The following is a 230,686-nucleotide window of genomic DNA, read 5'->3' on the forward strand; positions in this document are numbered from 1 at the left end:
TATGGTTTACTATAACAATTACCGTTATCAATGGAATTTAAAAAAGATGACCCCTAACCAATATAGGAATCATCTTCTAGTTGCGTGACTCTTTTTTTCTTGTGTCCTTGACACGGGTGCCAGTTTAAATATTCTATCCCTTTTTTATCTTGTTTTCTTTTCTAAGTAAAACTAAGAACATAATTTTATTCTACATAAAAGCTTTAACTTTATGATATGCAGTTAAAAAAGTAGCTTTTGTTTGAGATTTTTTAGTCATTAAATAGTTAACCGTATTGTCAAGATACGATTGAGGAGTGCTTTTACCCTTCTTTAATTTAACTGCTGGATATGAGTCTAAATCACCTTCATATATTAATTTGAGTTGCTTCGCTTCCCTTAAATCTTGTGGAGTAACAAGGGATAACGGCTTATCAACAAGTGAAATTCCATTATTACTTAATAGTGTCGCAACAAATTGAGAGCAAAAAAATGCATTTTTCCTTACTATTTCAATATTTAAGACGACACCTAATAATCCAATAAGGTTATATTTATAGTCCTGCTCACTAAGTTCAATTTTTTTTATATTTCTTTTTAGTTGGTAATATTCAAATTCCGATACACTACAACTATAGATTGCACATTTTGCCTCCTTAAATAACTCTGTATGAATATCTTCTCTCACAAATCCGCCAATAAATGGATTCTTTACATTCTTTCGACCAAAACTATACATCTCCTGAAGTTCCTCGTCAAAAGCAATCGATGCATGATTTAAGGTACTTTTTGTGAAAAGCTTGATCATCCTTGTAAATAACGTACCTGTATCTGTTAAAAATATATACACTTGTTTGTTAATCATAAAAAAACCCTCCAAAAAATTGATATGAAGGGATACGTTTAAAAACACTCGCCTTGATACAGTGTTGAACAAAGAGCTGGTTTGTTTGCTATTGTTCTAAATTCCCTTCTTTCTAAATGATAACGAGTTATTATTTAGTGAATAACAAGCTAGAGGTTTAATTGCTACTAAGACTTAAGCAGTATATTATTAATCAGATCTTTTTTGCTTTTTGCAACAAAAAAAGCCACCTTATCAAGGTAGCTTTTTTTTTCCACTTATCCATTTACATATTTATTTTCCCGATGTTTCAATCCATTATTATGATTCAACTTTTTCTCCATTTTATAAATAATGAAAAACAACACGCATAATTCTGTTAACATCCCAATTGATTGTGCCAAAGCACCGATCATTCCGTTCCAATATGGAAAAAGGCTAGAGGTTAAAACTAAAACTATAAATGTAAAGATTAAGTTGGTTGATTGTGATAGAACCATAACCTTTGTGCGTTTTCTTACCATTAATAAACCATTACAAAAGTCGATAAATGGAAAGACTAGTGTCATTAAGATAAAAACTTTTAAACTATCCAAACTTGCGTTAACTAAGCGTTCATTTGCACCTAAAAGATGCTCAATAAAAAATGCCCCTAATGGAGAGTAACAAAATAAAGCTAATATCCCAGTAGGAATGAACCCCATCATTAAAGTGAATTTTTGAACCTTTTGAGGGTGTTCCTTATAAAAAGTTAGAACAATTTGATGTGTATAAGTAAAAAAACTTAAGAATAATTGTGCAATACTTAGAGCAATTGCATAAGACGCAATTGCTAATTCAATTTCATTTGTTTTGCCTAAAAAAGCATTTATTATTGGTCCAACCATGACGATTATTAGAGATGAGAGAATCAAAGGATTGTAAAAACTAAATATTTGAGACTTTTTCGTAATTTTATGATTTACATCATCCTTAACCATCTTTTTGACTAATGTTCGTCCCTCTATAAAACTAACTAAACTTTCTATCACCATTCCCGCTAAAAAAATATATGCTCCGGTTTTTGCATTAATATTGCCAGTGTTAATAAAAACGATAGATAATATATACATGACAATTAACCTAATGACCATACCAATGGTTAGCCATTTCGTTTGCCTATTTAAAATAATAACCCCTTGGAATAGACACCGAATAGCTGAAAAAAAGGTTACAATGATTAGAATTTGATAGACATCAACAATTTGCGCAGTCATTTCCGAATCAGCACCAAAAAAAGTAGAAAAAATCCACTTACCAACCGGAGTATAAGCTAGGATACCTGCCACCATCATTAAACCTGTTAAAACATAAGCAGCTACCGTTGCCATCACCTTAAACGATACTTTATCACGAACTAACGCTGAGCATGCGTTCCGTAATAAAACACCAAGCCGTTCTGTTATACCAAATAGGCTCATCGCAATAACATAACTAGCAATAATAACCTCAGCATTTTCTCCTCTTGTTAAAGTCCCATTAATAATCATGTGAGAAAACGTAACTAAGCTAGCTGATAAGCCTAAGGGGATAAAGAACCAAAGGATCTTTTTCGTCGATAACCCCTGTTCATCATGATCAATAATATTTCCCATCTCCCTTGTTCAATTAAAAATGTCATGCTTTTTTTACTTTTTTAACTTTTATACTTCTAATATCTGATTTTACCAAAGTGTGAAAGCGCATTCTATAATAATATGATTATTTTTTATTTTTAGAATAAATAAAAAAACTCCTTTTCGGGGAGTAGTTTACTTTTTCTAATTTTAAACGATCCTTAAAAGCAAAAAATGCTATTGCTTAAATGTTCTCCGTCTTAAATCGTAATAACCATATTGAATTTTTGAGATAAATCATCTTTAAGCTTTGCGAAATATTGATCACTAACAAACCCTTTTGCTCCACGTAAAATCTCTCTTGCATAATGCTCTGGTGGAGCTGTTTCTTCACTTTTATCAATAACTAGAAAAGTTAAAACGTTAATGTAAGTCTTCCCATTCATCTCAATATCAATAAAAGCTGGGCGATATATGTTTGCTAATACTCCTTCACGGCGATACAAATAGCTCAAGCCCTCTTTTGTAATTTCATAAACCTTCCCTTCAACAGAATATTTCGCTTCTAGCATATCTGCTCTTCCACCATCTGATGATTTACGGGTATAAGCTAAAGAAAAGCCGTGCGCAATTCCACAGCCTTTTACATGTTTAAATAAATGATCAACTTGTGATTTTCGAAATCGTTCGTCATCCATACATGACCCGTATGCAAAATATAAGAGTTTATCATTATTTAAGTAGCTATGACACTTCCAATCTCCGAAAGGAATCTTGGTCATCTTCTCATGTGAGTGTTTAGATATATATACAAAAACATCGTCATAACGAATAAGATCAGTGAATACTGATTGAATAATTCTATCATAGAGATTGCTATTGTTTTCACCGTTATACCCATCTAACACATCTAGTTTTTGAAGTTGCTCATATGATATTTCGTATAGTTCACCATAAACCCGTTGCGTGGGATCACAGCTCATTGCAGGGTAGCCTTTTCCTGTATCGTAAAGTATTCCAGGTGTCCAGCAATGTCTAGCTAAGCATATTGCTCCACTCAATAAATGTTCATTTTTTTCATGCTGACGGAGTGTACCATAAACAAAGATGAGTATTTTTCGATTCATACGTTTTCCTCCAAACTATGTTCAGTTTCAGCATACTTCTACCTTCATACATGAAATTCATATTTCAGTAAGACTGCTTATATGAAAAAGCTGACTAGATAATCGTATGCCCTTGTACTCAAAAATATACGAAAAAGCTTTCTACTACATCTAGTCAGTTTATTTTCACACTATTAGTAAACGCTTTCTCTAAAAAACTAGATAACTTTGTCTTTTCACCCTTTATTATCATCTTAGACAAAGACGATTTGTATCCAATAGTAAAGAAGGAACAATGTTACGACTGTCGTAAGTGGGATGACTAGAAAAGACACATGTAAATAATCCTTCCATTTTACTTTAATTTTATTTTCTCTTAATATATGCATCCAAATTAGTGATGCGAGTGTTCCAATAGGTAATAGTAAGGAACCAATGTCACTTCCAATGATATTTGCCAGATAAATAGTCTTTAAAGTAATAGGGTCTAATCCCATTTCGGTTAAGGTTATGGTGCCAATCATTAAAGCAGGATGATTATTAAAGATATTAGATAATATGGAAACTAATCCACCCATAATAAAGCTTGCTTGGAACAGTCCCTGACTTATAATTGGTTCACATATTTCAACAAGCAATGCCGTTAATCCAACATTATGAAGTCCATATATAATGACATACATCGAAAAAGCAAAAAGGAAAATATGCCAAGGTGTCTTTTTTAAAATATCTACTGGATTTGTACGTAAGTGATACCATCTCCATATAAGTAAAACCACAGAACCTAATACTGCAACAATTTCAATAGGTATACCGAAATAAGAGGCAACAAAAAGGAGGCAACGAATCAATAGGACAAAAAATAAAATGCTCATCATTAATTTTGTCCGTTTATATTTTGTTTCGACAGAAATTGACCCTTTAAGTGGGTGAAAATTTTTTGTGAAAAATACATCCTCTAAATCATAAGACTCCTCAGATAATCGCTTCGGTAACTTTTTTCTTACTACTATGAACATTAACCACGACATAAATAGCAAACCTAGTATTGCTGGCACAAACATCATCGCTATTTGCGTATAAAGTGTCATATGAACAATCTCTAAACCTATTAGGTTGACAATATTACTTACTCCGATTGGCGCGCTAGATGCGGTCGCAATCAATGCACCACTTAAAAGGAATGGGATTTGCTCATGTGGATTTAAGCGAAGGTTTTTTAGGAGTAAAATCAAAATTGGAGTTGTAATTAATATGCTTCCATCATTATTAAATAAAAGCGTCATTAAAAAGCATAATAGTTGAATATACCAGTAAAGACGATAACCTGACCCTTTCGCCAATCGTACAAGTCGTGCTGCTGCCCAATGAAAAAAACCGAAGCTTTCTAAAATAACAGCCATCACGATTGTAGCCATAATTGTAATCGAAGCTCCACCTATTTTATTCAAAATATCTAAAATGTCTTCACGTGATACAATACCTATAAGTATAATAATCCCAGCACCGATAGTTGCAGGCCATGCTTCATTGAGCCCATTCGGCCTCCAAAATATGACTAGCATTGTAATCACAAAAACAAATACAGTCACTCCAATTTCAAAAGTCATTTCGACGCTCCTTTCTTTTTATATATAGGGAATATCACAATGCTTTCTTCATGTCTTAATCCCTATAATTATATTCAAACCTATGTCGAATGGATTAGATGTTATAGTAGTTTTCGATAAATGTACGATTGGCTTTACGGTAGAAACACCCTGTAGAGACACTAGCTTATTGTGTACATTCAACTAGTAAACAAAGTTTCAATAAACAGAAAAGAAAGAAATAACTCTAAAGACCTTTTTCATTATGAAAAACTAAGGATATGAAAGGTTACTTTCTACCATGCGGAATATACCCATGTACAAAATTAGTTTCAAAAGTTTACTTTTTACAAGGTGATTTGTTAAGGCATTTTCATATCAATTGCAATCGTTTACAAGAAGGTTAATAATATAATAGAAATGGAAAATAGTAAGTAAAGGAGAGAAGAGCATGGTATCAGGTAGAATTAGACATATTGCTATCTTCACATTAAAATATCCTGTTGATTCAACTGAGGCAGAGATTTTTTTGACTGATGGAGCGCATATTTTAAGTGCAATACCAGTAGTAGAAAATTTTGAGGTTTTACGTCAAGTGAGTTCAAAAACTGACTTTGATTTTGGCTTTTCAATGGAGTTTACTAACCAAGAAGCTTATGATACATACAATATCCATCCGAATCACAAAGCATTTGTTGAAGCAAGATGGAAAAAAGAAGTAGAGAGATTCCAAGAAATAGACTTTATTAAGCAAGATTTGTAGATCGTTCCTTATAGGATGAACGAAAGCTCAGTGGCCTTGATCAGTGCGGTAGAAAAAAGAGCACTCAGTATGAGATAAAGTTAGACTTCTATCATAAGGGATTCTCTTCATCCCCTATGATAGAGTGAGACTTATCGAATTTTACGGGCAGTGTTTATTTACTGCCTGTTAAGGTGTGGAAAACACGAAGAGCACCAGCGTTCGTTGGTGACTTAGCGAATAAGGTGTGTAAAGTTCACTAGGAGCTAGGCGCTTGGGCTAAGATGTCAAAGCGCTTATCCTCAGTACCAAAAATATTATCATTTCTTAAACGACAAAAAGGAGAGAATTGAACACTAACGAGTTCCATTACTTATTGCAAAATTTAAGTATGTTCCATAAGTTTCTCCCCTAATAATACTTACTCTTTCATATTAATTAAATAATGGTAGAAACCTTGTTCCATTAACCTAACCCGTTAGTGAAAAAGCGACTGTTCATACACAACAATCGCACCATTAGATGAAGATGGACTCATTATTTTTCACCTTGTTTATTAAGCTAATCTCAATCCTTTATTAATGACTAGAACACATCTAATATATTGACAATATGGATAGGCAAATACATATTACAGAACAAGCGAATAAGATTAAAGCTGTTCTAAAATTCCTCCTAAATTTAATACCGTAACTTGTTAATACTATTAGTTCATTTATTTAATTTCATTTTAGACTTTAAATTTAAGATAAGCTCGTACCCAAAAGCTCCTAACAATCCGGTCCAGAAAATTACCATGGAAGTAAAAGGCTCAATTCTATATATTTGAAAGTAAATATAGTTTATGAATAATAGCAGCATATAGGTGTAAAAACCAAGTATTGCTCCTTTTCTCCAATTCATTGACTCTATTTTTGACATATTTCTGAAGAATTTCATTTTAACCCTCCATAATAAGAATTTACCCTTGCTGTTCCATTAATGCCTTTTAGTCAGATCACTATCTCTGAACATAATATCAATATTTTTCAATGAGTATATTGATACCTTGTCCAGTTATCCTGTGCCGTTACATTAATAAGAGAAGCATTACTCCTAATTTTAATGCTTCCAGTTAGTTCAACAAGGTTATCATTTTATTTGGTGTTTCGGTATGGAAATAATACTTTATCAACCCAATTTTGAAACATTTTTATGGCTTCTTGGTCTGTTTTAACATTTACCTAAGACCGCATAAAATCATCATAGTAATGTTTCTTTTTTATAAAGTGCTACTACTAAAAAGGCAATACTCCCAAATAGCTGTATTTTTTGTATAAACTTCCACTTTAATAATAAATACGTTGGTTCGATTTAAAAGTTTCATTTTCGTTCCTAGTTATTGTGATAACCTGTATTTTTAGTTCGATAAGTAAGTCATTACCCATTCTTGAAGTAATGCACCTATTTGCCTAATATGTAACGCTTAACATTTACTTCGGCAAATCTACTTCAGAATATATTTAAAGTACTTTTCCAACTTTTATCCATTTTTATCATCTCAGTGATAATCATTTATAAACAATCCCAAGTGTCCCTTTTTGTTAAACATGGATTGAGTTAAATCCGTAAAAAAATAAAAAGCGCCTCTAACCTTAGTAGAAACGCATCCTTTGGATACAAAATAATTATAATAGGGATTGGATTAGAATAGGTAAATGTAAGCTGTTGATCTAGCAACTTGTATAAAGCTTGTGTCCTGCTGTTTTCTTCCCCTTGATTTGCAAGTTTATCATATAAGGATTTAGCTAATTCTAATCCAGGTGTTATCATATCCATTTCTTTAGCTGATTCAAGAGTAATGCTCATATCTATAATAATATGTTTGATATAGAAGCCAGGTTCAAAATCCCCGTTAATCATTCGAGGAGCCAGATTGCTAAGTGACCAACTTCCAGCTGCTCCTGTTTCAATGCTTTGAAGAACTTTTTTTGGATCCAGCCCAGATTTTTTGGCATAAACCATTGCTTCACAAACACCGATCATATTAGAGGCAAATACAATTTGATTGCACTTTTTGTGTACTGACCAGAACTAGCTTGTCCCTGAAAAACGATATTTTCCCAGTTAAATCAAAGATGGGCTTCATTACAACGAAATCATTATTGATTCTCTATTCTCTTAATTCTTATTTAACTAATTCCGTAAGTGGAAGAACCTTTCAAAAATAAAAAAAGATTACCCCATTAAGTGAAGTCCATTCTTATTGTATATATTTATGAAAAATAGGAATTAATTGTATCTTCAACTTTCATTAAAATATCTTTATATCCTTCATCATCAAGATAACCAATGCTTCCGAATAATAAATGTTCCACAGGTTCAATTCCTGTGAAATCAAATATCCCAATGTCAGAAGTTACTTTCAAACCTGCTGTCATACCCATCTCATCATAAACCTCATTTGGAGTACCATGTGTATTGATAATAAAACCCTTTTTTCCTTCTAATAACTTAATTACACCTTCTGCTCCAGCAGAATAAGCGAACCCAAATGCAAATACTCGGTCTACGTATCCTTTTAGAATTGCTGGAAGACCGGTCCACCAAACAGGGTAAATAAATATTATAACGTCTGCTTCAGCAACAAATTCTTGTTCCGTTTTAATATCATTAGGTGTATTTCCTGCTTTCATAGCTTCTGTATCTTCTGGTTTCAATACTGGTTGAAAATCAAGTTCATATAAATCACGAACAACAACTTCGTGACCGTTTTTCTTTAATGCATTGACTGTTTTATCTAGGATAGCGTGATTTAAGCTTTCAGGGTTTGGATGTGCATAAACAATTAGGTGTTTCATTTAAATTACCTCCAACATTTAATAATTTTTTATTTGCTTATAAAGCATAATCTAATATTATAGTATTAGACATTTTTTTATAAGTAGTCATTTTTTTATAACATAGTCACAAAAATAGTACCATTAAGAAAGAGAGGTATTGATTATGGCACGAAGTTGGTTTAGTGAGCCTCCAGAGGACCAAAAAGAGGTTTGCCCAGTTACAGAAACGCAAGACATAATTGCAGGTAAATGGAAAATCATTATTCTATGGCATTTAAGTATACAGACTAGAAGATTTAATGAACTTCATAGGTTGTTACCGGGTATTTCAAAAGGAATACTGACACGTCAGTTAAGAGAATTGGAAGAGGACCAAATGGTTCACAGAGAAGTATATAAAGAAGTACCTCCAAGGGTTGAATACTCGCTAACACCTATAGGTCAAAGCTTTATCCCAATACTGGATAGTATGGGAGAGTGGGGAATAAAATATAAAAAATCATGTAAAAAAGCTAAAGCCTATACTAATCTTTAGCTTTTTTTACATAATTTACCTTCAACTAATACTGCCCGATAGCCATCCATGAAGCGAAAAAATCACGCTTCACCTCAGAGAATGAAAATAAACTGAACTGTAAATACTTTGTCATTAGCTTTATCAATAATTAGCTTAATAACCTTATCCTACCCCCTACTATTTTCCAGCAACCCCAACTCTCTTTATTTAAAATTGCACCTACGTTTGAACCTAATAATTCAAGACTTTCAAAGCCCTGTGATTCCATGAAATGCTTGATTTCTTCGATATTAAAAATAATTTTCACATCACTTTTTATATCCTGAGAATTGGATGCCGAGTAATAGTATAGATGCTATAAACCTATTTTCCAAAATGAGAAAATTTAGCAAGCTATTTATAACATCAATGTAAAAACCTATCCTTTAGATGCAGAGGTTATCACAGAGCTTATCTTATCAGGGAAGGCTCATGAAATTGTTTCTATAAAGAAACAACATGCACAAACTGCAAATGATGTTTATATTGGACATCCTCTTAGTTTTTATCGCAGAAAAATGAATTTCTTTCGCTTTTTGTTGCATTTCACTTTTGGAAATATTGCAATGAGTTTTTAAAAACCGCAAGTTGATTACCTGTGTATTTACCATCCGAAAACACATCAACAATTGAATAATTTATTCTCCCCATAACTCTTCCCCTACTTTTTCTTTTCACTTATGATAATTTTTGTTCAACTAATCAGATACTTTGTAAAACTTGGATATTTCTGGGTTAGTATTTTTTATATTCTTTTATTATATTAATAGGGAGGATAGAACGTAACTGCGCGATGGGCTTGTCCCCGGCAATTAAACCGTATGCACCCTACTTGTATACAAATTCGAACTAAAATAAAGGATAAAACTGTCCACATTAAAAAACACTTATCAAATTACTAGACAATTTGATAAGTGTTTTAGCATACATTTTTATTGTTTTCGATAGTTATGTTACCAATTAATAGAACAATTCTCTCGGTTTCCCAATATTAAGAACTTATACTAAACTCAGGGATGTGTACTTTCACTTCACTGCCTTGTTCTGAAGAGCGTAAAATCCCATCAATTATCGCTTGATTAATCACGATTTGATCTCCAGGAATCGGTGCAGGTTTTCCTTCCTTAATTGAAAGAACGAAATCTCGTACCTTCTCATAAAAAATATTAACTTGATGTTCTTGGACTGGAATACTTGATTCCACATGGTGACCTTTTATGTCATGGAATAAGCTAATGGATCCAATTCCACCATCCCAAACTCCACTCCATGGCCCACTTCCAGCAGGTGTTAGCTTCAACCCAGCGTCAGAACCGAGGAACAAGGTAGGTCCTAGAGAATCCATATGCATTGCCCAGGATATTTTAAAGTTTAAAACTATTCCACCTTCCAAACGAATCATCGCCACACCAAAATCCTCGACTTCAAACTTTTCAGCTTCACGGTGATAGATTGGGTTTGTTCCAAAATGATTGGATGTATAAGCCGAAACTGTTAAAGGCTTCGGATAGCCAAGTGCATTTAGAGCCAAGTCTAACGAATAACAGCCGATATCCGCCATCGCTCCAGCACCAGCTAAACTTTTATTAATAAAAGTGCCTCCTGGCATCCCACGTCGTCTTCCTCCACCTGTTTGAACATAATAAACATTCCCTAATTGTCCAGACTGAACAATTTCTTTTACTGCTTGCATATTAGGATCATATCTTGGTTGGAAACCTACAGAAAGTATTTTACTAGTCTTGTGAGAGGCTTCTACCATATCAATTGCCTGCTCAAGTGTAACTGCCATAGGCTTTTCAACTAGTACATGTTTTCCTGCATATAGAGAATCAATACTAGTGTTATGGTGTGCGACATTTGGTGTACATACACTAACACCATCAATATCCATTTTAAGTAGCTCAAGATGATCATCGAACCCTTTGGCATCTTTTAAATCCAATTGTTCAATGAATTGATCTGCTTTACCTGGGATCACATCAGCAACAGCTACAATTTTGACATCATTCATTTCCTTATAGGCTCTAACATGTGCAGCTGCAATACCCCCGCTGCCAATAATTCCTATGTTAATTGTATTGGACATCTTGGTACCTCCAACTAATTTTTAACCACCCAACTTAAAATTAAAATAGTACGTTTGATTAAATTTTCTTTTATTTATAGAGAAGGAATTGGTTTATATCCTGCAACTTGATAAATTTTTTCCGTTAGCCTTACCACTTCTTTAGCGAAATCTCCCGGTACCATAACATCGTGAAGCCCTAGGATTGAATCGATAAAACTCTTATCTGAATTTGTCGTTTGTTGAGGTAGCTTAGGGTTTATCGGTTCTTTTCCTAACTGACGAAGAATTATTTTCCCATTGTCATAAAAAATCGCTCCATTTTCCCCACAAAAAACATATGTTTCATGCCAGCATGGGGCATTCCCCACAATATTTAGCCCTGCAACAACATTATTTTCAAAACGAATTGACGTAAAGGAATCCTGCTCTACTGGAGTATGATGCTGCTCCATTTTTGATTCAACCTCGATTGGTTTTAATCCAGTGGTCCATAAAAGCACGTCAATAATATGACTCCCAGAATCCATGAGCATACCGCCACCAGATAACGAAGGATTTTGCCGCCATGTTCCAGTGGTTAAATGTTTCCAATCCTGATATAAAGAAGCAGTTACAGATGTAAGATTTCCAATCTCACCGCTTGAAATTGCTTCACGAATGTAAAGAAATGCTGGTTCAAAATGTCTTTGGTAAGATACTTGCAGAACTTTGTTCGCTTTATTTGCCATGTCAATTAGTTGTTCCGCCTCTTCTAGCGAACAAGCCATTGGTTTTTCAATCAAAACATGACAATTATGGTTAATCGAATCTACCACTTGTTGAAAATGAAGGGTATGTGGTGAACAAATTAATACCGCATCCAATGGAATGTTTTCTAGCATGTCAAGATGATCATCAAAGCTAGAAATAGTTTCAAGGTTAAACCGATTAATTAATGTATCTCTGTTAATAGAATTTGGATCTGCAACAGCTACAATCGTAGCATTCTCTAATTCTGTCAATTGACTAACATGCAAATGTGATATCCCACCTGTGCCTATCAAACCAACTCTAACCTTTTCCATTTATATCCCTGCTTTCATAAATGGTTGCTTGAATTCTAATAATTGTTTCAAAATAGAGCGTTACTTATTTGAAACAAGACTAGATTGCTCTTCAAAATAGACAGCTTTCCCTGTTTTTGCAGATTCATAGATTGCTTCTAAGATTTGTGTAACGACAAATGCCTGCTCTGGTTTTACGACAGGTTCTGTATCGTTGATGATATTATCAATCCATAGACGGGCTTCTAAATCAGCATCAGATTCCGATTTCCCATCGTAAAATGCTACCCCGCCTGGTCCGAGTTCTACCTTGTTCGTATAAAGTTTTCCGAAGTCTTCACCGTTTATTCTTAATCCATCCTTCATATCTGCTCCGCCTTCTGTTCCACTCAGTGAACATTTTGCTTCATCAACATCTAATGAGTTCAACGCCCAGCTTGATTCTAATACGATTGTTGCACCATTTTCCATCGTAATAAAACCAAATGCAGAATCTTCTACTGTGAATTTTTCAGGATCCCATGGTCCCCATGCATTTGCAGCATCCTTCTTCTGGCTTAATTTATGGTAAGTTGTGCCCAAAACAGATTTCGGCTTATAGTTATTCATCATCCACAATGTTAAGTCAAGCGCATGTGTACCAATATCGATTAATGGACCTCCGCCTTGCTTTTCTTCATCAAGAAAAACTCCCCATGTTGGGACAGCACGACGACGAATCGCATGTGCTTTTGCATAATAAACCTCTCCAAGGTCACCACGTTCACATAGTTTATGTAAATGTTGGCTATCCGGACGGAAACGATTATTATAGCCAATCGTTAATTTCTTTCCAGATCTTTTCGCAGCCTCTAACATTTGACGGGCTTCCGCTGACGTCTTAGCCATAGGTTTTTCACACATAACATGCTTACTTGCATCAAGTGCTGCTATTGAAATTTCCGCGTGTGAATCGTTTGGTGTAAGCACATGCACAACTTCAATGTCTTCGTTCTGAAGTAACTCTCGATAATCTTCATAAACGTTAGCATTATCAACTCCGTACTCAGCTGCTGCTTTTTCAGCTCTTTCGATAAGCACATCACAAAATGCAACCAATTCTACGTTTTTTAGTTTTGATAAGCTTGGTAAATGTTTCCCATTTGCAATACCACCACAACCGATAATTGCTACTTTTACTTTACTAGACATAATTCTTCCTCCCATACCTTTTATATTATTTAAAATAAATTTCAAGATGTTCCTTTGCTTTTTGAATACCTTGTTGTTCCGCCTCTAAAGAGCCCCAATAACGATGATCTTCCAATTCAATACTGATTGGACCGGTGTATCCTATTTTTTCTAAACGCACGGCAACTTTCCCCCAGTTTACATCCCCTTGTCCTGGAATAGTGTAACGCCATGGACCTTCAGAAAAATCATATTTAGAGCCAAAAGTAGCTTGAATGACACCGCATTCATATTGCTCATCGTGTAAAATTTCAGTATCTTTCCCATGGCAATAATTAACTCTATCGCCAAATTCAGACAACATTCTTAAATGATCAATTCCTAGTCGAACTAAGTGGGATGGATCATAGTTAATCCCGAAATGTTTTGAAGGAATAACATGGAACATGGCTCTAAGCATTTCAGGTGTACAGCCTAATGTTGGATAATATGGTGCTGGTCCTGGCCAACCTTCTAATGCAATATAAATACCTTTTTCCTCGGCATGATTTACAATGCTAGGAAACGTATCCTTCCAAATTTCAAAAGCTTCTTTACGTGACATAGTGATATCTTCTGGGACAAGGCACATAAACATGACTTTGCCACCTAAACGAGAAATTTCTGTCATTTGATTTTTAAGCGCTTCTACAGCTTCTGCCCGAGTTTCCACATTTTTACTTAATAGTTTCGTTTGACCAACTGCTCCAACACCATCAATTGATCCAACTTCAAGTCCATTTGCTTCAAAAATAGCTTTAACTTCTTCGTTATAATATGGTACATCTATCACATTGATCCCAATACTAGATGCCCAATTTGCAACGGACTCCATTCCCCCTGCACCAATTTTTGGCGGGATTCTCATACCTATTTTCTTGTTCATATTAACAACCTCCAGATATAATATATTTCTATAAAACTATTTAATTCCACTAAATGTAATACCTTGAATAAATGTTTTTTGTAAAAAGAAGAACAATAAAATGATTGGTAATGTCATCATCGTTGATACCGCCATCATTAACCCCCACTCAGTACCCATTTGCGTTTGGAATTGCTGAAGTCCTAACGACAATGTATATTGAGTTTCGTCAGTTAAATAAAGTAATGGACCAATAAAATCTGTCCAGCTGCCCATGAACTGGAATAATCCAACAGCAAGTACTGCAGGTTTTGCTAACGGAAGCATGATTTGCCAATAAATCCGAAACTCGCTCGCTCCGTCTATTTTGGCCGCATCCCTTAACATATCTGGTAATCCTAAAAAGAACTGACGTAATAAGAAGATGTAAAATGGTACACCAAAAAATGCTGGTACAATTAAAGGTAAGTTTGTTCCAACCCAACCTATCTTGTTAAAGATTAAAAATAAGGGAATCATTGTTACCTGTCCTGGAATCATCATGACCGCAATGGTAATGAAAAACAAAACGTTACGACCCTTCCATTCCAATTTAGCAAAACTGTATGCTACTAGAGGACAAGTAAGGACAACTCCAAGTGTACTTAAAAGCGTAATAACAACTGTATTATTTAGATAGGTAAAGAACGGTATATACTCCATTGCATCTAGATAATTTGACCACTGAAATGGCTTAGGCATCCATTCAGGCGGATAAGAAAATACTTGTGTTATAGGTTTTAATGATGTTGATACCATCCATATAAATGGAATAATGAAGAAGAATGATGCAATTATTAAGCATATGTGAGATAAGGTTTTCTTAAATTTTAGTTTAGTTTTTGCATCCATTTCGTACGACTCCTTTCTACTTCCCTTGGTAGTGAACCCAACGATTTGAAGTAACAAAGATTACAGCAGTTAGGGCCATGACAATGACAAATAGAATCCAAGCCATCGCTGAAGCGTACCCCATTTGGAAAAACTTAAAAGCATTATCGTATAGGTGCATCACATAAAACGTTAAGGAGTTTGCTGGAGTTCCCTGACCTTGGGTCATAGTATACGGTAATGTAAACTGTTGAAAAGCTCCAATAGCTCCCATTACCAGGTTAAAGAAAATAACAGGAGTAAGTAACGGCAATGTGACATTGCGGGTCTTTTGCCACCAATTGGCGCCATCGACTTCCGCCGCTTCATAAAGTTCCTCTGGAATATCACCAAGTCCGGCAAGATAAATGATGACAGATTGACCAATTCCCCAAAGAGACATTAAAATAAGTGAAGGCTTAGACCATATTTCACTCCCAAGCCAATTTGGCCCCTGTATTCCAATCATATCTAGCATTCCATTTACGAGACCAAATCCAGGATTTAATAGCCACATCCATAGGACCGCTAAAGCAACATGTGGTACAAGCGTTGGTAAAAAGAAAATAGTCCTATATATCGCCATTCCTTTTATTTTCATATTCAACATCATTGCTAAAGCAACACCAAATATAATACTCAATGGAACAAATAAGACTGTAAAATAAATAGTATTGTAAATAGATTTCCAGAATAAGTCATCTTTAAAAAGTTCTTGGTAATTTTTTAGTCCAACGAATTCTCCTGGTTGTAAAATGCTATATGTTGTGAAACTAAAATAAATCGAAGCGATAAGCGGAAAAGCAAAAAACACTACCAAACCTATGATCCAAGGTGAAGCAAAAAGCCATCCGTGAAGATTTGAATTTGTAGAGTACTTCCTTTTCTTCTTTACAACTATTGGTTTTTGTACACCAGTACCTTTAGTTACTTCCGCCATATAGAAATCCCCCTTTCAATATTTAAAGTATTGAGGGTGACTCAATAGTGTATGTATCTCTAGTTTTGAGTCACCCTCTTAAAGATTTATTTATACTTCTCGAGGGCCTTGTTAATCGTTTCTGTAGCTTGATCTAAGTTTTCTTGCGCTGTACCATTTCCTCTGACTGTTTTTTCCCTCGCATCTACTAATTCATTCCACATCAATTGACCTTCAGGAATAACTGGTCTGCTATGAGAGTTTGGTAGGATATCGATAAATTGCTTTAACATTTCGTTATCTCCACGACCTAACTTCTCGTTAACAGCAGGGATTACAGAAAGATCGCCAGGAAGCTCAGCGAAGTATACCTCTTGTCCTTCTTCAGTACCGAAGTACTTTACGAATTCCCAAGCTGCTTCCACATTTTTTGATCCTTTTGGTATAACAATAGCGTGACCACCAGACCAAGTAGTGAAGTCAGTACCAGTTGGAGTAGGCATAGGTGTTACTCCATAATTCAAGTCTGGTTTATATTTCTCAATAGCAGAGATTGTCCAGTTTCCATCCACTTTCATACTGATTTGTCCTGAAATGAACGGGTCCATTGCCCCAGATCCAGCAGAACTTTCAAATCCGGCAATGTCCTCTACACCGAATTTTTGAGCAAGGCTAGCCATCCAAGTTAGCGCTTCTACGACTTTTGGGTTATTTGCAGTTACTTCACCAGTTTCTTCATTGTAGAATTCTCCACCAAAGCCCCATCCCCAGCCATAAAGCCAACCTTGGCCATACCATGGGATAAAACCAATTTGTTTAAAGCGATTTCCTTCTTTTTTCGTTAACTTTTCAGCAGCTGCTTCCAACTCTTGAGTTGTTTTAGGTGGATTTTCTGGATCTAATCCAGCTTCCTTAAAGTGATCTTTATTATAATAAAGCAAGCGTGAGTCCGTTGTATAAGGAAGTCCATATAATTTCTCTTTGTAGTTCGCTTCCTTCCAAGCATATGAATAATAAAGATCCTCAGATATGCCGTCAGCTTCAGCCATATCAGTAATATCTGTTAATGCTTCTTGAGCCGCCCATGAACCGATCTTAAATCGGTCAAATAGTGCAACGTCAGGTGGATTACCACCAGCTACAGCAGTTAAAAGTTTTTGGTCTGCTCCTTCACTAGCTTCGGTATAGACCATTTTCACTTTAATTTCTGGATGTTTTTCTTCGAAGGCTGCAACCATTTTTTTCAATGCCTGTAAACCAATATCAGTAGAACCATGCCAGAAAGTTATTTCAGTTTGTCCTTTTGTCTCTCCACCACCACCATCATTACTACCTGATTCCTTTGACGAACATGCAGCCAAAACTAAACTGAAAATTAGAACAATCGACATGCTGAAAATCCCAAATTTTTTACCCCGAATTTTCACAAAACATACCTCCCCTTAGTTTCTTAATTTTCTTTTTTGGTTTTCCTTAGATGGTAAAAGTTCACAATCCCCCTTATACAACAACTTATATATGATAAATCAAACTATAAAAAGTTTGACTTTATCCAGAAGCAGTGATTTTATCCGTATTATGAATACGCTTACAAACAGATGCAAAAAAAATTTTTAAAGAATTATGAATGAATCCTCAAGCTTGGAAATAATCGCACTCAATATGTCGTATTTCAATTAATAGAAACAAAGTTTAATTATGTAGTGATAAATCAATAAATGTAGTATGTATATATCAAATTAAACTATTAATATATTAATTGTTATAACAACTATACTTTATAAAGCTATTATAACAATCGAAAAATACACATGTCAACACTATTTTTACTATTTAGACAATTAACTTACGAAAGAAAATCCCACCCTCTGCGAAGCTGAATTATGATACTGATAATTGTAATGATGGCAAATAACATTCCATTCGCTCATTAACTTATAATTGCATCTTTATTCTAGGCTCTTTTCTAAAAGATTGTTGCTTTTAAAACAAAAACTAATTCAGGTTGATTGGAACGGATTGCGAGACTCCTGCGGGAGCAGCGGGACAGGTGAGACTCATGCAGGCGTTACGCCGAGGAGGCTCACCGCCCGCCCCGCGGAAAGCGAGCAACTGGAGCGGAAATTAACCACACCGCATTACTTGGTAAATAGCAACAAAGTTTGCGAAAAACAGCCTTATTCTAAGAATGATGGTAAAACAGCAAAAATAAGAAGCTATATTCAATTAATGAACATAACTTCTAGATTAGTTTTGCTTTTTTTGTTTTGGATTGAGTGGATCTACCGTTTATTATCTTAAATCCAACCTCAGAATGAATTGGAGTCATATCATTTTCTTGTATGTGCTTTATTAATATATCAACTGCATGACACCCCATTTTTTCTTCGTCTTGCATAACATGGGTAAAAAGTGGTTCATCTATTAAATCTGTTGGAGAATCGAAGCAAGCAATAGAATAATCTTCAGGAACCTTTTTACCTAATGATTCTAAAACTTCATAAAGTAAAACAGCTACCAAATACTCACTTGTTATGAAGGCTGTGATCTCTGGGTTATTCTCTATTAGCTTACATATATCATTTCGATCCTTATCATTAATTTTTAGCTTTTTTAAATTACTATTTGAACTATTTTTTAGTGTACTCTTTATATCCTGTAGGATCGTATCAGGTTTAATTCTTACACCTTTTTCTGCCATAGCAACATGAAACCCCATTAGTCTATCTTCAAGAGAAGAGGTCCCTCCTGTTGCAGGTGAAAGATAAGCAATATGCTCATGCCCAAGCTCTAACATATAGTTTGTTAATTCAACTGCTGCCTGTTTGTTATTGATACAAACTGAGCTTGAAGGTATTCCTGTTAAGTAGCGATCGACTAAAACAAGTGGGTAATTTTCTATTACTAACCTTAGTAATGCATTATTATAATGCTTTCCTGGTGAAGGACAAATGATTAATCCCTTTACGCCAACGTTTACTAATGAGCTAATTGCTTTTTCTTCTAATTCAGGTATACCTAAAGTTTGTTTCATCACCATAGAAAAATTAAGTTCTGAACACCTTTTTTCAATTGAATCAAGAAGCTTTGGGCCGTAATCATTACCAAACCCGGGAAGGATAAATCCAACTAATTCTTGTTTGGAATTTGAATCTACTAAAAAAGTATTATTTAAATTGTCTCCAGTTGAATTAATTGTAGCATTGTTAATATCAGAGACATAAGATCCTTTTCCCCGATAACGTTCGATGATATTTCTTTGAGCTAACATATCTAACGCTTTTTTTGTCGTGATACGACTTACATTGAACTTTTCAGCAAGCTCATTTTCCGATGGGATTTTATCTCCCGTTTTCAATGTTCCATTTTTTATATCTTCTAATAGATCAAGGTAAATTTTCTTATATAATTGGCTCATCGGAACTCCTTGTTTTACTTTTGGTTGACATGTTAAATATAACTACTAGTACGTTTTTTGACAACTATTCTATTTTCCTGTATAAATTATTTCATATTGAAAAGAAAAGGTATAGACGCCAGCCAAAAAGGGATTGAATCCCCCACTTTAAGCAGTTACATTTTGTTTTTCCATAGTAGATTTTCCTTTAATCAAGGTGAAATCTATAAAAGTATGCTTAGGGATATTCTCACCTTTTAAATGCTTCATTAATAAATCAACAGCCTTCTTGCCCATTTCTAGTTCGTTTTGACGAATATGTGTAAAGGATGCACGACCAAAAGAATTCTCTGGGCAGTCAAAACAAACAACCGAATAATCTTCAGGGACTTTTTTCCCTAAATCATTTAGTGCCTTATTAAGTGCTAAAGCTAAGTAATATTCACAAACTATAAATGCTGTAACATCAGGATTATCATCAATAAAACTTTTAATGCCTTGATAATCATAATCATATAAATCATTCTGCGGTAAGCTACTAATGAGATCATACAAAATGAAATTCGGATTTAATTTTATTCCTTGCTTTGAATAAGCAATATGAAACCCTTGTACTCTTTCTTCAATAGTTGATATTCCTTTTGGTGAAGGAGATAAGAATGCGACATCCTTATGACCTAAAGAGAACAAATAATTAGTTAACTCCTCACTTGCTGATTGATTATTTGTTGAAACTGCACTCGCAGGGATCCCCCGCAAATAACGATCAACTAAAACTAATGGAAAGTCCATTAATACCAATTTCAACAGTTCAGTGTTGTAGTGTTCACCTTGGATCGGAAAAATAATAAGACCTTCTACTCCAAAATTCACAAGATCTTTAATAGCATTCTCTTCTTCTATAATTTGTCCACCTGTTCGTCGAATAATCAAGTTACAATTATAATGTAAACATGTCTCTTCGATCGTTTTTACGAGTTTTAATCCAAAAGCATCATCAAAGTCCTGTATAATTAAGGCAATTAATTTACTATCCTTAGCATCTTGATGATGCAAGTCAGTCTGTCGCTCCTCCTTATTTACTGTTTGATTTTTCATCACAAAAGAACCCTTACCTCTTATCCGTTCAATCAATTTATTTTGTGAAAGTAAATCTAACGCTTTTTTTGACGTAATTCTACTTACATTAAATTCTTCAGCCAATTCTTTTTCTGAAGGAACTCGTTCACCATACTTTAAATGTCCTAGTTTAATTTGTTCACTTATAAAATCGTATATTTTTTCGTATAATGGAGTATTCATGGCTTTTTCACCTTTTTATAGTTGTTATATTTAGTATATACAATATACCATCTACAATCCGTTAATACAAGGAAATAGCCTATATTACTAGTTATATAGTGTTATTCTTACAAAAGCACAAGTGCTTATTAAACAACATATAAACTAAAACACTCCTAAACTAACTTCGGCTCCTATTTCTTCAATAAAACTTACCTAGCTACATGAAAATGAATACCACTTTCAATTATCTGCTCTTTTTATGTCGTTCACAGGGAAAGAACTTTTTAATTTCCTAGACAAGAACAAAAGCGCAAGCGCCTTGATCAGCCTCGGGCAAATAAGATGATTTAGAATAGAAGGCGTTCTTTGCCTTCAATTCTAAATTAGCTAGACCCTAGAGGGGCTAGGCGCTGGAGCTGGATGTCGTGCGCTTATCCACAGTTCAAGAATTTTATAATTTCCTAAGCAACGAAAAAAGCTCGTGATTCGCACTTACGAATCACGAGCTTACTAAAAATAGTATATAAATTGATGATTTTTATTTATAGACTCTATTAAAACTCATTGTTGATTGGAGCGGAATGCTCTATGACCGCCCGCGGAAGCGAACGCCTGCAGCTGAAATCAACAACCAAGTTTAACACAGAGCCTGTTTATAAAAAACCTTATCTACATTATACCTAGCACGTAAGTTGTTAATAATATAGGTTTCATAAATTTCTCTATCTACAGGTTCCTCAACAAAACAAACAGCAATACTATAAACTTCATCTCTATGCATTTTAATTGCTGATACTTGATCTTCAAAGTTTTTTCTAATTCTTTGTCTTAGCTTTCTTGCCTTACCAACGAATAATAATTCATCTCTATTATTAAAGAACATATAGATACCACTTTTATCTCTCGGTATCTTCATGTATTCTGTAAACCCATAAACACTACTTAATACAGGCTCACCTTTTTCTCCTAATTGTCGACTTTTCGTTATAACGATATCTGTTGTTGGCATATCAATTTTTATCAAACTGTTCACTTCCTAAGTTATCAAGACTCACGTAGAAAATTAGTTGTTAACCTCTACCTTGGCTACCGTATAATAACTGTTATAGGAAAAACAGTCAACCAAAATATGCATAATGATGATTTTCTTCATTCATCATAGTTTTACAAGAAGAAAAGAGGCCGGCTAAAACAAGATTGCCTCCTCAATTTATTAGTTAGTTGCTAATTTCAGCTATTTCTACCCTTCGACCTTTTTCATGCGAAAGGGTTGCGGCTTGATTGATTAACGTTAAATTTCGAAAGTCATTTTTACTAATTGTAGGCTCTCGATTTTCAATAATTGCTTCAACCCATTGGTCGAGAGGCATGAGGTGGGCGTCTGGTAATTGATTAGGGATCCTCCAGTTTTCATCTAATTGTTTACTTTTTAAGCGAACCTTCCCATCTTCAATCATCAATGTACCCTCAGTCCCATATAACTCGAGTTGGAAAGGTGAACCAGTAGATAAAAAGCTAGTTTCAAGAATCCCAAGAGCACCAGATTCATATTCAACAAGTACTACGGCATTATCGTCAACAGCATATCCCAACGTTTGTTGTAGTCTTGCTGTTACAGCCTTAACAGGTCCTGCCAAACGGTTTGTTAAATAAATTGGATGTGCCCCAAGATCGATTAACGCCCCTCCACCACACTCCTCTTTATTAAAGAAATGACTTGGCAACCATCCATTCAGATTTCCTTCATAAGAAACAGCTCCATTATGAGCACAGCGACATCTAATAGATGTAAGCTTGCCTAACAACCCTTTTTCCAGAACATCTTGTGCATAAAGATAATAACTTTCTGTTAAACGAGGTAATGAGACCATTAGCTTAACATGATTTTCTTTTATAATCGAAAAAATTTCCTCACAGTCGTGTACAGTAAAGGCTAATACCTTTTCGGAAAATACATGTTTTTTATGTTTAGCCGAAAGAGAAATGATTTCTTTATGTAGATTAGTGGGTGAGTCTACGATAACTGCATCGATTTCAGCATCCTCTAAAACCTTTAAAAGATCAAATTCAAATCGCACACCTAGTTCTTGAGCCCACTTTTTCCCCCGTTCTGGATTTTCGTCCCATACAGCTTTAATTGTAATGTTTTTATTTTGTTTTGCTTGTAAAGCATAGTCTACTGCATGCACATGCCATTTACTTAATAAAGCGACATTAATCATAATTATCCACCCCTTCATTTAAAACGCTTTCATTATATTCAACCTAACAATATGTAATGAACAAGTTTTTGAGAACTCTACCTTGAATTACAAATTATAGTTTGTTCATAATGCTATCATATTCTGTAACGTTTGTGACCTACTATTCTCTTCACTTCATCCTTATATCCAACTATAAATAAAAAAAGGCAAGTCATTTTTAACAAACAACTTGCCTTTGTATTTTAGTTCACTTTTTAGATAACCGCTCAATAATTGTTGCTAATAAAAGTGTCCGTTCAACCAGACTTGGAATTACTAAATATTCTTGATCACTATGAGCATTTCCACCAATAGGACCTAAACCATCAATTGTAGCTACCCCTAATGATGATGTAAACGAAGCATCAGATCCTCCACCTGTAGAGGTATCTTCAATTTCTACACCTATTTCATCACCTACGTCTTGAATAATACGTAGTAATGCACGTGTTTTTTTGTTTTTCTCCATTGGAGGGCGATTCATTTCACCTTCTAGTGATATCTTCGTGCCAACTACATCTGAAGAAGAGCAAATTTCATCAAGTCGTTCTTCTAGAAGTTCGACTTGTCCCATTTCTTTTATTCGAACATCGAATTGGGCTTCTGCATGATCTGAAACAGTATTAGCACTTGAACCACCTTCAATTAATCCAACATTTACGCTAATTCCATTTTCATGGTCGGATAGTTCATGTAATTGAATGATTTTATGGGCTAATTCTTCGATTGCACTTCGGCCTTTCTCAGGTTCAATACCAGAATGAGCTGCTTTACCTTCGACAATTAGTGTATAGTTTCCTTTTCCTCTTCTTGAAGAAACTAGTGAACCATCTTTTCTCGCTGGCTCCATCACAAGTGCATACTTTTTACCTTTTGCTTCTCTTTCAATAATCTGACGAGAGGATGGTGATCCAATTTCTTCGTCACTATTAAGGACAATCCGAATCCTTTTATAGCCTTCGTATCCTTCATTTACTAACGCTTTTATAGCATACAATACCAATACTTGGCTAGCTTTCATATCAATAACACCTGGTCCATATGCACGATTTCCTTCAATCCGAAATGGCCTTTCAGCTGCAGTCCCTCGAGGAAATACTGTGTCCATATGAGCAAGAATGATGATGTTTGGATCTATTGCATCTTTATGCTCGATAATTAGATGGTTTCCATATACCCCTTGTTCTTCAACAAAAACGTTGAATCCAAGCTCCTTGTAACTTTCTTTTAGTAATTGCCCTATCGTATCGACACCTTGTTTATCATATGATCCACTATCAATATTTACGAGCTGTTCGATATAATGAAGCATTTCTTCCTGATGCTGATGTAAAAATGAGTCCATGAAACCTTTGCGCCTACTTTCTTTTCCTACTGATGATATGTTATATCGATTTTACCAGAATGACGGGATTTAAGTAAGTGGTCCTATCCCGAATATTTTTTAATGTAGTATTTCTATCCTAAAAAACTGTAAAATTCGAACATATTTCCTTACTTTACATTAAAATATTCGCAATTCCCCACAATAGGACGAAACTAAGAACAATGGTTACATTCGATAATGTCCCTACAAATTTTTGATCATACTCAAACTCAACGGAGTAAGGTAAAACAGATACAGATGTTGGTAAAATTAGACCAATTAATATTGTGTATTTGAACATATCATTAAAAGGTAATAAGAAAAATAACAACACTCCAATTACTAAACCAACACCATAACGTAGTCCCAAAAATAGCATCATCAGTTTTATATAGCTTTTACTAAAGGAAAAACTCAAATAAATTCCTAGTAAAAGTAATGACAATGGCATATTTGCCGCTGAAATAATTCCAGAAACATTTAATACTACATCAGGAAGTTTTAAACCGAACAAATTGATCATGACGACGACTAAGTAGGTCATAAAAGGGATTGATTTTGACATTTTACAAACAATCGTTTTGAAATCAATGGTTAGCTCTTTTTTAGAATAGAAACTACCAATCAGGTAACTTAATCCAAATACAATAAAAGCATTTCCTACATCAAACATCCCAAAGTATGTAAGACCTTCTTTTCCAAAAATGACCTCAACAAGTGGATAGGCAAATAACCCAATATTAAAACCTGGAACCATCATCCCGATCATACCTTTGACAGTTCGGTTTTCTTTCCTTAACACAAATAGAGTAAGAAAGCCTGAGAAAATCCCATAAAAAAAAGAAATAAAAATAAGGAGAAATAGCGAGGATTCTACTTTTATCTCACTAAAGGTTACAATAATTAATGCCGGAAGAGTAAGATTGAAGATAATTCTTGATAAACCCTCTCCATCTCTCTCTTTCAAAATATTGGATCGTTTTAAAATATATCCCAAGCCAATGATTAGCACACAATACAGGAATTGTTGGTTAAAGCTGGCCAAAATAAATGTCTCCTTGTTGTCTTAAGTGGTAAATAAACGATAGAATTATATTTTTAAAATTAAGATTATGATAGCAATGAATTTATAAAAAGGATGACACAAATCCAAGGATCAGAACCCCAATCACAGTATATAGTCTCAAGTTAATAAAAAGATACTATATCCTACTTTAGTTTGGATGGGTCTGACCCTTTTTAAGTCATCCTCCTTACTTTAGCTATTATATTTCTATATCCACACCGATACTATCTACTCTACCAACTTCTCTTATGTACGCTGCTACAGCTTGGTGTTCAACATTAACAACATATGCTTCAAGAGCTGACTTATCTTCAAAACGAACAGAAAGAACAACTTGGAATTCCTTACTCTTTTCAGCGAAATTAAGACCTGCTTGTAAATCAACGATTCCAGTAAGATGATTTTTTAACGACTTAAATCGCTCACACACTTCTTTTAATTGATCATTTGTTGTTGATTCAGAAAATTTAATTAGTACTGTACGATCTATCATATAATGACCTCTTTTCCTTCATGTTTTTCAATCTCGTTAATTTTAACGAACATTGATTAGCCCTGCAATGTTTAGTTTTGGTATCATTCATATCTTTCTACTTCTTAATAAAATTCTAGTGGATATTTTATTATTCTTAATTTTATGATAAATTAAATTATACTACTTTGAGAGGATGCTGAAAAATGTCGAAATTTTCTAATATTACGATTGAGAAGAAAGCAAATATTTATTTTGAAGGTAAAGTTACAAGCAGAACCATTTTATTTGAGGATGGAACTAAAAAGACATTGGGTGTTATGCAGCCAGGTGAATATGAATTTGCAACAGCTGTAAAAGAAGAGATGGAAATCGTTGCAGGGCAATTAGAATATAAACTTAATGGCGAAGAATGGAAAGTGATTGAAGGAAATGGCGTTTTCTATGTACCTGCAAATGAAAAATTTCAAGTAAAAGCAGTTACAGTTGTTGATTATTGCTGTTCTTACATAAGTGAATAATTTAAAAAAAGCGGTGTCTTAAAAACAATAGCGAATATATATGACTATAAATAGTAAGAGCCATATATATTCGTGCTGTGATTGAGTTCTATTACATGCTCATCCTGTTACATTTGCTTATCGTTCACTTCTTCTACCGTTTCGACTAGTTTAAAGAGAACCTGATAAATAAGGCAATATGCTTCACCTAAGGTGATGTCCTGATTAAACTCACTGATATAGTCTAGCGTAAAATTTAAATCCCACATTCCATCATTTTGATTAAACATGAGATCAAATGATTCAGCCTTACCGTTTAATTCTTCACTAAGATATTCTCTTATAACTTTTTCATGTTTCTTTTGTAACTTCAAGCCCAGCATGACGTCATATGTACTAAATACATCATCAACTTCTAATGAAATTGCATCAACCCCAATTAACTCCAACCATTTCGACTCCAAGTAAATGAATTCTTCCATATGTTCTTTAAGATACTTAACAGAATGATCTAAAAAAGAAAAAGTTTCATTTGCAATTACTTCTTCTGTTTCTTTATGACCTCGTTCAATGTACGCTTCTTCAAAGCGTGTGATCGGATTACTTTCTACGAAGGTTAAAGTCCCTTTTAATTCATCAGAAAGTAAGTCATGTTTCTCAATGTAGTCTATTTCTTCCTTGTATATCGCAATCTCAGTTTTTGTTTGCTTCAATGCTTGCTGTTTTTCAATAATTGTTATGATAAATTGTTTCATTTGATTTTTTAACAACCCTTTATTTCCTCCATCCAAATATATTATTTAGTTTTCTGTTACTCTCTTTTCATTATGTCCAAACTACAGTCAGTGTACAATCTACAAAGAATTATACCCGTTTTAAAGTTGTTTATAAATTCATCTCAATACATACTGGACAATGATCACTACCCAATATGTCTGAATGGACCTGAGAATCTATTAAGAGTTCAGCAATTCTTTTTGAGACAATAAAATAATCAATTCTCCACCCTATATTGCGTTCACGTACTTTGCTCATATAAGACCACCAGGTATACACATCCTGCCTTTCTGGATAAATATATCGAAAGCTGTCGACAAAACCTTCAGCAAGTAAATTTGTCATTTTCCCGCGTTCTTCCTCAGTAAATCCAGAGTTCCCTTTATTTGACCTTGGATTTTTTAAGTCAATTTCTTCGTGGGCTACGTTTAGGTCACCACAAAGAATAACTGGTTTTATTTGATCCAATTCGATAAGATAATTACGTATCTCATCCTCCCATTGTAATCGATATCCAAGTCTTTCCAAATCTCTTTTTGAATTTGGTGTATATACATTGATTAAATAAAATTTTTCAAATTCTAATGTAATGATCCTACCTTCAGGTTCATCAACCGCTTGACCAACACCATAAGAAACAGAAATTGGTTTATGCTTTGTAAAAATCGCTGTACCTGAATACCCCTTTTTTTGCGCATAATTCCAATATTGGTGATACCCTTCTAGTTCTAATGAGATTTGACCTTCCTGTAATTTCGATTCCTGGATACAAAAGATATCAGCATCGATTTCTTTAAAATAATCTAAAAAGCCCTTTCGAACACACGCTCTAATTCCATTAACATTCCATGATACAAGTTTCATATAAATTAATTCTGCTCCCTGTTTAATTATTATTCTACTATTTATAAATTTACATAAGAAAATTCTATTATAATATACTTTACATATGTTTTAATACTCACATGAACTTTTTTGTTGTAGAATCCAAATAAATGTCTACTACAAAAAACTAGGTCAAATGCGAATAATATAAATATTAGTTTCATCTTATGGAAAAATAAAACTAGGTTATTACTGCCCAGCGTTAAAACTGGAATAAATATACATTAGGAGATATGTTATGATCATTCAGCCAAATACGTTTATTTTCAACTTAGGTGTTGCAACCATTTTATCAATTATTATTGGATTAGAGCGTCAATTGAAAAAGAAGCCTTTGGGTTTAAAAACTTGTTTAGTAATCGGAATTGTTAGCTGCTTATTAACAACTGTTTCGATTGAAGCATCTGAAAAATTTGCTGAACAGTATGTTAGACCAATGGATCCATTGAGATTGGCGGCACAGATTGTATCAGGAATTGGATTTTTAGGTGCTGGTGTCATATTAAGACGGAACAACGATATGATTTCTGGCCTAACCACAGCAGCAATGGTATGGGGTGCAGGTGGCATAGGAATTGCATGTGGAGCTGGATTTTGGTTCGAAGCAATCATTGCTACACTTCTATTAATTGTTAGTGTAGAGCTCATTCCCTTTATCTTTAAATTCATTGGTCCGAAATCTCTAAGAGAAAGAGAATTAAAAGTAAAGATTATTGTCGATGAAGAGGAGAAACTGACAGATATACTTAAAGAGCTAAAGTTTAAAAAGATGAAAGCAAGAAAAGTGAGGGTTAAGGATATACAAAATGGTGAACTCCAACAGTTGGAATTGATCCTATTAGTAAATGAAAATTTGTATGTAACAGATCTTTATTATACATTGAAACAAATAGATCACGTGATAAATGTTGAAATGGAATCTCTATAATGGAGATTCTTTTTAATTCCATCAATTTTTTCATTACATTTCTTTCATCGTTTTTTAACAGGAATATATTACATGACTTCCTTATACTATAAAAGGTACAATAAACTAAAGGAGTGTGTAAAATGGAACAATCATATACAAAGCATACAAAGATTGACCCGCTTTTTCATTATGTATTAGCACCTCTATCTCTTGTTACGGTTATTCTAGGAGTTATTCAATTTATTCAAGCACTTATTAATAATAGCTTTACATTAAATTCTTATATCCTTTTATTTTCAGGAATTGTGTTATTTTTTATCGTCGTAAAAGTGCGTCTATATGCTCTAAAACTTCAAGATCGCCTCATTCGCACCGAGGAAAGTTTTCGCTACTACATCCTAACAGGGAAACGATTAGATCCACGGCTTACACTTAAACAATTAATCGCTTTACGATTTGCTAGTGATGAGGAATATTCTTTATTAGTAGAAAAAACGGTAAGCAAAAATTTATCTGCTGAACAAATTAAGCTAGAAGTTCAAAATTGGAAAGCAGACTTTCATCGAGTTTAATACTATAATAATAGTTGACAGTAATTGTATCATCCTCTGCACATGTAGAGGGTTCTTTATTTGCAATCAATTATGGAAAGGAGTGAATGCAAATTATGATCGAAGTAGATGGGTTAGTTAAAAAATATGGTGATTTCACTGCAGTAAATGATGTTAAATTCACAGTAAACGCAGGAGAGGTTTTTGGTTTATTAGGACCAAATGGAGCTGGAAAAACGACAACAATTGAAATGCTCGTAGGTCTTAGAAAGCCTGATCAAGGAACTGCTAGGCTAGCAGGTTTTGATATTCGAAAAGAAATAGGAAAGGTGAAAGAAGTAATAGGTGTTCAGCTTCAATCTACTTCTTTATTTGAATTATTAACTGTTGAAGAGATTATGAAAATGTATGCAAGCTTTTACCCAAGCCATGTCAGTATACCTGACCTTATTAACGACATGTTACTTTCAGAAAAGAAAAAAGCCCGTATAAAAGGCTTATCTGGAGGACAAAAGCAAAGATTGGCAATTGCCTTAGCGATAATTCATAACCCTAAAATTGTTTTTCTTGATGAGCCAACTACAGGATTAGACCCTCAAGCACGTAGAACATTATGGAACATCATTGAAAATTTAAAGGAAGCGGGAAAAACAATTGTCCTCTCTACTCATTACATGGATGAAGCACATGTGCTTTGTGATCGTATCGGTATTATGGATAAAGGATCATTAATAGCTTTAGATACACCTACATCGTTAGTAAAACAGCTACAATCTGATAGTGCAGTCGAGTTTTCACTTCAGTCCCAACAAGATTCCTTGTTTCTCGAAGAAATCCAGGGCGTGAAGCAATTAACGAAAAGACATGATAAATATGTACTTTATACAGATTCCCTACAATCCACCCTAACAGATTTAATCCAACACACCTCAAGTAAAAACATAAACCTTCAAGATCTGCAAACAAGAACAGCTACTTTAGAAGATGTATTTATTCATATGACCGGAAGGAGTCTACGAGAATGAAAGCTTACCTACAGCTAACATTAGCTCAGCTCCGGATCTTTTCTAGAAATCGTCAAGTCTTGTTCTTTACACTTCTTTTCCCAATTATACTAATGCTCGCTCTTGGTACATTTGTTGGGAACGGTAATGGAATTTCTTTTTCAATTGCAATTGTAGACAATGACCAATCACAAGCCTCTAAGCAGCTTATTTCTCCTTTTAGAGAAAATGACGCGATTAAACTTGAACTAATTGACGATGTTGATGAAGCTTTAAAGCTTTTGAAAGATGGAGAGAATCAGCTTGTTATGGAGATACCTGATGGATATCATACATATTATAAGAACCTTGGCACAAATGACGATCGTTTTACCTTACCTGTATACTATAATGAAACAAATTTATCTGTGTCTCAGCTCGCACTTTCCATTGTGAATGCAACTGTTGATGAAATTAGCAAAGATATCGTTAACTATTCTCCAGTTGTTGAAATTGAATCAAAGGGTGTCCGTGCATTAGATATTCAGTACATTGATTTCCTTGTTCCTGGGATCGTTGCCATGATGATTATGAGTAACAATATGAATGGTGTCGCAGGGCAAATTTCAGCGTGGAGAGAACGTGGAATCTTACGGAGAATGCAAGGTACTCGCCTTAAGGCTTCAACCTTCATTTCGGCCCAAATTACTGCACGACTATTTTTAAATGGATTACAAGCATTATTTGTCCTGCTTGTTGGAGAGGTAGTATTTGACATTAATGTTAATGGATCCTGGCTAGCATTAATTGGATTTGTGATTTTAGGTACTTTAACATTTATGTCTCTTGGGTTTATTATCGCAGGTGTTGCAAAAAATCCAGAGAGCGCTGGGCCAATTGCAGCCTTTGTAACGTTTCCAATGTTATTTTTAGGTGGTGTCTTTTTCCCAATTAGTAATATGCCTGAATTTCTACAGCCATTTGTAAATATTTTACCAATAGCTCATTTAACAACAGCTTTACGTGAGACAATGAATGTAGGTACTCCTATTACAGAACTTTGGGTTGAGACTTTGACTTTAGGCGGATGGCTTGTTGTTTCATTCTTTGTTGCAAGTAAGGCGTTTAAATGGGAATAAGTTTGCCCAATGATCTGACGAAAGAACTTGCTTTTAAGAAATAATGTGTGCTACTTATCTTAGTAGCACACTGTTTTTTTATTTAGGTGGACTAGTTAAATAAGATGTTTCAAATGTACGCCTCCAACCCACCAATCAATCCCAATTAAATCAAGACGATTCTCTTTCCCCTCTAGAACGTTCTCGCCATTAGGGCTAATAGTCAGGTTAGGATCTAAATGATTATATTCAAAAGCTGGCAATGGTCCATCAATTTCAAGTAGAGCATTTTCACCTTTGATTAACTCTTTTAATAATGCAGCAATATGTAAATCACTTAAACCATCGTTTATTAATAACGGTGATATGCTTTTGTAAAGATCTCTAAAAGAACAAGTCTTTTTTGCAATTGTGTTGAGTACCAACGATTCAATTTCATTTAACCCTGTTAGAGCTGATGGAAAATACCTTTCATGTCGTATAAACGTCTCTAGTAAAAATGGTAATTCATGTTGTTCATCAGTTATCCATTTTTTAATTTCCTTCGGGTTAGATGAGGTATAAGCATTCCAGCCTGTTACCGCCTCTTTAACTTGTTTGCTAGTAATTTTTACTCGTTGATTAAAGAGATTTGTTAATTGCTCAAAATTCAATTGGCCTAACCCATAAAAAGGAAAAATGGTAGGATATGAGTTCACACTGACCATTGATAGATTTACGAAATTCTGAATCGATAATTGTGTTAGTATGTACATTAACATCGTTTGATCATAGCGATCATGTTCGAACCAAAGTACCACCTCTTCTTCCCGTGAAATTTTATTAAGTTGGTTTAATTGGTTATGACAATTCTGGATAAATAAAGATGAAGGGATATTATGTTTATCCTCAAAAAAAGTGGCCCTATTATTAATTAATTCCTCATTTGACCAATTGGAATTTAGTGGACCGAAATCATACATCTCTCTCCAAACAATTATATCCCCATTAATTCCCTTTACTTTTTTACCGAGAACATCACCGTTTACAATATGAATCATATTAGACTCCTCAGTTAATATTAGGATTGATAACTTTCTATTATTTAAAATATTGTTATAAGCACTTTTCTTCCTATTCGATTCTATTATCATAGTTTACAAGACTTTGTGCAAAATAAAACCTCTTTGCACTAACAAAGAGGTTTTTAAGTAACCTTTATTTTTTTATAAATCTTTTTTATATAATCGGCTGCTTGCTTTACTCCTTCTCCATTACCGCCGCAAGTGGCTTGCAGACCAGCTTAACCACTGTACCAATTGAAGATCGAAACATCCAGATAAGCATAGGCGTGAGCTTTATAACCAATCATTCCAATTTTACTTGTTTCTTAAGCCCACCACAATTCCTTCGCTCCTTGCTTAATTAATTTATTCTGCAAAAATTCAACTGCTTTTGTGAATCCTTCCTCTATGCTCATTAAACCGTCTTCATGTTCAATACTAATAGCCCCTTCGTAACCAATTGTTTGAAGGCTGCTTATAATCTCTCTCCAGGTATCTTCACCATGACCATACCCCACTGTACGGAAAACCCATGAACGGTTTGCGATATCCTTATAGCTCTTTGTATCTAACACACCATTTAATGGATTGTTTTGTTGATCGATTCTCGTATCTTTTGCATGAAAATGAAATAATGCATTTTCTTTTCCTAAAGCTTTTATACATGCTACTGGATCCATTCCTTGCCAAAAATAATGACTTGGATCAAAGTTAGCTCCAATTTGATCCCCGCACTCTTCTCTTAAACGCAGCAAGGTTTCGGTATTATATACAACAAATCCTGGGTGTGGTTCAACAGCAACACGTACATTATACTCTTTTAAAAATTGATTTTGTTCCTGCCAATATGGAATCACCTTTTCCCTCCACTGCCAATCTACAACCTCTGAAAAGTCATTTGGCCATGGACAAGTAATCCAAACTGGGTGTAAAGAATAATCAGATTCTCCAGGACAACCTGAGAATGTTACTACATTTTCAATTCCTAGCTTAGAAGCAAGTCGGACAGTATCTTGAAATACTTGATGATGCTCTGTAGCAATATCTTTATTTGGATGTAAAGGGTTACCATGACAGCTTAATGCGCTGATTTGGATACCTCTAGTTTGAAATGCCTCATAAAACGCATTAAATTTTGCTTGATCTGCCAATAATTCAGAAGGATTACAATGTGCATTCCCTACATATCCACCAGTACCAATTTCTACAGTATCAAGACCAGAATCCTTAATGTAATCCAATGCTTCATGTAAAGATTTCTCCGAGAATAGTACAGCAAAAACTCCTAGTTTCATCTAAATCTACCCCCTAAAAATTAGTTGAATATGTGTTTTTAAAATTCACTTCTAGTAAATTAGTATCCTTCCTTTATTTCTCAGATCCTGCAGTGATTCCGCTTACAATATACTTTTGTAATAAGATAAACATAATAATAATTGGTGCAGCAGCAATCGTAGAGACTGCCATTAGTCCATCCCACTGTGTTCCATATTGACCAATAAATTTTGTTAGTCCCATTGTTAATGGCCGAATTTTTTCATCTGTAGCAAGGGTTAAGGCAAATATTAAATCTCCCCAAGCGAATAAAAAACTGAACGTACCAACTGTTAATAATGTGGGTTTTGTCAATGGAAGAACAACTTTAACAAAAGCAGTGAAACGATTACAGCCATCGATAACTGCTGCATCCTCTAAACCTCTTGGGATTGAAAGAAAAAACGGACGCATTATTAATATAGCAAATGGTAAAGCGAGTGTTGTATTTCCGATTATTAAAGCTACATAACTATTTAGTAGGTTAAAATGACTAAATAAGATAAATAGTGGCATAGCGGTCATAATACCAGGTACCATTTGCGTGACAAGTAAGATTAGCAGGAAGATCCCACTACCCTTTAAGCGAAAACGAGCCATTGCATATGCTGCAGGCAAAGCTAATAAAAGTGTAAGTAGTGATGTTCCGATCGCGATGATTAACGAATTTTTTAGGTACAATAAAATACTCTGATCTTCTACTATATTTTTGATGTACGCATTAAACTGAATCGTTTCTGGAAAAATCATCGGAGGAGTTGCGAACACATCTTGGATTGGCTTAACAGACGTCGTGATCATCCAATAGATAGGAAATAGAAACACTGCTGTTATTAAGAGTGCAATGACAAACATTCCATATTGTCTAGTAGTATATTTCATCACATTGACTCCTCCTTCCTGATCAAATATAGGTAAATTAGTGAGATGACCGTTAAGATTACTAGAATAATTGTTGCTACAGCACCACTAAGACTAAATTTAAAGTTTACAAAAGCAAGCTCGTAACCGAAAAACGGAAGAACTTGTGTCGCATTAACTGGCCCTCCTCCCGTCATGATTAGAATAATATCAAATACTTTAAACGTGTAGATAATCCCGAGAACTAAGACGACCAAAGTTGCTGGCTTCATCAGTGGTAACGTAATTTTAAAAAATGACTGTATTCTTGAAGCGCCATCTATTTTTGCTGCTTCATAGACGTCATTTGGCAGTGCTTGTAAAGCTGATAATAAGAGAATCATATTGAACGGAATTCCAATCCAAATATTTGTCACGATTATGGCCATTAATGCAGTGCTTTGTTGGCCTAACCAGTTTATGGGTTCACTTATTAATCCAATTTGGATAAGGAGATAATTGAGTACACCATAGTCCACATCATATAGCCATTTAAATAGTGTTCCCGTTATAACAAGTGGTGTCATCCACGCTAAAAGCAAAATTGAGCGAAAGAAGTTGCGCATCGGAAATTTTTGATTAAAAAATAATGCTAACAAAAAACCAATTGAAAGCTGAAAAACAATACAGGAAACAGTGTAAATCACTGTATTCTTTAAGGATAGTAGAAATCTTTCATCTTGAAAAATTTGACGATAATTTTCAAGTCCGATAAATGACTTATCACCTTTTAAATTCATGATAGTAACGTCTTGAAAACTAATAAAAATATTATAAAAAATTGGATATAGCATAAACATTACAACAAAAAGAAAGGCAGGTATGATAAATAAATATTTTGGCAGAGTTTTCTTCAAAAATGGACCAAATTGCAATCCAACACTGACCTTCCTATTAGATTCAACTCTTGTATCCGCTTCCAAAGTTTAGCCCCCTTTTGAATCAGTTTGAGCCTATTTCAAACTCAGTCGTTTTTATTATGGTAATAAAGGTTTTATTTTTTCTGCAGATTCTTTCATTACTTTTTCAACATCTTCACCAGTAATGGTTCGTTGAAGGGCTTCTTGGACGATTGTTGATATTTCCGGATATTTTGTTCCGTAAGCACGAGGTTTAGATGTTTTTATCTGTTGAACAAACACTTGTAATTGTGGGTCTTTGTTCCATTCATAATTCTCATCGCTAGCAACATCTTCACGGTTAGGTAATCGACCTCCAAGTTCATGCATTGGTCCCAATACATCAGGCTGTTGAGTCCAGGTTATAAAATCAAATGCTTCCTGTTTATGTTCTGTTGTTGCTGTAATTGCCCAGTTTTCACCGCCAAGTATTGAAGCAGCTTGTTCATCTTCTGGCATAAGTACAACATCCCAATTCATATCCTTAGATTCTTCTCTGAGTGTAGGAAGCTGCCACGGTCCATTTACCATCATAGCTGCTTTACCAGTTTGGAATTGAACAAGAACATCTTGCTGATCCCAATTAATAATATTTTCTGACATCGAGCCTTCCTTCACCAAATCTTGGATAAATGTCATTGCAGAAATAGCTTTTGGACTACCAAAGGAGTCTAAATCAGCACCAGATTGCCATAAGTAAGGTAAAAATTGGAATGTACCCTCTTCACTTTTAGTTGCAGCAATTGCTAAACCTTTGCGATCATTTGTTGTTAATTTTTTTGCTGCTTCTTTTAAATCCTCCCAATTTTTAGGTGGTTCAGTAATACCGGCTTCTTCAAACATGTCTTTATTGTAATAAAGTGCAAGCGCATTACTATTATTTGGAATACCGTAGTACTTACCATCTAACATCGTTGAAGCTTTTGGACCTTCAAAATATTGATCTGCTTCTCCCCAAGCTTCTACTTCCTTTGTAATATCAGCAAAAACCCCGGCAGCTGCGAATGATTGATGATCAGGATTATCGATTATGACGATATCCGGCAATTCGTTCCCCGCAATTCCTTGAAGTAGTTTTGTTTTTAAATCAGCAAAAGGAAAATAGGTTCGCTCGAACTTAATATTTGGGTGACTTTCTTCATACTTACGAAGCAATTCTAATTGTTCTTTTTCTGGAGGTGAATCTGGATTTAAATAATCCCAAACCTTTAATGTTACGACTTCATCAGTTTTATTTTTGCCTTCATCTTGTTGATCATTACTAGCCCCATCACTACTACATCCAACAAGTCCGATTAGCATTAAAAATAAAAGACCACATATTAATTTCCAGTGCGATTTCATCATAAATTCCCCCTTTAATTAATTGCTTCTATACTTTTACTCCCTACAATGGTTACTTCTTCACCATGTTTAATAGATTGTAGGGCACCACCCACTATTGCAAAGCTTTTTAAATTATCCTCGAGATGAGTGATTGGCTTTCGATTTTCTTTTATGGCTTGAACCATTTCAAAAATTGAAAATTCACGATCAGTATAAGGCATTTTGGGAAGTTCTAACTCTTGTGTTTTTCCATCCTCATAAGTCAAAAGTGGAACATCATCAATTAATTCAATGATTCCTTTGCTTCCTACTAAACGAACCTCTCCATTCCAAGATGTTTCTTTCCCCCTTGTTACCCAACTCCCAAAATAGTTGATTAAGGTTTCATCAAATTTAATGATGGCGCTCGCAACTCCATTCCCACCAAACCAACTCCAAGATGGTTTCATACTTTTTGAATAAATGGATGTCGCATCTTTTCCTAAAATATGTCTTAATAAATCAAAGTGGTGTATGCTCATATCTTCTATTAAAATCTCACTATATTGATCTCGCCATCCACCAAATTTTGTTGCTCTTCTAAAATTCCATTCTCCATATTCAACAGTTCCAATAATACCTTGCTGAATACAATCCTTTATCGCTGAAATCTCTGGTCTCCATCGGTAATTTTGACTAATCATAATAAATTTCTCGTATTTCTTCGCTTCATTATATAATTCAGTAGCTTCTTCGAATGTATGAGTAATTGGTTTTTCCATGAAGACATATAATCCTGCTCGTAGTGCGTCAAGTGCTAGGCGTTTATGTGTTTGCGGTGGTGTAATGATGATCGCTATATCTGCTTCAACTTGTTCAAAGGCTTCTAAATGATTTTGAAAGAACTCAATTGACTCATCTTTCAATAATTTCTTTGCATCCAGGATATTATTTTCATCGACATCAACAACAGCAACTAGTTGAATTTCATTAAAGTCTCGTAAAATTGTTAGCCACGATTGTCCAAATCCTCCAACACCTATTTGGATTACTTTTAACCGACTCATAAAACAATCACTCTCCTACTTTACTTAATGGTTTTATAAAGAACAACTTTTACACTTTTACAAAAAATAATCGATGTACCACATCCTTTCGAGACTGAAGAAAAAATTATTTGATTATCGTACATCATTTTTAATAACAAGAATTTAAACGGGTAAATTACTAATGTACTGTACAATTTGTACTATTTACCCGTTTCAATTTAGGATTTATTTTTGACGTACGATAATCAATTATTCGTGTACATAATATTTCACATTTCCCTTTGTTACAATTTCAAGTTTTACAATGTCCTTTACTACCTGTATAGGCTCCTCTAACATAAGGTGATTAAAAACTTTTCTTACTGCAAGTGAACCTTGGTAAACTGGATCCTGACAGATCGTTGCAGTTATGACATTCTTTTTAAGAAAGTGATGTATTTCTTTATTCATATCGTGACCAATTAGGATTGGATTCTTATTTAACTTCATTTCTTCAATTCCTCTTGCTACTTCGGCAAGTGCTCCGGTGGCAACATAGATTCCATCAACTTGTTTTAACTCCTCTTCTAAATCCATAATAGAGTTTGAGAGATCTGTGTTACTTATTTTCAACGGGCGAATAAGCTCTATTTTATTGGACTGTGCAGTGTATTCTATAAAACCGAGAACTTTTTGCTGCATTTGAAACGTATTCATTTTATCTGTAATTAATGCGAATTTTTTAGATGTGTGTGTAAAATGATACAAAAGCTCTCCAGCTAATCGCCCAGAATCTTGATAATCTGCACCAACGTAGGATAATCTTTTGCTTGTAGGAGAGTCGCTGTTAAACGTATAAATCGGAAAGCCGCTTTCAATGCCAGTATTGATTACATGTATAAATGGGGTTGCATCATTGGCTGAAAGGACAAGTCCGTCATATTTTTCTGATTGAATAATGTCCTGAACGACTTGCACTTGCTCTTCGATTTCAAATTTCGACGTTCGAATGATGTCAATTTCAAATCCATAATCACATAAATCTTTATATGCCTTCATAATCCCCATTTCAATTTCCTTCCAGAAATATTCTGGATAAATAGGAAAAACAAACGCTACGAGAATTTGCTTTTTTCGAGAAAGTAAACTAGCTGACATATTTGGTTTGTAATTTAATTCTTTTGCTTTCTCTAAAACCTTTTTTAGTGTTTTAGGACTCACACCACTTCTGTTATTCAATGCTCGATCGACAGTGGCAATAGATAAGCCTAGCTGTTCAGCAATCGTTTTAGCTGTAATTTTCATGACATATCACCACTTATCCAAAAATCTTATGTAACGATTAACTTGCTAATTTGAGTTATATCATATCGGAAAAGTCTATGTCAACTTATTATTTGAATTTTTTGATTATTGATGTACGTAAATCTTTTTGGTTTTTTTATAAAATTGATAAATAGGTACAGGAGTATTTGTGCTGTTTCCATCTGAACAAAATGGCGATAATTTTTTTGGGGATTTTCGTAAAATAATTTAATGAATAAATTGATCCTCGATCACCAATTTCAATGCCAAGGAGAGTTCCCTTCTATTAGGATTTCTTACTTCTTCGCTGTTCATTTATAATCGGTTTTCATAAGGAATGTTTTTTGTTATAATGAATGAGTATTCATTCATTGAACATAATGAAGGTTGATCAATACTTAACGAGGTGATCCAGATGAAAAGGCTCGGCCCTATTCTAATTGTTGAAGGTCCAAATAATAGTAAGGTTCCTTATTCACGTAGTTTATACATAAATTGTTCTGAAAAGGTGTTAATTGATACTGGTGCAGATCCTCAAGAATTACTGAACATTAACGAACAATTTGGAGTGAATTTAATCATTAACACTCACTATCATCCAGATCATACTCAACATAATCATTTGTTTAAGCATGCTAAAAAATGGATAAATCCAATTGAATATCACACTTCACTTACAATAGATGGAATAGCAAAGAGTAATGGGATTTATCAGGAGTGGGGTTCTGAAGGTGTAAAGTTATGGCAAGAAAATATTCCAAAAGAGTGGATACAAAGTCTTTCAGAAATCAATGGAAAATATGCTTATGAAAAAGAGTATTTATTTGGTGGAGTAAACGTCATTTTTTTACATACACCAGGTCATACAAAAGGATTTTCGTGCCCTTACTTCCCAAACTTAGGTATTGTCTATACTGGAGATTATGATATGACTTCATTTGGGCCATGGTATAACGGCACAGATGGTAGTATAGATGACTTTATCAAATCAGGCCAGCGTCTGCTAAACATTGATGCAGACATATTTATAACCGGTCATCAAAAGGGTGTCTTTACAAGAGCAGAATTTAAGGATGCAATGATGAATTTTCTATCGATTATTGATATGCGAGATGAAATAATTGCAAAATATGTTCAACATGGTATGAATTTTGAAGAGCTTACGAATATTGGAATTTTTTATCCTCGAAAGGCTTTAGAACATAAGATTTTAAGGACATGGGAACGTGGTGGCATACGAAAACATCTCCATCGACTTGGCTACACTGTTGAGAATGCTGCAATCAAGCTGCTATGTGCAAAATAACCGTTACCTTTTAATAGTTTATTTAATGAAGGCTGTTTTCGCAAACTTTGTTTCTATTTAAAAAGTAGTGCGGTGTGGTTGATTGCAGCGAGAGATGCTCGCTTTCAGCAGGGCGTGCGGTGAGCCTCCTCGGCGTAAACGCCTGCATGAGTCTCACCTGTCCCGCTACTACCGCAGGAGTCTCGCAATCCGTTCCAATCAACCTGAAACAGTTTTTGGCAACAATCTCTTTGAAAAGAGCCATAATAAAAGAGAGGGTCCCCCCTCTCCTATTCTTCCTCGTCCATTAATTCTTCAAATGCAGATGATACTTTATCGAACTCCTCATCATTTTCAATGGCAGAGAAATCACCTTCATCATCTATCTTTAAAAAGAACACATCGATATCCTCTTCTGAATCATCCTGAATATCTTCAACAAACCCAACTGCTACATAATCTGTTCCTTCTAAAGTAATTGCAGCTAACACTTCAACTTCATTTTCCTGATCATTTTCATCGGTAATTGTAAATACTTCGCCTACTTCAATTTTATCCATTTTAAAAACTCCTTTTTGTCAACATACAAACGATTATTGGAAAATAACGCTACCCTTAAAAAAACTAGTACTCCAACTAGAGCCAATCAATAAGGACATGTCCACTTTCCCTTCCAACAAATAGTAACACTAATACTATTATATTTCCAAACAAATGAAAATTAATGCTTAACTATGTAAGGGATGTTAATAAATAATGCTTAAAATATGTATTCATTGAAAAAATTACATCATACCTTAAATGGAGAACATCACCATTTACTTATCCATGGTTAATATTTACAAGAAGAAAGGAGAAACATAAATGAGTTATTTTCAAACACCTTTTCCTTACAATAGTAATAGTTACTTAAGGACAGTTAGGCAGGTTCAAGGTAAGATGATAATTGAAGGTAATGGTCGTTTAACGGTTATGCCTGATCAAGCAATAATTAACATCGGTGTTATGACTGAAAATAACAATGTAGAAATCGCTCAAAATGAAAATTCCAAACAATCGAACCAGGTTATCGAAGCACTTCAACAATTAGGAATCTCATCTCATGATATCCAAACATTATCTTATACGATTCATCCCATTTATGACTTTGTTGAAGGTAAGTCTATTTTTAAGGGCTATCAAGTGCAACATGTTTTCGAAATCACAGTATTTGACCTTCAGAAAGTAGGAGAGGTTTATGAAGCGGCAGTATCTGCTGGAGCTAATATGGCAGGAAGTCTGCGTTTTGAAGTGTCCAATAAGGATGGATATTATCAAGAAGCTCTACAACTGGCAATGAAAAACGCAACTGAAAAAGCAATGAAACTAGGGCAACAAATAGGGGTAACAATCCATGTTCCACCTACAAAAATTACTGAAGAATCAGTTTCTATCGCACCGAAAGAATTATCAATCTCCTTCGCTACAGAAACAAGCTTACAAGCTTCTCCTCCAATCCAAAAGCGAGAAATAGAAATCGAAGCAAAAATTTCTGCTGTTTTTCAGTATTAATATTTGGCAAAGGACGGAACCTAATTCATTGGTCCGCCCTTATTTTTGATCATCTTAATGGAGCAAAGCCTTCCACTTTCTTTAATGTTTTCTCGATTTCTTCTAGTACATCAGCTTGAAGGTTGACTTGAACAGCCTTTACATTTTCTTCAATCTGTTCCGGTCTACTTGCCCCAATTAAAGCAGAACTGACTCCTTGTTTACGTAGTACCCAAGCTAATGATAGCTGAGCTAATGAAATACCAAGTTCCTGAGCTATTCCCTCTAGATCTTGAACACATTCCAACACATTTTCTTTCAGATAACTAGTAATAACACCATTAACGTTATCATTTGCTGCTCTGCTTTCTTGTGGAATTTGTGTTCTTGGCTTGTATTTTCCTGTTAAAATGCCTTGTGCAAGTGGAGAAAATACAATTTGCCCAATTCCCTCTTCTTCACTAACTTTTAGTACCTCGTCTTCTATATAACGCTCAAACATATTATATATTGGTTGATTTGAAACAAGTGGATGAAGATTCAATCTTTTACTAATTCCAGCAGCCTCCTTAATTTGTGCTGCACTCCATTCACTAACACCACCATAGACAATTTTCCCTTGGGTAATTAAGTCGTCAAGAGCCCTTAGTGTCTCATCTGTAGGTGTTTGATCATCATAACGATGGCAATAGTAGATATCGATATAATCCATACCAAGACGTTTTAAGCTCGATTCACATTGTTCCATTATATGTTTTCTAGATAATCCCCGATCATTTGGGCCTTCTCCCATTGGAAAGAATACCTTTGTTGAAAGCACGTAACTTGACCGACTGTAAGGCTTTAGTGCGGCACCAATTGCTTCTTCTCCAGCACCTCTGTTATAGGCATTAGCTGTATCAAAAAAATTAATGCCGCACTCAAATGCTTTACTGATACATGCATTAGCTGCTTCTTGTTCTGCTGCCGTTCCATATGTAAGCCAACTCCCCAGACCAATCTCACTCACCTTTAATCCGCTATTTCCTACACGTCTATATTTCATTTATCAGTCACCTAACCCTTATAAATTTTATTTCTATTAAAATAGCAAGTATTATTTTGACTGTTGCACTTTATAAAATTCGCGATATTTCGATTTATTCCTTTAATATTTGCATGTTATATTACAAATTTTCAATTATTAAAGTAGACTGTTTTCCTTAGCCAAATTATTAAATGTATTACCCATCCATTATGTTATCTGTCTATACTTGACTTTCACTTTTTATTATCTGGAATTCTATTGAAATTCGGTTTTTTACTTGCAAATTTCCTAAACTATTAAAGTTTAACAACAATCCCTCAATGTAAAAAGGACGAATTTTAAACATCCGTCCTTTTTCCTTATTAATATTTCTTTGCGATATATAACTCAACTTCATTTAATAGGCTTTGTTGAATCTCCTCTACCTTTGTAAAATCCATTGCATCAATATAATAACGCTCTAATTCATCTCTTAACTCTTTTGCCTCGGCTAGGTAAGAAATTGCTTCCTTCATTTTATCTTTGTATGCTTTTGTTGTTCTTGCTATGTCACTTGCAAATTCTTCATCCGTCCCTGGAGTTATGCATCTTTCATACATATCAATAATTTCATCTGAATCTCTATCAGGGAAGTACTCATGAGGTGCTGTACTATCGAATATAGCAATCCCCCTTTCTCGCAAAATAACCATATCAAGACTATTTGGATCAAAACCACAATGGTATACCTCTACATCAAAGCCCTTTTCCTCACCTGCTGAAACGATCTTCTTCAGCATGGTCGATTTGCCAGACCCAGCTCTTCCTTTTATAAAGTAACGTTTTTCAATATCTTCTGTTAAATTTTGAATAAAATCTACTGCTCCAAGAGGAGTTGCTGCACCTAAAAACCGATGCTTTATCTTTGGTGATTTCGCTAAAGCATTCTCACCATAAAAGAGATTGATCAATTCCTCTGTAAGTTTATTTGCTTCTGAAAAATCCATATTTGAAATATAAATATCTTCAATGTCATCATGAGCACTTAAAGCTTCAGCAAATGTTTCATAGGCAGTCTCAAACTTAATTGATATCATCTCATTAAGTCTAAGGATTGCTTCTTTATTTGCAGCTAGTTTTTCAGAATCCCAAGCCACTCCTAAATTCACATACTCTTCGATAACTCCAGGTGCTTTAGGTTCAATTATATGTGGTGCTGTTCCATCGACGATCCCTATCTTACAGGCAGGGAGAATAACTCCATCTATTGAATTGTTATCTGACGCACAATGCAAATAGTCAATATCAAATCCTTTGCCCTCATATAACTCGCCAATCTTTTTCATTAACGTGGATTTCCCAGTACCAGGACCACCTTTTAAAATAAACAATCGCTCTAAATCCTCTAATACTGAGTCATAAAGACTAAAAAAACCTTTAGCTGTGTTACCTCCAGCATAATAATGACGAATCTTTGCACTCATTGTATCACCCTTCCACTCCTTTTCTCCTAACATATGTAGATTATCTTACAAGGGTGAATGCCTATTTCTTATAAAATGTAAGATTTTGCAGCACTACCTGTGTTTATTGCGAAATAAGCTACACTTTCGATATAATGAACCATATATCAATTTAAAGGGGAAATCCGATTGAATTCAAAAGAAATGGAAAAACAAATCATCGCAAACTATCAACGAGATGAGCATATGATGATCCTAGTGTTTGCACAATGGTGTGTTAACAAAGATCTAGACCCAAAAGAAATTTATTTACGAGCATATCCAGAACAAGTTGATAATTCTGCGCTTCAACAAGCGATTGAGTTAACAGTACCTAAGGAAGAATCAAGCGATATTCCTGATACGACCTTACTTAATGTTTTATCCCTCTTTGGAAATGAAGATCTAGCGTTTATCGTATCAGAGGAAATAGATAAAATAAAAAAGAAGTGATAATGGGAGTAATTATGAAGAAAAAAATTGATCATATTGGGATTGCTGTTAGGGACTTAGACAATAGTATATCTATCTATGAAAATGTTCTAGGTGGAACATTAATCGATCGCTATCAAAGTGATGCAATTGGTGTTGAGAGTGAGATTGCTATAATGGAAGTGAATGGTGATCGAATTGAATTATTATCACCAACAAATAATTCAACATCCCCGATTGCGCGTTTTATTAAGCAAAAGGGCAAAGGTGTCCACCACATCGCCTATCAAGTCGAAAATTTAGATGAAGCGATCAAAGAACTTGAAGATAAAGGCATACGTATTTTAGAGGGTTCATTACGAATAAATAAACACGGTAGAAGATTAATTTACTTAAATCCCGCTGATACTGAAGGAACGATCATTGAGTATTGTGATTATCCACATAAAACACTTTGATTAAAAACAGCTTTAAAAAATGATCGCCCCACTACAACTCAATTTCTAAAAACAAAAAATGATCTGTTGTGACAGATCATTTTTTGTGGTTTACATACTTTAGTATCTTTTAAATACTAATGTTGCATTATGGCCACCAAACCCTAAAGAGTTAGATAAGACTACATTTACCTCTGCCTTTTGGGCAACATTCGGAACATAATCTAGATCAAGGTCTTCATCTGGTGTTGTGTAATTAATGGTTGGAGGTTTTATTCCATCTTTTATAGATAGTAAAGAGATAATCGCCTCAACTGCTCCGGCAGCTCCGAGCATATGCCCTGTCATGGATTTAGTTGAACTGATAGAGAGTTTATATGCATGTTCACCAAAAACTTCTTTAATAGCATTTGTTTCATATAGGTCATTATAATGTGTGCTAGTACCATGTGCATTGATATAATCAATATCTTCTGGGCTAAGATTTGCATCACTTAATGCTAATTTCATAGCACGTTGCCCACCTTCTCCTTCAGGTGCAGGTGTTGTAATATGATAAGCGTCACCTGTTGCTCCATATCCAACGATTTCTCCATATATCTTAGCATTTCGAGCTAACGCATGCTCAAGTTCTTCTAAAATTACAATACCTGAACCTTCCGCAATGACGAAGCCATCACGATTCTTATCGAACGGGCGACTTGCTGTTTTTGGATCTGGATTCGTCGATAGAGCAGTCATATTAGCAAATCCTGCAATCGTCATGTCTGTAATAGCAGCCTCAGCACCACCAGTAATCATCATATCAACATCTCCATTTTGGATGACGCGAAAGGCATCTCCAATTGAGTTTGCACCAGAAGCACATGCTGTAACTGAGCAATTGTTAATTCCTTTGGCACCAAGCTCAATCGAAACACGTCCTGAAGCCATATCTGGTATAAACATTGGTATAATAAATGGGCTAACACGTTTTGGTCCTTTCGCTAAAAATCGTTTATGTTGTTCTTCGAACTCGTCAAGTCCACCGATTCCAGAACCAATCCATACTCCTACTCGTTCAGGATCAACTTGTTCGCCGATTTGAATACCTGCATCCTTTACAGCCATCTTACTAGCCGCTATGGCTAAATGTGTAAATCTCGCCATTCTTCTTACTTCTTTAAAATCGATAAATTCTTCTGGTGAGAAGTTTTTTACTTCTCCAGCAACTTTCACATTAAATTGATCTGAATCAACTCTCGTTAAAGGCGCAATTCCTGAGACACCATTTTTAATATTTTCCCATGTTGTAAACGCATCATTTCCTAATGGAGTAACTGCTCCAATACCTGTAATGACAACTCGCTTTTTCATATTGTTTCTCCCCTTATGCATCTATCTAATCTTTGATTGTTTGTGAATACTAGCATTGTTTTTATAAAGATAAAAGCTGTTGATACCCATACTAACACAGTTTACGTATACTTAATAAATTATGACTAGGTCATAATAACACATATATATTCTATAATAACTTTTAATAAAAAAAAAGCCTCACATACTGTGAGAACTTTAAAGTTCTAACTTTTCGATAGACTCTAACAGTGATGTTACATCATTCACTGTATTTATGATTTCAGAATTCTCTAGTTTTTCAAGAGCTAGTTCTCCATTTTCCATAGCAGTATTTATCTCATCAATTAGGGCTTCATTTTTTGTTACTAAATCTTGATGAATGTCCTCTGCAATGGCAGGTGCTTCTATACTATTAAACTCATTAATCTCTTCAACCAGTGTATTCAATTGATTTTCAAGATCTTGCTTCACATCTGGATCAACTGCAGCATCTTGAATCATCTGTGGAGCTTCCTCTGCAAAATCACTTAATGAATTTATATAACTCTTAGCTTCATTTACATAATCCAAAGAATTATTAACTTCATCTAATAAAGAACAGGCACTCAGCATCATTGTTGCTAGAATAAGCATTACAGAAACTACTTTTTTCAATGTTATCTCCTCTCATCTTTCTTTTTAATTTTGTTCCTCTTTATTCATACGATTCACTTTGAAAAAAGTTTCAACTTTTATTATTTAGATTCAGTTATACTTGGTTGTTGCTTTCCGTTGCAGTAGTTCGCTTTCCGCGGGAGATCGGAGCCTCGCAAACTTTGTTGCTATTTACCAAGTAGTGCTCGCAATGATGATTTGTTGGAATAATCCATTTCCATTCCTATATTTATGATGTTAATGAAGGAGCACTAAAAAAGATTAACATTCCACCTATAATACCAAGTAACACTCCTATTGATGTGTGAGAAGCAAGATAAATACCAAGTGGGAAAATAAGTGCTCCCAAAATAAACAATCCTTTAGCCAGCCTCAATTTCTTCACCTCAGTGGCGTTTTAAAAGCAACAATCTCTTAGAAAAGAGCCTATATTTTTAATTCAATCTAAAAAACAACCAATGCCCTTCATATATATGAACAAGCAATGGAGCTTTTCTAACATAATATAAAGTATGATGCTTGCAATATTTACAAAGAAGGTGAGTTGATCGTGTTCTAAAAATAACAATTTCCTAGAATAGTAAAATGCAAGAACTTTCATGATGTAAAGGGGTGGTATACATGGTACCTTGTCAAGGTACAAATGAACATACGAAAGAATTTGAGTTTTCAATTAAGATTCCGGATGGATACGCACTTAGTGAATATGAGTTAAATGCTGATGTGACATTAAATACAGATCACTTAATATGTGTAGCCAAACCTTGTGAACTACAAGAACAAGATGAATCCTATCCAGTTTACGGTATTCAATTGCAAGGAAAACTTTCGATGCTAGCTAGCTTTTCTCCCGTTCATAACCAGTATGGGCAAGGAACAGCTGCTATATCAAAATTTCATACCATACCAATTAATCAAGTTATTTATTACACATCAACCCAAATAATCTACTATGATTTCAACCAGATTACTGTTGAAAGCATGACAGTAACCGAATCACTTATTGATAATACACTTATCATAAATGGTGTTCTCTCTCTTATGCAGGAACAACCAGATCTTCAGGTTTATGCTTTTACTGCAAATCATAATGACAACACATTATCAGTCATCGATACTTCAAGAATGACACTCCAACAGCCAATATCCCTTCCATATCCCCCAGATAAAATTGCAGTTACACCAGATAAAGCATACACGTTTGTTTTACATTCAAATGACAATGCTGTCACAATGATTAGCAATGAAACGCTCTCCGTTATCACTGTTTTCTCTATAGAAAGAGCAAATGATATTGGCTTCTCTCCTAGTGGTCAAACTGTTTATATCCTTAGCGGTGAGTTAGGTACAATTACTGTTGTTGACATAGAGACTCAAACGATTTCTAATACAATATCACTCACTGGATCAGGCTTTTCGAGTATTGCCATTGATCCAAACGGACAATACGCTTATATCGTAAATGCTTTAGCTTGGAGTATACTAATTGTTGATTTAAATTTAGAGGAAATTGTAGTGGTTCATCCTTCCTCATCCGATTATCCTTATTTAATAGAAATAGATCCATTTGGTGGTTTTGCTTATGTTTTTGGAGAAGTTCCTTCAGGTGGCTCCACGATCAAGATCTTTGATTTGTCATCATTCACCTTTATTAATGCTCCTTTAGTCAGCAATCAACTCGATTCGTTCCTTTCTTTTTCACCTAAGCAACCTATTGCTATATTAGGAGCTCAAAAAAGCGATGAAATCTATATTATTGATACAAGCCAGCATGAGGTAATAGGAAGCTTTTCAATTGATAATCCTGGCAGTGCTGCATTTACACCTGATGGAGATTTTATCTACATTTCACAAAAAGAACAAAATACAGTCACTGTCCTAAGTGCTGTTGATTTTACATTAATTGCAGTGATACCCGTTGGTGCATCACCTATCAGCATTGCCATATGAAACTCCTCCCACTTAGCACTTAAGGAGGGAGACTTCTGGCATAAAATCGTTAAAATAAAGGCTGTTTCCTCATTAATTGATGTAAAGCAGTACGATAATAATCCAGAAGCCGAATATTATAAACGACAAACGATTGAAAATATAAAATAAAAAAGCACACCACGAAAAAGTGATGTACTCTGTTTAGGATTGCAATATGTATGATTGCTTTATTCTTTTATTACTAACCATTTCAAAAAGTCCTGTTCAGATTTGGTTAAGAATCTGCCCAAGTCTTCTGAAAAATGAATATATAATTCAATATACCTTTTAGCCTTATCGTCCATTATGTACCCCCAATGATTTTGTAAGCCTTTTTAATTTTACCATGTTTTTAGTAATGTGGAATCATAAAATTAAAAATATTTGAAACTAGATACTTATCTCATTATTTTTCCACTTAAATACATCAACTTAAAAAATATTGTCACTTTAACCACATATATAAGTCAAAGAATAGGTAACCTAACACAGTGTATACTTTCTAAAAGGTGGTGACTATATTATGAAGAAGCTATTTGCTATATTATTAGCAGCACTTCTTGCTACATCTGTCGTTGCATGTGACGATGCACCAGGTGAGGATGAAATTGGTGATGGAGAAATAAATGATGAAGAATAAATAGCTAGAGGGGCTGACACTTACATCTATTTAAGTCAGCCCCAGATCTATTATTCAGGGGTATCGATTTCTAAATCTTCAATACGTTTCTCTAAATATTGAACGTCCTTTCTGGCATTATAGCGATCCGCTTTTTCAACAGTTACGGTTATATTATAATCTGGGATACCAGCATACTTTTCATATCTACCTCTTGGTAATAAGAAATTCCCTTCAGGAAAGTGAACTTCCAAGTTACCTCTTGCGATATTCACAAATTTCGCTTTACCTTGGAAAACGCCAAAGCCATTATAAACAACAATACCTTCACCTTCAGCAATACTTAAATGACTAGCATCTTTTGCATTCATAAGAACATCGTAACGACTTGCACCATTAAATGGGTCTGTTTCTTTATAAACCATTGAATTAAATTGTTTACCGCGACGTGAAGTGATAATAAATTGGCCTTCTTTTTTCCCTAAATCAGGTATATCTATTGAGATTAACTTTCCTCTTCCATCTGAAGTTGGACAAATTCCATCTTCACATAGCCACGCTCCACCCCATTGGAAAACATCTCCTTGTTTCTTTAGATGTTGAATTCCTTCATAATCCTTATTTGCTAGTGCAATTTCATCGCGAATTTCTTGACCTGATTTGAACTCAACAAGGTGGGCAGTCTTGGGTTTTACTCGTTTCGCTAAATCAATGTAAATCTTCCACTCTGCACGTGCCTCTGCAATGAGGTTTTTGTTGCCTTCAATCTCTGGAGAGAAGTAAACCATACGTTCTGTCGATGTTGATGTGCCGCCACCTTCTTGTTCATAGCGAGTTTTGGCAGGAAGGACAATGACGGCTTCCTTTGCATCAACTAATGTAGAAGTATTTAGTATAATGTCCTGGTGAACGCGTATATCTAACTCAGATAACGCCTTTTCAACAAAATCAGGGTCAGGCATTGTTTCTAAAAAGTTACCACCAGATAAATAATATAGCTTTATTTTTCGTTCGTGCATGTCTGGAAGTACGATATTTTCAAGTGTAACCCCAACAATATCACCTTGCCATTTAGGTATTTCAAATCCCCAAATTTGTTCCATTCTCTCAATGTTTTGAGCATCAAAACCACTACCAGGTAAAACAAAGGGATCTGCCCCCATTTCCCCTGAGCCCTGAACAGATGAATGACCACGAAATGGCATTAAACCGTTATTTTTACGTCCTAAGAAACCACGCAAAAGCGCAAGATTTGCAACTTGTGAAATATTATCAGTTGCAAAAGAGTGCATTGTTAATCCTAAAGCCCATGCAAATACGGCGTTTTTACTTTTTGCCAATAGCTCAGATAATTCAATGATTCTTTCTTGTGTCACACCAGATGATTCTATGATATCATCCCAAGATTGCTCTTCAACTTTAGCTTTAAGCTCCTCATAACCATTAACATGTTCTTGAACAAAAGTGTGGTTTATCGCAGAACCATGCTTTTGTTTTTCCATCTCGAACCAATGCTTCATAATTCCGTGCATTAAAGCAATATCTCCACCAATATTGACTTGATAGAAGTCATCTGCAATTTTTGTTCCAAACAATGCAGACTCAAGATTAGAAGGGATCCAATATTTGTCCATAGCAGGTTCACTATATGGATTAACTACAATTATTTTTGTCCCTCGCTTCTTTGCTTCTAACATATATTTCGTTGAAACTGGTGAGCTATTTGAAGCAACACTTCCCCAAAACAAGAGTACATCTGTTCCAAACCAATCTTGATAATTTGCAGTTGATGCCCCTACACCAATGGAACGCTTTAAGCCGGTTTTACTTGGCGAATGACAAATACGTGAGGCGTTATCTATGTTATTTGTTCCTAAAAATCGAGCTACTTTTCCAGCTACATAATAAGACTCATTGGTAATCCCTCTTGATGTTAGATAAAACGCATATTGTTTTGGGTCTAATTGCTTCATTTTATTTGCAATGACATCCATTGCTTCATCCCAAGAAATACGTGAGAATTTCCTTTCTCCTTTACGACGTATAAGTGGATATGGAATACGTCCCAACTTTCTTAAATCGGTACTGCTATATTGTCGCAATTGATCAATGTCTGCATGAATTATCTCTTCTTTTAGTGCTGGCATGGTATTTAAACGCAGCACGTTCATTCTTGTTGTACAAAGATGTGGTCCTTTTAATGTCTGGTCATAAAGCCCAGAAACTCCTAAAGCACAACCATCACAAACACCTTGTGTTAAAATTCGTGTTGCATAGCCGATGTTATCTTTATTATCCCAAGCTATTTTCATTGTATCGCGAAAATGCTGTGGTTTTACTTTCCCTAGACCAAACGGTATTGGACTAACCCAGTGTTTAGGTCGTGGTGTTTTTGTGGCTTTTATTGGTCCTTGATGCTTCGTCTCTCCCATTTGAATCACTCCTTATCTATTAAAAAGATGGAAAGAGAATCTTATTTACAAATCGTTACTAGAGATCATTTATACTAATCTCTAATAAGTATGAGAATAACTTGCCTAATAGGCTTCTTTTTCATTTAGGAATACTCCTTGTTGCCTAATACTTATCGCTCTCGATTAGATGTTACAAAAAATTTTAAACTTTATGCTGTTGTCGCAAACTTTGTTGCTATTTACCAAGTAGTGCGGTGTGGTTGAATGCAGTGAGAGAAGCTCACTTTCCGCGGGGCAGGCGGTGAGCCTCCTCGGCGTAAACGCCTGCATGAGTCTCACCTGTCCCGCTACTCCCGCAGGAGTCTCGCAATCCGTTCCAATCAACCTGAAACAGTTTTCGTTTTAAAAGCAACATCTCTTAGAAAAGAGCCTTTAGAAAAGAACCTAATTTAAAATCAAATAAATTATCCCTAGACAATGAAAAAACCACCGTATCCCAACATTTCTATGTTGGATTCACGGTGGTTAGTCTTTTGCAGGGTCGCTACCAAGTGCCATACCTGTTTATTTAGAATACTTTTCATGAAGATCTTCATCAAAAACGAATATTGACATTCCAAAATCCCTGTCAATATCTATATCTACAAAAAGGTCCACAAACTTACAACCCAAGAATTCTTCCATCTCAACTGGAGGATTCTTTCTGTACATTTGTTTCACCATTTCGGTTCTTGCTGATCGTAGTGCTTGTTTTCCTTCATCTGCACTAGCAATAAATTTTTCAACAGGAGATAAATTCCCTTCCATTTCACAGATGGCCCAGTTTTTACAAAAAGTCGTTGTAATCTTACTAGGGCCTTTGCCCATATGCTTCTTTCTGAATGAACGAACAATATTACTAAATTCTGCTTCGTACTTATTCATGTTACCATGATACCCTCCTACCTACTAGGGGTTATAGCATGAGGTATTTTACCACATTTTTTCTTAAGATGAAAGAATAATTATCCAGCTATTGTATTGCTTGAGCTTTTTGAAGCATTCTGTTGTCTAAGCTTCTGAATGTCTCGACGAATTAGAATTGAAACAAGTAGTGCTATGATAAACATTCCTGAAAAAAACGTTAAGCTTGAAGCATAGCTTCCTGTTGTATCCTTCATCCATGCTGCAAACATAGGACCTGCTAAACCAGCTGCTGCCCAAGCAGTTAAAATATAACCATGAATAGCACCAAGCTGCTTTGTTCCAAATAAGTCACCAATATAAGCTGGAATCGCAGCGAATCCACCACCATAACAAGTATAAACAACTGCTAACATTACTTGAAATAGGAATGCTTCAGTTGTATGAGGTAATAAAGCAAATAAAACAATTTGCAGGACAAAGAATGTTGTATATGTATTTGGCCTTCCAATATAATCAGAAATAGATGCCCAGCCGATACGCCCAAGACCATTAAAGATCCCCATTACCCCAACAAGGGCAGCAGCTTCAACTGTCGAAAGTCCAATACTTTCTTGAGCAAGTGGTTTTGCAGCTGAAAGAATTGCAATTCCACATGTAACATTTATAAACAACATTAACCATAAATAATAGAACCTTGGTGTTTTAATCGCTTCATTTGCTGTTAATTGAGAAAGATCTTCTTTAATTCTTGATTTTCCTGATTGAACCTTTTCTTTGAAGCCTTCGGGAACCCAATTAACTGGTGGTTTTTCTAAATATAAGGATGATAAAGTCATAATGACAAAATAGGCTGTTCCTAAAATATAAAATGTATTAGCAGTTCCAACAGTTTTGATTAATGAATCCATAATTGGACTACTGATCGCTGCTGCAAAACCAAACCCCATGATTGCAAGTCCTGTTGCAAGCCCACGTCGATCTGGAAACCATTTGATTAATGTAGAAACAGGTGCTATGTATCCTACTCCAAGTCCAATTCCTCCGAGCACACCATAAGTAACATAAAGTAACGGTAGTGAACCTAAATTTACAGCTAAGCCAGATCCAATTACTCCAACTCCAAAGAAGCCAGCAGCAAGTAAACCAGCAGCCTTTGGACCATATTTTTCTACAAAGTGCCCTAGAAAGGCTGCAGACAACCCAAGAAATAATATAGCTAAACTAAATGTTAATTGCACTTGTTGTGCGGTCCATCCAAATTCATTCATTAATGGATTTGTAAAATTGCTCCAAGCATACACAGATCCAATTGAAATATGGATTCCAACGGCAGAAGCCGCGATAAGCCAACGATTTTTTGTCTTTTTCACATATTCATCCCCTTTATTAAACATGGTGTTGCTAATTTCTAAGCTTAAAATACCAAACTTTAGACCCATGTTCCCCACAATACTGATTAGGTAGCTCTCGTAGTTAACATCAATAACTTACTTGTACTACGAGCTTATTAGTGTTTAGCAAACATAAGCAAAAGATTCAGAATTTAATAGTATCATAACAATAAAGAAAACCGTCAATCTCCGATAAAATATGCAAATAAAATTTGCATATCATAAAGGTGATTGACGGTTAGTTTCAAGCAGGATTCGCTACTATCGGACCAACAGTTAATCGCTTACATATATGTAACAGTTTGAGCCGAAGACAGGATCGCTATCTCGAAACAAAATGTTACAAATTATTGAACATTGTAAAGAAATACTAACATGTTAACATTTGTTCTGCAAGCTAATTTTATTGCTTTTCCAATTCCTTTAAAACGAGCGCAAGATTTTAGCATAAATTAGGTAACCTTTTTTACTTGTTTAATAAATTATAATATGTTTATACTTTAGTAATCTTACAAAACGGGTGAAGTTTATGATAAAAAATATGAGTGTAAATCAAAAAATCATAAAGTATACAAATGGCCAATTAGTAGAAACTGTGGATGATATTGTAACTGAATTTCCCTTAACAATCTTTGTAAATGATCAAGAATTTGCTACGATAGTCTGTACCCCTACTCATTTTGAAGAAATGGTGGTCGGTTTTTTAGCATCTGAAGGTGTAATCCGGTTTCATAAAGATATAGACTCTTTAAATATTGATGAGGATGCTGGATATGCACATGTTAAATTACATGTTGATGTTACAACAAGTCAACAGTATTATTCGAAACGGTTTATTGGTTCTTGCTGTGGTAAAAGCAGACAATTTTATTTTCATAATGATGTCCGAACTGCTAAAACTTCAACTTCCAAACTAACTATTTCCCCTTCCCAATGCATAAACCTAATGAATGAAATGCAAACAAGTAGTATTGTCTTTCAAGAAACAGGTGGCGTCCATAATGCTGCCCTTTGTACAGCCGATAAATTGATTATTAGTCGAACTGACATTGGTCGTCATAACGCCTTGGATAAATTATACGGATATAGTATATTAAATCAAATTCCAACTCGCGAAAAGATCATTGTTTTTAGTGGGAGAATCTCGTCAGAAGTTTTGGTAAAGGCAGCAAAAATTGGAGTAGGAATCGTGTTGTCTAAATCAGCCCCTACTGACCTGGCGATAAAACTAGCAGAAGACTTAAATATTACAGCTGTCGGATTTATACGTGATAAGTCATTTAATGTCTATTCACATAAAGATAGAATTGTAAATGTTTAAGTAGTTTAACTGTAAAATTGATTATCGATTTACATGAAATTTGGCAAACACTTTCCTCATAGTGTTTGCCGAATTTGTATAACCAACTCTTTTTGCTCTTCTGAGGATCGTTTTTAATGTATATAGGACAACTGAAATGCAAAATGTGAGAAACTTCACACTTTTTTATAATACTAGATGATAAACTATAGAGGGAGGGATTTTGTATTGAAATCAACTAACACAATCTATGATCACTTTAACCGCCCCCTTCGTGACCTACGAATTTCCGTTACAGATAAATGTAATTTCCGCTGTACTTATTGTATGCCAGCAGAGATATTTGGACCTGATTATCCTTTTTTAAAAAGAAACGAACTACTATCCTATGAAGAAATAGAACGCCTCACAAAAATTTTCGTTCATTCTCTAGGAGTTCAGAAAATCAGAATTACAGGTGGCGAACCACTAATGAGGAAGGACTTACCTCACCTCATTAACAAGATAAAGCAAATAAATGGTGTTTGTGATATTGCCATGACAACAAATGGTTCTCTACTACCAAAACATGCTCAAGCTTTAAAAGAAGCTGGACTAAGTCGAGTATCCATTAGCCTTGATTCGTTAAATGACGAAGTATTTGGCAAAATAAATGGCCGTGGTGTAACTGTAAAAGCTGTCATGGATGGAATTGACGCAGCAGCTACAGTTGGATTAAAAGTGAAAATTAATATGGTAGTAAAGCGCGGAATGAATGATCATGAAATTATTCCTATGGCGAAATATTTTCGTGAAAAAGGCCATATATTACGATTTATTGAATATATGGATGTTGGCAACACAAATAAATGGAATCTTAAAGATGTTTACCCAAAAAAACAAATTATTGAAGACATCCATCAAGTAATGCCTGTTGAAGCAATTGATCCGAACTACACGGGTGAAGTAGCTTCTCGCTATCGATATATCGGATCTGATGCAGAAATTGGTGTTATATCATCTGTTTCAGATGCCTTTTGTTCTACTTGCAATCGTGCTCGCCTTTCTGCAAATGGAACATTGTATACATGTCTGTTTGCATCAAAAGGACATGATTTACGGGACCCTTTAAGGTCCAAGCAATCAGATGAACAATTAGCAGAGCATCTTCAATCCATTTGGCATGGTAGAAAAGATCGCTATTCTGTTGAACGAAGTGAGTCTACTACTAAACGGACAAAAATTGAAATGTCTCATATTGGGGGCTAAGGAGGAATAATGGTGAGTTCATGTAATTTAGATCATTCACTAGATGATGTAAAGAAAAAACTTGCAGATCAAAGACCTTTTTTAATACCCGCTTTAGCGGAAAAATGTTCACAGTACCTTACAGCTGCTCAAAACCAAAATGACCTTAATGAGTTGTTTCATTTATTAAAAAAGTATGATTTAGCTTCTGATGAAGAAAGAGAAATTCGAAATCAAAAACTTGTAAGTTTTTTCCATAAATAAATATTCGGAAATAATAAAAAGGATAGTGGAGTACTATCCTTTTTATTATTTCAATAACGATCATTTCATTAAAGATATCCCCTTTTAGAATGACTTTTCGGAACATTTTGTCATGTTCACTTGGTCTGCCTGTAAGGGGATCTTTAACTTATATATTAACGAATGTCTACTAGTGAGCAGGAATGTGTTCTGGTTTTCTAGTATTTTTATGTTTCTGACGGCGAGCAATCATTTTTTGTTTCAAATATGGAACTAATATTCTGTCTGCTCCGTAGTAGTATGCTGCAGGATTTGCCCCCATTAATAAGATAGCTACTGTATAAAGCACAGGGTTCGTGCTTGTTGTACCTGCAAGTAAGAAGTTTAAATTCATAAATGCTCCTGCAACTAATGCAGGAATTGTTGCAGCTCCTATGATTAAGCCAATACCAACCAGGACTTCACCTAAAGGAATTAATATGTTAAAGAGGTCTATATTTGGAAGTGCAAATGCTTCAAGGAAGTTTGCATACCATCCTTGTACGACAGGATGATCTCCCCCAGCTTTACCAATAGCCCCGTTTACAAAACCAGTTGCATCAAATCCTCCGGTTATTTTATGGATCCCTGCTTCTAACCACTGAATCCCTAACCAAATACGTAATACTGTCCAAATCATTGCCATTTTCGGTCCTTTTAACAATTTCATCGAAAACCAACTCCTTATATTTTGTGAACACTTTCACAATCTAATTTAAAAAAATAGGAAGCTAGCTAGCTTGTTTAAAGAAAGTTTGTGAATAATTTCACTAACTTTCTTTAAACATACTATACTCTCTTTATTCAGCCAATTCAATACACTTCACACAGTGTTCGAAATTTAATATAGATTTTAAAAATGTGATTTTTATCACAGAAATTTTGGGAATATTCCTTGTTAGTAAGATGGGATTTCTACTACATACCCTTTTGAATTTTTTAATTGACAATATATTCATGAGGTAATATAATTTATCTCAGAGTAATAAATCTTTAATCCGAGATATTTTAAACTAAGTTAATTAATGGAGGAGAAAAAAATGGCTAAAACAAAATGGAATCTTGACGTAACACATAGTGGGGTTGATTTTTCTGTAAAACATATGATGTTTGCTACAGTAAAAGGCGGTTTCCAAAGCTTTAATGCAGAAATCGAGGCTGATCCAACAGATTTAACTACTGCTGATATTGCATTTACTGTAGATTTAGCAAGTGTTGATACTCGTAACGAAGATCGTGATAATCATTTGCGATCTGCAGACTTTTTTGATGTTGAAAATAACCCAACCATGACATTCAAGTCGAATACCATTGAAAAAACAGACGAAAATGAATATAACGTTACTGGTGATTTATCTCTTCACGGTGTGACGAAACAAGAAACATTTGCAGTAACTTTTGAAGGTACAGGAATTGACCCATGGGGAAATGAAAAAGCTGGTTTTGGAGCAGAAGGAAAAATCAAACGCAGTGATTATGGCTTAACATGGAACGCTCCATTAGAAGCTGGTGGCGTACTAGTAGGCGATCAAATTAAGATTTCTCTTCAAATTCAAGCAGCAAAAGAAGCTTAATAAAGATACAGGGGATGAGATTAACTATCTCTCCCCTTTTTTATATTATCAAAAATTAATTTATATTTTTTCCATAAAAAATTTCATCCATCTCTTTTGTTAAACGATCTGTAATCTCTACTTGTTCATTTTTACTTAACTTATCCTTTGAATATCCAAATAAGTAATTATTTAAATCGAATTTTTTCAGCTTACATTTTGTGTGAAAAATATTTTCCTGATAAATATTTACATCAATCATATCAAACTGATTTTTCACTTCATCTGGGATATAATTTTGAATGGAACTAATTTCATGGTCGATAAATAATTTTTCTCCATTTATATCTCTAGTAAAGCCTCGAACTCTGTAATCCATTGTCAAAATATCTGTATCGAACGAATGAATTAGGTAATTTAATGCTTTTAATGGCGAGATTTCACCACATGTCGATACATCGATATCGGCTCTAAAGGTACTAATACCTTCGTTTGGATGATATTCTGGGTATGTATGAACAGTAATATGACTTTTGTCTAGCCCCATCACAATTGCTTCTGGTAGAGGTCCCGGGGATTCATCATATGATTCAGTAGGTACTTCTACTACTGGTCCTTCTGAAACTAGAATTGTTACACTTGCTCCTTGCGGTACATAATCTTGTTTTGCAATATTTAACACATGTGCACCGATAATTTCAGTTACAGATTTTAGAATATTTGTTAACCGATCTGCACTGTATTGTTCATCGATGTACTCGATATAAGCTTCGCGTTCCTCTCTAGTTTTCGTATAACAAATATCATACATATTGAAACTTAATGATTTAGTTAAATTATTAAAGCCATGTAGTTGAATACGTTGTTCTGGAGTTAGTTTCATCTATCTTCCCCCTTTATATTTTATCACCGATACTTTCCTAGACATTTATATATTACCCATTTCTATGAGAAGAAAATCAGCCTTATTCAGAATTACGCTACTTATGATCCAAAGTGTCTGTTGAAATAATAAATTTATAAAGAACAAAAGCGCAAGCGCCTTGAACAGCCTCGGGCAAATAAGACGCTTAAGAATAGAAGGTGTTCTTTACCTTCAATTCTTAAGTGGCTGTAGACCCAAGAGGGACTAGGCGCTGGAGCTGGATGCTAAGCGCTTATCCACAGTACAAGAATTTTATAATTTCCTAGACAATAACAACAGCCACCATCAAATTACATGGTGGCTGTTCGTATTATTATTATTTTTTTTCCAACAACTTAATTATTTGTTCAGCATGATTTGTTAAGTTAACTTTTGCTTTATCAGAAATTATCGTTTTCTTTGTATTATAGTTAATCTGGTCCAGGAACTTTTTCATAAATGATATGGACTTTTTATTAGAGCCCTCGTCAGCAAAATGCTCAGCCTGTTTTAATGAATTTTCTAACGTTTTATTAAGCGGACTATTTAGTTCACCATTTTTCGTATATGTGGCCAATAAGTCTTGTACTAAATTGAATACACCTGGTGTCCAATAGGCTGGAACAGGTACATTTCCCCAATCTGTATCAGATGCAAAATAATAACTTGTATAAGACGGTTGGTTATAGCCAACGTTTTGCCAAGCAATACCAGTTCTATACTGTGGATCATGCATTAATGTATATAATTTCCGATCTGTCACATCTGAACTTAGGTATATACGAATCGAATTACTATTAGCTGTTCGTACAAGAAGTTCTTCTCTCCAATCACCAAAAATATCTGCAACTAAAGATGGATTTCCTTTTGTGTAATTATTCGTTCTAGTGTCAGTAGCCGTTAATATAGTTCCTTTTGTCCAATCTTGTATCGTTGGAGTTTGTTCTATTGAACCATTAACAATTTGCGTGGTCATATCAGCAGACCACTTAATATTCATATTTGTTCCTGGTGCAGAATTGTTAATTTTCTTACCATCTGCTGTCCAAAGTCCGACAGCCCATGTTTCCAATCCTTTGTGCTCAGGATCTACGTCCCCTATCATTCCTCTTCCCGTATCTTTACCAGTGTACCCACCATAAATAACTTTTCCTGTTTTGGCATCGCGAAGTGCATAACCATATGGTGCGTATGCTCCACCTTCGTGAACCATGAAAATTTCTAAACCAGATCGATCAGGATCGATATCTGCAACATGTAATGCATCACCATGGCCTAAACCTGCGGTGATACCAGGGGTTGCACTCTCAGGTGGCATTACATCACTTGAGCTATACAATAAGGTTCCATCATGATCGATAGTTGAAGAGCCATAAATGATTTCTTGTTTCCCGTCATTATCAACATCCGCTGTACTTAATGAATGTGCACCTTGGGTTGTAAGTGAACCAAATTCCTTATCTGTTCCTAATCTACCATGGGGACCATCATTAAACGGATTGCTCATTGGAGTCCAGCCACTGTCAACCGCCCAATTCTCCTTTAGGTGCTCGCCATCCCAGCTATACGTAACCATGGTAGCTCTAGTATAATAGCCACGTGAAAAAACTGCATAAGGTTTTTCTCCATCAAGATAGGCTACCCCAGCCAGGAATCGATCAACTCGGTTACCCGGCTCGATTCTTGACATTGCATAATCTCCCCACATAAGTCCATCATCTTCGCGCTCATATTTATACCGAATGGTTTCCAGTTCATCACCTGTTTCACCATTAAATACGGTTAAATATTCAGGGCCTTTTACAATAAAACCTTCAAAATCTCTTAAATTATTACGGCTACTTCTACTTGGAGCATATTCATCAATAAAGTAATCAGCCAAACTTTCAGCATCTTCCTGTGATAAAGGATATTTATATTTCTTTTCTATACCAAAACTTTCTTCAAGTGTTTCTGGCCAATTCCCGTTTACAACCTCTTCATGCTTATGCCAATTCATAAACATGTCGACAACATGATCATAATAATCTTCACTGCTCATACGGTAGTCATCTTGATGACTATATCCATCTTGCTTATCTTCTTCAGGCATTGTTATAAATTTCTCTGAAGAAATATCGCCTTTCTTGTCAAACTTTATCATCTTTGTTCCTGGAGCTGTTTTAAACATTAATTCTGATTTTCCATCTCCGTCAAAATCATAAACTAAAAATTGTGTATAATGCGCACCTGACCGAATGTTTACACCAAGATCAATTCGATATAACAATGTGCCATCAAATGTATAACAATCAATATAAGTTTTTCCTGTATAGCCTTTCTGTGATACATCTTTTGAGTTTGTCGGATCCCATTTAACAAAAAATTCGTATTTACCATCACCGTCAACATCACCAACACTCATGTCATTTGCTGTGTAGGAATATGCTTCACCACTAGGTGTTACACCATCTGATGGTTTCTTTAATTTCAAATCATAATATGTATGGTCCCATGGTGAGGTTGTAGAGCTTTGATCGATTTCTTTTCCATTTTCAACAGCAGAAACATAGTACGTTGAATTATCAGTACCATCCACATCTAAAAAGTTTGTACTATCTTCTACCGTAGCAATTTTTTCACCATCGCGGTACACGTTAAAGTTTACTCCTGTCAATTCTGAAGCAGAATAACCAGTCACTTCATTAGCTAAAAGCCTCCAGCTAATAAATACCCCTTCAGAAGTGCTCACTGCAACAAGCCCTCTGTCAAGATATTCTAGTTGGATTCCAATGCCTTGACCTTGTACAAAATTTTGTTCTCCTTGGGAATTAGTAGCGAAAGCATTTCCTTGATAACCTGACATTAGAAGTGGTACTGCAAGCGATGCGGCTAATACTTTTTTAGTTAACGAATTTTTCCTCACGTTCAATTCATCACCTTTCAAATGTTTCAAAGAAAAAGTGCAGTAAATGAATAGATATATTACTAGATTTAAGTTTTGAAATATTTAGTTGATCTTTTGTTTTATATTACAATCTACTTTTTCTTTGAGTTTTGTTGTTTCTTGTAGGTAAACGATTCTAATCTTGTATTTATCACCTTCCCGTATAAATTTACAACCCCAAACTGTAAGCCTTTACATTTAATAGTGTAAAGGCTTACAGTTTGGGAATTTCATCCTATTATAGAATACTAATCCATCCTTCTACAGAGAAAATTCAGAGATAATTCTATAAAAAACAGTGTTTTTTTGAAGTGGAAACAGGAAAAAACTCCTTTTGTGAATCTTTTGATTCCCTGTAAAGGAGCTTTTTCTATGAAAAAGAAGAAAAACATTTGAAGTTAAAAAATGGATTATTAATATCGTTGTACAGAGACAGGTTGTTGGCATTACAGCCGATTAAATACAAATTGTTAACATTTGCAAGTGTTAAGATTTGTCATTATGAACCAAAGTTATTACTACATTTCCCTTTTTGTGCCCCTTTTCTACATACCTGTGAGCCTCCGGAATTTGTTCCAACGGATAGTGTTTATCAATTACCGATTTTATCTTTTCCGTCTCAATAAGATCTTTGAGGAAAATTAAATCTTCAGTACATACCTTTGCTATCCCTTGCCCTTCAACTGACACGTATGTACCGTACGGAGCTAGTGCTTTCTTGCAATTTGATTTCGAACTTTTCCCAACTGCATCAAAGATAATATCATAACGCTCTTCTCTTTTCGTAAAATCCTCTTTCGTATAATCAATTACCTTATTGGCACCCAGAGATTTCACCAATTCCAAGTTTGCGCCACTACATACCCCGGTAACTTCTGACCCAAAGTAATTGGCAAGCTGTACCGCGGAAGTCCCTACTGCACCTGAAGCTCCATAGATCAGGACTTTATGTCCCTTCTGAATATTTCCTTTTTTAAGAAAATGTAGCGCTGAAGTTCCCCCAAAAGAAACGGCAGCAGCTTCATTATACGTCACATTTGCAGGTTTTATTGCTACTGCCCCGTCTTCAGGCAAACATGCGTACTCGGCGTAAGCACCAAAATTCATCCCAGTCATAGCAAAAACTTGGTCGCCTTTTTTAAATTTTCTTACATTCTTTCCTATTTCAGCTATCTCCCCAGCTAACTCCACGCCGAGTATTGATTTTCTCGGTTTTCTCAGACCCAAGAAAATCCGCATAGGCAACCATAATAAGATAGGACTATTGAAACTCCTAACTCTTATGTCTCCTGATGCTACTGTTGTCGCATGAACCTTTACCAGTATTTCATTGTCCTTGGGAATAGGTATTTCTACCTCTTTGAGTTCTAATACATCGGGTGTACCGTATTTTGTGCATACAATTGCTTTCATAACTATCCTCCTTACTTTTCTAAAATTTAATCCTTTTAATCATATGGATATAAGCTACAATATAAAACCACTTTAATAACGAAACTGAAGTGAACAAGCTTTATCCAACTAATAGGACATTGGTTACATAAGGGAAAATTAATAAAAAACTACACCTTCAATCGTTAGTTATGTCTAACAATTGAGGTGTAGTTCGTTTTCCTAGAATCAAATTGTGGTCTTATTCAATGCCTATTTTTACAACTACCTACATCTTACATTTTTTTCAATGCATCAGCTATCCATTCATCCCCTGAAACAAGATCAAATGATTGATTATATGTATGTTCCTCCTTTAAGCTTGCAAAAATTGTTCTAGCTACATCTTCCCTTGAAATTGTCATTCTTGTTAGGTTTTCACCAACCGATATTTTACCTGTACCAGGTTCATTTAATAAGCCACCGGGACGAATTATTGTATAAGTTAAATTGGAACTCATAAGCATTTTGTCAGCATAATGCTTTGCAACGTAATAAGGCTTTATTTTTTCATTCCAGTTTTCCCTTGTCTGAGCCTGGAGCGCGCTCACCATTACAAAACGTTTAATATTAGCTTTTTCTGCTGCTTCAATTGTTTTACCTGCACCATCAAGATCAATTAATAATGTTTTATCCGCCCCAGTGTGTCCTCCAGATCCAGCTGTAAATACAATTGCAGTACAACCGCTTGCAGCATTTACGATATCTTCTACACTACCTTCTAAGTCTGCCATTACAGCCTCTATACCGTTTTGCTTAAATTCATGAACCTGTTCTTCTTTTCTAACCATAGCTCTAACTGTATATTCATTACTTTCTTTTAGTAATTGAATGAGTTGTTTTCCAATTTGTCCATTTGCACCTACTACTAAAACTTTCATAAGATCTAAAACCCCTCCCATATTAGTTTGATCCACCCTCCACATTATTCCAAAAACAAATAGACTATTCAAACGTTCTGCTTACTTTGATTAAATTGCATTGTTTGCTAATATCTTAATAATTTGTTCTTCAATTTGTTTTCCACTGGCCTCATCTTTTAAATGGTTAAGTAAGATTGAAAAAATAAATGTTTCACCATTATTTGCATTTATAAACCCCGATAGTGAGCTAACGTTTGTAAGTGTTCCTGTTTTTGCTTTCACATTATCCTTTAAAGGAACGTTTTTCATCCTTTTTCGTAATGTTCCACCAATCATTTTGTCTGTGTTACCTGCTATAGGTAATGATGCTTCAAATATAGGGAACCAGTCCATTTGCTTAGCATGATATAACAAGGCAGTGATTTCATTCGCTGGAACAAGATTCATATGTGAAATGCCTGATCCATCCCTTATTTCAATCTCTTGCGTTCGTAAACCCAGTGTTGTTAAGGCAACTTGTTCAACCTCTAATCCATCTTTCCAGCTACCATTCCCTTTAAACACTTTACCCATTTCTTTTATTAATAGCTCTCCATGACCATTGTTGCTCAATTTCATAAAGGGAATTAACAGTTCTGACAGTGACATCGAATGATGGGAAAGTAGTAATTTTGCATGTTCAGGTGCAGTTCCTTCTTTAATACTACCTAGTATCTTAATATCTTGTTTTTTCAAGGATTGCATTAGTAAATCCAAAGCATATTTTGTCGGCTCCCAAACTGCAATCCTTTCTTTCAGATTAGACGCTTTTAATGGCATTTTACCTTCTATTGTAATGACATTATTACCATGCCCTCTAGAGATTTTAATGTTACTTACTTCATCCGGGGAAACTGTTTGAGTTTTGTTAATTATGTTTACAATATTAGTTTGGGGGCGGACAACAACTTTAGCAGTTTTATTCAATTTCTCATTCGGACTAACTTCAATAATAATTGTCCCTGCATCATATTCCTTATCTGGTGATGCAGTTAGTGCACTTGTTGCTGCACCATAATAAGCTGCTTCATCACTCCATGGTACATCAATTGAATAGCGAACTTGATCATACCAAGAATCATCACCAATTATATCGCCACTGATCATCTTAATCCCCTTCAACCTTAACTCTTTAGCGAATTGATCAAAATTCTCTGGTAAAAGTGTTGGATCTCCTTTTCCTTTCATATATAAATTCCCCGTCAGTACATTCCATTTAATGGATCCATCTGTTAGTAACTCAGTATGAAAGATATAATCCTTACCTAATGTTGTTAACGCTGCTGCTGCCGTAAACAGCTTCATATTTGAAGCTGGGGTTAAACGTGTGTCACCGTTATATGTATACAATAATTGCCCAGTTGAAGCTGATCGAACACTGACCCCAGCAATCGCCCCTTGTAGGGATGGGTGATTACTAAGTAGTTCATTTAATTCGTGTTCAGATACAAGAGGTTGTTTAATTGTATTTGCAAACACTCGACTTTCTTTTACTGGGGAAAAGTAGACTAATACGCATAAAAACAAACATATTAACGGTTTTGCCATTATGTATGTACTCCCTCCTTTAAAAGCTATTTATCGTTTAATCTTTTCAACTGTCTTATGTTATATCCCTGAAAGTACAAAAAAACGACTGACAATGAATTCAGCCGTTTCTAATTTTAGTTTTATTTCACACTTTATTCATAACATCTGGATCAGATCCAACCCGTTTATCTTGGTTAAGTGAATTTATTCTCTCCATATCCTCTGAACTCAATTCAAAATCAAAGATATTCGCATTTTCCTGAATACGATGAGGTTTCACTGATTTCGGAATTGTCACAACTTCGTTTTGTAAATCCCACCGTAAAATGACTTGAGCCGTCGATTTTCCGTATTTTTGGGCAATTTCTTGAAGTGTTGGTTCCTCAAATAAGCCGCCTTGCATTAATGGGGACCATGCTTCAAGCTGAATACGATTTTGTTTACAGAACTCATGGAGACTTGTTTGGGTTAAACGTGGATGGTATTCCACTTGGTTAACCATTGGTACCACTTCACAATCCTCCAATAAATCCTTTAGATGATGTTCCTTGAAGTTGCTGACACCTATTGCACGAACACGACCATCTTTATATAACGTTTCAAGTGCTTTCCATGTTTCTTTGTATTTATTTTGTTTAGGAACCGGCCAGTGAATAAGGTATAGATCTAAGTATTCTAGCCCTAGCTTTTTCATGCTCTCTTCAAAAGCAGCTAAAGTAGAATCATAGCCTTGTTCTGAGTTCCAAACCTTTGTTGTAATAAATAATTCTTCGCGAGGTACATTTGATTCTGCAATTGCTTTTCCAACACCCTCTTCATTACCATAAATAGCCGCTGTATCAATACTTTTGTAGCCTGCTTCTATCGCTGCTTTAACTGAATTGATGACTTCTGATCCATCTTCCACCTTAAATACACCTAAACCAAACCAAGGCATTTCAATCCCATTATGTAATGTAGTCGTGCTTTGCAAGTTTTTCATTCTGTACACTCCTCTCTTTCATACACAATTATTTTGCTATATTTTTCTAAAAATGAAAAGAAATATGCTCTATATTTGGTCAATATTATTCATCAGCCATGCGCTGATCTATTTGTATAAATGAGAGTCCTTCAAACAAAAGGGTCAGACCCTCCAATGTAAAACGTTTGGATAAGTTTGACCCAATTTTGTTAGCATTATTTAATTATGCTCATTGATTAATAACCAATATACGAAGCACCGATAATAATTAAAAGAATAAATAAAACGACGATTAGAGCAAATCCTGCTCCGTATCCGTAACCACCTTCGCCACCCATAATATCACCTCCACACATATTTGGTTTACTATATGTAAGTAGTAATCACTCTGTTATAGGTAAAAAACCTAGTCTTCATATTTCACAAGTAATTTATTTTACTGTATCATCTTAATATAATGGACAGAAAAAACCATAATGGTGGTGTTTTTTATGTGTGGACGCTTTTCATTAGCAACCGAACAACCGATTTTACAAGACCAATTTGACTTCATTTTTAATGAAGAACTAGATTACCGATATAATATTGCACCCTCTCAAAATATTTTAGTAATTGGTTCAAATGGACAAGAACGCGTTGGAACTAAGATGCAATGGGGTCTTGTACCGCCTTGGTCAAAGGATACGAAAATTGGGTTCAAGATGATAAATGCGAGAGCAGAAACATTAGATGAAAAGGTAAGTTTTAAACAGCCTTTTAAGAAAAAAAGATGTTTAATATTAAGTGATGGCTTTTACGAATGGAAAAAACAAGATAAAGAAAAGCAACCTTATCGGTTTATAATGAAGGATCGTCGACCTTTTGCTTTTGCAGGTCTTTGGGAATGTTGGGATAAAGGGGACAAACCACTTTATACGTGCACAATTATAACAACAACACCTAATGAATTAACGAAGGATGTACATGACAGAATGCCAGTTATTCTTCCACCCTCAGAATATGATCTTTGGTTGGATAGAGATTTCAATGACACAGAGAAACTAAAGTCTCTACTTGTACCATTTAATGACCAACTAATGGATGTATATCCCGTTTCAAGCATAGTGAATTCCTCGAAAAATGAATCAGCAAAATGTTTAGAACCTACTAATAGTCTATAATAATCGTTTTCTTCATACAAAACCATTTGTATAATGCAGTGGTGGTTTCTCTGTTTGAATCTGAAAGTAAAATACGCTTGAATAATACCAAGCGTATTTTACTTTTTACATCGTATAGTTTTTTTCAAACCATTCTTTTGCTTTAATTATTTCTTCTCTTGTTAACTGATGACCAGCATCTCCCCAATGCTCGGTTACATCAGCTTTCGCCTGTTTTAATGAATCAGCAAGCTCCTTTGTTTCGGCTTGTGGAATGATTGGATCGTTTGTGCCTGCTCCAATAAAAATAGAAGTTTCAGACAAATCAGGTATTTGGACTCCTCTTCTTGGAACCATTGCGTGTAATAGAATTGCTCCTTTTAAGGCTCTTTTGTAATGATACATAAGACTAGCAGCAATATTTGCCCCATTTGAATACCCAATCGCAACTACATTGTCTCGATTAAATTGATACTGATTAGCCATGTCTGAAATAAATTCGTTTAGTTCATTTGTGCGAAAAATCAGATCTTCCTCATCAAACACACCTTCAGCTAAACGACGAAAAAATCGAGGCATTCCATTTTCAAGGACATTGCCTCTTACTCCAAGTACTGATGCATTTGGAGCAATCATATCAGCTATTGGTAATAAATCCCGTTCATTTCCACCTGTGCCATGAAGTAATAGTAAAGTAGGGAGTTTGTGATCTGTTCCTTCTTTGAATATATGTTGCATGAAAACACTCCTTTATTTTGCTAATGTATCTAATGGTTCTAGTCTTGCTTCTATTTCTTTTCTTTGCGCTTCAAAGTATGGTGGCAATGCTAGTTTTTCTCCTAAATGTTCGAAATCTTCGTCCCCTTCAAAACCAGGACCATCTGTCGCTAGCTCAAATAATATGCCATTGGGCTCTCTAAAGTATAAGGAACGGAAATAATAACGTTCTACAAACCCAGAATTAGATAAATGATTTGCATTTAATACGTCTACCCATTTGTTTAGTTCTTCTACATCTTCCACACGAAAAGCTACATGGTGAACACTTCCACGACCTGGTCTTTCTCGTCCTACTTGATCTAATTCACTTACGTGTATTTCTGCTCCAGTTCCACCTTCTCCTGTTTCAAAGACACGGACCTGTTTTTGATCCTTATCTTTTGTGTAGCCAGTCTTTTCTCGAAAACCCATTACATCAGTTAATACCTTTATTGTTCGCTCAGGACGTGACACTGTTAAATGAACCGGACCTAGTCCAACAACACCATTTTCTTGTGGAACAGGACTGTTAGCCCATGGTTTCCCACCTGCTACACCTTCATTATTTTCATCGGATACTAGTAATAAACGCTGCCCCTCTTGATCGCGGAATGATAGTGTTGCTCTTCCACTCTCATTGCTTATTTCATCATGATCAACATTAAATTGCTCAAAGCGATTCTTCCAATAGTGTAGCGCCTTATTATCTTTTACACGTAAAGATGTGGCAGTTATACTATTCGTCCCAGGATATGTTCTTCCAGCATGTGGAATTTCAAAAAATGTTAAATCTGTACCTGGATTTCCTCGCTCATCTGCGTAAAATAAATGATAAACAGATGTATCATCCTGATTGACAGTTTTTTTAACTAGTCTTAAACCTAATACTTTTGTATAGAAATGATAGTTTTCTTTTGCATTTGCAGTAAGAGCTGAAACATGATGGATGCCTAATAATGGCTTAATATTCATAAAAACCTTCCTTTCTAGGTTTCAATTTTCTAATTGTCTCAAATAAAATATTCTTGAATTCAAGATAAATTATAAATGACTTCAATTATGTATGTCAACTAGTTGATGTTAAAATCAAATAAAACAGGGTTAACGATGAAATTTACACGTTAACCCCATTTGAATGATTATTATTGTTGGATAAATTGTCTATTTTGCTGGAAACTTTGGTAGCTTGGAAGCTGTTGTTGTTGATTAGGTACCCTTTGGAAAGATGGTTCAACATTATATGATCCAACTTGTGAAACTTCTTGTTGCATTTGATTACATGTGTTTAAAACATGCTGACATTGCTGTAATGCTTTGTTGTGACCTTGCAGGCTTTGTTGAATGACTTGAACTGCTTGTTGTTCACGTTGTAAAAGTTGTTGAAGCATTTGTACGTTTTGTTGTTCTTGTTGAAGCATTTGTTTATATAATTGACTACCTTGCTCTGTTTGCTGAATTAATTGTTGGACTGTTTGACGAATTTCATTAATTTGTTGTATGGCATGCTGTTGAGTATGTATATGTGAAAACCTCCATTTTTTAAATTGATTGTTGTTGGTTGTTATATAAGCTACTTGGCTGATAGCTGTTTATCATAGATTGTGTAGTAATCTGATCAAAAGTTGGTACTTGATAATAACCTTTGTTGTTCATATAACTCCATATTTCATAAGCTTGATCTGCACAATTTTTCGCACTCTGAATCATCATTTCTCTTATTTGTGAATCCGTACATTCTAATGCTGCATACATTTTTTGCACAGCTCCAGCCTTATGACACCCTAACATTCCAGATGAAATATCACGATCATTCATTTGATTGATTGAAGCATTTGGAGCTTCTGGAACAGGATTACTACCTATCCCATAGCTTGGCGAAAAGTTCATATTCGTTTTCACATTTGGTAAACGATTGATATTTACTTTGTGTTGTAGAGCATTAACTAAAGAATTGTACTCATTTGTCATAAACGATAGTTGATTTTGTAAAATATTTTTAAGTGCTTGATCTTGACAATACGGTTGGTAAAGTTGAAATAAATTGATACCGTTAATTGTACTGCAAAGCACTTCATGACAATCCATGATTTCATGAGCACCGATGTTTACTTGATTCATTTGGCTCTGCACTGCTATTCCTCCTAGAAACTATTTTTTTAAAGCCAAATTTAAAATCCCTCTAATGAAATAAAATTATACAAAAAAAAAATCCCAGATCATTTCTGAGATTTTTCATGAAAACTTATATAGAATAGATCCATTGGATTGTGCAATAATAGATAAAACACCATGATTTTTAATCTGTCTCGATAATGCAAACTGAGCCCCATCCCAGTCCAAGCTCCAATTTAAAGGAGCGCTTGCTCGTAGATGCATGAATTGATGTTTAAAAACTTCATATTCGAGTGATAAAGAGAAAATGTCTTCTTCTATTGCATACCAAAGTCCTTTTAAAAATAATTTTGCTTGCACTGAATCTGCAGAATCAATCATTTGGTTAACTGTTATATATTCCACTTTATCTCCTCCCCTACCTATACATTAGATGAGAAGCTATAAAAAAACCACCCTAAAATGTTTCCAATCTAGAGTAGTGATAATTGTATTTTACGAATGTAAACCTTTACCAACCAATTGATCTTCTTCTTGATCTCGTTCCATTTCTTTGATTGGAGATTTTTTATAACGACCAATAATACTACTAGCAATGAATATACATGAAATTGATAATAATGCCTTAAACCAGCCTACCATTGCTAAGGCAAATAAAATGATAAGAGAGTCGCATACGAATAAAACAAGTCCTCTATTAAAGCCAAATTTCTTATCTATATACAGTCCTAATATGTGTATACCACCAAGTGATGAACCATTATTTAGAACAAATGTGACACCAAAGCCGATCAGTAGGCCAGAAATAATTGCTGCTATAACAATATTCATTTCAAACGCTGGGATAAATAGATCAAACCACTCCCGTATAAATGAAATCCCAGTTATTGATAATAGACTAGAGATTGTAAACCATTTACCTAATTCTTGAATGGAAATTATGAAAAACGGCAAATTAACGATAAAAAATAGAACTCCCCAAGGTACATTCGATACATATGTTAGAATAGTTGCGATACCCGCTGTTCCCCCAAATGTTAGCAAGCTATCAGATAATAGTTTAATCCCAAGTGATGTAATGATAAGTCCAAATAGCACGTAAATAAGCTTTTTGAAAAGATTCATAGAGAACACCCCGTTCCTGTTGTCAATTCTTAACTTATCTCATAGAATGACATTGGTCAATAAGCTGGGAAGTATTCGGAATCTTAGGTTTATTTTGAAATAATCATCAATTTTAATTCCTGCAAAAGAACAAAAGCTCAGGGCGCCTTGATCAGACTCGACAGGTATAAGACGCTCAGAAAGACGTTCTTCGTCTTCAATTACTGAGTGGCTTATGGACCCCGAGGGTCTAGGCGCTGGAGCTGGATGTCAATGTGTTATCCAAAGTACATGCATTTAATAATTTCCAAAACAACAAAAAGACTAATTTCACATTTATCATAATCGATCACATCGTGATACCACCTAATGATAAGCGGGAAATTAATCTATTAAAAGAATATTTCTATTAAAACATCGGTACCGGTGGGTCAATTCCTAGAACTGGTTGTCCATTAATTGTTAACCAAATATAGTAGTGATCGATTTCAGTACCTAAACGATTTTCAATTGTTTTGATTGCATTTTCTTGAATATCAAAACTCATCTTAGCTGTTTGATCACCAAGTGGAATGTCTTTTAATCCTAGTAAATCAGCAATGTATCTAGCATCCTCGTATGATACTTCGATATATTTATCATGCTCAGATAAATATGCTGCATTTGCCGGTGTTACTGTTATAAGAACAACAAATAATAAAGCAGCAAGTAAAAGTATGAACTTTTTCATTTTTAGTTTCCTCCTAGAGTGTGTGCTGCACAGCATTAAACGTATCGACGATGATTGGATTATACATCGTTCCACGACAACTGTTAATTTCAAGTATGGCTTCTTCCTTTGATCTTCCCTTTTGATAAGACCGATCAGTGGTCATGGCATCATATGAATCTACAACAGATATAATAGAAGCTTCAACTTCAATTTCATCTTTAGCTAACCCAAGTGGGTAGCCTTTCCCATCGTAACGTTCATGGTGTTGTTCGACAACTAGGCCAGCGCTTATTAGTAATGGTAGCTTTGTTTCCTCCAAAACTTGTCTCCCATAAGTAGTATGCAATTTCATTACTTCCCATTCTTCTTGTGTGAGCTTTCCAGGCTTTAGTAAAATGTCTAAAGGAATTTTAACTTTACCAATATCATGAAAGAAGGAGGCCATATTTAGTCGCAAAAGCTGTCTTGAACTTAATCCCATTGCTTCTCCAACTAGCATCGATAGTTTACTAATTCTAGCACAATGGTCCCCAGTATAGCCATCCTTTTTTTCGATCGATATTGCCAATTTCATTAAATCTCTAGAAATTTGACTGTAACGATGAAAAACAGGTTGCGAGGAAACATACAAAAATTCGGTTTTCCCTATTGATTGAAAAACATAATGTTCCTTTACAGGACTTCTATAAAATGAATCTCCAGTTTTATAGATCTCATATCCACCATTTGTGCTCAGTTTTAGTTCTCCTGAAACCACAATTAAATACTCGAGTGCTTCCCAACCTTCTTCAGGTTCTAAAGCCCATCTAGTATTAGGTTCAAGCCTATGATGGATAATCTCAGTCTGATCAGCTGAAGCGATAAGTGAAATGGTTAAACCTTTCATTTGAACTGTTTCAATAAAATGATTCTTATTTCCTATCCCCTTCATATGAACCTCTCTTCTCTTATATAATTCAGATGTCTTCACTTATTATAGTAGATGCTTGTACAATCGCATAGATTGTTTTGAGAAAATGAATATAATACCATATAACTATTGTCAAAAATAGCATTTATTTGTAATTAATGGGAATTTAATCATTAATTTTACCCAAACTAAAAATAGGGAAATGTTCTCATTCAGTAATTATCGTTTTTTCGTTTACGAATAAATAATAATAAAGGGAATCAAATAAATTCATGTATCTTTATCTATTGCTTAATATAGGTAAATACTTTTTTATAAAAAGCTCTATCACTATACTGATTAGAATACCTAAGCTATATCGAAGTAAATCAAGCCAAAGGAAACCTCTTCCAAGAATTAATCCACCAATAAGCGTATTTCTAATAGAATTTATCCAATCAGATTGAAAAAGTTGGCTAATTTCAATACCAAATGAAAACATCACACTAAAAAAGGCTGTTATAAGAATACTTCTCTGTTTTAGTATAAGCCTAAACAAAAAGAAAACCATACTTGCCCAAAACACATCCCCTAAGTGAACGGTAATTTCACTTGGAAAAGCATTTGTCATTCTAGATGTTAATCCTAAACAAATAAATACTAAGACTAAAAAGATATAAGTAATATTTTTGGACATAATAATCCTTTCGGCTAAATGAATTAGCATAATATCATAAGAATATTATTGTTACATCTTTATTAAAGGCTCTTATCTAAAAGATTGTTTTTTTTTTAATAGCGCCCTGCGGAAAGCGAGCATCCTCTCGCTGCAGTCAACCATTCCCCAATCCTTGTTATATAGCAACAAAGTTTGCGAAAACAGCCTTATTAAAACAAATTTTTCTAATATTCTAATAAACTCTCTTACTTATTATATAAATTAAAAATTGTACAAAAAAGCTGTTAAGAGAACGAATCTCCTAACAGCCTTTTAAGTGAAACTTCATTCAGCAAGGTTTTTCTTTGATCCCCACTAATTGTTAGTTCAATTTTTGTATCTTACGGGTTGCTGAATTAATTATTTAACTTCTGATTCTACATCTGATTCATTATGATTTGTATAATCATAATTTGATGGGTCAACTGGTTCAAATCCTTCAGGTGTATAAAAACGTAATAGATCTTGGTTTACAATTTTATCTGACATCTGAAGTTTTAATTGAGTAATTTGTTCGTACTGTTTTATTGCATCGGTTTCCTCAATTGGTTCTCCTGTATTTGCATCATAATATTTTCCATTCAGAGCAGTCACTTTTTCAGTAACAAAGTCTCCATTACGAAATGGCACTACTGTCTGATGGTCTTTAGAGAATAGATCTGTCCCTACTTGTACATATCCTTTTGTTTCAATACCAAGTAAATGCATGAGTGTTGGCATTAAATCAATCTGTCCACCATACTGATGCATTGTCCCCCCATCTTCACCTGGAATATGGATAAATAGTGGGACCCTTTGTAATTGAGCATTTTCAAAATCGCCTACTTCTTTGCCTAATACTTTAGACATAGCAGTATTATGATTTTCAGATATCCCGTAATGATCTCCATACATAACAATCATTGAGTTCTCATACAATCCAGATTCTTTAAGATAAGTAAAGAATTCTTTTACAGCTTCGTCTAAATATCGTGCTGTTTGAAAATAATTATCTACTGAACTATCGCCTGTTGTATGCTTCTCAATCGTTGCTTCATCTTGATCCATTGGATATGGGAAATGATTACTTACTGTAATAAATTTCGTATAAAAAGGTTGACTTAAGGATTCTAGCATAGGCATAGATTGTTTAAAAAATGGTTTATCTTTCAACCCATAGTTTAAAATATCTTCGTCTTTTGCATCATAATAACTTAAATCAAAAAACTTATCATAACCTAATGATTTATAGATCTCATTGCGGTTCCAAAAAGATTTCGTATTACCATGGAATACAGCAGATGTATAACCATTTTGACCTAAAATAGCTGGAGCTGCTTGGTAAGTATTTTGACCTTTTGTTGAAAAAGCTGCTCCTTGCGGTAAACCAAATAATGAGTTTTCAAGCATAAATTCTGCATCAGCTGTTTTACCTTGCCCAGTCTGATGGAAAAAGTTATCAAAGTAGAAAGTACTTGAATCCTTTGTTAACGAATTAAGGAATGGTGTAACTTCCTGACCATTCAATTTATAGTTAATGATAAAATTTTGTACTGATTCTAAATGAACGTAAATTACATTTTTTCCTTTTGCAATACCAAAGTAATCAGGATTTGGTTCAGCATAAATGGCATTTGTGTAATTCGTAACCTCTGTAATATCATCTGTATCTGCCATTGCACGTTGCGTTGTAGCTCTTGTACTTTGGATCGCATCGTAGATTGTAAAGTTATACATACCTAAATATTTCACAATATAGTTACGGTCAAACGTTCTTGTTAATAACTGTGGACGATCTGCTTCTGCTAAACTTAAGTTTACAGCGAAAAAACCAATCGCTGTAGCAAAAACCATAACTAACGAACGTGTTTTAACTTTAATAGATGTTGGTTTTACTAACTTAGTCAAAACTAATACTAATAAGATAATTGTATCTAAGAAATACAAAATATCATATGGTTTTAATAATGCTTCTATACTCTGACCTAAGTCACCTGCATTTCCTGTTTGTGTAAGTGTTGGGAGTGTAATAAAATCTGAGAAAAATCGATAATATACAATATTTGCATATAACAAGAATGATAGAAGAAAATCTATAACTATCATCCAAACAAAAGATTTTTTCCCTTTAAATAATAAAGCAAGTCCCAAAAATAGGATAGCTGAGCTAGCAGGGTTTAGGAATAAAAGAAATTCTTGCATCGCATTATCAATACCTAAACTAAACTCTACTCGATAAGCAGCATAGGTTTTAACCCATAATAAAACTACTGCAAGAGCTAAAAAACTAATATGGTTATTTAGAAAAGAAAATAATTTTGTTTTCATTGTTGCCACCTCTTAATTTTGAATAGACATAAGTTTATATCAAAATGAATTGAAAAATATTTTGATTAACAGTACTAAATACTAACGTATGTTTTTATATATTGTCAATCTCCCAAATTTAGGACAATCTTTATTAACGTATTGTGTTCTCTAGGATACAACATAATTATTAACAAATTATGAACAGTTTACTCAATTCATCTGTTTACTAAAAAATATATTGTTATATTGTCTTAATTACATAGATATTTCATCAAGATTAAAACCTTATTGTATTATATTCAATACAAAATGACCTATTCATCAAGTGAATGGCCATTTATATGAATGTCTTTTTCAAAAAGGAAAACTTTTGGTTCATTTCTGATTTTTCATTCGGTTCAACTCATCTACAAGTTGAATAGTACGTTTAGCGTTACCTTGTGCAAAATTTTGTAAGCGATCCTTTAACTCTTCATTATTATGAATTCTTTCTGCAGTCATGATATACTGCCTCATTAACTCATTTTCTATTTTGTATGATGCCTCAAGTACACCGATTAATAGATCGTCTGTTAACATATCTTCACGATCATGATCGCGATCGTAATCTTTGTTATGGTTCATTTATGCTTCCTCCTAAATCCATCCTAATTTCATTATGTTCATAAGAACATCTTGGAATACATTATTACTGACTTATCTTGATTTCAAAAAAGTCTTTTCGAAATTAATGTGCTTTCTATTAACATACATCTAGTACACGGCTTTTTATTCTATCTTAGGTTTAAAAAGCTGAGATTAATTAGAAAAAAGCCCAAAAAGAAAAGCGTGTAAAAAACTTTACACACTTTCAGATAAAAATTATTATGACTGTTGTTTCTTCCATTGTAAAAAGTAATAAAACATATGAACGACGAAATAAATGCTTACTACTAAATGTCCAAACATGTTCATATCCTCACTAATATAAGATTCAATTGTCATTTGCAGCATGATGACATTTATGATTAACATGATAAAAATGATGATATGTGATGTTTCTTATAATTTTTGATAAGACAAAACTGAAAATAAAAATGTTTGCTAAATGAAAAAAGGCTGACATTTTGCATGTTTGTCAGCCTCTTTAGTCAATCTATTCAATTTCCGTTGTTCTTATTTCTCTAGTTCTTCTACCCTAACCTTTTCCATTACTTCTAAGAATACATCAGATGGTTGTGCCCCAGAAATCGCATATTTGCGATTTATCACATAGAAAGGTACACCTGTTACACCGATTTGTTGTGCTTCTTGTTCTTGTACACGAACATCTACTTCATATTCATTGCTATTTAACATTGATTGCACTTTTTCTTGATCTAATCCAATTTCACTTGCAAGTTCTATTAACGTTTTCGTTTCTCCTACATGTCTTACTTCTGTGAAATAAGCTTTAAATAACCGTTCAACCATTTCATTTTCTTTCCCGTATTGCTTTGCTAATTGGATTAAACGATGTGCATTTAGAGTATTTGTTGCCTTTATTTTATCTAAATGATATGTCAATCCAATCTCTTTTGCTTGTTCTGTTAATTGCAGATTCATCGCTTTGATTTGTTCTTTAGAAGTACCATATTTTTTAGACAATAGCTCAACATTGTCCTCATCATAATGAACTTTTGCATCTGGGTTAAGTTCAAAGCTACGATACTCAATTTTCACTTCTTCTTTATGTTGAAATTTCGCTAGCGCCTCTTCCAAGCGACGTTTTCCAATATAACAATACGGACAAACAATATCTGACCAGATTTCGATTAGCATTAATTTTTTCCTCCTTCTAGGAAAAGATCACCTTTGAACACATCTTATCAATAGTGTTGATGGTGAGTAAGAAAATATGGATTAGTAAGTAAGTGGTTTACAAAGTTAACTCTGAACAAAGATGAGTCACACCCTTTGGAATTAACCTATTCTACCTTTTTAGGCTCAGGATATTCAATTCCAAACGTTTCAACGGTCACTTGTTTAATCTTTTGCTCCTCTAGTGGCTTGTCTTGTTGATCTGTTTTAACATCAACAATGCGATCCACTGCTTCCATTCCTTCTGTTACTTTTCCAAAAGCAGCATAGTCTCCATCTAAACTACTAGCATCTGCAACCATAATGAAAAATTGAGATCCTGCTGAGTTAGGTTCTTGAGTACGTGCCATGGAAATGACACCTCTTTCATGCTTCAACTTATTTTCAAAGCCATTAGAAGTAAATTCTCCTTTTATACTGTAATCAGGACCTCCTGTTCCAGTACCATCTGGATCACCACCTTGAATCATGAAACCAGGGATAACACGATGGAAAATGACTCCATCATAAAAACCTGATTCTGCAAGTGTGATAAAATTATTTACAGTATTTGGTGCGATATTAGGATAAAGTTCAACTTTAATCTCATCATTATTTTCCATAGTTATTGTCACAATCGGGTTTTCCTCAATGACTTGAACGGATTTCTTAACTTCAGATTCTTCAGTTTGAACTTCACCTGAATTATTACAACCTCCTACAATTGTAAAGATAACGCAAAAAAATACAACTTGAACAAATCTAAATTTATTAATCATGTCTAACTCCTTTCTTGTTGAAAAAGCTTCAATCTTTCTTTCTACACACATTGAAAAAATCCTTCATTAAACTAACAGTGGTAAATTTTCATTTTAGCTAGAAAATCCTATGTAATCTTTAAGTCTTTAACTTTGGTCCTGTTCTATGTTACCGTAAAAGTATACATGATACATAAAGGTGGTGTCTAACTTGGCAATAAACGATTTACAACATCTTTTGAAAGATTACTACCCCTTTACACTGTTAACTGACTTTCAGCTCCAAGAAATGGCGGATAAAGCAACGCTATCAACCTTTTCAAAAAATGAATTTATTTTTCATGAGGATCAATCAGTTGAAGAAATAGATCTTTATTTCCTTGTTTCTGGGCTAGCCAAAAATATTCTGCATCAAACGAATGGGAAGCAATTATCGCTTCGCTATTACTACCCTGGTGATATCATCGGATTAATGGTGATGTTTACAAGTGGTGAATTAAATTTTTCTGTTCAAGCTTTAGAGGATAGTATTGTATTTAAACTCAATAAGCGCCATTTTTTTGATATGATGACACGCAACAATGATTTTTCAAAAGTGATTTGGGGAAGCATCGGGGAACGTACAAAATCCTTGTATGACGAGATGAAAAATAAGACGTCTTACGAGGATGAGGAAAATGTCCAACTATTGAAAACACGTGTCAAAGGATTAATGGACTCCCCAATCTTTATTCATCCTGAGACAACGATGGAAAATGCGGCTTTCGTTTTAAAAGAAAAAGGTGTATCAGGATTGGTTGTTAGTAATAACGCCTCTAAAATGCAGGGAGTCCTAACATTCAGAGAGATATTACATTACATAACTGAGAATTCAAACAGAAATAGAGTAAAGGATTGGATGGATCAAACACCTTATACTGTTGAAGCTGATGCATTCGCATTTGAAGCCCTTTCCTTTATAAAAAATAAGGCAATAGAGTTTATTCCAGTTATTTATAATGAAAAAATCATCGGTACATTATCTAGTCGATCCTTTCTAAACCTCCAAGATTCTAGCTATTTGGATCTAACATACAATGTAAAAAATTCATATTCTCTAGACTCACTTTTAATGGAAGGACCACTAGTAAACACAACGCTCCATTCATTTGTTCAGAACTTAGTTGATAAAGAGAGCTATGCTTATGAAGTTGTAGAAGTAATCACAAATCATAACGACAATCTCCATAGACAAATTATTAAACTTACTGAAAATGAAATGAAATCTGAAGGCTATGGATCTCCACCGATTAATTACTGTTTTATTATTATGGGGAGTCAAGCACGACATGAACAAGGATTTCGTACTGATCAAGATAATGGAATGATTCTAAATGATTATGAACATTTGCCAAATAGGACAGCAATTGATGAGTATTTTAAGCTATTCACGAAAAAGGTAAACCATCATTTAAGCGAATCTGGCTTTCCTGAATGTGCTGGTGGAATTATGGCCAAAGAAAATAAATGGAGAAGGTCATTAACAGGCTGGAAAAATGAAATTGACGTGTGGAAAAAGGAGCTTGATGCAGAAGAAATTCAGAACTTTACAATGTTCTATGATTTCAGACCAATTTATGGTGATTTTTCTTTAGCAGAGATAATTCGAGAGTTCTTAACAGATAAAGCAACACGCTCAAAAACGCTGCAGCAGCTATTAATGAAGGATGCAATCCGTTATAAAATACCTGCTCACCCTTTTGGAATTATGAATTTAAAGCAAAAAAATAAAATAATAAACGTAAAAAAAACGGGTCTTACCCAAATTATATATTCAACGAGAATTAACGCGATAAAATACGGTATCCATGAAGTAAGTACTGTGAAAAGGCTTGATGCATTAAAAAAACTTCATGCCATGCATCCTAGAGACGTAGAAAACGCAAAAACAGCTCTTCACTATTTACATTTTTATCGCTTACAGCAAAATTTAGCAGAGTTAACCAATAATGAACCAGTTACAAATGAAGTAAACGTTTTTGAGCTTTCAAAAGAAGATCGCTTAAAAATAAAAGAAGCTTTGCAAGTTGCTCATCGTATGCAACAAATAACGAAGATCAGCTTTAATCGAAATCGGGTGGTGTAGTACAGTTTGCCGAATGATTTAAAAATCTTAAAATATTTTCTTTGGGACCAGCTTTTTTTAAAATATCATATCAGCAAGATGATTAGTTTACCTGACTATAAAGTAGCTGCACAAACCATCGAAGAATTTATGCACAGTCAAGCCGGTTTATTAAAAACAGATTTAGCCTCATGTACATTTACAATTTTCGATTTAGAAACGACCGGATTTTTCCCTGAAATAGGTGATGAAATTCTTTCAATTGGAGCAATAAAGGTGAAAAACTTTTGTATTCAATATGATGATGCCTTTTATACTGTCATGAAACCGATTAATAAGATCCCAAAAAACATTCAGGAACTTACAGGATTATCGTCAGATACTCTTGATAAGGCACAATCATTTCCAGTAGGATTAAAAAGGTTTCTAGAATACAGTAAAGGTAGCATACTTGTCGCACACCCTGCCACCTTTGATATTGAGTTCATTAAAAAGGTAATCAAACAATGGCAGCTCCCCTGTTTCTTACCAAAATATATAGATTCACATGTGTTAGCCAATGATTTATTTTCTGGAAAACGAAATTATTTAGATAATTTAATTGATCGATTAAATATCACGGAAAGAGAAAGACACCATGCTTTAAATGATGCGATTATGACTGCAGATATTTTTGTTCAACTGCTAAGGTCCTACAGAGAAACATCTATTACGATGGTTGATGAATTACTTGAAATTGAAACACACTCATGAAACATGAAAAGAACAGGCGTGAGTAAATTCACGCCTATTCTTTTCATGTTATATTTTTTTAAAGACTGCAACTTTTGTTTCAATCTCACCAACTTCAAGGTCAGTTATATGTGAAAAGCTATACACACATCCATACCCATCTATATCAAATAATGTCATTTCCATAAAGTCCTGTGGCAATTCGTGTAAATGCTTTAAAATGAGTTCATTTTCTGATTTGTAATAAAGATCCCCCTCCTGTAAGTAGTGAACAAAAGGATTTGTATCAAGACGATTTTCAATAGGAATGTTAACAAATTTCATTTAAAAGCACCTCACAATTTAGTTTTCTGTATTTTCTGATTATTTATATAATACACTAAAAGTTACTGTTTGAAAACTATTTTTTAAAAATTATTTGTTGTAAATTTTGGCATATTAAATCACAACAATGAAACAACACTACTATCTTCCTTAGATTCCTCAACTCTATTAATCCCTTTTATAATAAACAAATGATACCAATTACCTTAAAACTAATACATGTTAAAATAATAACAAGGATGTGACATGTATGCTGAAAATACGACAGTATTTTATTATATTAGTATTAATATTCCCCTTTCTTGTCAGTTTTGATTCAACTGATATAAATGGGCAATATTTTGCTTCCTATCAATCTCCTGAAGGAATCCAGTTTGTTAGTTATTCAAAAGAGTGGGATAAGACAAAACTAATTGATTTGTATAAGACGCTTATAAAAAATAAACATGGAAAAGAAATTGAACGTTTAAAAGAAGTAAAAATAAACGGTGCTCCTCTATCATCTTCGTTAACTAAAGGGAGTTATCACGCTTTAACAAGTACGATCACGTTATATCAAGGTGATAAGTACACAGAACCTTCTGACTACCAGGAGACACTTTCACATGAATATGGTCATCATTTTGCTTATCATTATTTTCCATCCCACCACCTCCCCTTCTCTGATTGGCTATCGGTACGTGGGATCGATGTATCTGAGGTACGTTGGGATGCTTTTTGGAATTACGAAGAAAATAATCATGCATATTACCCGCAGGAAATTTTTGCAGATGATTATGTGTTATTGTATGGTGCAACAAATGAGGTTGAGGCAGTTGATGTATTTAATAACGAAGCTTTCTACCTAAGAACTGATCATGAAAATCAACAGTTTCCTAATGTGCTAGAAAATCGTGAGCTTCGTTTATTTCTTGAAGAGGAAAGTGGAATAAAAATTGATGATGATCGTCTACTCGAATCCCCAAGGTTAGCTGAATGGAATGACACGAAGGCTTCATACGTCATTACTGAAAAACCAAATGTAGCATATCGTTTAAATCTTACATTTCATAATTTAGAAAATAACGATGATAAGAGTGAGCAATTTGAGCTTTACGAGATTACAACAGATAATAGCAACGAACGTATAGAATTTTCATTCGATCAAATTGATCAAGACGTTTTTTCTAATTACGATTACGTTACAGCCAACATAGATGTAGTTGATTTATCAACATCTATTGGCTTTCAAACTGAGGAGATTACCTTAGAATTAAATATGTAAGTTTCCTCTAAAATCCCAAGGAACTCCGCTAGTTCCTTGAGGATTTTATTATTTTCAGTTTTATATCACAACAATGTTCTCGAAGTTTGTGGATATCATAGGCTCTTTTCTAAGAGATTGTTGCTTTTAAAACGAAAACTATTTTAGGTTGATAGAAGCGGAAGTGCGAGACTCCTGCGGGAGCAGCGGGACAGGTGAGACCCCGCAGGCGTTTACGTCGAGGAGGCTCACCGCCCCGCGGAAAGCGAGCATCTGGAGCTGCAATCAACCACCGCATTACTTGGTAAATAGCAACAAAGTTTGGCGAGTCAGCCTTATCATAAAATAAAATACCACGACGATCGGCCTTTCTCCCTAACCCTACCTTATTAATATGTAAAATCAATTCCAAAAAACTTTCGGAATTACCCTTGCAAAAGATCGAATCTTCTGTTATATTACAGTCAACTAAAAATATTTTCTTACTTCAATAAATTTGGAGTGAGGATAGAGGCGCAAAGACATTAGTACACAATATGAGGAGAATGAGGTCCTATGATGATTGTGGAAAGGGGAATTTGCCGAAGTGGATAGAATCTCATGTTCTTGAAGCTGGTTCTGCTATTGAATAAATGCAGGACTGTCATATAGGAAACTATATGGAGGGCTATCTTTCGCACGGGAACGATTTTTGATACATATTGTTTCTAAGCAGCAGCGAATCCCTCGTTGTTGCTTTTTTGCGTTTATTTATGAATGGCCCTTACCACCTCTAAATTTCAGGCACTGTTTATGCTCACTGTTGATATTGGCACTTCGTTGATTGGAGCGAACGCTGGCAGCAGAAATCAACAACCAAGTTTAACAGAGCCTAATTTTAAAAAACTATATAAAGGGTGTGAAGTTATGAATTACGGCCAAGTTTTAACAGCAATGATTACCCCGTTTGATCATAATGGTGAGGTTGATTTTAACGCAACAAAAAATTTAGTGAATTATTTAATAGCTAATGGTTCGGATGGATTAGTTATAAATGGAACAACTGGTGAGTCTCCTACATTAACAACAGAAGAGAAAGTTGATCTATTCAAATATGTTGTACAAATTGTAAATGGTAGAGTTCCAGTCATCGCTGGAACGGGATCAAATAACACGAAAGCTTCTATTAGCTTAACTAGTCTTGCAGAAGAAGCAGGTGTCGATGGAATTATGCTTGTTACTCCATACTATAACAAGCCATCTCAAGAAGGAATGTATCAACACTTTAAAGCAATTGCGGAAACAACATCATTACCAGTAATGCTTTATAATATTCCAGGTCGATCTAGTGTCAACATGTCTGTAGAGACCATCGTTCGTCTCTCACAAATAGACAATATTGTTTCCATTAAAGAAGCAAGTGGTGACTTAGATGCAATGGCAGAGATCATTAGCAAAACACCTAATGATTTTTCGGTGTACAGCGGAGATGATGCACTAACATTACCCCTTTTAGCTATCGGTGGAACGGGAATCATCTCAGTTTCATCACACATCATTGGGAATGAAATGCAAGAAATGATTAATAAATTTAAAGAAGGTGATGTCACTGGAGCTGCTTCCTTACATCGCAACCTTCTCCCTATAATGAAAGCAATGTTTGCTGCACCTAACCCAACACCAGTAAAAGCAGCGTTAAATATGAGAGGAATACCTGTTGGTGATGTTCGTTTACCACTGATTCCATTAAACAAAGAAGAAAAAATAGCACTTCAAGCTACCCTACAAACTAGTAACCTAGTAGAAGTTTCTTAATGAATGGCTCTGTTAAACTTGGTTGTTGATTTCCGCTCAATCAACTAAGTGTCAAAATCAACAGTGACTCTAACAGATCCTAATGGATAGAAAAAAGCCCACATGAGGAGCAAGATTTCTCCATCTTCATGTGGGCTTTCTTTTAAGTTCCTACATAGTAGCTTTTTCTTTTTTCTCATAAAGCACTGTTAAGCTAATTAATGTGACCAAAATCGTTGCTCCCATATCTGATAAGATCGCAATCCAAAGTGTTAAGAGCCCTGGAATCGTTAATAGTAAAGCAATCAGTTTTAACCCGAGCGCTAACGTAATGTTTAATTTAATAATTGAATTAACTTTTTTAGCAGATCGAATCGCTGATGGTAACTTCCCTAGATGATCTTGCATCAAAACGATATCAGCTGTTTCAATTGCACTATCTGTCCCTTTCCCCATTGCAATTCCGAGATCAGCGGTAGCAAGTGCTGGTGCATCATTTATTCCATCACCAACCATCGCAACCTTTTCATTTTTCGAGAGCTCTTTTATTTTTGCTACTTTTTCATCTGGTAATAGACTAGCGAAAAACGAAGTTAGACCTACCTTTTTCGCAACCTTATCCGCTGTTTTTTCATGATCACCAGTTAACATAATCGTATTATTAATACCTGCACTATGAAGATTCGCTATTACAGCTGCACTTTCTTCACGAACCTGATCAGAGATTCCCATGATGCCGAGAACGTTTGATTCATTTGCTAAGATCACTAATGTCATTCCTGACTCTTTAAAGTCTATAAGATCCTGTTTGACTTTTTCTGTAATTTTAAGATGGTTTACATGGGATTCATTTCCTAAATAATAAGTAACACCCTTCATTTTTGCGATGATTCCACTACCAGATACTGTTGATATTTCATCAGGCTCATCTAAGGGTAATCCTTCTGCTTCCCGTATAACCGCTTTGGCGATTGGATGTGATGATGACTTCTCAATCGATGCAGCAATTTGTAAAAAAGTTGGATCGTACGCCACAAGATCTTCTACATATGGCTCCCCTTTTGTCAGCGTACCAGTTTTATCAAAAGCAATCGTTGTAATCTTTCCTAATTGCTCTAAAAATACCCCACCTTTAATAAGGATTCCATTTCGGGCATTTTTTGTAATACCTGAAACAATCGCAATCGGTGACGATAACACTAATGCACAAGGACAGCCTACGATTAAGACCGCTAAGCCTTGGTAAAACCAATCCCCCCAGCTACCGTTGAATAATAGTGGTGGAAGTACCATGACAATAACAGAGATTACCATAATTAATGGTGTATAGTATTTCGCAAATTTATTAATAAATAATTCAGTTGGAGTTTTCGTTTCTTGTGCTTCCTCAACAAGATGAAGAATTTTTGCTAATGAAGAGTCCTCATACGCTTTCGTAATTTTGACTTTAAGAACACCTTCATTATTTATACTTCCCCCATAAACTGGTTCATCAATTGCCTTTTCGACTGGCATTGATTCCCCAGTAATTGCCGCTTCATTAACAGAGCTTTTCCCTTCGATCACAATTCCATCAGAAGGTATTTTTTCACCAGCACGAACTAAGACAATTTGATTTACCTCCAAAGATGCAATCTTTACAATTCTTTCATGACCATTTTCGAGGATCGTTGCCTCTTTCGGAGCAATCTCTAGAAGCTTTTCCATCGATTTTCTAGCTTTTTGCATTCCAAGACCTTCTAAATATTCATTAAGTCCAAAGAGTATCGCAACAAGTGCTCCTTCCTTCCACTCACCAATACTAAGAGCACCGATAAGAGCAATAGTCATGAGCGTTTCGATATTGAATTTTAACTTTAGTAAGTTTTTCAAGCCTTTAAAAAATGTTTGGTATCCACTTAATGCTGTCGCAGCTAGAAATAATCCAATTGCCACATATTCATTGATCCATTGTTCAGTAATAAAAGCAGCGATATAGAAAAATACTGAAATAGATAAAAGTGCGATCCAGTTTACACCCGTATGATGCTCATGATTGTGACCTTCTTCTTCAACGTTTTCAATATATGCTCCATCTGATGATAAAATCTTATTCACTTTTTTCATGTCAATTGTACTGGCTAATTTAAGTTTTCCAGTATTATAGCTTAAAGACGCTGTTTCCCCTGAAGGTAACTTGTTGATTTCCTCCTGTAATTCTCTTGTACAATTGGCACATGTTAAACCCTTTACTTTATATTCGTTCATTTTTCTTCACTCCATATAAAAGCTTAATGATGCTGTGCATGATGAATTGTTTGCTGTAATACATTCATCACATGATCGTCATCGGGTGAATAATATAATGTTGTCCCTTCTCTTCGATACTTAACCAAACGTAAATTTTTCAAAAATCTAAGCTGGTGTGAAACAGTTGATTGCATTAGTGAAAGCTTTTCAGCTATTTCATTCACGGAATGCTCCTGATGTGATAATAAGTGTAAAATTCGAATCCTAGTTGGATCACCTAATGCTTTAAATGTTTGTGAGACGATAAAAAGTGTTTCTTCATCAAGCTGTTCTGTTTGATCTTTTTCATTATTTAATGCTTCATCCATTAATTAACACCCTCTTTGTGATAGTATATATCAAAATATGAGTATATGTTCATATTATCTGATTTTATCATAAAAAAAATATTGGCTATTGTCAATCTTAGCCAATAATTAATAGCAATCCTGCGATAAATATCCCTATCAATACGCTGAGCCAATGGAGGGATTGATATCCTTTTTTTAATGATGGTAAAAACAACTCAAAAATGGCAACATATCCAATCGTGCTACTAGCCACACCAAGTAACACACCTAAAAAATGACTATTACGAATTGGAAAAATACTACCGATAAGAGTAAAGCCGTATAAGCTTAAACTTAAAAACACGAGTGAAACAAATAAGTGACGTAGTTTTAGAGAAGAGGCAAAATAGATCATCATTAATGTCATACCCTCTGGAATATGATGAAAAACAACTAAATGAAATAAATGTCCATCATGATCAACATGATTTCCCAAAGCTAATCCAGATGGAACATTATGTAAGGTAATCGCTAAAATAAGAAAGTAAAACGATGCTGTCTTATCTCTTCCTCGATGGTGAGAATCATTATGCATAAATTTATCAATCATCACCATCAGAAGCAATCCTACTATTATACCGAGAAACACAGATACAGTCTTATATTCTGAAAAACTGTGTGGAATTAATTCTAAAAACAGAACTCCACATAACACGCCTGCACAAAGGGATAAAATATAGTCGATTTTTACCTTTAACCATTTAGAGATGAAAATCGACAGACAGGCCCCTGTTAACAGAGAGAAAAATACAGAAAAACATAATGAAACTCCCACAGTTTCCCCTCCAAAACTCTGTATATACTCTTAGATAACTATAACTAGTTCTATGTTTACCGCGCTTTGTTTAGTACAAGTTAATCGTGGGATTACTACCAAAAGTTCTTCATATGAACTAATTCATGAGACACCATAGTCGAATAAAATTATAAAAGCTGTGAAAGAAAATAGTCGACAACAGCTTTTGAGGTAATGCGAGCAGCTACGTATGGAGGTCTAACGTAAACAGTTGCTTCGACAGGTAGACCTAACCATAACTTCTCTTGATCAATGATAATGAACGGAAATGAGACAGAATGCATAATAACCTTATCAACTTTTACGTTCTCTATTTTTTCAGATGTCATAGAAGTTAGTAATACTTTGTCATTTCTGTTGTTTAAAATGGTCTCCCACTCTTTTGTTAACTCGTTCCCAGATGGCAAGCCTATAAAAATCGATTTCCTCGCTTGATGAATATCTTCAATCATTAAGTCTAGTTTCTTTGCATGTATCCAAGTTAATTTAGGATGTTGATTTTTTATCCAAGCACCTACTTGATGTGGTAGGATTTGCTGCTCATGTTTAAACTGATGGTCAACGAGCTTGCGGATCGTTTTCGTACGATAAACATTGGATTGTATAAAATGATGATCACAAATATGAATGAATTTTCCTCTTGTCCTTGTAATCGCAACATTGATAAGCCGTTCACTATCTTTGCCAACTAACAGCATTCCCGGTCGATCCTGAGGATAACTATCAACGGTATCAAACAACATTACATCACGTTCACTGCCTTGAAAACGATGAACAGTCGCTGAAATGATGTCTGCGTCTTGAAGCTCAGTTAAATAGAGGTCTGATAATAAGGTCTCCATCAAAATTGCCTGAGCTCGATAAGGTGTTACATACCCTATTGACCTAGATCCAGCTAAGTAGGATTCATGAATAAGCTGAAAGGACAAGAGTAATTGCCATAGATTAAACCTCGAGTTCGACGATTTTTCACGGAGACAATGACTTCCTGTAAAACTACTATCTAAAAGAACAGAAGCACGATTTGGAAACGGAGCTCTTTCTAAAATTGCATGTCTCGAGGTTTTTACACTTTCATGATCACCTACTAGAGAATCATATATATATTGATTCGTAAACGAAGAAATATCAGGGTGCATTCGTCTTTGTTCTTTTAAAAGAAACAAGTGCGGATGTGATTTTTTTCCATTATCAAGCCAATCAACGACCCCGGCCTTATGAAATATATCCTCCCTTAACCACTCATCCACTAGCGGACTTCTTGCTGCTGCAATTGGCGGAAGCTGTTTAAAATCACCGCAAATAATAACACGAGTACCTAATGATGCAGCAAAGCCCACCTGTGGAACATATGCCATACTTGCTTCGTCAACAATGACAAGATCGTAGTCCTTTTCATATATGGTCGGATCATTTGCTGCCTTTGAAAGTGTTGTTCCAATAATATCGGCATCTTTAACAAATTGGATTTCCTTTTGGCGTATTTTCTCTAAAACATTGGTAAGTTTTCCTTCAATCTCCAATAAACGCTCAGAGTCGCGTCTGCTAAAAGATCGCCCTAGATCATGTTTTATTAATCTGCGCTCCTCTTGCAAACTTAGTTTTTGCTTTGCTAAGTCTGGATTTCGTTTTGTAATAAGTTCAGTAGTTGTAAGAGAAGATTCTGAAGCGATAGTAGACTGTGATCCATACCGTAACAAATCTCCTTCACGAAACCGACCTTTTTTATCGATGAAACGTGCAATTTCAGTCATTAACACATCTACTGCCTGATTACTTTGTGAAAGAATAAGAACACGATTCCCTTTAAAATATTTATTTGCCGCTACTCTTCCAAGTGTATAGGTCTTACCTGTTCCAGGGGGCCCCCAAACAAAAGTTACCGGATTATATTTACTTCTTAACACCAGCTCATGAACATTTGATTTTATTTTATCGGTTGGATGTTTAGCTTCATTAGAAGGGTTCATCAATCTTTTTATCCGAGCTCGTTTACGTTTACTTTCATTAATTTCATCAAGGCGATCATGTAACTGGTCTAAAAGCTCCCAAGGGTCATGTAGGAGAAATAATTCGTTAAGATCATTTCCTAACGATTGTTCTAGAGAAACGATCACACTATTCCCCTCTGAAGAGAGGATACGGCCACTTATTGTTAATTTCCCAGATTCCATTCTTATCGTTGACCCAACTGGAATTCGGATAGGAGAAGACGTATCGAAATAATACGTAAATGTCCCATCATTCGTCATTAACTCCCCATTTTTCACGTAATATTTAGTGCTTCCATATGTTTTTAAGTGCATGATCTCAGCTCTTAAAGCTTTCTGCCATGTCTTTATATAAAAATTCGTTGAACGCATGTTGTCAGCTTCCTCTTTTAATTATAAAACACTGTTTTAATCTCTTTATTAGTATCGACACATACTATACCATCTTACTAACTGAAAAACTATTTTACTTTGCCCAAATATTTATTTATTCAAGTCTTTTTTCAAGGCTCTTTTCTAAGAGATTGTTACTTTTAAAACAAAAACTTATTTGGTTGATTGGAACGGATTGCGAGACTCCTGCGGGAACAGCGGAACAGGTGAGACTCGGCAGGCGTTTACGCCGAGGAGGCACACCGCCCGCCCCGCGGAAAGCGAGCATCTCTCGCTGCAATCAACCACACCGCATTACTTGGTAATTAGCAACAAAGTTTGGCTAGTCAGCCTTTTTCAAACACACAAAAAAGGCTGACTCAAGACAAGCGTCAGACCCTCTTGATTCAACCTCTTTTTTACTTATTTGTTTGTCACAGAAAAATCCATTTCAATTGGGAGACTTACACTCTCAGTCATTTTATTAACGGCACTAAACAAAGCTTTTACAGAAGAGGTCATAATATCCATATCAACCCCACAGCCCCAATAAACAGTACCGTCTAGAGCGGTAATCCCTACGTAAGAAACAGCGTTTGATCCCGAGCCTATTTCTTGAGCATGCTCCTTATAGACCAAATCTGTATATTTAATACCAAGCTTGGTTTGTAGTGCGTTACTGATTGCATCTAGTCTTCCGTTCCCTTCGCCAGCAACCTCTTCAAGCTCACCATTTATTTTGATCGCTACGATGGTTTGGTAATCATCATGCTTAGTAAATTGGTAATTGACAAACTCGACAGGTGCTTTGATATTGACATATTCCTTTTGGAAAATGTCATAAATTTCATTAGGCAAAAGCTCTTTTTGCTGATGATCTGATACATTTTTAACAATGTACCCGAAGTTTTCACGCATTTTTGCTGGTAAATCAAGGCCATATTGTTGCTCAAGAAGATAACCGATTCCACCTTTACCAGATTGACTGTTAATCCGGATGACATCTCCTTCATACTCTCTACCAATATCATTTGGATCAATTAACAAATAAGGAACCGTCCAATGCTCGCATTCGTTTTCCTCACGCCACTTCATTCCTTTAGCTATTGCATCTTGATGTGAGCCTGAAAATGCAGCAAATACAAGTTTACCACCGTATGGCTGTCTTTCATAAACCTTCATTTTAGTCATACGTTCATACACAGCAATGATTTCTTGGATATTTTCGAAATTTAATTCCGGATTCACTCCATGTGAAAACATATTTAGAGCAAGAGTTACAATGTCTACATTCCCTGTTCTTTCTCCATTTCCAAATAATGTTCCCTCGATTCTTTGTCCACCGGCTAGCATTCCTAATTCCGCATCCGCAATACCGCTTCCTCTATCATTATGTGGGTGAAGTGATAAGATAACATTGTCTCTATACTTCATATGATCACTCATGTATTCTATCTGACTTGCATAAACGTGTGGCATTGACATTGAAACAGTAGCTGGCAAATTGATTATTACCTTATTTTCAGCGGTCGGCTGCCAAACATCAAGAACCTGATTGCATATCTCAAGCGCAAATTCCACCTCAGTGCCTGTAAAGCTTTCAGGTGAATATTGGAACTTAAAGTTCCCTTCCGTTTCAGAAGCATATTTCTGAAGAAGTTTTGCACCAGTAACAGCAATGTCGATAATTTCTTCTTTAGATTTTTTAAATACTTGTTGACGCTGAGACACAGAGGTTGAATTGTATAAGTGTACAACTGCTTGCTTTGCACCTTGAAGTGATTCAAACGTTTTCTTGATAATATGTTCTCTAGACTGAGTCAAAACTTGAATGGTCACATCATCCGGAATCAAATCCTCTTCAATCAATGTTCGTAAAAAAGCATATTCTGTTTCAGATGCTGCTGGAAAGCCAACTTCAATTTCCTTGAAACCTATTTTTACAAGCAATTGAAAAAATTCTAACTTCTCCTCTAGTGTCATTGGAACAACCAATGCCTGATTTCCATCCCTAAGATCAACACTACACCACATTGGAGCCTCAGATATATACTCTTTTTGAGCCCATTTCATGCTTGGCTCTGGCGGCATAAAGTAACCTCTAGCATACTTTTTATAATTTTCCATTTTTTAAGTCCACCCTTCCATTTATCATACATATTTTTATTTAGATACATTAGAACGCAAAAAAGCCTTTCATCTCTAAATTAAAAGAGACGAAAGACTGTTAAGATCTCACGCGGTACCACTCTAATTCATACCAAATTGGTATGCACTCAGACAGATAATGGTTATATTAAACCTATATCCTCCTACTATAACGGTTAGGCTCCGTCTCCACCTACTCTTAACTATTTCAGCGAGCTACTTCAAGGTGAGTTCGGATTTTGTCTACGACTGTTTTGCACCAACCAACAGTTCTCTGTACGCGTTTAAAACCCTACTATTCCTCTTCAATGTATTTAATATTTAGAATATTATATCAAAGGAAATTTAGGTTATCAAGTTAATTCTTTAAAAAAATAGTCGAACAACATACATTATAAATTTCCAAGTGTAAACTTTTAATGATCACGACCCAGTCGACCGATAATGTCTAACTCCATATTGCCATATGAGTAAACAAGGAAGGATAAAAATGATTCCAGCAATTGGAGACATCATATGTAGGAGTGTGTTTCCTTGATTTTTATCAAGAATGTAGAGCAACGGCAAGTAATTGACACATCCAAACGGGATTATAAATGTAAAGAATTTAGAAACCCATTTATGATAGATATTTAACGGGTATTGGGCCATCTCTCTTCCACCATCTGTAAATATATTTACCACTTCGAGACCTTGGATTGTCCAAAAGCACATTGTAGCAGCAAGTATGAAAATCCCAGTAAAAATACATACACCGCTGACAATCATAAGTAAGAGGGTAATTACTTTAAAAAAGTTCCATTCTATGGAAAGATTACTTAATGCCCATCCCAAAACAAATAAACTTTGGAGTAGCCTTCCAAATCTCGTAAACTCAAATTTTGATCCTAACACTTGAATGAAGGTGCTTCTTGGACGGACAAGCAGTCGATCAAACTCACCCTCCTTTACAAGACTAGAGAATGAGTCAAACCCACGAGCAAAACATTCACTTATAGCAAATGCCATATGTATAACCGCAAAACAAAGTGCTACTTCAAAAAAACTCCAGCCTTTAATTTGCCCGAAGCGTTCAAATAAAAAATACAAACCGGCAAAGACAGTGAATGGAATAAAGAATTGTCCGATCGATAAGAGCCAAAAAGATGTTCGATATTCCATTTGTGATTTAAATAAAATTCTAAGATATTTGAAATAAATACTCACCAAGAATCATCCTCCTTGTACAACCACTCTTCGTAAAGCTTTGTCAAAAGCATATCTTCCCAATAAAATAAGAACACTAAGCCAGCCAAGTTGAATGAATAACCCTATAAGTGCTTCATCCTGTGGAATGTGTCCAGAATAGACCCTGAAAGGAAAATCTGCCGTCAAGCGAAATGGAAGCAAGTAGGCAATGTTTTGCAGCCATGATGGCATAAGAGGGATAGGAATGGTTAAACCAGCAAAAAATTCCCCTATGATCCCAAACACTAACAATGAGCCAACTGGAGACATCGTCACAAAGACAGAAATATAAATAAACATAGAAATTGAGACTAATAGAAGTAAACCTAGAATCATTGCTGAAAGAAATAACATGAAGGTTGTTATGCTAGGTGGTAGTGTCATTTTGTATGGTTGCGGTAAAAAGAAAGCTACAATTAGAATGGGAAAGCATCGGAGTAACACACTCGACAAGCGCTGCGCTAAAAGTTTTGTATACCAAAATCCGTAGATTCCGCATGGTCTACAAAGTTCATACGCAATATTTCCACTTGTGATTAAATCGAATAATTCATTATCACGAAACCAAAGCATGATGAAAGCAAGAAAAGCCTGTTGCAGCCAAATGTAAGTAATTAATTCAGTAAAAGAAATAGGTGGTGTATGTAAGGAATGTTGGTAGAATGCTTCAAATATCATGATATACATGAATCCCCAAAAAAATTGTGTCGCCACTCCTGCCAAAGCAGCTGCCCTGTACTGCATTCCAGTTAGTAGCCGTAGCTTCAAAACGGAAAAATATGCATTCATATTTCATACTCCTTATATAATTGTACAATAATGTCTTCAATCGGTTGTGCTTCTATAGAAACATCGAGTAATTCGACCTTGCTTGATAGTTGGGAAATTACTTCCGATACCATTACCTTCTCCGTATCTATACTTATAATAGCCCGTTCAGGTGACCAAGAAAGCAAAGAAGTACCAGAAATTTCAAATAATTTTAGCGTCTCACGATAATCTGCAGTAATTGTTCTAAGTGTCCCAAATCGACTCCTAAGTTCATTCAATTTACCGTCATACAATAAGCTCCCCTTTCCGATTAAGATGACTCTGTCAGCTAAAGCCTCGATATCATTCATATCATGCGTGGTAAGAATGACAGTAACTCCCTTTTCTTTATTAATTGTTTTAATAAACTGGCGAACGGCAATTTTTGAAACGGCATCAAGTCCAATAGTTGGTTCATCCAAAAATAATATTTTCGGACTATGTAAAAGTGAGGCTGCGATTTCACAGCGCATTCGTTGTCCTAAGCTTAATTGTCTTACTGGGGAATCGATGAGACTTTGTAAATCGAGCGTTTCGACGAGTAGATTAATATTATCTTTATATTCTTTTTGAGGAATTTTGTAAATATCACGAAGAAGTTCAAATGAGTCCATCACAGGTACATCCCACCACAGCTGAGTGCGTTGTCCAAAAACCACTCCGATATTTTTAACATATGAAACTCTGTCCTTCCAAGGAGTGTACCCCATAATACTACAGGTTCCTCCGTCAGGAACCAAAATACCGCTCATTAACTTTATCGTTGTAGATTTACCTGCCCCATTTGGACCGATGTAGCCTACTATTTCCCCTGGTTCAATAGAAAAAGAGATATCTTTTAACGCTTCAACAATAAAATGCTCACGAAAAAACAGCGCTTTCACAGACTGCCTCAATCCAGTAGTCCTCTTGGCAACTTTGAAGGATTTACTTAAGCCCTCTATAGTAATCAATCGTTTTCCCTCCTAACATTTTGAATGGAAGAAAAAATATATCATCATATATCATGTATGTCAATGAATTTTCAGATTTTTCAACTTTAAATGGAGGCAAGCAAAAATAAGTTATTATCAATAATATGTGGATATTTAATCTAACATATTGAACATGCTTGACAAAATAAAAAAAGCAGTGCCATTTCAATTGAAAAATCCACTACTTTAATAGTTGCTATCTAATTACATAATTATATCTCTAGCATTATTATGACAAGCACACTCAGCTAAACTATAACCTGTTACTTGGAAGCCATGCTTTTGTAAAAAGCGAATTCCGATATTTTTTTCGAGTTTATTAGAAGCGATGACATATACATGTTTACTTGGGATTTCATGATAAAATCTTTTTAAATAAGGTATGGGAATGACAATTGCTTGAAAGGCTTGATTCTCTGATAAATTGTTATAATCTCTAAAATCAACTACAACATGATGATCATCAAGTTGAGATCGGTTTACGTCAATACAAGGAACGCTTTTTATTGCCATAAAACTTTTATAATAAAAATACCCTAAAATCAAAACAATAATAAGTCCAATCAATAGATAAAAAATGATTATTCCCTCCTTTGTTTATATTTCTCTTTCTGCTTTTAGTAAAAATTCAAGATAGCAACATTGGTATATTGTCAACGCGCTATAAAAATCTCATTCATTACTATATAGTGAGTCAAGGTCTTTATTCAAGTAAAAAGATTCGAGCTCTCAGTTTTTTAACTGAAGCATAGATTTCCAATTCATATTGGACATTATCGTTTTTGAAACAGCCTAATACCATTAATGGTATCAGGCTGTTTTATTGTTATTAAAGAAATAATAAAATTCTTGTAATGTGGATTAGCGCTTTGACATCCAGCTCCAGGGCCTAGTGAACTTTACACTCCTCCTTCCGATAAGTCTCGCTTTATCTCATACGGAGTGCTCCAGTTCATACGTCGCTGAGCAAGGCGCTTCCGCTTTTGTTATTACTTGTTTAACTTATCTAAAATAGGATAAAGTTCTTCAAGATGTGTAATTTCAAAATTTGGGATAACTTCATTACGTTCTTTATCATGACGATTGATCCAAACAGATTTGATTCCAACTCGAGAAGCTCCAAGGATATCTGTCATTAAATTATCCCCAACCATGATTGCTTCATCTTTCGTTAAATTCATTTTTTCTAAGGCATGTTCAAAAATAGAAGCATCTGGTTTTCCTCTTCCAAATGCACCAGAGATAATGATTTGTTCAAAATATGGAACAAGCTCAGGTGTAATATCTAATTTTGTATTTTGAAGATCTGGTGATCCATTTGTTAATAATAAAAGACGGTATGTATCCTTTAGCTCGTCTAATACCTTAAATGACTCATCATATACAAATGGCTTTTGACGTCTTTGCGCTGGAAACTCTTCAGCTAATTTAGCACCAAACTCTTGATCATCGATTCCACAAGCCTTTAGCCCTCTTGTCCATGCTTCTTTACGATATGTGGGAACGATTTCTGACATCTTTTTAAAATTCTCTTCTTCATCTAAAAAGTTGCCCCATAGTCCTTCAAAGGGATTAATCCCGATCATTTGTGTAAATTCGTAAGTTTCATATGAAGAATATAGCTCTCTCGCTTCATTTCGTACAGCTTCTTCCAATAGATCTGGATCGATCCCGAATTTTTCATTTGCAATCTGACATGTTGCGATAAATGCTTCTTTTACACTTTTTTGATCCCATAATAATGTATCATCTAAATCAAAGAAGATTGCTTTAATCATATTAATTCCCCCAGTTCTGTAAACTACTATATGCAAAACTCATACTATTCAAACAATAGATTACAGAGATTTTTTCAATATGTAAATAGGATAGAGAAAATCAATTTTCGAAAACAGAAAATAATTGACTAGGTACTTCATGTAAATAAAAAAACCGTTCAGCATGTAAACGGTTTTACCTAACTTGAATGATAATTCAAGTGTGATTGTGATTATTTTTTAATAAATCATATAAACTCAGTGCAACAATTTTTGTTACGTCCATTTCATTCCTTGCAACACCTTGAAGATAATCAAGACATGACCCCTTTTTCAGTGAAGATATAACCATTAAGTAGAATCAAAGCAAATTTCCGAATTATATCAGCCCTCTTTTATCTATTCAGGAACCGCACATTAACTACCCCGATATGTTTGATAGCCCCATGGTGAGATCAGTAAGGGAATATGATAATTGCGATTCCCCATCTCCACACCGAACTGAATTGGTACCTTGTCTAAAAACATTGGTTCTGACAATTGATTATTTCTTGATTTAAAATAATCTCCGATATAGAACAGCATTTGAAACTCGCCTGCTTGTTCAATCATTTGTGGTGAAACCCTCCCATCTTGATTTGTCAACAAATAAGCTACTAGATGTTTTTCTGTTCTCTCTAATTTCCATAGTTCAATTTTTACACCTTCTGCAGGCACACCACTTGCTAAATCCAGTACATGTGTGCTTATGCTAATCGTCATATTTGGGAAATCTCCTTATCTCCAATCCTTCCTCTTCCTTCCCGATTTAGGTCATCTCTCGTAAGTGCAAATCCTTGAAAGCCATATGGCGGTCTTGGTTCTGTATATACCTTCCCATCAGTATCTGGAATTGTATCAACCACAGTCTCCCAGGTACGATTTTGCGATTGAAATGTAACATCAGTTAATTGTGGAAAACGTTCTAAAATGGTTAAGCCTATTTGATAGATAAGATGTTGAATCGATAAAGTATCGAGATTGTGGAAAACAGATGTCACAATATCCTTTACTTGTTCACTACATACATAAAGGGCTGGAGTTTCACCTGTGGAGTCTTTGTATTTTTCATAATTCCAGTTAATATTTAAATAGATAAATAGTGGTCGATTATTGTCTTCAGAGAGTGTTGTATATTCATCACGTATAAACCCTGCAAATGAATTCCCACTAATTTTAATTAGTTGTAACGCTTGGATACCACTGCTATGCTCCATAATTTCTAGGCTATTGCTTTCATTTTTCTTTGCAAACAATGACGCAACTGCTTGCTCATTTCTAGAATGATTATACACAAGCTTACTTTCCTGTGTATTCTCGTTTATTAAGGAAGTTGTCGGCATAAAAGGAGTTTCCACTCCCGATAGCTTAATTGAGTCCATTTGAGGGTATGTGTCCAAAAAGCGTTCTGCGACAAAAGCTAAAAATCCTTCTATCGTTCTCCCGTTATAATAAGCTAGATGTTTTTGAATAAAGTTTTTCATCGAGTCGGTCGCAACAATTAACTCATTGTCACCCTCTGAAAATGAACTGAATAATTGCTCACCACCTACCTCAATTTTTATGTTCCAGCCAAAGATATTATTATTTCGTTCAATTACATTCGATTCAGGTATTTTCCTCAAGCCTGTTAACGGTTTTACATTTGTGCGATATACATATACGTCTCCTTTACCGTAATACATTGTTCGATTTTCCATGATTATAGCTCCCTTCGTTTGTAACAATATCTCTTAATCTAAACCATGATATTTTATAAATTTCCTCCATGGCTGTTTCAAATTCTTGTTCTTCTTTATTTTTAACTCTCCTTTTCATTGAGTCATAAATAGAATCTTTATTATGACCACGTACTGCTAAAACAAAAGGGAAACCATACTTCTTAATATATTTGTTGTTAAGCGCTATAAAACGCTTGTATTCATTTGGAGAAAGCTGATCTAAACCTGCTTGTTGTTGTTCAATCTTAGAGGAAGTGGATAATTTTATTTTTGTACCTAAATCAGGATGTGCTTGAATTAAAACAAGCTTTTCTTCCTTTGAAGATTTCTCAACAAGCTTTACCATTGAACGATGAAGAAATTGTACCGAAGGAAAAGGTCGTAACTCCCAAACTTTGTCAGCAATCCATGGAGTATCTTCGAATATCCAGCCAAGAAGTGCTACAAACTCTTTCCGTGAAAATTCATTCACATCCTTTATTGTAATCAAATAATCACTCCATCCCAAAATTCATGTTATTTATTATTACATATTATGTTATATTATTAACATAATAATCGTTTCCTCTTCATTTTTCATTAGTTATCATCACTAGTTTCAGAAATTTCTCTTAGTCAAATTAACCAAAAAGCATGACGAATGATTTTACTATGTATTATTATGTAACGTTTTCTAACATTATAATAAGGTGGGATCTTGATGAAAATGAGTGAATTATTAAAAATACCGATTCTTTCCAACGCAAAAATTGCTGCAGGTAAAAACGGTGTAGGTCGAAGTGTGCAAACAGTCAATATGATGGATGCCCCTGATATTATTCAATTTTTAAAGCCCAATGAATTATTAGTGACCACTGCATATTTTATTCGTGACAATCCTACAGAGATGGTCAATCTCGTCAGATTTATGGCAAAGAATAATTGCTCCGGACTCGGAATAAAAACTAGACGTTTTTTACATTCCATCCCCTCTGAAGTTATTAAAATAGCAAATGAAGAGAACCTTCCCTTAATTGAACTTCCTCTTGAACATTCATTAGGAGAAATTGTTAATGAGTCATTAAGTTACATTCTAGAAAGACGAACAAAGGAGCTACAATTCGCAATAAATACACAAAGAGAATTTACCAAGCTTGTACACAAGGGAGAAAAATTACCAAAAATCATTGATCGTCTTTCCACAATTCTTGATAAACCGATTTTGCTTATTGATCATTTAAATCGCGTATTAGTTGAAACACACCATTTTCGTAGTAATGAAATGAAAAAACTCTTAAAAAATATTGTAAAAGACATGGATACTAATCATTCGTCAATTAAACAGCAACCACTTTGCCTTTCTGTTTACAAACCAACTTCCCTAAAAGGCAAATTCGTTCATTTTTTTCCAATCGATACCTATTTTAAGAAAAGTAATTTACTAATTATTGGTTTTGATTTTCCCATTGATGGATACACTCTTTTATCAGTAGAGCAAGTAACAAACGTCATTTCCTTCGAGCTACTGAAACAACATGCATTATCAGAGAAAAATCTACATATTAAAAATAATTTTTTTACAGCATTATTAGATGGTGACATACCTGAAAGTGAGGTTTTGAAACGAGGGAGAAAATACGGACTGAAAAAGGATCAATCTTACAATGTAATCGCCTGTAAAATTGATGAAAATAACGATAGAATAACACAATCTCTATCTTTTTATAACTCTTTTCAAGTGGAAGGTTTTAAATTCACGATTTATGAGCATTTAAAAGCAATGTTTTCAAAAACAGGAATGGAGTTTTGTATTTTTATAAAGAATGATGCTTTTGTTCTATTACTAGATCGAGAGAATTCGAAATCTGAACAGCAAGTAACTGAGTTTATTCAATCCGTACAAAAGAAACTGCATGAGCAATTAAACGTGTCTATTTCTTTTGGTGTAAGTACTCACTGTGAAGATATACGGAATATTCATAAAGGATATCGACATGCTGCGGAAGCATTAGAGGCAGGGTATCAACTTAGAAAGAGTCACTTCGTTCAAACATATCGCGCCAAGGATATCACTGAATTACTCCAAATGATTCCACTTTCAAATGTAACAGAATTTTATGAGAGCACCCTTAAAGAACTTGCCTATACAAACAATAAAGATTTACTAAGTTTAGTTCAAACCATTTCAGTCTTTATTGAAAATCACTGCCAAATCGCCGAAACAGCTAAACGGTTATATGTTCATCGAAATACAGTTGTTTATCGACTAGAAAAATGTGAGGAATTATTAAACATTTCCTTAAAAGATCCTGATGAAACTCTAAGGCTTCGGATTGCTTTGTTAATTCGTTCGTTTCTTCTTGAAAAGATAAAACCTTAGGTGGACTTTCACTCTAAGGTTTTATTGTCAAAAATAGCTGAAGATTCATTTTTATAACGCTGAACCGCCCGAAGAATCCCATTGTACCCAGTACATCTACAAAGATTACCACATAAATAGTCGAGTATTTCTTCTTCTGTTGGCTGATTATTTTTGTCTAACAATGATTTTAGCGCAATAATCATACCTGGTGTACAATACCCACATTGAAGGGCACCTTCCTCCAAAAACGCTTGTTGTATTGGGTGGAGATTCTCTTGTGAAACCTGTTCGATTGTTTCGATTACCGTACCATTGGCTTGATAAGCCATAACTAAACATGAATTCACCACATTTCCGTTCATTAAAACGGAACACGAACCACATCTACCAATTTCACATGATATTTTCGTTCCGGTTAATTCTAAATCTTTACGTAAAAGGTCAACTAATCGATAGGTAGGAGGTACAAAAAGACTGTATAATTGACCATTAATTGTTATGTTTAATGCAATCTTATTTTCTAGTATTCTATCATTTGAACTATTTTCAAATCTATCAATTCTCATTCAGATACCCCCTGTTTATAAAACGAAAATGAAGTCGTCTGAAGAGAATTCAATATTTCTTCAGAAGAAACAGGTAGCTTCTTGACCCATAATCCGCACGCATCATGAATTGCTGCAGTAATTGCTGGGGCAACAGCAACAGTGCCAATTTCACCAACACCTCTAGGTCCGAACACGTCGTTTTCAATTAATGATTCATCAACATCAACATTTGTCACAAGAGGGATGTCCCTAATCGTTGGAATAATGTACGAATCAAAATTCTCGGTATGATAACGAGCGTTTTCCATTAGCGAATCTTCAAATAACGTAAAACCTAGTCCCATAATGGCACCACCCTCAATTTGCCCTAAATAGCCTAGTGGATTGACGACAGGACCAGCTGCAACAGCATGATCAAGCTTTGTCACCTTAATTTGACCTGTTAATTGATTAATTTCAACCTCAGCTGCAACTGCTGCATACGTGTGTAAATAATGCCCGCCAATAATCGCATCAGGAGTCGTAGGAAAGTGAAATTGCGTTGAACAAACAGGAAGCTCCGTTTTCAAGCTGTTCGCTAGTTCTTTATAGGTGATCACAATCTTACTCTTTTCACCTTTCTCCCAAACCCCATTTTCTCCGAGCATCAGAAGCTCCTCTGCAACACCAGAAAGATGTGATGCAGCATTTAGTAGTTTGTTTTTCCAAGGTCCTTTTAATTTGTTCATTCCTTGCCAGATCATGTTTGTTGAACGAGAGGCAGTCGAGGATCCTGAGGCAGGAACTAACCCAGTATCCCCAATAACGATTTTTATATCTTCTTTCGCACAACCGAGCATATCTGTCAGCAATATTTCAATTGTTGCAAGTAACCCTTGACCGAATTCTTCGAAACCAAATGCTATTTCAACCTTCCCCTCTTTCGTTAAAGATAGACGGGCACCAGATGGATCTGGCCTTCCAAACCCAAGCCCACCACCATGCATAGTGATAGCAACACCCTTGCCTCTTATACTCCAATTATCTTGTACTTTTAGAGGAGCTGTTAAAATCGGTGAGGACTTAATCATCTTCAGAACATTTTTCGCTCCATCATTTGCAACAATTCGTTGACCAAGTGGCCCCAAATCCTCTGCCTCTCTAATATTCATCTCACGTAATTTTAAAGAATCAATTTTTAGCATTTCTGCAAGTCTTTCAATTTGCGATTCTAAAGCAAAGGTTACTTGATTACCACCAAACCCCCTAAACTCACCCGACACCCCGTTATTCGTAAATACAGAAAACCCTTCGATATCAACATTCGGAATCATATACGGACCAGTCGAATGCTCTACTGCAAAATCTAACACAGCTGGTCCTAATGTGGCATATGCTCCTGTATCAGCAGTGATTCTCACAAAATGACCAACTAACAAACCATTTTCTTTTGCACCAGTAATCATTTTTATTTTCATTGGGTGACGCTTTATTCCTGCTTTGACAGATTCAATTCGCTTGTTATGGAGTTTGACTGGTCTTTTCGCCTTTATTGCAAGCAATGCCGCATATGGTTGGATATTCAACTCATCCTTCCCACCGAATGAGCCTCCGATCGGACTTGAAATGACACGAATATCACTTTCAGGCATTGCCAATATCCTAGCTAACTGCATACGATCCTTGAATCCGTGCTGTGTCGCAGCATATACGGTGATTTTACCATCCTCTTCTGGAACAACTACACCACCCTCAGTTTCCATATACGCATGCATTTGTCTCGGTGTCTCATATGTTTCCTCGACAATATAAGGGCACTCTTTTATTGCAATCATGACATCACCACTACTTTTATAGCCTGCACGATGAAGGATATTCCCTCCCGGATGTAGTTTAACCGCAGAATCGATCAATGCCTTATCAGTATCATCAATTACTTCAAGTATTTCATACTCAACCTGAATCAACTTGATCGCCTTCTCAGCAATTTCTTCACTTTCTGCCGCTACAGCTGCCACTGCATCCCCCAAATACCGAACAACATCTTCACATAAAACCGGCTGATCTGGGAATATCAAACCAAATCGATTCATACCAACTACATCCTTATGAGTAACGACAGAAATAACACCTTCTAATTGTTCTGCTTTCGATGTTGAAATCGACAAAATTTTAGCATGAGGATAAGAACTCCGTAACACTTTCCCATATAGCATCCCCGGAAAAGAATAATCAGTTAAATATTTAAGAGATCCTGTTACCTTCTCATATCCATCAGGACGGATTTTCCATTTCTCTTGATAATTATCTCGTATCAATTTCACATATCTTCATCCTTCCTTACCACAAAAAATGTTCATTAATTCAGCAACAAGTAGATTTGCCGCTACCTGTTTTCGATATGTCTCCGTTATAAAGGGATCAGAGTAGGAATTGATTTCATCAATAATTTCTAGGTAAAGAGATCTTAGTAAATTTTCATCAAAATCGTTTGTTTCCAATATTTTTTCAACTACGATTAGTCGACATGGATCATTGTTACCCCCACCCACTGCGATTCGAATATACTCCAATCGCTTAGCACTTATTCGCCTCCATTGTGCACAGATTGTCACCAAAGCTGGTGTAAACGCTTCTCTTCTCCCCACCTTCTTAAAAATGGCTTGGTCTTCCTTCTTTTGGCATGGAATACTAATAAATAGCAATAGAAAGTTAAGTTTTGGTGAATCCCTTTGTAATCTAAGCAATTCCCATAATTTTATAACCTTTGTCTTATCTTGAATTCTTATTGTCAATTCAGCATCTAAAACAAGCAGAGCAGGTATGGAATCACCGATACCACTCGCAACATTCCCACCAAGTGTTGCCCGATTTCGAACAGCTGGTGCTGCAACCTTTTTACATGCTGCAATAAGTAATGGAACATGTTCATTGATAATAGGGTTTTCTAAACATTCAGAAATTGTCGTTAGTGTGCCTATTTCAACGAACGAACGATCCCCTCGCTCAATATACATAATCTCTTTTAACTCTGTAATTGATGCTACGTTTATTAATGTTGTTGAAAGCGGTAAGCCAGCTTCCCAATTAAGCTGGATAAGTGTTCCTCCTGCGATAAAAACACCACCTAATTCTCTCAGCCTCATCGCATCCTGAATGAGACGTGGATGTTCAACTAAAATATCAGATTTCGTAATAGCAGCCATCTCATTTTTCACCGTGATCACCTATTCTCTCCTGAAATTTTCTTAAGTGAATGACTAAAACAATTCTCTAAAGCATAATTTTGAATGGATAAGTAAAAAAAGGAGAACACCTAGCTATGAGCAGCTCAAGAAATCATATTAGAATTTCTCAAATAGAAGGACCTTGCAAATTCGAAATCTTCTACAGTATCAATATCGAAAAGCTGATCTGAATTTACTGAAATGCTCGTTCCTGTTAAAGTACCATTTTTCAACAAACTACGCGCTCCTTCATCACCACGAATTGTCATGATCTCAGCAAATGCTTTTTGATTAAATATTATCGGTGGCTTCAACACCCCACCAACAGCTGATGCAACAAAATCATGTTCATTTCTCGCTTCATGTATTAATCGATTAATCATTCCAGATGTTACAAATGGTTGATCTGCAAGAAAGACAACAATAGACTCTGCACCTAATTGAAGCGCACGCCTTATACCCGTCCTAAGAGAAAAAGATTGTCCTAAATGCGCCTGTAAACTAATGATATTTTCCCATTTATCTGGATAAGCTTGAAGATCATCTGCAGAATTAAGCCATACTGTATTAAAATCATTTGTCACAACTAACAAATGATCAATATTTGATTGCATTATCTCTTTCAATGCAATTGTACCTAGAGGTTTTACTGATAACGGTAAAGATAATTTACATTTTCCCATTCGCTTACTATTACCCGCAGCAAGATAAATCCCAATGTTCCTCTTCATAGAGCAACCGCCAACCTCCTAGCTTTAATTTGAATAAGCTCGGCCATAATACTTATCGCAATCTCTTGAGGTCCTTCTGCTCCGATTGCTAAACCAACAGGAAAATGAATCCACTTAGGAATTCTTACACCTTTTAAAAGTTTTTCCGCACGAACCTTTGAGCCTAAGATTCCAAAATAAGCAATTTTCTTTTCAAGCAGTAAATGGATAAGTTGATCATCTTTTTCATAATTATGGGTCATCAAAACATTTGAATCAGAAGAAGAGAAGGAAAAGGATTGAGCAAATTCAGAAGGTGAAGCAATGTACGTTTTATAAACAAATGGAAAATAGATTTCATTACAAAAGGCGGGTCGCCAATCTGCAACAATCACTTGAAAACCTGTAAGATGTGCGAGATGCGCAAGAGGAATCACATCCACTCCAGCTCCATATATAAAAAGCCTTGGTCTTGCCATAATCTTTTGCATAAAATACACCTTTTGATCTCTTTGCAGCAATTGAGCACATTCGTCTTGATGAATTGTTGGTCGTTCACCCTGCCATTGACCAAAAGATCCCCCCTTTGCCGTACAAAAAAGGTAATCCAATACTTTGCCCTGCATCGAGATTCTCTTTACATATGTTACATCAATACCATGATTAACAAGGTCCCTAACCTTCCTTAAGTCCTCTTTAAGAAGCGATGTGACCGATTCAACCACAACCTTTATTATTCCATTACAGCCAGCACCCTGCCCCCATGACAAGTCATCTTCACCTGTGAGGTCATATGTAACAATTGTTGAGTTCGGATTCGGATCATATAAGAAATCATTTACTCGTGCAAATAAGTCTTGCTCAAGACACCCTCCACTTAAAAGCCCTACTTGCTGACCCTTCTCTAGAAACAACATCATCGCTCCTGCCCTTTGATATGCTGAACCTTGAACATCAATAATTGTTGCTAAAACACTTTTACACGAAGAATCGCAAACCGTATCGAGTATTTCATATATGTCCGAACGCATGTTTTACCCCCTTCTAAAAAAACTCTCATTATCTATTTCTAGTATCTGATAATTATCTGATCGTAAAGTTTCCCTTAGACAATCTTTTCAATAAACGTTTAATCGCTTTATTTGCTTCCTTTAAAACGACTGACTTGTCGATCGTCTTTATGATTCGATTTTCCATAACCACTTTTCCGTTAATAATCGTTGTTTCCACATCACCTCTTGTGGCTGAATAGACGATTCTTGAAATAGGATCCACATCTACTGAAGGGTATGTATGGAAATTATTTAAATCCAAAATAACAACATCTGCTTTTTTCCCAACCTCTAAGCTACCAATCTCTTTTTCTAATCCCATCGCTGCCGCTCCACCCATTGTCGCCATACGGAAAACCTTTGTAGCATCCATTGCAGTTGGACCATGAATTGGTTTTTGAATAAGAGCTGTTAATCGCATTTCATGAAACATATCCAAATTATTGTTACATGGAGCACCATCTGCACCAAGACTTAAACATATTCCTTTATCGTGCATATCAGGTGTTTCAGCAATACCTGAAGCAAGCTTTAAGTTTGAACCAGGACAATGACTAACCTTCACACCTTTCTCGCGAATAATCCGTTTTTCATTGTCATCCAACCATATACAATGAGCTAAAATTAACCTCGGGCTCGTTAAGCCAAGATGATCTAAATAAACGACATTTCTCATCCCACGTTCATTTTCTACAATTTCAATCTCTTTTAAATTTTCTGAAGCATGAGTATGAACCATCGCTTGATATTGATTAGATAAATCCCTTATCTCAGTTAGCATTGCCTCTGTACATGAAATAACAAATCTAGGTGAAAAAGCATATTGAATACGGCCATTATCGTAGTTGTTCCACTTTTCCAACAAGTCAACACTTTCTTGAATCGACTCATTTGTTTTTTCTAATAGATTAACAGGAACATTATCCCCTTGATCCATCATTACTTTCCCTGCTAGAGCTCGGATTCCACTTTCTTCAATTGCTCTAAACGCAAATTCTGTGTGACGAACTGTTTCCATATCGATGATTGATGTTGTACCACTTTGAATAAGCTCACCAATTCCTAACATAGCAGAATAGTAGATAGATTCTTCATCATGTGCAGCTTCAAGCGGCCATATTTTCTTCGATAACCAGTCTAAAAGCTCTAAATCATCACCCTGACCTCTAAATAATGTTTGACAAAGGTGAATATGGCTTTGAATGAATCCAGGAATAATTGTTTTACCTGTTGCATCTATGATTTTATCAGGCAATACCCCATCAATACGTTTAGAAATCTGCACAATTCTATCATCTTCTATCAAAAGATCTCCATAAACAATATCTGTATGTTCATTCATAGTAATAATTTCTGCGTTTTTTATAAGTATTTGCACTACTCATACCACCCTTTCGATCGAATCAGCACACTTCAATATATCCCTATGTCACTTTTCGTTACAACGGTTGTTAGATATTTTTATAATAATACCAATTTTCTTTTTTGTCATTGTGCATTAACCATAAATCCCTTTCTGGAAATTGGATACAATCCATAAAATCTAATCATACTAGCTTATACAACGTTAGATTTTCTGACACATTCATCCAGATGAATTGCATCTATACTAAGTTTATTAATTTCTACAAAAAAAAGACTAAACTCAAAATGAGTCAGTCTTATTAAATGATGAAATTTTCACTGTTGATTAAAGAAATTTTAAAATTTATTTTCTTTCATATTTTATTAAATTTCACATAAGACCACACTCTAACAAGAATAAGGATATTTGCAAACAAACCAAAAACGACCATAATTGGAACAACGGTTTGTAATGAGATTAATACACCAAGTAATGGCATAGATGTTAGAGCAAAACCAAATCCAGTTGTACCTTGAACGATTGCAGCAACAAATATAATGATTAATCCTAAAATTATTATCGATAAATCAATCACACTCATCCCATTGTAAATAACGTTTCTCCACTTGAAAATTGAACACTTCAAGACACTATTAATTGTCAAAGCAATTGTTTTTTAGAATTGAGATTTCAATAAATATAAAAGGATGAAACCATTGTGATTTCACCCTCTTAGTTTCACACATCTAAATGGAACCAGCTACTTTATTAGACACCATCTTCTTTTGGTTTTGTTGTCGATTCTCTTACTATCATTTCACAAGTAAGAAGGACTTTTTCATGCTGATCTTTGCCATTTTTAATTTTATTGAATAAAGATTTGACTGCTCTTCTTCCAAGCTGCTCCTTTGGCACATGAATTGTCGTAAGTGTAGGCGATTTAAGATAGGAGTTTTCTAAATTATCAAATCCTGTAACAGATATATCTTCTGGGATATTGAAGCTTAGTCCCTTTAACAAGTCGATAACATAAAGGGCGATCAAATCATTCGCACAAACGAAAGCTGTAGGCAACTCATTCCCCTCCTCTACTTCTTTTTCAATCCAAGCCTTAATATTCGAATACATGTCCTCAAACTCAAGTCCAATATGTAAGGTAACATGTTCATTAGATTGATCTGTTAGGTTATGAAGCTCTAATGCACTTCGAAAGCCAAGCCAGCGATCATAAAAACTTCGTGAATAATGATAACTCCCAATGAATTTCATTTTTTTATGACCTAGTCCTATTAAATAATTTGTTAATAGGTAGCTGCTATCATAATTATTTGCAAAAATTGTATCTGTCGTAAACAGTGGCTCTTCCGAATCAATTAATACAACTGGGATTCTCCATTTTTTAAATTCTAAAAGTATTGTTGTTGAGAGATTACCTACGCAGATAATACCGATAAAACCTTGAGGATTAATGACATTAGCAAAATTATCTGTTTCTGTCATAATAACCATGCCAAGTGAAAGATCATTTAATTCGAGAGAAATCCCATCAATGATTTTCCCCCAATAGACCGAATCTTGATATTGACTTCTTGGTAAAACCACAAGGACATTCTTTTGAGCTGATCTTCCTTGTTGATTATTATTTTTCGACTTAGTTTCTGTTGGAAAGTTGATATCTTCAGTTTTGTACCCTAACTGTTTTGCTGTTTCAAGCACCTTTTCTCTTGTTTCTTCCTTAACACCGCTTTTTCCAGCTAAGGCTCTTGATACAACATATTTAGAAACCCCAAGATAATCCGCAATTTGCTGAATAGTAACTTTCTTCCCCATCTTTACACCTCTATATTATTAACCATCACAAATGTTAGTTTTATTATTTTATTATACTAACACTATATCATTTATCTAATCGTATATAAAAGTCGAATGTAGAAAGATGTAAAAGAGGAGATTATCATGAATTAATTGAAGGTAATCTGAAAAAAATCAAAATGAACACAAAAAATGAAGTCGACCTTATTGTTCGATAAGATCGACTTCTAGTACTTAAACTGGAACTGTTTTATTTAGAACAAACTCTTCTACAACTTTTGCAACACCATCATTCATATTTGTATCTGTAACAAAATTAGCAATTTCTTTAATATCCTCTGGAGCATTGCCCATTGCTACACCAAGACCAGCAAATTCAATCATCGCCAAATCATTGTAGCTATCACCAATAGCAATCACTTCATCACGGTTAATACCGAAGACTTGTATTAATTGATTTAAGCTCGTCCCCTTTGTCACACCTTTTTCGGTAAATTCTAAAAAGAAAGGCTTTGAACGCATTACACTGAATTCTTCATCTAATTCAGCTTGAAGCTTTGTTTCGACTATTTTTAACTTTTCAGGTGCATCTACCATTAATACTTTAACAACTGGCTCTGATACAGCATCTATAAATTTTTCAACAACATTAATTGGTAAACCAGTCAGATCTGATTCTATTGTTGTATATGGATTTTCTTCTTCTGTAATGATTTCATCACCTACATAGGTATGGATATAAACACCTTCACGGCGACTAATTTCATACAGGGTATGAACAGCTTTCGGAGTTAACGTGCTACTGAAAATTTCTTCAAACGTTTGACAGTTTAATATTTTCCCACCATTAAAAGAGAGAATAAAACTACCATATTTCGCTAAGGAAAGTTCTTCAGCAATATGCTTCATTCCGAATGTAGGGCGTCCAGATGCTAGAACGACCTTCACACCCACATCTCCTGTGCTGCCATAAGAGCTTGTTTTGTACGTTCTGAGATAGTATGGTCATCACGTAATAATGTATCGTCTAAATCTAACACAATCATTTTGTAAGACATTTGCGCATTTCCCTTCTATTTGAGCATTATCTTTTATCCTACTACAAATCAAAAAGAAATGGGACAAAACCTTATAAATTTGCTAGATTTATTTATGATGAAATGGGCACTTCCCCTCAATAGGCTTAACATCATCTCCAATAAAATATTGCTTCCACTCTCTATGCTCAGGATCCCCATAGTGGCTAATATTAGGATGTTTTGGTAGCTGATCCCATTTTTCAACACGTTCTCTTACCTTTTCTCTAGACATTACTCCACCTTTTGAAGTTCCTTCTAGCCCTTCAAAGATTCTTCTAGGTTGAAAACCAAGGACAAGACAGTTTCCTAAATCTCTCGTCTTTCTTTGTTTATATGCTGGTGCATTTCCAAACACAAAGAAAGGCTCATTAGCAAATGAAAATGCCCATAAATGGTGATCAGGATCTTGAGGAATGTTCTCTGGCCATGGTTGATCATCTGTGTCATGTAGGTATTTTAATATATTCCAAAAATAATCACGATATCTAATGTCCTCTCTTCTTTTTCAGGTTCAACAAACACAAATAAACCGTGTCGTGTAAGTTTTGGTGCATCAACAAATAGTTTAATAAACTCTTCAATTGCTCGAGGTAGATTTGACCAATCCTCATGATGAATAAACGAATAGCGTAATTCACCTTTCTTCTCAGCTGTCATGCCAAAATAACAAGGAAATGTATGATCAGTTACTGTAGTATGAAATGTGTTATATTCTTCCACAACCCAATTTGGAACTATATTTTGATTAACCATATCCTCTTTTTCTAGTAAATATGTAGCTGTTGTTTTCATGTCAATACACCCTCCATTATGTTTAATAGAGATCACTTACCCTATTTCATAAACGATTAAGCATACATCTTTATTTTTCAGGTTTGACCTTAGCTGTATCTACAATTTGCAAACATATAGTCTCTTTGTCTTATATTCTTTTAAATTGTTTTATATCAATTATGTCGGGTAATAGAATACGGAAGTTCAAAAATAGTAACAATTTTTATTTGCTAAAGCTATTAAAGGAGGATTCTTTCATATGTTTCGTCACCAAAAAGAATTACAGTATGAAGTAAAGGTAGACCGCCCAGATCCTATGCTCGCCCGTAAAGTTCAGGAAGTATTGGGTGGGCAATTTGGTGAAATGACCGTCATGATGCAATATCTGTTTCAAGGCTTCAACTGTCGCGGAGAAGAAAAATATAAGGACATGCTGATGGATATTGGCACAGAGGAAATTGGCCATGTAGAAATGCTTTGTTCGCTTATAAGTCAGTTGCTAGATGGTGCTTCTCCTGAGGATCAAGCAAAAGCCGCAAAAGACCCAGCTACAGCAGCAATAATGGGTGGTATTGATCCCCAGCATCTACTTGTGAGCGGTCTTGGTGGAATGCCTACCAACTCAAATGGCGTACCTTGGAATGGCTCGTATATTGTTGCAAGTGGGAATTTATTAGCTGATATGCGTGCTAATCTTCATGCAGAATCTCAAGGGAGACTTCAAGTAGCAAGGTTATACCACATGACAAATGATGAAGGTGTCCGAGCAACATTCCGCAAAATGTTAGCACGAGACCGATACCATCAATACCAATGGATGGCTGCCATTGAGGAATTAGAAGAGAAAAATGGAGTTGTCGTTCCTGCTACATTTCCTCGAGAAGCAGAAGAAGAAGCCCAGACAGAAGCATATGAATTCTGGAACTTATCGGAAGGAGAGGAATCTGGAGAAGGTCCTTGGGCAACCGGTAGTGCACCGGATGGCTCTGGAGATTTTGTATATGTGACAAAACCAGTCCCGAAAGGACAGATTCCTTGTCCAAAAATACCTAGTGCAGTTCTACATCATGATCTAGATAAAAAAACAAAATAATAATTTAAAGTGAGTTTTATCTATAATTAAAGCTCTTCTACCAAGAACGCATGCTGTAACACTGATTACAATGCCACAAGTGTTAGAAGTAAATGAAAAGGCTGGCAACAAACCCTTTAAGGTTTATTACCAGCCTTTTTTTAGATTTTTGCAGCAGCTTGCTTTGATGCTAATATTTGCACTTCAATTGATCCAGAGCTTTTGTTCACAATTGTTTTAATCATAACTGGGTAATCCTTGTTATTCATAAATTTAAAGTCTGGACCTCCCCATGATACTGTTGCATCTCTACCAGCAGGAACATAGCCTACCGATAATGAGTGTGAGTGTAGTTCAAGGATTTCTAAACCAGCTTCTGCAACAGCATTATATAAAGTAGAAGATGTTTGACATATCCCTCCGCCAATACCTTCAACAAACTCTTTATTCACAATTTCCTTCGCTTTTTGATACCCTCGTGCAGGTGTACGCTCTCCAACAACTAAATTGAAATAAAAACGATCTCCAGGGCCTAATACAATTTGATTGATTGTATTTGCAGATAAAGCAATGTTTTCAGTACGTCCCCACACATTTGCGTTGAAAGTTGTCTTGTAGCTACCGATAACAATCTCATCAATTCCCTTTATGGTTTCTTGCGTAACATTCGGTGATTCTTCCTGAAGTGGTAACGCAATTGTTTTATCAAGTGCACGGACATTTTTCAACGATTCTACTAGCTTTTCCTCATCGAGAACCACACGACTCTGACCATTTGTAAGCTGCCCATTACTTAATTTCACAGGAATCATCGGTTGGTCTAATTTATCCGCTAACCCATCCGCAAGCTTATTCAACTCTTTCACATATTCTTCCGGTTTAGGATTTATCTTTGGTGTAAATGAATGGAGGATTTCCTGTGTTGTTGGATGAATTAAGTCCACTGATAATTCAACCGCTTTTTCAACTAACTGAGAAGTATTAGTAGCCATCCCTCTTACTGACAAAGGTTCCTCTTTTTGATTACCGCTTGTCATACTTGAACTACACCCTGTAACCATCAATAAAAGTACAATCGAAGAAACATATTTTTTATACATTCGCTCTCCCACTTTTCTCGCAAGATATTCTTTCTCTAACTTAAAATAATTTAATCCCCATTAATTACTTTATTTGATAAGCATCCCTTAACTTGAATAAACCATTTGTTTTAAAAAGCAATTTAACAACCCTATAATATATATTGCTTATCTATTCAAAATATCCTTCTTATTTGTTAAAAATTACCTTCATAAATGATTAATAAATACTATTTTACTACAAATTTGTGGTAAAAAGCCTTAAAAATAATAAAAATTTCTTATGGTTTATTCACCTTATTAGACGAAATAAGTTTGATATTTGTTTCATGAAATTTCCTTATTTTTGCATAAAAAAAGAAGACCACACCATTTGTGGTCTCCGATACATATTATGATAGGAAAGCTCAGTTTACTGCGACAACCCAATTAAATATATCCTCATGTTCACCTGTTTGAATTCCAGTTAACGTATCATATAACTTCTTAGTAAGTTCACCAGTTTCTCCATTGTTAAGCACAATATTTTCTTCATTATAGAATAATTCACCGATTGGAGAAATAACTGCTGCTGTACCAGTACCAAATGCTTCTTCTAATAAGCCTTCTTTATACGCTTTATAAACATCTTCTATTGAAAGCTTACGTTCTGAAACAGGAACATTCCAATGCTTTAACAATTGAAGAATTGAATTTCTTGTTACACCTTCAAGGATACTTCCATTTAATGATGGTGTTATGACTTCACCGTTAATCTTGAAGAAAATATTCATACTTCCAACTTCTTCAATATACTTTTTCTCCACACCATCTAGCCAAAGAACTTGAGAGTAACCTCTTTTTTCTGCTTCTTCCTGTGCTTTTAAGCTAGAAGCATAGTTTCCACCCGTTTTCGCTTTGCCTGTTCCGCCTTCCACAGCACGAACATATTGATTTTCTACAAATATTTTAACTGGGTGAATTCCTTCTTTATAATAAGATCCTACTGGAGAAAGGATAATCATAAAACGATAATACTTAGATGGTGCAACTCCAAGGTAATATTCTGTTGGAATAATGAAAGGTCGAATATATAATGATGTTCCTTCGGCAGTTGGAATCCACTCTTTATCAATTGATACTAATTCTTTTAAAGCTTCAATGACAAATTCTTCATCAATTTGAGGAATACAAAGTCGATCATTTGATAAGTTCAATCTATGCATGTTTTTATCAGGTCTAAACAACAGTACTTTGTCTTCTTTTGTACGATATGCTTTCAAACCTTCAAATACAGTTTGACCATAGTGAAATACCATTGTTGAAGGACTCAAAGAAATAGGTTCATAAGGTACGATTCTCGGGTCATACCATCCTTTTGCTCCACTATAATCCATCATAAACATGTGATCAGTAAAAGTACGTCCGAATTCTAATTGATCTGCGTTAGGTTTTTCCTTTTTTGTTGTACTTAATGTGATATTGATTTTATTAGTCATAGCTAACTCTCCCAGTTCAAAATAATTTAAAAGTAGCTATTATCGAAATAATAACTTTACATCCTATAAAAAATTTAAAAAATTCAATTAACTGTATTAACCTATTTTATACCTTTTATGAACTAGTTAACAACTGTTTTTCGACAAAAGATTCAAAATAATCTATAAAAATATTATTTTAAATTAATTTTTATGTTATATCTGTATAATATTGTATGTTTTTTGTATTTTTAGCAGATTCCTTATTCATTAAGGCTGTTGTCGTAAACTTCGTTGCTATATAAAAAGTATATGGGATGGTTGATTGCAGCGAGAGGATGCTCGCTCCGCGGGGCGGGCGGTGAGCCTCCTCGACGCAAGCGCCTGTGGGGTCTCACCTGACCCGCTGCTCCCGCAGGAGTCTCGCACCTTCCTCTCCAATCAACCTAAAACTGTTTTTGTTCAAGAAACTATAAAAAACAACATTTTTTGAAAAAAGCCTTCAATTAAAGTACACATGTAAAACATTCCATTTTATATTTCCCTCAAAAAAAAAGACATCCTATGAAGATGCCTTTTCTCAAGATAATCCACTAATTTAACATTTTACTATAGGAAAGATTCATCTGACTAATTTTTAGATGCAATTAAAATGTATATTTTTTAATTAGTTCATCTAATTGCTGATTAAGTTCTGTTAATTGTTCTGCAGAACTAGCTACATTGGAAACGGCTCTTATTTGTTCATCAATTGATGAAGTAATTTCTTCAACAGATGCAGCTGTTTGTTGCGAAACACTAGATGCGTTTTGAATAGCAATCGTGATGTTGTTATTTTCATCTGTTATTTGTGATAATTCGTAATTTAATGATTCAACTGCTTTAATTGTTTGACTAATTGAAGAAGATATATGATTGAATTCTTTTTCTGTTGCTTTAACAGCTTGATTTAGCTGTTGAGAATGCACAGTTGTATCTGACATTGTCATAACAGTCTTTTCTGTTTCTTTTTCGATACCGTTTATCATTCCTTGAATTTGTTTTGTAGCTAGGTTTGATTGCTCCGCTAGTTTGCGAACTTCACTAGCAACAACCGCAAAACCTTTTCCATGCTCTCCAGCTCTAGCTGCTTCAATACTTGCATTTAGTGCTAAAAGATTTGTTTCAGATGCAATACTTTCAATTGTAGCTGTTATTCTAGAAATATCTTTTACTTTATTATACAAACTTGTAATTCCAATACTGATTTCATCGGAAGCCTTTAACGAGTCCTCGTTTGACTGAAGTAATTGTTGGACGATAGTTTTCCCTTGTTGTGTAGCCTTTTCAGAGTTCAAAGACATTTCCTTAATTGCACTACTCTGATGATTCATCGTTTTAATTGATTGATTTAAGTGCTCTACTCTTTGATTAGTATCTTCTAACTCGCTAGCTTGTGAAAGTGTGCCATGGGATATTTCAGAAATTGCTCGACCAATTTCTTCACTACTTGCCGAAGTTTCCTCAGAAACAGCGGATAAATCAGATGCTGAGTCTAATAAATGACTACTAGTATTTTGTAGTTTTTGTAAAAGCTCTCTAAGTTGTGCTGTCATCTGATTAAACGCATAGCCTAATTGTCCAATTTCATCCTTTGATTCAGGTAATGTCAAATTGTGAATTTGACCATTTGAAATAGCAATAGACGCTGCCGTAGCATCAACAAGTAATCTAATTTTCTTTTTTGTTAATGTGTAGAAGACGAAAAGACTAAGAACAGTGATAAGCGCCGTTATTATCATGATTATAACCTTTAATTCTATTAAGCCTCCATAGAATTCATCTTCGTATACCGCAATACCAACATACAAATCCCATGGCTCAAAATGAGTCATATATGCAATCTTATTTCTTATTTCACCTGTTTCATCATTCTTATCTTCATACATAACATAACGATCAGATGGAGATGTTGCACCTGCTCCCTCTACCATCTTTTCACGATTTGTTGTATCAGATGGTATAGAACCAATAGGATTTGACGGATGAATTTGCGCTGAATAATCTGGCCCATAGCCTATGATATAACCATCTTCTTTGTATAAGAAAGGTGACTTTTTATAGTCATACCCCTTATCTCCAGAAAGTCTCGGACCACTTAGTAGCTCTCTTGCTTTTTCTTTGGCGTCTTCAATACTTATTTCATTATTTTCAACCTGTTCATTTAATACAGATAAAGTTACAACAGAGCCTTCCACAATATATTTCAACTCTGATTTACCTTCTTCAATCAATGACTTTTTTGCGATAAAATAGCTAGCTCCCCCAATGATTGTAGAGGTTATAATAATAATTAAACTCACTAATACTAGTAACTTCGTTGATATACTGTCCCATTTATTAATCGAAAATTTTCTTTGTTTCATCATCTTCTCCTAAGTTGTTAATATTTTGATTAGTTATATAACGTATAAATAAAGCAACATTTAGTATGCTACGATATATATATCGGCTTTAAAAAAGGGATATTTATAGGCACATTATCAATTCCACTAAATACTTTTTAGATTCAAAAGATAAAAACAACTAACAAAGCTAACCTATTGGCTTTTGATTAATATAAGGATTTTAACGAGTTAATAGTTTAAATCTAATTTTTGCACAAAAAAAAGACACCCATAGATGTCTAAAACGAGCAGTTATTCCTTGATTTCCTTTATTATAGAACCTTGACTTTCTATCGCTTGTTTTACTTGAGAGGTATCGATGATAACTTCATTGAATTCAACCTTAAGATCACCATCATTCAAATCGATTAACGCTCGTTCAACCCCGTCCATTTTTGCAAGAAGGATCTCAATTTCATTATATTTCTCTTGATTGCCTTCTAATATTGCAAATGTAACTGTTTTCATCCTAGTATTCATTCCTCTCTTATCATAAAATGCTAATCTTTAACAAAACCTGTTCTATCAATGATTGTAGTTTTTCTACTCTGCGAAAAAAAGCTTTTCTTTGTGTATTTCACTTACATACTAAGTCTTTTTTCACTTGGAATTCTTAACGCACCAATCATTTGGAAAGAAGCTAAAATATACAATCTTCCTTTATATTCCCCCGTTTACAAAAAACTAACAGTTTATTAGGATATAAAAAAATCGGATTATTTAGAGAGCGCACTGAAAAAGTCCATTTATAGACGAAAAAAGCTAACGACCTAAACAAATAGGTTTTTAGCTTTTTACTTTATAAACCGAAGTTTTTCCAAAGAGATAAACCTACTATCTCGGTTATTGCTCTACTCTATTTTTACGTTTAAATAAGAAAATTCCAATAACAACAAAAACAGATCCTAAAAGCAAAAATGTGCTATTCATTGTTGCTGTATCAGGTAACTTTTCACCATTAACTGTTGATGAATCATTTGTTTGATTAGCACTAATTTCTTCTGTAGAGTTTTCTGTTTGCTCGTTTTCGATCTTATCCTCATCTTGGTCGTTCTCAAGTGGAGACAAAACATCATTTTCATCTTGGTCGGGTAATTCCTCATCAGATGGAACTTCCTCTGGTTTTTCTACATTAGGGTTTGGTGTTTCATCAACTGGATTTTCTGGATTTTCTTCTGGCTTTTCTTCCTCTTCAGTTGGATCTTCTTCAACAGGAGCAGCAACTTCTATTCCAATTTGATATGCTGCAATTGTACCTGAAATCTCATGAGCTGCTAGTAAGATATTTTGTCCAGTTGGACTTTTTTCAGCTGGAATAAATGTTAATCCTTCAGGTGCAACGTCTCCATTTGCAGCTGTTACAGCTTCATCTTCGTTAAATACACGACTTGAAAAATAATGATTAAACGAAGGAGAATTTGGATTACTGATATTATAAATCATAATCCCGCCTGTTCTTTCCAAACCAATAAAGGCATAATCTCCACCCTGGACCTGTCCTACAGTAACAGTTTCCGGTTCTGGACCTTTATCATCACTCCGCGAATCAAAACTATTCTCATCGTTATTTGTATTAAAATAATTTTCTTTATAGACTTCCTTCGTTATTTCTTCAAAATCAGCGCCACTATCATAAGTAAGCTTTAGTGTATTGGCATCCCAAATCGAAAATGAACGTGCACCAAAGCCATATATTGCTTCATATTTTCCTTCTTGATTCATCGGTGCTGAAGTTGTCGAGTTTAATCTTCCTAGTTTTTCATCGTTAAATAAACCCTCTGCAATCAACTGATCAAGCTCCTCTTGTGAATAGCCTTCAAATAAATCAGCATTTAAATCATATGAATCAACTAAATCCGCCACTCTTGCTTCCTCAGAAAATTCATCATAATCTTGGGCATCCCCTTCATTTGCTGACAAAATATAAGATTGACCATTTACTGTGTATGAAGCCATTCCATCAGGTTGATACATTGATAATACTGGCCAATTGGTAATATTAATTTCGTCATCATCATTCGAAGCATCAAGTTTGTTTTCCCCTACTGAAAAGTCTTTATAGCCTAGGCTTTTGACTGTAACAAATTTCTTATTTTCTAGATCAAGCTTAGCAATCGCATTGTTTTCCTGTAATGCAACATACGCATACTGATTTTGATCATCAACAACGATATATTCAGGTTCTAAATCTTGCGAGTATGTACTGTCTGGATGAACCTTTCTAACTCCCGCTTCAATACTATCATCCGTAAAGTGAACCTGACTCACAGCTTGATCAGTTAAAGATTCTACACCAGCCGAAACATCAATTATACTTACAGTTCCTTCTGGATTAACAGAATAATCTCCATTCGGTTCACCCTCATTTGCAACTAATACCTTTGTTCCATCAGACGTAAATGTTAACATATCTGGTAATGATCCAACACTAACATGTGAGAGATAATCCCCATCAGTTGTCATAAACACAACATGTCCAACATCAACTTTGTTTTCAGCAGGAGCAGCAACAGCAATAAACTCACCATCTGGATGAATCGCAACACTTGTAACATCTGATGCAGAAACACCTAAGTCAGCTAAAGTAATTTGTTTTATACGCGGTATTTCCTGTTCACCCATTTTTAAGACAGATAAATCAATAATTTCAAGTGCCTTTGCAGCTCCATTAACAGAAAAGGCACGATGTGTTAATGAATCATAAACGACAATCTCTGTTCCACCTTCTCCAATCTCCGCTCCACTTGTATAACGACCTAATAACTCAACATGAAGGGCTTGTCCAGCCTCTCTTTCATATTTTGTCATCGGCTCAGCTGCACTTGTATTAACAGGGGCAAGCAATAACACACACGAAACAGCAGCCAAAAACGATTTAGTAACCATTTTTTGGATTCTTAACATATTATCCTCCTCAAATCCATTTGTGAAATATTCAGATAATATGAGTTTACTGGAGTTATATAAAGCATAATTGTGAAAATTGTTATGTTTTTGTAAAATTTATCAATATTCGTCGTATTTTGGTATATAATCTCATGACCAACTGAGTCTTTTTTTAAAAAATATTAGCTGATTTAACAGAAGAAATAACCTTCATAAGTTGATCAGTATCATTCACCAATGCGATTCTTACATACCCTTCACCATTTGATCCAAATGCATGACCTGGTGTAACAACCACATTTGCCCTATCGATTAAAGCATAGGTAAATTCAAGAGATGTAAAGCCTGGCGGAATTTCTGCCCATATAAACATACCTGCATCAGGTTTGGTGATTTCCCACCCAATTTCTTTGAGCCCACTCACCAATAAATCTCTTCTTTCTTGGTAAACTTTCCGGCTAGATTCACAAAATTCTGCCCCTTCCTCTAGAGCACGAATGGCAGCCTTTTGAACAGGTAAGAAAACACCATAATCTAAATTACTCTTCAGCTGATTCAGCGCTTGGACAATTTGCTTATTCCCCGCTAAGTAACCAATACGACTACCCGCCATATTATAATTTTTAGAAAATGAGGACATTTCAACACCAACGTCTTTGGCACCATCAATCGATAAAAAGCTAACAGGCTTATTACCTTCATAATAGAGCTCTGAGTAGGCAAAGTCATGTAGCACAATAATATGATGCTTTTTAGCAAAGGCAACAACTTCAGCAAAATACTCCTTGCTAGCTAAGGCTGGAACAGGATTTCCAGGAAAATTTAATATCATTATCTTAGCTTGTTCAGCAACTTCAGTAGGGATCAGCGAAAGATCAGGTAAAAATTGATTTTCCTTTTTTAGCGGCATAAAATAAGGCTTTGCTCCTGCCATTGCAATTCCTGCAGCATATGCCGTATAACCAGGATCAGGCACTAGAATGACATCACCAGGATTGGCAAAAATCATTGGAAAATGGACAAGCCCATCTTGAGAACCCATAAGTAATAATACCTCTTGATCTGTTAAATTAACTTGATAGTTTCTCTTATAAAAAACTGAAACCGCATGATTAAATTCGCTCGTTCCTGTTAACGAATACCCATACTGATCGCCTTTAAGCACCTCTTCTGCTAATATTTTTGTTATGAAAGAAGGAGGTGCTAGATCTGGACTTCCGATACTTAAATCAATTATCGGGGCACCTTCTGAAAGTTTTTGTTTTTTATATTGTGATAATTCACTAAAAATTGATGGTTGAAAAGAGTGCATTCTATTTGATAATGTTATATTCATCTGAATCCCCCACATATTTCCCGAGTACGGTATAGTTATATAATTATATTTTTCTGAAAATAAGTGTATCACATTTAGCTATTATGCAGGTATGTGAATATTTATTAACTCCACTTAAATCGTCGTCTTTTTAACTGTTTTTCTATAACGGACAGGTGAACAAATGTGCATTTAGGTGATGAAAAAACGGAATGCCGAATGAATTTTTTGTCTTTTTTTGTCATGGCTGTTTTCGCAAACTTTGTTGCTATTTACCAAGGTGTACTGCGAGGTTGATTGCAGCAAGAGATGCTAGCTTTCCGCAGGGCGGGCGATGAGCCTCCTTCTAAAAATATGAAGTCGATCCAATACCCCTACATGCCTGAAAAAGGAATGATTAAAAGTGATGAACTTAAAATTCACCAAGCCTTACACGCCTGCTACTTTGAAGGCTTCTTGAAATTTATCGAATATAGGAGTCAATGCCTGAAATATTAAAAACACAAATTATGACAATAGTTCAGAAGCATGTCTAGGAAACAGATGAGTGAAACAGCAAAGAACGTCAACAATTCGAGCAGGAAATAGAAATCTGGAAAGCAAGTCCAAAGCGTGAAATTCAAGAATGACTGACAACCGAGCAGGTTGTAGAAGCAACTGCAATGATTGTTGAGCACCGCACCCTGTGGCTGAGTTGAAGATGAAACTAGGCGATACACACACATATCAAGGGGTTGCTTGCTGATTTTGGTGAGAATTTTCATTTAGGGAAGATTAATGGGCGGTATGTGCTGCTTCTTGAGAAGGATATGATTGAGTTTGAGAAGGGTGTTTCGCCGATAGAGTTTCATAAGCCGGATGAGTTGCGCGAGTTTATTGAAAAAGATTACTAAAAGTAGTGTTGGAGAGTAAGGTATATGTTAAGATTTTAGAGGAATTGTGACCACTAATGTGACCGCTGTTGTGACCAATAAAGCCGAATTTTCATTCTAAATGTTGTCAGAACTAAAAACCCGCTCATTTTCCCAAAATGAAATAAGCGGGTTTTTGCGTTCTACAAATTTACTCCGATGTCGTCAGGGACGCCTGGACTTCCGGATTAATTTCCGCCTGAGGATAGTTAATTTGTTCATCGAATTCTACCCAGTCGAGATTTGCCATCATCAGCAGGTAGCGTTTACCGCTGGACGGGTCGCTAATGATGATGTGGTCCCGACCAGCAGTTTCTACGCGCCCGCGGTAAACCATTGAATTCCATTTGTTGTTACCTTGGTAAGTAAAGTAGAATGTACCGACCTTACCTTTGTTGAAGCGTAGGATATTTTCGATAAATGATTCTTCCATCATGCCTGCCGGAAGTTGCTGTCCAGTCCCCATCGGGACCACTGGGGCGGCATACGCGGGCCCAGAAGGCATAGTCGCCGGGAAGCCGCCAGATTGTTGTGCGACACTGCCCCGCATCATGGAAGATGGATAAAAACCAGGATAATAATTCATTGGATAATTAATAGAATCTCCACAAGTCATGAGATAATAAGCTCCTTTTTAAGTTATCTATAAAACTCTTCGCAATAGCCCGGTACAGCGATATAGAAACAATGATTCTTATGCGCAAAGTCAAACTTAGTCATGGGGGATCTTGGCATTGTGGCGGTACAAGCAGCTCGGTATTTTTTCCCCGGACTAGGGTTAAAAAACCACAAACTCATTCTGGACCGAGGTTCCCTATGACCATGCAACAAATTCCTTGCCCTCTGTAGGTCAGCTTCGTTGGGACGTTGTGTATACAATGTTCCATTTAAGACGGGTTCGAAGTGAGGTATTCCAGTTCCAGGTATGGTTTGATAAATCGCATGTCTGATATTGCGCAACCCTCTGAAGTCAGGTGCACAGTCAGCCTCGACCCGATTTGCCACAACCGTTCCCACCATGTTCATCCCTTGTGCTCCTTCACCGATCGCTTCCGCTGTCATGAGCCTCGCTAACTCCTCCACGTCACGTGAAGTATGTTTTATTCGTCTACCCACTTTCTCACTCCCTTCGGCTTATACAAGTAACTTATTGCATGAAGCTGGTTTTGGTAACTTGCCTATCAGCCCAAACTCTGGAAATTGCATCTTCAACGAAAAGAGTCTTGTCCTATTCCCTAGATTTTCTCTACACCTTGAGTCATGCAACTAAATTTTGTAATTCCATAGTCAGGTGAGACCACTTTAAATTGATCCCTGTAAACAGGATCTAATTGACTGTAGTTTGAAGATCTTGGTACATGAATGAGAAATTTATCAATCTTAACCTCGTTATATTTATTCACCTTCTCAGACGCTACGGTTAAAATGTTTCTCTTTTCCCGTTCCTTCCAAAGATCAAGAATGAGCTTCTCTATTTCTTCGAATTTCTCAAGATCCGCATACGATTCCTGCTCCGAGAAGTAAGACATCCGCCGAATGAATGAAGGTCTGGTAAGGTCGTCAACGTGATTAAATCAACATACTTACCTGTTCGTTTTAATTCCACCATTCTTCGCATTAATTCTTTATGCATTGTGCTTTCTAGCTGTTCAGGTTGAATAATGGTACCCTTGAGTATGCATTCTGCCTTCATCAAGCTTCCTAAGAACGCTTTTTCACATACTCATCCTCTTCACCTGCTGTTAGATCAAGTTCAACCCCACTTGGGATCACTCTTTCAGATGGAACCGATTCAGTTGTTTGCCTATACTTTGGGTCAGGCTTTTGGTTCTCTTGATAAGAGTCAATTTCTTCAACGGACAGTAAAGATCATTTCCCCAGTTTTTTAAGTTACCAGCCATATAGTTCAGCTCCCGCTTGTTATTAGCACAGGCAATTGTCATGGCTTTTAAGATTAGATCTTTCGCCTGTAAAAGGCTAGAATCATTTAACCAAGTTAACAGCTGCTGTTTAGCATTCACGTTTGAAAAACCAAATCTATTGTTGTCCCAAAACTCAACGATTTCTGTCACATCGTTTGTTTTTTGATTTTGTGGTTGATCCTCTATGTATGGATTATTCTCTATATTTGGGTTAAAAGCTTTTTGTTGTTGTTGTTTTTGTTTTTCTTTTTCTTTTTGTCCCCGTATCGTATAACGAGACACAGACGTATCGTTAACATCTTCATCCGTATCTGGATATGTATCCTGTTCATTTCGATCTTTCATATCCTTGTCAGAGGACAATCTTTCAGGCTCACAAAAAGATTCATATAGGCTACGAATCTCCTGTTTTTGAATGGATTCCAAAACATACGGAATAAGCGAGGTATCCTTAACCTCTTTTAATTCCGAAAAAATACAATCCATAACCGGTTTCCCCCCTTTACAAAGGTTATCTTTTCCCCAGTTTTTAATGGCTAGTTCTCTTGTCTCAGGATTGTAACGAATCAATTTATGATGCCGGGTGAATCGTTCCATTAGAGACTGAACACTCTCAATCGAATACCCCAAATCGAAAGCCATTTGTTTCTTCGTTATTTGATAGATTCCAATTTGAGTTGTATTGGGATTCGTAAGAAGATAAAGGTAAAAATACCTATCCTCCGGGGTCATCTCTTCTGAAACAACCGGATTCTTCCAAAAATCAGTACGCACAATTCGATATTTTGCCATCTTAACCACTTCCCTTTCTTTTAAGAAGTTCTTTTCACTCTATATATACAAAGAAATGAAAGGAGAGTAGCGGATATTTCACATAAAAATGTAAATATTTTGTGATGGGAAAATTATATGTACATTACACTCTCTTATTAAGCTATTGAAATTAAAAAATTTGTATAATGTACTCATTTCCCAAATAAATAAAAACACTTTCAATCATCGTAAAAACAAGATTTGTGAGTGTTTTATGTTGGCAAACGATCTCTATTTTTTCTACCATTTCCATTCTTACCTTAAAACTTGCTTTCCATTTTATACGTCTATGCGTAATGACAGGTAAGCACACAATATTTTTGTATGAATTATGATAAATAAAAAACGTTCCTTACATTGTGTAAGAAACGTTGATAATTTGTTTTTTTACTTAATCAGATACCGGTGGGGGACATTTCTTTTCTAATTCTAATGATTTAAAAAATCTTTCAATCTCATCAATTTTTATATCCATTGCAGCAGAATTCTCTTCAGGGAATTCTAATAATATTTGTGATAAATAAAAAACTAAAAAACGTTCCTTACAATGAATAAGAAACGTTCTAGAAATTAGCTTTTCTAATCTTAATTAGATACCAGTGGTCGGGGTCTAACCGACACTCCTCACGGAACACGATTTTGAGTCGTGCTCTTCTACCAATTTCTTTGAACCCTTGAGGTTAATAATCCTTTTATTGAAAAATGTTGACAAACCATTAGCTGCTTTAGTTTAAAAAAAGAAATCGAAGATTACCTTTCATTTTTAAGCCTCCATTCAATTGCTTTCCGTTCCAAGTTTTCAATAAAATCACTTTTACCATTACTATATCCTTCAATGTCTTTAGGGAATTCAAGTGCAAGGCTTTCCTTCAACTTTCCATACTCATCTGCGTCTTTTTTATGTGATCTAAGATAATCACGAACCGCCAAATGGCGTTCAATTTCTAAATGATTATTATATTGAAACATATGTATTTGATGTGTCCTGTTTTCTCCACCTTTTCTGAAATATCTTCTTCCTTTAATCCCAAACTCTCCAAGTGGCTCATAACCTATTTCAATCATGTTTTCATTAAAATTATCAACATTTGTAATGTCTTTTACGATTGGCATTATATCGATGATTGGTTTAGCTTTCAAATCGGGCACTGCTGTACTGCCTATATGATGAATCTCTACAAGTTCATCTTTTAAAATCTCTCTAATTAATTTTGCTTCTTTTTTGAATAATTGAGTCCAGTTTTCATTATAGTCTGTAATAATAATATTCATTGCTCGGTTCACCATTTTAAATTTACCTCCTTGTATCACTTCAACTAACCTCTTATATAATCCAATATTCTATCATGATCCCGTTGTTGTCCATTGTTTTCACCTGTATGCAATAATGCACGAACAAGTATTCAGTTGTGTAAAATGAAGGCTCTCTTCTAAAAGATTGTTGTTTTTAATTATGTTCCTTGAACAAAAACTATTTAGGTTGATTGGAGCGGAAGGTGCGAGACTCCTGTGGGAGCAGCGGGACAGGTGAGACTTATGCAGGCGTTTACGCCGAAGAGGCTCACCGCCCGCCCCACGGAAAGCGAGCATCCTCTCGCTGCAATCAACTATTCCCAATACTTGTTATATAGCAACAAAGTTTGTGCAAACAACCAAAATGAAAAACAGACTTCTAAAGAAGAATTATACAAAAAAGCACCCAATTGGTAGACTTTTTCTATGTCTACTCTATAGGGTACTTTTTAATATGCTGTACGCGCCCTTTAAATAGCAAATGCGTGATCTCCAATTGTCTTAACAACTTCACGAGTTAAAATCCAATCACTTGTTGCCGTTTCAGGGTTATAAAAGTAAAGTAACTCATCATTATTTTCTTGATCCGCTAAAGCTTCTTTAACAGCTTTATGCGCCTCTTTATCAGCATTTTCATTTATTGAACCATTTTGGACAGGTTCAAATGCATTCTTTTCATAAATAACTTCCTTAACTGTATCAGGAAATTCTTTGTGTTCAACGCGATTCAACACAACTGTCGCAACTGCTACTTTACCTTCAAATGGCTCACCTTTTGCTTCTGCATGGACAAGACGAGCAAGCAATTTCTTTTCTTTGTTTGAGATTTCCAAAGAATTTTCTTTATCTGAGACATTTAAAGAGTTTTCTTTGTTTTCGATCAAGCTCTTTGAAATTTTTGCTTTTTCTTCCTCATTTATAAAACGTAAGTCGATGGAGTCACTATCAACTTTTTCGATATCATATTTTTCCCATAATAATTTCAACGTGTCACCAGTCTGAATCGAACCTTCTGCTTGAGCATTTATTTTAGTTGTAGGAAATACTATATAAGACCCAATTACTAGTGTAATTGTGATCACTATGTTTAATAATTTTTTCATTTTGATAACCTCCTGTTTGTTTTTTAGGATAAAACAGGGCCATCTACAAGGCTAACAGGTTTACAAGAGGAACACATTAGTGAATTATTGGCAGATTTACCATTCGTGTATTTGTTAGGACTAAATTATGAATGCTTTCGAGTGGCAATAAGTACTGTTTCTAACATCAAAAAAACAGGAGCGGTTTATCTATCGCACCTGTCCTTTTATCTTGCTTATTATAAGTCCATTCCATTCAAAATCTCTTTTAATTGAATTAACTCATCCTTAGATAATGTAATTCCCTTTCCCATCTTTTCGTTATCTTGATCCCAATCACGCAAATCATATTTTGGCTCACGGTCATTCCAGCTCATTAGATTTAATTCCTTCTTCCATCCTTTTGCTCCTTCTGAAATTGTTCCAATCTTTTCTATTATTTCGAATTTTAAATTTGCCATATGTATCATCCCTTCCAACGGTATAAAAACATTTTCTCATAGTGGATTGACCTAGCACAATATCTCCTTCTCTTTAGAACATATTTTTAAAATTTGGTTCTGTCTTGGTTGCTGATTTCCGCTGCAGGCGTTTGCTTTCCGTGGGCGGTCTGGGTACTCTTCCGTCTAATTAATGGTGCACTACCGCTCTATTTTTTTGCATATATTTCTTTACTATGTAAAAAAAAGCTGACTTTAGCTCATTTTTTATCAGCTATAGCCAGCCTTTCGCTATCAATTCACTTTTTCTCTTGTTACTTTGCTACTCTTTTTCCATTTCTAAAATATACCTACATCTTAAAAAGTGTTATAAATATTCTCACATGTTTCTGCAGTTGGTTCATAAAAACAATGAAGTTTGTAACGAGCGACGTGTGGCTGATTATACCATTGTGCTGGACAATCTCCTGGTGGCCTAAAGTACCATAAACTAAACCGTGCAGGCCAAAATCTTTCTCCATTTATTACTCGACGGGCTAAACGTTTTTCACTTTCTCTTGCCCTTTGATAAAAATATCCCTTAATAGTGGCCTCGAATGCATGTGGTTGATGAATCATACTCGGAATGGTTTTAAGTCCTTTAAAATCAGAACAATTTGCTCTAATACGATTAATTCCTACGTTGCCAACAAGCAGCATCCCTTGTACGCCCTCTCCTTCAGCTTCAGCCCTTAGTAATCTTGCCAAGAGGTCAATATCTGCTTCAGTAGCCTTAACAACTGCCATGTCACACCTCCATTTAGCATCTATATTATAATATTGCCAATGAGCTAGGGTCATTACCAATAATAATCCTCATACAAACAGCAAATCAATCTAGGATCAAATAAGATGTCAATCAGTTGCGTATTTCTATAAAAAATTTATAGAAGGAATTTTTTTATAAATAAAGAATATTAAATCATGCTACAATTACAAAATAACGATCAAACTCTCTATATCCAAAAATGAAAGCGCTATATAGAGATCGATAAACGACTTAAAATATTGGTGAGGGGAAATAACTACATGTATAAACGGAATGATATGGATACGAGAATTTCAATGCTTGAGGGAATTATCCCATATAGCCATAAACTAGCACCGCTGTTCATTCGTAACACCTTGTATTCCCTTATTCCAGAAGGGATAGAGCATATTTATGTCGTAGGCATTGGTTCTAACCTTATTAATGGCGACAGCCTAGGCCCATTTGTTGGAACATTACTTCAAGACATGTATCCAAATCACTTAACTGTATTGGGAAATCTTAAGTCTCCCTTAGATGCCACAACCCTCGTCCCTAGATTTTCGGGTATTGCCTTACCAAATAATAGCTTTGTTGTTGCAATTGATAGTGTACTAGGTTCCGAAGGTATTGTGAACACGATTGTTGTTCGAGAAGGCTCATTGCGCCCAGGCATTGGTCTTGGCCATAACCTTCCTTCTATTGGAGATTGTAGCGTAATGGGAGTGGTCCTGGAAAATGATCCTGCCGTAGAATCTTCTCTTTTTTACACAAATCTCCATCTTATTTATACAATGGCTACAAATATTGCAAAAGGTATATCACTTGCGATCAGACAATATTTTAAATATCCATCTGATCATCCAATTTTGTTAATTAGTTAGCTTTAGATGTGAGTTTATTTCTATTGATTAAAAAGAGGTAAAATTATTTATTACTAATAAATAACCGTTGTTCCTTGAAACACAAATAGGCGCAATCCATTAATGGGTTACGACTATTTGTAGAGGATTCTAAACAATTAACTTATGTGAAACACTTAAGATTTAGTTGTAAAATTACCAACTGAAGAATTAGCTTGCTCTATTTCTTTAATACCTGGGATACCTTGTTCATCAAGTAAAAGAATCATTCGTTCAAGGTAATCAGCATCTTTTACAACAATATAATTTGGAGGGAATAGCTCTTTCTTTATTTTGAATGTCATTTTATAAGCGTTGTTCAACCGATCATCAAGCCCATAAAGCTCGTGCCACCGGACAATTTTTTCTATTTGATAATATTTTATTTGATTTGAAGAATAGAACTTACCATTAAGAATGATTCCCTTTGATAAAATGAACAGATTTCCACGATGCTTAATCGAGCTAATGATCACAATAAACAAATAGACAATACTTAAAAAGGAAGAGCCTAACCAATCTGTTGCAAGGACAATCCACAATAGAACCGTTAACAAAACAAGGGCAATAATGGTTCCCCATTTCACATATTGATAGGATTTCGTATTCTTTGCAAGTGGCTCCATTTCTTTCCATTCAATTGGCAGGAGGATACTACTAAACTCATCGTCTATATTAGGAAATAATGTATCCTTAGATAAATCAGCTGCTTTCTTTATTCTTAACTGATAATTGATTAGATAATTGACACCAAGTACGAACATAATTGTAAATAAGATATTAATCACCAATCATTTCACACCTTCTTTCTTTTAAAAATACTACTAAAAGTAGATGCGTGGACAAGTTCATATAAACTTCGTTCTATTTATATGGTAAAGTGTTGCTTAAACAGCATTTACCATAATATGTTAACATACTTTCCTATTAAATGCTGACTTTATTGACATATTCCTAGGATTTTAATTCTGATCATATAAAAAAAGAGAGGAATAATGATCCTCCCCTCCCATGTTTAACTATTTGTCATTTGTTTTATCGTAATGTTTTTAGTGCGCCACTCCATGCAATAACTTGGTCAAGCATCGCATTAACATTATCAAGATGTAATTCAGCTGGCTTGAAAACACTTCCGTTTTCAAAATCTGTAAATAATGACAATGTAGGATGTGTACGAACGTCCGCTACTAGTAATTCTCCTAGGATCCCACGAAGATGTTCTGCTGCACGCGCTCCACCTGTTGAACCATAGCTAACAATACCTGCTGCTTTATTGTTCCACTCCACACGAGCTAAATCAAGTGCATTTTTTAATGCTCCTGTAATACTGTGATTGTATTCTTGTGTAATAAATACGAATCCATCTAAACTAGCAAGTTTTTCTGACCAAGCTTTTATTCCTGGCTCTTGACCATCTGTTTCGCCTAAAAATGGTAATTTAAATTCCGCAATATCTACGATTTCATAGTTTGCATCTTCACGTTTGTCGGCAATTGCTTTAACCCATTCTCCTACTTGTGGACTTAATCGTCCTTGACGTGTACTTCCTAAGATAATTCCAATGTTTAATTTTGTCATTGTTTTTTCCTCCTTATGTTTAGATCCACCAAATAATTTCTCTAAAAAACCCATCTTCTGCACCACCTAAATATATTGTTTGTTCTCATAAAATATTATTGAAATTTATCAACCCCTTTAATTTGGAGGTTTTAATACGCGATTGATTCATTTTTCTTAAATAAGGAAAGACTCCATACTAATCTTCTTTTTAAAGTTTTCCTAAGATTTCCTTACCCTCATTTAAAGAATTTTGAAACTGAGATATATGGATAAAGAAATTTTTTATAATTTGACATTGTAATGTATAAAGGGTATCCCCTCGAAATCTTATCAACTTCATTAAAACCAGGATTGCATTTGATGAGATGTTCTTCATAAACTCTAATATTTTTTTCATGTTACATATCTCAACTTTAAACATCTTGAATATGAGATAATTCTAATGTGTTTTATTCCTTTTGTCAACTAATTGATTTGAAACCATTTTTAAATGAAAAATTGTGTGTAATTACTTATTGAGGCAAAGCTTCCTATTTATGAAACATCTTCTAGGAAGCTCCTTAATTTTCAAAATACTTATCAAAAAGTAAATCCCTCATTATTCTTTAATGAATTCTTTTGTGCTTCTTACAGTATCTATTGGGCGAACTAATCTTTCAATTTGTTCACGTTTTGGCTCTAAGAATGGAGGTAAAGATAATTTTTCTCCGAGCGTTTCATAAGGTTCATCTCCCATAAACCCTGGACCATCTGTTGCAAACTCAAATAGAATTTGCGGAGCAACTCTTGTGTACAATGACTCAAAAAAGTGACGATTAACATATCCAGAGGTTTGGAATCCGAAGCTTTCCATACGTTTAATCCATTCTTCTAGAACCGCTCGGTCTTCAACACGGAATGCCGCATGGTGAACTGTACCGAAACCTTGTCTAGCTTGAGGAAGAATTGCATTATACTCTACTACTATTTGGGCACCATTTCCTCCTTCACCAACCTCAAATAGATGAAATGATCCTGACTGATCTATTTCTTTAAATAATAGAACTTTTTCCAACATTTCTTTAAAGTAATCTAAATTAGCGATACGAACAAAAATTGGACCTAAACCAGTTATTGCAAAATTAAGAGGAATCGGTCCATTTTGCCATGGTGTACCAGAAGCTACGCCTTCATTATTTTCATCTGAAATTAATTGATATTCTTGTTCATCAAAATCAACAAATGAAAGCGTCTTTTTCCCAAATTGTTCTTTCATTCCTGTATGCTTTACCTCTAAACGATCAAAACGTTTTACCCAATAATCTAACGCTGCATCACTTGGTACCCTGAACGATGTTTTATATATCTCATTTGTACCATGTACACCCTTGGGAATGCCAGGGAAGTCAAAGAAAGTCATATCTGTACCTGCACTACCTTTGTCATCTGCGAAAAATAAGTGATATGTTTGAATATCATCTTGGTTTACTGTTTTCTTTACTAGACGCATGCCTAAAACATAAGTGAAAAATTCATAGTTCTTTTCTGCACTACTTGTAATGGCTGTTACATGGTGTAATCCTTTTAATTCATTCACTATAATCTCCTCCAATTAAGCTACAAACATAGCCCTACATTGTTGAACTGTGTACTACCCCTTTTCTTTCGTTGCTTCCTCTATAAGAGATAGTGAATCATTAATACTATATTTTCCATGTTATTGATTTTACAACTCATAATTTAAAGAATTAAGCGAGATATTATCTCAAATTAAAATATACTTAATTCGAGATAAATATACCATAATTAAAAATCTACTGTCAAGATGTAAGATTTTTAGATTCAAAGTAATCATTTTAATTTAAGTAGATATTGATGTTTAGGTCCTATGAAACTATTATTAAATACTTTTCACTCAAAAAGACACCCTATTTTCATAGGGTGTCTAATTTTGAACAGATTTTTCAGGATTTGGACCGATGCGTTTGTCTTCATATAAAGAATTGATTATTAAGCTAAATAAAAGTTCCGTGCCCAACGATGTGCTTTTAACTTTTGCACCATTTCTTGTGGAAGCCCTTTACCGTCTCCTACTTGACAGTTTCTCTCGACATTTCTCAAAGAACGCATTCCTGGTATGACAGTTGAAACAGCTGGATGACTCAAGACAAACCGCAATGCCGTTTCTGCCATTTGATCTGATGATATGTTAACATCTGTTTTTATTTTTTCGATCCTATTTACCAATTTTTGTTTTCGATCACCTTTGAAATAATTATTTCTAAAATCTCCCTCATCAAAAGTCGTATTTGGAGTAATTTGACCAGTTAGCCCTCCTTCATCTAAGGCAACTCTAACAATCACACCGACATTATTTTCTAGACAAGCTGGTAACAATGCATCTTCAGGAGTTTGTTCAAATATATTGTAAATCACCTGTACACTTTCGACGAGACCTGTTTCAATCAATTTAATCGCATTTTCAGGTTGATAATCGTTTATGGAAATACCAAAATGCTTAATTTTCCCATCTTTTTTTAGCTTTTCGATTGCTTCAAGCCAGTCACCTTGCTGCACCCATTCATCAGACCAAACATGAAACTGCTGAAGGTCAATTGATTCAACACCAAGATTTCGCAAACTTTGCTCTGTACATTTGATGATATGATCTGCAGGAAATGTTTCTTCAACGGGAACAGCTTCACGAGCTGGCCACTGCCGATTTTTCGGCGGTATTTTAGTTGCAACATAAATAGTTTCAGAGCGCTCTTTTAGTAGCTCGTTAATTAAGCGTTCACTATGCCCTTCACCATATCCAAGTGCGGTATCAATGAAATTCAAGCCTAGATCCACAGATTTATGTAGTGATTTTAATGATTCTCTATCATCAGCACCAATCCAACTTGTTTTTCCAATCCCCCATGCCCCATAGCCGATTTCAGAAATTTCAAGGCCTGTTTTACCAAGTGTTCGATAATTCACCTAACCACTCCCTACTCATTTTTCATAATAAAACACTTCCTCCTTGAATTATAGTTGATCTTTAAAAAGTTAAAAAGTAGTGAATTTTTTTAAAATAAATTAACAGAACATTACTAAGTAACCTAATCTATAGTTACTATAGTTGGTATTTTCAAAATTGTTGTTTCCCATCTTATTCTGCTATTTTTAGAAGGTTAAACTTATTGTTTAGGAGAGAGTGGCTGTAATTCGTCATAGGATCTTTGTATATAAAGGCAGGTAAAAATAAATATTGCAACTACTCTAGTTGAAGCAAAAAATTGGAGTTGTATTAAGGGGTTGGTGCTTGTTAGCGATACATCTCCCTCTTTATCCTAAGATTATAGAAGGAGATGCATCACTATTGCTGAGACTATCTTAAAGCATGTTCATCTTCTTTTATTTTGGCTATTATCGCTTCGGTCAATTCCTTCGTCAATTCATTTAGATTTTTCTTAAGCTTAGAATTAATTAATTTCGCCATTTTGCCTTCAGGTGTGATTTCTAGATACCCAGTCATCAAAGTGTTGTTCGCATCAATTATTTGTGCTTCGAAAAATCCTTTTCCAGTCACTTTTTCATTGATGCCAGTTAGATTAAAGATAACCTTTTTTGGTTTAATCCAATCGGTAATATCAACTTTTAATTCAATCTTCTTCTTTATAACCCCTAAATCGGTTTTGAACTTCCAAATAGACTCGCTATCATTTAAAATCTCATGTTCAATATATCCAGGTACAAGAGGTGCCCAATTATCCATTACACTTACAAACTCCCATATTGAATGGATCGGCAAATTAACTTCAACTTTGTATAATTCACTTGGCATGTGTTGTTCCCCACTTTCGTTTAGCAAATGATGTAAAGTGATTCGTCGTAGTCACGAAAGAATCTTCATTCTGAACTTATTCAGACCGTACACTAGTTATGCCAAGCAATAGATTTAGTCCACTTTTATTACTAAAAAGTCAGTCACAATTTTTTATATATACACTTAAATGTTTGGATATCAAGCAAGTGAAAACACGGATCTGTCCTATGTTAACACCAATTCTTCCTCCACACGCACGACAGGAAGCTGTATAAAAAACGTGGTACCTTTTCCAATCTCACTCTCTGCCCAAATTTCTCCATTGTGATGTTTAATGATTTCTTTACAAATTGTCAATCCAAGACCATGGCCTTTTCTTGAAGGGTGATTCGCTATTGTGAAGTTTCTTTCAAATATATAAGGTAAATCTTCATCAGCGATCCCTCCCCCAGTATCACGGCAGGAAATTAATACCGTTTGTTCGTCTATCTCTAATTTTAGATGAATCCCACCCCTATTTGTATGTTTAATTGCATTTGTAATCAAATTAGCGAAAACTTGTCCTATCCTCTCTATATCAATCTCAATTAACGGATAAAGTTTCCGATCTTCATTTAACTCAAGCTGTAAAAGCAAATTTTTTCTTGTTACCTCGTAGAGAAATTTCCTTTTAATGTTTTCCAACAGTTTATCTGCTGGAACATAATCGAAACTAAAAGAAAGATTGCCTGATTCCAATTGAGTTAAATCAAACAAATCGTTAATAAGAACATTTAATCCTTTTATACGTGAGATACTATTTCGTATGTATTCATCTCGCTTTTCTTCCGTGTTTGCTAAACCATCTAGTATTGCTTCCATATACCCTTGTATACTTGCAATTGGTGCTCGCAAATCATGTGAAATATTGGATAATAACTCTCTCCTTATTTCTTCTGATTGTGCTAAATGCTTATTTGCCTCCGCAAGGGTTTGGTTTACTTGTTGAAGCTCAGCTGTTCTTTCACTTACTTTATCCTCAAGGTTTTTGTAGAGCTGAGCATTTTCAATTGATATAGCCGCCTGTGTTGATAGTAGAGTTAAGAAGCTAATCCGTTCATTTGTAAACACATTTGTCACCTTGTCGTTTTCCAAATATAGAATCCCTTTTAACTTTTGATAATAGAAGATTGGTATACAAATAATAGATTTCCCCTTCGTTTTCAGGACGTATTCGTCTTCTTGAAAAATACCTATATTACTTGCATCATCTAATTGAACAATGTTACCAGTTCTATTTACATACTGAACAATGTTAGCTGAAAAATCATTTCCTCTCTGCATGGATTCTTCAAGCTCATAATTTTCATGAGCAACAACAATTAATTCCTCATCTTGCTTAAATAAAATTGTCCCTTTCGTTGCACCTGTATTTTCCATCGTAATATGGATAACTTTTTCTAACAATTGCTCAATTTTCATTTCACTCGATATAATTTGTGCTGCTTTATATACTGCATTTAAATCATAATGCTCAGCCTGTTGATCATATAAAGTTTTCTTGACTTCTTCATTGTCTCGCATGTATGTTCGATATTTATCTGACAGCTGTTGTGCTTTCTTAGTGGCCCCCCATTTCAGGTAGCTGTGATAAGCTTCAGTAAAGTAAAGACCTGCAATTTTATTTTTCTTCCGCTCTGCGTAAAATCGACCAGCTGCTTCATTACATAAAGCGACCATTTGAAGAAATTGATTTTCTTCACTAGATTGGATCGCTTTATCAAAATACATCTCTGCAGCTTGCTTATTGTTTGTAATAGCTGCTAACTCTGCCATTACAAGCATTTTCTTAGACTCATAATTTTCGGGTGACATCTTTGCATATTTTTTAAGCTTTCTCAGATTTCGTTTTATCTTTTTAATCGATTCTCTTTTACTAAAAAAAGTGTTATTTCCTAGTCTAATAAACCTTAAGTGCCATAATGCTTCGAAAAAATAAAATTCTGGTGCGATTACTAGTGTTAAGCGACTATTCACTAATGAAGCTAATTCCTTTAATACTTGATTAGCAAATCCATTCTTATTAAATAAGTAAGCCATATGTAGTCGCATTGTATAGTGAATGATTTTTGCAGAATCATCATCAATGATTTTATTAAAATGCCATTCAATCCTTTTATCATTTGTAAGATAGTCAAACCATTCCTGCATTTCTGCCATAAAACCTGCTGAGATTGGATATTTAATATCTTCAATGAAGGTTTTCTGTGATTGAATAATATTCTTAAGCTCTTCTAACTGTGTCCCTTTAATAAAATGAGAAATGACGAGAAATGAACTATTTGCCCCTGCAAGATGAATGTTCCCCGCCTGTATACAATATTTTTGCGATTGTTCCAGATACTTAATATTATCCTTTATATGGTTTTTCCAATGGTTCACAAAGCTTGCAAAAACAAAGGATACCCTACCTTTAATACCAATATTGCCATTCTCTTCAGCATACAATAAAGCTAGATTTCCAAATTCAAAGCTTTGCTTAAAATCATGAAAACCTGCACTTAAAATGAGTGCATAATTATTAAAAACTAATGGACTTAATTCTGTTAGACCAAACTGAATCGTCATTCTCATCGCTTTTAGCATGAAAATCGTTGATAAGTTTTGATCAACATGATAGGTCGGAGCATTTAATTGGATCAACGTCCGCAAAATTAAACGATTTTCTTCACTTTCCATATCTGGCAATTTCAATAAGTCTATCGGTTGTTTTCCTACAAAAGCTAATTTCACAAAAAGTAATTCTTTGACAATATGTAGTTTACTCGGTTTAAGGGGGAATTTTTGATTCATTAATTGCAATCCTGCTAAGCCTGCGTCAACCGCTTCTTCTACACGGTGAACATGTGTATATAATGTGATTTTCAGATTATAGATTGATAGTTTTTCAATCTTTGTTTTTGAGTGCTTTAGCAAAGTATTAAACGTATGTTCAGATTGGTCGAAGTTTCCGTTTATGTATTGTGCTTCACCTAAACCCTCAAGTAACTTAAATGTTAAATCATAGTGATTCTCCCAATCCTCCCCGAGTAATTCGTACGCAACCTTGTAATAGGTTAATGCTGCTTGATAGGCTGCTGTATTTTTCGCAAATTCTCCAGCATTTACATTCATTTTTGCAAGCATGATCGTTTCCTCTTCAGCTAACAAATGTCGAGCTAAATTAAGATGGTAGACTATATTTACTAATTCTGAATCTGTCATTTCATCATGACTACATATAAGTTCTCTTCCAATTGCCAGATGGTTAGTTGACGTTTCTTTGTCTGACATTGTTGAATAGATCACCTGCTGAACACGGTCATGGATAAAACGATAGGTTGACGTAGAAACATCACTTACATCTTGTTTATTTTCACTTTTATCTACATTTTCGTGCGATGGAAGGAGTAACCCCATGTCAATTACAGTATCAATTATTCTACTCGTACTTAATTGATCTTGTTGTGCTACTTTATAGACCGTATGTAAATCAAATTGATTACCTATGCACGCTGCAATTTGAATAAGCTTTTGCGTTGTTTCTGGTAACTTTTTCAAGCGATTAATTAGATAAAAAACAACGTTATCTTGAATGGAGGCTTGTGATAATTTTGTTTCATCAATTGACCAGTATCCGCTCTTTTCATTAAAATAAAGAATGTAATTTTCATAAAAAGATAGTAGTAATTGTTTAATAAAGAATGGATTTCCCTGTGTAATTCGATAAATAGTTGTACCTAACATCTTAACATCTTCTTTTTGCTCTGAAAGATATGACTGAATCCAATCGCTTACTGTATTATAGGATAAAACATCAAGAGAAATAGTTTGAACCTTTCTTTGATCTTTTAAGCGATTAATCGTTTGATATAAAAGATGTTCTGCCTTTATCTCGTTTTCTCGATAGGCTCCTACCATTAAAAAATAATGTGTATCTTGATTAGAAAGCAAATACTCAATCAATTCTATAGAAGCACTATCTGCCCATTGCAAATCATCTAAAAATAAAATGAGCGAATGATTTTTTTGAGCAAATACGCGTACAAGTTTTTGAAATAAATAATAAAAATGTGAGGACATATCTACTGCCATCATTTCAACTTCTTCGATCTCATTATTTACAATCCATTTCAATTCAGGTAAAACACTTAATAAAATTGATAGATTAGATCCAATTTCATCTTCAATCATGCGGCCCCACTTGTTAATATTTGTTTCATCTTCTGTGAGAATTTGCTTGAAAAGCATTTTAAAGGCATCAAGGATTGCACTATAGGGGTTTTGCTTAAGGAGAAGGTCAAACTTTCCTTGTATTAAAAATGTTTGCTTTCTAGTAAATTGCTGTAACACCTCATCTACTAACGCTGTTTTCCCTGTTCCTGACTCACCAGATATGAGCATAAGCTGTGTTTCACCGTTTTGTAGAGTTCGATTACATACAGATAATAACTTATTTACTTCTTCTTCTCTTCCAAATAATCGATTATTTGTCTCTACACTCATAAATGTATCTTTTTCTCCGATTGCAAAGGAGGTTAGTCGATCATTTTCATAATGGTGAAGACAAGTGATTAAGTCCTCTCTTAATCCATACGAACTTTTATAGCGATCAATCGGAGATTTACTTATAAGCTTCATAATAATATTCGATAGGATTTCAGGAACATCTTCATTTAGATCTGTTATAGCAGGTGGATGTTTCGTTAAGTGCACATGGAACCAATCATACGGTGATTCTACAATAAAAGGTGTTTGACCTGTTATCATTTCATAAAATACGACACCAAGTGAGTAAAGGTCTGATTGAAAATCCACATTTCGATTGATTCTTCCAGTTTGCTCTGGAGATATATAGGCTAATTCGATGTCCATTTCTTTAACGATTGGTTTTTGACTGTTACTTATTCTATTTTTTTGAGTATATTGGAGACCAGTTAGTTTAAGTTCTTCTGAAGTATGATTAAGTAAAATCGTAGAAGGGTTAATATTTTTATGTATAAGTTGATAGCGATTGAGATTAACTAATGCTGTTGCAAGCTTTATAGCAATTTTTAAAAATTCACCAACTTTAAATTTTTCTTTTTTCTTGAGGTAATTGCGCAACGTTTCGCAAGGAAAATATTCATATACAACATATGGTTGCCTACCATCAGCTTCCAAATTTATAGGTCGTAATATTTCTTCAATCTCAAGTGAATGCGCTAAATCAAATTCATGCCGCATGGAAGCGATTGTTTTTTTTGATAAATGTTGCTCCTTTACTATTTTAATAAGCACATTCTTTCTAGTATCAGTAGAAAATCCTTTATAAAGAGTAGATAAGTGATTGCTTGATATTACCTCTAATGATTGATACCTACTTAATGGTTCCAATTGTCATCCACCTTTTGCTTATGGAATTTATTTGTATTCTTTAACTAATCTTTAAGAAACCTTATACAAGCTTTATAGTTTATAAAGTATGATAAGGTTATCAAATTATCATGACGGAGGTTTCAAATGGAAAAGTTTAAGCATACCACTTTATCTGATTCAAATAGAGATCTCGATTATGAATGGATAAAGCTGATTCAAGAAGCATTCATTTTAGGTATAACAAAAGAAGAGATTAAACACTTTTTACAGACTTATGGTGATATTAATCATCAAAAAAGCCAGTAAATTTATACCCCATACCTCTCAAGGTTAAGACATAAATTGGCTCTGTAGGATGTGGTTCAATTTTTTTACGCAAATTACTGATATGTACCATTACAGTTCTATAATCACCAAGACTTTCTTCACCCCAAACCCGTTCAAACATCTGCTCCACGGTAAAAACTCGATTTGGGTTTTCTGCTAATAAGCATAATAGCTGATATTCTTTTGCTGATAGTGGTACCGTTTTTTTATTTACTTTTACAACACAGCTATTTTTATCTATTGTTAGTCCTGGAAAAACCAATACTGAGTCTTCAGTCCATTCATCTAGTTTAAATACTTGATGTGAAATATTTCTATTTCTACGTAGATGAGCTTGTACTTTAGCAACAAGTACTGCGGGACTAAAGGGCTTTGTTATGTAGTCATCTCCACCAATTCGATGCGCTAAAATTTTATCAAAATCATCTTCTTTTGAGCTTAAAAATAAAATAGGTGCACTTGTTCTTTGACGCACTATTCGACAAACCTCATAACCATCCATATCAGGGAGTAACACATCTAAAATGATTAAATTGGGACGATGGAGATCGACTAATTTAATTGCAGTATTTCCTAATCCAGCAACTGTAACTGAGTACCCCTCTTTTGACAAATACAGTTGTAAAATCGATCTGATATCTTCATCATCATCTATTATTAAAATTGTTTCTCCTGCCATTTGCTTTCCTCCAAATACATAAAGTGATTCTTACTAAATATATATATTTTTAATTATTAAATGTTAAGCAGTCTTATTATCTTCGCACTATGAAAAAGGACTTACTCATGGAGGTTTTTAAATAAAATCTTTAAATCTTTTCGCAAATATCAGATCTAATTAACTACAATCATTTAGTGATTTTTACCTAAACTATAAGAATTATAATGATCTAACACTGTTTAAGTTTAAAAAATATTACTAATGTAATGTTTTCCATATCCTTATTATAAACGCTTTCGACAATTGTTCAATCAAAATGTAATTTAAAGGATTCATATGTAGATTTTGGTTTATTTATTCAAATTTCATGGATAAGCCTAGAATTTCATCAGAAGGGTTTTTCTTTTTCACTCACTAATGGATAGCCAATTTTTTCACGATTAAAACGCCACATCACTATGGTTTTTCATTGTTCCAACACCCTGTCATTCCTTGGATCTTTACGGACTATTAACCCAACCAATCTTCTCGGTTTCTCTTGAATTTTAATGTGTTGTGGTATTACTGTAGGTTAAGAATGAGATAAATAAAATAACCTAGAAGAATATTGTGGTTTCCTTATATGAGGAAATCGTGTAAAAGTCATTTACTGATAATATGGGATAGAGGGGAGCTATATAGATTCTTGTTGGGTCAAAATATAATGTAATGTGTACTCAGGATCAAAAAGTGAAAATACACGAAAGAAATTGGGAGCTCCATCTCGTTTTCCATAAATTGAGTTAATCAATTTACATCCATCTAAGTCCAATTGTTAAGTGACAACAATCAGAACCATCCACTTTAGACGATAGCTTGAGGTTAATTCCATCTGGATTAAAAGTTGTCTCTACCTTTGACTTAATTCCGGTCGACTTGATTAACTGCTCAACTTCCTTCATATTTGATTGCTGTGCTGCATCCATAACCTTTTTAGCAAACGGTTTTGACCTTGCAAGCTCATTTAAAACCAAACTTGCTTCTTTCATTAAATGCTGCATTGATTTAGCAGATTGTTCAAATAATGTAGGATCGACATCAGGAAGTTGTCTACCTTGCTGTTGATAGTAATAATTGTAGGGGATTGTAGTTACCTGTCTTACTGGGTATCCATTGGGATAATATACCGGATTATACATAGGTTGACAATAGTAATGAGTCATTTAAATCCGCTCCTTTAGGTTAGTTGCCACTTTATAATATACGACTATACCATCTATTGGTGATTGTCTATTTACAACAATATCCAGATTTAATCTCAGAAGCTTTATGTAATTATAATTTGAGCTTGAATCTCAACCATAAAAAATCCCTATTCATCATTTGCTATTCGGCATTTGATGTATAGGGATCTTTCTTTATTTATTAATTGGCAAGACAAGCCTTACTGTTGTTCCTTCATTTACTATACTATTGAACTGAATTTGACCTTTATGAAACTCGACAATTCTATAGCTAACGGTTAACCCTAGGCCTGTCCCTTTCTCCTTCATCGAATAAAAAGGCTCTCCTAAATGCTTTAACCTCTCCTGGTCTATCCCGCATCCGTCATCTTTAAACAGAATACAAATATGGTCGTTATCTGTCTTATTAATAGAAACTTGCACTTTTTTTGATGTAGCTTCTATAGAATTTTTGATAATGTTTATAAATAACTGTTTTAATTGATTAGGCTCACAATCAACAAGTGGGAGCTTATCATTTGTTAAAATTTCTAACTCAACACCATATAAATTTGCTTCAGACTCAAGCAATGATTTCACATTTGATAGCAACTCATTTATATTTCGTTTTTGAAAATGAATTTGTTGGGGCTTAGCTAAAACTAAAAGCTCACTTGAGATAATATTAATTCGTTCAATTTCATCAAGCATAATTTTATAATACAGCTGGTTTTCATTACTTGAGGATTGGAGCATTTGGAGAAATCCTTTTAACGCTGTTAACGGATTTCTGATTTCATGTGCAACGCTTGCGGCCAACTCCCCTACAACTGAAAGCTTTTCAGTTTTACGAAGTAGCTCCATTGTTTCTTTTTCTTTTGTTATATCAACTGCATACCCAATCACACCTACAGTCTCATTATTAATGATCATAGGAACTGCTGTACAACGTAAACTCTTCTTTGACTGATCCTTTTTTATAATCTCAATTTCTTCATTAATCCACGGCTTGTTTTCTTGAATCACCTTTAGATAGGCTTCCCTAACCCGACGACGATCATTTTCTACGATAAGAGATAGTACTGACTTTTGAAAGAAATCTTCCTTGTTATAGCCAGTAAATTTGTAAAAATGGTCATTTACGTTTGTAAGATTACCTTGTAGATCAACCATATATACTAATTCTGGATTAAATTCAAACAATGATTTATATCTTTGTTCACTCTCTGCCAATTTCCTTTCAGCAGCAATCTTATCACTTACATCACGTCCCAATACGACGAGCTCTTTTCTTGTTCCATTTTCATTAAATATAGGAATCTTTATTGTATTAAACGTTTTAACCGTTCCATCTGGCATTGGGATTTCTTCAATACACTGACTAATCTCCCCTTTTAACCATGCTTCTTCATCTGATATCTCACAATATCTTAGTGCATCACGATAAAAATTGCTGTATTCAGCTAGCTCAGAATCCGTTTTACCACGGTAATCAACTTTCTCAATTTGAAATAGCTTTAAAGCGAACTCATTTGCCTTCGTCCACCTGCCATTACCATCTTTAAAATTAACAAAGTCTACCATTGAATTGATTAATATATTTAACTTATTTTTCTCTAGCCTTTCTTTTTCATAGGCTTCCTTTTTTACTATTAAATAGTAGAAAAACACACTAGTTAGCACAACAAATATGCTTCCTTTAATATTTTGAAAGATTAAATGAGTATCTGTTGGAATTCCGATAAAGACAATTAAGTTATCAGTAACAATAATCCAAACGAAGCTGAATATAATATATAATAAAAGCCATTTTACTTTTTTTGCCATAATTCTCTCCTTGAATATTGTCGATTAATGACTATTTTACTATAATTAATCCTTGATTACATTATAATTATTCATATAGAAAATTTTTCATTTCGTTTTAAGTTCTATTTTTTTAAACAAGTTTTAAAGTAGGAAAGGTCCTATTTCTTGCACATCTTGAGAGGTAAAGGCTTGAAAACGCAAAAAAAGGCTGTATAAAGGGCTAACTTTTATACAGCCTTGTCTATTAAATTACTATTTCATTTTCCATTAATCTTTAACGAGACATAAATCCAACAAAGCCTTGTCTATTCAAATCTTCAGCCACAATTTGGGCAAGTTGTTTTGCTCCATCACGGTTAGGGTGTAAGCTATCTCCAGGCATATAAAGTTTACTGGTAGCTTCAGGACCAATTGATTTAAAGTATTTTGAACTTAGTACATTTAGATCAACTAATGGGACATTTTCTTCCTTCGCTAGAGCTAAAATAGAATGTCTATACCATCTATTTTCTGAATTATGCACATTTTCTGAATTAAAATCCGTTGCCCTACCTTGAGGAGTTGATAGTATCACAGTTGCTCCTTTTTCTTTGACTACTCTAACCATGTCTCTCATAATCTCTTTAAATTCTGATTCGGTTGTCTTATTTTTTGGATTTGTGTCATTAATTCCTAACTGTAATAGAAAATAGTCACCTGGTTTAATATACTTCAAGATTGCTTCAAGTTGACCATCGTCCCTAAAGCCCCTGGCAATTTGACCCCCTGAAGCCATATTTCGTACTTGATATGTTTCCGTATCAACAAACTCTGGCAACAGTTGTCCCCAACCTGCTTGTAAACTATTCTCTAATGGGTAGTAGTTACAAACTGTAGAGTCTCCACCAATATAAATTGTCGGTTTCATTACAGCATGTTTAGATAGTTTCTTGATCTCAATAGCACTAAGAGTAAAGTTTGTACCAACTTTTCCCTCTGTAACAAGTAGATTTAATTGATTGTCTGTAATAGGGATTTGAAATGTATCTGTTGCTGAGTTTCCAGTCATATTGATGAGTTGAAAAACTCCTTCTGCAGCAACACTTGCTCTTGCAGTATCACCAAGTGTTACAGTTACTTCGTAAAGCCCATTAGGGAGATCGACATTGAATGTGTTCTCACTTTTCGTGCCAAAGGCTAAAAATTGAACAGCATCACTAGCTACCCCTGTTCCTGCAGCTGTAACATTCCTCATGTTTTCTGGTGTGTTAAATCCATATCCACTTTTTTCATTATAACGGGTCGTTGCGCTAACTCCCGTAAATCCCTTTTCTACTGGACCCACTCCAAAATCAAATTGATATTTTTTCGGAGCTGCTTGTGATGCCTCTACATGAGGGGTTACCGCCATACCTTGGATGAAAATTGATAACAAAAGAATAACACTTAATAATCTCCAGAGTTTCCCTTGTCCCAAACTAGTTCCTCCTTTTTAAAAATGAACGTTATTTGTTGTACGATTAACGGTTGCTATTTCGAAAGACGGAGTTATTAATGATTAGTAACCCTAAGCGTATCTTCACCTACAAAATATCCCCCATTTTCTAATGAGCCTGTTATGGATACCTCAATTTCCCCAGACTCACCGTTAAGTGCACTAATAATGTCTTGTTGATTAAACTTAACAGTGTTTCCTTTTAGTACTCCAGATATTGTTTTATTGTTAATACTCATTTTTACGGATGTTATTTTTGATTCTAAAGCTGTATTCACCTTTGCTGTTACTGAATTTTCACTACTGTTCTTATTTGTCTTTAGCACGTTAGGCGACACTTCCACATTAATTTGTGAAACAACATACATATTTGGTACAGAAGGATTTTTCATGCCATTACCTAGATAAAAGCTTGTATGTGGCGGCTGATTATAGGCTACATTTTGCCATGAAACACCTAAACGATAAACGCGATCATGCATTAGTGTGTAAATTCGTTGATTCGTCATGTTTGTTGTTGTATAAATTCTTAGCTCACTACTATCTGCCGCTCTCCACATTGCTTCTTCACGCCAGTCACCAAATAGATCGGCCTGCAAGCTCGGATTGCCCTTCGTCCAGTTATTAGATGCTGAACCTTCTGCAGTTAGTAGATTAACTGTTGTATTGTTTTCATAATCCCATTTATCAATTTTACCTGTTCCATAACCTATAGACTCATCCCAATTATGGTCTAGGAGCTCACGCGATAAGTCGCCATCCCACCAAATGCCAAAATTCGTTGATGAAGGCATCGCTTCTGTTATTAATTCTCCAGAACTTGAGTATATGCCACCTCTTGCCCAAACCTCTTCACCTTCATAGCGAGGATCAATATCAGCTGACATTCCTCTTCCAGTATCTCTTCCTGTAAAGATTCCCCAAAGAACTTCTCCTGAATCAGCATCTCTGTACTCCATTCCATATTCAGAGCTTTTATCTTCATGCACTTGAAATACTTCCAAACCGGGATGATTTGGATTTAAATCACCTAAATGCATGGCATCACCATGACCTAAACCAGTTGTGTATAACCCGGTACCATCATCATCAATTGCCATTGCACCATAAATGATTTCATCTTTTCCATCATCATCCACATCTGCAACACTTAAATTATGATTCCCTTGACCCGCATAGTCTTCGTTGCCTGGAGTGTCACTATCAAACGTCCACTCCTTCGTCAATTTCCCATCGCGAAAATTATAGGCTACTAGCATTGTTTTTTCATAATAACCACGCGCCATAATGAGACTTGGTCTTTCACCATCAAGGTAAGCAATACCTGCTAAGAAGCGATCCACACGATTTCCATATCCATCGCCCCAATCCGTTACATTTCCTCTTGCTGGTTCAAAATCAGTTGTCACAATCTCCTGACCAGTTTCTCCATTAAAAATCGTAAGGAACTCAGGCCCTTCCAATACTCTGCCTTCTGCATTTCTATAATCAGCATTCGGGTCACCAATAACCTTACCTGCAGCATCCGTCGTTCCATCAGCAGTTTTTAACGCGACCTCTGATTTACCATCCCCATCAAGGTCATAAACCATAAATTGCGTATAGTGGGCACCGGCTCTTATATTTTCCCCAAGGCCAATCCTCCATAAATGGCTTCCATCCATCTCATAAGCATCGACAAAGACCTCACCAGTCACACCATTTCTCGAATTATCTTGTGAGTTCGAAGGATCCCATTTTAATACAATTTCATATTGACCATCTCCATCAAGATCACCAACACTTGCGTCATTTGCATGATAGGTATAGGATGATCCATCTGGATTGATTCCATCAGCTGGTTTTTCTAGCGGCACTGAAAGGTAGTTTTTCCCCCAGACACCAACCTCTTTTGATTTGGATTGTACTTTACCATCCAATACTGCACGTACAGTATAAGTAGAATCCGCCTTACCTTGCTCATCAAGAAAGTTTGTGTTCGATTTAATTGGTGAGGAATTTACCTTCTCCCCATCCCGATATAGGTTGAAAGAAATATCTTCAGGTTCATTTCCTAACAATCTCCAACTTATAAAAACACCATTTTCTACTTTTACAGCTACTAAACCTCGATCTAAGAATTCCAATTGATAATTTTTATAGGAAGTATCATTACCCGGTGTGCTGTTTGCCATTGTTGCTTGAGGCGCAAACAGTGAAGCAGTAAATATTGAGCAAATTAAAAATTTACTTGTTTTTCTTAATCGATTTTCTGTTTTATTAAACATAAAAAACCTCCAGATTAGATTAAAACGAAGCGCTTTCAATTAATACCAGATTTAATTGGTGAAAAAGTCTTCCATCCTAGTTTTTTTGCATAGGTGTGAAAAACAAACTATTTTGTTTATTGTAAAAACTAGTTCTTTTCGCTAAAATAATAATAGGTTATAGTACCTATTCTATACAAACTCACCAGATATAGAGATTAGGTTATTCTTGCCACTTTCCTCCTTCCCTTCATTTTGAAAAACCCTAATGAAAGACTCCTTTATAACCTATCTGAATCTTTTTTTACAAACAACCACACTTTTTTGCTTCACCATTTTTATTACCACTTTGCACATTCTTGAAAATTGAGAATTTTTTGTTAAAGGGGATACCCCTACCTAACTAAGAAAATGATTAGGATATTAGGTAGGGATCTTTCTATTTTTGGAGAGCAAACTCTTCTTGCTTTTTCTCAATTTTTGAAAAAGCGAGAAGTGCAGACCACATAATTACAAATGCGGAGAGGCTTCCGCAAAAAATTGGAATTAATCCGGGAATGGTTATCATTAAGAAATAAATTGCAACTGTCCCAATTACCATCATGATCGTTGGTAATGGATGTAAAATCATAATAATAAACGAGTTTTTTATTGCCTGAAAAATCTTTGTTTCATAATGGACAATGACTGGGAAAAAATAAAAAGATGTTAAGACATACCCTAAAAAGATCATTAACAATGGAAAATATATCAGCCTTATCAATCCATTTGCTTCCCTAACAATAGATAGATCAAAATATAATATATATCCAATGACAAACATTATGATCCCTATAACATTACTTTTCTTGAACTCTTTCTTATATGAGGTTAGAAATGTTTTAAAAACAGGGATATCTGTTTCTCCCATAATCAACTTTCGAATCACTGCAAGCATAGCTGTGGTTGCTGGAAAAAAACCAAAAACGATTAATCCAACAAGTGTAAATACAATCCATAATAAGTTTATATATGCTAGTTTCATAATCCATTCTGAAATTTTATAAAAGCCACCTGCTAACCCATTCATTTGCATTCATATCTCCTCCTTATCAGTTTGTGTCGTTACAAAAGACGCTATAAAAAACGAAATATCAATTTTCAATAAGTTTTTGGACTATTTAAATTCAAATGTTTATATTAATGCCACTTGACTCCCGCCAGGTACATTCACTATATTCCCATCAACACTTAGCCACACAGACAAGGCTGATGGATTATAGACAAATTGACTGTCTGCAGAAAACTTCAGGTTTTGAAAGGCATTCATATAATCAACCATTTCAATATTTGTTGCATACCAAATATCATTTCGATTGCCGACAAATTGACAAAAACTTTCGATTAGTTCCCAGTTTTGGTCATTGTCAAACTCATAGCTATGTCCCCATACATACATCATGTAGAGGTATTGTTTTTTGTGAAAATTTATAAAATCTTCTGCGAGCTTCATTAAATTCTTATTGTGATGGCAGGTTGGATTCCATTCAAAAAAATCATCAGGCATTGAAAACTCACCTGTTGAATAAACAGTTCTTCCATACTCTATACCGAGATATGGTAGAACCTCTTTAATAAGACGATTGTAAGAACCGTTCGGATAGGACAACCCTCTAACGGGATACTCGACTATTCTCTCTAAACCTTTACGGTCGTCGATTATTTCCTCAATTAATTGTTCTTTTGGAGATCTTGCAATTGTTGGATGTGTAACGGTATGGGTAGAAACCTCGTGACCGTAGTACAACTCTTTTATTTCCTCCTGTGAGATGCGATCTCCCACTCCTAATAACCCAGAATTTATATGAAATGTTCCCTTTATCCCATAGTGATTTAAGATGTCTACTAATTTCCTATCAGCTGCTCTTCCATCATCATAGCTTAATGTTAATACTTTATGTTTTCCTTCAGGGAATGCTAACATTACTTTTGGCATTCTATTTCCCTCTCCTTATGTACGTTCATATCAACTTCTTTTGTTTTGACAAAAGTGCCTCATGAACTTGAAAATTACTATATGCTGCCTTCATTGGAGCCATTTGTCGAAACCCAATTTTCCCTTCGGATAATATGCTTCCAAATTCGGTTCCATCATCCTCCCATTCTAGTACAGGTAATTGATTGATCGTAAATTGAACGATTCCTTCATATTTAATTAGCTTCATATTATATGGTGGTATTGCATCCTCTACAGGGGGCAAGGGATCCGCTCCAATAGCTGCTAAATGAAAACCATAGCTTTTCCGCAAATTACAAGTTCGAAATGATCGTTCATCAGCATGCTTGTGTCGAAAATAGGATAAATGCAGGGCATTAATTGCTCCTGAATGATATTCAGGATACTTACCATTTCTTTTAGGGAGGTTAGGACTGAACAAATCTTCACCATTACGACCTGTTGCAGCAAAAAATAGCATACAAAGACCTGGTTCTCTAATCGGATAAAATTCCCATTCGATGATTACTTTATCTGGAAAGTTAATTGGGCACCAAAATACCCAATGAGAATTATCTCCATGTACTGATGGATCTAATTTATTTTCTAACTGAAGACGATTTTCTTCAAAACTAACTCTTGCTTCACCTTCTATTAACCAATCAGCAATATCATTGGTTGATGACAATGAATTTTTATATATTCTTTTTCCTCTTTCAAAAAAATAGCTGTGCATCATAAAACAATTCCCTCCGTATACACAAAAAATTAAATGGATAAGCATTTCGAACTTTCTATTTTCTAGTTTATTAAAAACAATAAACGTTTTTAACTAATCCTCTTTTATTTCATTCATCCATTATTGTAATTGAAATAGTTTTACAGATCGTTCATAGGTTGAAAAGGGGGCACATTCCTCTAGTAATCTATCAAATATATAGACGACTAAGAAACCTAACTGTCCTTTTCTATCTCCAGCAACTCTTTTTCTTGATGCAATTTCCGATATTGGCTTGGCGGTATACCCATCTGCTTTTTAAATATTCGATTAAAATAGCTATGACGATATCCGACAGCTTCAGCAATATCATTTATTTTCATTGTGGAATGTAACAGTAATTCCTTTGCTTTTTGAATCCTTATATCTGTTAAATAATCAATGAAGTTAATACCGACAATTAGTTTGAAAGCCTTACTTAGAGAGTAAGGGTTTGTACCAGCTTCCTCAGCACAACTATCTAAAGAAATATCATTCATATAATTTTCTTGGATCAATAAAACCACTTTTTCTACGATTCTTTTTAATTCCATATTCATTCTGCCTTCAAGTCTCTGATTAAAAGGGAGGATGATCGATTCTATAAACCATTTTGTAAATCTTTCAATTGTATGGACCTGTGCAAGCTCCTCAAACATATCTTTACCATTATATAAATCATGAGGATGGATGCCTGCATGCAAAATTTCATGCTGGATACTACTATACAATTGCCTTACTCCCTGTTGAATATTAATCTCATTTCTCCCATTCTCGGCAATTCCTTCAATAAACTGATGAATTAATTTTTCAATTTCCTCAATTTGCCCCATTCTTATCGCTTGAATAATTTCTTTTTCAACTGCAAATGGATAGCGAAAACTATTTATATCCTTTAAAGAACCCATTTCCTGGAGATCGATGATTTGATTTTTATTTTCAAAAATTCGAAGACGTTTCCACTTGTCCATTTCTTCAAAAAGATAATGGACTTTTTTAATGCTATTTGTAGATTCGCTTATTGACACAATTACTTGCAAGTTGATAATTTCATTCACTGCATCTATTACCTTATTAGCAAATCGTTGAATATCTTCATTAATCATCGTTCCAGAAGGATAAACCACTAATACCCCCACTGAAAGATCAGAGAACTTGATCACATTATACTGTTCAAAAATCTCACCAGCTAACTCTTCCATTATATTGGCAGTTAAAAAGGTGACAAGACTTTCATCATTATTTGAAAAACGGTCTTTTGATTCAAACAACCCTGTTAATTTAACATCAAGCGCAATATATTGATGATTTTCAACTACCCATCCATAACTTTTCATTCGTTTTACTAAATCTTCTTCTTTATAATGTGAAAAATATCCTTGAACAAGCTGTACAACAAAGCTATTCTTTATTTCTGTCACCTGTTCTGATAAGCGATTTTGTAATAAATGACTCCTTTGTGATAGTTCTTCCCATTGTTGTTCAATTAATAAAAATTCATCTTTTCCGGTAGGTTTCCATTTTTCAGTTGTTTCGTTCATCAATTTACACATTAAATTTCTAATTGGTGTATAAATTCGATAAGATGCAAACCAAGACATAATAATAGCTAAAATAAGAGCAGATGCACTAATAATTAATATGATTCTCGAAACAATAACGAGTGGTTCCGTAATTGATGACATTGGCGCCGCTGATACATATTTCCAATCTGAATCAACTCTAGATAAATGACCTAAAGAAACCGAATAGATTTGATTATCAAAAGTAAATTGAAACGATTCTTTATTGTCATCATGGTTTGTTAACTTATTTTTTAAAGCGCTTACAAACGATTGGTCATTTGTGTTATTTGCTGAAAGTATGACCTCATTATCACGATTCAAAATAAATGTAGCGCCTTTCCCATAAGGTGTTAGAGTTTTTAATAAATCGAGTGCTTTATCCCTATGAATTGTAATAATAATTGAGCCAAAAGGATGTTTACTAGCTGCAGGGATCGTATGAATTAAAGCTAAACTTGATTCATTTTGATCTTTTCCTGGATAATGACCCCAATATATGTTTCTACCCTCTAAAGTCTTGTGAAATTTGCTGATTTCCTGTTCATTTAAAAGCTGATATTCAGTATTAAACAAGATCTTTTTTTCTCCCTCTATATAAAGGTCAACATCTTTAATAAGAGGATGTGTTCCTTGTAAACGCACTAGTGTTTTTGAAATATCATATGATTCTGTAAATTGTTTAACAAGGTCTATGTTTCTTAATGATTCTCCAAATTGAGGTTCGATCGCCCAACGTGATGCCGAATACTCCAAATTCCTAAATTGTTCATCAATATTTTTTGCTCTTTGCTCAATTTGATCTCCATGAAGTTTACGGAGCTCGTCCTCCACTGCGCCAACAGCAATCCAGTAAATAAGAACTCCAGTAATTAATCCTGGAATACTGGCAATAAGCAAAATAAGGATAAAATTTTTCTGATAATGACTAATGCTCCAATTGATTTTTTTTAGATGGTTGCCTACACTCCTTATCCCAATTAAATCCCCCCTAATCCAACATAAAACAACATTTACATTGCCTATTATGTCACATTTCAATCATAAAAAGAAAGCGGTTTATTAAAAATGGGACAATCTTATTACTACGTATACAAAGAGGCTGACTCAAAAGGGTCTGGCACCTCCCAACATTACTAATATATAGTAGCCTTTAACGTTTAAGGTGCTATACATTGTGTTGGAGGGGTCTGACCCTTTGGTTTTGAGTCACCCTCTTCCTTTCAATTATCCTTTTACAGATCCTAATAACATTCCTTTTGCAAAATGCTTCTGAAGGAAAGGGTATATGATCAAAATCGGTAATGTTGCCACGACAACGACTGCAAGCTTCAATGATTGCTCTGGGGGTTCAACATATTCACCACCCATTGAGGTCGGATCGTTTAACATCGTTTGTGATAGGAGAATGATTTGTTGAAGCAATACTTGTACAGGCCATTTCGTATTGTCATTGATGTATAATAATGCACTAAAGAAATCATTCCAAATGGCTACGGCATAAAAGAGCGCAAAGGTTGCAAGCACTGGTTTTGATAGTGGGAGCATTATTCTCCAGAAAATCCCAAATTCAGTACAACCATCAATTTTAGCTGACTCTTCTAATTCTAATGGAATATTTTGAAAAAATGTTTTGACAATAATTAAATTAAACGGATTAATCGCTAGAGGTAATATCAATGCCCAATAGGAATCCAATAACCCCAATGATTTTACCACTAAATAGGTAGGGATCATGCCTCCGCCAAATAGCATTGAAAATATAATGAGATTCATAATTGTACTACGTCCCATTAAATGTTTTCTTGAAAGCGGATATGCCATCGTAAAGGTAAAAAATAGACATACAAGTGTTCCTACCACTGTTACACCAATCGATACTAAAATGCTGCGTGTAAATGTACCTGTAGAAAAAATATATTTATAGGATTCTAGTGAAAATGTTTCAGGAATGAGAAAAAAGCTTCTTCTCGTTAATTCTGCCTCTGTAGCAAATGATCCAGCAATAATATATATGAATGGACAAACCATTAACAATCCGATTATCCCTAAAAAAATAAAGTTAAATACATCAAATACTCTTCCCGCTGGAGTATTGTGCATTTTTGGCATCGCCATTTGTAAGCACCTCCTCTAAATTTAAACCAACTAAAAGATCCCGTCTTGTCCCAATTTCTTCGCAAGCTTGTTTGCACCTAAAACAAGAATGATGCCGACCACTGATTTAAACAAGCCTACTGCTGTACTATAACTATATGCACCTTGTGTAATCCCCACAAAGTAAACATAAGTATCAAATACATCAGCAACACTGCGGTTTAAAGAATTAGACATTAAGAAAATTTGTTGAAACCCTGTATCAAGGAAGTTTCCAAGTCGCAATATAAGTAAAACTACTATTGTACTTCTAACAGCTGGGAGTGTGACATGCCACAATCTCCGAAACCGTCCTGCTCCGTCTACAATGGCTGCTTCGTACTGTTCTTGGTCAACAGTAGCTAAGGCTGCTAAGAAAATAACAGTTCCCCAACCTGTTTCTTTCCAAATGATTTGCCCCATAATTAATGGACGAAACCACTCAGGAGATGATAAGAAATTAATTTCCTTCCCATAAAAGTAAGAAACGATCTCATTTATTACACCACCACTAGTAGTAAAAAAGATATACGTAATACTTGCAATAATGACCCATGACATAAAATGGGGTACATATATAAATGTTTGTACAGTTCTTTTATACGAATTAATCCTTAATTCGTTTAATAAAAGTGATAAGATAATTGGAGCTGGAAAGAAGAATACTAAATCTAATACGGCCAAAATAAAGGTATTTCTTAATAATCTAAAAAAATCTGGGTTTTGGAAAAAGTCTATAAAATTTTCAAATCCAACCCATTCACTGCCAAGCACACCTTTAAACGGAGAATAATCTTGAAAAGCAATGACAATCCCCCACATTGGTGCATATTTAAAAATAAGGAAATATAATATTCCAGGAACTAATAACAGATACAACCATCTATCCCTTTTCAATCGTTGCAGTCTTGTAATTGTTGTTGTTTGTTTTTCACTCAATAAATTAGTTGAGTGACTGAAATCCTGTTTGACTTTTTGAGTTTTTAGAAAAGCCACTTTCGCTCCCTTCCCTTCTTTGAGTACGATTATTTTTTAATAGACTGTTAAACTTGGTTGTTGATTTCCGCTGCAGGCGTTCGCTTTCCGCTCCAACCAACAAAGTGCTAAAATCAACGGTGAGCTTTAACGAGCCATTTAATAAAGTCTATCTCAAAAGGCAGCTGCCCCTTTGTTTTTGAGACAGACTCTTTTTGGAAATGTTAGTTTGACTCTTTGTATAATTTATTTATTTCTTCAATATAATCGTCTCCACCAGTACTGCGCCATAATTCAATTGCGTCTTTAAATCCTGCTTCATCAATTTGACCAACGATAAATTTAATTTTTGCATCATTGATAATATTGTCTAATTGCTGACCCTTTTGAGCGTAAACTTCAGAAACGAGTGCTTCAGCAGGGTTTGGTACAACAATTTCTTCATTTTCCTTCTTAACTATTTCTTCTTTTTCTAACAACGGAGTTTGCTCTGCCTGAATAAATCGATTCTCAGGTATTCCAGTCTGAAATTGATTCAGGTCTGTGAACTCATTAATAAGAGCTTCATTATTTTCCGTAAGTTCTACTAAATTACCGTCTTTTATCTCGTAATGACGTCCCTCTAAGCCATTGTAGGCGAAAGTTTGAGCTTCCTCTTCACTTAACTTATCTATAAAAGCTAAAACTTTTTTCAGCTCTTCTTCTGTTTTTACGCTGGATTTAGGAATGGCAAGCATACCCGAATATCCAGATGTAGGTAAATTGTGTAGACCTGTAGGACCTTCAACAGCACCTATAACATCAATTGGCTCTTTTAAGTTCGGATTTGCTGCCAGCATATCCTCTTCTGCACGATGGGCACGGTCAACAACATCGACAATCACACCTGCTTGTCCATTCAGAAGCGGGTCACCCCATTTTTGCGGATCCATTACGGCAAAATCTTCATTGATTAACCCTTCATCATAGAGCTTTTTAAAGAACATTAACGCATTGAAATATTCTTCCGTCATAAAATCAGGCTGCAGGGTTCCATCTTCGTTTTCACCCCACTTATTTGGAGCTCCAAACCAAGTTTGCATAATATCCCACGGACCTGTGTATTTCGAAACAACCATACCGTAAGTATCATCTTTTCCATTTCCATCTGGGTCATTTTCTGTGAACGCTTTCAATACATTGTAAAAATCATCGATTGTTTTCGGGGTTTGTAACCCAACATTACTCAACCAGTCTTTTCTAAATGTAATACCGTTTCTTCCTAACGGGCGACTACGATAGATACCGTAAATCTTTCCGCCTATGGAGCTATTATTTAATGTAATTTCATTTGCTTGACTTAAATTAGGATAATCCTTTAAATAAGGCCCAAGTTCCCAAAAAGCCCCATCCTTAACTGCACTTATGAAACTAGGTATCTTTGACGGAATCATCATAATATCCGGTAGCTCACCAGATGCTAATGTAATATTTAATTTGTCAGAATATGAACTATTAAGAACCCAATTTACTTTAATATCTGTTTCCATAAATTTTTCAAGTTCTTTAAATACAGGACTATCTTCACCTGGTGGTTCTGGCGAATATGCCGTTGTCATAATCGATATTGTATTATCAGATTCGCTTTTTTCAGATTCTTTACTAGTTGTTTCTGAATTACTACATGCGACTAATGATGAAGAAAGAAGCATTGTTGAAAGTAATGGAAGGACAATTTTTTTACTAAGCTCTTTTTTACTTTTACCCATTTAAAATCCAGCCCCCTGTAATTTAATGATTTTTTATTTGGAATCAAGCTTTCACTGTGTAAGCAGCTTGACCTCTACCTTTACATTAATTCGATTCTTTTTTTCTAACAATTATCATTTTTTGTTTTCTTTAAAACCCTTGTAATTACTGCATTTATCATGTGAATTGCTACTTTTTTGTCTAGGTAATACTTTCTTGTAAGATTGATTTTCGGTTAGTTTAAAGTCAGGCGAAATGGTATTATGGTACAATTTCATGATTATTTCATTTCGTTTAGAAGTTTTATATTCTCATTATTAATTAGAAGCTGATCTGCAGATAAATATTCTCCAATCAACTCCAAGGCAATGATCGTATTTAAGCACCATTGGGAGGTTGTATTGGTCGTAATTGTTGAAACCTCTGTCAAATGCTTCCATGCTTTAACTTCTTTTTCTACAATTGGTAGACTCATCTCACTGATTTCTTCATCTAATAATAATTTCCAAGCTTTTGCTGCTAGTGAAGAATCCTTTTTCTTTGCTGCTGCAAAGGCAACCATGCCTGCCGCTAACATTGGCAGACTAAATAAATTATCATGTAAAATCCCATTGCTTCTTTTCAATTTTTCTTCTTGACTTAAGACGTAAAATTCCCCAAATTCTACCAACATGTCATCCCATTCATCGTCACCTAATAATTGGGATAGCTCCATCCATGCTTGAGGGCCTCCAAAAGCAATGACCATATGATAACTACCTTCATTTCCATCTCCCATGTGAAGAAGCTCGTTTGTCTCTGGGCTATATCCAAAGGTTGGACCTGATAGCAAACGTAATGGTAATTGTTTTAACGTTTCTATTCCAGTTGAAATTTTATCACGATAGTTTGTATTTTCTGTTCTCTCCCATTCAGAAAGCCAATTGGAACAAAACGCTGCCCAATCCGGACCAACACGAACATGTGTCTTATATTGATCATCTGGATAGAATTCTCTCATCGGATCTAAATTCGAAAGCCCATGATCTGCGTCTCTAACTTCGATTAATAAATCACTTGTTCGTTCATCTGTTGTCAAAAAATAATAAAATTTATGAAGGCCAGCCATACTTATTCTAGCTTCCTTACAGCCACATCCCCAATGTACTACATTATGTCTAGATCCCAAACCGGCGTATTCTCCAAAGTGGTAGACATCTACTTCACTTGTATGTCGGGTCATCGCCTCAGCCATCTTGAAGATATCTTCACGACCAGAACGTAAAAAAGCATACCATAGCCAAATATTTGGCACCAGCTCAGTATTTTGCCATGCAAATCCCCCTAAATCATATCTCCATTGATGACGAATCGAATCATAGGTATGCATAACATCTCCATAGTTCCAGAATCCATACCATCTTCGTTGATCAATTTCACGTTTGTAAAAACTAATCGCCTTGTTTAGCTCTGATTCTAATTGCGCTTTTATTGGATGGCTAGTATCTGGTAAACTCCATATACCTAAAGCTTTTGTCTTGTAATAATAGGTTGGGTCACAGACTAATAGGATCGGTGATTGCCATTCTTCTGCTTTCTCTACTAGTTCTTCATGTGATGGTGCATTGTTATAGCACTGTAAAAAAACCTCATTAGTGTTTGCTATTCCAAAAGGTGTTGCCCGCATTTCATCGAATCCCTCATAGGCACTAACCACATGAGTCTCATTACTGTAATGTCTTAAATCCATTGCTTCACAATCTGGAGACCAAAACCAAACCTTTAGTTTTGATGTTAGTTTATTTAAACCGTTAACTTCTAATGTTGATGGGAACTTCTGCCAAAAGTTTTTAACACCAATAGCAATTCCTCCGTTTTCTCCGCCTGCATAAAGCAACCCCTTTGCCCTTGTTCCATGAGTTGATTCAACCCATGAATATCCATTGCTTGTACGTTTCATTATTCGATAATGGTCTGCTGAATCTTGTGTTAATTTAAAATCATTCCAGATTGCATTTTGCTGAATATGTTCAAGCAAAGCCTGATGTTGATTATCAAAAAGACTTACGATTTCTCCATTAATTTGCTTTTCATATAATCCGCCTGCATTTCGATGTCTTCTCGTTAACAATAGCTGAGCTGGTTCTGAGTAGATTCCTTCATCACCTGCAAATCGAATATGACGATTCCATGCCTCCCCCCGCAAAGGAAGCGAAAATTCCATTCCAAGCCCTTTAATAAAATCTGTTTGAGGATCTCCATCATAGAAAAATGTATGAACCATCTTTATCGATGAGGTTCTTGCATAAAAATAGATTCGTAATTGAAAAGGCAGCCATGATCGCTTGTGATTAATAGAAATCGCTTCATGTTCACCTTCAATTTTTATTACACATCTTACTGAACCGTTCTGTTCGATTTCTGCAGTTTTTATCTTACTTTCTAATGGGATTTCCTGAATCGTCTTTACCCCTGAGGTCTCATCACGTACTTCTTGGATTGAGATTAATCTCCCTTTATTCCCTAGTTTTTTTGAATCGCTTACAATTTCCTCAATAAAATTAGTTCCTTGTTTGTTTATGATACATTGCATTTCTCCCGTATCAACTTTAATTTGATTCCCTGATTCTATTACTTGTATCGGGCTTTCCGGTATTTGATTTTCACCAGTTGTTAATTCATATGACTGTTCATTTGCTAGAAAAACTGCACTGTGTCCTGTCCATTTCACACTACCATCCGGCCAATAGGCCATCGGCCAGCTTTGAATAGGTGTTTTCTTACCATTTTCCTCCATAAGACATAAGGTTTCTTCTCGCTTTAGAATTCCATACTCCCACGGAACACCCCATGAAACACCTGAACGACCTTTCGGCTTATGTTTTAGCCACTTCAATTTCAAAACCAACACAACCTTTCCTTTCCTATCTGAAAACGTAAGACTACCTTCATTATTTGTCAGAATATTCTTTCCTTCAACCAGACTATTTTGATTCATTGTGGTCAGTATGCATTTGCAGATGATCTTGTTAATTAACACTTTTTTGTCATCCAATATTTTTTTGCAAATGTAATGGATGACATAAAGTCCTGAGCTTACCAATTGAAAGCTCAGGACTTTGCAGGAATATCTCTATATTTGCTTCTAAATAATCAATCATTGACACTAATAAACTACTTTGAACTTTTTAGTCTATTATCATCTAGGGTTGGCATGGCTTCGAATTCTGGAACATCTACTAAATAAACGTTTCCATAACCGCTCATATCACTTGTAAACAATATTTTTGTGCTATCTGGACTAAAGCATGGGTGAACGTGAACTTGTTGGATATGAAAACTCCCGCGATGTTTACAAAGTACTTTTGGTCCTTCCATTTTCTCCTTACTTTTCTTCCATAAAAACAAACAGTCTTGATAATATTCACCATGGTATGCTGTCGTTTGCTGGCCATCACCGACAATTAATTGAGTATCTTTTGAATGTATATGCATATTTTGGTACGGAAAATTGAATTGCTCGTATTCTGTATTATCAAATTTTACAGAGCCTAAAAACTTACCATCCTTTCGATCTAATGAATCTGTAAACCCATGGTAGCCAATACGCAAACCATCTGCATGCCAATATTCATGACCTGCATATTGATTCAACTCTCCTTCAGCTACTTTCCATTTTCGACCTGTATCTATATCAAGCACCCAAATTCGATGATCTACTTTCTCCCAAGGTCCCTCATGACAAAACGTTATCAAATTAGGCTGTGTTGGAGATGCATTAACATGCCCGATCCACCGCTTTTCTTCATGGATAGTCCTCATCTCACCTGTTTCAATTGTCAGTAGACAAATTTGGCAATGTGGTCTTGCAGCTTCCGTTTCCTCAAAACCAATATAACCGCCAGATAAATTACTTTTTATCGAATTTGATAATTCTTCTGTAAGTCCGAAACATAGATGTTTGCCATCAGCAGTACAACTTAAATTACTAAAGTGATAGCCTTCTGGAAGTTCAAATAGTGTTGACTCATGATAGGTTTCCAGATTGATTGCCACAATACAACTATCCAGTGTAAAATAGGCTTCCTTTTTATGCGGGTTAATAAAAGTACCCTGAATTCCCTTTTTCTGATTTTGTTTTAGATCTGTTAGTTGCGTCAGCTTTCCACTTAGTAGGTCTATACTATATAAATTTGTACTGTTTTCCCGGTCTGAACCAATTAATAATTTTGTGTTCCCATCATACCATGCGTTATTAGTGAAATATAGATGATAACTATGTGCGTAATAATCAGTTAATTGTGTTATTGTTATGCCAGTTATCGGGTCTTGAAAACTTTTTCGTTCAGATGACCATTGCTTCCCCTTTGTCATCAATGTCTCCTCCTTTATTTTTGAAATTGAACGACTTTGCATTCAAATGAACCAATATCTAATTTCCCTGATTCTATCTCTAATTTGTTTTTTATATCATATCCCTTGAAAGGAATTGTTACAGAACCGCCATTACCATCCATATTGATCATAAACCATATTAAAGAGTGGTCATTTTCTCTTGGAGCTACGATTGTACCAGGTGTAACATCTGTTCTTTGATTAACATCAGCTAAAATAGAATAGTGATCGATCATCCTTTTTAAGAGAACGTCTCCTTCACGTCCCATTGGCATTGCTCCCAGCATAACGATCTTCCCTTTTCCAAGCGAATGCTCTGTTAAGAATGATTTTCCTGCAGATAATCCTTCCATAATGGTGCCAACTGAATGTTCCTCGCTATACTCAAAAACTGTACTCCACAATCCCAAAGGTGCTGAGCAGCCAAATGCAGAACCGATTGTTCCACTCTGATCCATAGGATAGGTAAAAAGCACTTCAACACCTGCCAGCTTCTCAAGTTCTCCTAATGCACGATCTGTGTGGATAGTATGTTCTTCAGTACGTCCACCAGTTAAAGGACCTACAATCCAGATACCGCCATTTTCAACAAAATGTTTAGCACGCACTAAATAATCATCTGATAAAAAATGAATAAATGGCGTAAGGACAACTTTATATCCTTCAAAACTAGCTCCTTCAGGTATTACATCACGATGAATTCCCATTGATAATATACGCTCATAATAATTTGTTACTAAACCGCGGTGATTTAAGCCTTTGTGTGGCTCTGTTGTTAAAAAAACCTTTGCTCGATCAGAATAGGTGATCGCTAAATCGGCCTGAACAGGTTTTGTAGAAAGAATGACTGGCTCAAGTTCCTTTCTCATTTGTTCAACTTCTATGACATTTTTGTATCCTACAGTAGGTTTTCCCCAAGCACTTATGACCGAGCTATGCGGCTGTTCACAACCTGTTCGTTGCTGTCGCCAAAGCCAATAGCAAAAACCTTCGGCACCTAAGGCATAAGCAGCAGCCGCTTCAGCCTTTAAATATCCGTCTGGATGGGGTGATGCATAACTCTCTAATGAAGCGGCAAATGATGTACTAGTTTCCATAATCCAGAACTCTTTTCCCTTCTTAAAATTCCTCCATAAATCACAATTAATTAAATAAGCAGGAAAGTTCTCAATCGATGCATATGTGTCAAAAGAGGCAAAATCAAGATTTCTAAAAAGCCGCTCATTATCAACATTAAAAGCAATGCTACTATTATGAGTTATTGGTGTACTAGAATAGGTTCTAATTATTTCAGCCTGCTGATCAGAAAACTCCGCAATTTTTTCCATTGAAAAAATCTTGTACATAGTATTTAATGAAGAATTATGGAGAAATGGTGCAGGACCTGGTTGCGGCACTTGTTCAAAATGATGATAGTATTCACTCCAAATATGTGTACCCCAAGCTTCATTTAAATTTCCAACCGTCTTATAGCGGTTCTTTAACCATTCATACCATAATGATTTACATGTTTCACACATACATTCACTTACATGACACTTAAACTCATTATCGATCTGCCAACCTATTATTCCAGGATGATTTCCAAGTGTTCTGGCAATATGCTCAGTAATAATTGCTGCTCTTTCTCTAAAATAACGATTATTCGTACATGCATGCTGTCTAGAGCCGTGTCCCATTGTTCTTCCATCACGATCGACATACATTCGTTCAGGATGATCATATGTAAACCAGATTGGCGGAGTAGGTGTAGGTGTGCAAAAAATAGTCTCTATTCCGTGATCATAAAGCTTATTTACAATATCCTCAAAAAAACTCATATTGATTTGGTCTTCTACTGGTTCTATTGTTGACCAAGCAAATTCCCCAATTCTAACAACATTGATTCCCGTTTCTAGCATTAGCTTAATATCCTGTTCAATGACATCCTCAGACCATAATTCAGGATAATAAGCAGCTCCATGGTAAAGTTTTTTACTCAAATTTAAAACGCTCCTATTTTTTTAGTCTACTAGCATTAAAAAGTATCTAAAATAGCCTTCTTTAATGAATGCGATTACATTCTATTTTTTTTCGAATTAAAATCATTTATTAATCTTCGAAAACTTCTAAATGTATCTCCTTCATTGCTTCAGCAACTATTTTTGCGATCTCGTTTGCACCCTTTTTTGTAAAATGAGTAAAATCTGTGTCGTTAATCGATGCCATAAAAAGCTGAAGTGAGTGATGATATCCGATTGATTTATAGTAACTTAAACTTTTTTCCATTAAGTCAATCAGCATAATATTCTTTTCCTCTGCAAGTTGCTTCATCGCCTGACAATAATCTGGAAAGTCATTCTTATATTGACCATTTTCTATATTCAGTCTTGCAACAGGAGTTATTAAAATTGGTTTAGCATTTAGTTTTTGAGCTCCTTCGATATACATTGTTAAGTATGACTTATAGGTTGTATATGGCTCTGTATAACGTTCAGGCTTCGTTTTCGTAGCATCATTGTGACCCATTTGGATAAATAAATAATCATTTTCGTGTATTTCCTCAAGCAGCCTTTGCAATTTTCCCTCCTCTACAAAGGTTTTAGCACTTCTTCCTCCTATAGCATGATTCATTACCTTAATTTCTTCAGGTAGATAATTATTTAAGAATTCTCCCCAACCACCTTGTTTACTGTCCATTTCCTTATAGGCTTGGACAGTTGAATCTCCTGCGAGAAAGATTCTCCTTCTATTTTTCTCCATAAAAGTTCTTCCTTTCAAATTTTGTCGATAACCTAAAATCCTTTTCTTTAATAATAAGCAGAGGATTCATTATTAGACTATCGTACATTTTTGATCGGCATTTATTTTTCATTATACTTTTTTTGCAAGAATAGTATTTTATTGTTCTATCAATTGAGATATACATAAAAATAAAGGCTGTTTTCGCAAACTTTGTTGCTATTAACCAAGTAATACGGTGTGGTTGATTGCAGCGAGAGATGCTCGCTTTCCCCGGGCGGGCGGTGAGCCTCCTCGGCGTAAACGCCTGCATGAGTCTCTCCTGTCCCGCTGCTCCCTCAGGAGTCTCGCAATCCGTTCCAATCAACCTGTATTAGTTTTTGTTTTAAAAGCAACAATCTCTTAGAAAAGAACCGAAATAAAAAATGGCATGAAGTGTTTTTGCAAACACTTCATGCCATTATCTTTTTAATATATGATAAATTACGCTAAAACTGTACTACCCATTAAATAAAGATCAACTTCACGTGCCACTTCACGACCTTCATTAATCGCCCAAACGATTAAACTCTGACCACGTCTTGCATCCCCAGCAGCAAAGACACCCTCAACGTTTGTTTTAAAGTCGCCATATTTTGCAGCAACAACATTTCTAGCAGTTGTCTCAACGTTAAATTGCTTTAATACTGGTTGTTCTGCACCTTCAAATCCAATTGCAATAAAAACTAATTGAGCAGGCCAAACTTTTTCACTACCTGGAATTTCTTTGAAGTAGTATAAGCCATTTTCATCCTTAAGTTTTTCCATTTGAATCGTATGCAGCTCTTTTAGATTTCCATTTTCATCTGAAACAAGCTTCTTCGTTTGAATAGAATATTCACGAGGGTCATTACCGAATTTCGCTTCTGCTTCCTCATAAGCATATTCCATCGTGAACACATGTGGAGCTTCAGGCCACATATTTTCATGTGTTCGAGACATTGGTAGTTTTGGATGTTTACCAAATTGAACAACGCTTTTGCAATTTTGACGAATTGCTGTAGCTACACAGTCAGCACCTGTATCTCCTCCACCAATTACGATTACGTCTTTACCCTCAGCATTTACAAACTTACCATCTTCAAAATTAGAATCAAGATAGCTTTTTGTTGAAGTTGTTAAGTAATCCATTGCGAAATGAACACCATTTGCCTCGCGACCTTCAATAACTAAGTCACGTTGCTTTTGTGCCCCAACACAAAGGATGACTGCATCGTATTGTTCACGTAGTTCTTCAGAGGTAATATCTTTACCAATTTCAGTATTAGTAATAAAGGTAATTCCTTCTTGGCTTAGTAAATTGATACGTCGTTCCACAATACCTTTATCAAGCTTCATGTTTGGAATACCATAGGTTAATAATCCACCCGGACGGTCAGCTCGTTCATAAACAGTAACAAGGTGGCCAGCTTGGTTTAGTTGGTCAGCACTTGCTAAACCAGCAGGTCCAGATCCGACGATTGCGATTTTTTTACCTGTACGTTTTTCTGGAATACGTGGTGTAATCCATCCATTTGCAAAGCCTTTGTCAATAATTGCTTTTTCAATGTTTTTAATCGTAACAGCTGGGTCTGAAATCGCAACGTTACATGATCCTTCACACGGTGCAGGGCATACTCTTCCTGTAAATTCAGGAAAATTATTTGTTTTTAATAAACGGTCTAATGCTTCTTTCCATCTTCCACGATAGACTAAGTCATTCCACTCAGGAATTAAGTTATGAATTGGACATCCTGAAGTGAAACCATTAATCTCAGTACCAATGTGACAGAAAGGAGTAGCGCAATCCATACAGCGCGCTCCTTGTCTGCTTAACTTATCCTCAGAGAAAGGAGCTGAATACTCTTTCCAGTCATTTAAACGTGTAAGAGGCTCACGTTCGGCCGCCTCTTCACGTTTAAATTCTAAAAATCCTGTTGCTTTCCCCATCTTCCTCTCCCCTTTCTACTGTACTACTGCTTTGGAACGCGCTGTTTTAGGCGCAGATCCCTTTTTTTCAGATTTTGCATTTGCTTCAAACGCACTCATGACAGCTTCTTCATTTGTTAATCCCGCTTGCATTTGTTCAGCAATTTTTTCCATCATTCGTTTGTAATCCTTTGGAATTACTTTTACGAATTTTGGTAAAGTTTCATTCCATTGCTCTAATACAAACTCAGCTTTCGCGCTATTTGTATAACGGAAATGAGCTTGAATCATATCCTCGACCAATCTGATTTCTTCGTCATCAACTAAGCTTTCGAATTCAATCATTTCAGAGTTACATAGAGCTTTAAATTCTTCTTTATTATCAGCAAGTACGTAAGCAATTCCACCTGACATACCTGCACCAAAGTTCTTACCTACTTCTCCAAGGATCACAACACGGCCACCAGTCATATATTCACAGCCGTGATCACCCACACCTTCAACAACCACATTTGCACCAGAGTTACGGACACCAAAACGCTCACCTGCACGTCCATTGATGTATGCTTCACCACTAGTTGCTCCATAGAACGGAACGTTACCAATGATGACATTATCAGCTGACACAATACTTGATTCTTCAGGTGGAGCAACAATAATCTTACCACCAGATAATCCTTTACCTACATAGTCATTGGAATCACCAGTTAAATGCATTGTTACACCTTTAGGAACGAATGCTCCAAAGCTTTGACCAGCTGATCCAGTAAAGCGTAGTGTAATTGTATCTTCAGGTAATCCTTCTTCACCATAACGTTTTGAAATTTCACTGCCGACTATTGTTCCTGCAACACGGTTAGTATTTTTGATCGTAAATGATGCTTCAATCTGAGTTCCAGTTTCAATTGCTTTCACCACAGCAGGTAAAATTTCGACCATATCAAGTGATTGTTCAATTTTATGGTTTTGCTTAAATTTAGCAACACGTACACCCTCAGGCTGATATAAAAGTGTAGATAAATCTAAGTGTTTTGCTTTCCAATGTGCTTTTGCACGATCACTTACTTGTAATACATCTGTGCTTCCTACCATTTCTTCCATGTTTCTGAAGCCAAGCTCAGCCATGATTTCGCGAACCTCTTGTGCAACAAAACGCATGTAGTTAACAATATGATCAGGATCGCCAGTAAATTTATCACGAAGCTCTGGATTTTGTGTTGCAACACCAACTGGACAAGTATCTAAATGACAAACACGCATCATAATACAACCCATAACAACTAAAGGAGCTGTTGCAAAGCCATATTCTTCTGCACCTAAGATCGCTGCCATAACAACATCGCGACCTGTCATTAATTTCCCATCCGTTTCTAATACAACTCGATCACGTAGACCATTTAACATCAATGTTTGATGTGCTTCAGCTAAACCAAGCTCCCAAGGAAGACCTGTATGCTTAATACTCGTTTTCGGAGATGCACCTGTACCACCATCATAACCACTGATGACAATAACATCTGCAGCACCTTTTGCAACACCAGCTGCAATTGTACCTACACCAGATTTAGAAACTAGCTTAACACTAATACGTGCGTCGCGATTTGAGTTTTTCAAATCATGAATAAGCTGTGCTAAATCTTCAATTGAGTAAATATCATGATGTGGAGGAGGTGAAATCAATCCCACACCAGGTGTAGAACCACGGACATCGGCTACCCAAGGGTATACTTTATTACCAGGTAATTGACCACCCTCACCAGGCTTAGCTCCTTGAGCCATTTTGATTTGAAGTTCTTCAGCATTTACTAAATAATGACTTTTCACACCAAAACGTCCTGAAGCAATTTGTTTAATAGCACTGCGGCGTAAATCGCCGTTTTCATCAGCGATATAACGTTTTGAATCTTCTCCACCCTCGCCACTGTTGCTTTTTCCACCTAGACGGTTCATAGCAATAGCCAATGTTTCGTGAGCTTCCTTACTTAAAGATCCAAATGACATCGCACCTGTTTTAAATCGTTTGACAATAGAATCTACTGATTCAACTTCATCAATTGAAATCGCTTGTCTCTCATCATTAAAGGCAAATAAGTTACGTAAGAAGCCGATTCTTTCTTCATTTGCAGCAGTAGAGAATTTTTTGAATAAGTCATAATCATTTTTACGACAAGCCCATTGTAAAGTATGGATTGTTGTCGGATTAAACGCATGATGCTCCCCTGTTTTTCTCCATTGGAAGTCACTACCTGAATCTAATGTTTTATCTACTTTATCTGAATATGCATCTTTATGGCGTAATGTAGCTTCAGTAGCAATTGTTTCTAAATCAATCCCACCAAGCTGAGATGCTGTTCCAGTAAAGAAACGATCGATTACATCTGAACAGATACCTACAGCTTCAAAAATTTGTGCGCCACGGTAGCTTTGTACAGTTGAAATCCCCATTTTAGACATTACTTTTACGACACCTTCTGTAACACCCTTAATGTATTTTGCAACAGTTTCCTCATAACTCACTGTTAAACTTCCGTCTAATACAGCTTCTTTATAAGTTGCAAAAGTTAGGTATGGATTAATCGCATCAACACCATATCCAATTAAAGCCGCAAAATGATGAACCTCTCTAACCTCTCCTGATTCGATCACTAAGCTTGCCTTTGTACGTGTTCCTTGACGAATTAGATGCTGATGTAAAGCACTGACAGCCAATAATGCAGGTATCGCAACTTTTTCCGAATTCATCGCACGATCAGATAAGATAATGATATTAACATCTTCAGCAATTGCTTTTTCTGCCTCAGCAAAAATCTCTTCTAAAGAAGACTCTAAATTTTCTGTAAATAAAGTGTCGATTGTTTTGCTTTTAAACCCAGGATAAAGATTCAATCGTAATTGTGATAATTGATCGTTAGAAAGCACTGGAGAATCCAGTTGAATTCTACGAGCATTACCTTTATTTGGATGAAGGATATTACCTTCTGTACCTAACAATGTCATAGTTGAAGTTACAATCTGCTCTCTAATTGCATCGATTGGCGGGTTTGTAACTTGGGCAAATAGTTGTTTAAAGTAATTGAATAATGATTGTGGACGATCTGACAGCACAGCAAGTGGTGTGTCATTCCCCATTGATCCAAGCGGATCCTTACCTTCCGTAATAATTGGAAGTAAATATTTTTGGATATCTTCATACGTATACCCAAATGCACGTTGACGCTCTGAAACGTCTGAAATCACTTCTTCAACTAGCATCTCTGTATCATTAAGCTTAATTAGTTGGTCTTTTAACCATTCTTGATACGGCTCTTCATTTGCCATTTCATCTTTAATTTCATCATCAGAAATAATACGGCCTTCTTCTAAGTCAATTAGCAGCATTTTACCAGGACTTAAACGGTCTTTATAAAGTACATTTTCTTCTGCTACTTCAATAACTCCTACCTCAGATGAGAAGATGATATAATCATCCTTTGTTACATAGTAACGTGCTGGACGTAAACCATTTCTATCTAAAATAGCACCAATTTGCTTTCCATTTGTAAATGAAATGGCAGTCGGACCATCCCATGGCTCCATTAAGCAGCTGTGGTATTCATAAAATGCTCTCTTCTCAGGACTCATATGAGGATTCTCAGTCCAAGGCTCAGGAATCATCATCATTGCAGCATGAGCTGGTTTTCGTCCAGCTAATACGAAGAATTCAAATGCATTATCTAATATTGAAGAGTCACTTCCATCTGCATCTAATATTGGTAGAACTTTTTCAAGATCTTCACCAAATGCTTCAGATACGAACTGTTGCTCTCTTGCTTTCATCCAATTCATGTTTCCACGAAGTGTATTAATTTCACCATTATGAATTAAATAACGATTTGGATGTGCTCTTTCCCAGCTTGGGAACGTATTTGTACTAAAGCGTGAGTGAACTAAAGAAAATGCTGATACAAAGTCTTCATCTTGAAGATCTAGATAGAAAGCATCAACTTGTTCAGGCGTTAAAAGACCTTTATAAACGATAGTACTGCTTGAAAGACTAGTAAAGTAAAAACGTAGTTCACGTTCTCTAGCCCAATTTTCAGCTTGTTTACGAATCACATATAATTTACGTTCAAAGGTAATATTATCTTCAATGCTTTCATTTGCTCCAATAAATACTTGGCGAACAACTGGGCAGCTCATTTTCGCAACTGGTCCAATTTCATCTGCATTGACAGGAACGTTTCTCCAGCCTAAAATCTGCTGTCCTTCTGCTTTAATAAAATCGTTAAGTTGTTCCTCAATTTGTAATCGCTCTGCGTCGTCATTAGAAAAGAACATCATTCCTACACCGTAACGACCACTTTCAGGCAGATTCATTTCCTGGCAAGTTTTTTTGAAGAATGCATCAGGAATTTGCACCATTAAACCAGCGCCATCTCCTGTTAGTGGGTCACTGCCTTGTCCACCCCTGTGGTCTAATTGACAAAGCATATTTAGTCCTTTTTTTACAATATCATGTGTAGCGTGGCCTTTAATATGAGCGTATAAACCGATACCGCATGCGTCATGTTCAAATTCAGGACGGTAGAGACCTTGTGCTTTTGGAATTTGATTGTAAGTCATGTATATCTCCCCCCGTTAGATAATCTTACACCCGATAATTTTCAGATAATTACATTATATCTTTGCAAATTGATGTTAACAATATATAATTTAGATAGATTCAATCTAATTTTGATATATATAGATTTTATTCGAATTAATCTAATTTTGATATATATGATCGGAGGTCATGATGGAATTACGTCAATTATATTATTTTATGGAAGTTGCTGAGCGAGAACATGTATCTGAAGCTGCTCAGTTTTTACATGTTGCTCAATCTGCCATCAGCAGGCAGATTGCAAATTTAGAGGCAGAGCTAGGTGTTACATTATTTGAAAGAGAAGGACGAAATGTAAAACTTACTCCGATTGGTAAGGTATTTCTTGAGCATACGAAAACGGCAATAAAAGCGATCGACTATGCAAAGAAACAAATCGATGAACATCTTGATCCTGAAAGAGGATCGATTAAAATCGGGTTCCCCACAAGCCTTGCTAGTCATTTATTGCCAACAGTTATAACAGCTTTTAAAGAAAAATACCCGAATGTTGCATTTCATTTAAGACAAGGTTCTTACAAGTTTTTAATTGATTCTGTCATAAATCGTGAAATTGATTTAGCATTTATCGGACCTGTCCCACAAAATATTCCTGAGATTTCAGGTACAATTTTATTTTCAGAAAATATTTCAGCATTAATTCACGTATCACACCCACTAGCTTCTAAAAAAAGCATTCTTCTTAATGAATTAAGGAATGATGATTTTGTCTTATTTCCAAGAGGTTATATCCTCCAAGAAATTGCTATCAATGCTTGTAAACAAGCTGGCTTTATTCCTAGCATTTCCTCAGAAGGTGAAGATTTAGATGCAATTAAAGGATTAGTCTCAGCAGGAATGGGTGTCACTTTATTACCTGACAGTACATTCCACGAGGCGATTCCACGATTTACTGTAAAAATACCGATTGAGCTTCCAATCGTTAGAAGAACTGTCGGGATCATTATTTCGAGTAAAAGAGAACTGGCTCCTTCCGAAAAAGTCTTTTATCAATATGTTAAGGAATTCTTTTCAATCCTTGAGCAATATCAATAATCAACATTACATAGGGCTAGCTATACTATTTAGGTCAGCCTTATGTACATCATAACAAATAAACATCATCTTCTCTTTAGGGAATAATTGGGAATGACCTCTTGAATCTGGACGAGTTTCTACTATTATATAAGCGTTTTCAGCCCATTGATTTTTATTACTGAGTCTTCTAATTATAAAGCTTTATTCACATGTTCATCAGACGAAGGAATGAGAGATCTTTCTTTAGCTAAAACTACAATAAACGAAATGGGTTAAATAAAGATTCAAGGGGGCTTTGCAGCTATGAAAAAGGAAACCTATTTGACAAATGCACCAAAAAAAGAACAAATAACATTGCAAACAGACGGCACATTTCCAAATCAAAAGAATATTGATGGTGATTCTGTAAATGAGCATAAAAACCAAGAGGTTGCTAATTCATTAATCGCTGAGAAAGAAATAGGCCAACAGCAAGAAAATTCATGACTGAACAAAAGCGCAAGCGCCTTGATCAGACCCGACAGGCCTAAGCTGGAGCTGGATGTCAAAGCGCTATCCAAAGTTCAAGAATTTTATAAATTCCTAAACGATTAAAGAGGCTGACATCAGGTGGTGTCAGCCTCTTGCACGATACTCACTTTTTGAAATAATCTGGATAATCTGTAACAATTCCATCTACTTTCGCATCTAACAATCCCTTAATTGACTTCATATCTCTTACTGTATAAGGCATAACCTTTAATTTATAAGACTGTATTCTTTTAACCAACTTTTTTGTGACGAGTGCTTTATTTGGATTTATATATTGAACAAGTGTAGACCATTCTTTAAGCTGAACATTCGAAATACCATGTACACGATATTTAACAAGCAGACCTAATGGTATATTTGGAACTAACTTATTAAAACGTTGTAATAACTCAAAGTCAAAAGATTGGACAATCACTTCATTGTTTTCTAGGTTATGCAGGTTGTTCTTCTTTAGTTCATCTGCTAGTACCTCAGCAATGTTTGGATATAAATTTGGATTTTTTATCTCGATTAACAATCCGAGCTTCCCATGAAATTCCGAAATCACTTCTTGAAGACTAGGTATTCTTTGACCTGAGAATTTCATATGAAACCATTGTCCTGCATCAAGTTTTTTTAATTCTTGATAGGTAAAATCCTTTACCTCACCTTCACTGTTTGTTGTTCGTGATACATTCGAATCATGTATTACGACAAGCTTGCCATCCTTTGTCATTTGCACATCCAACTCTATATAATCAGCTTTTAACTCTAGCGCTTTTTTGAATGCAGCCATCGTGTTCTCAGGTGTATAGCCAGAAGCACCGCGATGGGCAATTACTAGAAAATTGCTAGTTGCTGTTTTCGATTTAGTTAATCGTAGAATGTTTTTCAAAAAGGAGTTTATATACAATTTCACCCCACCCATCTTTTTGTTTATTGTTTACCAGGAAACAATCTCATAATTGTTATTGTGATTTGCGTTCGTCATCCAAACACCCGCAGTAGGCCTTTTGAAAAGTCTGATGACTAGCTTAGTTTATCATTCAAATCGAATCATTTGAAAATAATACCAAAATAAAGTACAGTTACTGCATTAGTGATTGAGGAGGATTAAACATGAATGAAGTTATTAAAACATTAACAAGTCATCGTTCGTTTCGGAAGTTTGAAGAAAAACAAATTGAAAATGAACATCTTAATGCGATACTTTCAGCTGCACAAGCGGCCCCTACATGGATTCATGGTCAGCAAGTTTCTGTAATTGTTGTGCAAAATAAGGAGCGGAAACAAAAGCTCGCAACATTTTGTGGGAATCAAGAGCACATTAAGCAAGCACCAACATTTCTAGTCTTTTGTGCTGACTTTAATCGAGCAAAAATGGCAAGTGACATCGAAAATGTACCATTCGAAGCTATTCATGATGCAGATATCCTATTAGTTGGAGCAACTGACGTTGGAATTGCTCTAAGCAATGCAATAGCTGCTTCGGAATCTTTAGGTTTAGGCGTTGTACCGATAGGCGGGATACGCAGACAGCCCCTTGAAGTAATTGAACTGTTACAATTACCACAGTATGTTATTCCAATTGCTGGTTTATGTATTGGATATGGAATCAACGACCCTGGATTAAATCCACGTTTACCTAAAGAGACCTTTGTTCATAAAGAAGAATACAACAACAACCAAGAGAAGTACATACAATCATATAATGAGGTTTTTAAAGAACATCAATTAATAAAATCAAATGGGCAAAATAACACAACATGGACAAATAGAATTTCAAGTTTTTATAAAGGAATGCATTATAACAACAATTATAAAGATGTACCTCAAATGCTAAAACAACAAGGATTTAATTGCAAAGATTTACTTGAGTAAACCGAACATATATTTAAAAACTCAAGATAATATTTGAAAACGATTAATCTAGTGTTCTGACAGGTCAATGACCTGTCAGTTTTTTTATATACATTTGTAAAAAAACTTATTTTTTAGGTTTTGTTTCTTTAAATAACGGGTATTTAATAAAAAAACATCTTACTAATGAATTCATTTTTACTAGTTGATATAAGGGGGCAAGGTATGAACGCTAACAATAATGTTAATCGTGTAGGGGATTCTGTTAATCAAGAAATAATGACTTTAGTAAATGAAGCGATGAGAGCTGGAATAGGTAAAGAAGATTTTAAACGCTTTATCGAAATAAAAAAGCTCGAAATCAATCGTAATACATAATTTCCACACCTTATAGAGGGACTATTTTTTCAACAAATTGGTTGATATAAATAGTCCCTTTCTAGTGAAATTACTTAATACTTTTAAATTTCTCGATAAAGGGCTGTGGACTTATTTTTACTGCATAAGCATGCATCCCTTTTGTCGTGTGCAAATAAAGAAAACCCATGTCTTTTGAAAAAAAGCGGTATGAAATATCTAATACTTCATCCAATAAAAAAGAATCAAAAGATGTACAAACCCGCTGAGAGGACAATGTAATTTCGTGCTCCTCTTCCCTTTGGAACTGAATATTATTTTCAATAGATCTCGTAATTATGATGTATGGTAGATTTGCAAGAATTTCCACACTGCCCCTCCCTCTTACATGCTAGACTTGTTCTTTATATAGATGCTGTGGGATTTCACTGATAAATGGTGTTATCTCACCTTTATAATACACAAATAATTCATGCATCGCCCTTGTACATGCAGTATAGAAAAGTTTCCTGACATCTTCTGATCCATATTGCTCTTTAGATCCATTAAATATGAAAACAGCATCAAATTCAATGCCTTTTGCTAAATAAGCTGGAATAATGACGATGCCTAAATCAAATTCATTAGTTCTTTTATCAACTAAATGTACTTCAGTTTTCTCTTTTAGTAATTTATATACATTTTCACTTTCCTGAGCTGTTTTACAAATGATCGCAATCGACTTGTACGAATCTAGTGCTTTAACTCTTTGTGCAATCGCATTTACTAACGCTTCTGTAGAATCTTTTTTAATTGTAACCGGCTTACTACCTTCACGATTAAAAGGATCGATTTCTTTTCCGTTTTCCAATAGTGCACGCGTGAATTCAATAATTTGTTTAGTTGAACGATAGCTTCTTTTTAGCTCAATCAATTCCGTTCGTTTAGAATCAAATAAATGCTTTAGAGCTTCAATACCTGAATATGAATGATGTGCATAAATCGCTTGATTCAAATCGCCAAGCACAGTAAATCTCGCATTTGGAAATATATGCTTTATAAATGCAAATTGAAACGCAGAATAATCCTGAGCTTCATCGATAAACACATACTTAACACTAGTATTTACTTTAAAACCTTCGATCTTCTCCTTAACATATAAAAATGGTGTTGCATCCTCATACGTGAGCCTTTCATGTTTTATCTCATTAATTGAAAACGAGCAAATATCTGCCCAATCTGATACAGAAATTTCACCATCTACGCTTTTCTCAAAAGTTTTACCTGGTAGTTCAAACAATTGTTGATATATTGCCGGCATATTAATAAAATCATGGGCAGCAATTTTCCTCTTAATAGAATTGAAATGACGTTTCACAACATATTTACTTAAGTTTTCTTGCTCACGATTAAAATCATCAAACGTATCCTGGGAAAACCTTTTTTGCTTACTTAGCTTTTGAAAATAAAATTGGTATTCTTCTTTACTTAAAAACTGAATCTCTTCTTCTACCCATTCCTTATTTCGCTCTTTTTTCTCAAGTTTCTTTAATTCACTTAGCAACCATTCTGAAACGAGCTTTACTCGATTTGTAATCGAAATCGTAGAACTAAGCGAGTAGAAATAGGAATAAATTGCTTCTGAGCTAAAAAGCACATCACCTCTAAATGTGATATCCTGAAAAACCATCCCTTGCTTACTTAAATAAGTTAGATAACTTTCTATTTTGTCCATATATTGAAAAGATGATTTATACTTTGCTGCTTTATGTCTTATTTCATAAAAATCTTCTTTTTGTGCTGTTAACATATACTCCATCTGCGAAAACGGGTCCTCGACCTCGAAATATTCTCCAAGAGAATGTTGTAAATATTGTTGAAACGTTGTTTGCTGCATGTTTTCTTCACCAAGCTCTGGTAAAACATTTCTAATATAGCTATTAAACATCGGATTTGGTGAAAATAAAAGAATTTCCTCTGCTTCTAATGTTTCTCGATATTTATACAAGAGGAATGCTACTCGTTGGAGAGCAGCAGAGGTCTTACCGCTTCCAGCTGCACCTTTAACGATAAGGAGACTACCTTTTTCGTTTCGAATCACTTTATTTTGTTCCTGCTGAATTGTAGCAACTATACTCTTCATTTGTGTATCTGACTGTTTCCCAAGTACTTCTTTAAGAAGCTCATCTCCGATAGTAATCCCGCTATCAAACATACCTTCAATAATAGCATTCTTAATAATAAATTGCCTTTTCAGCTTTAACTCGCCACGAACAGTTCCACCGGGTGCAGTAAATTCTGCTGGTCCAAGTGAGTAATCATAATACAAACTTGAAATTGGTGCTCGCCAATCATAGACTAAAAACTCATCTGAATCGTGGTCAAGATAGGAGGCAATTCCTAAGTAAATGCTTTCTATTACTCTTTCGCCATCCTCTAAAAAATCTATACGTGCAAAATAAGGTGTATCAATAAGTCGTTTTAAATTTTTTAAATCACGATCAAGGTGTTTATGACGATGCTCACGTTCAGATAAAAATTCTGCTTGCTGTTTAATACTTGTTGCTGTTTCCCCAGCTTCAACTGCATCATCCATATTAACAGTGACGTCATCCCAAAAGTTTTTACGAATTTTAACGATATCCGTTTTCACTGATGATGTTTGTTTTTGTAAAAAAGCAACATCTTCAATCATTTTATTCCTAACATAATTTATTCTCGTTTGTTCTTCCTTTAGATCGTTCTTAATCTGATCCATGTAACCCCGCCTTTTCCTACCTCTTTTGTAAAAGCTTTTTACAAAAAGATTACATAATATAAGACAAAAATCTTCTCAAAAGTCTTTGTACCTTAATATTTTCGTGGTTTCCTATCGAAAACCCTACATATAAATTTAGCTTATGTTCAAATTTATAAATTCATTAAAACTTTACGAACGGTTAAGTTGGAATTCATTTATGAGTGCTAAGCTTATTAAGAAACGAATAAGGAGGGATATTAGTTGACTAGGCAAAGAATGATTATCCTGTTTAGCTGTATTAGCCTTCTCCTCTTAAGTACATCTGTTTACTCTGCAGCAAATCGTTCAACTAACGGTGATATGGTACAGGTACAATTACTTGGAATGAATGATTTTCATGGACAATTAAATACATACCAAGAAATTTTCGGGCAAAAAGTTGGAGGTGCAGAATATGTAGCAGCCTATATTAATAAATTAAAACTTCAACAAAAACATACTCTACTCGTTCATGCTGGAGATATGGTCGGTGCTAGCCCACCTATTTCTGCTCTATACCAAGATGAACCAACGATCGAATTTCTAAACCTATTAAAAGTTGATATTGGCACACTTGGAAATCATGAATTTGATAAGGGTGTTCGAGAAATGCAAAGACTATTAAGTGGGGATCATGATAATAGCTATAACGGGACCACTACTTCCTATATTTCCGCAAATGTGATTGAAAAAAAGACAAATTCTCCACTTTTTCCAGCTTTTACAATAAAAGAAATAAACGGAATTAAAATCGGCTTTATAGGTGTTGTCACAACAGAAACGAATGATTTTGTCGTCTACAAAAATCGAGAGCAAGTAGAAATTATTGACGAAGTAACTGCGATTAATCAAGCCACAAAACAATTAGTGAATAAAGGAGTTAAAGCAATTGTTGTGTTAGCTCATGTTTCTGCTAAGTCAAATCTAACTGGTGATAATCCAGAGCAAGCTATGGTCAAAATGGCACCACTGATACATGATGAAGTAGATGTTATTTTTACAGGTCATAATCACGCATTTGCGAATACTTTAGTGGATGATAAATTAATCGTTCAAGGGTATTCCTATGGTAAAGCGATATCACAAGTACAACTTGAGTTAGATTCTCTTTCAGGTGAAATTATTAAGAAAAATGCAAATATTCATCTAACTTTGCATCAATTTATTGAACCTGACAAGGAAACAATTAAACTTATTAATAAGTATAAATCGAAGTTAAATTATAAAATGGATGAAGTTATCATGACAGCTACCAACTCAATTTCCAGAAAAAAGGATAAGCAAGGTGAATCCCTTCTCGCAAAAAAAATCACCAAATCAATGATGGAAGAGATGAATACTGATATTGCTTTTATTCATCACGGAGGCATTAGACTAAGCTTAAATAAAGGTGATATAACGGTTGCAGATATTTATCGATCATTACCTTTTAATCACAAGGTGGTAAAAATCAAATTAACAGGAAAGCAAATCAAAGCTGTGTTAGAACAACAGTGGAAAAATAACAAAGAGAATTTATTACAAACTGGTGGGGTTTCATATCACATTGAAGAAAATACAAAAGCTGGTGGGAAAATCCAAGATTTACGAGACGATAAAGGGAAGGAAATAATTCCTTCCCAAGTTTATACTGTTGCCATCAGTGACTATTTAGCATTAGGTGGAGATGGTTTTACAGCTTTTAAAGCTGGAAAAATCATCTCCACAGGTGCAATGATCAAAGATGTTTTTATTAAATACATTAAGAATAAAGAGATCAGATAAAAGTTAACGTAATAACTGTTAACTCAATTTGATAATGATACATATTCTCCCCTTTTTAAGTGGGGAATTTTTTTTACATTTACAAAAGATCATTTATTGCAAATCAAACTCAGATAATGAATCCATATGACTTGCAATCATTGCAATAATCGTACTAGCCTCTTCTTTACTGAAAATAAAATTAGTTTCATCTTTAATTAAGTCATCATCGTCAGTCCGTATCCGATTGATGCGACGAAGAACACCATCACCTGTTTCTTGAACGACACCAAATTGATACGTTACTTCTACTTCATCCTCATAAGTAAAAGCTGTAACCTCAGGTGTCTCCCATTCAACATCAATTTCTTCAAATATATCCGAATCAATATCATCCGAATCCACTTCTGAAGGCTCATCATCCTCGTCATAATCGTCATTCATATACATATGAAAGCTTTCATGTACAGCATCAATAATGTCTTCAATATCTGAAAGAAGCGTTCTAGAGGTTTGCTCGTATTCAAAATCAAATGTTTCAATATAGAAGTCTTCATTATGAGGATCGAAAAATAATGTGCAAAAATAATCGCGATCATCATCTTCTGTCTCTACAAAAAATTCAATTCTTGGATGCTTTGCACCACGATCAATTGACATATGACCTACTTGATCATACTTTTCACAAATTGATTCAAGATGCTCCTGTAATTCACCACTTACACGGTCAAACCACTCTATACTCATCTCTCAACCACCTTTCTATTTCATCCTCACTAGTATGTCCTACCTTTTAAGAAATCCTACATTTTTTTCCTTTGAAAAATTAGTGATCAAAACATTGGGTTAGCACATAAGCTATTAACATCATTTCCGTTTTTTAATGAGAGGAGTGAAATAGTGGTCTATATAAAAAATCAAGAAAATCGTAATTTATATAAACAAAGTTCAGAAATAAAAATAACATCCAATCAAGATTCATTTCGAAAAAGTTATTTACAGGAATTTATTAAGCAGCAGGGTAATATAAATTCCTCCTTAAAAAATGCCTCAAATGAGGTGAACATTTTAGTAAATGAAACGAGAAATGAACAAGAACAACATTTTAACCATGTTTTAAAACAACTTGAACAACAGGAACAACGAACAACACCACTAATTGAAAATATCACAAGACAAGAGGAAGCTTATAAAACATTGTTAGAGAGATTTGAAGCTATTGATGAATTTAATCATGAATTAGTTAAAAAATATGATAATGAAGGATTAATAAATCAAGCGATTGTAGATCAGCTAACCATTCAGGATACAGCCATTCAACAGCTTTCGAAAAAAATCGAACAATTTGGCGATCTTCACCATAGTCTTAGTGAACAATTAGAGGAACAAAATAATATAAATGATGATATACTAAAAACTCTTGAATTACAGGAATCATTCCATAAGACGATTCTTGAACGACTAGAGCATCAAGAAGCATTAAATCAAAAGATGTCAAGAGAGATAGACGGTCTAAAAGCAACATTGTTTGAAAGAATTAACTATGTGGTCGAAAAAATCGAAGATAATTATAAACAAATAACAGGATTCGTCACACAACTTTTCACAAAATCAGGATTCTTCCATAGAATAACGGTTGAAAAAGACAAAAAAGAAAAAGAATCAATAACTACTAAATAGACAAAATAAATAACCTGATTCATTTCGTCCTCTATAAAGTCATATGATATCAACTTTTTAAATAAAGGCTCTTTTCTAAAAGATTGTTCCTTCTAACACAAAAACTATTTCAGGTTGATTGGAACGGATTGCGAGACTCCTGCTTAGAGCAGCGGGACAGGTGAGACTCATGCATGCGTTTACGCCGAGGAGGCTCACCGCCCGCCCCGCGGAAAGTGAGCATCTCTCGCTGCAATCAACATTACTTGGTAAATAGCAACAAAGTTTGCGAAAACAGCCTAAATAAAAAAACTGAAATTGTGAGTTGATTTTATTTTACATGTGCAAAGAAAATCATCTTTAATTATCTCCCTATTAACTCCCATTGCTCTTTATTGTACCAATCTTGTTAAATTATGTTTCGAAATAATAATCATATAACAAGATTTTTACTTCCCGAAAAGGTAAACCTAAAGAGGATTATCTATGGAAATGGAGTGATAAGGTTGCCTAAAAAGTATCCTAACTTTGTAAACAGTGAATATTTTGTTGATGAGCCTGGTAACTGGCACTTAAAAGAGGGTGCACCTAAAGAGCTTCAGAAGGAATTTGCAAATTATATGCAATCTCTAAATGTCATTCAAGATGAACCAGGGACAATAGATAGTATTCACGTGTCTTATCCATATGGGGATTAAGTAAATATTAATTTTAAATTTCTAAAATAAAGGCTCTGTTCAACTTGGTTGTTGATTTCCGTGGCAGGCTTTCTCTTTAATCAACAAAGTGCCAAAAATAATAATAATCTTTAACAGAGCCAAAATAAAAACCTCTCTAGACGGGTCGGTTTAAGAGTACAAAACATTAAATAACACTCCCTTTAGCAGTTCGATTAACACATAATTCGGACTGCTCTTTTTGTTGATTGAGTAAAAATAGTTGAAATAACAATTTAAATAACACTTTAGACATAAAATCTTTTCATTCGTATAATGCATAAGTTAAAACACTAACCAAATCTTATCCGAAAACCTCAATAATTTAACAGGTCAAATGGATATTTATGTTGATGTAAGTATAGGGATTGTGAAAATATGTACTAATATTCAATAAGAACCTTATGCACTGTAAATTTTGGTTGTTGTTTTCCTCTTCATGCGTTCGATTTTCTTTCCATTCAACAAAACTAAGAAATCAACAACAATCTTTAACACAGCCCTTTTTATTAGCATTTTGCTTTAAAATGGAAACCCAAAAAAGGTACGCTATCTATAACGTACCTTTTAAATTATATTATTAGGAATAGGATGGTCTTTTCAGCGAACACTTACTGGCTTCTTCACTTAATCCTGGAGCATAAAAACTTAACTTTTTAATAAAATAACATGTTTCCGGAAAATGATGTTCAAGGAAGCGTAGAGTTGATTTATTTAGAATCTTTTTTTCTTTATATTTAATAACCATACTATAAATAAACCTACTCATTTCAATCGTCGTTTTTCCTACATCGTTCGCAAATTCTTTCTGTCGAGCAAAATTAGGTTCTTTAAACCGTAAATAACCTTTTAAATGGCGGTTTTGAATAATAAATGCCTGATAGCTACTTATATATCCCTCTGCTAGTTTAGTTGCCATTAATTCAATTGGGTCAAGTAAGTCCTCAAAAAGAAGTACGTGTCCTAATTGGTCCTCTAGCCATAAGTCCATTAAGACTGCTAAAGGTAGAGGAACAGGTTTTTTCCCTTGGACTAAGAAAGTCAAAATACGAAGGTACTCCTGATTCTCGGCAAGTGTTCCATTTAAATATGTAGGAGACAAATTTAAATTCACTTTATTATCAATCCGAAGTGATTGTAGCTTCCCTTCAAATTCATAGTAGCCTTTTGCCACAGGCCAAGCTCTTTTAGCAAAGTAAATCATTGTTACATCAGTATGTTGAACTGTTCTTGGAATCGAGTGTAACATGGAAATAAGTTCACCAAATAAATGAATATACTGCTGTGAGGTATTTACATATTCAACTTCACTCACAGAAAGATGGTCCCTCACAAAATAAGCATGGTCCTGTAGAATCTCTAACCAAAATAAATGCTCATCCCAAATAGGTATCAAATTGTTTGTCATATATCTCCACCTCTATTATTTAGACCTTTTCTTACATATTGTTGAAAAGTAAAACGTTATTCCGTACTTTACTTTTAGATCTTTGTTAAACTTACTAAGCTGTTTTCTTATACTTCAAAAGCAACATAGGTTACGAAAACAACCCCATTATTTATATATTTTATGAAGGAGGAGGGACAGAAATGAATTTTTGATGATATTGGTCTAATGAAAATCTACATAACATATCACAAACTTGGAAAGATAAATATATTACGAAAAATGAAAAGGATGTCTGGTAAATGAGGAACACAAAGCTCTTTATGATTTTAATGAGTCTTTTGCCTTGGCTATCTGTTCCACTATTAAATGCTAAAACATTTAAAAGATTTCTTCCTAGTGTACTATTCATGTGTTTATATGTTGCGTCAGAAGGCTATTTAGCCCAGAAGAAAAAATGGTGGTGGTTTCCATTATCTGTAAAACCAAATGTAGTTGGTGAGCTGCCATTAATTTTCGGGCCATTCTTTGTCGGTTCTTTTTGGATCCTAAAATATACCTATGGAAAATTTAATTTATACTTGTTAATTAATATTGTGATCGACTCCATTTTTACTTATTTTACATTAAATTTTTTCAAAAAAATTGGATATGTCTCTCTTGTAAGACTAACTAAATTTCAGCTTTCTTTATTATTTTTAGTAAAATCAGTTTTAATGTACGGATTTCAAGTTATGTATGAAAAATATTTTTATCAAGATACATATGAGAATTAAGTTAATTGGTAAGCGATAACCTTCCGTTTTCTCTTGACTGGAAGGTTTTGTGTTATTTAGATAGATATAGTTTCTTTCTATGCTATATCTTAGAAAGAAGTTTTGCTTAAACAAGACAATCCGAATAAACAAAAAATGCTTGGGTTCAATCCAAGCTTTTTTTGTGTTATATATAGTATTAATTGCCTTGCTAATATGTTGGTATTTTATCTTCTATTTACAAATTTCTACTTCAAAACAAAACCGAAACCATTAAAACAATTAAGAGCGGTTTTTCAAGTTATTCAGCTATAGTAAACGTATACTTTGTTGTTGTTTTATACTCTTCTCCAACATCTAATATAGACTGAGAAAATTCCGGATGATGAATTGAGTCTGGTAGTCCTTGAGTTTCTAAACATATTCCTAAATACTTTTTAGATTGTACATCTCGAATTTGAAAACTGTCATCCATCATATTTGACGTGTAGATTACTACACTTGGTTCATCTGTTTCAACGATTAATTTTCTCCCGCTTTTCTCATCAAGCAAAATAATCTCTTGATTATGATTTTCTTCTAGTACGAATGGATGATCAATTCCTTGTCCTACTAATTTAACTTGATCATGATCTGCTGTGATTCCTTCTTGAATCGTTTTTCCTTTACTAAAGTTAAATGGTGTATTTTCAGTATCAAGAAAAGCACCGGTTGGAATTAATTGCTCACTTAGTTCAAGGAATTGTTTGCTTTTTAATTTTAATTTATGGGATAAAATATCTGTTTTTACATCACCACTTAAATTAAAGTATGTATGATTCGTTAAATTAACCAATGTTTTCTTATCAGTTGTAGCAACGTATGAAATAAACAATTCATTTTGATTATTTAATAGATACGTTACCTTAACAGATAAATTACCTGGATAACCCGCTTCCCCATCCTTGCTTAAATATGAAAATTCCACACCTACCTCATTTTCCCGTTCCACAATTTCGGCTTCCCATAGCTTTCGATCGAACCCTTCTGGTCCACCGTGTAAATGATTGGCGTTTTCATTTTTGGGCAAGCTATAGGTTTTTCCATCTAAATCAAAGCTTCCATTACTAATTCTTCCTGCAACACGACCAACGACTGCGCCAAAATATGGAGAATTTTCTATATAATTATTTACATCATCAAAACCAAGAACTACATTTTCAGATTCTCCAGCTTTATTAGGTGTAAGCACCTCTGTAATAATACAACCAAGGGTAATACATGTTACTTTCATACCTTGAGTATTTTGAAGAGTAAATGAATATACTGGTTCTCCCCTATATTCTCCAAATTGATCTTTTAAAATTTCCATGCTTCTCTCCTCCAGCTATAACGATTAGAATGTCTATATTTGTTTTTATTCCTCTGACTAGGAGCAATTCAAAAACAGCAATCTATATAATATTATTCATTTTCCCTTCATTTCCTGCTAAAATTTAAAGATTTTCTTTCATTGTGTCCAATTTAAGAATATATTGGAGAATTTCTTCATTTACTTGTTTCCATTTCTTAGTTGGTATTTGGTGATTGACATGTTTAAATAGGACAATGCGATACTCAGTTGTTCTATTTTTAAAGAAAGTATTATATCGATTTATTGCATCTGACCTCGTTCCATCCATCCACAACAATGGTACGTTTATATTGCAAATATCTTCAATGATATTCATATGAAGGATCTCTTCATAATATTTATACCAAACACCTTGCTGTGATTTATTCATATGAGTTATAAGTAACTTTTTTAACTTATCATTTTTTGTATGACTCATTGCTAAAATATGTGTTAAAAGGTTTTTATGGTGATTAACAAAATACATACCGAGCTTATGTTCCAACCTAAGAGATGAATTTAAAACAGCTGGATAGCCTCCAAATAATATTAAGCCACCCACACGGTCACGAAAATGAGAGCTAATATATAGTGCAATTGCACCACCTGCAGAATATCCACATAAAACTACTTTCTTTAATTTTAACTCATCAATAAAAGCAATAATTTCTTTGCTATAATTTTCTATTGTTACCTCTTCACTAGTTATCTTCGAGCTATCCCCATGACCGGACAAATCTGGGAATATTACTCTCATATCCCTGCTAAGATTTCGTTGATAATAGAAAACATGCCTTCCCATACCTGGTGGATGAATAAAGACAACAGGTATTCCTTCACCAAAATCATCGAATGTAATATGCTTGCTATTCTCGATAGTAACGATTGGCACTATGTCATCTCCCCAAAAAAATAATATTGTTGCTATTATTCCACAACATTTTTCAAGTTAGCCATTAGATCACTTAATAAAATGTCGTTATTTCTCCCACCTTAAAATTGGCGATATTTTCCATGCTTTAGGAAGAATAATTCAATTTAAACGTGAGATATTATTATCAACATCACAAAGATTATTAGCTTTAGAAAAGGCACTCTTAAACTTGGTTGTTGACTTCCACTTCAATCAACAAATGCCAAAATCAACAGTGAGCTTTAACAGAACCTTAGAAAAAGAAAATAGTATAAAAATTAATCGTTGAATCATAATATTCCTAACTAATCACGGGTTAGCCTAGAAGGTTAAAAGCTTGGTGCAAATCCAACCTAACCCACCAAACAATTATTCATAAAGGAGATGGATTCAACATGGCAAGCAACGGTAATAACTCAAATCAACTAGTGGTACCTGGTGCTGCTCAGGCGATCGACCAAATGAAATATGAAATCGCTTCAGAATTTGGTGTAAACCTTGGTGGAGAAACAACATCTCGTGCAAATGGATCAGTTGGTGGAGAAATCACAAAACGTTTAGTTTCTTTTGCTCAATCACAAATGAGTGGCGGAGCAAGATAACAACTTCAATTTCATATAATTGGCAAAAAGGTACCTTATCTGGTACCTTTTTCATTTTGATGAAGAGTAGTCATGAAAAATAAGAATAAGGTTATGATAGTGAAGAACCTTAAAACTAATTTATCGGAGATGAATGATGATATGGTAAACGAAAACTTTGATCAATTTATCAAAACCGAAGCAAAACATAAATCAGCCTATCTTGGTTCTGACCAACAACATTCACATGAGAAAGCTAAACGTGAAGATGACATTAATACAAGGTCTGATACAAATATGTCTGTCGGAGCAGTTGGTAGAGATGTTTTTGAAGACAATAAAAGAAATGAATAAATCTAGTTTCAAAAAATAAAAACATGGGGGTGATTAACACCACCATGTTTTTTCAATTTAGATTATTACGCTAGTTTTCAGTACCACAAGCCAACACATGAAGTACTTTTGCTAATCCTGTTGTTTATTATTATCTCGCCTTAATAAACATCTGAACCCATGCACCATGATAAAAACCAACACCAATTGTATCAAATTCTGGTTTTAATATGTTTGCTCTATGACCTGAGGAGTTCATCCATGCGTTCATTACTTCTTGTGGTGTTTTTTGGCCTTTTGCGATGTTTTCTCCAGCATAGGAATAGCTTATTCCAAATGTTTTTAACATATCAAAGGGTGAACCATAGTTTGGACTTGTATGAGAAAAGTAATTTGAATTAATCATATCTTCAGCTTTTTTCTGGGCGACATTTTTCACATCAGCACGATGTGTAAGGGGCTTCAATCCAGCTTTTGCTCGTTGCTGATTAACTAATTGCACAACCTGTTCTTCAAATCCACTTGGACTTGATGTAGTTGCTTTTAATCGAATGACTTCTCCTATGTGCATATTTCTTGGTTCAACTGTCGGATTTAATTCCATAAGTTTTCTATAATCTAGCCCGTAACGCTGTGCTATGTACCAAAAAGTATCTCCTGGTGACACTTTATAAAACTCAAATGGCGGTTCTTTAAAAGTCTTGATTTGACCTTGAGAAACAGTAGGTAATGCTGACATCAAAATGGTTGTAGCAATTATTATCTTTTTTAGCATTGTATTTCCTCCACTAATAATTGTATTTTTTACCACCATCCTATTTTGGCTTATTTTCCAATTTGAATGCATACTATCTTAAATAATTTAGGAATAAAATCGCAAGCGCCTTGAACAGCCTCGGGCAAATAAGACGCTTAAGAATAGAAGGTGTTCTTTACCTTCAATTCTTAAGTGGCTTAGACCCAAGAGGGGCTTGGCGCTGGAGCTGGATGCCAAGCGCTTATCCACAGTTCTAGAATTTTAAAATTCCTAGACAAATAAAAAGAGGCTGAACAAATGAATGTTCAACCTCCACACCTTATGGTCTTTGAATATTTAACGTATTTAACATTTCTTTAACAGCTGCTTGAATGTCTTTAGATTGGCTATTGCCGGCTAGTGCAGTGTTAATTTGATCCTTAAAAGTTGTGACAGCTTGCTTAACATTTTGTTTATTTTCTTTATTTCCCATCGTTTTTATTCATCCCTTTCATTTGCTCTAATATTTTATCCATTGGAATGTTTAAACCTAGATCTTTAAACATATCAAATACAGCAGCTTGAATCTCTTCACCATTTGCTCCCTGTTTTTTTAATTTCTTTATTTTCTTAGATAAATTTTCAATTGCTTGATTCATTTCATTATTATCCATATTTCACCTCGTTTATTGGTCTAAAATTGAACGGATAGTTTCACAAAGTTTTGTCGGATTTTCAGCTTGAAAAATATTACGACCTATTGAGATCCCATTAGCACCAGCAGATACTGCATCATCAATCATTGTTAACAAATCCGCATTTGAATTTAGTCGTTCACCACCAGCAATTAATACTGGTATTTTCACTCCAGAAACGACTTCTTTAAATGACACAACTGAACCACTGTAATTAACTTTTACAATATCTGCACCTAGCTCTTCTGCGACACGGGCTGCATGACGAATACGTTCTGGATCAAACTCATGTTCCTTCGAACCATCACGTACATACATCATTGCTAGTAATGGTAAACCCCATTTGTCACATTCTTCAGCAATTAAACCAACATCTCTTAACTGTTCTGCTTCAAACGGTGAACCTAAATTAACATGAGTCGAAATAGCTGTTGCCCCTAAACGAATCGAATGCTCAACAGAAGAAACGACTTCCTTACGATTTGCCTGGGCTTCAGGTGCTAGTGAAGTAGACGCGGATAAATGAATAATTAATTCACCTTTATTTGAACCAAGTGTATCCTTTAAATAGCGAACAAGACCTTTATGAACGACTACTGCATCTGCGCCACCTGCAAATACGGCTTTAACGGTCTCATTTATCTCAGCTAATCCTGTAACAGGACCAATTGTAATACCATGATCCAATGGGACAATTAATAACCTATCAGAATGATGGTATAGTTTTTTTAAACGTATTTCTTTTCCTGACATTAGGATTCCTCCCTTCCTCTATTTTTCAATAATTGTTTCGCTTACTTTAACCCCTACATGGCGCCCTGGTTCACATACATAGGCAAGTAACTCATCTCCAGGTTGAATAGTTGAAGCATTTCGAGGTTTTCCATCAGCACTCATAATTCGAATGTGCCAGTCATCTTGAACAATGACATTTAATTCGCGATCTCCAACTTTTCCTTTTATCAATAACATTGGGCGCACCTCTGTTTTAATCCGACCAACAGTTAGAACTCGAGTTTCACCCTTTGTATTTACACAAAGAACTTTATCTCCAGCTTTCAAATCACTTAAATACTCAGCAGCTTCCTCTGGCTGCCAAACGTATGAGTGAACAGCACCAGCATTTACACGGAAAGGTCTTAAGTTCATATAAGGGAGATAATGTGTCTCAGAGCAAACAAATATCCCTCCACCAGATGTCGAGCCAATGATCATTCCTTCATCTTGAGTCATGATTCCTGTTGTATCAATACATGCTCGAACTCCCATTCCTGCATGCATTACTTCTGTGACAACCATAGGATGCAATTCTAAATTAGGCAAAGATTGCTTCGACATAAATGCAGTTAGTCGTTTAACCTCATCAATGTCTGATGTTGCAAACAGAACACCATCACTACCCTTTTCTAGCGTTCCATAGGCAATCTCGGTATCAATCGCCGTGTTTACAGCACGTAATAAAATTGTGTTGCTTTCTTCTAATCTAGCAATAATTAATTCAAGTGGAATATTTGTTGGTAGGTCAAAATCTACTGCAGCAAAGTCATAATCACTAGCTTCTCTTGAACATCGTTCTAGCATTTCTCGATTATCTACTGAATAAAAAATACATGTTTTATAGCCTGATTTTTTAGCATTTGTTAAAATCTCTTGATCATCAGAAAACACAACATCACCTGATGGTACCTGTTCAAGCTCTTCGTTCTCTGTTACTTCTGTAATAAAGGACATTTTTTGAGGAAAGTATCCATCCTGACGCTGCTTTAATGAAACTAATACTTTATCAATAGGTGAATGGTTAATTAACTCCCATACATCCATATTTTCAACTGACACTCCTCTACCGTCATACCAAACTTGCCTTTCTTTTTGTTGCATACAATAATTGCTCCTTCCAACTTAAAAAGTTTTAATTTGTGTTAATAGGCTTTGTGTTTCTTTTTCAGTTAAATAATAGCGAGGCTTCGCCTTCATACCAAAGGATAAAAGATCATTCCGATCATAAAGGGTTCCTTTTTCTAAAAGGAAGATTGAGAGGTCTATACCGTAGGCTGATTTAAGTGACTCAACATACTCCTTTGGTACCTTATCATGCTCAGATTCTTGTTCGACAAATAGATAGAGGTGATTCTTCCAATTACCAACTGACCAAAATCGTCTTGCAGGTAATTTGGATATTATTTTTTCGACTTCATACAAATCAAAGCGAATAGAATTAATTGTTATCATGTCTTCTTTTCTTCCTCGAATAACGTATGAACAGCTAGCTCCACATAAACATTTGCTATGTTTAACTTGAACAATATCTCCTGTAGCATAGCGTATCATCGGGGTGGCTCGTTTTCGTAAGGTAGTAACAACTAAGTTACCACATTCACCATCACTTACTTCTGTTTGGAAGTCATCTTTTAAAACCTCAACGTGAAAGCAATCATCGAACAAATGCATCTGTTGGGAAGGACAATCAATCATTGCTGTTCCAATCTCTGTCATTCCATAATTATCAAATACTGGGACACCCCAAATGTCTTCTATTAATGATCTTTTGTACGGTGTTAATGGTTCACCAGCTGTACAAATCGCCCGTAGGAATGGAAAATCCGTTTTCGGGTTCAAGCCCTGCATTTCCGCTACCTCTGCAAGCATAATTGCTTGTAAGGAAATACACGCAAGCACGGTTACATTTAAATCCCTTAATAAATTGATCACTTTTGGCATTGGTGTTACGGTTGTACGACTATCTGCAGGTACGACACACCCTCTTTGTTTTTGCACAGTTCGATGAATAAAGTGTGAGATCGTTGAGAGAGCATACGGAAATCGTATGAGGACAATATCTTCCTGCTTAAAATTAACACCACATGTCGCGATCCGACTCGTAATTTCATCTAGATCTATTTCGCTATACCATACAGAAACGGGTTGGCCTGTTGTTCCAGATGATTCATGATACTGTGATAAAGATTCTGCCTGACTTGGCAAAAGTCCAAAAGGAGATTGTGAGCGTAAATCATTTTTGGTTGTAAAAGGAATGTGGGCTAAATCAGCAAGTGTATTTAGTGGTAGCTGTGGAATACGATTTGAATAGTACTTGGACATTTTGGCGTAAGCAAGCACTTCATTTAATGCTGTCATCTTCTCATGTGTGTCCATGTAAACACACCCTTAATTACATCTGTAGAAGATGTTTAATATTTTTACTTAAAACTTGTTCACGTTCATGGTCGGTTATTTGTAATCTTAAAATCTTTTCTAGCTCAATTGCAGGGTGTGATAAAGGGTATTCTGAGCCGAAAATCACCTTTGAAGCGCCAAGCTTCTTTACAGTTTCCTGAATATGAAGATAGTTGCCTGTGGATGTTTCCAAATAGAAGTTAGGAAGTGTTTTTGCAGCCTCAACAGCTTCTTGATCAGCTGGACCAAAACCCATATGACCTATGATAAAATTAGTTTTTGGAAATTGCTTTGCTAGCTGAACAAATTTAGCTGTTGATGCACCAGGGCTGTATACGACATGGGAATAAACAGGGAAACCGTACTCACCACATAGGGAGGCTAAGGAAGTAACACCTTTCGATGCAAATGAAAATTGATGGGATAAAGGAGAGAGCTTAAGTCCTTTAAATCCAAGCTTGAGACCATTTTCTAATTGTTCACTCACATCTTTATCATGTGGGTTAATACAAATAAATCCTTGGATGTTTTTATTCGTTTTGATTGCATTTTCAACGTATTGATTATCAGGCACTGGATTATCTGGTTTGGATTTACCTGTAATATAATCCGTCATTTTTCGTACATCCAGCATTGCTCCTGGAACTGCTACACCTTGATCAATCCCTGCTTCCTTTATTATCTTTAAATACGTTTCTGTGTTTCCATAATCTGTGTCTGATAAATGCGTATGTGCATCAATGATCAATGTTTTCACCTCTATTCATAAACAACTCTGACCGTCTTACCTTGTGGACGAGGTAGCTTTTCAACAAACTCAAAAGCAAATGGGATGCCTGATGCAAATTCCATTCTACTAGCCAAGGAATCTGCTAAATGCTCTGAGGGCTCAATAGTTGAAGCAAGCTCACAACGTACGTTAATAACGTCATTGTCTCCTTCTTTTTTCAAAACAAATTCAAACCAGTTTCCGATTTCAGGCTCACGCATTAAAAACTCCTCAAGGTAAAAAGGTGATAGAGATGTGCCATTGTAGCGAATTTGGTCAACGACTCTTCCTCGCAAATAAAACTTTGGCATCGTAACCCCACATGAACAAGATTCCGATTCAATATATCCTAGATCACCAGTACGAAAACGTAAAATAGGGGTATCGTAGCGAAGGGCACTTGTTACAACAATTTCTCCAATTTCACCTTCATCAAGTGATTCTCCAGTTTTGGGATCAACAATTTCAACGATTGCATGTGCTTGAGCAATATGGTAACCATCATGTTCATCACATTCAATACCTAAAACCCCACATTCAAGACTTCCATAAAAAAAGTTAGCGGTCACTCCCCATAATTCTTCAAGGCGTTGACGAAAAGCAGGGGAACAGCCTTCACCAGTAATCCATAATTTCTTTAACTGTAATGTTTTTAAATCGAAGTTTTGTTCACTCGCTTCCTCTGCCAATAGCATTGCCCAAGATGGAGTGGTAATCACAATATTTGGTGTTAAATCCTGAATCATTTTTAATGTCTTCTTAGGAGTTGAATATGCACCACCCTTCCCTGCAGGGATGACAGTTGCTTCACACCCTTCCATAAATGTTTTATGGAAAGCTAAACCCGCTGCACTCATTTCATATGGAAGTGCATTTAAACAAACATCGCCAGGATCAACAGGAAATAATTCAGGATATCTTGGGGCTAAATCATGCAAGTAGTAGTCATTCCACGTATACATCATATAAATTTCTTCTCCACCTGTTGTACCAGTAGATACTTGAACAAGTGCAATTTCCTGTTTGTCACATGTTAAAAGAATATATGGTTTACCCCGAAGCTCATCTTTAGTTAAGAAAGGTAATTTACTTAAGTCGCTTACTTGTTGAATATCAGTCGGTTTCACATCAACTTCATCGAGCTTTTCGCGGTAAAAATCATTTTTTTCATATGCTTTTTGAACAATTTGTTTTAATGATTCAAGGTGATATTGTTCTATTTGTTCTGCTGACATTTTATCTGGATGGAGGGTCCCATCAAAAAAGCTCGTAATGATTATAGGCATACTCACGTTTTTTAGTTTTTTTTCAAACAATGAACTCATTCATTATTAACCCCCTGACTTACTAGTCGTTTAGCATATTTAGATTCAGGAGCCACTTTTAAGAGTGTTTTAAATGTCTTTTCAGCTTTTTCTAGGAAACTCGTTTTTTTATATAAATGTCCTAAATCAAATAGAAGCTTTACATATTGCTCATGTGAGATTGGCGGATTTTCACGATTACTTTCATATGCCGATTTTACAGCCTTAAAGTCTTTTATTGCTTTATCACTTGAATGGAAGAAGCCCTCTGGTAAGGCATGATAGATTGAACCTCTTAAATAGTATAATTCTGGATTATCTGACTTAATTGATGTTTTTAAAATCTTTAATGCCTTAATCGTTTCACCAAACATTTCCTGGGGGTCATTTGCATGCTTGCCTATTAAAGCAGCTGATGCCGCGTAATACGTGTTCGCAACTTCACAATTTGGATATGCTTTCAACGCTTTTTCCCATGCCTCTAAGCTTTGTTTTGCAGCTTGTTTGCTTCCTTTTGCACCTAGATAATGAAGTTCTTTCGCCATGTTATAAAATTGTTCTTTATTTGATGTTGAATATTTAGAAAGATTTATCTCTTGAAAAGAATACACTTCTCTCTTGTCATTCACTTTTTGCTGCATTTCTTCACTTAGATTAGTTTTTAATAACCTGATCCATGTTTCATTTGCTTCAGCTATCATCTCTAGCCTTTCATAGGCACAACCTAGGTCAAATAAAAGCTGTTGATAGGTCTCCTCTGTTAAATAGGTAGGATCATTTTCATATTCTTTTAAGAGGTACTCAATATCACTTACAGCCGTAGCTGCTCGTCTAAAAAAGTTTTCTGGTAAACGTAAACTGTGATTTGCACGGACTAGTCGGAGATCACGATTAGAAGGGTATTCATTTACGAGATTATCCATAGCTTTCAAAGATTTTATCGCACTGCCAAACATGTCATACGTGTTAATTGAATCTCTACCTAGCATTGACTGTACATCTAAGTAAGCCATTTCAACTTCAGGTGTAGTATTCGTTAATACAAAGTTTTCAAAGAATTCGATTGCCTCTTGCACTTCATCTGAACTACCATTTAATGCTTTTTCATAGAAACTAATGGCTTCTTCAGTTAGTCCTTTACCCTTGCTGTTTTTTTTTGTCTTTGTTGAAGATTTAGATGAAGATTGTTTACTAGCCGTTGAGTTTGCTTGTGCCTTACCTTCAACATTTACAGTCTTCAATTTATTTTGAAACATGCTTGCTTTTTCAAGTTGATTCGATCGTTTGCATGCATCAATTACATTTTTTAAAACTTCGTTATACTCGCTTTCAGTAAGAATGGAAGAGTCCTTTTCATAAGCCTCAACTAGAAATGAAAAATCTTCAATGGCAGTACTTGTTCGTTGAAAATACATTTCAGGTAATCGAAATGAAACATTTCCTCTTAATAGTCTAGCAATTACTAGGTTTGGAGCTTTTTCAACTACTGCATCTAACACCTTCAAGCCTTCTAATGCATATTTCATTTTATCTGTAACACTATTTGCATCCCTTCCAAGTAAAGTAGTAGCACTGCCTAAATAAGCTTGGATTTCTAAATTATCTTTATGTTGCTTTGCTAAATCTTTTAATGAGTTATAGGCACTTTTAACGGCTTGTTTGTTCCCCATTATCCCCTCATTGTGTAATTCAATAGCTGCATTAAAAGGTTCATTTTTTTGCATAGAAACTTTACTTGGTACTTGAGATTGCTGTTTGCTTACGTCCTGCTCTTTTGTTTGATTAGAATTAGAGGCATTTTCCTTAGGATTGTTGGTTTTATTTGATTTCTCTCTTTTAATGGAATTGTTTTTATTGGAAGATTGGTCTTTTTCTTGTATTAATATTTCGAGAAGTTCATCTACTAAATCTGCTATTGATACCTGTATATGTGCTGGTATTGACTCTGGATTTGGATCTTGAACTGGTTCATTAACTAATTCATCTACTAGATGTTTTACCCGTTCTTGTACTATTTCTTTTACTGGCTCAAGTACTGCTACTACTTCTTGATTTGGTTCTAGTTCTCTTAAAACAATTTCTCGTCTAATATACGGGTTTGATTTTATTAAAGTTGAAATTAAGTTTTGTCGTTGCTGTGTTCTAACCTTATTTCCCACATTTATTCACCCCCATTTTTCTTCGCATCAGCAACAAGCTTTTTATATTTGCTATTATTTAAACTTAATAGCTTATTCCAAGTTTCTTCAGCGCGTTTGGAATCGCCTACTGTTTGATAAGCCTTGCCTAGTTTTAGTAAAATTTCATGATATTGATCTTTCGTGATATCTCGATTATTATTTTCAAAAGCTCTGATTAAATAATTAAAGTCTTCAATGGCAGTTTTTGTACGTTTAAAGTAGATTTCAGGTAATCGGTATGCTACGTTGCCTCGTAATAGACGAATTTCTACATTATCTCCATCTAATTTAACTGCTTGATCAAGAGCTTTTATTCCTCTTTTACCATAGTTTGATTTTTCATTTATATCGGCATGGTCCCTTGCGATTAACGCTGATGAGCTTCCAAAGTAAGCTTCAACTAATGGATGATTATTTACCTGGAGCTTAATGTTTTTCAGACTTTCATATGCCTTTTGTGCTGCTTGCTTATCACCATTAATACCTTTTTTGTGAAGAGTAATGGCTTTTGCAAAATCTTTTTCCCAATCATTTTTTCCAGTTGCCAAATTCTTGCACCTCCTTTTTAATATCGCAATTAAAAATCATGCACTACAAGTTTTTTAACGTTTTGTAGTTTTTAAATACATTTACACTTTATGTTGTAGAAATGGTATGGTGATAGACTATAATGGAAAAGTATAATTTTTAGTGATAGAATCCAATTTAAAAGCGCCTTCAATGCTGTTATAGTCATTGTCAAAATGACTTTGTATAGACTGTTAACCCTATTATTATCAACTTAAGTAAAATGTGTGACTTAGTTGAAAGACTAATAGACGTAGAGAGAAATAAGCGACTTGAAGTTTGAGGAAGGTGGTTTTTCTAAATGGCTGATAAAAGTAGTAGGATTTTGTTATTGGATATTATACGTGGTTTTGCCCTTCTTGGTATTTTGCTTGTCAATATGCCAACCTTTCATTCACCAGATTTTTTGAAGACTTATTATGGGATCACTTCCACCTATCATGGTCCTGACCATTTTCTATCACTATTTTACCAGTTGTTTATTCAAATGAAATTTTATCCGATTTTTGCTTTTCTTTTTGGCTTAGGCTTCTATTTATTCATCAAGAAAACAAATGGTCTAGACCTATTTATTAAAAGAATGAACCTTTTACTTATGATTGGTCTTTTCCATCTTATTTTTCTTTGGTACGGGGATATTTTGCACCTTTATGCGGTAACTGGCCTTTTACTTATATTTTTTCATAAGCTTTCGAGTAAAAAAATCCTTTACTGGGCCTTTACTTTACTAACTTTTTATCATGTATTACTTGGAGCAAGTGTATTCTTACCTACTGATAATAGTACCGATCCAAAGGTTATTATGAAAAAGATAGATATATACTCAACAATTTATGAGGACGCTTCTTATAAGGAATGGCTTCTTTATAGAATTAAGATAGAGGTAATACCTATTCTTACACAACTTCCAATAGCAATGATCCCAATTTTAGGTATGTTTTTATTAGGGTTGTATGCGGGAAAGCAGAAATTATTTGTTTATAATGATTTAAATCGATTACAAATAAAGATATGGTGTAAATGGAGTTTTCTCATTAGTTTACCGATTATTTTAGCTAATGGATTGATTATGTCGGGCTTTAGTATTAGTCCTGTATGGGAAGCACTTACCCATTTCCTTACAAGTCTTAGCGGAATAACACTTTGCATTTTTTATATGAGTTCACTCTATTTGCTTTTAGAACATACAACATTCAAGAAACGTTTTATTCCCTTTAGCTATGTAGGACGAATGGCTTTAACAAATTATTTATTTCAAACAATAGTTTCACTTGGTTTTTATCGCGGTTTTCATTTATATGAAAAAATCAACCTTGTTGAGGGAGCAGTTATCAGTATTTTATTATTTTCTTCTCAATTATTGTTTAGCTACTACTGGCTTACATATTTTCATAACGGACCAGTTGAGTGGCTTTGGCGTTCATTTACTTATGGAAAATTCGTTCCTTTTAAAAAGGCTAAACAAAGATCATAATTCAAATATAGCCATTTAATGAAATGGATCACTTTATTAAAAAAAGTTAGTGATTCAATGCTCGATTTGTAGGATAGAAATCCTATTCTATGTAAAAAATAGTCTTTGTATAAGCTGATTGTTGTTTATTGCACTAGAGCCAAAAAATAAAATGATAATTTAAATAGGAGGTTTTTTTACATGGATATGAATCGGGTTAAACAAATTCTCTCTTCTCCAGCAGATATTAAAGTAATGTACAATGGTAGTTCTATATGGATTGATGAATTACACGAAGATCAAGAAATGGTTACATGCCATTTAAGAGGACCACTTGAAGAAAGAACCCAAGTGGCAGTATCAGAGTTGATTGAAGGGTAAAACGAAAGAATGAAACAAAAGGGTTTTACTCTTTTGTTTTTTTATCTTTTACGATCTTTTATTCTACTGACGCCCCTTAACTTTTGTTGAACCATTACTTTTGCATAAAACCCTTTCAATATAAATAACTTCAGATTACAAAAACTCCTTTTTAAAATGAATGAAGATATTGTATAATGGAAAATTGGAAAGAATTTGTTACGAATATACATATTGTTAAGAAAAATGTGTATAATGTATGTAGTACTAAATCTCCTTACTAAAGGATGTGTTTAAATGAGATTTCAACAGCAAGTCGAAAAACCACCAGAGGTAACATTAAAGATATGGACTTGTGCTTCCGAAGACTGTAATGGTTGGATGAGAGACAATTTTAAATCTGACGAAAAACCAAATTGTCCTCTTTGTGGACACGCTATGGTTGAAGATGAACGTACATTACCTGTTTTAGAAAATTTTTCTGCAGTTAGCTTAAAAAAAGAATAATCAAATAAACATCAAATAATAAAATCCCATGTTTAATCATGGGATTTTATTATTTTGCTTTCTGCTATGTAATCAATATGTTTAATGACAGTTGTTTGATATACTTTCTAAAATGAACTATTCTTACTCTTTTTATGATTTTATAAACAAACTTCAATAACTAGTGAGAGACATTTCACGTAAGTTATCTGGCTCGAGGTGTAAAATGTCTTGGATAAACGATGAATTAGTAAATAACATTCAAATTATCAGCAAAGATCCGTACGATCCTGTAATCGTAACGAATATACCTAAAGGATGGAATTTGCTTGGAATAGGAAATTTTGCTGCCGTTTTTACTCATGCATCACTTGATGGAAAAGTTGTTAAGGTCTATGCTGAAAATCGTGACGGAATCATTGAAGAAATACAAGTTTACAAAAAACTAGGTGATCATCATGCATATTCAAAGCTTGTTGAATATGGTGAACGTTATCTCGTTCTTAAAAAGTTAGACGGTATAACTTTATTTCAGGCATTTAGGGATGGTGTTTATGTACCTAAGACTGTAATAGAGGATATTGACAATGCTATAGAGCATGCTAAACAAAGAGGTTTAAACCCTACAGATATACACGGAAAAAATATTATTATGAAGGATGGGAAAGGGTATATCGTGGATGTGTCAGATTTTCTAAAGTCATACACCTGCCCGAAATGGAAGCATTTCAAAAAAATGTACTTTCTTTTTTATATCCCTTTATTTAAAAAAATGCATTTCCCACTTCCATTTTGGTTATTAGAAAGAATAAGAAAAGCCTATCAGTATTATTTACTTTTTAGCGGATTTAGAAGAAAACAAGAATCAGCTGATGGTCATTAATATAAATCTTAGAAAAGATGCTGACTCATTATTACAACGAGTCAGTATCTTTTTCGTTTTTTTAGGAGCTATAAAATTCTAGTACTGTGAAAAAGTGCTTTGACAACCAGCTACAGCTAAAAGTCAACTAGATACTCCTTATACGCTAAGTAAACATCGAATGCTTGAGCTTTTGTTCTTTAATTGTTACCCTTTGCTTTTTTGTTAGTAGCAACAATTGCTTCTTGAATAAGTTGTTGAAAGCCACCATTATCTAGTATTTTAATGCCATCTGCAGTTGCACCACCTGGAGTTGTTACTTGCTCTCTAAGGTCCTTAGGTGACTTCCCTGCTTTCAACATTTCTGCTGAACCAATTACCATTTCAGTAACTAATTTCTGTGAAGTCTCTTTCGTGACTCCTAATTTTTCCGTCATATCAATAAGAGATTCAACAAAAAGATACAAAAATGCTGGTGCACTACCTGTTACAGCTGTTAAATTGTGAATGTCCTGTTCTGTACAAAGCTGTGCTTTACCAATGGAATTTACGAGGAGTGACATTTGTGCTTTATGTGTTTCTGTAACAGTCTTACCATATGTATAGAGAGAAATCGAATGCCCTACTTCAGCTGCTGTATTCGGCATAATCCACCCAACTGCACTATTAGAAGGCAGCCTTGCTTCTAAAAAAGACGGGCCAATACCTGCAGCGATAGTTACGATAAATTGATTCTCAACATAATTGCTCAACTGCTCTAAAATGGTTCCATGCTGTTCAGGTGGCATAGCGAGTACTATAACATCTACATCTTTGACTGTTTCACTCCAGTGTTGTACTTTGATAACACCAAATTTCTCAGCAAGGATTTGTAGCCTTTTTGAATTGGACCGATTTGATACATATACTTTTTCTATTTGATCGTGACTCGTTTTATGTAACCCTGCAATAATAGCTTCAGCCATTCTTCCTGCTCCAATAAATAATATTGACGGATTTTTCATAAACAGCCTCTTTTCTAAGAATAATTTATTGTTTAACATATTAACATTCCAGATAAAAAACCGAATAAAAAAAGACGTCTAAAAGACGTCTTTTTTGCGTATTGAGGCGATAGACTGCACGCCACATCGTGCATTTAGCCAGTTGGCATGTCTGTCGACTTACACAATTCAGCTCATCGCTTTATTACTATAACATGGTTTTCACCATATTACAATACCAATAAACCCAAGGTGCCCTCATTAAATGAATTCACCTTGGGTTTTAATTAATAGAGTATGTTATTTTGCAATTTTACGATAATGATAAACATCCTGTTATTCCTGTTACAGCTAACCCACTCTTATCTATTCGACCGAGAGTTATTTCCACCTTTTTCTCCAATTTCTTGATAGAATTCTTTACCATGCTCTTTTGAGGTTTTTTCTCCACCCTTTTTACCAATCTCTTGGTAGAATTCTTTATCATGCTCCTCAGCTGTTTTTTCTCCACCTTTTCGACCGATCTCTTGATAGAATTCTTTATCATGTTCCTCTGCCGTTTTCTCTCCACCTTTTTGGCCGATCTCCTGGTAGAATTCTTTATCATGTTCCTCTGCCGTTTTTTCTCCACCTTTTTGGCCGATTTCTTGATAGAATTCCTTGTCATGCTCTCTTGCTGTTTTGTTACCACCTTTACGGCCGGCTTCTTCCCTACTCATTTTGTTGTTTTCGTTATTCATTTTGAAATCCTCCTTTAGGTTTTGATGTTGTACAGTTGTTCATATACCACTTCAAACCTACCTTAAACGTCTTTGTCCAAATATAGTAAAAAATGACTAATTAAATAAAATTCTAGATAATAGAAGGCAAGTGTGTCGAAAAATCTCATTTTACTATATTCAAAGAAAAAAATTATCATATCCTTGAATCTTTTAGACAAGTTCTCCTTCTATTTGTCATATAGATAATATAGACATGCATTTGGGAGGGGAATTTATGAAGTTTATCATCATCAAAAGAAAGTGGTTGTTGCTAGTTGTTGCAGCTTTTGTAGTCGGTGGTTTGTATTATTTCACGAATGATGCCATACCTACATTCAATAACAGTGAGGAAAATAGCAAAGAACTTGTCATAAACATGATAACAGGCGAATTTACTTCAACGACAGCTGATGGAAAGAAAATTGAAGCTTATCGCTGGGATCCAGGTACAATTGTCATTCCAAAGAACGAAAAGGTAACATTAAGTATAATTGGAGTAAATGGTGATGAACATCCATTTTACATTGAGGGAACTGATATAAGGGGAACAGTCAAAAAAGGCGAAGAAACCATTGTACCTCTGCATTTTAAAGAAGAAGGCACATACCGGTTAATTTGTGACACACATTCACATGAAGGACATGGCGTTCCGATGATTGCTAATATCGTTGTGGATTAATTAAAAATTTTAAATATTCTTAAAAAACTAGTTTAATTAGAAAAAATTAGGGTATTGTATTATAACAAATATGAAACATAAGGGTGGGTTAATTTTGGAGGTTGTCATTTACAATGAGGAATTGTATGAAGTATTTTATACATACTCCAGTGGTTACTGCGAACTAAGAAAAGTTGAATCAGTGATTCATGATATTATTCTAGTCCACCGTTCAGAAATTTCACAAGTTGAAACAAGTGCTTAAAAAAGAAATTTACGTTTTTTACTTTATACAATTTTTACATATAATACTTTTACAATAAACTAAAAAAGGGTCGAACCTATCCAAACGAAATTTAAATAGTAGCAATTCATTTATAGACTATATATCGTGGTGGAGGGGTCTGACCATTTGACTTTATGCCTTACTATTCTTTACTTTCTAAACAATTATTTATTTTGCTCATAGGATTTGATTAAATAACTTATCAGCTTATCATCCTTAGAAAGACCAGCAGAATAAGATCTTTTTAAAAATCGTTCCGCTAATTCAAAGGATGGGTATGCTTCAGGAAGTAAAACATGGTTTTTTTCGATGACAAACTGTTCTTTCTTTTCATGATAAAGTAAAAACTGTTCATCCTCTTTGTTTTCATAGTGTGCACAGCGATCCTTGTTATTATATCGATTGTGGCGTGCATCTTCTTTTAATGGTTTGATAGAAAATGGTTTTTGAACGAATTCTTTATACGCTTCTTTTGTTATCTGGCAGCCTGCTGCTTTTGCATGACCGCCACCACCGTATTTTGAGGCTAGCTCTGATACATCTACACAGTCGTGAATGGTACGGAAACTAATTTTTTTATTCCCCATATTCAATATTGAAATACAGTCTAGATGAGGATAATCTTTTCCAAGTGCATTCCCTAGTTCTGAATGATAGGACTCCGCATGAACAATCCCAACACAAAGATCACCGATAAACGTTTGAACTAACTCTTTTCTTTTCCGTCGAATATAGCGTTCCGTTTTTTTCTCTTCAATATCTAATATTTTTTCTTCAAATTCATCAAATGAGAAATGATCATTTTGTTTAAGCCTATCAAGCATTTTCTCTTCAAATTCTTCAATTGATTGCATATATAAAAGATCATTTAATCTTTTTGCACTTATATTTTCATTTTTCTCCCATTCCCATGTATCATACTGACGAACGAGTTCAACGTATTCAGCTAAAGCAATCGTAGGCTTTATTATATTTTTCTCTACTAAATATTTATAAAATAAAGAAGTGGCTGAAGCTAACTTTCCTTGCGATTCCTCCACCTGTACTAGACCCCAATTGTATTCATTAAAATGAAGGGCAGTCTTATGGTGATCAATTAACTGAATTTTCCCTCCATTTGAAGCGTACTCCTTTAATCTTAATTCATTTTCCTTGTTTACAGATAAATCTGTTATGTAAAGTTCATGTTTTGTCTTTTTCTCGCTAGCTTCATTTAGAAACCTTTCAACATGATAATCAAGACTGTTTACCGAGTGATAATATACATCAATCTTGTCATTAAATGCATACTTCGCAAGAATTCCACAGCTTACACCATCTAAATCATTATGTGTACATAATTGATCTTGCATAGATTCACCTTCTTGTTAAACTTTTTTAACTAGCCTCTGTCAAACTTGGCTATTGATTTCCGCTACAGGCGTTGCTTTCCGCATGTTGTACGTAAGCCTCCCGCAGGAGTCTCACGTAATCGTTCTAATCAACAAAGTGCCAAAATCAATTGTGATCTTTAACAGAGCCTTTATGTAAAAGACATTTTCATTCTTATTAAGTATTTGTTTTAAGTGAACGAATCTATTCAAGTAATTCATATCCAAAACGAATATGATGAATCCTTGATGCTCTAAAAATGAAGGAGTAGAGCATTCCTTGGATCCCCTCTACAGAGAGTGAACTGAACAGGTTTTATATTCGTTTGTTGATCTATCTCATCACATGTAGGATACAAAGCCCTAAAGAACATGCATTTGTATCCTATCTAATTATTATTGAGTAATTCGTTTCCCAAGGATAAGCAAATCTCTTTCTACACCTGCCATATCAGCAATTTTAGGTAAGTGAGCCCACTTTTCAAAATCGTACTTTTCAAATAACCGAATGCTTGGATCATTATGGCCAAATACAAATGCAAGTAATGTTTTTATTTCTAATTTAGGGCATTGTGAAATAGCTTTTTCAATTAAAATGCGTGCATAGCCTCTTCCATGAACGGATGGATCTAAATATATACTTACTTCTGCAGTTGCATGATAGGCTGGTCTTCCATAAAACGATTGAAAACTTAACCATCCAACACTCACATCATCTTCCTCTAAGATCCATAAAGGTCGATGATGTGAGTTGTGATCATGAAACCATGTTAATCTGCTCTCAACAGTTATTTCTTCTAAATCAGCGGTTGCTAGTTTTCCAGGGATAGACGAGTTGTATATTTCAACAATTTTCGCAAGATCCTCAAGCTGTGCATCTCTTATATGCAGTTTTTTCTCATTCATGTATGTCTTTCCTTTCTTGTTAAACGTTTCCAATAATATTAATTCGAATGTACAAATTTCTATTTTTCAATAATAAATTTATTTCATTATGTATTGTTTATACTAAAAATAGGACATAATTACAAGAAAAATTAATATACTATTCTATTAATAAATGAAACAATACATTGACAAGATATGTAATAGTTATGTTCGTTCCTTTTAATTGCTTGCATTTAGTTATTTCCACCCACTTAATCATGTTTATTATTTTTGTTCAGGAATAAAAATACTTGCAATATGTCTTGCCTGTCTATCACTTGAAGGTTCATTTTCAATCACTTTTTTCATTAGTTTTGATAACTCTAATGCAAAATCTTTAAATTCTTCATCAGATAAATAAACAGTTGCTTCACGAAAACTCACCCCATCTGCAAATAAATCAATTTGTTCCTGATTTAGATAGTTTTCATACTTACCTAGCAAATGGGTCATAAATGTTAAAAACAGGTTTAAATGTTCATCACGACTTAATTTTTCCAGGTCCTCTTTTCCTCCTATTTCGTGTTCACTTAATGCAAAGATTTTTTCAACCGTACCACGAATTTGATTTTCTCTTACGACCCGAATAACCTCAGCTTCTAATAGCTTGTTTAAATGACGATAAAGTGTAGCCTGTGGTACATCTGTTAATTTCTGAGCTATTTCCTGTACATTTAATTCCCTTCCACCTATTAACGTTTGAACAATTTTCATTCTTACTGGGTGTAGAATCAATTTTGCTTTTGAATCCATGATGACACTCCTCATTCATTCACTATCTGATATTGTTTTTGATATTATTTTCACATTTGATAATAATTATTTAAAAATACAAAATGCGATTGGAAAGTTATGAATTCTATTATCACTTTTAACAATAATACTACCTTTAATAATGTCAATTTTTTTTGAGTATTAAAAAAAGGATGATACCGTTCATCCTTTTTTAAATCCATTATGATTGCACTTCGAAATAATCTTTATAATAGCCGCCAACTTTTCCAGTATTGTCAATGACAAAATAAAATTCTTCTGTTTCATTTTGTACTTCATACTGTTTGCCAGCGGTTAAAGCGCGGTTAACCATATATTTTTCAGCGTTTGTATGTACACAGGTTACTTTTTTAATAGGTGCTGACGTTTGCCATGTTTTATGTATCATATTAATTCAATCCTTTCTTCTTTCTTATATTTTATATGAAATAAAGGAAATTGCCAAATATAGCTTTATTATTATGATTTAACTTCCAATTTATTTAGTTACATTTTTTTTTACTATCAAGGCTCTGTTGTAGCTCACTGTGGATTTTGACACTTTGTTGATCGGAACGTAACATGAGACTCCTGCTTAGAGTGCTAGTCCAAGGGAGGCTCATGCAGGGGCAAAGCACCGAGGAGGCTTCCGGACCGCCCACGGAAAGCGAACACCTGCAGCAAAAAAAATCAACAACCAAGCTTAATAGAGCCACTATCATAAAAGTTTACATGAAAAAATCTTGAGACTTTTCGATAAAATCGAATAGCCTAAAATGAATTTCTTCTATTTTCATAAGAAACATAACAAAAAACCCATTTGCATACTCATATGGTGAGGTGAATATTTTCATATGATAACAGATAAGATGATAAGTGATGAGATTTCAAGAAGAGCTGACGAATTAGTAAAACGACAACAAGAAGATGGCTCTTGGAAATTTTGCTTTGAAGGTGGTCTAATGACTGACGCCTTTATGATCATGACAATACGCTCATTAGAAATTGAGGATGAAGAGATACTTATTGAAAAATTAACAAAACGCATCTTTTCTTTACAATCAAATAATGGACTCTGGAAAGCATACCCTGATGAAAAGGAAGGTAATCTTTCCACAACAGTCCAAGCATATACTGCTCTACTTTATTCTGGACTTTATTCTCGAGAGCACCCTTTACTACTAGAAGCAGAACATTTTATTCGAAAGAACGGCGGTTTATCAAATACTCATTTTATGACAAAATGGATGCTGGCAGTAAATGGCTTATATCGTTGGCCAAAGTTTTTTTATATCCCTATGACCTTTCTACTTATTCCTCCTTCCTATCCTTTAAATTTTTATCAATTTAGTAGTTACGCAAGAATACACTTTGTCCCTATGATGATTGCTGCGAATAAAAAGTTTACAATTCAATCAAAATTCAAACCAAATCTCGATCACCTTTTCGATCGTAACCTCACTGATCAATTAGATCAATGGGACTTATCACATCATACTCGTACACAAAATCCATTCATAACTGAAATGAAAAATATATTACAGCTACCTATCTATCTCCATCGTTTAGGTTATGAACGCGCAGAAAGGTATATGCTGCAAAGAATCGAAGGTGATGGGACACTATATAGCTATGCTAGTGCAACATTCTTTATGATCTATGCCCTACTTGCATTAGGATATGAAAAAAAGGCACCAATAATTAAGCGTTCATTTGATGGTCTTAAACAGCTTATCACATCAAAATGCAATGGAATTCACTTAGAAAACTCTACCTCTACAATTTGGGATACAGCATTAATTAGCTATGCCTTACAGGAAGCAAATGTTAGTCTTCATACAAAGGTTATTAAAAACTCTACTACTTATATCCTCTCTAAACAACATTCAAAAAAGGGAGACTGGAAGATTCACAACCAAAATACAGTACCTGGTGGATGGGGTTTTTCACATAATAATACGATAAATCCTGATAATGATGACACCTCAGCAGCATTAAGAGCCATAGCGAGGCGTGCACTAACGAATAATAGGTTTCATTTTGCATGGAATAAAGGTGTTACATTCTTATTATCGATGCAAAATTTAAATGGCGGGTGGGCGGCATTTGAAAAAAATACTGGTTTTGAATTACTTACCTATCTTCCGCTAGAGAATGCTAATGATGCTGCAATCGATCCATCAACTGCTGATTTAACAGGTCGAGCATTAGAGTTCCTAGGTAATTATGCTGGATTAACATTAAATCACCCAAGTGTAAAAGCAGGAGTCAACTGGTTATTGAACAATCAAGAATCTAATGGCTCGTGGTATGGTCGTTGGGGTGTTTGTTACATATACGGAACTTGGGCTGCAGTAACTGGTCTTATTGCTGTTGGAGTCTCACCTACATTCCCTGCCATAAAAAAAGCGGTAAAATGGTTAGAATCTATCCAGCTTGGTGGTGGAGGTTGGGGTGAATCATGTTCAAGCAGTATGAAAAAACAATTTGTTCCTCTTCAATTTAGTACACCTTCGCAAACATCATGGGCACTTGATACACTTATTCAGGCTAATTATAAAAAAAGTGAATCAGTACAAAGAGGACTCGCCTTTTTATTAAATGATTCCAATAGCAAAGAATCGTCATCATACCCTACCGGAGTCGGTTTGCCAGGTCAATTCTATATTAATTATCATAGCTACAATTATATTTTTCCTTTGTTAACTCTTTCACATTATTTAAAGGTGTACTTACGAAATCCCTAAAAACAATCAACCTTTTACTCTTTATGCATATATTGACTACGACTAAATAAGGGGAGGGATTCGATTGTCAAAAGAATACATTGTTTCAATGAGACAATGGTGTGATGAGATTTTAGCTAGCTACCACGGAATAACTGATGAGTTACAAGAACGCGAAATATCAGATACGTTTGAAGAATGGAAACAGCAATTGATCCAATTTCAAAATGAGCTTAGCGAAGAAAGCACAATGGAAGAAATGGAAATTTATGATCGTGCAAATCAATTATACTTACAATTTAAGGGTTATTTTGAAGTAAGGGATGCTAAAGAAGTAGATGAAAAATCCCGAGTTCAAACTCACTCGGGTACAGTACCAATTGGTGAGCATACCCTCCCTCCGTTACCGTATAATTATGATGCATTAGAGCCTTACATTAACCAAGAAATAATGAGATTACATCATGATAAACACCATAAAAGCTATGTAGATGGATTAAATAAAGCCGAAAAAGAGATGCAAAAAGCGCGGAAGTCTAATAACTTCGATCTTATTAAACATTGGGAGAGAGAAGCTGCTTTTCATGGAGCTGGACATTATCTTCATACAATTTTCTGGACGATCATGAGTCCAAATGGAGGCGGAAAACCCTCTGGCATGTTAATGAGAGAAATTAATCAATCCTTTGGCAGTTTCGAAAAATTTAAAGCTCATTTCACTGAGGCTGCAAACAATGTTGAAGCTGTTGGTTGGGCTATTTTAGTCTGGTCACCACGTTCACGACGACTAGAAATTCTCCAAGCTGAAAAACATCAAAATTTAAGCCAATGGGATGTTGTTCCAATACTTGTGCTAGATGTGTGGGAGCATGCCTATTACCTTCAATATAAAAATGAAAGAAAAAAATATGTAGATAATTGGTGGAATATTGTTAACTGGCGAGAAGTAGAAAGACGTTTTCATGAAGCACAGCAATTAAAGTGGAAACCATTTTAACATAGATGAAAGAGGGTGACTCAATACCAAAGGGTCAGACCCCTCCAGCACAATATATAGCACCTTAAACGATAAAGGCTACTATATATTAGTAATGTTGGGAGGTGTCAGACCCTTTTGAGTCAGCCTCTACATTTAAATGATACCTAAAACATCTAAAAATACTAAAATAATGACAATTGGTGCAACGAATTTTAATAGCATATACCACAGGACAAATAGCTTCCTGCTCAGTGATGATCCTTGTAATAGCTCTTGATAGAGTGTTTCCTTTGAAAGTTTAAAAGGAACAAATATTGCAATTAAAAGTGCACCAAGAGGCATTAATATATTACTTACTAAAAAGTCTGCTGCATCAAAAATCGATTTTTCAAAAAGTGTAACATGACTCAAAACTCCAAATGAAAGTGCAGACGGAATTCCAACAATAAAAATGCATATCCCTAGTATCCAAGAAAACTTTTTTCGTTTTGATTCAACACCTTTTGCAAGTGGGGCAACAATTATTTCAAGCATTGAGAAGGCTGAAGTTAATGTTGCAAATAAAAATAACAGTAAAAATGCGATTAGAAAGAAAACTCCAAATGGCATCTGGTTAAATACAGTCGGTAAAACATTAAATAATAAGACTGGACCCGCATCAGGTTCTAACCCGAATGAGAATACAGCTGGAAAGATTGCTAATCCAGCAAGAAATGCTACTAATAGGTTTAATATTACAATCGAAATAGCAGATTGAGGGAGATTTTCATTTTTTGATAAGTATGAGCTATAAGTAACCATTACAGATACCCCAACACTTAATGCGAAAAATGACTGTCCCATTGCATATAGAATCGTTTCAGATGTAACATTTGAAAAATCTGGTTTAAGGAAGAACATTATACCTTCCATTGCTCCATCTAATGTGACAGATCGAATAATTAATATAAAAAAGATGATAAATAGTGCAGGCATCATAAAACGGCTTGCTTTTTCAATCCCATTTGAAACACCTTTAGAAACCACATATATCGTGATCAGTAAAAATACGAATTGAGCAAAGATTGTTAAACCTGGATTTGTAATACTTTGACCAAATAATTCACCATACTCTTGTTCTGTAAGACCACTTAACCCACCTGTTAATCCTTTAAAAATATAAATTAAAATCCAACCGCCCACTACACTATAGAAGGATAATAAAATAAAGCATGTTACAATCCCAAGACGGCCAATGAAATGCCATGATGAATTTGGTGCGATTTGTTTATATGACTGTATCGCATCCTTTTGAGTGCTTCTTCCAATAATAAACTCACCTATTAATAATGGTAAGCCAACCAACAAAGTAAATAGAATAAATATTAGAAAAAATACTCCGCCTCCACTAGTACCAGCCACATATGGAAACTTCCAAATTGCTCCCAATCCAATCGCTGAACCTGCAGCAGCTAATATAAATGCCAGCTTTGAAGACCATTGTTCAACATTGTTTCCCACAAAATCACCTCTACGTTTTCTCTTGTTAGCTAGTTTGATTAGAAATGACTTTGAATTAATAACCAACACTATACAAACATCATATAAGATATCATTTTAACATTTTACTACGATAATTTAAATTGCAAATTTTAAAAAAATTGCACTTACTTTTATTAATTTGCATAATAATATTATGAAATCTACCTTCGTTCATTTTTATTATGGCTCTTCTAGGTAAAGTTAATCTATCATTGTGTAAGTTCTTCATTCTTCTCTGATAGTTAAAGCCATATACTTCTTTCCCATAAGAGTGGGAAAAAATAATTGTTCCTATCAAACTTCAAAAAAAAAAAACAGAATGATGAAATTCATCATTCTGTTTAACCTGGTTATCCTTCTAATAATAAAGATTCTGGATCTTCAAGAAGCGCTTTAACAGTAGCTAAGAAACTTACTGCTTCTTTACCATCAACAATACGATGATCGTAAGATAGCGCAATATACATCATCGGACGATTTTCCATTTTTTCAGCGTCTATCGCAACTGGACGAAGCTGAATTTTATGCATACCGAGAATTCCAACCTGTGGTCCATTTAAAATTGGTGTCGATAATAAAGAACCGAAGACCCCACCATTTGTAATGGTAAATGTTCCACCTTGTAAATCACTCAGACCTAATTTATTGTCACGAGCTTTTGTCGCAAGGTTTAATATCTCTCCCTCAATACCAGCAAAGTTTAAACGATCAGCATCACGAACTACTGGTACAACTAAACCTTCTGGTGCTGAAACAGCAATACCGATATCATAAAACTTTTTCATTACAATCTCATTACCTTGAATCTCTGCATTTAATAATGGATATTGTTTTAATGCAGCCACAACTGCTTTTGTAAAGAAAGACATAAATCCTAAACGGACATCATGTTGTTCGAAAAATTTGTCTTTACGACGTTTACGAACCTCCATTACATTTGTCATATCAACTTCATTAAACGTTGTCAGCATTGCAGCTGTTTGCTGAACTTCTACTAAACGATTAGCAATCGTCTGTCTACGTCTTGACATTTTAATACGTTCAATAGGTTTACCTGGTTGTTCTTGCTGTACAGCCACAGATGCTTTAGGCGCAGGTTTCACTTGATCAGCTTGAACCTGTTTCACAGGAGCTTGAACAGAATGTGCTTCAACATCTTGTTTACGAACACGTCCTAGTGGATCAGCTACTTGAACCTGTTGTAAATCAATGCCCCGCTCACGTGCTAGTTTTCTTGCAGCAGGTGAAGCAATCGTTCGTTGTTTATGATCAGCTTCTGCAACATCATTTTGTGGACTCACTGGTTCTTCAGTTTTTGGTTCTACTTTTTCAGCATTAGTTTGCTCTGGTGCAGACGTTGAAGCTTGTCCTTTTTCGTCAATGACACCAATAGTTTCCCCAACCTGTACAGTATCACCGGACTCTTTATGTGTTTCTTTTAAAACACCGGAAAATTCTGCTGTTAATTCAACATTAACTTTATCTGTTTCTACCTCTAAAAGGTATTCACCTTTTTCAACTAAATCACCAGGTTGCTTAAGCCATTGTGCTATTGTTCCTTCAGTAATAGATTCTGCTAGTTCTGGTACCTTAATCTCAGCCATGTTGGTTCCCCCTTGAGCACTTGCAACTTACTTTTAATAGCTGTCCATTCAAGCTACTATCAAAAAGAATAGCTAGCTGGATAATTGCAAGTGATTCCTATTTATTTAGATTTTACAAATGATTGGTCTAATACTTTTTGAGTCAATGCTTCAGTTACAATTCTTTCTTGATCCTTTTTATGAATATTTGGATCTCCTTCAGCAGGACTTTGTCTTCTTCTTCTACCAATATATCGTACTGGAACTCCCTCAGGTGCAATATCACGTAATCTAGGATCAATAAACAACCAAGCACCCATATTTTGTGGTTCTTCTTGAACCCAAACTATTTCTTCAAGAGATGTCATTTGCTCAATAATAGATGAAATTATCTTTTTAGGGAAAGGATAAAGTTCTTCTACTCTTAAGATGTGTACCCAATCTGTATTGACTTCTATAGTGTTTAACTTATCTGCTAAATCAATTGATACTTTTCCACTACATAATACAAGTCTTTTCACTTTTTCTGGAGAATGGCCTAGACCTGGTTGTTCAACTACAGGCATAAACTCTCCTTCGCTTAGCTCAATGATATCAGAAACTGATTGTTGTTTACGTAATAAGCTTTTTGGAGTCATAATGACTAATGGGCGAACTTCCTCGCGTTTCAACAAATCTGCTTGACGACGTAAAATATGGAAATATTGAGCTGCACTTGTTAAATTTGCAACTTGCCAGCTATCTTCTGCTGCCAATTGTAAGTAGCGCTCTAAACGTGCACTTGAATGTTCAGGACCTTGTCCTTCAAATCCATGAGGTAAAAGCATTACTAAACCAGACTTTTGACCCCATTTCGCTCGACCTGCTGCTATGAACTGATCAAAAAATACTTGGGCAGCATTTGCGAAATCACCAAATTGTGCTTCCCATAAAACTAATGTTTCAGGTGCGAACACATTATATCCATATTCAAATCCCAGTACAGAACCTTCAGATAATGGACTATTGTGAACTGCAAATGATGCTTTTGCATCTTTTAAACGGTGAAGCGGTGAGTAAGTTTCTCCATTTTCAGTGTCGTGAATAACAATATGTCTGTGCGCAAATGTACCACGTTGTGAATCCTGTCCTGTTAAGCGGATTGGTGTACCATCTTCTAAAATGGACGCAAAGGCCAATGCTTCTCCTAAAGACCAATCTACTTTTCCTTTTTCAGAAAGTTCTTTTGCTCTTTTCTCTAAAATTCTTTGCAGCTTAGGAAATACTTTAAAGTTTTCCGGCCAGTTCACAATCTCTTCATTTAATTTTAGTAAATTAGCTTTATCTACTGCAGTTTTTAAATCCGGCAATCCACTATTCACAAATTCAGGAAGCTTTATTTCGTGAGCCTGTGCTACATTTTTATCAGGTACTTTTTGAAAAGCCTTCTCAAGAGTTGTTTCAACTTCTTCGATTATCTTTTTAATATCTTCAGACTTTAAAACGCCTTCATTTTCTAATTTATTACCATATAATTCACGGACTGTTGGATGTTTACGTACCTTTTCATATAACTTAGGCTGAGTCATTGATGGTTCATCCATTTCGTTATGTCCAAATCTTCTATAGCCGATTAAATCGATTAAGAAATCGCTTTTAAACTTATTTCTGTATTCCATTGCAATCAGTACAGCAGCTAGACACGCTTCTGGATCATCTGCATTTACGTGGACAATCGGAATTTCATAACCTTTTGCTAAATCACTAGCATATTTTGTTGAACGAGAATCACGGCTTTCTGTTGTAAATCCGATCATATTATTGGCAATGATATGTATCGTCCCACCAGTTTGGTAACCTGTTAACTTATTTAAGTTAAGTGTTTCAGCAACGATTCCTTCTCCAGGGAATGCAGCATCTCCATGAATTAAGATGGCCATTGCATCACTAACATTTAGCTTCGGATAGCCCTTTTCAGAACGATCCTCTTGAGCTGATCGTGTATAGCCTTCAACAATTGGATCAATAAATTCTAAGTGACTTGGATTGTTTGCTAATGTTACTTTCGCTCGAACTGTATTTTCATCTTTAATTTGTTTATTTGCTCCTAAATGATACTTAACATCACCGCTCCAACCATAATTAATGCCTATTGAACCTTCAGAAGGTACTAATTCTTTATTCGGTGCATGTTGAAATTCAGAAAAAATAATTTCATACGGCTTGCCAAGTACATGTGCTAATACATTTAAGCGACCACGATGGGCCATACCAATGTTTATTGTATCTGTTCCAACTTGTACAGCACTAGAAATCAATTCATCAAGAATTGGTACAAGCATGTCCAACCCTTCAATTGAAAAACGCTTTTGTCCAACAAAAGTGCGATGGAGGTATTGTTCAAAACCTTCAACCTCTGTTAATCGTTTTAAAATTGAAGTGCGTTTTTCATTAGATAAATCCTTGAAAATACTTCCGGATTCAACCATTTTTACTAGCCAAGTTTTTTCTTCATAATTGTGTACATGGCTGAATTCAAATGCGATTGAACTCTTATATACCTCTTTTAAGTATCTATATGCTTCTAGCCCATTTGTTACATGTGCTGGAGCATCCTTGCATAAAAGATGAGCAGGTATTTCCTTTAAATCCTCTTCTGTTAAATCATATTCTTCAAGAAGAAGAAATTCATTTTTTTCACTACAATCCTCAAATGGATAAATAGCTGCATTTAAGTGTCCATGTCTGCGAATATTTGTTACTAGATTGACTGCTTCTGCAATTTTGGTCATTTTATCAGCACTAAGGTGTTCGTTATCAGCTGATATTGTCATTTGATTAGTCTGTATAGAAGGAGAGCCCCAGTTATCAAAGATTTCCTTTAATTCTATATCAATAGAGTTAGGATCAACTTTATATTGATCATATTGCTCCATGACATAGCCGAGGTTTGGACCATGGAAGTCTTCCCAAGGGAATTTTCTCTTCAGTGTACCTTCTGACATCTAACATTACCCCCAACTATTCGTAAATGATCAGAAATTAATTTCTGATTCGTAGGAAAGTTAAATATTATCCTACAATATTATTTAGTGTTACAAGTATAGTAGTATGATATTGAAACGCTTCCAAACACTATTTTACCATTGCTATCTCCACATTCCAAGCGAAGTTAATGAAAAATATCAAAAAAATTTCATATTTTTTTGTTAATTGTTAAAAAGCACACAGTAATTGATCGAAATGTTTGAATTCCCCTACTGATTACTTGTTTTCCATGATACTATCATACAACAAATCCTGGGTGAAAAAGGTTAATTTTTATTTTTTTACAGTATTTTTATCAACTTTTTTTTAAAACAAATAGAGCAAGTGTATTTATTGATGGAAGGGTTGTTTTAGCATTAATAAAAGACCTCTAGTTTCTTTACTAATAGCTAGAGGCCTAAAGTTAAATGGTCTTTAAAAGTAATCTTTTCAATAACGGAAATAGTTGCTCTGGAAGCTCTTCTATTTTATCAACAAAGATACTATATTTTCCATATATATTCTGAATCGTCTTTTTTGTGGTTTCGTCAATTTCTCCACGTGATAAAAATACGTTCATTACTTCTATTCCCAGTTTTCTTGCCTCTAAAACTGCTTCATGTGTGTCAATAATACCATTTCTCTCATATCCCATTGCAGCAGGTTCACCATCTGAAAATACGAGAAGAAACTTTTGTTTTTCATTTCGCATCGTTAATTGCTTTGTCATATGTCTTATAGCGTAACCATCACGGTTATCCTCTTCCGGTGATAGCTGCATGATCTCAGGACCGGATTGTTGCTTTAGAGAATCTTCAAATGTTATTACGGTGTGGAAATGATTTGGTTGACGTGTTTTTGAAGCTTCATTTGTATCTTCCCAGAATCCAACGATTTGATGTGGTACTCTCACCGATTTTAATGTTTCATGAAAAAGTGTGATTCCTAATTTCGTTTGTTCCATTTTATTAAACATGGATGCAGAACAATCGACTAAGAGTGTAAAAACTGCATCAATTTGCTGCGATTTTTCTTGTTTTTTATAAAATAACTTCGGATTTTCATCAGTAAGAAGTCTTAATAGTTTTTTATTTAACCTACCGATATGAAGATCAGTTCTAGGTAGAGTTCTTTTATGCTCCAATGTTTTCTGAATCATTAGCTTTAGCTTATTCTGAAATAAAAGAATGTCATTGCGATCTTTTTTATATTGATCTATTTCGTTTAGTAAAGGTTGTTTAGCTTCAATAAATACAGGAACTGCAAATTTATTTTCTTTACCATAAACAAGGTCACCTGCCATGGAACGATCTTCACTTTTATTTTCCAATGCTTCTAATTTTGAATAATCGTTCTTTTTCGCTTTTTTTGACGTGCCTTGAACCATCGCAAGTGCTTGATCACCATCATCACCTTCACGGACAATACCATCTCCATTTATTGTCGTGTTTGTCCCTTGCTCTAAATCAAATTGTAAAAAGCTTTTCGTAGGTTTGCTAGTTTCACTATGCCAAGTTGGTAACTTGTCTCCATGTACATCTTCATCACCTTTTTTGGCTTCCTCCAGAGAGTCTTTATTTTTCAATTTAGATTTACGTTTTAACTCATCAAAAAGACTATTTGTTTGATAGGACCCATAAGGTAAATCAGCTAAATAGAAATAGGTATTTAGCATATCTTTTTCAAGCATTTCTTCTAAAACATCCATTATGTCTAAGACAATTTGGATAACCGCTTTTGTTGTATTTACTTCATAAACTTGAAAGATTTTAGATTCAATAAATGGAAGAGCACGATCCACACTTTCTGATAATAATGGCATTTGTTCTAATGGAGATTGTGCTGTTAATCGTAAATAAAGAGTATTAAAGAGAGCATCTGTCAAAATACTACGTTCTTGATGAATGGTTAGCTGACTTTGAAAATATTTTCGATATAAAGTTCTTCTTACCTCAAAAGCTCGTTTTGTACCTGGTCGTTCTTTTTTACATAATTCCTCAAGGCGTATATCTTCTAATAACATACATAATTGTTTCGCAAAGCCTTCAAGCTTTAATAGCTTCGTTTTCTCGATAAATAATCCGATTTCTTGAAAGTTTGTATGATAAAAATTACCAATACATCTTAGATAAATATCACTTTTCAATGCTGGAACAGTTTCGTTTTTTTCACGATGATCCCAAAAATGGCTAACATATATTTTCCCCTGTGTGGGATCTATATAAGATTGTACACTATAGTCAACCTCAATATCACTCAGTTTCGTAAGTGCCTTTGCAAGGTCAGATAATTCCATAAATAAAAAGGAATCAACTTGTTGATCGTTAAACTTAATAAATCTCAATGTAATAACCTCACTCGAATAAAGTCTCTGCTAGATTACGAATGGCCGCTTTTTCCCTTTCATCCTCTAGCTTATCAACTATTCCTCTTTCAATCGCGCGAAGTGGTGGTAAAAATCCTGCTAAATCACAGGTGTCTATTAATGCACGAATTGAAGCTGCTTCCTCTGATACTTGCCCATTATGTACAAGTGCAAGCAAATCTGCTGAAAGCTTCGTAAAAGTATTTAATAATTTCTGATCAGTAAGTCTTGATTGGCTTTGCAAGACATTATTTAATTCTTGACCTTGAATATAAGGTACATCGATTACGACAAAACGATTTTTCAGCGCCTCATTTAAAGGTACTGTCCCGACATACCCTTCATTTATTGCTGCAATCACACCAAAATATTTATCTGCTTTAATAACTTCACCAGTAAATGGATTTGTGATCATTCTTCGATAATCAAGCACTCCATTTAATATAGGTAATGTTTCAGGTTTTGCCATATTTATTTCATCAATATATAATAAATGTCCACTTTTCATTGCTTTTACAACAGGACCAGACACAAATTTAATCGTTGTGGATCCATTTTGATTTTCAATTGTTTTAAATCCTAAAAGTGCTTCCGCATCCATATCAATTGAACAGTTTATACTGTGCATTGGTTGTTGAAATAAATTAGACAATGTTTCTGCAAGCTTTGTCTTACCAGATCCTGTTGGACCTTTTAATAAAACATTTTTCCCTAATGCCAGTGCAATCATTGCATCTATTAAAATCGAATCATCTGATGGAGTAAACCCGCCTTGCCCCACTAATAAAGCTTCTTCATCCTTAATTGGGCATTGTGAACGATTTTGTATAAGTGTTTTTATTTCTTCAGGTAAATTAAAAGATTGTAAATTATCCATATTCAAATTGTCCTTCTTTCTAACTTATCTATCTCTTTTTATTAACATAACAAAGATGAGTATACTAGAAACGAGTGTTTGTTACAAAGGAAACGAATAGAAGAATGTCGTTAACTAAATAGTGAAAAATGCCAGCTGTAGATTTTTATTTTTAGGCAGTATTAACATATAAAAAAAAGAACCTATCAATTAGGCTCTTTTTTAAATAGATAACTAACTAATTTTTAGAAACGTTTAGCACCTAAATAGCGTTGCTTCCAATACGAATTATCTAAGTTGGATATTGTAACACCTGAACTACTAGCATGAATAAATTCATTATTTCCTAAATAAATTCCCATATGTGAGGGACCTGCTTTATAGGTTGTAAAATAGACAAAATCACCTTTTGAAGGTGTACTAATTGACTTCATCATATCCCAATATCCCGCTGTGCTTAAACGAGAAACAGATGTAACTTTATTTAGGACATAGTAAATGAATCCACTGCAATCAAAACCAGAAGGTGTATTCCCAGCCCATCTATACGGAGTACCCATTAAGGCTTTAGCTTCACTAATCATTTTATCAACTTTACTTGAATTGGTTGAAGTTTCCGGAGCAACTGTTTTATCCTCAGCAGGTGTATTTACTGCCCCTGTCAGCTTTAAAACTTGCCCGATTCTTATCTGGTCTGATGTTAGATTATTAGCAACCTTAATCTCTGCGATAGTTAGGTTATTCTTATTGGCGATTTTCCATAAAGAATCACCAGATTTTACTGTGTATGAACTAGTTGTACCTGTTTGAGTAGGCTGCTTAACAGGTTCTTCTGTTTGACTATTTCCTGTTGATTGTGTAGTCGATTTATTTACGATAAGATTTTGCCCTACGTAAATCATATCACTTTTTAGACCATTGAGCGTTTTCAATTCAGCTACTGATGTACCATACGACCTAGCTAAATCCCATAAAGAATCTCCAGATTTCACCTTATGTGTTTTAGTAGAAGTTTCCGGTGTTGTTGATGTTTTTGGTGTTGTTTCAGATTTAGCTGGTGTTCCAGAAGACGGATTATTAGTTGTACCTGGAATTTCTAGAACTTGTCCTACCCTTAAGAAATCCGACTTTAGTCCATTCAGACTCATTAATGTATTAACAGACGTGTTATATTTATGAGATATCTCCCATAGAGTATCCCCGCTTTCCACCTTCACATTGTCTGCTGCGGCAATTGTAGTAAATAGGGACGATCCTACTACAGCTGTTGCTGTCAATCCAATCAGTTTTTGTTTCATTCCAAATAGTACCTCCTAGGCTTGTATACAAACTTAGTTTAATAGATTAGTAGACGAAAAACTACAAAATTATTAGAAAAATGGTATAAATAGATAAAAATAGGTAAAATGAAACAAATTTCTCATTTTTATCATACATAAACGAAGAGTTGCTGACAATGAAAACTTCACAAAAATCCATTGATTAAATAAATGCAAATAGGAGGCTAATTAAAAATCGACAGCCTCCTTTTTGATATGTAAATGTTTCTTATGATCTTATATCGTTAAAATTTATAAAGGTTTTAATTTTCTCCCCAAAAAAGCAATCCAATTCCAATGTTAATAAAACTGATTTTGATTTAACTAGTGAATACTATCCTTAGTCGTACTTATTGGATAAAGTGTACCGTCCAAGGCAAAAGACATTCTTCCTGTTTCCTCTGAGACCACTAATACAAGAGCATCTAACATTTCTGAAAGTCCAATTGCAGCTCGATGTCTTGTACCAACTTTTTCATTACCAAAGTTTTGTGTAGTTAATGGCAAAACATTCGCAGCTGAAACGATATAGTCCCCTTTTATATGAAGCGCTCCATCATGTAAAGGATTGCCCGGAAAGAATATACTTTCAATCAATCTGTTCGATAGATTTGCATTTAATTTAATCCCCCCTTGTAGTAGGCTATCCACTGGATTATTACGTTCAACTATCATTAGAGCTCCATGGCGTCGCTCAGATAAATTTTGAATAGCTTTTGCGATGTCAATGTATTTTTTTGTAAAGTCTGCTATATAGGTCTTTAAGTAAAAAAAAGAAGCAGAAGACTGAATTTCATTAAACTGTTCTTTAATATGTGCAAGTTCGCATAATAAGCAATAGTCCTTGTCCTCTATCGAAGATCTCATCATTTCTGCTTCTTTAATAATTTGTTCTAAATGAAAAGCTATATGATTTTTAATATTTGTAACTGTATTGTAGCCTTCCATAATATCCGCCCCTTCCTTTGTTTTAGTTTTATTATTATGCAGGATAATTATCATTTTATTTTCCGATGTATCTTTTCCAATTTTTTCATCATACTATTAATGGGAGGTTTTGCCATTGATTACACATAAAATACTACAATATACCTTTAGTATCCTTGGAGTTCTTTCATTAGGCTTCTTTTATTATCAAATGTTTAAAGGTGAATCTAGAAAATCAGACAATCAACCAAAATAAGGTTTCTTTTGTTTTTTTCATGTTATAATTCTCTAGTCAACAAGCAGAAACGAGGATATTTATATGAAGAAAACAGTTACAAAACGAGAAAAGATCATTCAATTATCAAGTATTTTATTTCCCATTCTCATTACACAATTAGGGTTGTATTCGATGAACTTTTTCGATACAACAATGTCAGGAAAAGTTCATCCTACTGACTTAGCAGGGGTTGCAATTGGTTCAAGTCTTTGGGTGCCAGTTTATACCGGATTAAGTGGAATCTTACTCTCCATAACACCAATTGTTGCTCATTTAGTTGGAGCAAAAAAAAATAAAGAAGTACCAAATATGATTATCCAAGGTTTATATTTAAGTGTGATACTTTCAATAATTATTGTCATTGTTGGTTATTTTTCCTTAGATCCAATTTTAACCAACATGGGGTTAGAGCAAGAAGTCCGCCATATTGCAAAGGGTTATTTAATTGCCTTATCTTTTGGCATTTTACCTTTGTTTATTTACGCTGTTTTAAGATGTTTTATCGATGCACTAGGGTTTACTAGAGTGACAATGTTTATTACTTTGACCTCTCTACCAATTAATTTTGCGTTTAATTATTTATTCATTTTTGGAAAATTCGGAGCTCCTAAACTTGGGGGAATCGGTGCAGGTATTGCCTCAGCTATTACGTATTGGTGTATTACTGCCATAGCGTTAGTCATTATTATGAAGCAGTCTCCTTTTAAAGAGTATTACGTATTTAAAAAATTTTATAAGGCTTCTTTTAAGGCATGGAATGAGATATTAAAAATAGGGGTTCCTATCGGATTATCCATTTTTTTTGAAACGAGTATTTTTGCCGCTGTTACACTATTAATGAGCCAATATAATACGATTACGATCGCTTCCCATCAAGCAGCGATAAACTTCGCCTCCTTTCTTTATATGCTACCATTAAGTATTTCTATGGCCTTAACAATCATTGTCGGCCATGAAGTTGGTGCAAAACGTTTAAAGGATGCAAAGCAATATAGTTATATAGGAATCGGATTGGCTATCTTTCTCTCAGCTTTATCTGCAGCGTGCATCTATTTCTTCCGTCCTGAGGTTGCATCTATTTATACTTCAGACGCAGCTGTGTTAAAACTAACTCAGGACTTTCTAATTTATGCGATATTTTTTCAACTTTCAGATGCAATCGCTGCTCCTATTCAAGGAGTTTTAAGAGGATATAAGGATGTCAATATTACTTTTATGATGGCTCTTGTCTCCTATTGGGTTATAGGATTACCTGTTGGCTATCTGTTAGCAACCTATACAACATTAGATGCATTTGGATTTTGGATCGGGTTAATTTCTGGGCTCGCTGCAGGTGCCATTGGACTGTCAATTCGACTTCATATCATTCAGAGGAAAAATGAGATTGCCTTATATCGAAAAAAGCTAATTCAGTGAATTAGCTTTTTTGTATTAAGTATGATTTATTATTGAGTAAATCCCATTTTTATTATTCTTCCCATTTGTAAGTATAGTACGTTTCTTGCTCAAACCAATGCTTAGCTTCTGGATCATTATTTAATAGCTTTTCTTCCATCTGCTTTAACATCCCTTCAGTTTGTGAACGGTGAGCCCTAAGTGCTTGTAATTTTATATCCGCTACATCTGTAATATTAATCGTAATATCTGGTTCACCAATTTTTTCAAAGCGATTATTTGAAAAAGCCAGACAATAGGTTACAGGACGTTTTTCAATCGGTCGACGTTTTAATGCACGAATAACAGCAGCACCGCATGCATCATGATCGGGGTGGACTGCAAACCCTGGATAAAACGTAACAATAAGTGTCGGCTCAACGCTATCAATTATTTCCTCCATCATATCAGCTAACTCTTCGTCATCTTCAAATTCAAGTGTTTTATCACGGAGTCCAAGCATCCTTAAATCTTGTACATCCATCGCCCTACAAGCATCCTCTAACTCTTTCTTTCTGATAATTGGCAGAGATTCACGATTCGCAAAGAGAGGGTTTCCCATATTTCTTCCCATTTCACCTAAGGTACCACAAGCATATGTAACCGGAACACCAGCTTTTCTTTTTTGTGCAATTAGTCCTGCAACACCAAATGACTCATCATCAGGGTGCGGTAAAATTACTAAAACATGTTCTCTCATCTTCAATCTCCTCTTTAGTCATTTATTTAAACGATTAAACTTTTAATTAGATTGTGTCAGTATTGGAAAGGTTTTTCACTTATTTGTAAAGCAATAGCTAATTGTCCTTCTGAGTTGTGACCAGCCATTAACAATTGATTTTCATCATTATAAACCCAATCTGTTAATCCCTCTGCATAAACCCATCCTTCATCCATTTTTAATCCGACACGATAAGGACCATTTCCAGTAATTTTCGCTTGACGATACGTTACTTTTGTATTTCGGATAAATGCAACCACAGTCATGTTTGATTCGTTTTTATGAGCAGAGTATGCTCCTGTTGTCGTTTCTAAATGAATATAAACTGTTTTGTTTAGAAATTGTTCTAAGTATGCTTGTACAGCTTGTTTTGTTATTGGCTTCATTTTTATAACTCCCCTATAATTTTATTTCTTAAGAGTTTCGAGTACGTTAATATGTGAATCAATCAATTTTATCTTGTAATCATCATTTAATGTAGAAGCGACAATTCTTTTGACAGATATGTGAAACTTCTCATAAGGGCTTTTCCTAAGTCTTGGATGTGTCATTTCATCCTTAAGTTCCTTTTCAATTGAAGCTTTTAAAGTTTGAGTCTCATCAATTTCAATAGGTAGCTCTCGGTTTATCCATAATTGTCGATACGCATCCAATAATTCTTTTGCATCCATCTTCTATCCCTCAATTTCTTCTAATCTTTACATACCAATTGTATTTTTTCTTGATCGTTTTACTTCAACTTTTTTAAAGTATTTTGAATTAGATAATGTAAAAAGTATTAACGCACTCCAAATGAACGTAAATGTAATCACTTCGATCGTTGTAAACGGTTCTTTATATACGACAATTCCGATAACTAACGTTATGGTTGGTGCTATATATTGGAGCACTCCAACCATAAATAATGGGATGCGTTGTGCACCACTTGCAAAAAGCAATAATGGTAAAGCTGTTGCGACACCTGCTCCTACCAATAATAAATTTGTTGGTAGATCAAAAGCTAAAAATTCTGATTTCCCTTGACTAGCTATCATCCATAAATAGTACACTGCTATCGGAGTCACAACCATCGTCTCAAACGTTAAGCCAATTGTTGAACTGAATTTTGTCAGCTTTTTCGTCAACCCATACAATCCAAAGCTTAATGCTAAAGTAATCGCTACCCATGGAATTTGTCCATAATGAATTGTCATGATCAACACACCAATCGCCGCAACACCAAAGGACATCTTTTGCCATAAATTTAACTTCTCTTTAAAAAAGATCATTCCTAAAAGGACACTTATTAATGGATTTATATAATATCCTAAGCTTGCCTCAATCATATGCTCATTATTAACAGACCAAATGTATACAAACCAATTTATGCTTATTAGCAATGATGAGAAAACTAATAAAAGAAATAATTGCGGTTGTTTTATCATCCGCTTACTTGCGACCATTATATTTTTCCATTCTTTATTTAAAGAAAGTAAAATAAGCATAAATAAAAATGACCAGAATATTCTGTGTGCTAATATCTCTTCTGCTGATACATTTTCAATCATTTTCCAATATAAAGGTAATATCCCCCAAAGTAAATATGATCCCGCTGTATAAATAATACCTTGTTTGTATGTATTTCCTGTTGATGTATTCACTTCAATAACCTCACTTCATATGCACTTAACGTTCATTATAAACTTGAAGGTTCATGTCCTACAAGATATAAGCACTGCTAACCGTTTTCTTTTATATTGCATATCATGTTAATAACTATCTTCGTCATTAAGGATGTGAAAAAATGTTTCCTTGGAATAAACAATTTCCATTCGATCAAAAGGGTTTTACTCAACACATCAATAAAATGAATCCAAAGGAAGTTGAGAACTATATACAATCAGTTATGAAAAATGTTTTTGGAGAAGATTTCACTCAAGGCTTCCCTTTTCAAGGTGAACTTACTCAAAATGAAAATAGAGGAAACACTTCAAAAAAAACGATGCCAGAGATTTTTGAAACAAATGATTTTGTATATGTAAAACTACCTGTTTCGGAAGACAATGTTGGAAGAATTAAAATACAGCATACAAACCATCAATTAATTGTTCACAACTATCCGAATCAATCTGACCAAAATAAATATTTGCTTCCATCACCAGTAAAAAGGAAAGGAGCAAAAGCTAGGTTTATTGAAGGTTGCCTGGAAATACAACTTATTCGGTTACACGACCATAGTATTTCAGAAATAGATATATCCTATTAAGACCGTAATTTAACCCACTTAAAGATACCCCAATTACACTTGGACACTAATTGATATGATCTTCCTACTCTTGAATTGAAAGTAAGTTGTAAGTTGTTGTATCAGTAACAATTCATTTTAAATCAAAAAAACTACCTACTTTGCAGGTAGTTTTTTTGATATGAAGGAAATCCTTTGTTCAATCCCTAATGGAAGTAATGGTGCTCTTAGTGAAATACAAATTCCCCTTCATATTTGATGTTGTTAATATGGGTAACCCCCGCCATATGGAGGATAGCCGTAGCCATAACCATATGGATATCCTCCATATGGATATGGTGGGTATCCATATGGTGGTCTCGGTCTAAAAATCGCACTTCCGACTAATCCCCCAAGTAATCCGCCCACAAACGGACCACCAAATAAGAATCTTCCACCAGGGTATGGTCTACGAATATAATTACGCATCATATAAGGTGACATTATTTTTTCCTCCTCTAATATTTACCTACACTAAAAAGTATTCATAGAAGTAAATATTGGAGTGGGCTAATATCTATGTTTTAGGTAATTAGTTTAATTTCTTTGCTAATCATGTACATTTTGTTATCAAATCATTCTTCATATATCATCTTTTTTGTCATTCCACCATCAATAACAAGATTTGTACCTGTTACAAAATCATTTTCATCCATCGTTAAATATAAACATGCCATTGCAACATCTATTGGTTTTCCAACTCTTTTCGAAAAATGTTGCGAATGATCAATCTCTCTTAATAATTGATAATCACCCGTTTCAATCCACCCTGGAGAAATCGCATTGACTTGGATGTTATCTTCTCCAAGTGAAGCTGCCAGAGCATGTGATATTGCCACTATTCCACCCTTTGTAGCTGCATAAGACTCTGAGTTTTTTTCAGACATGATCGCTCTTGTTGAAGCAATATTTATGATCTTCCCACCGTATTGATTTTCTTTCATATATTTAGCAGCTTCTCGTGATGCAAACATCACACTTTTTAAATTTGTTGAGATAACTGAATCCCACTCTTCAACCGTTATGTCATATGGTGAAACCCATTTTGAAATACCAGCATTATTAATAAGAATATCAATAGTATGATAACGTAAGATTGTTTCTTCCATCAGCGATTCAATGTCTGATACTTGTGAGACATCTGCTTTTATATAACTGACGTGTAAGGATTTGGCTTGGTATTCTTTTTCTAATTCTTTACCAGCATCTTCATCAATATCAGCTATAATGACGTTATATCCTTTCAAAGCATATTGAAAAACAATTTCTTTCCCTATTCCTTTTGATCCCCCAGTAACGATAACTGTTTTAGACATACAATCAGTCCTCCTCATCAGGAGTACAATATGTGTTAGCCCAGATTCCGACTTCGTTCATAACACCTTCTAAGTGTCTACCTTTTTTAGTTAATTGATAAATTACTTTCACAGGTGTTTCATCATAAACAATTCTTTCCAAAAGTCCTTCATTTTCCAACTCTTTTAGCCTTTCAGATAACATCTTTTGACTAATACTAGGGATAATCTCTGTCAGATCCTTAAATCTTTTAGGACCATCTAATAAAACATGAATAATAATACCAATCCATCGTTTACCTAAAAGACGAAAGGCAGATTCCATTTTCGGACAAAGATTGATCTTCATAAATATCGCCCCTTGTTTTAATTTCTTGACTCATTTTATCACATCAACTATTATATGTTATGTGAAATAAACTTACAAAAAGTAAGTATATAACTTTTAGTATAAAAGAATTATACAGCAAATTCAACCAAGGAGGCTTTACAAATGAGTACAACAACATACGTTGAAGATTTATTTACAGTTCTTAATAATCGAGCATCTGTACGTCACTACGATCCTAAAGTTAAAATTTCAGAAGCAGAACTATCTGAGATTTTATCCTATTCAACTAAAGCACCATCAGCATGGAACTTGCAGCATTGGCATTTTACTGTTTTTAAAAGCGAGGAATCGAAGCAAAAGTTACTTCCTGTCGCTTATAATCAAAGCCAAATCGTTGAGTCTTCTGCAGTTATCGCGATTTTAGGTGACCTTGAAGCCAATAATAATACTGATTTAGTATATGATCCCTTAGTAGAAGGAGGATATATCACTCCTGAAATTAAAGAAACATTATCAGGTCAAATTAGTCGTGCTTATACTGATAAAGCATTTGCTAGAGATGCAGCATTTTTAAATGCTTCCTTAGCAGCCATGCAATTAATGCTAGCAGCTAAAGCAAAAGGCTATGATACTTGTTCCATTGGTGGCTTCAATAAAGATCAATTTATTAAAGAATTCAACATCTCGGAAAGATTTGTACCGATTATGCTGATTACCATTGGAAAAGCAGTTAAACCAGCCCATCAAAGCAACCGCTTGGATCTCGAACAAGTGTCTACTTGGCTATAATTTATTAAAAAGTAGGAGTTTCTTGAAGGATTTTTCTTATATGACACCTTTATTTTATTGAATATTTCCTTATAAAGAAAGACAACAACAGTAAAAAAGACAGATCCCTTTTTACTTGCACGAATTTATGCAAGTAAAGGATACTGTCTTTATTTCATAAGGTTGGTTACATTTTTTCTTTCAGTACTGAAATCGCCTTTTCAAGCTGTGTATCATTTTCTTTCAATTTACTTTGAATCAGTTCCATAATTTTCATTGTGGTTTCGCCAGTTATTTTCCCATCTACTGTAAGTTTATGTTGCTTTTGAAACTCTTTAACAGCCTTTTCGGTACTATCGTCAAAGTAGCCTTCAACACTAATTTCTTCATAACCTAATGCTTTTAACATTTGTTGAGCTGAATTTACTTCAGTTTTAGAATCGCCTTTTTTAAGAACAATTTCTGGATTAATAAAAGGTAAGTTAGCATA

At 34.8% G+C, this 230,686-nt stretch carries 203 protein-coding genes, 6 pseudogenes, 1 riboswitch and 1 other annotated feature (1 of these 211 cut by a window edge); of the genes and pseudogenes, 49 read left to right on the forward strand and 160 right to left on the reverse strand.

The features are described from left to right. Positions 1 to 88 (forward strand): IS3 family transposase (locus I7822_RS09980; RefSeq protein ID WP_207978019.1); only part of this gene is annotated, 88 nt, incomplete at its 5' end. A gap of 102 nt (positions 89 to 190) precedes the next feature. Here I7822_RS09980 and I7822_RS09985 read toward each other — a convergent pair. The 4 genes from I7822_RS09985 to I7822_RS10000 all read right to left on the reverse strand — a co-directional run bounded on the left by I7822_RS09985 (position 191) and on the right by I7822_RS10000 (position 5,134). Next, a complete protein-coding gene (locus I7822_RS09985) occupies positions 191 to 844 on the reverse strand; it encodes a hypothetical protein (protein ID WP_207977556.1) in 654 nt (217 codons plus the stop codon). 257 nt (positions 845 to 1,101) lie between these two features. Continuing rightward, entirely contained in the window at positions 1,102 to 2,457 is a 1,356-nt protein-coding gene (locus tag I7822_RS09990; RefSeq protein ID WP_207977558.1) for a multi antimicrobial extrusion protein MatE, read from the reverse strand. 221 nt (positions 2,458 to 2,678) lie between these two features. Then, the gene (locus tag I7822_RS09995) at positions 2,679 to 3,545 is read right to left on the reverse strand and encodes a gamma-glutamylcyclotransferase family protein (RefSeq protein ID WP_207977565.1); all 867 of its coding nucleotides are present in this window, start codon (positions 3,543 to 3,545) and stop codon (positions 2,679 to 2,681) included. A 233-nt stretch (positions 3,546 to 3,778) separates the two neighbouring features. Further along, on the reverse strand, positions 3,779 to 5,134 hold the full coding sequence (locus I7822_RS10000; RefSeq protein ID WP_207977567.1) for an arsenic transporter: 1,356 nt from the start codon (positions 5,132 to 5,134) through the stop codon (positions 3,779 to 3,781). 430 nt (positions 5,135 to 5,564) lie between these two features. Here I7822_RS10000 and I7822_RS10005 point away from each other — a divergent pair, with 430 nt between their 5' ends. Further along, the gene (locus tag I7822_RS10005) at positions 5,565 to 5,876 is read left to right on the forward strand and encodes a Dabb family protein (RefSeq protein WP_207977568.1); all 312 of its coding nucleotides are present in this window, start codon (positions 5,565 to 5,567) and stop codon (positions 5,874 to 5,876) included. Between the two features lie 1,686 nt (positions 5,877 to 7,562). Here I7822_RS10005 and I7822_RS10010 read toward each other — a convergent pair. Both I7822_RS10010 and I7822_RS10015 read right to left on the reverse strand, forming a co-directional pair. Further along, positions 7,563 to 7,980, reverse strand: a pseudogene (locus I7822_RS10010) (NAD(P)-dependent oxidoreductase); the annotation flags it as partial. 130 nt (positions 7,981 to 8,110) lie between these two features. Next, complete coding sequence (locus I7822_RS10015) at positions 8,111 to 8,695, reverse strand: NAD(P)H-dependent oxidoreductase (RefSeq protein WP_207977570.1); 585 nt, start codon at positions 8,693 to 8,695, stop codon at positions 8,111 to 8,113. Between the two features lie 145 nt (positions 8,696 to 8,840). On the opposite strand from I7822_RS10015, the gene I7822_RS10020 reads away from it, so the two are divergent. Then, positions 8,841 to 9,212, forward strand: a complete 372-nt coding sequence (locus I7822_RS10020; RefSeq protein ID WP_207977572.1) for a winged helix-turn-helix transcriptional regulator — start codon at positions 8,841 to 8,843, stop codon at positions 9,210 to 9,212. A gap of 371 nt (positions 9,213 to 9,583) precedes the next feature. Further along, positions 9,584 to 9,745 (forward strand): annotated as a pseudogene (locus tag I7822_RS29885) (aminotransferase-like domain-containing protein); the annotation flags it as partial. Here the strand turns inward: I7822_RS29885 and I7822_RS10025 are convergent. The 15 genes and pseudogenes from I7822_RS10025 to I7822_RS10095 form a co-directional block, all read right to left on the reverse strand. Continuing rightward, positions 9,746 to 9,884, reverse strand: a pseudogene (locus I7822_RS10025) (phenazine biosynthesis protein); the annotation flags it as partial. Positions 9,885 to 10,224: 340 nt separating this feature from the next. Next, a complete protein-coding gene (locus I7822_RS10030; protein ID WP_207977574.1) occupies positions 10,225 to 11,322 on the reverse strand; it encodes a Gfo/Idh/MocA family protein in 1,098 nt (365 codons plus the stop codon). A gap of 74 nt (positions 11,323 to 11,396) precedes the next feature. Next, the gene (locus I7822_RS10035; protein WP_207977576.1) at positions 11,397 to 12,368 is read right to left on the reverse strand and encodes a Gfo/Idh/MocA family protein; all 972 of its coding nucleotides are present in this window, start codon (positions 12,366 to 12,368) and stop codon (positions 11,397 to 11,399) included. A 60-nt stretch (positions 12,369 to 12,428) separates the two neighbouring features. Then, positions 12,429 to 13,538 (reverse strand): Gfo/Idh/MocA family protein, encoded by a 1,110-nt coding sequence (locus tag I7822_RS10040; protein ID WP_207977578.1) that lies wholly within the window; start codon positions 13,536 to 13,538, stop codon positions 12,429 to 12,431. Positions 13,539 to 13,563: 25 nt separating this feature from the next. Continuing rightward, positions 13,564 to 14,442 (reverse strand): sugar phosphate isomerase/epimerase family protein, encoded by an 879-nt coding sequence (locus I7822_RS10045; RefSeq protein WP_207977580.1) that lies wholly within the window; start codon positions 14,440 to 14,442, stop codon positions 13,564 to 13,566. A 36-nt stretch (positions 14,443 to 14,478) separates the two neighbouring features. Beyond that, positions 14,479 to 15,312, reverse strand: a complete 834-nt coding sequence (locus I7822_RS10050; protein ID WP_207977582.1) for a carbohydrate ABC transporter permease — start codon at positions 15,310 to 15,312, stop codon at positions 14,479 to 14,481. Between the two features lie 16 nt (positions 15,313 to 15,328). Then, a complete protein-coding gene (locus I7822_RS10055) occupies positions 15,329 to 16,270 on the reverse strand; it encodes a carbohydrate ABC transporter permease (protein WP_207977584.1) in 942 nt (313 codons plus the stop codon). Between the two features lie 86 nt (positions 16,271 to 16,356). Then, positions 16,357 to 17,676 (reverse strand): ABC transporter substrate-binding protein, encoded by a 1,320-nt coding sequence (locus I7822_RS10060; protein ID WP_307847712.1) that lies wholly within the window; start codon positions 17,674 to 17,676, stop codon positions 16,357 to 16,359. 815 nt (positions 17,677 to 18,491) lie between these two features. Then, positions 18,492 to 19,667 (reverse strand): GntR family transcriptional regulator, encoded by a 1,176-nt coding sequence (locus I7822_RS10065; RefSeq protein ID WP_207977586.1) that lies wholly within the window; start codon positions 19,665 to 19,667, stop codon positions 18,492 to 18,494. Between the two features lie 147 nt (positions 19,668 to 19,814). Beyond that, positions 19,815 to 20,948 carry a GntR family transcriptional regulator gene (locus I7822_RS10070; RefSeq protein ID WP_207977588.1) on the reverse strand — a complete coding sequence of 378 codons (1,134 nt, stop codon included), beginning with the start codon at positions 20,946 to 20,948 and terminating at the stop codon, positions 19,815 to 19,817. A gap of 619 nt (positions 20,949 to 21,567) precedes the next feature. After that, positions 21,568 to 21,954, reverse strand: a complete 387-nt coding sequence (locus I7822_RS10075) for a nucleotide excision repair endonuclease (RefSeq protein WP_207977590.1) — start codon at positions 21,952 to 21,954, stop codon at positions 21,568 to 21,570. Positions 21,955 to 22,147: 193 nt separating this feature from the next. Next, the gene (locus tag I7822_RS10080) at positions 22,148 to 23,152 is read right to left on the reverse strand and encodes a Gfo/Idh/MocA family protein (RefSeq protein WP_207977592.1); all 1,005 of its coding nucleotides are present in this window, start codon (positions 23,150 to 23,152) and stop codon (positions 22,148 to 22,150) included. 229 nt (positions 23,153 to 23,381) lie between these two features. After that, positions 23,382 to 24,518 (reverse strand): M20 family metallopeptidase, encoded by a 1,137-nt coding sequence (locus tag I7822_RS10085; protein WP_207977594.1) that lies wholly within the window; start codon positions 24,516 to 24,518, stop codon positions 23,382 to 23,384. A gap of 154 nt (positions 24,519 to 24,672) precedes the next feature. Continuing rightward, entirely contained in the window at positions 24,673 to 25,584 is a 912-nt protein-coding gene (locus I7822_RS10090; RefSeq protein ID WP_207977596.1) for an AEC family transporter, read from the reverse strand. A 220-nt stretch (positions 25,585 to 25,804) separates the two neighbouring features. Then, positions 25,805 to 26,098: a Dabb family protein gene (locus I7822_RS10095; protein ID WP_207977598.1), complete on the reverse strand. Its 294-nt coding sequence runs from the start codon at positions 26,096 to 26,098 to the stop codon at positions 25,805 to 25,807. 185 nt (positions 26,099 to 26,283) lie between these two features. On the opposite strand from I7822_RS10095, the gene ppnP reads away from it, so the two are divergent. Then, positions 26,284 to 26,598 (forward strand): pyrimidine/purine nucleoside phosphorylase, encoded by a 315-nt coding sequence (gene ppnP, locus I7822_RS10100; RefSeq protein ID WP_207977600.1) that lies wholly within the window; start codon positions 26,284 to 26,286, stop codon positions 26,596 to 26,598. Positions 26,599 to 26,705: 107 nt separating this feature from the next. Here ppnP and I7822_RS10105 read toward each other — a convergent pair whose 3' ends face one another. Together I7822_RS10105 and I7822_RS10110 are read right to left on the reverse strand one after the other, a co-directional pair. Continuing rightward, complete coding sequence (locus I7822_RS10105; RefSeq protein WP_243459393.1) at positions 26,706 to 27,347, reverse strand: branched-chain amino acid aminotransferase; 642 nt, start codon at positions 27,345 to 27,347, stop codon at positions 26,706 to 26,708. Between the two features lie 115 nt (positions 27,348 to 27,462). Continuing rightward, entirely contained in the window at positions 27,463 to 28,218 is a 756-nt protein-coding gene (locus I7822_RS10110) for an exodeoxyribonuclease III (RefSeq protein ID WP_207977602.1), read from the reverse strand. Between the two features lie 259 nt (positions 28,219 to 28,477). On the opposite strand from I7822_RS10110, the gene I7822_RS10115 reads away from it, so the two are divergent. The 4 genes from I7822_RS10115 (at position 28,478) to I7822_RS10130 (ending at position 31,822) form a co-directional block, all read left to right on the forward strand. Next, positions 28,478 to 29,167, forward strand: coding sequence for an MgtC/SapB family protein (locus I7822_RS10115; RefSeq protein ID WP_207977603.1), 690 nt, complete (start codon positions 28,478 to 28,480; stop codon positions 29,165 to 29,167). 122 nt (positions 29,168 to 29,289) lie between these two features. Further along, on the forward strand, positions 29,290 to 29,721 hold the full coding sequence (locus tag I7822_RS10120) for a DUF6526 family protein (protein ID WP_207977604.1): 432 nt from the start codon (positions 29,290 to 29,292) through the stop codon (positions 29,719 to 29,721). An 86-nt stretch (positions 29,722 to 29,807) separates the two neighbouring features. Then, a complete protein-coding gene (locus I7822_RS10125) occupies positions 29,808 to 30,725 on the forward strand; it encodes an ABC transporter ATP-binding protein (RefSeq protein WP_207977606.1) in 918 nt (305 codons plus the stop codon). Then, the gene (locus tag I7822_RS10130; protein WP_207977608.1) at positions 30,722 to 31,822 is read left to right on the forward strand and encodes an ABC transporter permease; all 1,101 of its coding nucleotides are present in this window, start codon (positions 30,722 to 30,724) and stop codon (positions 31,820 to 31,822) included. Before I7822_RS10125 ends, I7822_RS10130 begins: the two co-directional genes overlap by 4 nt. Positions 31,823 to 31,917: 95 nt before the next feature. On the opposite strand, the gene I7822_RS10135 is transcribed toward I7822_RS10130, so the two are convergent. The 7 genes from I7822_RS10135 to I7822_RS10165 all read right to left on the reverse strand — a co-directional run bounded on the left by I7822_RS10135 (position 31,918) and on the right by I7822_RS10165 (position 39,595). Further along, positions 31,918 to 32,841, reverse strand: a complete 924-nt coding sequence (locus I7822_RS10135; protein WP_207977611.1) for a DUF1835 domain-containing protein — start codon at positions 32,839 to 32,841, stop codon at positions 31,918 to 31,920. A gap of 329 nt (positions 32,842 to 33,170) precedes the next feature. Continuing rightward, complete coding sequence (locus tag I7822_RS10140) at positions 33,171 to 34,139, reverse strand: sugar phosphate isomerase/epimerase family protein (protein ID WP_207977613.1); 969 nt, start codon at positions 34,137 to 34,139, stop codon at positions 33,171 to 33,173. 73 nt (positions 34,140 to 34,212) lie between these two features. Beyond that, positions 34,213 to 35,040, reverse strand: coding sequence for a carbohydrate ABC transporter permease (locus I7822_RS10145; protein ID WP_207978024.1), 828 nt, complete (start codon positions 35,038 to 35,040; stop codon positions 34,213 to 34,215). Then, entirely contained in the window at positions 35,040 to 35,981 is a 942-nt protein-coding gene (locus tag I7822_RS10150) for a carbohydrate ABC transporter permease (RefSeq protein ID WP_243459394.1), read from the reverse strand. Before I7822_RS10150 ends, I7822_RS10145 begins: the two co-directional genes overlap by 1 nt. A gap of 54 nt (positions 35,982 to 36,035) precedes the next feature. Continuing rightward, positions 36,036 to 37,304 carry an ABC transporter substrate-binding protein gene (locus tag I7822_RS10155; RefSeq protein ID WP_207977615.1) on the reverse strand — a complete coding sequence of 423 codons (1,269 nt, stop codon included), beginning with the start codon at positions 37,302 to 37,304 and terminating at the stop codon, positions 36,036 to 36,038. 11 nt (positions 37,305 to 37,315) lie between these two features. After that, positions 37,316 to 38,329, reverse strand: coding sequence for a Gfo/Idh/MocA family protein (locus I7822_RS10160; RefSeq protein ID WP_207977617.1), 1,014 nt, complete (start codon positions 38,327 to 38,329; stop codon positions 37,316 to 37,318). 231 nt (positions 38,330 to 38,560) lie between these two features. After that, positions 38,561 to 39,595, reverse strand: a complete 1,035-nt coding sequence (locus I7822_RS10165) for a LacI family DNA-binding transcriptional regulator (protein ID WP_207977619.1) — start codon at positions 39,593 to 39,595, stop codon at positions 38,561 to 38,563. A gap of 415 nt (positions 39,596 to 40,010) precedes the next feature. Here I7822_RS10165 and I7822_RS10170 point away from each other — a divergent pair, with 415 nt between their 5' ends. Then, on the forward strand, positions 40,011 to 40,901 hold the full coding sequence (locus tag I7822_RS10170) for an MBL fold metallo-hydrolase (RefSeq protein WP_207977621.1): 891 nt from the start codon (positions 40,011 to 40,013) through the stop codon (positions 40,899 to 40,901). 269 nt (positions 40,902 to 41,170) lie between these two features. Here I7822_RS10170 and I7822_RS10175 read toward each other — a convergent pair whose 3' ends face one another. Continuing rightward, positions 41,171 to 41,440 carry a DUF1292 domain-containing protein gene (locus I7822_RS10175; protein ID WP_207977623.1) on the reverse strand — a complete coding sequence of 90 codons (270 nt, stop codon included), beginning with the start codon at positions 41,438 to 41,440 and terminating at the stop codon, positions 41,171 to 41,173. 304 nt (positions 41,441 to 41,744) lie between these two features. On the opposite strand from I7822_RS10175, the gene I7822_RS10180 reads away from it, so the two are divergent. Beyond that, complete coding sequence (locus tag I7822_RS10180; RefSeq protein WP_207977631.1) at positions 41,745 to 42,431, forward strand: SIMPL domain-containing protein; 687 nt, start codon at positions 41,745 to 41,747, stop codon at positions 42,429 to 42,431. A 49-nt stretch (positions 42,432 to 42,480) separates the two neighbouring features. Here I7822_RS10180 and I7822_RS10185 read toward each other — a convergent pair whose 3' ends face one another. Together I7822_RS10185 and I7822_RS10190 are read right to left on the reverse strand one after the other, a co-directional pair. Continuing rightward, positions 42,481 to 43,455 carry an aldo/keto reductase family protein gene (locus I7822_RS10185; protein WP_207977634.1) on the reverse strand — a complete coding sequence of 325 codons (975 nt, stop codon included), beginning with the start codon at positions 43,453 to 43,455 and terminating at the stop codon, positions 42,481 to 42,483. A gap of 344 nt (positions 43,456 to 43,799) precedes the next feature. Next, positions 43,800 to 44,900 (reverse strand): PRK06851 family protein, encoded by a 1,101-nt coding sequence (locus I7822_RS10190; RefSeq protein WP_207977637.1) that lies wholly within the window; start codon positions 44,898 to 44,900, stop codon positions 43,800 to 43,802. Between the two features lie 168 nt (positions 44,901 to 45,068). Here I7822_RS10190 and yxiS point away from each other — a divergent pair, with 168 nt between their 5' ends. Together yxiS and I7822_RS10200 are read left to right on the forward strand one after the other, a co-directional pair. After that, on the forward strand, positions 45,069 to 45,371 hold the full coding sequence (yxiS, locus tag I7822_RS10195; RefSeq protein ID WP_207977640.1) for a protein YxiS: 303 nt from the start codon (positions 45,069 to 45,071) through the stop codon (positions 45,369 to 45,371). Between the two features lie 14 nt (positions 45,372 to 45,385). After that, positions 45,386 to 45,808: a VOC family protein gene (locus tag I7822_RS10200; protein ID WP_207977642.1), complete on the forward strand. Its 423-nt coding sequence runs from the start codon at positions 45,386 to 45,388 to the stop codon at positions 45,806 to 45,808. Between the two features lie 99 nt (positions 45,809 to 45,907). On the opposite strand, the gene fabF is transcribed toward I7822_RS10200, so the two are convergent. From fabF to I7822_RS10215, 3 genes are all read right to left on the reverse strand, one after another. Beyond that, complete coding sequence (gene fabF, locus I7822_RS10205) at positions 45,908 to 47,143, reverse strand: beta-ketoacyl-ACP synthase II (protein WP_207977644.1); 1,236 nt, start codon at positions 47,141 to 47,143, stop codon at positions 45,908 to 45,910. Between the two features lie 198 nt (positions 47,144 to 47,341). Further along, positions 47,342 to 47,779 (reverse strand): DUF6376 family protein, encoded by a 438-nt coding sequence (locus I7822_RS10210; protein WP_243459395.1) that lies wholly within the window; start codon positions 47,777 to 47,779, stop codon positions 47,342 to 47,344. Between the two features lie 229 nt (positions 47,780 to 48,008). Continuing rightward, the gene (locus I7822_RS10215; RefSeq protein ID WP_207978072.1) at positions 48,009 to 48,155 is read right to left on the reverse strand and encodes a hypothetical protein; all 147 of its coding nucleotides are present in this window, start codon (positions 48,153 to 48,155) and stop codon (positions 48,009 to 48,011) included. Positions 48,156 to 48,400: 245 nt separating this feature from the next. On the opposite strand from I7822_RS10215, the gene I7822_RS10220 reads away from it, so the two are divergent. Beyond that, positions 48,401 to 49,729 carry a YncE family protein gene (locus I7822_RS10220; RefSeq protein ID WP_207977646.1) on the forward strand — a complete coding sequence of 443 codons (1,329 nt, stop codon included), beginning with the start codon at positions 48,401 to 48,403 and terminating at the stop codon, positions 49,727 to 49,729. A 711-nt stretch (positions 49,730 to 50,440) separates the two neighbouring features. On the opposite strand, the gene I7822_RS10225 is transcribed toward I7822_RS10220, so the two are convergent. The 3 genes from I7822_RS10225 to I7822_RS10235 form a co-directional block, all read right to left on the reverse strand. Then, a complete protein-coding gene (locus tag I7822_RS10225; RefSeq protein WP_207977653.1) occupies positions 50,441 to 52,801 on the reverse strand; it encodes an FdhF/YdeP family oxidoreductase in 2,361 nt (786 codons plus the stop codon). 546 nt (positions 52,802 to 53,347) lie between these two features. After that, complete coding sequence (locus I7822_RS10230) at positions 53,348 to 53,707, reverse strand: Na-translocating system protein MpsC family protein (protein ID WP_207977655.1); 360 nt, start codon at positions 53,705 to 53,707, stop codon at positions 53,348 to 53,350. An 80-nt stretch (positions 53,708 to 53,787) separates the two neighbouring features. After that, complete coding sequence (locus I7822_RS10235) at positions 53,788 to 55,059, reverse strand: L-lactate MFS transporter (RefSeq protein ID WP_307847713.1); 1,272 nt, start codon at positions 55,057 to 55,059, stop codon at positions 53,788 to 53,790. A gap of 550 nt (positions 55,060 to 55,609) precedes the next feature. Here I7822_RS10235 and fdhD point away from each other — a divergent pair. The 3 genes from fdhD to I7822_RS10250 all read left to right on the forward strand — a co-directional run bounded on the left by fdhD (position 55,610) and on the right by I7822_RS10250 (position 57,871). Continuing rightward, complete coding sequence (fdhD, locus tag I7822_RS10240; RefSeq protein ID WP_207977657.1) at positions 55,610 to 56,401, forward strand: formate dehydrogenase accessory sulfurtransferase FdhD; 792 nt, start codon at positions 55,610 to 55,612, stop codon at positions 56,399 to 56,401. A 177-nt stretch (positions 56,402 to 56,578) separates the two neighbouring features. Beyond that, positions 56,579 to 57,628: a GTP 3',8-cyclase MoaA gene (gene moaA, locus I7822_RS10245; protein ID WP_207977659.1), complete on the forward strand. Its 1,050-nt coding sequence runs from the start codon at positions 56,579 to 56,581 to the stop codon at positions 57,626 to 57,628. Between the two features lie 9 nt (positions 57,629 to 57,637). Continuing rightward, complete coding sequence (locus tag I7822_RS10250; protein WP_243459396.1) at positions 57,638 to 57,871, forward strand: hypothetical protein; 234 nt, start codon at positions 57,638 to 57,640, stop codon at positions 57,869 to 57,871. Positions 57,872 to 58,040: 169 nt separating this feature from the next. On the opposite strand, the gene I7822_RS10255 is transcribed toward I7822_RS10250, so the two are convergent. Next, positions 58,041 to 58,559 (reverse strand): DoxX family protein, encoded by a 519-nt coding sequence (locus tag I7822_RS10255; protein WP_207977662.1) that lies wholly within the window; start codon positions 58,557 to 58,559, stop codon positions 58,041 to 58,043. Positions 58,560 to 58,929: 370 nt separating this feature from the next. Here I7822_RS10255 and I7822_RS10260 point away from each other — a divergent pair, with 370 nt between their 5' ends. Continuing rightward, positions 58,930 to 59,463 (forward strand): YceI family protein, encoded by a 534-nt coding sequence (locus I7822_RS10260; protein WP_207977663.1) that lies wholly within the window; start codon positions 58,930 to 58,932, stop codon positions 59,461 to 59,463. A gap of 55 nt (positions 59,464 to 59,518) precedes the next feature. Here the strand turns inward: I7822_RS10260 and speD are convergent, their stop codons facing one another. From speD to I7822_RS10295, 7 genes are all read right to left on the reverse strand, one after another. After that, positions 59,519 to 60,325 carry an adenosylmethionine decarboxylase gene (gene speD, locus I7822_RS10265; RefSeq protein WP_207977666.1) on the reverse strand — a complete coding sequence of 269 codons (807 nt, stop codon included), beginning with the start codon at positions 60,323 to 60,325 and terminating at the stop codon, positions 59,519 to 59,521. 358 nt (positions 60,326 to 60,683) lie between these two features. Further along, a complete protein-coding gene (locus I7822_RS10270) occupies positions 60,684 to 63,191 on the reverse strand; it encodes a rhamnogalacturonan lyase (RefSeq protein WP_207978032.1) in 2,508 nt (835 codons plus the stop codon). 567 nt (positions 63,192 to 63,758) lie between these two features. Further along, a complete protein-coding gene (locus I7822_RS10275) occupies positions 63,759 to 64,685 on the reverse strand; it encodes an NAD(P)-dependent alcohol dehydrogenase (protein ID WP_207977668.1) in 927 nt (308 codons plus the stop codon). A gap of 254 nt (positions 64,686 to 64,939) precedes the next feature. Next, entirely contained in the window at positions 64,940 to 65,584 is a 645-nt protein-coding gene (locus I7822_RS10280) for an SDR family oxidoreductase (RefSeq protein ID WP_207977670.1), read from the reverse strand. A gap of 90 nt (positions 65,585 to 65,674) precedes the next feature. Then, a complete protein-coding gene (gene dacB / locus I7822_RS10285; protein ID WP_207977679.1) occupies positions 65,675 to 67,153 on the reverse strand; it encodes a D-alanyl-D-alanine carboxypeptidase/D-alanyl-D-alanine endopeptidase in 1,479 nt (492 codons plus the stop codon). A 127-nt stretch (positions 67,154 to 67,280) separates the two neighbouring features. Continuing rightward, positions 67,281 to 68,117 (reverse strand): aldo/keto reductase, encoded by an 837-nt coding sequence (locus I7822_RS10290; protein ID WP_207977681.1) that lies wholly within the window; start codon positions 68,115 to 68,117, stop codon positions 67,281 to 67,283. A gap of 218 nt (positions 68,118 to 68,335) precedes the next feature. Next, positions 68,336 to 68,437 (reverse strand): YjcZ family sporulation protein, encoded by a 102-nt coding sequence (locus I7822_RS10295; RefSeq protein WP_207977687.1) that lies wholly within the window; start codon positions 68,435 to 68,437, stop codon positions 68,336 to 68,338. 153 nt (positions 68,438 to 68,590) lie between these two features. Here I7822_RS10295 and I7822_RS10300 point away from each other — a divergent pair, with 153 nt between their 5' ends. Then, positions 68,591 to 69,259 (forward strand): SOS response-associated peptidase, encoded by a 669-nt coding sequence (locus tag I7822_RS10300; protein WP_207977689.1) that lies wholly within the window; start codon positions 68,591 to 68,593, stop codon positions 69,257 to 69,259. Between the two features lie 105 nt (positions 69,260 to 69,364). On the opposite strand, the gene I7822_RS10305 is transcribed toward I7822_RS10300, so the two are convergent. From I7822_RS10305 to I7822_RS10365, 13 genes are all read right to left on the reverse strand, one after another. Continuing rightward, positions 69,365 to 69,976 (reverse strand): alpha/beta hydrolase, encoded by a 612-nt coding sequence (locus I7822_RS10305; RefSeq protein WP_207977691.1) that lies wholly within the window; start codon positions 69,974 to 69,976, stop codon positions 69,365 to 69,367. Between the two features lie 12 nt (positions 69,977 to 69,988). Beyond that, positions 69,989 to 70,969, reverse strand: coding sequence for a ring-cleaving dioxygenase (locus I7822_RS10310; protein ID WP_207977692.1), 981 nt, complete (start codon positions 70,967 to 70,969; stop codon positions 69,989 to 69,991). A gap of 170 nt (positions 70,970 to 71,139) precedes the next feature. After that, complete coding sequence (locus I7822_RS29890) at positions 71,140 to 71,517, reverse strand: hypothetical protein (protein WP_372442145.1); 378 nt, start codon at positions 71,515 to 71,517, stop codon at positions 71,140 to 71,142. A gap of 19 nt (positions 71,518 to 71,536) precedes the next feature. Next, the gene (locus tag I7822_RS30445) at positions 71,537 to 72,127 is read right to left on the reverse strand and encodes a spore coat protein (RefSeq protein WP_207977696.1); all 591 of its coding nucleotides are present in this window, start codon (positions 72,125 to 72,127) and stop codon (positions 71,537 to 71,539) included. A gap of 102 nt (positions 72,128 to 72,229) precedes the next feature. Continuing rightward, entirely contained in the window at positions 72,230 to 72,514 is a 285-nt protein-coding gene (locus I7822_RS10325) for a hypothetical protein (RefSeq protein ID WP_207977698.1), read from the reverse strand. 90 nt (positions 72,515 to 72,604) lie between these two features. Continuing rightward, positions 72,605 to 73,234, reverse strand: coding sequence for a YitT family protein (locus tag I7822_RS10330; RefSeq protein WP_207977699.1), 630 nt, complete (start codon positions 73,232 to 73,234; stop codon positions 72,605 to 72,607). A 388-nt stretch (positions 73,235 to 73,622) separates the two neighbouring features. Further along, positions 73,623 to 73,943, reverse strand: coding sequence for an 8-amino-7-oxononanoate synthase (locus I7822_RS10335; protein ID WP_207977702.1), 321 nt, complete (start codon positions 73,941 to 73,943; stop codon positions 73,623 to 73,625). A 13-nt stretch (positions 73,944 to 73,956) separates the two neighbouring features. After that, entirely contained in the window at positions 73,957 to 74,856 is a 900-nt protein-coding gene (locus I7822_RS10340; RefSeq protein WP_243459398.1) for an HD-GYP domain-containing protein, read from the reverse strand. Between the two features lie 259 nt (positions 74,857 to 75,115). Next, entirely contained in the window at positions 75,116 to 75,445 is a 330-nt protein-coding gene (locus tag I7822_RS10345; RefSeq protein ID WP_243459399.1) for a ribosomal maturation YjgA family protein, read from the reverse strand. A gap of 447 nt (positions 75,446 to 75,892) precedes the next feature. Next, positions 75,893 to 77,839, reverse strand: a complete 1,947-nt coding sequence (gene ltaS, locus I7822_RS10350; RefSeq protein WP_207977706.1) for a lipoteichoic acid synthase — start codon at positions 77,837 to 77,839, stop codon at positions 75,893 to 75,895. 357 nt (positions 77,840 to 78,196) lie between these two features. Continuing rightward, positions 78,197 to 78,445 carry a hypothetical protein gene (locus tag I7822_RS10355; RefSeq protein ID WP_243459400.1) on the reverse strand — a complete coding sequence of 83 codons (249 nt, stop codon included), beginning with the start codon at positions 78,443 to 78,445 and terminating at the stop codon, positions 78,197 to 78,199. Between the two features lie 531 nt (positions 78,446 to 78,976). Continuing rightward, complete coding sequence (locus I7822_RS10360) at positions 78,977 to 79,621, reverse strand: DsbA family oxidoreductase (RefSeq protein WP_207977708.1); 645 nt, start codon at positions 79,619 to 79,621, stop codon at positions 78,977 to 78,979. Between the two features lie 146 nt (positions 79,622 to 79,767). Then, complete coding sequence (locus I7822_RS10365; protein WP_207977710.1) at positions 79,768 to 80,418, reverse strand: peptidylprolyl isomerase; 651 nt, start codon at positions 80,416 to 80,418, stop codon at positions 79,768 to 79,770. A 190-nt stretch (positions 80,419 to 80,608) separates the two neighbouring features. On the opposite strand from I7822_RS10365, the gene I7822_RS10370 reads away from it, so the two are divergent. Together I7822_RS10370 and I7822_RS10375 are read left to right on the forward strand one after the other, a co-directional pair. Further along, on the forward strand, positions 80,609 to 82,522 hold the full coding sequence (locus tag I7822_RS10370; RefSeq protein ID WP_243459401.1) for a DUF294 nucleotidyltransferase-like domain-containing protein: 1,914 nt from the start codon (positions 80,609 to 80,611) through the stop codon (positions 82,520 to 82,522). 6 nt (positions 82,523 to 82,528) lie between these two features. Beyond that, on the forward strand, positions 82,529 to 83,254 hold the full coding sequence (locus I7822_RS10375) for a 3'-5' exonuclease (protein ID WP_207977712.1): 726 nt from the start codon (positions 82,529 to 82,531) through the stop codon (positions 83,252 to 83,254). A gap of 48 nt (positions 83,255 to 83,302) precedes the next feature. On the opposite strand, the gene I7822_RS10380 is transcribed toward I7822_RS10375, so the two are convergent. After that, a complete protein-coding gene (locus I7822_RS10380; protein ID WP_207977713.1) occupies positions 83,303 to 83,557 on the reverse strand; it encodes a hypothetical protein in 255 nt (84 codons plus the stop codon). Positions 83,558 to 83,807: 250 nt separating this feature from the next. On the opposite strand from I7822_RS10380, the gene I7822_RS10385 reads away from it, so the two are divergent. Further along, the gene (locus I7822_RS10385) at positions 83,808 to 84,821 is read left to right on the forward strand and encodes a hypothetical protein (RefSeq protein ID WP_207977715.1); all 1,014 of its coding nucleotides are present in this window, start codon (positions 83,808 to 83,810) and stop codon (positions 84,819 to 84,821) included. A 479-nt stretch (positions 84,822 to 85,300) separates the two neighbouring features. Further along, positions 85,301 to 85,478: riboswitch (Lysine riboswitch) on the forward strand. A 228-nt stretch (positions 85,479 to 85,706) separates the two neighbouring features. Next, complete coding sequence (gene dapA, locus I7822_RS10390; RefSeq protein ID WP_207977720.1) at positions 85,707 to 86,594, forward strand: 4-hydroxy-tetrahydrodipicolinate synthase; 888 nt, start codon at positions 85,707 to 85,709, stop codon at positions 86,592 to 86,594. A 150-nt stretch (positions 86,595 to 86,744) separates the two neighbouring features. On the opposite strand, the gene I7822_RS10395 is transcribed toward dapA, so the two are convergent. The 13 genes from I7822_RS10395 to uraD form a co-directional block, all read right to left on the reverse strand. After that, on the reverse strand, positions 86,745 to 88,820 hold the full coding sequence (locus I7822_RS10395; protein WP_207977722.1) for a heavy metal translocating P-type ATPase: 2,076 nt from the start codon (positions 88,818 to 88,820) through the stop codon (positions 86,745 to 86,747). A 23-nt stretch (positions 88,821 to 88,843) separates the two neighbouring features. Beyond that, positions 88,844 to 89,170 carry an ArsR/SmtB family transcription factor gene (locus tag I7822_RS10400; RefSeq protein WP_207977724.1) on the reverse strand — a complete coding sequence of 109 codons (327 nt, stop codon included), beginning with the start codon at positions 89,168 to 89,170 and terminating at the stop codon, positions 88,844 to 88,846. A 97-nt stretch (positions 89,171 to 89,267) separates the two neighbouring features. Next, positions 89,268 to 89,966, reverse strand: coding sequence for a ZIP family metal transporter (locus I7822_RS10405; protein ID WP_207977726.1), 699 nt, complete (start codon positions 89,964 to 89,966; stop codon positions 89,268 to 89,270). A 149-nt stretch (positions 89,967 to 90,115) separates the two neighbouring features. Next, on the reverse strand, positions 90,116 to 92,350 hold the full coding sequence (locus tag I7822_RS10410; protein ID WP_207977727.1) for an AAA domain-containing protein: 2,235 nt from the start codon (positions 92,348 to 92,350) through the stop codon (positions 90,116 to 90,118). A 423-nt stretch (positions 92,351 to 92,773) separates the two neighbouring features. Then, a complete protein-coding gene (locus I7822_RS10415; protein ID WP_207977729.1) occupies positions 92,774 to 94,477 on the reverse strand; it encodes a 2-isopropylmalate synthase in 1,704 nt (567 codons plus the stop codon). 82 nt (positions 94,478 to 94,559) lie between these two features. After that, positions 94,560 to 94,816, reverse strand: a binding site (T-box leader). A 105-nt stretch (positions 94,817 to 94,921) separates the two neighbouring features. Next, positions 94,922 to 95,704 carry an ABC transporter permease gene (locus tag I7822_RS10420; RefSeq protein WP_207978044.1) on the reverse strand — a complete coding sequence of 261 codons (783 nt, stop codon included), beginning with the start codon at positions 95,702 to 95,704 and terminating at the stop codon, positions 94,922 to 94,924. Positions 95,705 to 95,710: 6 nt separating this feature from the next. Continuing rightward, on the reverse strand, positions 95,711 to 96,514 hold the full coding sequence (locus tag I7822_RS10425; protein WP_207977731.1) for an ABC transporter permease: 804 nt from the start codon (positions 96,512 to 96,514) through the stop codon (positions 95,711 to 95,713). Then, the gene (locus I7822_RS10430; RefSeq protein WP_207977737.1) at positions 96,511 to 97,488 is read right to left on the reverse strand and encodes an ABC transporter ATP-binding protein; all 978 of its coding nucleotides are present in this window, start codon (positions 97,486 to 97,488) and stop codon (positions 96,511 to 96,513) included. Before I7822_RS10430 ends, I7822_RS10425 begins: the two co-directional genes overlap by 4 nt. Positions 97,489 to 97,713: 225 nt before the next feature. Next, positions 97,714 to 98,022 carry a sulfurtransferase gene (locus tag I7822_RS10435; RefSeq protein ID WP_207977739.1) on the reverse strand — a complete coding sequence of 103 codons (309 nt, stop codon included), beginning with the start codon at positions 98,020 to 98,022 and terminating at the stop codon, positions 97,714 to 97,716. A 476-nt stretch (positions 98,023 to 98,498) separates the two neighbouring features. Next, on the reverse strand, positions 98,499 to 99,287 hold the full coding sequence (locus I7822_RS10440; protein ID WP_207977740.1) for an HAD family hydrolase: 789 nt from the start codon (positions 99,285 to 99,287) through the stop codon (positions 98,499 to 98,501). A 396-nt stretch (positions 99,288 to 99,683) separates the two neighbouring features. Beyond that, positions 99,684 to 100,028, reverse strand: coding sequence for a hydroxyisourate hydrolase (uraH, locus tag I7822_RS10445; protein ID WP_207977746.1), 345 nt, complete (start codon positions 100,026 to 100,028; stop codon positions 99,684 to 99,686). Continuing rightward, positions 100,025 to 101,005: a factor-independent urate hydroxylase gene (gene pucL, locus I7822_RS10450; RefSeq protein WP_307847714.1), complete on the reverse strand. Its 981-nt coding sequence runs from the start codon at positions 101,003 to 101,005 to the stop codon at positions 100,025 to 100,027. The genes uraH and pucL overlap by 4 nt, the downstream gene beginning before the upstream one ends. Further along, positions 100,977 to 101,516, reverse strand: a complete 540-nt coding sequence (gene uraD / locus I7822_RS30450; protein ID WP_307847715.1) for a 2-oxo-4-hydroxy-4-carboxy-5-ureidoimidazoline decarboxylase — start codon at positions 101,514 to 101,516, stop codon at positions 100,977 to 100,979. Before uraD ends, pucL begins: the two co-directional genes overlap by 29 nt. Positions 101,517 to 101,726: 210 nt before the next feature. Here uraD and I7822_RS10455 point away from each other — a divergent pair, with 210 nt between their 5' ends. Further along, positions 101,727 to 103,385: a PucR family transcriptional regulator gene (locus I7822_RS10455; RefSeq protein WP_207977747.1), complete on the forward strand. Its 1,659-nt coding sequence runs from the start codon at positions 101,727 to 101,729 to the stop codon at positions 103,383 to 103,385. Between the two features lie 8 nt (positions 103,386 to 103,393). Here I7822_RS10455 and I7822_RS10460 read toward each other — a convergent pair whose 3' ends face one another. The 10 genes and pseudogenes from I7822_RS10460 to I7822_RS10505 form a co-directional block, all read right to left on the reverse strand. Next, a complete protein-coding gene (locus I7822_RS10460) occupies positions 103,394 to 103,933 on the reverse strand; it encodes a (2Fe-2S)-binding protein (RefSeq protein ID WP_207977749.1) in 540 nt (179 codons plus the stop codon). Next, on the reverse strand, positions 103,930 to 106,218 hold the full coding sequence (gene pucD / locus I7822_RS10465) for a xanthine dehydrogenase subunit D (protein ID WP_207977751.1): 2,289 nt from the start codon (positions 106,216 to 106,218) through the stop codon (positions 103,930 to 103,932). Before pucD ends, I7822_RS10460 begins: the two co-directional genes overlap by 4 nt. Positions 106,219 to 106,224: 6 nt before the next feature. Further along, complete coding sequence (locus I7822_RS10470) at positions 106,225 to 107,121, reverse strand: FAD binding domain-containing protein (protein ID WP_207977753.1); 897 nt, start codon at positions 107,119 to 107,121, stop codon at positions 106,225 to 106,227. Between the two features lie 104 nt (positions 107,122 to 107,225). Then, positions 107,226 to 107,852 carry a nucleotidyltransferase family protein gene (locus tag I7822_RS10475; RefSeq protein ID WP_207977758.1) on the reverse strand — a complete coding sequence of 209 codons (627 nt, stop codon included), beginning with the start codon at positions 107,850 to 107,852 and terminating at the stop codon, positions 107,226 to 107,228. After that, positions 107,849 to 108,862, reverse strand: coding sequence for an XdhC family protein (locus tag I7822_RS10480; protein ID WP_207977760.1), 1,014 nt, complete (start codon positions 108,860 to 108,862; stop codon positions 107,849 to 107,851). The genes I7822_RS10475 and I7822_RS10480 overlap by 4 nt, the downstream gene beginning before the upstream one ends. 52 nt (positions 108,863 to 108,914) lie before the next feature. After that, a complete protein-coding gene (locus I7822_RS10485; protein ID WP_207977762.1) occupies positions 108,915 to 110,261 on the reverse strand; it encodes a 5'-deoxyadenosine deaminase in 1,347 nt (448 codons plus the stop codon). A 340-nt stretch (positions 110,262 to 110,601) separates the two neighbouring features. Further along, positions 110,602 to 110,823 (reverse strand): hypothetical protein, encoded by a 222-nt coding sequence (locus tag I7822_RS10490; protein ID WP_207977764.1) that lies wholly within the window; start codon positions 110,821 to 110,823, stop codon positions 110,602 to 110,604. Between the two features lie 173 nt (positions 110,824 to 110,996). Then, positions 110,997 to 112,058: a LacI family DNA-binding transcriptional regulator gene (locus I7822_RS10495; RefSeq protein ID WP_207977766.1), complete on the reverse strand. Its 1,062-nt coding sequence runs from the start codon at positions 112,056 to 112,058 to the stop codon at positions 110,997 to 110,999. Positions 112,059 to 112,274: 216 nt separating this feature from the next. Further along, positions 112,275 to 113,098, reverse strand: a pseudogene (locus tag I7822_RS10500) (Cof-type HAD-IIB family hydrolase). Positions 113,099 to 113,186: 88 nt separating this feature from the next. Continuing rightward, a pseudogene (locus I7822_RS10505) lies at positions 113,187 to 113,911 on the reverse strand (YqcI/YcgG family protein). A 241-nt stretch (positions 113,912 to 114,152) separates the two neighbouring features. Here I7822_RS10505 and I7822_RS10510 point away from each other — a divergent pair. Continuing rightward, positions 114,153 to 114,986, forward strand: a complete 834-nt coding sequence (locus I7822_RS10510) for a manganese catalase (RefSeq protein ID WP_207977768.1) — start codon at positions 114,153 to 114,155, stop codon at positions 114,984 to 114,986. A gap of 140 nt (positions 114,987 to 115,126) precedes the next feature. On the opposite strand, the gene I7822_RS10515 is transcribed toward I7822_RS10510, so the two are convergent. The 6 genes from I7822_RS10515 to I7822_RS10540 form a co-directional block, all read right to left on the reverse strand. Continuing rightward, a complete protein-coding gene (locus I7822_RS10515; protein ID WP_207977769.1) occupies positions 115,127 to 116,065 on the reverse strand; it encodes a VanW family protein in 939 nt (312 codons plus the stop codon). 386 nt (positions 116,066 to 116,451) lie between these two features. Beyond that, positions 116,452 to 117,522 carry a branched-chain amino acid aminotransferase gene (locus I7822_RS10520; RefSeq protein ID WP_207977771.1) on the reverse strand — a complete coding sequence of 357 codons (1,071 nt, stop codon included), beginning with the start codon at positions 117,520 to 117,522 and terminating at the stop codon, positions 116,452 to 116,454. 626 nt (positions 117,523 to 118,148) lie between these two features. After that, positions 118,149 to 119,906 (reverse strand): methyl-accepting chemotaxis protein, encoded by a 1,758-nt coding sequence (locus I7822_RS10525; protein WP_207977773.1) that lies wholly within the window; start codon positions 119,904 to 119,906, stop codon positions 118,149 to 118,151. Positions 119,907 to 120,179: 273 nt separating this feature from the next. Further along, a complete protein-coding gene (locus tag I7822_RS10530; protein WP_207977775.1) occupies positions 120,180 to 120,395 on the reverse strand; it encodes a heavy-metal-associated domain-containing protein in 216 nt (71 codons plus the stop codon). Between the two features lie 375 nt (positions 120,396 to 120,770). Next, positions 120,771 to 122,831 carry a choice-of-anchor I family protein gene (locus I7822_RS10535; RefSeq protein ID WP_207977776.1) on the reverse strand — a complete coding sequence of 687 codons (2,061 nt, stop codon included), beginning with the start codon at positions 122,829 to 122,831 and terminating at the stop codon, positions 120,771 to 120,773. Between the two features lie 154 nt (positions 122,832 to 122,985). Then, the gene (locus I7822_RS10540) at positions 122,986 to 124,149 is read right to left on the reverse strand and encodes an LL-diaminopimelate aminotransferase (RefSeq protein WP_207977778.1); all 1,164 of its coding nucleotides are present in this window, start codon (positions 124,147 to 124,149) and stop codon (positions 122,986 to 122,988) included. A gap of 324 nt (positions 124,150 to 124,473) precedes the next feature. On the opposite strand from I7822_RS10540, the pseudogene I7822_RS10545 reads away from it, so the two are divergent. After that, positions 124,474 to 125,021 (forward strand): annotated as a pseudogene (locus I7822_RS10545) (DUF3900 domain-containing protein); the annotation flags it as partial. 169 nt (positions 125,022 to 125,190) lie between these two features. On the opposite strand, the gene gerQ reads toward I7822_RS10545, so the two are convergent. The 8 genes from gerQ to I7822_RS10585 all read right to left on the reverse strand — a co-directional run bounded on the left by gerQ (position 125,191) and on the right by I7822_RS10585 (position 131,375). Beyond that, entirely contained in the window at positions 125,191 to 125,655 is a 465-nt protein-coding gene (gene gerQ / locus I7822_RS10550) for a spore coat protein GerQ (protein ID WP_207977780.1), read from the reverse strand. 23 nt (positions 125,656 to 125,678) lie between these two features. Beyond that, positions 125,679 to 126,101, reverse strand: coding sequence for a cell wall hydrolase (locus tag I7822_RS10555; protein WP_279381943.1), 423 nt, complete (start codon positions 126,099 to 126,101; stop codon positions 125,679 to 125,681). 409 nt (positions 126,102 to 126,510) lie between these two features. Next, positions 126,511 to 126,732 (reverse strand): hypothetical protein, encoded by a 222-nt coding sequence (locus tag I7822_RS10560; protein WP_207977783.1) that lies wholly within the window; start codon positions 126,730 to 126,732, stop codon positions 126,511 to 126,513. Between the two features lie 76 nt (positions 126,733 to 126,808). Continuing rightward, positions 126,809 to 127,753, reverse strand: a complete 945-nt coding sequence (locus tag I7822_RS10565; RefSeq protein WP_243459402.1) for a DnaD domain protein — start codon at positions 127,751 to 127,753, stop codon at positions 126,809 to 126,811. Between the two features lie 771 nt (positions 127,754 to 128,524). Next, the gene (locus tag I7822_RS10570) at positions 128,525 to 129,061 is read right to left on the reverse strand and encodes a GrpB family protein (protein WP_243459403.1); all 537 of its coding nucleotides are present in this window, start codon (positions 129,059 to 129,061) and stop codon (positions 128,525 to 128,527) included. Positions 129,062 to 129,537: 476 nt separating this feature from the next. Beyond that, on the reverse strand, positions 129,538 to 130,170 hold the full coding sequence (locus I7822_RS10575; RefSeq protein WP_207977789.1) for a cell wall hydrolase: 633 nt from the start codon (positions 130,168 to 130,170) through the stop codon (positions 129,538 to 129,540). Between the two features lie 218 nt (positions 130,171 to 130,388). Beyond that, positions 130,389 to 130,610 carry a YdbC family protein gene (locus tag I7822_RS10580; RefSeq protein ID WP_207977791.1) on the reverse strand — a complete coding sequence of 74 codons (222 nt, stop codon included), beginning with the start codon at positions 130,608 to 130,610 and terminating at the stop codon, positions 130,389 to 130,391. Positions 130,611 to 130,946: 336 nt separating this feature from the next. Further along, the gene (locus tag I7822_RS10585; RefSeq protein WP_207977793.1) at positions 130,947 to 131,375 is read right to left on the reverse strand and encodes a cell wall hydrolase; all 429 of its coding nucleotides are present in this window, start codon (positions 131,373 to 131,375) and stop codon (positions 130,947 to 130,949) included. Between the two features lie 282 nt (positions 131,376 to 131,657). Between I7822_RS10585 and yyaC the strand changes: the two genes are divergently transcribed. Next, positions 131,658 to 132,260, forward strand: a complete 603-nt coding sequence (gene yyaC, locus I7822_RS10590; RefSeq protein ID WP_243459404.1) for a spore protease YyaC — start codon at positions 131,658 to 131,660, stop codon at positions 132,258 to 132,260. A gap of 155 nt (positions 132,261 to 132,415) precedes the next feature. Here the strand turns inward: yyaC and I7822_RS10595 are convergent, their stop codons facing one another. From I7822_RS10595 to I7822_RS10620, 6 genes are all read right to left on the reverse strand, one after another. Further along, positions 132,416 to 133,066: a hypothetical protein gene (locus I7822_RS10595; protein ID WP_307847720.1), complete on the reverse strand. Its 651-nt coding sequence runs from the start codon at positions 133,064 to 133,066 to the stop codon at positions 132,416 to 132,418. Positions 133,067 to 133,313: 247 nt separating this feature from the next. After that, entirely contained in the window at positions 133,314 to 133,910 is a 597-nt protein-coding gene (locus I7822_RS10600; RefSeq protein ID WP_207977797.1) for an NADPH-dependent FMN reductase, read from the reverse strand. 526 nt (positions 133,911 to 134,436) lie between these two features. Next, on the reverse strand, positions 134,437 to 135,414 hold the full coding sequence (locus I7822_RS10605) for a ring-cleaving dioxygenase (protein ID WP_207977798.1): 978 nt from the start codon (positions 135,412 to 135,414) through the stop codon (positions 134,437 to 134,439). A 413-nt stretch (positions 135,415 to 135,827) separates the two neighbouring features. Then, positions 135,828 to 136,799: an aldo/keto reductase gene (locus I7822_RS10610; RefSeq protein ID WP_207977800.1), complete on the reverse strand. Its 972-nt coding sequence runs from the start codon at positions 136,797 to 136,799 to the stop codon at positions 135,828 to 135,830. A gap of 391 nt (positions 136,800 to 137,190) precedes the next feature. Next, positions 137,191 to 137,646 carry an SRPBCC family protein gene (locus I7822_RS10615; RefSeq protein ID WP_207977802.1) on the reverse strand — a complete coding sequence of 152 codons (456 nt, stop codon included), beginning with the start codon at positions 137,644 to 137,646 and terminating at the stop codon, positions 137,191 to 137,193. Positions 137,647 to 137,853: 207 nt separating this feature from the next. Beyond that, positions 137,854 to 143,022, reverse strand: coding sequence for an ATP-binding sensor histidine kinase (locus tag I7822_RS10620; protein ID WP_207977804.1), 5,169 nt, complete (start codon positions 143,020 to 143,022; stop codon positions 137,854 to 137,856). A gap of 126 nt (positions 143,023 to 143,148) precedes the next feature. Between I7822_RS10620 and I7822_RS10625 the strand changes: the two genes are divergently transcribed. Beyond that, positions 143,149 to 143,310 carry an anti-repressor SinI family protein gene (locus tag I7822_RS10625; protein ID WP_207977806.1) on the forward strand — a complete coding sequence of 54 codons (162 nt, stop codon included), beginning with the start codon at positions 143,149 to 143,151 and terminating at the stop codon, positions 143,308 to 143,310. Here the strand turns inward: I7822_RS10625 and I7822_RS10630 are convergent. The 18 genes from I7822_RS10630 to gltB form a co-directional block, all read right to left on the reverse strand. Then, positions 143,288 to 144,010 (reverse strand): response regulator transcription factor, encoded by a 723-nt coding sequence (locus tag I7822_RS10630; RefSeq protein WP_207977809.1) that lies wholly within the window; start codon positions 144,008 to 144,010, stop codon positions 143,288 to 143,290. The two genes, I7822_RS10625 and I7822_RS10630, sit on opposite strands and share 23 nt — an antisense overlap. Before the next feature lie 773 nt (positions 144,011 to 144,783). Beyond that, positions 144,784 to 145,194: a YuzC family spore coat inner layer protein gene (locus I7822_RS10635; RefSeq protein ID WP_207977811.1), complete on the reverse strand. Its 411-nt coding sequence runs from the start codon at positions 145,192 to 145,194 to the stop codon at positions 144,784 to 144,786. 195 nt (positions 145,195 to 145,389) lie between these two features. Then, positions 145,390 to 147,021 (reverse strand): PAS domain-containing sensor histidine kinase, encoded by a 1,632-nt coding sequence (locus tag I7822_RS10640; protein WP_207977813.1) that lies wholly within the window; start codon positions 147,019 to 147,021, stop codon positions 145,390 to 145,392. A 256-nt stretch (positions 147,022 to 147,277) separates the two neighbouring features. Next, positions 147,278 to 148,393, reverse strand: coding sequence for a rhamnogalacturonan acetylesterase (locus tag I7822_RS10645; RefSeq protein WP_207978050.1), 1,116 nt, complete (start codon positions 148,391 to 148,393; stop codon positions 147,278 to 147,280). A gap of 140 nt (positions 148,394 to 148,533) precedes the next feature. Beyond that, positions 148,534 to 150,651, reverse strand: coding sequence for a rhamnogalacturonan lyase (locus tag I7822_RS10650; protein WP_207978053.1), 2,118 nt, complete (start codon positions 150,649 to 150,651; stop codon positions 148,534 to 148,536). Between the two features lie 511 nt (positions 150,652 to 151,162). After that, positions 151,163 to 151,798 carry a YesL family protein gene (locus tag I7822_RS10655; RefSeq protein ID WP_207977815.1) on the reverse strand — a complete coding sequence of 212 codons (636 nt, stop codon included), beginning with the start codon at positions 151,796 to 151,798 and terminating at the stop codon, positions 151,163 to 151,165. Positions 151,799 to 151,897: 99 nt separating this feature from the next. Continuing rightward, positions 151,898 to 152,698 (reverse strand): polysaccharide deacetylase family protein, encoded by an 801-nt coding sequence (locus tag I7822_RS10660; RefSeq protein WP_207977817.1) that lies wholly within the window; start codon positions 152,696 to 152,698, stop codon positions 151,898 to 151,900. Positions 152,699 to 152,723: 25 nt separating this feature from the next. Next, on the reverse strand, positions 152,724 to 153,434 hold the full coding sequence (locus I7822_RS10665) for a DUF1961 family protein (protein WP_207978055.1): 711 nt from the start codon (positions 153,432 to 153,434) through the stop codon (positions 152,724 to 152,726). A gap of 218 nt (positions 153,435 to 153,652) precedes the next feature. Continuing rightward, a complete protein-coding gene (locus I7822_RS10670) occupies positions 153,653 to 155,917 on the reverse strand; it encodes a helix-turn-helix domain-containing protein (protein ID WP_207977818.1) in 2,265 nt (754 codons plus the stop codon). A gap of 327 nt (positions 155,918 to 156,244) precedes the next feature. Continuing rightward, the gene (locus I7822_RS10675) at positions 156,245 to 157,129 is read right to left on the reverse strand and encodes a carbohydrate ABC transporter permease (protein WP_372442146.1); all 885 of its coding nucleotides are present in this window, start codon (positions 157,127 to 157,129) and stop codon (positions 156,245 to 156,247) included. A gap of 36 nt (positions 157,130 to 157,165) precedes the next feature. After that, positions 157,166 to 158,092 (reverse strand): ABC transporter permease, encoded by a 927-nt coding sequence (locus I7822_RS10680; protein ID WP_243459417.1) that lies wholly within the window; start codon positions 158,090 to 158,092, stop codon positions 157,166 to 157,168. 260 nt (positions 158,093 to 158,352) lie between these two features. Continuing rightward, on the reverse strand, positions 158,353 to 159,876 hold the full coding sequence (locus I7822_RS10685; protein ID WP_207977822.1) for an extracellular solute-binding protein: 1,524 nt from the start codon (positions 159,874 to 159,876) through the stop codon (positions 158,353 to 158,355). Between the two features lie 260 nt (positions 159,877 to 160,136). After that, positions 160,137 to 162,746 carry an exo-rhamnogalacturonan lyase family protein gene (locus I7822_RS10690; RefSeq protein ID WP_307847722.1) on the reverse strand — a complete coding sequence of 870 codons (2,610 nt, stop codon included), beginning with the start codon at positions 162,744 to 162,746 and terminating at the stop codon, positions 160,137 to 160,139. Positions 162,747 to 163,009: 263 nt separating this feature from the next. After that, positions 163,010 to 164,209: an oligogalacturonate lyase family protein gene (locus I7822_RS10695; RefSeq protein WP_207977824.1), complete on the reverse strand. Its 1,200-nt coding sequence runs from the start codon at positions 164,207 to 164,209 to the stop codon at positions 163,010 to 163,012. A gap of 14 nt (positions 164,210 to 164,223) precedes the next feature. Beyond that, the gene (locus I7822_RS10700; RefSeq protein ID WP_207977826.1) at positions 164,224 to 166,212 is read right to left on the reverse strand and encodes a beta-galactosidase; all 1,989 of its coding nucleotides are present in this window, start codon (positions 166,210 to 166,212) and stop codon (positions 164,224 to 164,226) included. A 109-nt stretch (positions 166,213 to 166,321) separates the two neighbouring features. Continuing rightward, a complete protein-coding gene (locus I7822_RS10705; RefSeq protein WP_207977828.1) occupies positions 166,322 to 166,972 on the reverse strand; it encodes a rhamnogalacturonan acetylesterase in 651 nt (216 codons plus the stop codon). Positions 166,973 to 167,434: 462 nt separating this feature from the next. Further along, positions 167,435 to 168,919 (reverse strand): glutamate synthase small subunit, encoded by a 1,485-nt coding sequence (gene gltD / locus I7822_RS10710; protein WP_207977830.1) that lies wholly within the window; start codon positions 168,917 to 168,919, stop codon positions 167,435 to 167,437. A gap of 15 nt (positions 168,920 to 168,934) precedes the next feature. Next, positions 168,935 to 173,500: a glutamate synthase large subunit gene (gene gltB, locus I7822_RS10715; RefSeq protein ID WP_207977832.1), complete on the reverse strand. Its 4,566-nt coding sequence runs from the start codon at positions 173,498 to 173,500 to the stop codon at positions 168,935 to 168,937. A 172-nt stretch (positions 173,501 to 173,672) separates the two neighbouring features. Here gltB and gltC point away from each other — a divergent pair, with 172 nt between their 5' ends. Next, entirely contained in the window at positions 173,673 to 174,575 is a 903-nt protein-coding gene (gene gltC / locus I7822_RS10720; protein ID WP_207977834.1) for a glutamate biosynthesis transcriptional regulator GltC, read from the forward strand. Between the two features lie 285 nt (positions 174,576 to 174,860). Next, entirely contained in the window at positions 174,861 to 175,043 is a 183-nt protein-coding gene (locus tag I7822_RS10725; protein WP_207977836.1) for a hypothetical protein, read from the forward strand. A 148-nt stretch (positions 175,044 to 175,191) separates the two neighbouring features. Here I7822_RS10725 and I7822_RS10730 read toward each other — a convergent pair whose 3' ends face one another. Then, the gene (locus tag I7822_RS10730; protein WP_243459406.1) at positions 175,192 to 175,980 is read right to left on the reverse strand and encodes a glycerophosphodiester phosphodiesterase; all 789 of its coding nucleotides are present in this window, start codon (positions 175,978 to 175,980) and stop codon (positions 175,192 to 175,194) included. 206 nt (positions 175,981 to 176,186) lie between these two features. Here I7822_RS10730 and I7822_RS10735 point away from each other — a divergent pair, with 206 nt between their 5' ends. Together I7822_RS10735 and I7822_RS10740 are read left to right on the forward strand one after the other, a co-directional pair. Continuing rightward, the gene (locus tag I7822_RS10735; RefSeq protein WP_207977839.1) at positions 176,187 to 176,948 is read left to right on the forward strand and encodes an NADPH-dependent oxidoreductase; all 762 of its coding nucleotides are present in this window, start codon (positions 176,187 to 176,189) and stop codon (positions 176,946 to 176,948) included. Between the two features lie 204 nt (positions 176,949 to 177,152). Next, the gene (locus tag I7822_RS10740) at positions 177,153 to 177,305 is read left to right on the forward strand and encodes a hypothetical protein (protein ID WP_207977841.1); all 153 of its coding nucleotides are present in this window, start codon (positions 177,153 to 177,155) and stop codon (positions 177,303 to 177,305) included. Positions 177,306 to 177,375: 70 nt separating this feature from the next. Here I7822_RS10740 and I7822_RS10745 read toward each other — a convergent pair whose 3' ends face one another. Both I7822_RS10745 and helD read right to left on the reverse strand, forming a co-directional pair. Beyond that, on the reverse strand, positions 177,376 to 177,654 hold the full coding sequence (locus tag I7822_RS10745; protein WP_207977843.1) for a hypothetical protein: 279 nt from the start codon (positions 177,652 to 177,654) through the stop codon (positions 177,376 to 177,378). Between the two features lie 21 nt (positions 177,655 to 177,675). Then, positions 177,676 to 180,021, reverse strand: a complete 2,346-nt coding sequence (gene helD / locus I7822_RS10750; protein WP_207977845.1) for an RNA polymerase recycling motor HelD — start codon at positions 180,019 to 180,021, stop codon at positions 177,676 to 177,678. A 243-nt stretch (positions 180,022 to 180,264) separates the two neighbouring features. Here helD and I7822_RS10755 point away from each other — a divergent pair, with 243 nt between their 5' ends. Further along, the gene (locus I7822_RS10755; RefSeq protein WP_207977847.1) at positions 180,265 to 181,806 is read left to right on the forward strand and encodes a bifunctional metallophosphatase/5'-nucleotidase; all 1,542 of its coding nucleotides are present in this window, start codon (positions 180,265 to 180,267) and stop codon (positions 181,804 to 181,806) included. 93 nt (positions 181,807 to 181,899) lie between these two features. Here the strand turns inward: I7822_RS10755 and I7822_RS10760 are convergent, their stop codons facing one another. Further along, positions 181,900 to 182,532: a hypothetical protein gene (locus tag I7822_RS10760; RefSeq protein WP_207977849.1), complete on the reverse strand. Its 633-nt coding sequence runs from the start codon at positions 182,530 to 182,532 to the stop codon at positions 181,900 to 181,902. Between the two features lie 153 nt (positions 182,533 to 182,685). On the opposite strand from I7822_RS10760, the gene I7822_RS10765 reads away from it, so the two are divergent. Both I7822_RS10765 and I7822_RS10770 read left to right on the forward strand, forming a co-directional pair. Then, on the forward strand, positions 182,686 to 183,465 hold the full coding sequence (locus I7822_RS10765; RefSeq protein ID WP_207977851.1) for a hypothetical protein: 780 nt from the start codon (positions 182,686 to 182,688) through the stop codon (positions 183,463 to 183,465). A 485-nt stretch (positions 183,466 to 183,950) separates the two neighbouring features. Continuing rightward, the gene (locus I7822_RS10770; RefSeq protein WP_066334028.1) at positions 183,951 to 184,142 is read left to right on the forward strand and encodes a hypothetical protein; all 192 of its coding nucleotides are present in this window, start codon (positions 183,951 to 183,953) and stop codon (positions 184,140 to 184,142) included. Positions 184,143 to 184,740: 598 nt separating this feature from the next. Here the strand turns inward: I7822_RS10770 and I7822_RS10775 are convergent. Further along, positions 184,741 to 185,568 carry a DUF2935 domain-containing protein gene (locus tag I7822_RS10775; protein ID WP_243459407.1) on the reverse strand — a complete coding sequence of 276 codons (828 nt, stop codon included), beginning with the start codon at positions 185,566 to 185,568 and terminating at the stop codon, positions 184,741 to 184,743. Positions 185,569 to 185,849: 281 nt separating this feature from the next. Here I7822_RS10775 and I7822_RS10780 point away from each other — a divergent pair, with 281 nt between their 5' ends. Beyond that, positions 185,850 to 186,323 carry a hypothetical protein gene (locus I7822_RS10780; RefSeq protein ID WP_207977852.1) on the forward strand — a complete coding sequence of 158 codons (474 nt, stop codon included), beginning with the start codon at positions 185,850 to 185,852 and terminating at the stop codon, positions 186,321 to 186,323. Between the two features lie 280 nt (positions 186,324 to 186,603). Here I7822_RS10780 and I7822_RS10785 read toward each other — a convergent pair whose 3' ends face one another. Then, positions 186,604 to 187,653: an aldose epimerase family protein gene (locus I7822_RS10785; RefSeq protein ID WP_207977854.1), complete on the reverse strand. Its 1,050-nt coding sequence runs from the start codon at positions 187,651 to 187,653 to the stop codon at positions 186,604 to 186,606. Positions 187,654 to 187,777: 124 nt separating this feature from the next. Continuing rightward, entirely contained in the window at positions 187,778 to 188,566 is a 789-nt protein-coding gene (locus tag I7822_RS10790) for an alpha/beta fold hydrolase (protein ID WP_207977856.1), read from the reverse strand. A gap of 416 nt (positions 188,567 to 188,982) precedes the next feature. Between I7822_RS10790 and I7822_RS10795 the strand changes: the two genes are divergently transcribed. Together I7822_RS10795 and I7822_RS10800 are read left to right on the forward strand one after the other, a co-directional pair. Further along, positions 188,983 to 189,189 carry an alpha/beta-type small acid-soluble spore protein gene (locus tag I7822_RS10795; protein WP_066334046.1) on the forward strand — a complete coding sequence of 69 codons (207 nt, stop codon included), beginning with the start codon at positions 188,983 to 188,985 and terminating at the stop codon, positions 189,187 to 189,189. Positions 189,190 to 189,288: 99 nt separating this feature from the next. Next, positions 189,289 to 189,522 (forward strand): hypothetical protein, encoded by a 234-nt coding sequence (locus tag I7822_RS10800; protein ID WP_207977858.1) that lies wholly within the window; start codon positions 189,289 to 189,291, stop codon positions 189,520 to 189,522. A 130-nt stretch (positions 189,523 to 189,652) separates the two neighbouring features. Here the strand turns inward: I7822_RS10800 and I7822_RS10805 are convergent, their stop codons facing one another. From I7822_RS10805 to I7822_RS10850, 10 genes are all read right to left on the reverse strand, one after another. After that, complete coding sequence (locus I7822_RS10805) at positions 189,653 to 190,276, reverse strand: CAP domain-containing protein (protein ID WP_207977864.1); 624 nt, start codon at positions 190,274 to 190,276, stop codon at positions 189,653 to 189,655. Positions 190,277 to 190,577: 301 nt separating this feature from the next. Continuing rightward, positions 190,578 to 190,730, reverse strand: coding sequence for a hypothetical protein (locus tag I7822_RS10810; RefSeq protein WP_207977866.1), 153 nt, complete (start codon positions 190,728 to 190,730; stop codon positions 190,578 to 190,580). Next, entirely contained in the window at positions 190,720 to 190,911 is a 192-nt protein-coding gene (locus tag I7822_RS10815) for a hypothetical protein (protein ID WP_207977868.1), read from the reverse strand. Before I7822_RS10815 ends, I7822_RS10810 begins: the two co-directional genes overlap by 11 nt. A 12-nt stretch (positions 190,912 to 190,923) precedes the next feature. Continuing rightward, the gene (locus I7822_RS10820) at positions 190,924 to 191,685 is read right to left on the reverse strand and encodes a 2-amino-3,7-dideoxy-D-threo-hept-6-ulosonate synthase (RefSeq protein WP_207977870.1); all 762 of its coding nucleotides are present in this window, start codon (positions 191,683 to 191,685) and stop codon (positions 190,924 to 190,926) included. 18 nt (positions 191,686 to 191,703) lie between these two features. Then, positions 191,704 to 192,810 (reverse strand): 3-dehydroquinate synthase II domain-containing protein, encoded by a 1,107-nt coding sequence (locus I7822_RS10825; RefSeq protein WP_207977872.1) that lies wholly within the window; start codon positions 192,808 to 192,810, stop codon positions 191,704 to 191,706. Positions 192,811 to 192,831: 21 nt separating this feature from the next. Then, entirely contained in the window at positions 192,832 to 194,085 is a 1,254-nt protein-coding gene (locus tag I7822_RS10830; RefSeq protein ID WP_207977874.1) for a phenylacetate--CoA ligase family protein, read from the reverse strand. A 16-nt stretch (positions 194,086 to 194,101) separates the two neighbouring features. Then, entirely contained in the window at positions 194,102 to 194,854 is a 753-nt protein-coding gene (locus I7822_RS10835) for an amidohydrolase family protein (protein WP_207977876.1), read from the reverse strand. Positions 194,855 to 194,865: 11 nt separating this feature from the next. After that, positions 194,866 to 196,200, reverse strand: coding sequence for a phenylacetate--CoA ligase family protein (locus I7822_RS10840; protein ID WP_207977878.1), 1,335 nt, complete (start codon positions 196,198 to 196,200; stop codon positions 194,866 to 194,868). Next, on the reverse strand, positions 196,197 to 198,338 hold the full coding sequence (locus tag I7822_RS10845) for a tetratricopeptide repeat protein (protein WP_207977880.1): 2,142 nt from the start codon (positions 198,336 to 198,338) through the stop codon (positions 196,197 to 196,199). The genes I7822_RS10840 and I7822_RS10845 overlap by 4 nt, the downstream gene beginning before the upstream one ends. A gap of 2 nt (positions 198,339 to 198,340) precedes the next feature. After that, positions 198,341 to 198,907, reverse strand: a complete 567-nt coding sequence (locus I7822_RS10850) for a tetratricopeptide repeat protein (protein ID WP_207977882.1) — start codon at positions 198,905 to 198,907, stop codon at positions 198,341 to 198,343. Between the two features lie 320 nt (positions 198,908 to 199,227). On the opposite strand from I7822_RS10850, the gene I7822_RS10855 reads away from it, so the two are divergent. The 4 genes from I7822_RS10855 to I7822_RS10870 all read left to right on the forward strand — a co-directional run bounded on the left by I7822_RS10855 (position 199,228) and on the right by I7822_RS10870 (position 202,108). Continuing rightward, positions 199,228 to 200,400 carry a DUF418 domain-containing protein gene (locus tag I7822_RS10855; RefSeq protein WP_207977884.1) on the forward strand — a complete coding sequence of 391 codons (1,173 nt, stop codon included), beginning with the start codon at positions 199,228 to 199,230 and terminating at the stop codon, positions 200,398 to 200,400. 180 nt (positions 200,401 to 200,580) lie between these two features. Further along, the gene (locus tag I7822_RS10860) at positions 200,581 to 200,760 is read left to right on the forward strand and encodes an H-type small acid-soluble spore protein (protein WP_207977886.1); all 180 of its coding nucleotides are present in this window, start codon (positions 200,581 to 200,583) and stop codon (positions 200,758 to 200,760) included. Positions 200,761 to 201,036: 276 nt separating this feature from the next. Continuing rightward, positions 201,037 to 201,246: a cold-inducible protein YdjO-related protein gene (locus I7822_RS10865; protein ID WP_207977888.1), complete on the forward strand. Its 210-nt coding sequence runs from the start codon at positions 201,037 to 201,039 to the stop codon at positions 201,244 to 201,246. A gap of 205 nt (positions 201,247 to 201,451) precedes the next feature. Next, entirely contained in the window at positions 201,452 to 202,108 is a 657-nt protein-coding gene (locus I7822_RS10870; protein ID WP_207977890.1) for a serine/threonine-protein kinase, read from the forward strand. 179 nt (positions 202,109 to 202,287) lie between these two features. On the opposite strand, the gene proC is transcribed toward I7822_RS10870, so the two are convergent. Both proC and I7822_RS10880 read right to left on the reverse strand, forming a co-directional pair. Continuing rightward, positions 202,288 to 203,091, reverse strand: coding sequence for a pyrroline-5-carboxylate reductase (proC, locus tag I7822_RS10875; RefSeq protein WP_207977891.1), 804 nt, complete (start codon positions 203,089 to 203,091; stop codon positions 202,288 to 202,290). Between the two features lie 341 nt (positions 203,092 to 203,432). Beyond that, entirely contained in the window at positions 203,433 to 203,810 is a 378-nt protein-coding gene (locus tag I7822_RS10880; protein ID WP_207977893.1) for a KGG domain-containing protein, read from the reverse strand. 256 nt (positions 203,811 to 204,066) lie between these two features. Here I7822_RS10880 and I7822_RS10885 point away from each other — a divergent pair, with 256 nt between their 5' ends. Together I7822_RS10885 and I7822_RS10890 are read left to right on the forward strand one after the other, a co-directional pair. Continuing rightward, positions 204,067 to 204,510: a cupredoxin domain-containing protein gene (locus I7822_RS10885; protein ID WP_207977894.1), complete on the forward strand. Its 444-nt coding sequence runs from the start codon at positions 204,067 to 204,069 to the stop codon at positions 204,508 to 204,510. Positions 204,511 to 204,604: 94 nt separating this feature from the next. After that, entirely contained in the window at positions 204,605 to 204,754 is a 150-nt protein-coding gene (locus I7822_RS10890) for a hypothetical protein (RefSeq protein ID WP_207977896.1), read from the forward strand. 185 nt (positions 204,755 to 204,939) lie between these two features. On the opposite strand, the gene I7822_RS10895 is transcribed toward I7822_RS10890, so the two are convergent. From I7822_RS10895 to I7822_RS10910, 4 genes are all read right to left on the reverse strand, one after another. Beyond that, positions 204,940 to 206,127, reverse strand: a complete 1,188-nt coding sequence (locus I7822_RS10895) for a DHH family phosphoesterase (protein ID WP_207977897.1) — start codon at positions 206,125 to 206,127, stop codon at positions 204,940 to 204,942. A gap of 414 nt (positions 206,128 to 206,541) precedes the next feature. Continuing rightward, positions 206,542 to 207,051 carry a GNAT family N-acetyltransferase gene (locus I7822_RS10900; RefSeq protein ID WP_207977899.1) on the reverse strand — a complete coding sequence of 170 codons (510 nt, stop codon included), beginning with the start codon at positions 207,049 to 207,051 and terminating at the stop codon, positions 206,542 to 206,544. A 246-nt stretch (positions 207,052 to 207,297) separates the two neighbouring features. Then, positions 207,298 to 207,825, reverse strand: a complete 528-nt coding sequence (locus tag I7822_RS10905; RefSeq protein WP_207977901.1) for a helix-turn-helix domain-containing protein — start codon at positions 207,823 to 207,825, stop codon at positions 207,298 to 207,300. 202 nt (positions 207,826 to 208,027) lie between these two features. Beyond that, on the reverse strand, positions 208,028 to 208,234 hold the full coding sequence (locus I7822_RS10910; RefSeq protein ID WP_207977903.1) for a DUF6501 family protein: 207 nt from the start codon (positions 208,232 to 208,234) through the stop codon (positions 208,028 to 208,030). Positions 208,235 to 208,679: 445 nt separating this feature from the next. On the opposite strand from I7822_RS10910, the gene I7822_RS10915 reads away from it, so the two are divergent. Together I7822_RS10915 and I7822_RS10920 are read left to right on the forward strand one after the other, a co-directional pair. Then, positions 208,680 to 210,572 carry a terpene cyclase/mutase family protein gene (locus tag I7822_RS10915; RefSeq protein ID WP_207977905.1) on the forward strand — a complete coding sequence of 631 codons (1,893 nt, stop codon included), beginning with the start codon at positions 208,680 to 208,682 and terminating at the stop codon, positions 210,570 to 210,572. Positions 210,573 to 210,636: 64 nt separating this feature from the next. After that, positions 210,637 to 211,548, forward strand: coding sequence for a superoxide dismutase (locus I7822_RS10920; protein WP_243459408.1), 912 nt, complete (start codon positions 210,637 to 210,639; stop codon positions 211,546 to 211,548). A gap of 135 nt (positions 211,549 to 211,683) precedes the next feature. On the opposite strand, the gene I7822_RS10925 is transcribed toward I7822_RS10920, so the two are convergent. The 7 genes from I7822_RS10925 to cdaS form a co-directional block, all read right to left on the reverse strand. Further along, entirely contained in the window at positions 211,684 to 213,030 is a 1,347-nt protein-coding gene (locus tag I7822_RS10925; protein ID WP_207977907.1) for a sodium-dependent transporter, read from the reverse strand. Between the two features lie 371 nt (positions 213,031 to 213,401). Beyond that, positions 213,402 to 214,655, reverse strand: coding sequence for a 2-oxoglutarate dehydrogenase complex dihydrolipoyllysine-residue succinyltransferase (odhB, locus tag I7822_RS10930; protein WP_207977909.1), 1,254 nt, complete (start codon positions 214,653 to 214,655; stop codon positions 213,402 to 213,404). Between the two features lie 101 nt (positions 214,656 to 214,756). Then, positions 214,757 to 217,618 carry a 2-oxoglutarate dehydrogenase E1 component gene (gene sucA, locus I7822_RS10935; protein ID WP_207977911.1) on the reverse strand — a complete coding sequence of 954 codons (2,862 nt, stop codon included), beginning with the start codon at positions 217,616 to 217,618 and terminating at the stop codon, positions 214,757 to 214,759. A gap of 446 nt (positions 217,619 to 218,064) precedes the next feature. Further along, positions 218,065 to 219,984, reverse strand: coding sequence for a vWA domain-containing protein (locus tag I7822_RS10940; protein WP_207977913.1), 1,920 nt, complete (start codon positions 219,982 to 219,984; stop codon positions 218,065 to 218,067). 10 nt (positions 219,985 to 219,994) lie between these two features. After that, positions 219,995 to 220,882 (reverse strand): AAA family ATPase, encoded by an 888-nt coding sequence (locus I7822_RS10945; protein ID WP_207977915.1) that lies wholly within the window; start codon positions 220,880 to 220,882, stop codon positions 219,995 to 219,997. A gap of 224 nt (positions 220,883 to 221,106) precedes the next feature. After that, complete coding sequence (locus I7822_RS10950) at positions 221,107 to 222,159, reverse strand: C40 family peptidase (RefSeq protein WP_207977917.1); 1,053 nt, start codon at positions 222,157 to 222,159, stop codon at positions 221,107 to 221,109. Positions 222,160 to 222,504: 345 nt separating this feature from the next. Further along, complete coding sequence (gene cdaS, locus I7822_RS10955) at positions 222,505 to 223,128, reverse strand: sporulation-specific diadenylate cyclase CdaS (protein WP_207977924.1); 624 nt, start codon at positions 223,126 to 223,128, stop codon at positions 222,505 to 222,507. Between the two features lie 298 nt (positions 223,129 to 223,426). On the opposite strand from cdaS, the gene I7822_RS10960 reads away from it, so the two are divergent. Beyond that, entirely contained in the window at positions 223,427 to 224,800 is a 1,374-nt protein-coding gene (locus I7822_RS10960; protein ID WP_207977926.1) for an MATE family efflux transporter, read from the forward strand. Positions 224,801 to 224,852: 52 nt separating this feature from the next. Here the strand turns inward: I7822_RS10960 and bshB2 are convergent, their stop codons facing one another. The 4 genes from bshB2 to rarD are packed head-to-tail and all read right to left on the reverse strand — an operon-like array spanning position 224,853 to position 227,179. Further along, entirely contained in the window at positions 224,853 to 225,518 is a 666-nt protein-coding gene (gene bshB2 / locus I7822_RS10965) for a bacillithiol biosynthesis deacetylase BshB2 (RefSeq protein ID WP_207977928.1), read from the reverse strand. 56 nt (positions 225,519 to 225,574) lie between these two features. Then, entirely contained in the window at positions 225,575 to 225,925 is a 351-nt protein-coding gene (locus I7822_RS10970; RefSeq protein WP_207977930.1) for a YojF family protein, read from the reverse strand. A gap of 21 nt (positions 225,926 to 225,946) precedes the next feature. Then, positions 225,947 to 226,210, reverse strand: coding sequence for a protein YoyC (gene yoyC, locus I7822_RS10975; protein WP_207977932.1), 264 nt, complete (start codon positions 226,208 to 226,210; stop codon positions 225,947 to 225,949). Positions 226,211 to 226,237: 27 nt separating this feature from the next. After that, entirely contained in the window at positions 226,238 to 227,179 is a 942-nt protein-coding gene (gene rarD / locus I7822_RS10980) for an EamA family transporter RarD (protein ID WP_207977934.1), read from the reverse strand. 143 nt (positions 227,180 to 227,322) lie between these two features. Here rarD and I7822_RS10985 point away from each other — a divergent pair, with 143 nt between their 5' ends. Next, positions 227,323 to 227,784 (forward strand): Hsp20/alpha crystallin family protein, encoded by a 462-nt coding sequence (locus tag I7822_RS10985; RefSeq protein WP_207977936.1) that lies wholly within the window; start codon positions 227,323 to 227,325, stop codon positions 227,782 to 227,784. A 243-nt stretch (positions 227,785 to 228,027) separates the two neighbouring features. Here the strand turns inward: I7822_RS10985 and I7822_RS10990 are convergent, their stop codons facing one another. The 3 genes from I7822_RS10990 to I7822_RS11000 form a co-directional block, all read right to left on the reverse strand. Next, entirely contained in the window at positions 228,028 to 228,246 is a 219-nt protein-coding gene (locus I7822_RS10990) for a hypothetical protein (RefSeq protein ID WP_243459409.1), read from the reverse strand. A 131-nt stretch (positions 228,247 to 228,377) separates the two neighbouring features. Next, positions 228,378 to 229,118, reverse strand: coding sequence for an SDR family oxidoreductase (locus tag I7822_RS10995; protein ID WP_207977938.1), 741 nt, complete (start codon positions 229,116 to 229,118; stop codon positions 228,378 to 228,380). A gap of 4 nt (positions 229,119 to 229,122) precedes the next feature. Further along, entirely contained in the window at positions 229,123 to 229,446 is a 324-nt protein-coding gene (locus tag I7822_RS11000; RefSeq protein WP_207977940.1) for a winged helix-turn-helix transcriptional regulator, read from the reverse strand. A gap of 144 nt (positions 229,447 to 229,590) precedes the next feature. On the opposite strand from I7822_RS11000, the gene I7822_RS11005 reads away from it, so the two are divergent. Further along, the gene (locus I7822_RS11005) at positions 229,591 to 230,217 is read left to right on the forward strand and encodes a nitroreductase family protein (RefSeq protein ID WP_207977942.1); all 627 of its coding nucleotides are present in this window, start codon (positions 229,591 to 229,593) and stop codon (positions 230,215 to 230,217) included. A gap of 166 nt (positions 230,218 to 230,383) precedes the next feature. Here I7822_RS11005 and I7822_RS11010 read toward each other — a convergent pair whose 3' ends face one another. After that, positions 230,384 to 230,686, reverse strand: partial view of a S41 family peptidase gene (locus tag I7822_RS11010; protein ID WP_207977948.1) — the final stretch only. Its footprint extends 1,086 nt past the window's final position; the window shows 303 of its 1,389 coding nt (coding positions 1,087-1,389); its start codon lies off the right edge, out of view; its stop codon occupies positions 230,384 to 230,386.

The sequence above is a fragment of the Metabacillus bambusae genome (assembly GCF_017497975.1).
Classification (GTDB): domain Bacteria; phylum Bacillota; class Bacilli; order Bacillales; family Bacillaceae; genus Metabacillus; species Metabacillus bambusae.

What these genes read in the sequence shown, in the direction of transcription:
- I7822_RS09985 (WP_207977556.1), bottom strand. Translation starts at nt 844, where the DNA reads ATGATTAACAAACAAGTGTATATATTTTTAACAGATACAGGTACGTTA.
- I7822_RS09990 (WP_207977558.1), bottom strand. Translation starts at nt 2,457, where the DNA reads ATGGGAAATATTATTGATCATGATGAACAGGGGTTATCGACGAAAAAG.
- I7822_RS09995 (WP_207977565.1), bottom strand. Translation starts at nt 3,545, where the DNA reads ATGAATCGAAAAATACTCATCTTTGTTTATGGTACACTCCGTCAGCAT.
- I7822_RS10000 (WP_207977567.1), bottom strand. Translation starts at nt 5,134, where the DNA reads ATGACTTTTGAAATTGGAGTGACTGTATTTGTTTTTGTGATTACAATG.
- I7822_RS10005 (WP_207977568.1), top strand. Translation starts at nt 5,565, where the DNA reads ATGGTATCAGGTAGAATTAGACATATTGCTATCTTCACATTAAAATAT.
- I7822_RS10015 (WP_207977570.1), bottom strand. Translation starts at nt 8,695, where the DNA reads ATGAAACACCTAATTGTTTATGCACATCCAAACCCTGAAAGCTTAAAT.
- I7822_RS10020 (WP_207977572.1), top strand. Translation starts at nt 8,841, where the DNA reads ATGGCACGAAGTTGGTTTAGTGAGCCTCCAGAGGACCAAAAAGAGGTT.
- I7822_RS10030 (WP_207977574.1), bottom strand. Translation starts at nt 11,322, where the DNA reads ATGTCCAATACAATTAACATAGGAATTATTGGCAGCGGGGGTATTGCA.
- I7822_RS10035 (WP_207977576.1), bottom strand. Translation starts at nt 12,368, where the DNA reads ATGGAAAAGGTTAGAGTTGGTTTGATAGGCACAGGTGGGATATCACAT.
- I7822_RS10040 (WP_207977578.1), bottom strand. Translation starts at nt 13,538, where the DNA reads ATGTCTAGTAAAGTAAAAGTAGCAATTATCGGTTGTGGTGGTATTGCA.
- I7822_RS10045 (WP_207977580.1), bottom strand. Translation starts at nt 14,442, where the DNA reads ATGAACAAGAAAATAGGTATGAGAATCCCGCCAAAAATTGGTGCAGGG.
- I7822_RS10050 (WP_207977582.1), bottom strand. Translation starts at nt 15,312, where the DNA reads ATGGATGCAAAAACTAAACTAAAATTTAAGAAAACCTTATCTCACATA.
- I7822_RS10055 (WP_207977584.1), bottom strand. Translation starts at nt 16,270, where the DNA reads ATGGCGGAAGTAACTAAAGGTACTGGTGTACAAAAACCAATAGTTGTA.
- I7822_RS10065 (WP_207977586.1), bottom strand. Translation starts at nt 19,667, where the DNA reads ATGAGCCAATTATATAAGAAAATTTACCTTGATCTATTAGAAGATATA.
- I7822_RS10070 (WP_207977588.1), bottom strand. Translation starts at nt 20,948, where the DNA reads ATGAATACTCCATTATACGAAAAAATATACGATTTTATAAGTGAACAA.
- I7822_RS10080 (WP_207977592.1), bottom strand. Translation starts at nt 23,152, where the DNA reads ATGATTAATGTCGCTTTATTAAGTAAATGGCATGTGCATGCAGTAGAC.
- I7822_RS10085 (WP_207977594.1), bottom strand. Translation starts at nt 24,518, where the DNA reads ATGGACTCATTTTTACATCAGCATCAGGAAGAAATGCTTCATTATATC.
- I7822_RS10095 (WP_207977598.1), bottom strand. Translation starts at nt 26,098, where the DNA reads ATGATAGATCGTACAGTACTAATTAAATTTTCTGAATCAACAACAAAT.
- ppnP (WP_207977600.1), top strand. Translation starts at nt 26,284, where the DNA reads ATGTCGAAATTTTCTAATATTACGATTGAGAAGAAAGCAAATATTTAT.
- I7822_RS10110 (WP_207977602.1), bottom strand. Translation starts at nt 28,218, where the DNA reads ATGAAACTTGTATCATGGAATGTTAATGGAATTAGAGCGTGTGTTCGA.
- I7822_RS10115 (WP_207977603.1), top strand. Translation starts at nt 28,478, where the DNA reads ATGATCATTCAGCCAAATACGTTTATTTTCAACTTAGGTGTTGCAACC.
- I7822_RS10120 (WP_207977604.1), top strand. Translation starts at nt 29,290, where the DNA reads ATGGAACAATCATATACAAAGCATACAAAGATTGACCCGCTTTTTCAT.
- I7822_RS10125 (WP_207977606.1), top strand. Translation starts at nt 29,808, where the DNA reads ATGCAAATTATGATCGAAGTAGATGGGTTAGTTAAAAAATATGGTGAT.
- I7822_RS10130 (WP_207977608.1), top strand. Translation starts at nt 30,722, where the DNA reads ATGAAAGCTTACCTACAGCTAACATTAGCTCAGCTCCGGATCTTTTCT.
- I7822_RS10135 (WP_207977611.1), bottom strand. Translation starts at nt 32,841, where the DNA reads ATGATTCATATTGTAAACGGTGATGTTCTCGGTAAAAAAGTAAAGGGA.
- I7822_RS10140 (WP_207977613.1), bottom strand. Translation starts at nt 34,139, where the DNA reads ATGAAACTAGGAGTTTTTGCTGTACTATTCTCGGAGAAATCTTTACAT.
- I7822_RS10145 (WP_207978024.1), bottom strand. Translation starts at nt 35,040, where the DNA reads ATGAAATATACTACTAGACAATATGGAATGTTTGTCATTGCACTCTTA.
- I7822_RS10155 (WP_207977615.1), bottom strand. Translation starts at nt 37,304, where the DNA reads ATGATGAAATCGCACTGGAAATTAATATGTGGTCTTTTATTTTTAATG.
- I7822_RS10160 (WP_207977617.1), bottom strand. Translation starts at nt 38,329, where the DNA reads ATGAGTCGGTTAAAAGTAATCCAAATAGGTGTTGGAGGATTTGGACAA.
- I7822_RS10165 (WP_207977619.1), bottom strand. Translation starts at nt 39,595, where the DNA reads ATGAAAATTACAGCTAAAACGATTGCTGAACAGCTAGGCTTATCTATT.
- I7822_RS10170 (WP_207977621.1), top strand. Translation starts at nt 40,011, where the DNA reads ATGAAAAGGCTCGGCCCTATTCTAATTGTTGAAGGTCCAAATAATAGT.
- I7822_RS10175 (WP_207977623.1), bottom strand. Translation starts at nt 41,440, where the DNA reads ATGGATAAAATTGAAGTAGGCGAAGTATTTACAATTACCGATGAAAAT.
- I7822_RS10180 (WP_207977631.1), top strand. Translation starts at nt 41,745, where the DNA reads ATGAGTTATTTTCAAACACCTTTTCCTTACAATAGTAATAGTTACTTA.
- I7822_RS10185 (WP_207977634.1), bottom strand. Translation starts at nt 43,455, where the DNA reads ATGAAATATAGACGTGTAGGAAATAGCGGATTAAAGGTGAGTGAGATT.
- I7822_RS10190 (WP_207977637.1), bottom strand. Translation starts at nt 44,900, where the DNA reads ATGAGTGCAAAGATTCGTCATTATTATGCTGGAGGTAACACAGCTAAA.
- I7822_RS10200 (WP_207977642.1), top strand. Translation starts at nt 45,386, where the DNA reads ATGAAGAAAAAAATTGATCATATTGGGATTGCTGTTAGGGACTTAGAC.
- fabF (WP_207977644.1), bottom strand. Translation starts at nt 47,143, where the DNA reads ATGAAAAAGCGAGTTGTCATTACAGGTATTGGAGCAGTTACTCCATTA.
- I7822_RS10220 (WP_207977646.1), top strand. Translation starts at nt 48,401, where the DNA reads ATGGTACCTTGTCAAGGTACAAATGAACATACGAAAGAATTTGAGTTT.
- I7822_RS10225 (WP_207977653.1), bottom strand. Translation starts at nt 52,801, where the DNA reads ATGGGAGAGACGAAGCATCAAGGACCAATAAAAGCCACAAAAACACCA.
- I7822_RS10230 (WP_207977655.1), bottom strand. Translation starts at nt 53,707, where the DNA reads ATGAATAAGTACGAAGCAGAATTTAGTAATATTGTTCGTTCATTCAGA.
- fdhD (WP_207977657.1), top strand. Translation starts at nt 55,610, where the DNA reads ATGATAAAAAATATGAGTGTAAATCAAAAAATCATAAAGTATACAAAT.
- moaA (WP_207977659.1), top strand. Translation starts at nt 56,579, where the DNA reads ATGATAAACTATAGAGGGAGGGATTTTGTATTGAAATCAACTAACACA.
- I7822_RS10250 (WP_243459396.1), top strand. Translation starts at nt 57,638, where the DNA reads ATGGTGAGTTCATGTAATTTAGATCATTCACTAGATGATGTAAAGAAA.
- I7822_RS10255 (WP_207977662.1), bottom strand. Translation starts at nt 58,559, where the DNA reads ATGAAATTGTTAAAAGGACCGAAAATGGCAATGATTTGGACAGTATTA.
- I7822_RS10260 (WP_207977663.1), top strand. Translation starts at nt 58,930, where the DNA reads ATGGCTAAAACAAAATGGAATCTTGACGTAACACATAGTGGGGTTGAT.
- speD (WP_207977666.1), bottom strand. Translation starts at nt 60,325, where the DNA reads ATGAAACTAACTCCAGAACAACGTATTCAACTACATGGCTTTAATAAT.
- I7822_RS10270 (WP_207978032.1), bottom strand. Translation starts at nt 63,191, where the DNA reads ATGTCAGGTTATCAAGGAAATGCTTTCGCTACTAATTCCCAAGGAGAA.
- I7822_RS10275 (WP_207977668.1), bottom strand. Translation starts at nt 64,685, where the DNA reads ATGAAAGCAATTGTATGCACAAAATACGGTACACCCGATGTATTAGAA.
- I7822_RS10280 (WP_207977670.1), bottom strand. Translation starts at nt 65,584, where the DNA reads ATGAAAGTTTTAGTAGTAGGTGCAAATGGACAAATTGGAAAACAACTC.
- dacB (WP_207977679.1), bottom strand. Translation starts at nt 67,153, where the DNA reads ATGGCAAAACCGTTAATATGTTTGTTTTTATGCGTATTAGTCTACTTT.
- I7822_RS10290 (WP_207977681.1), bottom strand. Translation starts at nt 68,117, where the DNA reads ATGAAAAACTTGCAAAGCACGACTACATTACATAATGGGATTGAAATG.
- I7822_RS10295 (WP_207977687.1), bottom strand. Translation starts at nt 68,437, where the DNA reads ATGGGTGGCGAAGGTGGTTACGGATACGGAGCAGGATTTGCTCTAATC.
- I7822_RS10300 (WP_207977689.1), top strand. Translation starts at nt 68,591, where the DNA reads ATGTGTGGACGCTTTTCATTAGCAACCGAACAACCGATTTTACAAGAC.
- I7822_RS10305 (WP_207977691.1), bottom strand. Translation starts at nt 69,976, where the DNA reads ATGCAACATATATTCAAAGAAGGAACAGATCACAAACTCCCTACTTTA.
- I7822_RS10310 (WP_207977692.1), bottom strand. Translation starts at nt 70,969, where the DNA reads ATGAATATTAAGCCATTATTAGGCATCCATCATGTTTCAGCTCTTACT.
- I7822_RS10330 (WP_207977699.1), bottom strand. Translation starts at nt 73,234, where the DNA reads ATGAATCTTTTCAAAAAGCTTATTTACGTGCTATTTGGACTTATCATT.
- I7822_RS10335 (WP_207977702.1), bottom strand. Translation starts at nt 73,943, where the DNA reads ATGAAAAAGTTCATACTTTTACTTGCTGCTTTATTATTTGTTGTTCTT.
- I7822_RS10340 (WP_243459398.1), bottom strand. Translation starts at nt 74,856, where the DNA reads ATGAAGGGGATAGGAAATAAGAATCATTTTATTGAAACAGTTCAAATG.
- I7822_RS10345 (WP_243459399.1), bottom strand. Translation starts at nt 75,445, where the DNA reads ATGACAAATGCTTTTCCAAGTGAAATTACCGTTCACTTAGGGGATGTG.
- ltaS (WP_207977706.1), bottom strand. Translation starts at nt 77,839, where the DNA reads ATGAAAACAAAATTATTTTCTTTTCTAAATAACCATATTAGTTTTTTA.
- I7822_RS10355 (WP_243459400.1), bottom strand. Translation starts at nt 78,445, where the DNA reads ATGAACCATAACAAAGATTACGATCGCGATCATGATCGTGAAGATATG.
- I7822_RS10360 (WP_207977708.1), bottom strand. Translation starts at nt 79,621, where the DNA reads ATGCTAATCGAAATCTGGTCAGATATTGTTTGTCCGTATTGTTATATT.
- I7822_RS10365 (WP_207977710.1), bottom strand. Translation starts at nt 80,418, where the DNA reads ATGATTAATAAATTTAGATTTGTTCAAGTTGTATTTTTTTGCGTTATC.
- I7822_RS10380 (WP_207977713.1), bottom strand. Translation starts at nt 83,557, where the DNA reads ATGAAATTTGTTAACATTCCTATTGAAAATCGTCTTGATACAAATCCT.
- I7822_RS10385 (WP_207977715.1), top strand. Translation starts at nt 83,808, where the DNA reads ATGCTGAAAATACGACAGTATTTTATTATATTAGTATTAATATTCCCC.
- dapA (WP_207977720.1), top strand. Translation starts at nt 85,707, where the DNA reads ATGAATTACGGCCAAGTTTTAACAGCAATGATTACCCCGTTTGATCAT.
- I7822_RS10395 (WP_207977722.1), bottom strand. Translation starts at nt 88,820, where the DNA reads ATGAACGAATATAAAGTAAAGGGTTTAACATGTGCCAATTGTACAAGA.
- I7822_RS10400 (WP_207977724.1), bottom strand. Translation starts at nt 89,170, where the DNA reads ATGGATGAAGCATTAAATAATGAAAAAGATCAAACAGAACAGCTTGAT.
- I7822_RS10410 (WP_207977727.1), bottom strand. Translation starts at nt 92,350, where the DNA reads ATGCGTTCAACGAATTTTTATATAAAGACATGGCAGAAAGCTTTAAGA.
- I7822_RS10415 (WP_207977729.1), bottom strand. Translation starts at nt 94,477, where the DNA reads ATGGAAAATTATAAAAAGTATGCTAGAGGTTACTTTATGCCGCCAGAG.
- I7822_RS10425 (WP_207977731.1), bottom strand. Translation starts at nt 96,514, where the DNA reads ATGAATGCATATTTTTCCGTTTTGAAGCTACGGCTACTAACTGGAATG.
- I7822_RS10435 (WP_207977739.1), bottom strand. Translation starts at nt 98,022, where the DNA reads ATGGCAATAAAAAGCGTTCCTTGTATTGACGTAAACCGATCTCAACTT.
- I7822_RS10440 (WP_207977740.1), bottom strand. Translation starts at nt 99,287, where the DNA reads ATGATTAAAGCAATCTTCTTTGATTTAGATGATACATTATTATGGGAT.
- uraH (WP_207977746.1), bottom strand. Translation starts at nt 100,028, where the DNA reads ATGACGATTAGCATAAGCACACATGTACTGGATTTAGCAAGTGGTGTG.
- pucL (WP_307847714.1), bottom strand. Translation starts at nt 101,005, where the DNA reads ATGGAAAATCGAACAATGTATTACGGTAAAGGAGACGTATATGTATAT.
- I7822_RS10455 (WP_207977747.1), top strand. Translation starts at nt 101,727, where the DNA reads ATGAAAATGAGTGAATTATTAAAAATACCGATTCTTTCCAACGCAAAA.
- I7822_RS10460 (WP_207977749.1), bottom strand. Translation starts at nt 103,933, where the DNA reads ATGAGAATTGATAGATTTGAAAATAGTTCAAATGATAGAATACTAGAA.
- I7822_RS10475 (WP_207977758.1), bottom strand. Translation starts at nt 107,852, where the DNA reads ATGAAGAGGAACATTGGGATTTATCTTGCTGCGGGTAATAGTAAGCGA.
- I7822_RS10480 (WP_207977760.1), bottom strand. Translation starts at nt 108,862, where the DNA reads ATGCGTTCGGACATATATGAAATACTCGATACGGTTTGCGATTCTTCG.
- I7822_RS10495 (WP_207977766.1), bottom strand. Translation starts at nt 112,058, where the DNA reads ATGGGGAAGAAAGTTACTATTCAGCAAATTGCGGATTATCTTGGGGTT.
- I7822_RS10510 (WP_207977768.1), top strand. Translation starts at nt 114,153, where the DNA reads ATGTTTCGTCACCAAAAAGAATTACAGTATGAAGTAAAGGTAGACCGC.
- I7822_RS10515 (WP_207977769.1), bottom strand. Translation starts at nt 116,065, where the DNA reads ATGTATAAAAAATATGTTTCTTCGATTGTACTTTTATTGATGGTTACA.
- I7822_RS10520 (WP_207977771.1), bottom strand. Translation starts at nt 117,522, where the DNA reads ATGACTAATAAAATCAATATCACATTAAGTACAACAAAAAAGGAAAAA.
- I7822_RS10525 (WP_207977773.1), bottom strand. Translation starts at nt 119,906, where the DNA reads ATGAAACAAAGAAAATTTTCGATTAATAAATGGGACAGTATATCAACG.
- I7822_RS10530 (WP_207977775.1), bottom strand. Translation starts at nt 120,395, where the DNA reads ATGAAAACAGTTACATTTGCAATATTAGAAGGCAATCAAGAGAAATAT.
- I7822_RS10535 (WP_207977776.1), bottom strand. Translation starts at nt 122,831, where the DNA reads ATGTTAAGAATCCAAAAAATGGTTACTAAATCGTTTTTGGCTGCTGTT.
- I7822_RS10540 (WP_207977778.1), bottom strand. Translation starts at nt 124,149, where the DNA reads ATGAATATAACATTATCAAATAGAATGCACTCTTTTCAACCATCAATT.
- gerQ (WP_207977780.1), bottom strand. Translation starts at nt 125,655, where the DNA reads ATGACTTGTGGAGATTCTATTAATTATCCAATGAATTATTATCCTGGT.
- I7822_RS10555 (WP_279381943.1), bottom strand. Translation starts at nt 126,101, where the DNA reads ATGACAGCGGAAGCGATCGGTGAAGGAGCACAAGGGATGAACATGGTG.
- I7822_RS10560 (WP_207977783.1), bottom strand. Translation starts at nt 126,732, where the DNA reads ATGAAGGCAGAATGCATACTCAAGGGTACCATTATTCAACCTGAACAG.
- I7822_RS10565 (WP_243459402.1), bottom strand. Translation starts at nt 127,753, where the DNA reads ATGGCAAAATATCGAATTGTGCGTACTGATTTTTGGAAGAATCCGGTT.
- I7822_RS10570 (WP_243459403.1), bottom strand. Translation starts at nt 129,061, where the DNA reads ATGGTGAACCGAGCAATGAATATTATTATTACAGACTATAATGAAAAC.
- I7822_RS10575 (WP_207977789.1), bottom strand. Translation starts at nt 130,170, where the DNA reads ATGAAAAAATTATTAAACATAGTGATCACAATTACACTAGTAATTGGG.
- I7822_RS10580 (WP_207977791.1), bottom strand. Translation starts at nt 130,610, where the DNA reads ATGGCAAATTTAAAATTCGAAATAATAGAAAAGATTGGAACAATTTCA.
- I7822_RS10585 (WP_207977793.1), bottom strand. Translation starts at nt 131,375, where the DNA reads ATGGCAGTTGTTAAGGCTACTGAAGCAGATATTGACCTCTTGGCAAGA.
- yyaC (WP_243459404.1), top strand. Translation starts at nt 131,658, where the DNA reads ATGTATAAACGGAATGATATGGATACGAGAATTTCAATGCTTGAGGGA.
- I7822_RS10600 (WP_207977797.1), bottom strand. Translation starts at nt 133,910, where the DNA reads ATGGGTTTTTTAGAGAAATTATTTGGTGGATCTAAACATAAGGAGGAA.
- I7822_RS10615 (WP_207977802.1), bottom strand. Translation starts at nt 137,646, where the DNA reads ATGCCAAGTGAATTATACAAAGTTGAAGTTAATTTGCCGATCCATTCA.
- I7822_RS10625 (WP_207977806.1), top strand. Translation starts at nt 143,149, where the DNA reads ATGGAAAAGTTTAAGCATACCACTTTATCTGATTCAAATAGAGATCTC.
- I7822_RS10630 (WP_207977809.1), bottom strand. Translation starts at nt 144,010, where the DNA reads ATGGCAGGAGAAACAATTTTAATAATAGATGATGATGAAGATATCAGA.
- I7822_RS10635 (WP_207977811.1), bottom strand. Translation starts at nt 145,194, where the DNA reads ATGACTCATTACTATTGTCAACCTATGTATAATCCGGTATATTATCCC.
- I7822_RS10640 (WP_207977813.1), bottom strand. Translation starts at nt 147,021, where the DNA reads ATGGCAAAAAAAGTAAAATGGCTTTTATTATATATTATATTCAGCTTC.
- I7822_RS10645 (WP_207978050.1), bottom strand. Translation starts at nt 148,393, where the DNA reads ATGGCGGTAACCCCTCATGTAGAGGCATCACAAGCAGCTCCGAAAAAA.
- I7822_RS10650 (WP_207978053.1), bottom strand. Translation starts at nt 150,651, where the DNA reads ATGGCAAACAGCACACCGGGTAATGATACTTCCTATAAAAATTATCAA.
- I7822_RS10655 (WP_207977815.1), bottom strand. Translation starts at nt 151,798, where the DNA reads ATGCAAATGAATGGGTTAGCAGGTGGCTTTTATAAAATTTCAGAATGG.
- I7822_RS10660 (WP_207977817.1), bottom strand. Translation starts at nt 152,698, where the DNA reads ATGCCAAAAGTAATGTTAGCATTCCCTGAAGGAAAACATAAAGTATTA.
- I7822_RS10665 (WP_207978055.1), bottom strand. Translation starts at nt 153,434, where the DNA reads ATGCACAGCTATTTTTTTGAAAGAGGAAAAAGAATATATAAAAATTCA.
- I7822_RS10675 (WP_372442146.1), bottom strand. Translation starts at nt 157,129, where the DNA reads ATGCCAAAAATGCACAATACTCCAGCGGGAAGAGTATTTGATGTATTT.
- I7822_RS10685 (WP_207977822.1), bottom strand. Translation starts at nt 159,876, where the DNA reads ATGGGTAAAAGTAAAAAAGAGCTTAGTAAAAAAATTGTCCTTCCATTA.
- I7822_RS10695 (WP_207977824.1), bottom strand. Translation starts at nt 164,209, where the DNA reads ATGACAAAGGGGAAGCAATGGTCATCTGAACGAAAAAGTTTTCAAGAC.
- I7822_RS10705 (WP_207977828.1), bottom strand. Translation starts at nt 166,972, where the DNA reads ATGGAGAAAAATAGAAGGAGAATCTTTCTCGCAGGAGATTCAACTGTC.
- gltD (WP_207977830.1), bottom strand. Translation starts at nt 168,919, where the DNA reads ATGGGGAAAGCAACAGGATTTTTAGAATTTAAACGTGAAGAGGCGGCC.
- gltB (WP_207977832.1), bottom strand. Translation starts at nt 173,500, where the DNA reads ATGACTTACAATCAAATTCCAAAAGCACAAGGTCTCTACCGTCCTGAA.
- gltC (WP_207977834.1), top strand. Translation starts at nt 173,673, where the DNA reads ATGGAATTACGTCAATTATATTATTTTATGGAAGTTGCTGAGCGAGAA.
- I7822_RS10725 (WP_207977836.1), top strand. Translation starts at nt 174,861, where the DNA reads ATGAAAAAGGAAACCTATTTGACAAATGCACCAAAAAAAGAACAAATA.
- I7822_RS10735 (WP_207977839.1), top strand. Translation starts at nt 176,187, where the DNA reads ATGAATGAAGTTATTAAAACATTAACAAGTCATCGTTCGTTTCGGAAG.
- I7822_RS10740 (WP_207977841.1), top strand. Translation starts at nt 177,153, where the DNA reads ATGAACGCTAACAATAATGTTAATCGTGTAGGGGATTCTGTTAATCAA.
- helD (WP_207977845.1), bottom strand. Translation starts at nt 180,021, where the DNA reads ATGGATCAGATTAAGAACGATCTAAAGGAAGAACAAACGAGAATAAAT.
- I7822_RS10760 (WP_207977849.1), bottom strand. Translation starts at nt 182,532, where the DNA reads ATGAGTATAGAGTGGTTTGACCGTGTAAGTGGTGAATTACAGGAGCAT.
- I7822_RS10775 (WP_243459407.1), bottom strand. Translation starts at nt 185,568, where the DNA reads ATGACAAACAATTTGATACCTATTTGGGATGAGCATTTATTTTGGTTA.
- I7822_RS10780 (WP_207977852.1), top strand. Translation starts at nt 185,850, where the DNA reads ATGAGGAACACAAAGCTCTTTATGATTTTAATGAGTCTTTTGCCTTGG.
- I7822_RS10785 (WP_207977854.1), bottom strand. Translation starts at nt 187,653, where the DNA reads ATGGAAATTTTAAAAGATCAATTTGGAGAATATAGGGGAGAACCAGTA.
- I7822_RS10795 (WP_066334046.1), top strand. Translation starts at nt 188,983, where the DNA reads ATGGCAAGCAACGGTAATAACTCAAATCAACTAGTGGTACCTGGTGCT.
- I7822_RS10805 (WP_207977864.1), bottom strand. Translation starts at nt 190,276, where the DNA reads ATGCTAAAAAAGATAATAATTGCTACAACCATTTTGATGTCAGCATTA.
- I7822_RS10810 (WP_207977866.1), bottom strand. Translation starts at nt 190,730, where the DNA reads ATGGGAAATAAAGAAAATAAACAAAATGTTAAGCAAGCTGTCACAACT.
- I7822_RS10815 (WP_207977868.1), bottom strand. Translation starts at nt 190,911, where the DNA reads ATGGATAATAATGAAATGAATCAAGCAATTGAAAATTTATCTAAGAAA.
- I7822_RS10820 (WP_207977870.1), bottom strand. Translation starts at nt 191,685, where the DNA reads ATGTCAGGAAAAGAAATACGTTTAAAAAAACTATACCATCATTCTGAT.
- I7822_RS10825 (WP_207977872.1), bottom strand. Translation starts at nt 192,810, where the DNA reads ATGCAACAAAAAGAAAGGCAAGTTTGGTATGACGGTAGAGGAGTGTCA.
- I7822_RS10830 (WP_207977874.1), bottom strand. Translation starts at nt 194,085, where the DNA reads ATGGACACACATGAGAAGATGACAGCATTAAATGAAGTGCTTGCTTAC.
- I7822_RS10840 (WP_207977878.1), bottom strand. Translation starts at nt 196,200, where the DNA reads ATGAGTTCATTGTTTGAAAAAAAACTAAAAAACGTGAGTATGCCTATA.
- I7822_RS10855 (WP_207977884.1), top strand. Translation starts at nt 199,228, where the DNA reads ATGGCTGATAAAAGTAGTAGGATTTTGTTATTGGATATTATACGTGGT.
- I7822_RS10860 (WP_207977886.1), top strand. Translation starts at nt 200,581, where the DNA reads ATGGATATGAATCGGGTTAAACAAATTCTCTCTTCTCCAGCAGATATT.
- I7822_RS10865 (WP_207977888.1), top strand. Translation starts at nt 201,037, where the DNA reads ATGAGATTTCAACAGCAAGTCGAAAAACCACCAGAGGTAACATTAAAG.
- I7822_RS10870 (WP_207977890.1), top strand. Translation starts at nt 201,452, where the DNA reads ATGTCTTGGATAAACGATGAATTAGTAAATAACATTCAAATTATCAGC.
- proC (WP_207977891.1), bottom strand. Translation starts at nt 203,091, where the DNA reads ATGAAAAATCCGTCAATATTATTTATTGGAGCAGGAAGAATGGCTGAA.
- I7822_RS10880 (WP_207977893.1), bottom strand. Translation starts at nt 203,810, where the DNA reads ATGAATAACGAAAACAACAAAATGAGTAGGGAAGAAGCCGGCCGTAAA.
- I7822_RS10885 (WP_207977894.1), top strand. Translation starts at nt 204,067, where the DNA reads ATGAAGTTTATCATCATCAAAAGAAAGTGGTTGTTGCTAGTTGTTGCA.
- I7822_RS10895 (WP_207977897.1), bottom strand. Translation starts at nt 206,127, where the DNA reads ATGCAAGATCAATTATGTACACATAATGATTTAGATGGTGTAAGCTGT.
- I7822_RS10900 (WP_207977899.1), bottom strand. Translation starts at nt 207,051, where the DNA reads ATGAATGAGAAAAAACTGCATATAAGAGATGCACAGCTTGAGGATCTT.
- I7822_RS10905 (WP_207977901.1), bottom strand. Translation starts at nt 207,825, where the DNA reads ATGGATTCAAAAGCAAAATTGATTCTACACCCAGTAAGAATGAAAATT.
- I7822_RS10910 (WP_207977903.1), bottom strand. Translation starts at nt 208,234, where the DNA reads ATGATACATAAAACATGGCAAACGTCAGCACCTATTAAAAAAGTAACC.
- I7822_RS10915 (WP_207977905.1), top strand. Translation starts at nt 208,680, where the DNA reads ATGATAACAGATAAGATGATAAGTGATGAGATTTCAAGAAGAGCTGAC.
- odhB (WP_207977909.1), bottom strand. Translation starts at nt 214,655, where the DNA reads ATGGCTGAGATTAAGGTACCAGAACTAGCAGAATCTATTACTGAAGGA.
- sucA (WP_207977911.1), bottom strand. Translation starts at nt 217,618, where the DNA reads ATGTCAGAAGGTACACTGAAGAGAAAATTCCCTTGGGAAGACTTCCAT.
- I7822_RS10945 (WP_207977915.1), bottom strand. Translation starts at nt 220,882, where the DNA reads ATGGATAATTTACAATCTTTTAATTTACCTGAAGAAATAAAAACACTT.
- I7822_RS10950 (WP_207977917.1), bottom strand. Translation starts at nt 222,159, where the DNA reads ATGAAACAAAAACTGATTGGATTGACAGCAACAGCTGTAGTAGGATCG.
- cdaS (WP_207977924.1), bottom strand. Translation starts at nt 223,128, where the DNA reads ATGGAAGGCTACAATACAGTTACAAATATTAAAAATCATATAGCTTTT.
- I7822_RS10960 (WP_207977926.1), top strand. Translation starts at nt 223,427, where the DNA reads ATGAAGAAAACAGTTACAAAACGAGAAAAGATCATTCAATTATCAAGT.
- bshB2 (WP_207977928.1), bottom strand. Translation starts at nt 225,518, where the DNA reads ATGAGAGAACATGTTTTAGTAATTTTACCGCACCCTGATGATGAGTCA.
- I7822_RS10970 (WP_207977930.1), bottom strand. Translation starts at nt 225,925, where the DNA reads ATGAAGCCAATAACAAAACAAGCTGTACAAGCATACTTAGAACAATTT.
- yoyC (WP_207977932.1), bottom strand. Translation starts at nt 226,210, where the DNA reads ATGGATGCAAAAGAATTATTGGATGCGTATCGACAATTATGGATAAAC.
- I7822_RS10985 (WP_207977936.1), top strand. Translation starts at nt 227,323, where the DNA reads ATGTTTCCTTGGAATAAACAATTTCCATTCGATCAAAAGGGTTTTACT.
- I7822_RS10990 (WP_243459409.1), bottom strand. Translation starts at nt 228,246, where the DNA reads ATGTCACCTTATATGATGCGTAATTATATTCGTAGACCATACCCTGGT.
- I7822_RS10995 (WP_207977938.1), bottom strand. Translation starts at nt 229,118, where the DNA reads ATGTCTAAAACAGTTATCGTTACTGGGGGATCAAAAGGAATAGGGAAA.
- I7822_RS11000 (WP_207977940.1), bottom strand. Translation starts at nt 229,446, where the DNA reads ATGAAGATCAATCTTTGTCCGAAAATGGAATCTGCCTTTCGTCTTTTA.
- I7822_RS11005 (WP_207977942.1), top strand. Translation starts at nt 229,591, where the DNA reads ATGAGTACAACAACATACGTTGAAGATTTATTTACAGTTCTTAATAAT.